Origin of the sequence: Mycolicibacterium arabiense, from assembly GCF_010731815.2 — a bacterium.
GTDB lineage: Bacteria > Actinomycetota > Actinomycetes > Mycobacteriales > Mycobacteriaceae > Mycobacterium > Mycobacterium arabiense.
Genome location: NZ_AP022593.1, coordinates 4,531,672 through 4,760,304, shown reverse-complemented (window position 1 = coordinate 4,760,304; position 228,633 = coordinate 4,531,672). Strand labels below are relative to the sequence as shown.

General features: G+C 68.0%; 230 protein-coding genes, 5 tRNA genes and 1 pseudogene (2 of these 236 cut by a window edge). 117 read left to right on the top strand and 119 right to left on the bottom strand.

Annotated features, from left to right (window positions below; all coding sequences use genetic code 11):
* On the bottom strand, window positions 1–2,887 hold the beginning of the coding sequence (locus tag G6N61_RS24565; protein ID WP_163922386.1) for a cadherin-like domain-containing protein. Its footprint begins 4,874 nt before the window's first position; the window shows 2,887 of its 7,761 coding nt (coding positions 1–2,887); its start codon is at window positions 2,885–2,887; its stop codon lies off the left edge, out of view.
* A gap of 493 nt (window positions 2,888–3,380) precedes the next feature.
* Complete coding sequence (locus G6N61_RS24560) at window positions 3,381–4,370, bottom strand: LLM class F420-dependent oxidoreductase (RefSeq protein WP_163922384.1); 990 nt, start codon at window positions 4,368–4,370, stop codon at window positions 3,381–3,383.
* A 199-nt stretch (window positions 4,371–4,569) separates the two neighbouring features.
* On the opposite strand from G6N61_RS24560, the gene G6N61_RS24555 reads away from it, so the two are divergent.
* On the top strand, window positions 4,570–5,109 hold the full coding sequence (locus G6N61_RS24555; protein WP_163922381.1) for a hypothetical protein: 540 nt from the start codon (window positions 4,570–4,572) through the stop codon (window positions 5,107–5,109).
* A 66-nt stretch (window positions 5,110–5,175) separates the two neighbouring features.
* On the opposite strand, the gene G6N61_RS24550 is transcribed toward G6N61_RS24555, so the two are convergent.
* On the bottom strand, window positions 5,176–5,466 hold the full coding sequence (locus tag G6N61_RS24550; protein WP_163922379.1) for a hypothetical protein: 291 nt from the start codon (window positions 5,464–5,466) through the stop codon (window positions 5,176–5,178).
* A 354-nt stretch (window positions 5,467–5,820) separates the two neighbouring features.
* Between G6N61_RS24550 and G6N61_RS24545 the strand changes: the two genes are divergently transcribed.
* From G6N61_RS24545 to G6N61_RS24530, 4 genes are all read left to right on the top strand, one after another.
* Window positions 5,821–6,327: a DUF2505 domain-containing protein gene (locus G6N61_RS24545; protein WP_163922376.1), complete on the top strand. Its 507-nt coding sequence runs from the start codon at window positions 5,821–5,823 to the stop codon at window positions 6,325–6,327.
* A gap of 39 nt (window positions 6,328–6,366) precedes the next feature.
* Window positions 6,367–6,795: a pyridoxamine 5'-phosphate oxidase family protein gene (locus tag G6N61_RS24540; RefSeq protein WP_163922372.1), complete on the top strand. Its 429-nt coding sequence runs from the start codon at window positions 6,367–6,369 to the stop codon at window positions 6,793–6,795.
* Between the two features lie 419 nt (window positions 6,796–7,214).
* Window positions 7,215–8,498 (top strand): hypothetical protein, encoded by a 1,284-nt coding sequence (locus G6N61_RS24535; protein ID WP_220101429.1) that lies wholly within the window; start codon window positions 7,215–7,217, stop codon window positions 8,496–8,498.
* A gap of 121 nt (window positions 8,499–8,619) precedes the next feature.
* Window positions 8,620–9,330 carry an SDR family oxidoreductase gene (locus tag G6N61_RS24530; protein WP_163922366.1) on the top strand — a complete coding sequence of 237 codons (711 nt, stop codon included), beginning with the start codon at window positions 8,620–8,622 and terminating at the stop codon, window positions 9,328–9,330.
* 81 nt (window positions 9,331–9,411) lie between these two features.
* On the opposite strand, the gene G6N61_RS24525 is transcribed toward G6N61_RS24530, so the two are convergent.
* From G6N61_RS24525 to G6N61_RS24515, 3 genes are all read right to left on the bottom strand, one after another.
* Window positions 9,412–11,559: a 3-hydroxyacyl-CoA dehydrogenase NAD-binding domain-containing protein gene (locus G6N61_RS24525; RefSeq protein WP_163922363.1), complete on the bottom strand. Its 2,148-nt coding sequence runs from the start codon at window positions 11,557–11,559 to the stop codon at window positions 9,412–9,414.
* Window positions 11,560–11,578: 19 nt separating this feature from the next.
* Entirely contained in the window at window positions 11,579–12,790 is a 1,212-nt protein-coding gene (locus G6N61_RS24520) for an acetyl-CoA C-acetyltransferase (RefSeq protein ID WP_163922360.1), read from the bottom strand.
* A 248-nt stretch (window positions 12,791–13,038) separates the two neighbouring features.
* Complete coding sequence (locus G6N61_RS24515) at window positions 13,039–14,142, bottom strand: alkene reductase (protein ID WP_163922357.1); 1,104 nt, start codon at window positions 14,140–14,142, stop codon at window positions 13,039–13,041.
* A gap of 64 nt (window positions 14,143–14,206) precedes the next feature.
* Between G6N61_RS24515 and G6N61_RS24510 the strand changes: the two genes are divergently transcribed.
* A complete protein-coding gene (locus G6N61_RS24510) occupies window positions 14,207–15,376 on the top strand; it encodes a pyridoxal phosphate-dependent aminotransferase (RefSeq protein ID WP_163922353.1) in 1,170 nt (389 codons plus the stop codon).
* Here G6N61_RS24510 and G6N61_RS24505 read toward each other — a convergent pair whose 3' ends face one another.
* From G6N61_RS24505 to G6N61_RS24485, 5 genes are all read right to left on the bottom strand, one after another.
* Window positions 15,377–15,676, bottom strand: coding sequence for a hypothetical protein (locus G6N61_RS24505; protein WP_163922349.1), 300 nt, complete (start codon window positions 15,674–15,676; stop codon window positions 15,377–15,379).
* 65 nt (window positions 15,677–15,741) lie between these two features.
* Window positions 15,742–16,668: a TIGR03564 family F420-dependent LLM class oxidoreductase gene (locus G6N61_RS24500; RefSeq protein WP_163922346.1), complete on the bottom strand. Its 927-nt coding sequence runs from the start codon at window positions 16,666–16,668 to the stop codon at window positions 15,742–15,744.
* 64 nt (window positions 16,669–16,732) lie between these two features.
* A complete protein-coding gene (locus G6N61_RS24495; RefSeq protein WP_163922342.1) occupies window positions 16,733–17,170 on the bottom strand; it encodes an SRPBCC family protein in 438 nt (145 codons plus the stop codon).
* A 5-nt stretch (window positions 17,171–17,175) separates the two neighbouring features.
* Complete coding sequence (locus G6N61_RS24490; protein ID WP_163922338.1) at window positions 17,176–17,616, bottom strand: SRPBCC family protein; 441 nt, start codon at window positions 17,614–17,616, stop codon at window positions 17,176–17,178.
* Window positions 17,617–17,656: 40 nt separating this feature from the next.
* Window positions 17,657–18,103, bottom strand: coding sequence for an SRPBCC family protein (locus G6N61_RS24485; RefSeq protein WP_163922335.1), 447 nt, complete (start codon window positions 18,101–18,103; stop codon window positions 17,657–17,659).
* A gap of 86 nt (window positions 18,104–18,189) precedes the next feature.
* Between G6N61_RS24485 and zwf the strand changes: the two genes are divergently transcribed.
* Entirely contained in the window at window positions 18,190–19,695 is a 1,506-nt protein-coding gene (gene zwf / locus G6N61_RS24480; RefSeq protein ID WP_163922332.1) for a glucose-6-phosphate dehydrogenase, read from the top strand.
* Between the two features lie 21 nt (window positions 19,696–19,716).
* Window positions 19,717–20,070 (top strand): UBP-type zinc finger domain-containing protein, encoded by a 354-nt coding sequence (locus G6N61_RS24475; RefSeq protein ID WP_163922329.1) that lies wholly within the window; start codon window positions 19,717–19,719, stop codon window positions 20,068–20,070.
* An 18-nt stretch (window positions 20,071–20,088) separates the two neighbouring features.
* On the opposite strand, the gene G6N61_RS24470 is transcribed toward G6N61_RS24475, so the two are convergent.
* Window positions 20,089–21,660, bottom strand: coding sequence for a phytoene desaturase family protein (locus G6N61_RS24470; RefSeq protein WP_163922326.1), 1,572 nt, complete (start codon window positions 21,658–21,660; stop codon window positions 20,089–20,091).
* A gap of 48 nt (window positions 21,661–21,708) precedes the next feature.
* Window positions 21,709–22,317: a TetR/AcrR family transcriptional regulator gene (locus G6N61_RS24465; protein WP_163922322.1), complete on the bottom strand. Its 609-nt coding sequence runs from the start codon at window positions 22,315–22,317 to the stop codon at window positions 21,709–21,711.
* A 149-nt stretch (window positions 22,318–22,466) separates the two neighbouring features.
* Between G6N61_RS24465 and G6N61_RS24460 the strand changes: the two genes are divergently transcribed.
* On the top strand, window positions 22,467–23,024 hold the full coding sequence (locus tag G6N61_RS24460) for a CsbD family protein (RefSeq protein WP_163922319.1): 558 nt from the start codon (window positions 22,467–22,469) through the stop codon (window positions 23,022–23,024).
* A gap of 26 nt (window positions 23,025–23,050) precedes the next feature.
* Entirely contained in the window at window positions 23,051–23,728 is a 678-nt protein-coding gene (locus G6N61_RS24455) for an IF2 family translation initiation factor (protein WP_163922316.1), read from the top strand.
* 90 nt (window positions 23,729–23,818) lie between these two features.
* Here G6N61_RS24455 and G6N61_RS24450 read toward each other — a convergent pair whose 3' ends face one another.
* Entirely contained in the window at window positions 23,819–24,544 is a 726-nt protein-coding gene (locus G6N61_RS24450; RefSeq protein WP_163922313.1) for an SDR family oxidoreductase, read from the bottom strand.
* A gap of 96 nt (window positions 24,545–24,640) precedes the next feature.
* On the opposite strand from G6N61_RS24450, the gene G6N61_RS24445 reads away from it, so the two are divergent.
* A complete protein-coding gene (locus G6N61_RS24445) occupies window positions 24,641–25,216 on the top strand; it encodes a TetR/AcrR family transcriptional regulator (protein ID WP_163922310.1) in 576 nt (191 codons plus the stop codon).
* Between the two features lie 41 nt (window positions 25,217–25,257).
* On the opposite strand, the gene G6N61_RS24440 is transcribed toward G6N61_RS24445, so the two are convergent.
* The 3 genes from G6N61_RS24440 to G6N61_RS24430 all read right to left on the bottom strand — a co-directional run bounded on the left by G6N61_RS24440 (window position 25,258) and on the right by G6N61_RS24430 (window position 25,568).
* Window positions 25,258–25,331, bottom strand: a tRNA-Phe gene (locus G6N61_RS24440).
* A 39-nt stretch (window positions 25,332–25,370) separates the two neighbouring features.
* Window positions 25,371–25,447 (bottom strand) — tRNA-Asp (locus G6N61_RS24435).
* 48 nt (window positions 25,448–25,495) lie between these two features.
* Window positions 25,496–25,568: transfer RNA gene (locus G6N61_RS24430), tRNA-Glu, on the bottom strand.
* A gap of 113 nt (window positions 25,569–25,681) precedes the next feature.
* Here G6N61_RS24430 and G6N61_RS24425 point away from each other — a divergent pair.
* A tRNA-Lys gene (locus G6N61_RS24425) sits at window positions 25,682–25,754 on the top strand.
* Between the two features lie 16 nt (window positions 25,755–25,770).
* Here G6N61_RS24425 and G6N61_RS24420 read toward each other — a convergent pair.
* Both G6N61_RS24420 and G6N61_RS24415 read right to left on the bottom strand, forming a co-directional pair.
* The gene (locus tag G6N61_RS24420; protein WP_163922307.1) at window positions 25,771–26,934 is read right to left on the bottom strand and encodes a serine/threonine-protein kinase; all 1,164 of its coding nucleotides are present in this window, start codon (window positions 26,932–26,934) and stop codon (window positions 25,771–25,773) included.
* A gap of 38 nt (window positions 26,935–26,972) precedes the next feature.
* Entirely contained in the window at window positions 26,973–27,977 is a 1,005-nt protein-coding gene (locus tag G6N61_RS24415; protein ID WP_407666305.1) for an oxygenase MpaB family protein, read from the bottom strand.
* A 71-nt stretch (window positions 27,978–28,048) separates the two neighbouring features.
* On the opposite strand from G6N61_RS24415, the gene G6N61_RS24410 reads away from it, so the two are divergent.
* On the top strand, window positions 28,049–28,633 hold the full coding sequence (locus G6N61_RS24410) for a TetR/AcrR family transcriptional regulator (protein ID WP_163922300.1): 585 nt from the start codon (window positions 28,049–28,051) through the stop codon (window positions 28,631–28,633).
* 4 nt (window positions 28,634–28,637) lie between these two features.
* Here G6N61_RS24410 and G6N61_RS24405 read toward each other — a convergent pair whose 3' ends face one another.
* Window positions 28,638–29,087 (bottom strand): hypothetical protein, encoded by a 450-nt coding sequence (locus G6N61_RS24405; RefSeq protein ID WP_163922297.1) that lies wholly within the window; start codon window positions 29,085–29,087, stop codon window positions 28,638–28,640.
* Between the two features lie 120 nt (window positions 29,088–29,207).
* Window positions 29,208–29,672, bottom strand: coding sequence for a hypothetical protein (locus G6N61_RS24400; protein WP_163922294.1), 465 nt, complete (start codon window positions 29,670–29,672; stop codon window positions 29,208–29,210).
* 232 nt (window positions 29,673–29,904) lie between these two features.
* On the opposite strand from G6N61_RS24400, the gene G6N61_RS24395 reads away from it, so the two are divergent.
* The 4 genes from G6N61_RS24395 to phoU all read left to right on the top strand — a co-directional run bounded on the left by G6N61_RS24395 (window position 29,905) and on the right by phoU (window position 35,207).
* Complete coding sequence (locus G6N61_RS24395; RefSeq protein ID WP_163922291.1) at window positions 29,905–30,909, top strand: acyl-ACP desaturase; 1,005 nt, start codon at window positions 29,905–29,907, stop codon at window positions 30,907–30,909.
* A gap of 86 nt (window positions 30,910–30,995) precedes the next feature.
* Window positions 30,996–32,129, top strand: coding sequence for a tRNA dihydrouridine synthase DusB (dusB, locus tag G6N61_RS24390; RefSeq protein WP_179973714.1), 1,134 nt, complete (start codon window positions 30,996–30,998; stop codon window positions 32,127–32,129).
* Between the two features lie 240 nt (window positions 32,130–32,369).
* Complete coding sequence (locus tag G6N61_RS24385) at window positions 32,370–34,457, top strand: LCP family protein (protein ID WP_163922285.1); 2,088 nt, start codon at window positions 32,370–32,372, stop codon at window positions 34,455–34,457.
* An 81-nt stretch (window positions 34,458–34,538) separates the two neighbouring features.
* Window positions 34,539–35,207, top strand: coding sequence for a phosphate signaling complex protein PhoU (gene phoU / locus G6N61_RS24380; protein WP_163922281.1), 669 nt, complete (start codon window positions 34,539–34,541; stop codon window positions 35,205–35,207).
* Here the strand turns inward: phoU and G6N61_RS24375 are convergent.
* Window positions 35,204–35,707, bottom strand: a complete 504-nt coding sequence (locus tag G6N61_RS24375; protein WP_163922278.1) for a MarR family winged helix-turn-helix transcriptional regulator — start codon at window positions 35,705–35,707, stop codon at window positions 35,204–35,206. The two genes, phoU and G6N61_RS24375, sit on opposite strands and share 4 nt — an antisense overlap.
* An 81-nt stretch (window positions 35,708–35,788) precedes the next feature.
* Here G6N61_RS24375 and G6N61_RS24370 point away from each other — a divergent pair, with 81 nt between their 5' ends.
* On the top strand, window positions 35,789–36,763 hold the full coding sequence (locus G6N61_RS24370; RefSeq protein WP_163922275.1) for a quinone oxidoreductase family protein: 975 nt from the start codon (window positions 35,789–35,791) through the stop codon (window positions 36,761–36,763).
* 7 nt (window positions 36,764–36,770) lie between these two features.
* On the opposite strand, the gene pstB is transcribed toward G6N61_RS24370, so the two are convergent.
* The 6 genes from pstB to G6N61_RS30980 all read right to left on the bottom strand — a co-directional run bounded on the left by pstB (window position 36,771) and on the right by G6N61_RS30980 (window position 42,497).
* Window positions 36,771–37,544 (bottom strand): phosphate ABC transporter ATP-binding protein PstB, encoded by a 774-nt coding sequence (gene pstB, locus G6N61_RS24365; protein ID WP_163922272.1) that lies wholly within the window; start codon window positions 37,542–37,544, stop codon window positions 36,771–36,773.
* A 10-nt stretch (window positions 37,545–37,554) separates the two neighbouring features.
* The gene (gene pstA / locus G6N61_RS24360) at window positions 37,555–38,469 is read right to left on the bottom strand and encodes a phosphate ABC transporter permease PstA (RefSeq protein WP_163922269.1); all 915 of its coding nucleotides are present in this window, start codon (window positions 38,467–38,469) and stop codon (window positions 37,555–37,557) included.
* On the bottom strand, window positions 38,466–39,521 hold the full coding sequence (gene pstC, locus G6N61_RS24355; RefSeq protein ID WP_163922266.1) for a phosphate ABC transporter permease subunit PstC: 1,056 nt from the start codon (window positions 39,519–39,521) through the stop codon (window positions 38,466–38,468). Before pstC ends, pstA begins: the two co-directional genes overlap by 4 nt.
* A 52-nt stretch (window positions 39,522–39,573) precedes the next feature.
* A complete protein-coding gene (gene pstS / locus G6N61_RS24350) occupies window positions 39,574–40,710 on the bottom strand; it encodes a phosphate ABC transporter substrate-binding protein PstS (protein ID WP_163922263.1) in 1,137 nt (378 codons plus the stop codon).
* A gap of 120 nt (window positions 40,711–40,830) precedes the next feature.
* A complete protein-coding gene (gene mshD / locus G6N61_RS30985) occupies window positions 40,831–41,721 on the bottom strand; it encodes a mycothiol synthase (RefSeq protein WP_264076836.1) in 891 nt (296 codons plus the stop codon).
* On the bottom strand, window positions 41,721–42,497 hold the full coding sequence (locus G6N61_RS30980) for a winged helix-turn-helix transcriptional regulator (RefSeq protein ID WP_276078088.1): 777 nt from the start codon (window positions 42,495–42,497) through the stop codon (window positions 41,721–41,723). The genes mshD and G6N61_RS30980 overlap by 1 nt, the downstream gene beginning before the upstream one ends.
* A gap of 179 nt (window positions 42,498–42,676) precedes the next feature.
* Here G6N61_RS30980 and lmeA point away from each other — a divergent pair, with 179 nt between their 5' ends.
* The 8 genes from lmeA (at window position 42,677) to G6N61_RS24310 (ending at window position 46,876) form a co-directional block, all read left to right on the top strand.
* Window positions 42,677–43,492 carry a mannan chain length control protein LmeA gene (gene lmeA, locus G6N61_RS24340; RefSeq protein ID WP_163922257.1) on the top strand — a complete coding sequence of 272 codons (816 nt, stop codon included), beginning with the start codon at window positions 42,677–42,679 and terminating at the stop codon, window positions 43,490–43,492.
* Window positions 43,489–43,911 (top strand): thioredoxin family protein, encoded by a 423-nt coding sequence (locus G6N61_RS24335; RefSeq protein WP_163922254.1) that lies wholly within the window; start codon window positions 43,489–43,491, stop codon window positions 43,909–43,911. Before lmeA ends, G6N61_RS24335 begins: the two co-directional genes overlap by 4 nt.
* Before the next feature lie 31 nt (window positions 43,912–43,942).
* Window positions 43,943–44,044 carry an Ms5788A family Cys-rich leader peptide gene (locus tag G6N61_RS31355; RefSeq protein WP_372481198.1) on the top strand — a complete coding sequence of 34 codons (102 nt, stop codon included), beginning with the start codon at window positions 43,943–43,945 and terminating at the stop codon, window positions 44,042–44,044.
* An 88-nt stretch (window positions 44,045–44,132) separates the two neighbouring features.
* Window positions 44,133–44,594, top strand: a complete 462-nt coding sequence (locus tag G6N61_RS24330; protein WP_163922251.1) for a DUF4395 domain-containing protein — start codon at window positions 44,133–44,135, stop codon at window positions 44,592–44,594.
* Window positions 44,595–44,620: 26 nt separating this feature from the next.
* Window positions 44,621–45,454, top strand: a complete 834-nt coding sequence (locus G6N61_RS24325) for a sulfurtransferase (protein ID WP_163922248.1) — start codon at window positions 44,621–44,623, stop codon at window positions 45,452–45,454.
* Between the two features lies 1 nt (window position 45,455).
* On the top strand, window positions 45,456–45,758 hold the full coding sequence (locus G6N61_RS24320; RefSeq protein ID WP_070355064.1) for a DUF1416 domain-containing protein: 303 nt from the start codon (window positions 45,456–45,458) through the stop codon (window positions 45,756–45,758).
* Window positions 45,759–45,929: 171 nt separating this feature from the next.
* Window positions 45,930–46,610 (top strand): heme-binding beta-barrel domain-containing protein, encoded by a 681-nt coding sequence (locus tag G6N61_RS24315; protein ID WP_163922246.1) that lies wholly within the window; start codon window positions 45,930–45,932, stop codon window positions 46,608–46,610.
* On the top strand, window positions 46,607–46,876 hold the full coding sequence (locus G6N61_RS24310; protein ID WP_163922244.1) for a hypothetical protein: 270 nt from the start codon (window positions 46,607–46,609) through the stop codon (window positions 46,874–46,876). The genes G6N61_RS24315 and G6N61_RS24310 overlap by 4 nt, the downstream gene beginning before the upstream one ends.
* Window position 46,877: 1 nt before the next feature.
* Here G6N61_RS24310 and G6N61_RS24305 read toward each other — a convergent pair whose 3' ends face one another.
* Window positions 46,878–48,071, bottom strand: coding sequence for an alpha/beta hydrolase family protein (locus G6N61_RS24305; RefSeq protein ID WP_163922242.1), 1,194 nt, complete (start codon window positions 48,069–48,071; stop codon window positions 46,878–46,880).
* Between the two features lie 284 nt (window positions 48,072–48,355).
* Window positions 48,356–49,213, bottom strand: coding sequence for an aminodeoxychorismate lyase (locus G6N61_RS24300; RefSeq protein WP_163922240.1), 858 nt, complete (start codon window positions 49,211–49,213; stop codon window positions 48,356–48,358).
* Between the two features lie 40 nt (window positions 49,214–49,253).
* Here G6N61_RS24300 and ygfZ point away from each other — a divergent pair, with 40 nt between their 5' ends.
* Together ygfZ and G6N61_RS24290 are read left to right on the top strand one after the other, a co-directional pair.
* Window positions 49,254–50,333 (top strand): CAF17-like 4Fe-4S cluster assembly/insertion protein YgfZ, encoded by a 1,080-nt coding sequence (ygfZ, locus tag G6N61_RS24295; RefSeq protein ID WP_163922238.1) that lies wholly within the window; start codon window positions 49,254–49,256, stop codon window positions 50,331–50,333.
* Between the two features lie 147 nt (window positions 50,334–50,480).
* Window positions 50,481–50,660, top strand: a complete 180-nt coding sequence (locus G6N61_RS24290; RefSeq protein ID WP_163922234.1) for a DUF3073 domain-containing protein — start codon at window positions 50,481–50,483, stop codon at window positions 50,658–50,660.
* Window positions 50,661–50,697: 37 nt separating this feature from the next.
* On the opposite strand, the gene purM is transcribed toward G6N61_RS24290, so the two are convergent.
* On the bottom strand, window positions 50,698–51,780 hold the full coding sequence (purM, locus tag G6N61_RS24285) for a phosphoribosylformylglycinamidine cyclo-ligase (protein WP_163922231.1): 1,083 nt from the start codon (window positions 51,778–51,780) through the stop codon (window positions 50,698–50,700).
* Between the two features lie 102 nt (window positions 51,781–51,882).
* Between purM and G6N61_RS24280 the strand changes: the two genes are divergently transcribed.
* The gene (locus tag G6N61_RS24280) at window positions 51,883–52,278 is read left to right on the top strand and encodes a cupin domain-containing protein (RefSeq protein ID WP_163922228.1); all 396 of its coding nucleotides are present in this window, start codon (window positions 51,883–51,885) and stop codon (window positions 52,276–52,278) included.
* Window positions 52,279–52,351: 73 nt separating this feature from the next.
* A complete protein-coding gene (locus tag G6N61_RS24275; RefSeq protein WP_235887287.1) occupies window positions 52,352–53,335 on the top strand; it encodes an NAD(P)H-binding protein in 984 nt (327 codons plus the stop codon).
* A gap of 18 nt (window positions 53,336–53,353) precedes the next feature.
* On the opposite strand, the gene purF is transcribed toward G6N61_RS24275, so the two are convergent.
* Together purF and G6N61_RS24265 are read right to left on the bottom strand one after the other, a co-directional pair.
* Complete coding sequence (gene purF, locus G6N61_RS24270; RefSeq protein WP_163922225.1) at window positions 53,354–54,895, bottom strand: amidophosphoribosyltransferase; 1,542 nt, start codon at window positions 54,893–54,895, stop codon at window positions 53,354–53,356.
* Window positions 54,896–55,065: 170 nt separating this feature from the next.
* Window positions 55,066–55,455 (bottom strand): sterol carrier family protein, encoded by a 390-nt coding sequence (locus G6N61_RS24265; RefSeq protein ID WP_163922222.1) that lies wholly within the window; start codon window positions 55,453–55,455, stop codon window positions 55,066–55,068.
* Between the two features lie 58 nt (window positions 55,456–55,513).
* On the opposite strand from G6N61_RS24265, the gene G6N61_RS24260 reads away from it, so the two are divergent.
* Window positions 55,514–55,939, top strand: coding sequence for a PPOX class F420-dependent oxidoreductase (locus G6N61_RS24260; RefSeq protein ID WP_163922219.1), 426 nt, complete (start codon window positions 55,514–55,516; stop codon window positions 55,937–55,939).
* On the opposite strand, the gene G6N61_RS24255 is transcribed toward G6N61_RS24260, so the two are convergent.
* From G6N61_RS24255 to G6N61_RS24235, 5 genes are all read right to left on the bottom strand, one after another.
* Window positions 55,936–56,544, bottom strand: coding sequence for an Rv0804 family intramembrane glutamic endopeptidase (locus G6N61_RS24255; RefSeq protein WP_163922216.1), 609 nt, complete (start codon window positions 56,542–56,544; stop codon window positions 55,936–55,938). The genes G6N61_RS24260 and G6N61_RS24255 overlap by 4 nt on opposite strands.
* Window positions 56,544–58,268 (bottom strand): alpha/beta hydrolase, encoded by a 1,725-nt coding sequence (locus G6N61_RS24250; protein ID WP_163922213.1) that lies wholly within the window; start codon window positions 58,266–58,268, stop codon window positions 56,544–56,546. Before G6N61_RS24250 ends, G6N61_RS24255 begins: the two co-directional genes overlap by 1 nt.
* Entirely contained in the window at window positions 58,265–60,541 is a 2,277-nt protein-coding gene (purL, locus tag G6N61_RS24245) for a phosphoribosylformylglycinamidine synthase subunit PurL (protein ID WP_163925078.1), read from the bottom strand. The genes G6N61_RS24250 and purL overlap by 4 nt, the downstream gene beginning before the upstream one ends.
* Window positions 60,542–60,645: 104 nt before the next feature.
* The gene (locus G6N61_RS24240) at window positions 60,646–60,993 is read right to left on the bottom strand and encodes a VOC family protein (RefSeq protein ID WP_163922210.1); all 348 of its coding nucleotides are present in this window, start codon (window positions 60,991–60,993) and stop codon (window positions 60,646–60,648) included.
* 14 nt (window positions 60,994–61,007) lie between these two features.
* Window positions 61,008–62,303 carry a M18 family aminopeptidase gene (locus tag G6N61_RS24235; protein ID WP_163922207.1) on the bottom strand — a complete coding sequence of 432 codons (1,296 nt, stop codon included), beginning with the start codon at window positions 62,301–62,303 and terminating at the stop codon, window positions 61,008–61,010.
* Window positions 62,304–62,486: 183 nt separating this feature from the next.
* On the opposite strand from G6N61_RS24235, the gene G6N61_RS24230 reads away from it, so the two are divergent.
* Window positions 62,487–63,488: a Dyp-type peroxidase gene (locus tag G6N61_RS24230; RefSeq protein ID WP_163922204.1), complete on the top strand. Its 1,002-nt coding sequence runs from the start codon at window positions 62,487–62,489 to the stop codon at window positions 63,486–63,488.
* Window positions 63,485–64,282, top strand: coding sequence for a family 1 encapsulin nanocompartment shell protein (locus tag G6N61_RS24225; protein WP_163922201.1), 798 nt, complete (start codon window positions 63,485–63,487; stop codon window positions 64,280–64,282). The genes G6N61_RS24230 and G6N61_RS24225 overlap by 4 nt, the downstream gene beginning before the upstream one ends.
* Here G6N61_RS24225 and purQ read toward each other — a convergent pair.
* On the bottom strand, window positions 64,279–64,953 hold the full coding sequence (gene purQ / locus G6N61_RS24220) for a phosphoribosylformylglycinamidine synthase subunit PurQ (protein WP_163922197.1): 675 nt from the start codon (window positions 64,951–64,953) through the stop codon (window positions 64,279–64,281). The two genes, G6N61_RS24225 and purQ, sit on opposite strands and share 4 nt — an antisense overlap.
* The gene (purS, locus tag G6N61_RS24215; RefSeq protein WP_163922194.1) at window positions 64,950–65,189 is read right to left on the bottom strand and encodes a phosphoribosylformylglycinamidine synthase subunit PurS; all 240 of its coding nucleotides are present in this window, start codon (window positions 65,187–65,189) and stop codon (window positions 64,950–64,952) included. Before purS ends, purQ begins: the two co-directional genes overlap by 4 nt.
* A 60-nt stretch (window positions 65,190–65,249) precedes the next feature.
* Here purS and G6N61_RS24210 point away from each other — a divergent pair, with 60 nt between their 5' ends.
* Together G6N61_RS24210 and G6N61_RS24205 are read left to right on the top strand one after the other, a co-directional pair.
* Window positions 65,250–65,903 carry an MBL fold metallo-hydrolase gene (locus G6N61_RS24210; RefSeq protein ID WP_163922191.1) on the top strand — a complete coding sequence of 218 codons (654 nt, stop codon included), beginning with the start codon at window positions 65,250–65,252 and terminating at the stop codon, window positions 65,901–65,903.
* On the top strand, window positions 65,903–66,514 hold the full coding sequence (locus G6N61_RS24205; RefSeq protein ID WP_163922188.1) for a hypothetical protein: 612 nt from the start codon (window positions 65,903–65,905) through the stop codon (window positions 66,512–66,514). Before G6N61_RS24210 ends, G6N61_RS24205 begins: the two co-directional genes overlap by 1 nt.
* Here the strand turns inward: G6N61_RS24205 and G6N61_RS24200 are convergent.
* From G6N61_RS24200 to G6N61_RS24185, 4 genes are all read right to left on the bottom strand, one after another.
* Window positions 66,511–68,154 carry an FAD-binding dehydrogenase gene (locus tag G6N61_RS24200; RefSeq protein WP_163922185.1) on the bottom strand — a complete coding sequence of 548 codons (1,644 nt, stop codon included), beginning with the start codon at window positions 68,152–68,154 and terminating at the stop codon, window positions 66,511–66,513. The genes G6N61_RS24205 and G6N61_RS24200 overlap by 4 nt on opposite strands.
* 24 nt (window positions 68,155–68,178) lie before the next feature.
* Entirely contained in the window at window positions 68,179–68,883 is a 705-nt protein-coding gene (locus G6N61_RS24195; RefSeq protein WP_163922182.1) for a DUF2334 domain-containing protein, read from the bottom strand.
* Between the two features lie 64 nt (window positions 68,884–68,947).
* On the bottom strand, window positions 68,948–69,445 hold the full coding sequence (locus tag G6N61_RS24190; protein ID WP_163922179.1) for a glutathione peroxidase: 498 nt from the start codon (window positions 69,443–69,445) through the stop codon (window positions 68,948–68,950).
* Between the two features lie 10 nt (window positions 69,446–69,455).
* On the bottom strand, window positions 69,456–70,013 hold the full coding sequence (locus tag G6N61_RS24185) for a TetR/AcrR family transcriptional regulator (RefSeq protein ID WP_163922176.1): 558 nt from the start codon (window positions 70,011–70,013) through the stop codon (window positions 69,456–69,458).
* A gap of 84 nt (window positions 70,014–70,097) precedes the next feature.
* Between G6N61_RS24185 and G6N61_RS24180 the strand changes: the two genes are divergently transcribed.
* The gene (locus tag G6N61_RS24180; RefSeq protein ID WP_163922173.1) at window positions 70,098–70,544 is read left to right on the top strand and encodes a DoxX family protein; all 447 of its coding nucleotides are present in this window, start codon (window positions 70,098–70,100) and stop codon (window positions 70,542–70,544) included.
* Here the strand turns inward: G6N61_RS24180 and G6N61_RS24175 are convergent.
* Entirely contained in the window at window positions 70,473–72,614 is a 2,142-nt protein-coding gene (locus G6N61_RS24175) for a S9 family peptidase (RefSeq protein ID WP_163922170.1), read from the bottom strand. The genes G6N61_RS24180 and G6N61_RS24175 overlap by 72 nt on opposite strands.
* The gene (locus tag G6N61_RS24170) at window positions 72,611–73,501 is read right to left on the bottom strand and encodes a phosphoribosylaminoimidazolesuccinocarboxamide synthase (RefSeq protein WP_163922168.1); all 891 of its coding nucleotides are present in this window, start codon (window positions 73,499–73,501) and stop codon (window positions 72,611–72,613) included. The genes G6N61_RS24175 and G6N61_RS24170 overlap by 4 nt, the downstream gene beginning before the upstream one ends.
* 29 nt (window positions 73,502–73,530) lie before the next feature.
* Between G6N61_RS24170 and G6N61_RS24165 the strand changes: the two genes are divergently transcribed.
* Both G6N61_RS24165 and G6N61_RS24160 read left to right on the top strand, forming a co-directional pair.
* Window positions 73,531–74,151 carry a hypothetical protein gene (locus G6N61_RS24165; RefSeq protein ID WP_163922165.1) on the top strand — a complete coding sequence of 207 codons (621 nt, stop codon included), beginning with the start codon at window positions 73,531–73,533 and terminating at the stop codon, window positions 74,149–74,151.
* Between the two features lie 99 nt (window positions 74,152–74,250).
* Window positions 74,251–75,111 (top strand): type IV toxin-antitoxin system AbiEi family antitoxin domain-containing protein, encoded by an 861-nt coding sequence (locus tag G6N61_RS24160; protein ID WP_163922162.1) that lies wholly within the window; start codon window positions 74,251–74,253, stop codon window positions 75,109–75,111.
* Window positions 75,112–75,142: 31 nt separating this feature from the next.
* On the opposite strand, the gene G6N61_RS24155 is transcribed toward G6N61_RS24160, so the two are convergent.
* A complete protein-coding gene (locus G6N61_RS24155) occupies window positions 75,143–76,339 on the bottom strand; it encodes a cytochrome P450 (protein WP_163922159.1) in 1,197 nt (398 codons plus the stop codon).
* A complete protein-coding gene (purB, locus tag G6N61_RS24150; protein ID WP_163922157.1) occupies window positions 76,336–77,754 on the bottom strand; it encodes an adenylosuccinate lyase in 1,419 nt (472 codons plus the stop codon). The genes G6N61_RS24155 and purB overlap by 4 nt, the downstream gene beginning before the upstream one ends.
* Window positions 77,755–77,794: 40 nt before the next feature.
* Between purB and relZ the strand changes: the two genes are divergently transcribed.
* Complete coding sequence (gene relZ / locus G6N61_RS24145) at window positions 77,795–79,564, top strand: bifunctional ribonuclease/(p)ppGpp synthase (protein WP_163922154.1); 1,770 nt, start codon at window positions 77,795–77,797, stop codon at window positions 79,562–79,564.
* On the opposite strand, the gene G6N61_RS24140 is transcribed toward relZ, so the two are convergent.
* Together G6N61_RS24140 and G6N61_RS24135 are read right to left on the bottom strand one after the other, a co-directional pair.
* The gene (locus G6N61_RS24140; RefSeq protein ID WP_163922151.1) at window positions 79,530–80,960 is read right to left on the bottom strand and encodes an APC family permease; all 1,431 of its coding nucleotides are present in this window, start codon (window positions 80,958–80,960) and stop codon (window positions 79,530–79,532) included. The two genes, relZ and G6N61_RS24140, sit on opposite strands and share 35 nt — an antisense overlap.
* Window positions 80,961–81,026: 66 nt before the next feature.
* Complete coding sequence (locus tag G6N61_RS24135) at window positions 81,027–81,656, bottom strand: TetR/AcrR family transcriptional regulator (RefSeq protein ID WP_163922148.1); 630 nt, start codon at window positions 81,654–81,656, stop codon at window positions 81,027–81,029.
* A 117-nt stretch (window positions 81,657–81,773) separates the two neighbouring features.
* Here G6N61_RS24135 and G6N61_RS24130 point away from each other — a divergent pair, with 117 nt between their 5' ends.
* Window positions 81,774–82,676, top strand: a complete 903-nt coding sequence (locus G6N61_RS24130) for an alpha/beta hydrolase (RefSeq protein ID WP_179973712.1) — start codon at window positions 81,774–81,776, stop codon at window positions 82,674–82,676.
* 18 nt (window positions 82,677–82,694) lie between these two features.
* Here G6N61_RS24130 and purD read toward each other — a convergent pair whose 3' ends face one another.
* On the bottom strand, window positions 82,695–83,972 hold the full coding sequence (gene purD, locus G6N61_RS24125; RefSeq protein ID WP_163922145.1) for a phosphoribosylamine--glycine ligase: 1,278 nt from the start codon (window positions 83,970–83,972) through the stop codon (window positions 82,695–82,697).
* Window positions 83,973–84,070: 98 nt separating this feature from the next.
* Here purD and G6N61_RS24120 point away from each other — a divergent pair, with 98 nt between their 5' ends.
* Together G6N61_RS24120 and G6N61_RS24115 are read left to right on the top strand one after the other, a co-directional pair.
* Entirely contained in the window at window positions 84,071–85,309 is a 1,239-nt protein-coding gene (locus tag G6N61_RS24120; protein ID WP_163922141.1) for a cytochrome P450, read from the top strand.
* Between the two features lie 27 nt (window positions 85,310–85,336).
* The gene (locus G6N61_RS24115; RefSeq protein ID WP_163922139.1) at window positions 85,337–85,945 is read left to right on the top strand and encodes a TetR/AcrR family transcriptional regulator; all 609 of its coding nucleotides are present in this window, start codon (window positions 85,337–85,339) and stop codon (window positions 85,943–85,945) included.
* On the opposite strand, the gene G6N61_RS24110 is transcribed toward G6N61_RS24115, so the two are convergent.
* From G6N61_RS24110 to G6N61_RS24090, 5 genes are read right to left on the bottom strand one after another with little or no spacing between them, the layout of a single operon-like run.
* Complete coding sequence (locus G6N61_RS24110) at window positions 85,932–87,158, bottom strand: hypothetical protein (RefSeq protein WP_163922136.1); 1,227 nt, start codon at window positions 87,156–87,158, stop codon at window positions 85,932–85,934. The genes G6N61_RS24115 and G6N61_RS24110 overlap by 14 nt on opposite strands.
* A complete protein-coding gene (locus G6N61_RS24105; RefSeq protein WP_163922133.1) occupies window positions 87,148–87,600 on the bottom strand; it encodes a carboxymuconolactone decarboxylase family protein in 453 nt (150 codons plus the stop codon). Before G6N61_RS24105 ends, G6N61_RS24110 begins: the two co-directional genes overlap by 11 nt.
* A 2-nt stretch (window positions 87,601–87,602) precedes the next feature.
* On the bottom strand, window positions 87,603–88,469 hold the full coding sequence (locus tag G6N61_RS24100; RefSeq protein WP_163922130.1) for an NAD(P)-dependent oxidoreductase: 867 nt from the start codon (window positions 88,467–88,469) through the stop codon (window positions 87,603–87,605).
* Window positions 88,466–89,227 carry an SDR family oxidoreductase gene (locus G6N61_RS24095; protein WP_163922127.1) on the bottom strand — a complete coding sequence of 254 codons (762 nt, stop codon included), beginning with the start codon at window positions 89,225–89,227 and terminating at the stop codon, window positions 88,466–88,468. The genes G6N61_RS24100 and G6N61_RS24095 overlap by 4 nt, the downstream gene beginning before the upstream one ends.
* A gap of 27 nt (window positions 89,228–89,254) precedes the next feature.
* Entirely contained in the window at window positions 89,255–90,721 is a 1,467-nt protein-coding gene (locus G6N61_RS24090; RefSeq protein WP_163922125.1) for an aldehyde dehydrogenase, read from the bottom strand.
* A gap of 195 nt (window positions 90,722–90,916) precedes the next feature.
* Here G6N61_RS24090 and G6N61_RS24085 point away from each other — a divergent pair, with 195 nt between their 5' ends.
* The 11 genes from G6N61_RS24085 (at window position 90,917) to G6N61_RS24035 (ending at window position 100,339) form a co-directional block, all read left to right on the top strand.
* A complete protein-coding gene (locus tag G6N61_RS24085; RefSeq protein ID WP_163922122.1) occupies window positions 90,917–91,525 on the top strand; it encodes a TetR family transcriptional regulator in 609 nt (202 codons plus the stop codon).
* Window positions 91,522–92,736, top strand: a complete 1,215-nt coding sequence (locus G6N61_RS24080) for a cytochrome P450 (protein WP_163922119.1) — start codon at window positions 91,522–91,524, stop codon at window positions 92,734–92,736. The genes G6N61_RS24085 and G6N61_RS24080 overlap by 4 nt, the downstream gene beginning before the upstream one ends.
* A gap of 14 nt (window positions 92,737–92,750) precedes the next feature.
* Complete coding sequence (locus tag G6N61_RS24075; protein ID WP_163922117.1) at window positions 92,751–93,575, top strand: SDR family oxidoreductase; 825 nt, start codon at window positions 92,751–92,753, stop codon at window positions 93,573–93,575.
* Window positions 93,572–94,966: a lanosterol 14-alpha demethylase gene (locus tag G6N61_RS24070; RefSeq protein ID WP_163922114.1), complete on the top strand. Its 1,395-nt coding sequence runs from the start codon at window positions 93,572–93,574 to the stop codon at window positions 94,964–94,966. The genes G6N61_RS24075 and G6N61_RS24070 overlap by 4 nt, the downstream gene beginning before the upstream one ends.
* 1 nt (window position 94,967) lies before the next feature.
* Entirely contained in the window at window positions 94,968–95,177 is a 210-nt protein-coding gene (locus tag G6N61_RS24065) for a ferredoxin (RefSeq protein ID WP_163922111.1), read from the top strand.
* Between the two features lies 1 nt (window position 95,178).
* Entirely contained in the window at window positions 95,179–95,730 is a 552-nt protein-coding gene (locus G6N61_RS24060) for a nuclear transport factor 2 family protein (RefSeq protein ID WP_163922109.1), read from the top strand.
* Window positions 95,731–95,827: 97 nt separating this feature from the next.
* Window positions 95,828–96,958, top strand: a complete 1,131-nt coding sequence (locus tag G6N61_RS24055; RefSeq protein ID WP_163922106.1) for an NDMA-dependent alcohol dehydrogenase — start codon at window positions 95,828–95,830, stop codon at window positions 96,956–96,958.
* 4 nt (window positions 96,959–96,962) lie between these two features.
* Window positions 96,963–97,412 carry a nuclear transport factor 2 family protein gene (locus G6N61_RS24050; RefSeq protein ID WP_163922104.1) on the top strand — a complete coding sequence of 150 codons (450 nt, stop codon included), beginning with the start codon at window positions 96,963–96,965 and terminating at the stop codon, window positions 97,410–97,412.
* Window positions 97,413–97,420: 8 nt separating this feature from the next.
* Window positions 97,421–98,251 carry an SDR family NAD(P)-dependent oxidoreductase gene (locus tag G6N61_RS24045; RefSeq protein WP_163922101.1) on the top strand — a complete coding sequence of 277 codons (831 nt, stop codon included), beginning with the start codon at window positions 97,421–97,423 and terminating at the stop codon, window positions 98,249–98,251.
* Window positions 98,252–98,312: 61 nt separating this feature from the next.
* On the top strand, window positions 98,313–99,911 hold the full coding sequence (locus tag G6N61_RS24040) for an HNH endonuclease signature motif containing protein (RefSeq protein ID WP_170314489.1): 1,599 nt from the start codon (window positions 98,313–98,315) through the stop codon (window positions 99,909–99,911).
* Window positions 99,912–99,934: 23 nt separating this feature from the next.
* Window positions 99,935–100,339, top strand: coding sequence for an HIT family protein (locus G6N61_RS24035; protein ID WP_163922098.1), 405 nt, complete (start codon window positions 99,935–99,937; stop codon window positions 100,337–100,339).
* A gap of 2 nt (window positions 100,340–100,341) precedes the next feature.
* On the opposite strand, the gene G6N61_RS24030 is transcribed toward G6N61_RS24035, so the two are convergent.
* Together G6N61_RS24030 and G6N61_RS24025 are read right to left on the bottom strand one after the other, a co-directional pair.
* The gene (locus G6N61_RS24030; RefSeq protein WP_235887286.1) at window positions 100,342–101,775 is read right to left on the bottom strand and encodes a sensor histidine kinase; all 1,434 of its coding nucleotides are present in this window, start codon (window positions 101,773–101,775) and stop codon (window positions 100,342–100,344) included.
* A 45-nt stretch (window positions 101,776–101,820) separates the two neighbouring features.
* Complete coding sequence (locus tag G6N61_RS24025; protein ID WP_163922094.1) at window positions 101,821–102,540, bottom strand: response regulator transcription factor; 720 nt, start codon at window positions 102,538–102,540, stop codon at window positions 101,821–101,823.
* Between the two features lie 128 nt (window positions 102,541–102,668).
* On the opposite strand from G6N61_RS24025, the gene G6N61_RS24020 reads away from it, so the two are divergent.
* Both G6N61_RS24020 and G6N61_RS24015 read left to right on the top strand, forming a co-directional pair.
* Window positions 102,669–103,490: a hypothetical protein gene (locus G6N61_RS24020; RefSeq protein WP_163922091.1), complete on the top strand. Its 822-nt coding sequence runs from the start codon at window positions 102,669–102,671 to the stop codon at window positions 103,488–103,490.
* A gap of 52 nt (window positions 103,491–103,542) precedes the next feature.
* Window positions 103,543–103,617: transfer RNA gene (locus G6N61_RS24015), tRNA-Thr, on the top strand.
* A 247-nt stretch (window positions 103,618–103,864) separates the two neighbouring features.
* On the opposite strand, the gene G6N61_RS30975 is transcribed toward G6N61_RS24015, so the two are convergent.
* The gene (locus tag G6N61_RS30975; RefSeq protein WP_163922088.1) at window positions 103,865–104,044 is read right to left on the bottom strand and encodes a hypothetical protein; all 180 of its coding nucleotides are present in this window, start codon (window positions 104,042–104,044) and stop codon (window positions 103,865–103,867) included.
* A gap of 58 nt (window positions 104,045–104,102) precedes the next feature.
* Entirely contained in the window at window positions 104,103–104,453 is a 351-nt protein-coding gene (locus tag G6N61_RS30970) for a hypothetical protein (RefSeq protein WP_235887285.1), read from the bottom strand.
* Between G6N61_RS30970 and G6N61_RS31350 the strand changes: the two are divergent.
* Window positions 104,382–104,678 (top strand): annotated as a pseudogene (locus G6N61_RS31350) (GGDEF domain-containing protein); the annotation flags it as partial. The gene G6N61_RS30970 and the pseudogene G6N61_RS31350 overlap by 72 nt on opposite strands.
* 247 nt (window positions 104,679–104,925) lie before the next feature.
* Here the strand turns inward: G6N61_RS31350 and G6N61_RS24005 are convergent.
* Window positions 104,926–105,081, bottom strand: a complete 156-nt coding sequence (locus G6N61_RS24005) for a hypothetical protein (RefSeq protein ID WP_170314488.1) — start codon at window positions 105,079–105,081, stop codon at window positions 104,926–104,928.
* Between the two features lie 159 nt (window positions 105,082–105,240).
* On the opposite strand from G6N61_RS24005, the gene G6N61_RS24000 reads away from it, so the two are divergent.
* The 9 genes from G6N61_RS24000 to G6N61_RS23960 all read left to right on the top strand — a co-directional run bounded on the left by G6N61_RS24000 (window position 105,241) and on the right by G6N61_RS23960 (window position 118,895).
* Window positions 105,241–106,008, top strand: a complete 768-nt coding sequence (locus G6N61_RS24000; protein ID WP_163922085.1) for a DeoR/GlpR family DNA-binding transcription regulator — start codon at window positions 105,241–105,243, stop codon at window positions 106,006–106,008.
* 111 nt (window positions 106,009–106,119) lie between these two features.
* The gene (locus G6N61_RS23995; RefSeq protein WP_163922082.1) at window positions 106,120–107,604 is read left to right on the top strand and encodes an amino acid permease; all 1,485 of its coding nucleotides are present in this window, start codon (window positions 106,120–106,122) and stop codon (window positions 107,602–107,604) included.
* Window positions 107,601–109,025: an FGGY family carbohydrate kinase gene (locus G6N61_RS23990; RefSeq protein WP_163922079.1), complete on the top strand. Its 1,425-nt coding sequence runs from the start codon at window positions 107,601–107,603 to the stop codon at window positions 109,023–109,025. The genes G6N61_RS23995 and G6N61_RS23990 overlap by 4 nt, the downstream gene beginning before the upstream one ends.
* Window positions 109,022–110,404, top strand: coding sequence for an NAD(P)/FAD-dependent oxidoreductase (locus tag G6N61_RS23985; RefSeq protein WP_163922076.1), 1,383 nt, complete (start codon window positions 109,022–109,024; stop codon window positions 110,402–110,404). The genes G6N61_RS23990 and G6N61_RS23985 overlap by 4 nt, the downstream gene beginning before the upstream one ends.
* The gene (locus G6N61_RS23980) at window positions 110,401–111,645 is read left to right on the top strand and encodes an NAD(P)/FAD-dependent oxidoreductase (protein WP_163922073.1); all 1,245 of its coding nucleotides are present in this window, start codon (window positions 110,401–110,403) and stop codon (window positions 111,643–111,645) included. The genes G6N61_RS23985 and G6N61_RS23980 overlap by 4 nt, the downstream gene beginning before the upstream one ends.
* Window positions 111,646–111,834: 189 nt before the next feature.
* Window positions 111,835–115,863 carry an Ig-like domain-containing protein gene (locus tag G6N61_RS23975; protein ID WP_163922070.1) on the top strand — a complete coding sequence of 1,343 codons (4,029 nt, stop codon included), beginning with the start codon at window positions 111,835–111,837 and terminating at the stop codon, window positions 115,861–115,863.
* Window positions 115,864–115,975: 112 nt separating this feature from the next.
* Complete coding sequence (locus tag G6N61_RS23970; protein ID WP_163922067.1) at window positions 115,976–116,575, top strand: TetR/AcrR family transcriptional regulator; 600 nt, start codon at window positions 115,976–115,978, stop codon at window positions 116,573–116,575.
* Window positions 116,572–117,654: a DUF1214 domain-containing protein gene (locus G6N61_RS23965; protein ID WP_163922064.1), complete on the top strand. Its 1,083-nt coding sequence runs from the start codon at window positions 116,572–116,574 to the stop codon at window positions 117,652–117,654. Before G6N61_RS23970 ends, G6N61_RS23965 begins: the two co-directional genes overlap by 4 nt.
* Entirely contained in the window at window positions 117,651–118,895 is a 1,245-nt protein-coding gene (locus G6N61_RS23960) for a sulfotransferase family protein (protein ID WP_163922061.1), read from the top strand. Before G6N61_RS23965 ends, G6N61_RS23960 begins: the two co-directional genes overlap by 4 nt.
* 4 nt (window positions 118,896–118,899) lie before the next feature.
* On the opposite strand, the gene G6N61_RS23955 is transcribed toward G6N61_RS23960, so the two are convergent.
* Window positions 118,900–119,622, bottom strand: a complete 723-nt coding sequence (locus tag G6N61_RS23955) for a GAF and ANTAR domain-containing protein (RefSeq protein ID WP_163922058.1) — start codon at window positions 119,620–119,622, stop codon at window positions 118,900–118,902.
* Window positions 119,623–119,870: 248 nt separating this feature from the next.
* On the opposite strand from G6N61_RS23955, the gene G6N61_RS23950 reads away from it, so the two are divergent.
* The 3 genes from G6N61_RS23950 to G6N61_RS23940 all read left to right on the top strand — a co-directional run bounded on the left by G6N61_RS23950 (window position 119,871) and on the right by G6N61_RS23940 (window position 123,039).
* Window positions 119,871–120,242, top strand: coding sequence for a hypothetical protein (locus G6N61_RS23950; RefSeq protein WP_163922055.1), 372 nt, complete (start codon window positions 119,871–119,873; stop codon window positions 120,240–120,242).
* Window positions 120,243–120,373: 131 nt separating this feature from the next.
* Window positions 120,374–122,572, top strand: a complete 2,199-nt coding sequence (locus G6N61_RS23945; RefSeq protein WP_163922051.1) for a glycoside hydrolase family 183 protein — start codon at window positions 120,374–120,376, stop codon at window positions 122,570–122,572.
* 2 nt (window positions 122,573–122,574) lie between these two features.
* A complete protein-coding gene (locus G6N61_RS23940; protein ID WP_163922049.1) occupies window positions 122,575–123,039 on the top strand; it encodes a hypothetical protein in 465 nt (154 codons plus the stop codon).
* A gap of 3 nt (window positions 123,040–123,042) precedes the next feature.
* On the opposite strand, the gene G6N61_RS23935 is transcribed toward G6N61_RS23940, so the two are convergent.
* From G6N61_RS23935 to G6N61_RS23925, 3 genes are all read right to left on the bottom strand, one after another.
* On the bottom strand, window positions 123,043–123,960 hold the full coding sequence (locus tag G6N61_RS23935) for an NAD(P)H-dependent flavin oxidoreductase (protein WP_163922046.1): 918 nt from the start codon (window positions 123,958–123,960) through the stop codon (window positions 123,043–123,045).
* A gap of 25 nt (window positions 123,961–123,985) precedes the next feature.
* Window positions 123,986–124,249, bottom strand: a complete 264-nt coding sequence (locus tag G6N61_RS23930) for a hypothetical protein (RefSeq protein ID WP_163922043.1) — start codon at window positions 124,247–124,249, stop codon at window positions 123,986–123,988.
* A gap of 71 nt (window positions 124,250–124,320) precedes the next feature.
* The gene (locus tag G6N61_RS23925) at window positions 124,321–125,328 is read right to left on the bottom strand and encodes a VWA domain-containing protein (RefSeq protein ID WP_163922039.1); all 1,008 of its coding nucleotides are present in this window, start codon (window positions 125,326–125,328) and stop codon (window positions 124,321–124,323) included.
* A gap of 148 nt (window positions 125,329–125,476) precedes the next feature.
* Between G6N61_RS23925 and G6N61_RS23920 the strand changes: the two genes are divergently transcribed.
* From G6N61_RS23920 to G6N61_RS23890, 7 genes are all read left to right on the top strand, one after another.
* Entirely contained in the window at window positions 125,477–126,595 is a 1,119-nt protein-coding gene (locus tag G6N61_RS23920) for an XdhC family protein (RefSeq protein ID WP_163922036.1), read from the top strand.
* Window positions 126,596–126,760: 165 nt separating this feature from the next.
* Window positions 126,761–129,040: a xanthine dehydrogenase family protein molybdopterin-binding subunit gene (locus G6N61_RS23915; RefSeq protein WP_163925074.1), complete on the top strand. Its 2,280-nt coding sequence runs from the start codon at window positions 126,761–126,763 to the stop codon at window positions 129,038–129,040.
* Window positions 129,041–129,062: 22 nt separating this feature from the next.
* Window positions 129,063–129,764, top strand: a complete 702-nt coding sequence (locus tag G6N61_RS23910) for an SRPBCC family protein (RefSeq protein ID WP_163922033.1) — start codon at window positions 129,063–129,065, stop codon at window positions 129,762–129,764.
* Window positions 129,761–130,642, top strand: a complete 882-nt coding sequence (locus G6N61_RS23905; RefSeq protein ID WP_163922031.1) for an FAD binding domain-containing protein — start codon at window positions 129,761–129,763, stop codon at window positions 130,640–130,642. The genes G6N61_RS23910 and G6N61_RS23905 overlap by 4 nt, the downstream gene beginning before the upstream one ends.
* The gene (locus G6N61_RS23900) at window positions 130,629–131,102 is read left to right on the top strand and encodes a (2Fe-2S)-binding protein (RefSeq protein ID WP_163922028.1); all 474 of its coding nucleotides are present in this window, start codon (window positions 130,629–130,631) and stop codon (window positions 131,100–131,102) included. The genes G6N61_RS23905 and G6N61_RS23900 overlap by 14 nt, the downstream gene beginning before the upstream one ends.
* Window positions 131,103–131,190: 88 nt before the next feature.
* Window positions 131,191–131,517 (top strand): DUF732 domain-containing protein, encoded by a 327-nt coding sequence (locus tag G6N61_RS23895; protein WP_163922025.1) that lies wholly within the window; start codon window positions 131,191–131,193, stop codon window positions 131,515–131,517.
* Between the two features lie 38 nt (window positions 131,518–131,555).
* A complete protein-coding gene (locus G6N61_RS23890) occupies window positions 131,556–132,440 on the top strand; it encodes an NAD(P)-dependent oxidoreductase (protein WP_163922022.1) in 885 nt (294 codons plus the stop codon).
* Here the strand turns inward: G6N61_RS23890 and G6N61_RS23885 are convergent.
* Window positions 132,437–133,270 (bottom strand): SDR family oxidoreductase, encoded by an 834-nt coding sequence (locus G6N61_RS23885; RefSeq protein ID WP_163925073.1) that lies wholly within the window; start codon window positions 133,268–133,270, stop codon window positions 132,437–132,439. The two genes, G6N61_RS23890 and G6N61_RS23885, sit on opposite strands and share 4 nt — an antisense overlap.
* Before the next feature lie 260 nt (window positions 133,271–133,530).
* Between G6N61_RS23885 and G6N61_RS23880 the strand changes: the two genes are divergently transcribed.
* From G6N61_RS23880 to G6N61_RS23865, 4 genes are all read left to right on the top strand, one after another.
* Entirely contained in the window at window positions 133,531–133,893 is a 363-nt protein-coding gene (locus G6N61_RS23880) for an intersectin-EH binding protein Ibp1 (protein WP_170314517.1), read from the top strand.
* Between the two features lie 148 nt (window positions 133,894–134,041).
* Complete coding sequence (locus tag G6N61_RS23875) at window positions 134,042–134,401, top strand: intersectin-EH binding protein Ibp1 (protein WP_163925071.1); 360 nt, start codon at window positions 134,042–134,044, stop codon at window positions 134,399–134,401.
* Between the two features lie 51 nt (window positions 134,402–134,452).
* Entirely contained in the window at window positions 134,453–134,620 is a 168-nt protein-coding gene (locus tag G6N61_RS23870; protein WP_170314487.1) for a hypothetical protein, read from the top strand.
* Window positions 134,566–136,074, top strand: coding sequence for an alpha,alpha-trehalose-phosphate synthase (UDP-forming) (locus G6N61_RS23865; protein WP_163922019.1), 1,509 nt, complete (start codon window positions 134,566–134,568; stop codon window positions 136,072–136,074). The genes G6N61_RS23870 and G6N61_RS23865 overlap by 55 nt, the downstream gene beginning before the upstream one ends.
* On the opposite strand, the gene G6N61_RS23860 is transcribed toward G6N61_RS23865, so the two are convergent.
* The 12 genes from G6N61_RS23860 to G6N61_RS23805 form a co-directional block, all read right to left on the bottom strand.
* Window positions 136,061–136,588 (bottom strand): mammalian cell entry protein, encoded by a 528-nt coding sequence (locus G6N61_RS23860; RefSeq protein ID WP_163922016.1) that lies wholly within the window; start codon window positions 136,586–136,588, stop codon window positions 136,061–136,063. The genes G6N61_RS23865 and G6N61_RS23860 overlap by 14 nt on opposite strands.
* On the bottom strand, window positions 136,588–137,304 hold the full coding sequence (locus G6N61_RS23855) for an Rv1363c family protein (protein ID WP_163922013.1): 717 nt from the start codon (window positions 137,302–137,304) through the stop codon (window positions 136,588–136,590). Before G6N61_RS23855 ends, G6N61_RS23860 begins: the two co-directional genes overlap by 1 nt.
* Window positions 137,304–139,055, bottom strand: a complete 1,752-nt coding sequence (locus G6N61_RS23850; RefSeq protein ID WP_163922010.1) for an MCE family protein — start codon at window positions 139,053–139,055, stop codon at window positions 137,304–137,306. The genes G6N61_RS23855 and G6N61_RS23850 overlap by 1 nt, the downstream gene beginning before the upstream one ends.
* Window positions 139,055–140,239, bottom strand: a complete 1,185-nt coding sequence (locus G6N61_RS23845) for an MCE family protein (protein ID WP_372481208.1) — start codon at window positions 140,237–140,239, stop codon at window positions 139,055–139,057. The genes G6N61_RS23850 and G6N61_RS23845 overlap by 1 nt, the downstream gene beginning before the upstream one ends.
* A 14-nt stretch (window positions 140,240–140,253) precedes the next feature.
* A complete protein-coding gene (locus tag G6N61_RS23840) occupies window positions 140,254–141,660 on the bottom strand; it encodes an MCE family protein (protein WP_163922007.1) in 1,407 nt (468 codons plus the stop codon).
* Window positions 141,657–142,715: an MCE family protein gene (locus G6N61_RS23835; protein WP_163922004.1), complete on the bottom strand. Its 1,059-nt coding sequence runs from the start codon at window positions 142,713–142,715 to the stop codon at window positions 141,657–141,659. The genes G6N61_RS23840 and G6N61_RS23835 overlap by 4 nt, the downstream gene beginning before the upstream one ends.
* Entirely contained in the window at window positions 142,708–143,742 is a 1,035-nt protein-coding gene (locus G6N61_RS23830) for an MCE family protein (protein ID WP_163922001.1), read from the bottom strand. The genes G6N61_RS23835 and G6N61_RS23830 overlap by 8 nt, the downstream gene beginning before the upstream one ends.
* A 31-nt stretch (window positions 143,743–143,773) precedes the next feature.
* Complete coding sequence (locus G6N61_RS23825) at window positions 143,774–144,973, bottom strand: MCE family protein (protein ID WP_163921998.1); 1,200 nt, start codon at window positions 144,971–144,973, stop codon at window positions 143,774–143,776.
* Window positions 144,974–144,983: 10 nt separating this feature from the next.
* On the bottom strand, window positions 144,984–145,826 hold the full coding sequence (locus G6N61_RS23820; protein ID WP_163921995.1) for an MlaE family ABC transporter permease: 843 nt from the start codon (window positions 145,824–145,826) through the stop codon (window positions 144,984–144,986).
* A gap of 2 nt (window positions 145,827–145,828) precedes the next feature.
* Window positions 145,829–146,593, bottom strand: a complete 765-nt coding sequence (locus G6N61_RS23815; RefSeq protein WP_163921992.1) for an MlaE family ABC transporter permease — start codon at window positions 146,591–146,593, stop codon at window positions 145,829–145,831.
* A gap of 257 nt (window positions 146,594–146,850) precedes the next feature.
* Window positions 146,851–147,783: a 3-oxoacyl-ACP reductase gene (locus G6N61_RS23810; RefSeq protein ID WP_179973517.1), complete on the bottom strand. Its 933-nt coding sequence runs from the start codon at window positions 147,781–147,783 to the stop codon at window positions 146,851–146,853.
* A gap of 13 nt (window positions 147,784–147,796) precedes the next feature.
* On the bottom strand, window positions 147,797–147,988 hold the full coding sequence (locus G6N61_RS23805) for a ferredoxin (protein ID WP_163921990.1): 192 nt from the start codon (window positions 147,986–147,988) through the stop codon (window positions 147,797–147,799).
* A gap of 184 nt (window positions 147,989–148,172) precedes the next feature.
* On the opposite strand from G6N61_RS23805, the gene G6N61_RS23800 reads away from it, so the two are divergent.
* The 5 genes from G6N61_RS23800 to G6N61_RS23780 all read left to right on the top strand — a co-directional run bounded on the left by G6N61_RS23800 (window position 148,173) and on the right by G6N61_RS23780 (window position 153,311).
* Window positions 148,173–149,354, top strand: a complete 1,182-nt coding sequence (locus tag G6N61_RS23800; protein WP_163921987.1) for an acyl-CoA dehydrogenase family protein — start codon at window positions 148,173–148,175, stop codon at window positions 149,352–149,354.
* Window positions 149,355–149,375: 21 nt separating this feature from the next.
* A complete protein-coding gene (locus G6N61_RS23795; protein WP_163921984.1) occupies window positions 149,376–150,473 on the top strand; it encodes an acyl-CoA dehydrogenase family protein in 1,098 nt (365 codons plus the stop codon).
* Between the two features lie 6 nt (window positions 150,474–150,479).
* Complete coding sequence (fadD17, locus tag G6N61_RS23790; protein ID WP_179973516.1) at window positions 150,480–151,994, top strand: long-chain-fatty-acid--CoA ligase FadD17; 1,515 nt, start codon at window positions 150,480–150,482, stop codon at window positions 151,992–151,994.
* Between the two features lie 188 nt (window positions 151,995–152,182).
* Complete coding sequence (locus tag G6N61_RS23785) at window positions 152,183–152,464, top strand: hypothetical protein (protein ID WP_163921981.1); 282 nt, start codon at window positions 152,183–152,185, stop codon at window positions 152,462–152,464.
* Window positions 152,465–152,594: 130 nt separating this feature from the next.
* The gene (locus G6N61_RS23780; protein ID WP_163921977.1) at window positions 152,595–153,311 is read left to right on the top strand and encodes a helix-turn-helix domain-containing protein; all 717 of its coding nucleotides are present in this window, start codon (window positions 152,595–152,597) and stop codon (window positions 153,309–153,311) included.
* Here G6N61_RS23780 and G6N61_RS23775 read toward each other — a convergent pair.
* The 3 genes from G6N61_RS23775 to G6N61_RS23765 form a co-directional block, all read right to left on the bottom strand.
* A complete protein-coding gene (locus G6N61_RS23775) occupies window positions 153,248–153,643 on the bottom strand; it encodes a VOC family protein (protein ID WP_163921974.1) in 396 nt (131 codons plus the stop codon). The genes G6N61_RS23780 and G6N61_RS23775 overlap by 64 nt on opposite strands.
* Before the next feature lie 61 nt (window positions 153,644–153,704).
* Window positions 153,705–154,826: an NAD(P)H-dependent flavin oxidoreductase gene (locus G6N61_RS23770; RefSeq protein ID WP_163921971.1), complete on the bottom strand. Its 1,122-nt coding sequence runs from the start codon at window positions 154,824–154,826 to the stop codon at window positions 153,705–153,707.
* A gap of 1 nt (window position 154,827) precedes the next feature.
* Window positions 154,828–156,489, bottom strand: a complete 1,662-nt coding sequence (locus tag G6N61_RS23765; RefSeq protein WP_163921968.1) for a medium/long-chain-fatty-acid--CoA/3-oxocholest-4-en-26-oate--CoA ligase — start codon at window positions 156,487–156,489, stop codon at window positions 154,828–154,830.
* Window positions 156,490–156,558: 69 nt separating this feature from the next.
* On the opposite strand from G6N61_RS23765, the gene G6N61_RS23760 reads away from it, so the two are divergent.
* The gene (locus G6N61_RS23760; RefSeq protein ID WP_163921965.1) at window positions 156,559–157,359 is read left to right on the top strand and encodes a crotonase/enoyl-CoA hydratase family protein; all 801 of its coding nucleotides are present in this window, start codon (window positions 156,559–156,561) and stop codon (window positions 157,357–157,359) included.
* Between the two features lie 102 nt (window positions 157,360–157,461).
* Here G6N61_RS23760 and G6N61_RS23755 read toward each other — a convergent pair whose 3' ends face one another.
* The 3 genes from G6N61_RS23755 to G6N61_RS23745 all read right to left on the bottom strand — a co-directional run bounded on the left by G6N61_RS23755 (window position 157,462) and on the right by G6N61_RS23745 (window position 160,500).
* Window positions 157,462–158,676: a cytochrome P450 gene (locus G6N61_RS23755; protein WP_407666501.1), complete on the bottom strand. Its 1,215-nt coding sequence runs from the start codon at window positions 158,674–158,676 to the stop codon at window positions 157,462–157,464.
* A gap of 5 nt (window positions 158,677–158,681) precedes the next feature.
* Entirely contained in the window at window positions 158,682–159,362 is a 681-nt protein-coding gene (locus G6N61_RS23750; protein WP_163925067.1) for an acetoacetate decarboxylase family protein, read from the bottom strand.
* 106 nt (window positions 159,363–159,468) lie between these two features.
* The gene (locus G6N61_RS23745; protein ID WP_163921959.1) at window positions 159,469–160,500 is read right to left on the bottom strand and encodes an LLM class F420-dependent oxidoreductase; all 1,032 of its coding nucleotides are present in this window, start codon (window positions 160,498–160,500) and stop codon (window positions 159,469–159,471) included.
* Between the two features lie 70 nt (window positions 160,501–160,570).
* Here G6N61_RS23745 and G6N61_RS23740 point away from each other — a divergent pair, with 70 nt between their 5' ends.
* From G6N61_RS23740 to G6N61_RS23725, 4 genes are read left to right on the top strand one after another with little or no spacing between them, the layout of a single operon-like run.
* The gene (locus G6N61_RS23740) at window positions 160,571–161,563 is read left to right on the top strand and encodes a Zn-ribbon domain-containing OB-fold protein (protein ID WP_163921956.1); all 993 of its coding nucleotides are present in this window, start codon (window positions 160,571–160,573) and stop codon (window positions 161,561–161,563) included.
* A 9-nt stretch (window positions 161,564–161,572) separates the two neighbouring features.
* Window positions 161,573–162,631, top strand: coding sequence for a thiolase family protein (locus G6N61_RS23735; RefSeq protein ID WP_163921953.1), 1,059 nt, complete (start codon window positions 161,573–161,575; stop codon window positions 162,629–162,631).
* Window positions 162,632–163,807, top strand: a complete 1,176-nt coding sequence (locus tag G6N61_RS23730; protein ID WP_163921950.1) for a thiolase family protein — start codon at window positions 162,632–162,634, stop codon at window positions 163,805–163,807.
* Between the two features lie 44 nt (window positions 163,808–163,851).
* A complete protein-coding gene (locus G6N61_RS23725; protein ID WP_163925066.1) occupies window positions 163,852–164,205 on the top strand; it encodes a nuclear transport factor 2 family protein in 354 nt (117 codons plus the stop codon).
* Here G6N61_RS23725 and G6N61_RS23720 read toward each other — a convergent pair.
* The 5 genes from G6N61_RS23720 to G6N61_RS23700 all read right to left on the bottom strand — a co-directional run bounded on the left by G6N61_RS23720 (window position 164,202) and on the right by G6N61_RS23700 (window position 169,417).
* Window positions 164,202–165,485, bottom strand: a complete 1,284-nt coding sequence (locus G6N61_RS23720; protein ID WP_163921947.1) for an LLM class flavin-dependent oxidoreductase — start codon at window positions 165,483–165,485, stop codon at window positions 164,202–164,204. The genes G6N61_RS23725 and G6N61_RS23720 overlap by 4 nt on opposite strands.
* Window positions 165,486–165,523: 38 nt before the next feature.
* Window positions 165,524–166,852 (bottom strand): LLM class flavin-dependent oxidoreductase, encoded by a 1,329-nt coding sequence (locus G6N61_RS23715; RefSeq protein WP_163921944.1) that lies wholly within the window; start codon window positions 166,850–166,852, stop codon window positions 165,524–165,526.
* The gene (locus tag G6N61_RS23710) at window positions 166,849–167,178 is read right to left on the bottom strand and encodes a hypothetical protein (RefSeq protein WP_163921941.1); all 330 of its coding nucleotides are present in this window, start codon (window positions 167,176–167,178) and stop codon (window positions 166,849–166,851) included. Before G6N61_RS23710 ends, G6N61_RS23715 begins: the two co-directional genes overlap by 4 nt.
* Window positions 167,175–168,707, bottom strand: a complete 1,533-nt coding sequence (locus G6N61_RS23705; protein WP_198339314.1) for a sodium:solute symporter family transporter — start codon at window positions 168,705–168,707, stop codon at window positions 167,175–167,177. The genes G6N61_RS23710 and G6N61_RS23705 overlap by 4 nt, the downstream gene beginning before the upstream one ends.
* Before the next feature lie 176 nt (window positions 168,708–168,883).
* A complete protein-coding gene (locus G6N61_RS23700) occupies window positions 168,884–169,417 on the bottom strand; it encodes a gamma carbonic anhydrase family protein (protein WP_163921938.1) in 534 nt (177 codons plus the stop codon).
* A 133-nt stretch (window positions 169,418–169,550) separates the two neighbouring features.
* Between G6N61_RS23700 and G6N61_RS23695 the strand changes: the two genes are divergently transcribed.
* Together G6N61_RS23695 and G6N61_RS23690 are read left to right on the top strand one after the other, a co-directional pair.
* A complete protein-coding gene (locus G6N61_RS23695) occupies window positions 169,551–170,726 on the top strand; it encodes a 3-ketosteroid-9-alpha-monooxygenase, oxygenase component (RefSeq protein WP_163921935.1) in 1,176 nt (391 codons plus the stop codon).
* Complete coding sequence (locus tag G6N61_RS23690) at window positions 170,726–171,199, top strand: hypothetical protein (protein ID WP_163921930.1); 474 nt, start codon at window positions 170,726–170,728, stop codon at window positions 171,197–171,199. Before G6N61_RS23695 ends, G6N61_RS23690 begins: the two co-directional genes overlap by 1 nt.
* Before the next feature lie 6 nt (window positions 171,200–171,205).
* Here G6N61_RS23690 and G6N61_RS23685 read toward each other — a convergent pair whose 3' ends face one another.
* The 3 genes from G6N61_RS23685 to G6N61_RS23675 are packed head-to-tail and all read right to left on the bottom strand — an operon-like array spanning window position 171,206 to window position 174,257.
* Complete coding sequence (locus G6N61_RS23685) at window positions 171,206–172,348, bottom strand: sulfotransferase family protein (protein WP_163921927.1); 1,143 nt, start codon at window positions 172,346–172,348, stop codon at window positions 171,206–171,208.
* Window positions 172,345–173,127 (bottom strand): SDR family oxidoreductase, encoded by a 783-nt coding sequence (locus tag G6N61_RS23680; protein WP_163921924.1) that lies wholly within the window; start codon window positions 173,125–173,127, stop codon window positions 172,345–172,347. Before G6N61_RS23680 ends, G6N61_RS23685 begins: the two co-directional genes overlap by 4 nt.
* Before the next feature lie 2 nt (window positions 173,128–173,129).
* The gene (locus G6N61_RS23675; protein WP_163925064.1) at window positions 173,130–174,257 is read right to left on the bottom strand and encodes a hypothetical protein; all 1,128 of its coding nucleotides are present in this window, start codon (window positions 174,255–174,257) and stop codon (window positions 173,130–173,132) included.
* A 115-nt stretch (window positions 174,258–174,372) separates the two neighbouring features.
* Between G6N61_RS23675 and G6N61_RS23670 the strand changes: the two genes are divergently transcribed.
* Entirely contained in the window at window positions 174,373–175,311 is a 939-nt protein-coding gene (locus G6N61_RS23670) for an IclR family transcriptional regulator (RefSeq protein ID WP_235887283.1), read from the top strand.
* Here G6N61_RS23670 and G6N61_RS23665 read toward each other — a convergent pair.
* The 4 genes from G6N61_RS23665 to G6N61_RS23650 all read right to left on the bottom strand — a co-directional run bounded on the left by G6N61_RS23665 (window position 175,244) and on the right by G6N61_RS23650 (window position 179,614).
* A complete protein-coding gene (locus G6N61_RS23665) occupies window positions 175,244–175,666 on the bottom strand; it encodes a DoxX family protein (RefSeq protein ID WP_198339313.1) in 423 nt (140 codons plus the stop codon). The genes G6N61_RS23670 and G6N61_RS23665 overlap by 68 nt on opposite strands.
* 1 nt (window position 175,667) lies before the next feature.
* Window positions 175,668–177,761 carry a RecQ family ATP-dependent DNA helicase gene (locus G6N61_RS23660; RefSeq protein WP_163921916.1) on the bottom strand — a complete coding sequence of 698 codons (2,094 nt, stop codon included), beginning with the start codon at window positions 177,759–177,761 and terminating at the stop codon, window positions 175,668–175,670.
* Window positions 177,762–177,938: 177 nt separating this feature from the next.
* Window positions 177,939–178,670, bottom strand: coding sequence for a TIGR03943 family putative permease subunit (locus G6N61_RS23655; protein WP_163921913.1), 732 nt, complete (start codon window positions 178,668–178,670; stop codon window positions 177,939–177,941).
* The gene (locus tag G6N61_RS23650; protein ID WP_163925063.1) at window positions 178,667–179,614 is read right to left on the bottom strand and encodes a permease; all 948 of its coding nucleotides are present in this window, start codon (window positions 179,612–179,614) and stop codon (window positions 178,667–178,669) included. The genes G6N61_RS23655 and G6N61_RS23650 overlap by 4 nt, the downstream gene beginning before the upstream one ends.
* A gap of 159 nt (window positions 179,615–179,773) precedes the next feature.
* Here G6N61_RS23650 and G6N61_RS23645 point away from each other — a divergent pair, with 159 nt between their 5' ends.
* Window positions 179,774–180,328, top strand: coding sequence for a hypothetical protein (locus G6N61_RS23645; RefSeq protein ID WP_163921910.1), 555 nt, complete (start codon window positions 179,774–179,776; stop codon window positions 180,326–180,328).
* Between the two features lie 41 nt (window positions 180,329–180,369).
* Here the strand turns inward: G6N61_RS23645 and G6N61_RS23640 are convergent, their stop codons facing one another.
* The 5 genes from G6N61_RS23640 to G6N61_RS23620 form a co-directional block, all read right to left on the bottom strand.
* Window positions 180,370–181,731, bottom strand: a complete 1,362-nt coding sequence (locus tag G6N61_RS23640) for a hypothetical protein (RefSeq protein WP_163921907.1) — start codon at window positions 181,729–181,731, stop codon at window positions 180,370–180,372.
* Window positions 181,732–181,962: 231 nt separating this feature from the next.
* Window positions 181,963–182,673: a PAQR family membrane homeostasis protein TrhA gene (gene trhA / locus G6N61_RS23635; RefSeq protein ID WP_163921904.1), complete on the bottom strand. Its 711-nt coding sequence runs from the start codon at window positions 182,671–182,673 to the stop codon at window positions 181,963–181,965.
* 173 nt (window positions 182,674–182,846) lie between these two features.
* Window positions 182,847–183,908: a 4-hydroxy-2-oxovalerate aldolase gene (dmpG, locus tag G6N61_RS23630; protein WP_163921902.1), complete on the bottom strand. Its 1,062-nt coding sequence runs from the start codon at window positions 183,906–183,908 to the stop codon at window positions 182,847–182,849.
* Window positions 183,905–184,846 carry an acetaldehyde dehydrogenase (acetylating) gene (locus tag G6N61_RS23625; RefSeq protein WP_163921899.1) on the bottom strand — a complete coding sequence of 314 codons (942 nt, stop codon included), beginning with the start codon at window positions 184,844–184,846 and terminating at the stop codon, window positions 183,905–183,907. The genes dmpG and G6N61_RS23625 overlap by 4 nt, the downstream gene beginning before the upstream one ends.
* 23 nt (window positions 184,847–184,869) lie before the next feature.
* Window positions 184,870–185,655, bottom strand: a complete 786-nt coding sequence (locus tag G6N61_RS23620) for a 2-keto-4-pentenoate hydratase (protein WP_163921896.1) — start codon at window positions 185,653–185,655, stop codon at window positions 184,870–184,872.
* 71 nt (window positions 185,656–185,726) lie between these two features.
* Between G6N61_RS23620 and kstD the strand changes: the two genes are divergently transcribed.
* The 3 genes from kstD to G6N61_RS23605 all read left to right on the top strand — a co-directional run bounded on the left by kstD (window position 185,727) and on the right by G6N61_RS23605 (window position 189,432).
* Window positions 185,727–187,448, top strand: coding sequence for a 3-oxosteroid 1-dehydrogenase (gene kstD, locus G6N61_RS23615; protein WP_163921893.1), 1,722 nt, complete (start codon window positions 185,727–185,729; stop codon window positions 187,446–187,448).
* Window positions 187,448–188,311 (top strand): enoyl-CoA hydratase ChsH3, encoded by an 864-nt coding sequence (locus tag G6N61_RS23610; RefSeq protein ID WP_163921890.1) that lies wholly within the window; start codon window positions 187,448–187,450, stop codon window positions 188,309–188,311. Before kstD ends, G6N61_RS23610 begins: the two co-directional genes overlap by 1 nt.
* A gap of 107 nt (window positions 188,312–188,418) precedes the next feature.
* Entirely contained in the window at window positions 188,419–189,432 is a 1,014-nt protein-coding gene (locus G6N61_RS23605) for an MPT63 family protein (protein WP_163925062.1), read from the top strand.
* Between the two features lie 73 nt (window positions 189,433–189,505).
* Here the strand turns inward: G6N61_RS23605 and G6N61_RS30965 are convergent, their stop codons facing one another.
* The 3 genes from G6N61_RS30965 to G6N61_RS23590 form a co-directional block, all read right to left on the bottom strand.
* On the bottom strand, window positions 189,506–190,432 hold the full coding sequence (locus tag G6N61_RS30965; protein WP_235887282.1) for a hypothetical protein: 927 nt from the start codon (window positions 190,430–190,432) through the stop codon (window positions 189,506–189,508).
* 131 nt (window positions 190,433–190,563) lie between these two features.
* Entirely contained in the window at window positions 190,564–191,295 is a 732-nt protein-coding gene (locus tag G6N61_RS23595) for a hypothetical protein (protein ID WP_163921887.1), read from the bottom strand.
* 56 nt (window positions 191,296–191,351) lie between these two features.
* Entirely contained in the window at window positions 191,352–192,476 is a 1,125-nt protein-coding gene (locus tag G6N61_RS23590; protein WP_163921884.1) for a hypothetical protein, read from the bottom strand.
* A gap of 449 nt (window positions 192,477–192,925) precedes the next feature.
* On the opposite strand from G6N61_RS23590, the gene G6N61_RS23585 reads away from it, so the two are divergent.
* Window positions 192,926–193,468 carry a YdcF family protein gene (locus G6N61_RS23585; protein ID WP_308215008.1) on the top strand — a complete coding sequence of 181 codons (543 nt, stop codon included), beginning with the start codon at window positions 192,926–192,928 and terminating at the stop codon, window positions 193,466–193,468.
* Window positions 193,469–193,813: 345 nt separating this feature from the next.
* On the opposite strand, the gene G6N61_RS30960 is transcribed toward G6N61_RS23585, so the two are convergent.
* Genes G6N61_RS30960 through G6N61_RS23565 form a run of 4 tightly spaced genes read right to left on the bottom strand, consistent with a single transcriptional unit; the run spans window position 193,814 to window position 197,533 of the window.
* Window positions 193,814–193,966, bottom strand: a complete 153-nt coding sequence (locus tag G6N61_RS30960) for a hypothetical protein (RefSeq protein ID WP_235887281.1) — start codon at window positions 193,964–193,966, stop codon at window positions 193,814–193,816.
* A gap of 41 nt (window positions 193,967–194,007) precedes the next feature.
* Window positions 194,008–195,390 carry a lipopolysaccharide biosynthesis protein gene (locus G6N61_RS23575; protein ID WP_163921878.1) on the bottom strand — a complete coding sequence of 461 codons (1,383 nt, stop codon included), beginning with the start codon at window positions 195,388–195,390 and terminating at the stop codon, window positions 194,008–194,010.
* Window positions 195,387–196,292, bottom strand: a complete 906-nt coding sequence (locus tag G6N61_RS23570; protein ID WP_163921875.1) for a glycosyltransferase family 2 protein — start codon at window positions 196,290–196,292, stop codon at window positions 195,387–195,389. The genes G6N61_RS23575 and G6N61_RS23570 overlap by 4 nt, the downstream gene beginning before the upstream one ends.
* Window positions 196,289–197,533 carry a hypothetical protein gene (locus G6N61_RS23565; RefSeq protein ID WP_235887280.1) on the bottom strand — a complete coding sequence of 415 codons (1,245 nt, stop codon included), beginning with the start codon at window positions 197,531–197,533 and terminating at the stop codon, window positions 196,289–196,291. Before G6N61_RS23565 ends, G6N61_RS23570 begins: the two co-directional genes overlap by 4 nt.
* A gap of 479 nt (window positions 197,534–198,012) precedes the next feature.
* On the opposite strand from G6N61_RS23565, the gene G6N61_RS23560 reads away from it, so the two are divergent.
* Genes G6N61_RS23560 through G6N61_RS23525 form a run of 8 tightly spaced genes read left to right on the top strand, consistent with a single transcriptional unit; the run spans window position 198,013 to window position 204,585 of the window.
* Window positions 198,013–198,561 (top strand): LbetaH domain-containing protein, encoded by a 549-nt coding sequence (locus tag G6N61_RS23560; RefSeq protein WP_163921872.1) that lies wholly within the window; start codon window positions 198,013–198,015, stop codon window positions 198,559–198,561.
* On the top strand, window positions 198,561–199,676 hold the full coding sequence (locus G6N61_RS23555) for a glycosyltransferase (RefSeq protein WP_163921869.1): 1,116 nt from the start codon (window positions 198,561–198,563) through the stop codon (window positions 199,674–199,676). The genes G6N61_RS23560 and G6N61_RS23555 overlap by 1 nt, the downstream gene beginning before the upstream one ends.
* Window positions 199,673–200,341, top strand: a complete 669-nt coding sequence (locus tag G6N61_RS23550; protein ID WP_235887279.1) for an SGNH/GDSL hydrolase family protein — start codon at window positions 199,673–199,675, stop codon at window positions 200,339–200,341. Before G6N61_RS23555 ends, G6N61_RS23550 begins: the two co-directional genes overlap by 4 nt.
* Window positions 200,314–201,099 (top strand): SGNH/GDSL hydrolase family protein, encoded by a 786-nt coding sequence (locus G6N61_RS23545; protein WP_163921866.1) that lies wholly within the window; start codon window positions 200,314–200,316, stop codon window positions 201,097–201,099. The genes G6N61_RS23550 and G6N61_RS23545 overlap by 28 nt, the downstream gene beginning before the upstream one ends.
* A complete protein-coding gene (locus G6N61_RS23540; protein WP_235887278.1) occupies window positions 201,099–201,761 on the top strand; it encodes a YveK family protein in 663 nt (220 codons plus the stop codon). Before G6N61_RS23545 ends, G6N61_RS23540 begins: the two co-directional genes overlap by 1 nt.
* The gene (locus G6N61_RS23535; RefSeq protein WP_163921864.1) at window positions 201,758–202,396 is read left to right on the top strand and encodes a YveK family protein; all 639 of its coding nucleotides are present in this window, start codon (window positions 201,758–201,760) and stop codon (window positions 202,394–202,396) included. Before G6N61_RS23540 ends, G6N61_RS23535 begins: the two co-directional genes overlap by 4 nt.
* A gap of 3 nt (window positions 202,397–202,399) precedes the next feature.
* Entirely contained in the window at window positions 202,400–203,164 is a 765-nt protein-coding gene (locus G6N61_RS23530; protein WP_163921861.1) for a hypothetical protein, read from the top strand.
* The gene (locus G6N61_RS23525) at window positions 203,161–204,585 is read left to right on the top strand and encodes an O-antigen ligase family protein (protein WP_235887277.1); all 1,425 of its coding nucleotides are present in this window, start codon (window positions 203,161–203,163) and stop codon (window positions 204,583–204,585) included. The genes G6N61_RS23530 and G6N61_RS23525 overlap by 4 nt, the downstream gene beginning before the upstream one ends.
* On the opposite strand, the gene G6N61_RS23520 is transcribed toward G6N61_RS23525, so the two are convergent.
* Genes G6N61_RS23520 through G6N61_RS23510 form a run of 3 tightly spaced genes read right to left on the bottom strand, consistent with a single transcriptional unit; the run spans window position 204,495 to window position 207,552 of the window.
* Window positions 204,495–205,307 (bottom strand): glycosyltransferase family A protein, encoded by an 813-nt coding sequence (locus G6N61_RS23520; protein WP_163921858.1) that lies wholly within the window; start codon window positions 205,305–205,307, stop codon window positions 204,495–204,497. The two genes, G6N61_RS23525 and G6N61_RS23520, sit on opposite strands and share 91 nt — an antisense overlap.
* A 32-nt stretch (window positions 205,308–205,339) precedes the next feature.
* Window positions 205,340–206,311 (bottom strand): glycosyltransferase family 2 protein, encoded by a 972-nt coding sequence (locus tag G6N61_RS23515; protein WP_163921855.1) that lies wholly within the window; start codon window positions 206,309–206,311, stop codon window positions 205,340–205,342.
* Window positions 206,308–207,552: an ArnT family glycosyltransferase gene (locus tag G6N61_RS23510; protein WP_163921852.1), complete on the bottom strand. Its 1,245-nt coding sequence runs from the start codon at window positions 207,550–207,552 to the stop codon at window positions 206,308–206,310. Before G6N61_RS23510 ends, G6N61_RS23515 begins: the two co-directional genes overlap by 4 nt.
* A 232-nt stretch (window positions 207,553–207,784) precedes the next feature.
* Between G6N61_RS23510 and G6N61_RS23505 the strand changes: the two genes are divergently transcribed.
* A complete protein-coding gene (locus G6N61_RS23505) occupies window positions 207,785–208,051 on the top strand; it encodes an acyl carrier protein (RefSeq protein WP_163921849.1) in 267 nt (88 codons plus the stop codon).
* A gap of 97 nt (window positions 208,052–208,148) precedes the next feature.
* Here G6N61_RS23505 and G6N61_RS23500 read toward each other — a convergent pair whose 3' ends face one another.
* Window positions 208,149–208,643, bottom strand: a complete 495-nt coding sequence (locus G6N61_RS23500) for a serine O-acetyltransferase (protein WP_163921846.1) — start codon at window positions 208,641–208,643, stop codon at window positions 208,149–208,151.
* A 41-nt stretch (window positions 208,644–208,684) separates the two neighbouring features.
* Between G6N61_RS23500 and G6N61_RS23495 the strand changes: the two genes are divergently transcribed.
* The 11 genes from G6N61_RS23495 to G6N61_RS23445 all read left to right on the top strand — a co-directional run bounded on the left by G6N61_RS23495 (window position 208,685) and on the right by G6N61_RS23445 (window position 219,183).
* Entirely contained in the window at window positions 208,685–209,098 is a 414-nt protein-coding gene (locus tag G6N61_RS23495; RefSeq protein WP_163921843.1) for a VOC family protein, read from the top strand.
* Window positions 209,095–209,784, top strand: coding sequence for a CatB-related O-acetyltransferase (locus G6N61_RS23490; protein WP_163921839.1), 690 nt, complete (start codon window positions 209,095–209,097; stop codon window positions 209,782–209,784). The genes G6N61_RS23495 and G6N61_RS23490 overlap by 4 nt, the downstream gene beginning before the upstream one ends.
* A 6-nt stretch (window positions 209,785–209,790) precedes the next feature.
* Complete coding sequence (locus G6N61_RS23485; protein WP_198339312.1) at window positions 209,791–210,579, top strand: glycosyltransferase family 2 protein; 789 nt, start codon at window positions 209,791–209,793, stop codon at window positions 210,577–210,579.
* Between the two features lie 42 nt (window positions 210,580–210,621).
* Entirely contained in the window at window positions 210,622–212,133 is a 1,512-nt protein-coding gene (locus G6N61_RS23480) for a class I adenylate-forming enzyme family protein (RefSeq protein WP_163921836.1), read from the top strand.
* A gap of 63 nt (window positions 212,134–212,196) precedes the next feature.
* The gene (locus G6N61_RS23475) at window positions 212,197–213,045 is read left to right on the top strand and encodes a hypothetical protein (RefSeq protein WP_163921833.1); all 849 of its coding nucleotides are present in this window, start codon (window positions 212,197–212,199) and stop codon (window positions 213,043–213,045) included.
* Between the two features lie 3 nt (window positions 213,046–213,048).
* The gene (acpS, locus tag G6N61_RS23470; protein ID WP_163921830.1) at window positions 213,049–213,450 is read left to right on the top strand and encodes a holo-ACP synthase; all 402 of its coding nucleotides are present in this window, start codon (window positions 213,049–213,051) and stop codon (window positions 213,448–213,450) included.
* The gene (locus G6N61_RS23465; protein ID WP_163921825.1) at window positions 213,447–213,686 is read left to right on the top strand and encodes a hypothetical protein; all 240 of its coding nucleotides are present in this window, start codon (window positions 213,447–213,449) and stop codon (window positions 213,684–213,686) included. The genes acpS and G6N61_RS23465 overlap by 4 nt, the downstream gene beginning before the upstream one ends.
* Window positions 213,686–215,695, top strand: coding sequence for an asparagine synthase (glutamine-hydrolyzing) (asnB, locus tag G6N61_RS23460; RefSeq protein ID WP_163921822.1), 2,010 nt, complete (start codon window positions 213,686–213,688; stop codon window positions 215,693–215,695). Before G6N61_RS23465 ends, asnB begins: the two co-directional genes overlap by 1 nt.
* Window positions 215,679–216,674, top strand: a complete 996-nt coding sequence (gene nadE, locus G6N61_RS23455; RefSeq protein WP_163921819.1) for an NAD(+) synthase — start codon at window positions 215,679–215,681, stop codon at window positions 216,672–216,674. Before asnB ends, nadE begins: the two co-directional genes overlap by 17 nt.
* A gap of 39 nt (window positions 216,675–216,713) precedes the next feature.
* Window positions 216,714–217,715 carry a GDP-L-fucose synthase family protein gene (locus G6N61_RS23450; protein WP_163921816.1) on the top strand — a complete coding sequence of 334 codons (1,002 nt, stop codon included), beginning with the start codon at window positions 216,714–216,716 and terminating at the stop codon, window positions 217,713–217,715.
* Window positions 217,708–219,183 (top strand): lipopolysaccharide biosynthesis protein, encoded by a 1,476-nt coding sequence (locus G6N61_RS23445; RefSeq protein WP_163921813.1) that lies wholly within the window; start codon window positions 217,708–217,710, stop codon window positions 219,181–219,183. Before G6N61_RS23450 ends, G6N61_RS23445 begins: the two co-directional genes overlap by 8 nt.
* Window positions 219,184–219,193: 10 nt before the next feature.
* Here the strand turns inward: G6N61_RS23445 and G6N61_RS23440 are convergent, their stop codons facing one another.
* From G6N61_RS23440 to G6N61_RS23410, 7 genes are all read right to left on the bottom strand, one after another.
* A complete protein-coding gene (locus G6N61_RS23440; RefSeq protein ID WP_163921811.1) occupies window positions 219,194–220,540 on the bottom strand; it encodes a glycosyl hydrolase in 1,347 nt (448 codons plus the stop codon).
* Window positions 220,541–220,543: 3 nt separating this feature from the next.
* On the bottom strand, window positions 220,544–221,566 hold the full coding sequence (gene gmd / locus G6N61_RS23435; protein ID WP_163921807.1) for a GDP-mannose 4,6-dehydratase: 1,023 nt from the start codon (window positions 221,564–221,566) through the stop codon (window positions 220,544–220,546).
* Window positions 221,559–222,800: a glycosyltransferase family 4 protein gene (locus G6N61_RS23430; protein WP_235887276.1), complete on the bottom strand. Its 1,242-nt coding sequence runs from the start codon at window positions 222,798–222,800 to the stop codon at window positions 221,559–221,561. The genes gmd and G6N61_RS23430 overlap by 8 nt, the downstream gene beginning before the upstream one ends.
* Window positions 222,801–222,919: 119 nt before the next feature.
* Window positions 222,920–225,163, bottom strand: coding sequence for an exopolysaccharide biosynthesis polyprenyl glycosylphosphotransferase (locus G6N61_RS23425; RefSeq protein WP_235887275.1), 2,244 nt, complete (start codon window positions 225,161–225,163; stop codon window positions 222,920–222,922).
* A 270-nt stretch (window positions 225,164–225,433) separates the two neighbouring features.
* The gene (locus tag G6N61_RS23420) at window positions 225,434–226,288 is read right to left on the bottom strand and encodes a response regulator transcription factor (protein ID WP_235887274.1); all 855 of its coding nucleotides are present in this window, start codon (window positions 226,286–226,288) and stop codon (window positions 225,434–225,436) included.
* A 560-nt stretch (window positions 226,289–226,848) separates the two neighbouring features.
* Complete coding sequence (locus G6N61_RS23415) at window positions 226,849–227,844, bottom strand: glycosyltransferase family 2 protein (protein WP_163921784.1); 996 nt, start codon at window positions 227,842–227,844, stop codon at window positions 226,849–226,851.
* Between the two features lie 167 nt (window positions 227,845–228,011).
* Window positions 228,012–228,633, bottom strand: partial view of a heparinase II/III family protein gene (locus G6N61_RS23410; protein WP_235887273.1) — the 3' portion only. It continues 215 nt past the right edge of the window; only the last 622 of its 837 coding nucleotides appear in the window; its start codon lies beyond the right edge, outside the window; the stop codon is at window positions 228,012–228,014.

Below are 228,633 nucleotides of genomic sequence, written 5' to 3'. Positions count from 1 at the left end.
TGGAAGCGAACGTCACCGACCGCAGCGCGGCCTGGTATTCGGCGATGGAGGCCGTACCGGAGAGGGTCAGCACACCAGTCGCGGCATTGAACGTGCCGCTGATCGGCCCGGACCCGTTGTACCCCAGTGTGTCTGCACCATTGGTGTAACCGCCGATGGTCACCGTCGCACCACTGGCAGACGACGAGTCCGCGTCGACGATCGTCAGGTTGCCATCCAGCACGACTGGCGTACCGCCCGAGGTGTACAGCTTCACCGGCACCGTGGCGATCACCGACGGGAGGTTCGTCGAGACCGGTAGCGACGCGATGGTCACCGCGATCAGCCCCGGTGCACTCGGCACGCCATCGGCGGTGACGACGATCGTTACCGTCCGCAGTCCGACCACCGCATCGGAGGCGATCCTCACCGACCGCAACGCCGCCTGGTACTCCGCGATCGACCCGGCACCCGTCAGCGCCAACACGCCTGTGGTTGCGTTGAAGGCACCGGTGATCGATCCGGAGCCGACGAAGTCCAACCGGTCCTTCGCCGGGTCATAGGTCAACGGATCGAAACTCACCGTCGCGCCGGTCGCCGTCGTCGAGTCGACGTCGACGATCGTCAGGTTGGCATCCAGGACCACTGGCGTACCGCCCGAGGTGTACAGCTTCACCGGCACCGTGGCGATCACCGAGGGCGCGCTGCCGGGCAGGCCAAGGACCGTGACCGCGACCAGCCCCGGCAGACTCGCCAAACTCTGATCGTCGGTCGCGACGATCGACACCGTTCGCAGGCCGATCACCGCGGCCGTGGTGCTCGCAAAGGTCACCGCACGCAGGGCCTCCTGGTACTGCGCGACGGTGGCCTCCCCCGTCAGTGTCAACGTGCCGGTTGCGGCGTTCCAGCTGCCGGTGACCGGGTTGTTGGTCAGTGGGCCCAGCGCGAGGACGTCGCCTGCGGTGAACCCCGTCGTGATGGTGACGGTGGCGCCGTTGAGCCTTGAAGAGTTCAGGTCGACCACGGTCAGCAGTGGATTGAGGGGGACGGGCGGACTTCCAGCGGTCACGATGGGACCCACCGGAACGGTCACCACGAGCGGCGGCACGTTGGCCCCGAGCATCGTCACCGCGACGAGCGCGGGTAGGCTGGTCAGGTTCTTCGTATCCGTGGCAGAGATCAGGATCGCCTTCGCACCAACCAAAGTCGCTGCAGCGGAGGCGAAGGTGACCGACCTCAGCGCCTCTTGATACTGGGCGAGCGTCGCTTCACCGGACAGGGTCAGGACGCCTGTGGTGGCATTCCAATCTGCGGTGATCGGACGTCCTGCCGTCGGCGTGTACGCCAGGACGTCACCCTGGACGTATCCGACGCCGACCTTGACCGTTGCGCTCGAGAGCTTCGGCGAATCAACGTCGCTGATGACGAGGGACGAATCGACCACCACCGGTGGGCTATTCGGCGTGACGATCGGACCCACCGGGTTGGTGACGATCACCGGCGGCAGCCCGATCGCCGAACCGACGACCGTGACGGGGACCGTCTTCACGATCGTGTCGGGCTGGGCGATGCCGACGAATCGCGCAATGCACTCGAAGACGCCCTGTACGAGACCGAAGATCCCCGGCAGATGCATGTCGGGGCCGTCGGTGATGGTCACCTTGAACGAGTCGATGATGCCGCCGGCCGGAACTGCACCGTTCGGGGTGTAGGTGTAGGTGCCGTTCGCGTTGATCACGACGGTGCCGAACTGCCCCTGCTGCGTCACCGTGGCGGTCAACGGGTCGCCATTGGGGTCAACCGCGTTGAGGTTGCCGGTAACGACGCCCGTCAGGCTCTGCCCGGTCTGAATGGGAACGGCGATGGGACTGCGATTGAAGAAAGTGTGGGTTATTTCCCTTCGCACCCATGCCAATACGGCCCACAGTCCCGGCAGTGGCGCAGGCGCGAACGGACCCGGCACGAGGAACGGGGTGAGCAGCGCGCCCACGAAGCCGGTGAACACGTTGACGATGGCGCCGGGTACGGCCAGCAGTGCCGACAGTGGGTCGGCTGAAGGCGAGGGGACGATGAGCGTGTTGAACGAGGTCGCCTGGAACGTGCTCTCCGACGGCGGCGCCGGATCGTCGGTCACGGAAAGCGTCTGCGTTTGAGGAAGACTCGGCTCGGGTCCGGGTTGTGCGCCTTCGCTTTGTCCGCCAGCCGACTCACCGCTCGGCTGGGTTGGCGACCCGGAATCGTCACCATCGGTTGCGACCGGGTCCGCGGGCGCGTCGATCGGTTCCGACGTATCGGTCGGCACCTCCGCGACCGGTTCCGGCGACGTGCCCGCCGGCGGTTCCTCGACGGGCCCCGCCGTCTCGTCCTCCTGGCCCGCCTCGCTCTCCACCACGGTGTCGAGGTCAGCCGCGCCCGGCGTGACGACGGGATCCTCGTCCCCGGCGGCCGACGTGCCGTACGTCGACGTGTGCGCTCCACCCGAGCTGTTGACGTTCATCTTCGGCACGTCACCACCGTCGTCGGCTGCCGACTCGGACGCCGACGTCGGCCCTGCCGGCTCGTCGACGTCCGCCGCATCGGGAGAGGAGTCAGTCGGGGTGGATGACGCGGGCGTCGACGATGCTGCGGGGCCCGCACCGGAGGGGCCGGACGCCGCCGGCGAGTCTGGGTCGGACTCGGTTTCGGCGTAAGCCACGCCGGGCGACGTCGCAACGGCCATTCCGACCCCCAGCGACACGGCGAGGGCACCCACGCGGCCGATGTACCTCGCATAGCCGGTGTTCGGCTTCACCGCGTGTCGACGACCGCCCGACGTCGAACCTTCGTTGACGAGGATCTGCCTCGCCGCCCACACCCCCGCCTGAGCCGAGTTGTCCCCTGCGCGGTGCCGTGGGGTGTTAGCGCACATTCGATCGTCTCCAGGTGCTCGTGCCGTTCGGAATGAACGTTTTCTGGCAGCACGAACAGAGCCGATGACCGACCCAGGAGCGATGACGTGGCGTCGTCGCGGCTGAAGCCCTACCGCCCCCGAAGGTGCCAGCCGCTCACCGTTCCAACGTTGCTGAACACGGTTTGCGGCCGCTCATTTTCGCGAGCGTAAATGGCCGATGGCTATGTCGCCTTATATTTTCGTGCGTCAAAACATGCCTCTTTGCGTTCGCAACTTTCCGGCTAACCGAGCTAGCCGTAACCAGCACTCAAGTGCTGGTGGATGCGCTTTTGACGGTGACGACAGTTACGTCCAGCGTAATCACAATTAGACGCGTCACGACGCGGTACGACCCCACCCCCGACGAGACGCCGCTAAGCGACGGGCTCAACAGCGGATGGCATCGCCTGCCGACGAAGAACGTGGGACGCGCGCTAGGCGACGTTGCTCGCGTGCCGAGCCCAGCGCACCCTCACGACAGGGCGGGGATGACCTCGCGCTCGAAGAGTTCGATCCCGGAGCGGTCGTATGCAGCCTCGGGGAAGTAGAGGATTGCGTACTCGCAACCTAGGTCGCGCAATCGCGTCAGCCGTTCGATGACCTGCTCGGGAGTTCCGCTCGCCGAGTCCGCCGACGTCACGGACGCGAGCATGGCATCCACGGCCTCAGCGTTCGCCTTCGTGGACTGACGGGCACGGATGCGCTCGACGCGGTCACGCACCTCCGCCTCGGATCCCGCGACGACGGCGTTGAAGTTGGCCGACCGGACGATCGCGCCATAATCGGTGCCCACCTCGCGGCAATGCCCCTCGAGCACCTCTGACTTGTGCCGGAACCCCTCTGGCTCGGAGGTGAAGTTGGTGTACTGCGCGTGCTTCGCCGCGATCTTCAGGGTGACCTTCTCCCCTCCGCCGGCGATCCACAACGGAATCCCGTTGTCCTGCAGGGGCTTCGGCGCGACGATCGCCCCGTCCACCTGGTAGTGCTTGCCGTCGAAGCTCGCCCTGCCGTCGCGCCAGGCGTCCCGCATGATCTGGACGCCCTCGTCGAGGCGAGCCAATCGAACTCCCGCGGAGGGGAAACCGTATCCGTAGGCACGCCACTCGTGCTCGTACCAACCACCGCCAATGCCCATCTGGACGCGCCCACCGGAGATGACGTCGGTGGTGGCTGCCACCTTGGAGAGGTACACGGGATTGCGGTAGCTCATCGCGGTGCACATCTGACCGAGCTTGATGCGGGACGTCGTCGCGGCGTACGCGGCCATCAGCGACCAGGCTTCGTGGGTGGCCTCGTCCGTCGGTACCGGCACCGTATGGAAGTGGTCGTAGACCCACAGCGAGTCCCAGGGCCCGCCGTCGGCGTGATGAGCGAGGTCTCGCATCACCTGCCAGTGGTCGGCGGGCGGAATGTCGACGAGATCGAGTCGCCAACCCTGCGGAATGAAGAGTCCGAAGCGCACGAAGACACACTCTAGGCCTGCATCTACGACCGAGTCGACGGCTTGATCACGCTGTTCCAACGTGCCGTGGCGACTGCCGGCCGGCACCGCCCCGCAAATCGTGCCTTCGGGATGAATGGTTTCTGCGGTGCCAGTTAGCCGAACTATTGTCTACACTCGGATCCATTCATTGATCGCATTTCGATTACGAGGGATTTCCATGACCGTTCGCGCCAAGCGAGTACTGCTGACGCTCCTGTCGGGATCGGCGCTGGCCGTCGCTCCACTGACCTTTGCAACGGTCGTCGTACCCGCGACCAGCAACGCTGATGAGCAGAGCAACACCGCCGCCCAGGAGGAGAAGCCGAAGGACGGCGGGGTCACCTGCCAGGACGGCCAGGTGGTCGACGAGCAGAACGGCAAGTGCGTCGCCCTGCTCGACGGCATCAGCAAGCAGCTTCAGGCTCTTCCCGCGCCCCCGTCGCTCTCTGGCTTCGGTGGCGGCGGCGGTGGCGGCGGCCTTCCGTCCCTCGGCGGCATCCCGTCGCTCGGCACCATCAACGCGCCCGACCTCGTGCTGCCCAGTTTCGGCGTGGACCTCGTGCCGGATCTCAGCATCAATCCCAACCTCGGCCTGGGGGCCATCGCTGGCGCTGCTGCGCCTCGGTTGCCCGCCCCGCAGCTGCCGAAGGTGAACCCCCTGAACCCGCTCGGCCTCCCGCCGCCGCCGGACCTGACCCCGGGGATTCCCCTCATCTGACCTAGCGTCGACGTCGAATCAGCCGGTGCCCCTCGGGGTGCCGGCTGATCTCGTTTCCGGACGGGTTCAGACCACCAGTGGCGTGGCGGGGCGGCAGCGTGCGATCGCGACGTGGAGGAGCGCGTCGTGCACGGACATCGCGGAGAGCACGTGCGATGCGCCCTGCCAACCACAGCTACACGAGCCCTGCGAACGGATCCGACCCTTGCGGACGACCGCCATGCCCCCGGGGGCGGCCGCCTCCACATTGCGGCGACATTCGCTCGGCTGCAGAGCGCGGGCACCGAGGCGGCCGATCTCCTGCAGATTCAAGTCGAGGAGGGGGCTGGGACGGCCGACCGCCGCCACGTTCAACATGGTTGCCAAAGCTAGCAGAGGTGTCCCAATTTTGGGAGATATGGGTCACATCGGGCGGTCCAAGTCGAGACGATCACGGCAACGGCAGCAAAGCCCGCGTGTTTCGCCCAACCGTCGAGCGCCGGTCGGACCGCCCATCCGCCCCCGCGCAGGTCAAGCGCCTCGCCTCGCGACGGGGTGAGGCCAACATCGCTACATCGAGTACAGCTATACGCCTGTTTAATCATCGATGGCGCTGGGCACCGTCGACCACCGAATGAACCAATTACAAGCAACTCCAAATAGTTAGCCAATTCTCGACGCCGCCGGTCGCCGATCCCCCGTCGGCGCCGCACGTCGGTAGCGTGCCGTGCTGTGCCGCGCTCGATCAACCTCGCCGCCAGTTCGCCGCATGACATTCGCCAGATCCGTGCCGCATTCGACGACCCGGAATACTGGCGGGCGCGCCTGGCCTTCGTCGAGGGTGGCTCCCCCACGCTCGACACTTTCGAGACCGACTGCGCGGGAATCACCACGATGCAGATGACCATGCGCTTCGGCGGCGATCAGCTGCCCGGACCGCTGCAGCGGCTGCGACTCGGCTCGCTGCACGTCGTTCAGCACGAACGGTGGTTCGCCATCGACGGCACCACGGTCGACGGCGAAATCACCATTCATGCGCCTCGAACGCCTCTCTCCGGCCAGGGTTCGGTCAGCATGCAAGCGGTTGGATCCGGAACGGCACTGACGGGCACGGCGGAGGTCGACGTGAACGTGCCGATCATCGGCGGCAAGATCGCAGCCTTCGTCGCCGGGCTGCTCGCCGACGGGATCGTCGACATCGTCCGCGTCACCGACACCTGGCTCGACGCCCACTCCTGAGCACCTCCTCGTGTCAGGACGGCTGACTAGCCTGGCGTCATGGCTCTCTCCAAGGACGAACGCGAAGCTTTCCTGGCTGAACCGCAGCACGTCGGTGCGCTGTCCGTGTCCGCCGGTACCGACCGCGGCCCACTGACGTTGCCCATCTGGTACCACTACACCCCGCGTGGCGAGCTGTGGGTGCTGACGGGCTCGGGATCCCGCAAGCATCGGCTGATCGAAGCGGCCGGCCAGTTCTCGCTCATGATCGACCGAGTCGAGCCGACCACCCGCTACGTCGCGGTCGACGGACCCGTAAGCCGGATCGAACCTGGTACCGATGCACAGCTCGAAGAGGTCACCCGCCGGTACCTGAGCGGCGACGCGGCCGACCGCTACCTCGACTTCGCCCGGGAGAACCTCGGTGAGCACGTCGCGATCTTCATGACGCCGCAGCACTGGCTGTCGGCCGACATGGGCTCCTTCTGACGACGGAATCAGCCGTCCCGCGGCGCGTCCGTCTCACGATGTGGACGCGAGCAATCCGAATGCCCATCCAGCCGGGCACCAACGTGGCAAGCACGGAGTTGCCGACGGCTAGAGATAGCTGACGGCAGCAGGGTCGCCATGTTGGCGACGAGTCCGCCCTCTCCATCGGGCCGCTGATCAAGATCAACTGATGAGACCGGCTAACACGTTCACTCGATAGCCGGTTAGCCGCGCTTCCCTCACGCGCTGATCATGGCCTCTAGCAGCTACGTTACGTATTCGTAATGTGGCAGCGCTTGCCAAGTGTCATCCGCACCCACTTCGCTCGATTCCGTACCAGCCCGAACTTACTGATGGGTAAGTTCTGCTCGCCGGGGGACCAGATTGACCGAACGAAGGGATTCCGAACCGATATGTCCATGCAGATGGCCTTGAGGCCGTACGTCACCGCAGGCATCGCACTCGTCGGCGCCAGCGTCATCGCGGTGGCACCGATCGCCCCGCACCCCGACGTGCAACTGCCCGCCGTCCAGCTCAGTGCGGCGATCGACAACCCCATCGAGGTCTTCACGCCCGTGGTCGATGCCGCGGGCACCTGGCTGACCAACACGATCCGTAGCGAGATCGCCAACCCCTTCCCGATCCTGCATCAGATCGTGACGAACCAGATCACGACCGCGGGCCAGCTGCTGCAAGCCGTCAATGCCGGTGGCGCGGCGCTGGGCGATCTGGCTGCCGGGCTCCCCGCGACGCTGCAGATCGCATTCTCGAAGCTCGCGGTCGGGGACGTCAACGGCGCGATAGACAGCGTGATCGCCAGCGGCCTGAACCCGATCGTCAACTTGATCACGGGCGTGTGGACGCCACTGCAGGACGTGCTGCAGCGGCCGTTCGCGGTCGGTCAGGCGCTGGTGCCTGCGCTGTTCAACGCCGGCCTGAGCCTCGCGTTGGCCGCGGTCGCATCGACCGTCGGCATCGGGTTCGACACCGGCCTGAAACCGCTCGTGCAGCAGATCGTCTCGAGCACCCAGTCGGTGTTGAACGCCGTCACGACACTGAATCCCATCAACGTGCTCAACGCAATCCAGCACGGGTTCGCGGACGTGGCACTCAACGTGTTCGCTCAACTCGACAGCTTCACCACGGGCACGCTGCCCTTCATCCGCGACTCGATCATCGCAGCGCTGCAGGCGACGCCCGCTGCCACGCTGACGGCGACCGTCGCCACGGCGCCCGACACCGCGGCGGCCGTCGAGGACCCCGCCGAGAACACCACGGCAGCAATCGCTCCCGGTGACTCTGATGCAACCGGGGAGGCATCGCCGGCCGATCCGCCGCCCACTGACGAGTCGCCTTCGACACCGGCGGCAACCACATCCACCGACGAAGAGGCCACCGATACCGTCCCCGCCGACGTCGAGACAACCGACGAGACGGCGGGCACCGCGGCCGGCACCGACGACGCGGAATCCGATTCCACGATCAAGGATTCGCTGACTCGAGACAGCGTCAAGGCCGAGCCTGGCAAGGTCGGCGCCGACGCTGCCGGCAGCGCGTCGGGTGGATCCGACCCCACTGGCGACGAACCGGCTGGTGCCACCACCGGCGCATCCACTGACGCGGACAGCGCGGGTGGCTCGACCTCGGACAACGGGTCGGACAGCGACTCAGGCGATGGGGCGAGCAGCAGCAGCGACGCCTGACCCCACTGGTACGCGAAAGCCCCGAGTCCACGGTGGATTCGGGGCTCTTCGCGTGTTCGGACCAGTGGTCAGCGGATCCCGACTTGAAGCTGACACTGATGTCACATCCTAGGGTCGAGGGGTGGAACTACGAGATGCAACAGTCCTGGTCACCGGCGCCAACCGCGGTTTGGGTGCGGAGTTCGTCCGGCAGTCGATCGAGCGGGGTGCCGCCAAGGTCTATGCCGCGGCGCGGCGGGCGGAAACCGTTCCCGGCGGTGACGCACGGATCGTGCCGATCTCCCTCGACATCACGGATGAGGCGATGGTGGCAGCGGTCGCCAGCACCGCCACCGACGTCGACGTGGTGATCAACAACGCCGGCGTGATGACGATGCAGAACCTGGTGTCGGGTGATCTCGACGCCATTCGCCTCGAACTGGCCACGCACTTCTGGGGCACGCTGTCGATGACACGCGCCTTCGCGCCGATCCTGGCAGGCAACGGCGGTGGCGCCATCCTCAACGTGCTGTCGGTCGGATCCTTCCAAGTGTTCCCCGGCAACGGTGCCTACGCGGTAGCCAAGGCCGCGCAGTGGCAGCTGACCAACAGCACCCGACTCGAATTGGCTGCCCAAGGAACTCGAGTCCTCGGGCTACACCTGTCAGCCACCGACACCGACATGCTGGCCGGAGTCGACATGCCCAAGAACGACCCTGCCGAGGTGATCCGTCAGGCACTCGACGGCCTCGAGTCCGGGTTGGACGAGGTACTAGCCGACGCCGATACCAGGGCAGTGAAAGCACTGCTGGCTCAACCGCCGAGCGAAATGTATGCCGGCATCACCCAGTGAGGTTCCAATCATCCGCAGCGGCCACCGGTACGCGAAAAGCCCCGAATCCAAGGCGGATTCGGGGCTCTTCGCGTGTTCGGACTAGCTGGTCAGTGACGCCGGCGGAGTGAACCGCTCGCCGTACTTCTCGGCGAGTTCCTTCGCCCGGGCGACGAAGGCTGCCTTGCCGACGCCTCCCGCACCCTCGTAGCCGACGATGAACTGCGCCGACCCGCCGGTGTAGGGCGGGAAGCCGATGCCCATGATCGAGCCGATGTTCGCATCCGCCGTCGAGGTCAGCACGCCCTCGTCGATGCACTTCTGCGTCTCGATCGCCTCGGCGAAGAGCATCCGATCGATCATGTCCTGCAACGGGATCGACGTGGAACCGGAGTTGAAGGTCTCCTTCAACCCCTCCCACAGTCCGGTGCGCTTGCCGTCGGTGTAGGCGTAGAAACCGGCACCCTTGAGACGCGACGGACGACCGATCTCGATCATCTTCTCGACGACGGCCTCGGCCGGGTGCGGCTCGTACGTGCCACCCGACTCCTCGACGCCCTTGCGGGTCGCTACGGCGATCTTGTGCATCAGCTCGAGGTTGAGCTCGTCGGACAGCTGCAGCGGCGGCGCCGGGTACCCGGCCTGCGATCCCGCCTGCTCGATGCTGGCGGGGGCGACGCCCTCGCCGAGCATGGCCAGGGCCTCGTTGACGAAGGTGCCGATGACGCGCGAGGTGAAGAACCCGCGGCTGTCGTTCACCACGATCGGCGTCTTGCCGATGGCCAGCGTGTAGTCGAACACGCGGGCCAGCGCCTCGTCAGAGGTCTTCTCGCCCTTGATGATCTCCACCAGCGGCATCTTGTCGACCGGCGAGAAGAAGTGGATGCCGATGAAGTCGTCCTGGCGCTTCACGCCGGTCGCCAGGCTGGTGATCGGCAGCGTCGAGGTGTTCGACCCCAGCAGGGCGTTGGGCTCGACGATGTCCTCGATCTCCTGGAACACCTGATGCTTCAGCTCGACCGACTCGAACACCGCCTCGATGACGAAGTCGACACCGGCGAAGTCCGCGGCGTCGGCCGTCGGAGTGATGCGGGCCAGCAGCGCGTCGGAGCGCTCCTGCGTGGTGCGGCCGCGCTCGAGCGCCTTTGCCTCGATCTTCTCGGAGTAGTTCTTGCCCTTCTCGGCAGCCTCGGTGCTGACGTCCTTGAGCACGACGTCGAAGCCGGCCTTGGCCGACACGTAGGCGATTCCGGCGCCCATCATGCCCGCGCCCAGCACGCCGATCTTGGTGATCGGCGTCTTGCCGATGCCGTCGGGACGCGAACCGCCCGAGTTGATGTACTGCAGGTCCAGGAAGAACGCCTGGATCATGTTCTTCGCGACCTGGCCGGTGACGAGCTGCGTGAAGTAGCGGCTCTCGATGCGGCTGGCGGTGTCGAAGTCGACCTGCGCACCTTCGACGGCCGCGTCGAGGATCGCGCGCGGCGCGGGCATCGGCGCACCCTTGAGCTGCTTCTTCAGCAGCGCCGGGAACGACGGCAGGATTCCTGCGAGTGCGGGGTGGCTCGGGGTGCCGCCGGGCATCTTGTAGCCCTTGGCATCCCACGGCTGAGTGTGGGATTCGGGGTTGGCCTTGATCCACGCCTTGGCGGCCGGGACGAGTTCCTCGACCGAGCCGACGAGTTCGTCGACCAGACCGGTCTCCTTGGCCTTGCCGGGCTTGAAACGCGTGCCCTGGCTCAGGATCTCCATGAAGGCCTTCTGGATGCCGAACATGCGCACGGTGCGCGTCACGCCGCCGCCACCGGGCAGCAGGCCGAGAGTGACCTCGGGCAGGCCGATCTGGCTGCCCTTCACGTCGGCGGCGATGCGGTGGTGACACGCCAGCGCGATCTCCAGACCGCCACCGAGCGCGGCGCCGTTGATCGCGGCGACGACGGGCTTGCCGAGGGTCTCGAGCGCACGCAGGTCACGCTTGACGGCCTCGACCATCGCGAACGCCTCACCGGCGTTCTCGGGCCCGAGGTTGATCATTCCCTTGAGGTCGCCACCGGCGAAGAAGGTCTTCTTCGCGCTGGTGATCACCACGCCGGTAATCGAATCCTTCTCCGCAGCAAGCCGTTCGACGACGTTGTGCATGGATTCCTGGTAGTGCTCGTTCATCACGTTGGCCGACCCGGTCGGGTCGTCCAACGTCAGGGTGACGATGCCGTCGGCATCCTGGTCCCACTGAATCGTGTTCTCTGCCATGATTTCTGGTCCCCTGCTCTCAGACTCGCTCGATGATGGTGGCCACGCCCATGCCGCCGCCGATGCACAGCGTGACGAGCGCACGGCGGGCGCCGCGACGCTCCAGCTCGTCGACCATGGTTCCGGTGATCATGGCGCCGGTTGCGCCGAGGGGGTGACCCATGGCGATGGCGCCGCCGTTGACGTTGAGCTTCTCGTCGGGGATGTTCAGATCCTTCTGGAACTTCAGCACCACCGAGGCGAAGGCCTCGTTCAGCTCGAACAGGTCGATGTCGTCGACCGTCAGGCCCGCGCGGTCGAGGACCTTCCGGGTCGCCGGCGTCGGGCCGGTCAGCATGATGACGGGGTCGGCGCCGCTGGTGGCGGTGGCGACGATGCGGGCGCGCGGGGTCAGGCCCTGGGACTGTCCGGCCTTCTCGCTCCCGACCAGCACCAGCGCGGCGCCGTCGACGATGCCGGAGCTGTTGCCGCCGGTGTGGACGTGGTTGATCCGCTCAACGTAGTGGTACTTCTGCAGCGCCACGTCGTCGAACCCGCCCATCGCGCCGATGCCGTCGAACGCGGTCTTGAGCTTGCCGAGGCCCTCGATGGTGGTGTCGGGGCGCATGTGCTCGTCGTGGTCGAGGACGACGAGGCCGTTCTGGTCCTTGACGGGGATGACCGACTTGGCGAAGTAGCCGCCCGACCATGCCGCGGCGGCCTTCTCCTGCGAGCGCAGCGCGTAGGCGTCGACGTCGTCGCGGGTGAAGCCCTCGATCGTGGCGATCAGGTCGGCGCCGATGCCCTGGGGCACGAAGCCGATGCGGTAGTTGGTCTCGGGGTCGGTGGCCCAGGCGCCGCCGTCGGAGCCCATGGGAACGCGGCTCATCGACTCGACGCCACCGGCGAGCACCAGGTCGTCCCAGCCGGAGCGCACCTTCTGCGCGGCGGTGTTGACGGCCTCCAGGCCGGACGCGCAGAAGCGGTTGAGCTGGAAGCCGCCGGTGGTCTCGGGCAGCTTGGCCACGAGCGCGGCGGTGCGCGCGATGTCGCCGCCCTGGTCGCCGACGGGCGAGACGACGCCGAGGATCAGATCGCTGATCAGGTTCTCGTCCAGGTCGGGGTGGCGGGTGCGCAGTTCGTCGATCAGGCCGACGACGAGGTTGACGGGCTTGATCTCGTGCAGCGAACCGTTGCGCTGCTTGCCGCGCGGGGTACGGATCGCCTCGTAGATGAAGGCTTCATCGGACATGTCTGACTCTCCAGGTCCATATTGGGTTCGGGGTCGAGAGGGTTCACCGCAGCCGGGAGCCCACGTGGAGGGTAGTCCTCGCAGGCCGAGCCTAGCAGCCTCGCCCAACCCGTTGGTTGGGAGTATGGGCACGTCGGAGTACCAAAGCGGCCTCACAGCCCGTCACGAGCAGACGCAAAAACCCCTCGATCCCGTGGGATGAGGGGCTTTTGCGTCTGCTCGCGGGCAAAACGGTATGGGCGGGCTTCCTAGGCGGAGGCGACGCGGACCTCGTCGAGCGTCGGGTAGTCGACGTAGCCGGCGGGGCCCGGCGCGTAGAACGTCGCGACGTCCGGTTCGTTCAGCTCGGCGCCGAGCAGCAGACGGTCGATCAGGTCCGGGTTGGCCAGGAAGGCGCGGCCCACGGCGGCGGCGCTGATCGCGCCCCACCCGGCCAGGGACTCCATCTGGCAGAAGTCGGTGTCGACCTCGCGACCGGTGTTGAGCACCAGCGCACCTGCCCACAGCGCCCGCAGCGCGCCGAAGGTCGGCGTGCTGGGGTCGATCAGCAGGTGCAGGTAGGCGATGTCGAGCGGGGCGATCCGCTCCACCAGCGCTTCGTAGGTGGACACCGTGTCGACCTCGCGCACGTCACCCGCGCCGCCGCCGGGAGAGAGCCGCAGCCCCACGCGACCGGGTCCGATCTCGGCCGCCACCGCCTCGACGACCTCCGCGGTGAATCGGGCCCGGTTCTCCGGCGAACCGCCGTAGGCGTCGGTGCGCTGGTTCACGACGTCCGAGGCGAACTCGTGCAGCAGGTAGCCGTTGGCCCCGTGGATCTCGACACCGTCCATGCCCGCGTCGATCGCGCGGCGTGCGGCGAGCCGGAACTGGTCGACGATGGTCGCGATCTCGTCGACCTCGAGCGCCCGGGGAACCGGCAGCGGCTGCTTGCCCGACGGCGTGTGGGCCGACATGTCGGCGGCGATGGCCGACGGGCCCACCGTCTCGACGCCGCTGATTTCGGGGTGACCCATCCGGCCTACGTGCCACAGCTGCATGAACATGCGTCCGCCCGCCTCGTGCACGGCGGCGGCGATCTCGGCCCACTTGGCCTGGTGCCCGTCGGTGTAGTTGCCCGGCGTGTTGGCGTACGCGCCGTTGGACTCGCGCGAGATGGCCGTGGCCTCGGAGATGATCAGGCCGGCTGCGGCACGCTGCGCGTAGTACTGAGCAGCGAGGTCCGACGGGGTGCCGTCGGCGTGGGCACGCGATCTGGTCAACGGCGCCATGAAGATTCGGTTCTCTGCGGTGGTGTCACCGATGCGGACGGGCTTGAGCAGGGCCGCGTCGGCCGCGAGCGTGAACGTCATGACTCCCCTCAGCGTCGGGGCGGCTCGATTCATTCCCCCGGGCGCTCGCCTACCCTCGACGGACATGACGGTCGAACGGCTCAAGCCCTACGCGGTGACGATCTTCGCGGAGATGTCGGCGCTGGCCGCGCGGATCGGCGCGGTGAACCTCGGGCAGGGTTTCCCCGACGAGGACGGGCCGGCCGCAATGCTCGAGACGGCCCAGGACGCGATCGGCGACGGCGTCAACCAGTACCCGCCTGGCCTGGGGATCGCGCCGCTGCGCGAGGCCATCGCCGCCCAGCGCCAACGCCTCTACGGGGTGACGTACGATCCCGACACCGAGGTGCTCGTCACCGTCGGCGCGACCGAGGCCATCGCCGCCTCGGTGATCGGCCTGATCGAACCCGGCTCGGAGGTGATCCTCGTCGAGCCCTTCTACGACAGCTACTCCCCCGTGCTGGCCATGGCGGGCTGCCACCGCGTCACGGTCCCCATGGCGACCGATGGCCCCGGCTTCGTCATCGACGTCGACGCGCTGCGAGCCGCGGTGACGCCGAGGACGAGGGCACTGATCGTCAACTCGCCGCACAACCCGACCGGGATGGTCGCCGGTGACGACGAGCTGCGGGCCATCGCCGAGATCACCGTCGCCAACGATCTGCTGGTGATCACCGACGAGGTGTACGAGACGCTGACGTTCGACGGGCACAGGCACATCCCGCTGGCGTCCTACCCCGGCATGGCCGAACGCACCGTCACGATCTCGAGTGCGGCGAAGATGTTCAACGTCACCGGCTGGAAGATCGGATGGGCCTGTGCCCCAGCCAATCTGATTGCAGGCATCCGTGCCGCCAAGCAGTACCTGAGCTACGTCGGCGGCGCGCCGTTCCAACCGGCCGTCGCCAAGGCGCTCGACGACGAGGACGGCTGGGTCGCCGACCTGCGCACGTCGTTCCAAGGCAGACGCGACCGGCTCGCCGCGGCGCTGACCGACATCGGCTTCGGCGTGCACGCGAGTCACGGGACGTACTTCCTGTGCGCGGACCCGCGCCCGCTCGGCTACACCGACAGTGCCACGTTCTGCGCGGAGCTGCCCGAACGCGCCGGTGTGGCCGCGATTCCGATGTCGGCATTCTGCGACCCGCGCGCTCCCCACCTCGGGGACTGGAATCACCTGGTGCGCTTCGCCTTCTGCAAGCGCGACGACACGATGGACGAGGCGATCCGGCGCCTCGGGGTGCTCAAGGCCTAGTCACTCGTCGTAGTCGTCGTCGCACGACACCGTCACGTAGACCGTCGATCCGGCGGGCACTCCGGACTGGCCGTTGGCGTCGGAGCCCGACAGTCCACTGACCTGCGTTGCGATGCACTCCGACAGGGGCGCTTCGGTGTCGCCCTGGACCTGGACGTCGTAGCCGCGGGCGTGCAGGCTGCTGACCGCGTCGGCGGCGGATTGTCCGCCGAGCGGTGCGGCGAGTGCGGGTGCGGCGATGCCGATGGCGCCGGCGAAGACGGAACCTGCGATGGCGACGGATGCGAGAAGTGTTTTCATGACTCCTACGATCGTCGGCGCCGCGGTCGCGCGCCTCGCTGCTGGCACCCAATCCGGCCTACCGGCTAGCTACCATCGGTCAATGCGGCTGCGACCTCCCACAGGCGGCGCGGATCGTCGTCGGTGCCCATCAGCGGGCTGAGCACGAGGTCGGTGGCGCCCGCATCCCGGTAGCGCAGCAGCTGTTCCGCTGCGGCCGTCGCAGAGCCCACCGCGGCGAGATCGGCAACCGAGTCGACGCCCTCGCGCGCGATGACCTTCTGATACGACGGAATCGTGGCGTAGAACGCTAGTGTCTCGGCTGCCGCGGCCCGGCCGGCGTCGGGATCGTCGGTGACGACGACCGGGACCGCGGCGATGATGCGCGGCGACGGCCTGCCCGCCTCCGCTGCCGCCTGCCCAATCGTGGGTGCGATGAACTCGCTGATCGTGCGAGGCCCGGCGAGGTACGGCAATGTGCCGTCGGCGAGTTCGCCGGTGACGTGAAGCGCCTTGGGCCCCATGGCCGCCACGTACACCGGGATCGGCGTGCCGCCGGGGAGCGCGACGGGCCACTCCGGGGCGGCGGTGAACTCACTGCCGTGGAAGTCGACCGAGCCGGTCTCGTTGATCGAGCGGAGTACCTGAAGGTGTTCACGGAGGCGTTGCACGGTGTTGGGCGCGGCGATGCCGAATGCCGCTTCCTCCACCCGGTGCGCGCCGAGGCCCAACCCGAGGCTGAAGTTCCCGTGCGACGCCGCCTGCGCGGTCTGGGCCGCCGACGCGATCACCAGGGGGTGCCGCGGGTTGACCGGCACCACGAAGGTCCCCACGCCGAGCCCGGGCACCGCGGCGCCCATCAGACCGGCCAGCGAGATCGCGTCGTGGTCGAATTGCTGAGCGATCCACACCTGCCGGACGCCCAATGCGAAGGCCTCCCGGGCCTGGGCGACGAAGTCGTCGACTGCGTTGCTTGCCGTCTTGCTCCGATGCAGCACTACTCCGGTTGACATGTCCGGCACAACCGAGTGCATGCCCGCGGACATTCCCTTTCGCTCATCGCGAGCGGATCACGGGTCAGCCGTGGTTACGCGTGACGCGGCAGCGCAGCCTGTCGACGGCCACGTCGAGAACGAGCTTCCTGGCCCGCTTGATCAGGAACTCCGGGACTGGTGCGGCCAGGTCGATGATCAGGTCGAACCGCACCCGGGTCTGGTCGCCGAGGCGGGTCAGGTTGTACTCGCCGTGCTGACCGCGCTGCTGGAACGTCTCGGCGGCATCCCAAACCACCCAGTCGTCACCCCAGTGGTATTCGAGCACTTCCCTGTCGGTGATGCCCATGATCTTCAGCGTGGCCCTGACGTGGTGCGGCCTACCGTCGGGGTGCCGGTCGAGTACCTCGGCGTCGCGGTGCAGCGTCGACCATTGCGGCACCTCGTCGATGTCGGCGATCGCGTCGAGGATCGCCTCCGGCGAGGCGTCGAAGAGTTCCTCCCGCGACGCCCTCACGGCCACACTGGCTACTTCCCCTTCTTCTCCAGCACCCGCTTGCGCAGGCCCTTGGTGGCGGTGTCCATCAAGCCGTTCGCGCCCTTCCTGACGAGGAAGCCGGGCAGCGGCACGGTCGGATCCACGGTCAGCTCGAACCGCACCTTGGTCGAATCGCCGTCCGGGGTCAGCGTGTACCGACCATCCTGTGCGCGTTGCTGTTTGGACTCGTCGAGGGTCCACCCGACGCCGTCGTCGTAGACGGTGTAGGACAGCACCTGCTCGTCGCTGACTCCGACGATCTTGACGACCTGTCGGGACTTGCTCGGCCTACCCTCGGCGTCGCGTTCGAGGACCTCGATCTTCTGGTGCGCCGACGACCACTCCGGCAGCGATTCGAGGTCGATCAAGACCTCCATGATCTCCTCGGGTGTCGCTTCGATCGTGATGTCGCGGGATTCGGTTACGGCCATGCAAGGACGATAGCCAGCGAACGTCGCGGTGAAACCGAGATCAGCCCTTGCTCTTCTTGACCTTCATGACCTGTTTGCGCAAACCATCGGTGGCGGCTTCCAGACCGCCCTTCATCGCCCGCTTCAGCACGAAACCCGGAATCGGCACCGACGGGTCGACGGTGATCTCGAACCTGACCTTCGTCTTGGCGCCGTCCGGGGTCAGCGTGTAGCTGGCGTCCTGGGTCTTGAGTTGGCTGGAGCTGACCAGCTTCCAGCTGGCGCTGGTGTCGGTCCAGGAGTACTGGACGACCTGCTCGTCGGAGATGCCCATGGTCTTGAGCTTTAGTTTCACCTTGCCGGGCCTGCCGTTGGCGTCCTCCTCGAGGATCTCGGCCCCTTGATGCTGGGACGACCAGTCCGGCGCCGACTTCACGTCGGCGATCACGTCCATGATCTCCTCGGGCGTTGCTTCGATGACCACTTCGCGTGAGTCGCTGACTGCCATGCGGTGACAGTAACCACCCGACGCTCGTCGGCGAGCGCTTTCGTCAGCGTGCTGCGCCGTTCACCTCGGAGTGGAAGCATCGACGCGTGGCCACAGACAAGCCGAACGAAGCGCAGACCATCGCCTACCCCGCGCCCGGCGCACGCCCGCAACGTCGAGAGGAGGCCGCGCTGGCGCCACACGTCATCGTCCTCTTCGGGGCGACGGGAGACCTGGCCAAGCGCAAGCTGCTGCCTGGCATGGCGTATCTGGTCGAATCGTCGCTGGCGCCGAAGATCCGCGTGGTCGGCACGTCGCTCGAAGACCTGACCGACGACGAGTTCCGGGCGCTGACCAAGGAGGCGGTGGAGGCGTTCGGTACGCATCCGCTGACCGACGAGCAGTGGGCCGGCTTTGCCAACCGCATCACCTACGTACCCCAGGGCGCCGGCCCCGAGGCGCTGGCCACGGCGGTCAAGGCCGCGGAGAACGACCTCGGGAGCGAAGCGCAACGCCTGCATTATCTTTCGGTGCCACCCAAGGCTGCGCGCGCCGTGATCACGATGCTCCGCGACGCGGATTTGGTGGACCGCTCGCGGGTCGTGATGGAGAAGCCGTTCGGCACCGACCTCGACAGCGCCATCGAACTCAACGAGTTCGTGCACCAGACCTTCCGGGAGCGGCAGATCTTCCGGATCGACCACTTCCTCGGCAAGGAGGCCGCGCAGAACATCCTGGCGTTCCGCTTCGCCAACGGCCTGTTCGAGCCGATCTGGAACCGCAATTTCATCGACCACATTCAGATCGACATCCCCGAGAAGCTGGGACTCGACCAGCGGGCCAACTTCTACGAGAGCACCGGCGCCTTCAAGGACATGGTGGTCACGCACCTGTTCCAGGTGATGGCCTTCGTCGTCATGGAACCGCCCACGGCGCTGGAGCCGCGCGCGATCAGCGAGGAGAAGAACAAGGTCTTCCGATCGATGCTGCCGATTGACACCTCGAAGGTGGTCCGCGGGCAGTACGCGGGCTACCGCACCGAGGACGGCGTCGCGCGCGACTCCGAGACCGAGACGTTCATCGCGCTCAAGGTGGGCATCGACAACTGGCGCTGGGCCGGTGTGCCGATCTATCTGCGCACCGGCAAGAGAATGGCCGAGGGGCAGCGGATCATCTCGATCGCGTTCAAGGAGGCGCCGCGCACGATGTTCCCGGCGGGCTCGGGCGTCGGATCGCAGGGCCCCGACCACCTGACCTTCGACCTCGCCGACAACTCGAAGGTGTCGCTGTCGTTCTACGGCAAGCGGCCGGGGCCGGGGATGAAGCTGGAGAAGCTGTCCATGCAGTTCTCGACGCAGGAGACCGAGTACGAGGACGACGTGCTGGAGGCGTACGAGCGGCTGATCCTCGACGCCATGCGCGGCGACCACACCTTGTTCACCACCGCCGAGGGCATCGAATCGCTGTGGGATCGGTCGATGCCGCTGCTGCAGGATCCGCCGCCGGTGAAGCTCTACCAGCCGGGCACCTGGGGCCCCAACGCCATCCATCAGCTGATTGCGCCGAACGCCTGGCGGCTACCGTTCGAACGGGCATGGCGCGAGAAGAAGTAAGGCGGGATTACGCTGTCTCACATGACCAATGCCGTTGACCCGACCGTCCCGCCGAGCGGTACGGGATGCGCAGAGTGCGACGCCGACGGCGGGTGGTGGGTGCACCTGCGCCGCTGCGCGGCGTGCGGTCACGTCGGGTGCTGCGACGACTCGCTGGCCCGCCACGCCGCCGCGCACTGGCGTTCCACCGGCCACCCGATCATCCAGTCGTTCGAGCCCGGTGAGGACTGGTTCTGGGACTACTCCGAGAATGCGTACTACGAGGGCCCGGAACTCGCCGCGCCCGACAGCCACCCGGCGGCACAGACGGTGCCCGGGCCGCGCGAGCGCGTGCCTGCCGACTGGATGGCCGAGCTGAACAACCGCACCGACTGACGTGGTGCCCGCCGCGGTCTAGTGCAGGTCCGCCAGCGCGGCGTGTGCGGCGTTGTAACCCGGGATGAACGTGATGCCCGGTCCGCCATGGCATCCCGCGCTGCCGAGGTACAACCCGCGGATGGGGATGGGCTGATCGACGTACCCCGTGGGGCCGGGCCGATTGGGCCCCATCTGCTCGGGGTGGATCAGGCCGTGACAGTAGTCACCGCCGGGGGCACCGAACATCGTGCCCATGTGCTTCGGCGTGAACGTCGTATAGCGGAGGATCTTCGACTCGAAGTCGGGTGCCACCCTGTTGATCTTCTCGACGACCCGACGCCCCATCTCGGCCTTGCGGTGGCCGTAGCCGGTGTCACCTGCTGCCGCACCCTCGACGGGAAACCACATGGAGAACGCCGAGACCGCGTGCTTGCCCGGGGGCGCCAGCCCTGGGTCGTGTACCGACGGGAACTGCATCGCGATCGCCGGATCGGCGGGCACGATGCCGCGCCGGCAGTCCTGCCACTGCTGCTGTAGTTCCTCGGGGCTGCTGAACAGGCCGACGGCAGTTTGCATCTCGGGGTCGTTGAGCATCTCGTACGGCTCGGCGAAGGTCGGCATGCCGTCGAGCGCGAAGTGCATCTGCAGGTAGCTGCCGCGGTGGTCGATGCGCGCGTAGCGCTCGCGCACCTCCGCCGGCATGGCGGCCGGGTCGACGAGCGAGTTCACGGTGAGGTCGGGTGCAACGCCGGAGACCACCACGCCGGCGTGCACCGTCGTTCCGTCGTTGAGCCGGACACCCGTCACGCGACCGTCGGCGACCAGGATCTCCTTCACCTTGGCGCGCAGCCGGAGTTCCCCACCCCCGCCGACCAGCGTGTCGACGAGATGCGCGGTCAGCGCACCGATTCCGCCCCTCAGCTTCTTCATGAGCTTGGCGTTCTCATCGGGTACGGCCAGGCCGAACGCCAGCGCGGCCGCGCTGCCCGGTGTTGCCGGACCCCGGTAGGTGGTGTTGATGGCGAGGAAGGCCAGCATGCCGCGCAGTGCGCCGTGCTTCTCGGCGTCGGGAAGATAGCGGTCCAGGACGTCGGTCACCGAACCGAACAGCATGTCGGTGATCGCCGAACGCTCGAATTCTCCTGTCGCGCAGGCGTACATCTCGTCGAGGGTCTTCGGTGGCATGCCCGCCTCGAAGCGGCCGAGCGCGCGCGTCGGCGCCTGGCTCCAGGCCATCAGGCCGGCCATGCCGTTGACCGCCTCGGCACCGTGAACGTCGTTGAGGTGGGTCAGCATTCGCATCGGGTCGCTGTAGTAGACGACGGGCTCGTCGCCGATCCCCCGCAACGACACCGACATGACGTCGACGTCCACCGTGGGCAGGTCGTCGAGGCCGAGTTCGGCGCTCACCTTCGCCGAGGTCGGGAATTGCAGCGAGCCGGCGATCTCGAATTCGTAGCCGTCGAACAACTCGACCGTCGACGCCATGCCGCCCGCGTAGAGCTTGGAGTCCACGCAAAGCGTTCGCAGTCCCGCCCGCTGCAGGAGGGCGGCCGCGGCGAGTCCGTTGTGCCCCGCGCCGACGACGATCGCGTCGAAGTCCGTCATTGCACCGACGCTGACAGGCCGACTCAGTTTTGTCAATATTGACGAAACTCAGTCGAAGGCGCTGCCGAACCCCGCGGCGACCGAGTCCAAGGCCTTGCGGCACAGCCGTGCCAGTTCGGGCAGCGACCGGTTCGGGTCGAGCATCCAGAACTCCATGGCGCCGAAGACCGCCGCGGCGACGCATCGGGCGGTGACCGTCACGCGCAGGCGGTCGTCGGTGTCCGCGCCCGGGGACTCGGTGCGGGTCAGGTACTCCTCGACGGCCTCGGCGAAGTCTGCCTCGACCTGACGCACGTGGCGCACGATGCGCCCCGCGTCGAGTTCCTGGGTACGCAGTTCGGCGATCTTCGCCACGGCTTCGACGTCGTACGGCGCCGCCATGACCGCGGCGTGGACGGAATCGATCAGCGATTGCTCACCCGTCTGCTCGGCCAGGGCTGTGCGGAACCACTCGAGTCCGGCGTCGTAGTCGGCGAACAGCAGGTCGTGCTTGGAGGAGAAGTGACGGTAGAAGGTGCGCAGCGAGACGCCGGCGTCTGCGGAGATTTGCTCGGCCGACGTGTCCTCGACGCCCTGGCCCAGGAATCGGACCAACGCAGCCCTACGCAATGCATCGCGAGTTCGCTCGCTGCGCGCCGTCTGCGCAGGCCGGACCATGTGGGTAACCTACCCGCTCCCTTTTCTGGGTCGCGCAGCACCGAGTGGCGCAGATCACGAGGGGTTTCGCATTCTCCACACGTGGAATTACTCCGCAGACACCACTGAGCAATTCTGCCTTGGATTCCACCGAGGTCGAAAGGGGACCGATGACTGACGACAGTACTTCAGACCAGGCACGCAAGGGTCTGTTCGACTCCGTGAAGGGCAAGGCGAAGGAGATCGCCGGAGCCGTCACGGGCAATGACTCGCTCACCGCCGAGGGCCAGCTTGAGCAGACTCAGGCGCAGGAGCGCAAGGAAGCCAACAGCGTCGAGGCCGTCGCCAAGGCCGAGGCCGACCAGGCACGCCAGCAGCAGGCCGAGGCGCAGAAGGAGAGCTTCGAGGCTCGCCGCGAGGTCGACGCCGAGACCACTGCAGTCAAGACCGAGGCGCGGGCGCAGTCCGCAGCGCAGAAGCAAGCCGCGGAAGCAGCGGCCCAGCGCGACGCTGCGGCCCAGCGCACGCAGGCCGAGGCCGAGGCGGCGCAGAAGGCTGCGGTCGCCAAGGCCGCCGAGGACGCCAAGGTCGAGAATGCCGTCGACCAGGTGGACGGCGCCCTCGACGAGCACCAGCGAGCGGCACGTGACGCAGCCGCACCCGAGGTCGAGGCGGCGCGGTTGCGGCGCGAGGCCGAAGCATTGACCGACCAAGCCGACCTACCGTGAGCAGCGACCCCAACAGGAGTTCATCAATGAAGATTCTCGAAATACCCTTTGCCGTCCTGCGCTTTCAGTACTCCCTCGCGCGGTTTCCCTTGCAGCTGATCGAAGACCGCGTCGTCTCGCGTTGGGACTCCGAAGCCCCCGCCCGTCTGTTCTACGAGCGCTCGCTCGGCTCTTTGGACTCGACCGTTGGATCCGTCCTGGGCGATGCCGATCTCGCCGCACGCGGGTCGGCGTTGGTCGAGCGCAGCGAAACCCTGGGACGCGCAGCCACTCTCGAGGCCGAGGCCGAGGCCAAGCGTCGCCAGGCCGACGAGCGGCTCGAGGCGAAGCGCGAGCAGGCTCAGGAGCAGGCTGAGGACGCGCATGCCGAGAAGAACCGTCGCATGAGCGAGGCCCGGCAGGCCGCCGACGAGAAGAAGCGTGCCGCAACGCAGACCGCAGCCCAGCGGGCCGCGGCGGTGAAGAAGCAGGCCGACGAGGTCGCCGAGAAGCGCGTGCAGTCGGCCGAGAACGCACGTCGCGCAGAGACGTCCGCGATTCGCGCCCAGGAGAAGGCGGTCACCAACGCCGCCGAGGCCAAGCGCGACGATGCGCGTGACAAGCGCACCGAAGCGGCGCAGAAGCGGGCCCAGGCCGACAAGGTCGAGAGCCTGGCTGACGCCGAGAAGGAAAAGCGTCAGGCCGAGCGCGCCAGCGACAAGTAACGCCGCACCACAGCCGAAACAGGCTGGCTGAATGGGCCGCCCGAGGTCATCGACTTCGGGCGGTCCTTTCGCGTCCTGGCCGTGTCGCGCCTAGAAGTCGACGAGCTTCGAGGCGATGTAGGCGTTTAGTTCCTCCGAGCTGCCGCTGAGCCGGGCCTTCACGTCGCGGGTGTCCTCGTCGGCGTGTACCTCGAACGCCCCGGTGGCGACGCCGTCATACGCCTGATCCACGACACTGGCCGGGCTGACCTTGGGCATGTCCCAGCGTGTCGTCATGGGCGTGTCGACCATGCCGACGAGCAGGCCCGTGACGGTGGTGCCCTGCGGGGCGAGTTCGCCCCGGAGTGCGTTGGTGGCCGACCACATCGCAGCCTTGGATGCCGCGTAGGCGGTGGGCAGCGGCAACCAGGCTGCCAGTGACAGGACGTTCAGCAGCGCGCCACCGCCGTTGGCGGCCAACACGGGCGCGAAGGCCTTGGCCACCCGCAGGTTGCCGATGACGTTGGTCTCGAAGATGCGGCGCAGGACCTCCTCGTCGCCGGCGAGGACGGAGACGTCGTCGGCGGGTGCGATGGCAGCGTTGTTGACCACCAGGTCGACGTCGGACGCCGTGGCAGCTGCACCGGCGACCGATGCCGTGTCGGTCAAGTCGAGCGGCAGCGGCACGATGCGCTCGTCGTTCCACTCCCGCGGCCTGCGCGCGCTGGCGTAGACCCTGCGTGCACCCCGGTCGAGGGCCTGGCGCACGAACTCCTCCCCGAGCCCGCCGTTCGCTCCGGTCACCAGCACTGTCCGACCGTCGAGTCGCTCTGTCATCGTCACTCCTGCTGTAGGGTCGTTCATAAGTGGGGTTGGTCCCCAGATCAGTATGTGGGGACTATCCCCACTTATGCAACCGATGGCTAGGTGACGGTGAACACGCAAACGGCACGCCCGCTCCGGGCCGACGCCAAGCGCAACCGCGACGCGATCCTGCGCGCCGCACGGGCGGTCTTCGACACCGACGGGATCTTCGCCTCGCTCGACGGCATCGCCAGTGCCGCAGGCGTCGGCAACGCGACCCTCTACCGGAACTTCCCCACCCGCAACGATCTGCTCGCCGCCGTCATCGAGGACAGCATCGGCGACCTGCTCCAGGAGTCGGACGCGATCGAGCGCGACATGGAAGCCGACGAGGGGCTGCGGGAGTGGCTGTTCCGGCTCGCGTGGGCGCTGCGCATCTGGCAGGAGCTGCCGACGTGCATCGCCACCACGATCGCCGACGACACCTCGCCGGTGCAGGACGTCTCGACGCGCCTGACCGACCGGACCCGCGACTTCCTGCACCGGGCGCGCGACCATGGTGCGGCATCGGCGACCGTCACCGCCGAGGAGCTGTTCCAACTCATCACGGCCGTGTCATGGGGCATCGATCGCTTCGGCGACGACGCCGAGCGCGCACGCCATCGGGTCGGCTTCGCGACCGCGGGAGTGTTCCGAGCGGAATGACCCGATTGGGCCCCGGCAACGGGATTCGCACTGTACTGAAGTGGCCAGGGCCGGGATCGAACCGGCGACCTTCCGCTTTTCAGGCGGACGCTCGTACCAACTGAGCTACCTGGCCGGAAGGCAACCGACTCACACCGATGTGCCTCGCCAATGATGGCGACCCTGACGGGACTCGAACCCGCGACCTCCGCCGTGACAGGGCGGCGCGCTAACCAACTGCGCCACAGGGCCTTGCTCTTCCTGCGTTACTGCTGCTCCGACGTTGCCGCCGTTGCGTCGTACCCCCTACGGGATTCGAACCCGCGCTACCGCCTTGAAAGGGCGGCGTCCTAGGCCGCTAAACGAAGGGGGCCAAGCCGAATCTCTTCGGGGTACTCCCGGCGCCGGAACGCTGGGAGCTTCGATAGCTTAGGGGATCGACACCCAAATCCTCAAACGAGGGTGGCCCAGTATCCTGACTTCCGCGCCCCTATAGCTCAGTTGGTAGAGCTACGGACTTTTAATCCGCAGGTCCCAGGTTCGAGCCCTGGTGGGGGCACCTCGCGAAATACCGCTCAATCGTCGTCGCCCTTGGGCTTCTTCGGCTTGTCGTTCCCATTACCCGGACCCCGGCGCGGCTCGGTCTGAATCGGCGCCGGCGCGAGCGACGACGTCGTCGGCGGGGGCGTCGTGGTGGTCGTCGTCGTACTCGACGTGGTGGTGGTCGGCGTCGTGGTGGCGGCAGGGCTGGGGGTGGCGGGCGAGGACCGCGTCGCCTCGACGATCACGAACACCAGCGCCAGCAGGACGGCGGCACCGGCCGCTACGCCGCCCATCACGCGCCGCCTGCGGTCCGGTGGCGGCGGTGGCAGCACTGCGCCGGTCGTCATCGGCAGCGGCGGGGCGGTCATCACGCGCGTGGCCGGCCGTACCGAGAGCAGCGCGGCCCGCATCTCCGCCGCGCTCGAGAAGCGCTGCGACGGATCGGGCGCCATCGCGCGCTCGATCACCGTGGCCAGTCCGGCGTCGACGTCCGGGCGGGCCGTCTGCAGCGGAACCACGTCGTGTGCGGCGATCGCCCGCACCAGGGCAGCCGGTTCGCTCTGCGGGAAGGGCATGGCACCGGTCAGCGCCTCGTAGCCCATGGCCCCGACGGCGTAGAGGTCGTCGGCGGGGGTGGCGGGCCTGCCCGCGATCCGCTCGGGGCTCAAATAGGCCATCGTGCCGAAGATCTGGCCGGCGCGGGTCAGGCTGGCGCTGCCCGACTTCGCGATCCCGAAGTCGGCGAGCTTGGCCTGCCCCGTCTCGGCGAACAGTACGTTGGCGGGTTTCACATCGCGGTGCAGGATGCCTGCCGCGTGCGCCGCACCCAGACCCGCGAGGACGTCCGCCAGCACGCTGCGCACCCGTGGCACGGGCAACGGTCCCCTGGCGATCTCATCTGCCAGCGACGCTCCCGGAAGTTGCTCCATGACCAGGAAGGGCACGCCGTGCGGTGGTTGTTCGCCGCTGTCGTGGACGACGACGATGTTGGGGTGGGCCAGTCCGGCGGCCGCCCTCGCCTCGAACTCGAAGCGCGTCCGGGAGTCCGGGTCGCCGAGCAGCGAGGGGTGCAGCAGCTTGACGGCGACGGGTCGGTTGAGCCGGACGTCCCAGGCCGAGTGCACCTCGGCCATGCCGCCACGGCCGAGGACGCCGCGCAGTTCGTACCGTCCCCCGATGAGTTCAGGGCTCGTCATCGGCTACACGGTAGCGGCAGACGCAGCGCGCCCTGCCGTCAGACGTTCGGGCAGTAGTGCATCGGGTTGCCCCGCTCCTGCAGCGGCGGCAGATTCCGCGCAGGGGTTTCCGGGGGTGGCGCATCAGCCGGGAGGCGCCCGTTGGCGCGGTCCCAGCCCGCGCGCGCACGGGGGTGCATGCGGACCCGCTCGGGCAGTAGCGCGAATACCCGGCCGACCGCGTTGCCGAGGCGGCGGTGCAGCCATTCGTCGCGCGCGGTCCACTCGTAGCCCATCAGTTCGCGCACGGGCGGGTCGTACAACCCAACGGTGAACCAGACGAAGAACCGCGCGACGAGCGGCCGCTGCAGCTTCCACATCCAGTCGGGCAGCTTGTCCGCGAACGGTGGCTTGGGCAACTCACTGAGGTCGAGGACGGCCCGTGCGGCGTAGTTGTTCTCCAACACGTTGCGGCACATGTGATCCCAGTAGTCCTGGAAGTCCTCCCAGGTCTCGGGCACCGGTCGCGTGCTCATGCCGTACATGGCGTACCAGGTCTTGTGCTCCTCGAACAGTTGCCGCTTCTGCGCCTCGGTGAGCCCGCCACAGAAGCGTTCGGCGACGATCAGCGTGCCGACGAAGAACGTCGAGTGCGCCCAGTAGAAGACGTCCGGATTGAGTGCGTGATAACGCCGACCCTGGGCGTCGACGCCCTTGATGTCGACGTGATAGTCGCGGACCTCGGCACCGGTGCGCGGCGACCGGTCGCCGTCGAAGACCACGCCGCCGATGGGGTACAGCGACCGCAGCAGACGCTGCCAGCGCTCGATGAAGAAGGTGGAGTGCTCCTCGACGGCAGCACCGAGCTGGGGGTGCATGTTCTGCATCGAGCCGGCCCACGGCCCCTGCAGCAGGCCGCGCCAGTCGCCGAAGTACTTCCACGTCAGCGAGTCGGGTCCCAGCGGCGCCGGCGGGGCGTCATACCCGCCCGGGGCGACGGGGCAGCCGACGGCGAGGTCGGCCGCGCTGGTGACGGGGCACGACGGGGACGTATCTTGTGTCACTGGCGGCATCTCCTGGAACTCAGACGGACACTCTGACTACAAGCGTTGTCATCTATGAGCTTAGGAGGGATGTGACGTCCGGTCAACGACGGAGCCAATGGTCTGGTGTGCCCCTGCAGGACCGCCAGGCGCTGCGTCGCGACAAACTCGTCGCCGCGGGCGTCGCACTACTCGGTGGCGCGGCCGGTCCGGCGCTGACCGTGCGGGCGGTCTGCAAGGAAGCCGGCCTGACGGAACGCTACTTCTACGAGAGCTTTAGTGACCGCGACGAATTCGTCCGCGCGGTCTACGACGACGTGTGCAGCACGGCCATGTCGGCGCTGACGTCGTCGACCACACCGCGCGACGCCGTCGAACGGTTCGTGACGCTGATGGTCGACGATCCGGCGCGCGGCCGCGTCCTGCTTATCGCCCCCGAGCGCGAACCCGTGCTCGCGCGCTCCGGCGCGGAGTGGATGCCGACGTTCATCGACCTGCTGCAGCACAAGCTGACCCGCATCACCGACCCGGGTGTGCAGGCCATGGTCGCGACCGGCCTGGTGGGCGCCCTGACGGCGCTCTTCACCGCCTACCTGAACGGCAGGCTCGCGACGACCCGGGAGCAGTTCATCGACTACTGCGTCGACATGCTGCTCAGCCGGGCGCCGACTGCCTGAGGTTCTAGCCTTCGGGGAGCGAGATGGTCGCGCCGGGAGTCTCGCCAGCCTCGGCGAGTTGATCCTGCTCGTTCTGCGCCGCCGCGGCTTCTTCCTCGGCCGCCCTGGTCTCGCGGCCCACGGCGCTCGCCATCGAATTGCCGGGCGTGGTCGCGGAGGCCACGCCTGCATTGCAGTTCAAGTAGAACTGCACGGTGTCCTCGACGCCTGCGCCGTCGATCGCGCTGGTGAACGGCGCGTCCTGCGAGCGCACGACGAGGCATTCATCCTCGCTGACCTTGTCACCCACGCGACTCGCCACCACGACGGTCAGACCGTTGTCGCTCGCCGCGGACGACGCATCGGCGTAGGACTGACCCGCGTAGTCGTCGGCGGCTGCGACCCCGGTGCCCAGCACAGCGGAGAGCGCGAACGCGCATGCCGCGCCCGAACCAATAACGATGAGCTTCTTCACGTGTGCCCTATCTGCCGTCGAAACCTTGCCCGCCCGCGGGGATAGTACCTCCGCGGAGACGGGCGCGCACGACCAGTCGTCGACTGAGGAATAGGGCCCTCAGCAGCGTTTACCCGACGTCTACTCGCCGGCTACCTGAGCATCTTCGCCAGCGAGTTCCGCCGCCTCGGCCTGCTGCTGCGCGGCCGCCTGCTGGGCCTCGCGCTGCTCCTTTGCTGCGAGGTCGGCCTCGTACATCTTGCGGCCGGTCGGGCTCTGCAGGGAGTAGCCCGGCCACAGCGCGGTTCCGTACTTTGCGTAGCAATTGAGGTTGACGTTCATGACGCCACCCTTGGACTCGCCGAAGCCGTCGATGCTCGAGGCCGGCGTGGCGCTCGTCACGATGCACTCGTTCCAGTCCTTGCGGTCTCCGACCGTGGTCGCGACCTGAGCGCTCATCCCCTGCTGGCTCAGCGCGGCCTTGGCGTCGGCAAACGTCTGACCGACGACGGCATCGTCGGCGCTGGCCACGCCTGCGCCCAGCAACCCCACCGAAACTGCCGCGGCTGCGCAGGCACCGGCACCGAGGACCAAGAGATTCTTCACGTCGGTCGGGACCTTTCGTCACGCCTGGGCGGGCGGGGGTTTTGCTGAACGGGTATGTCTGACACGGATCGTACCGCCCGCGGCGGGGGTTTGGGTGTCAGCCGTGCAACACCCGTCACACTCGGGTCACGGCGCTTGAATGTCACCGGGGTACACAGATATATTGAGTGCAACCACCAGGTACAGATAACTGCGAGGCTCATCCCCCGCGAGGCGAGGAGTACATAGGCACATGTCGAAGGATCTGACCGACCTGCACCTGCTGCGCGAACTGGAACCGGTCGTCGAGAAGAACATCAACCGGCACCTGTCCATGCGCAAGGACTGGAACCCGCACGACTACATCCCGTGGTCCGACGGAAAGAACTTCTACGCGCTCGGCGGCCAGGAGTGGAGCCCCGAGCAGTCGAAGCTCTCCGACATCGCCCAGACCGCCATGGTGCAGAACCTGCTCACCGAGGACAACCTGCCGTCCTACCACCGCGAGATCGCGATGAACTTCAGCATGGACGGCCCCTGGGGCTGGTGGGTCAACCGCTGGACCGCCGAGGAGAACCGGCACGGCATCGCCCTGCGCGACTACCTCATCGTCACCCGCGCGATCGACCCCGTCGAACTCGAGACCATCCGGCTCGAGCAGGTCACCCGCGGCTTCAGCCCCGGCCAGCACGGTCAGGGCGACATGTTCGCCGAGAGCCTGTTCGACTCCGTCATCTACGTGACGTTCCAGGAACTCGCCACCCGCGTCTCGCACCGCAATACCGGCAAGGCGTGCAACGAGACGGTCGCCGACCAGCTGTTGGCCCGCGTCTCCGCCGACGAGAACCTGCACATGATCTTCTACCGCGACGTGTCGGCCGCCGGTCTCGACATCGCGCCCAACCAGGCGATGAAGTCGCTGCACCGGGTGCTGCGCAACTTCAAGATGCCCGGGTACACCGTGCCGGAGTTCCGGCGCCGCGCCGTCACGATCGCCGTCGGCGGTGTGTACGACCCGCGCATCCACCTCGACGACGTCGTGATGCCCGTCCTGAAGAAGTGGCGCATCTTCGAGCGCGAGGACTTCACCGGCGAGGCCGCCGAGATGCGCGACGACCTCGGCGTCCTGATCGAGGAACTTGAGGACGCCTGCGAGAAGTTCGAGACGGCCAAGCAGCGCCGCCTCGAGCGCGAGCGTCAGGTCGCCGAGAAGAAGGCCCGCAAGAACCTCCTGGTGGGATCATCGTCCGCGGGATGACCCTCGCACCTGAAGCGCCGACAACCGGCGATACGGCTCGGTCTGCACTCCCCGATCCCCCGAGTCGCTGCGCTCCTGCCCTCGGGTTGAAGATCGGGCCGTTCGCCTTGCGCAGCCCCGTCGTGCTGGCGCCGATGGCCGGCGTCACGAACGTCGCGTTCCGCACCCTGTGCCGCGAACTGGAACTGGCTCGCGAAGGCACCGTCAGCGGCCTGTACGTGTGCGAGATGGTGACGGCCCGTGCACTCGTCGAGCGCCATCCGGTCACGATGCACATGACGACGTTCGCGCCGGAGGAGTCACCGCGCTCGCTGCAGCTCTACAGCGTCGACCCGGTGAACACCTATGCGGCGGCGAAGATGATCGCCGACGAGGGGCTCGCCGACCACATCGACATGAACTTCGGCTGCCCGGTGCCCAAGGTCACCCGCAGGGGCGGCGGCGCCGCGCTGCCGTACAAGCGCAAGTTGTTCGGCGAGATCGTCGCCGCCGCGGTACGCGCCACCGAGGGCACCGACATCCCCGTCACCGTGAAGTTCCGCATCGGCATCGACGACGCGCACCACACCCATCTCGACGCGGGCCGGATCGCCGCCGAGGAAGGTGCGGCCGCGGTCGCGCTGCACGCCCGCACTGCTGCCCAGCGCTACTCGGGTACGGCCGACTGGGAGCAGATCGCCGAGCTCAAGCAACACGTCACCTCGGTGCCCGTGCTCGGCAACGGCGACATCTTCGACGCCGGCGACGCGATCGCGATGATGGACGCCACCGGATGCGACGGCGTGGTCATCGGCCGCGGCTGCCTCGGCAGGCCGTGGCTGTTCGCCGAACTGTCCGCCGCCTTCGCCGGGCGCCCGATCAAGACGCCGCCCACCCTGGGCGAGGTCACCCGGATCATCCGCCGCCACGGCGAACTCCTCACCGACCACTTCGGCGAGGACAAGGCGATGCGCGACATCCGCAAGCACGTCGCGTGGTACCTGCACGGGTTCCCCGCCGGCGCGGACCTGCGGCGTGGGTTGGCCCTGGTCAAGACGCTGTCCGAACTCGACGACCTGCTGGCCCAGCTCGACCCGGACGTCCCGTTCCCGCGCGCGGCCGAGGGCCCTCGCGGCCGGCAGGGATCCGCCGCGTCGGTGTCACTGCCCGACGGCTGGCTCGACGATCCGGACGATTGCACGGTGCCGACGGCGGCCGACGTCATGCATTCCGGCGGCTAGGGACGACGTCTCCCGAGATGCCGTCGAGACCGCACCGACGCAGCACTGTCACGTCCGCTGGCTGGCCCGTTCTCAGGATGTCTCAGTACGATGGGAGTCCATCGTGAACGGCTCCAACTAGCGGAGCCGTCGTCGTGCTGCTACAAGACTAGAGAGCACGAAACTTAGGACGTCTCGACAGAGGCGAGTACGAGCGCTCGAGGTGAATGAGCGTCGATCAGAGTCGGAGGCCACCGGGACATGAGTGACGGCGACAACGCCGCTCCCGGCCGTCCGCGTCCTGACGGGTCGAGCGACGACAATCAATGGCTTACCCGATCGACCCGTCCGACACCAGGCGCCGCGCCGTGGGAGCGGGGCGCGAGTCCCGTGTCACGGCCGAGCGAGCCCGACGAGGATCCCGCCGCGGGTGAGCCGGAGCCTGCCGCAGGCAACCACACCGACGGCGTCGTCACCGTCGCCGATCTGATCGCCAAGGTCAGCGGCACAGCTCCCCCGGCCAAGCGCGAGGAGCGTCGCCGACGCCGCGCTCGCGAGGACCCAGAACCGGAGCCCGAACCCGAAGACGGACCGGCACTCGAGTCCCAGCCGGAGCCCGAACCCGAGCCCGAACCAACGGCCGTGTTCGGCTTCGGCGCCGTGGAGGCCGATCCGAAGACCGACATCCTCCCGGCCTACGCCTCGCACGCCTCCGAGCTGCCGGTGCTGTCCGGCAAGTCCAAGCCTGCCGCTGCGCCCGAACGCATCGGCGAGACGCGCGTCATCCCGGCCGTGCGGGATCGCCGGAGGCGGCGGTCGGCCATGGTCGTCGGACGCGTCGCGGCGGCCCTGATCGCAGTCTTCGCACTCGCGCTCACCGGGTCGGCATGGCAGTGGCAGTCGATGAAGAACCGCAGCCTCAACAAGGTGTCGGCGCTCGACCCCAACTCGCGCGACATCCTCGATCCGAATGCCCAGTTCGGCGACGAGAACTTCCTGATCGTCGGAACCGACACCCGCCTCGGCGTCAACAGCGAGCTGGGCGCGGGCACCACCGACGACGCCGACGGTGCGCGATCCGACACGATCATGATGGTCAACATCCCCGCGGACCGGAAACGCGTCGTCGCGGTGTCCTTCCCGCGCGACCTCGCGATCACGCCGCAGGAGTGCGAGCCGTGGAATCCCGAGACCCGCGCGTACGGGCCGATTACCGACGAAGAGTCCCCGATGTACGGCCTCGAGGAGGTGTACACGGAGACCAAGCTCAACTCGGCGTACGCCGTCGGTGGGCCGAAGTGTCTGGTCAAGGTCATCCAGAAGCTGTCGGGCCTGTCGGTCAACCGCTTCATGGCCGTCGACTTCGCCGGCTTCTCGAAGATGGTCGACGCGCTCGGCGGCGTCGAGGTCTGCAGCACCACCCCGCTGGAGGACTACGAACTCGGCACGGTCCTGCCCACGGCCGGCCGGCAGATGGTCGACGGCCACACCGCCCTGCAGTACGTGCGCGCCCGCCAGGTCACCACCGAGACCAACGGCGACTACGGCCGGATCAAGCGTCAGCAGCTGTTCCTGTCGTCGCTGCTGCGCTCGCTGATCTCGAAGGACACGTTCTTCTCGCTGAGCAAGCTCAACAACGTCGTCAACATGTTCATCGCCGACAGCTACGTCGACAACATCGACACCAAGGACCTCGTCGACCTCGGGCAGTCGGTGCAGGGCGTCAACGCGGGACGGATCACGTTCGTGACGGTGCCCACCGTCGGCTACGCCGACGAGTACGGCAACGAGACACCCCGCATGGACGACATGCGCGCGTTGTTCGACGCGATCATCAACGACGACCCGCTGCCCGAGGAGAAGCCCGCCGACGACGCCCCGCCGTCTGAGACGCAGAGCAGCACTGAACCCGAGCCCGAGAGTGCCGACGAGATGGTCGAGGCCGTCGCCACCGACCCCACGGCGATCACGGTGCGGGTGTCGAACTCCACCGGCGAGGACGGGCTGGCCACGACGGCTGCGACCGAACTGCAGAACCACGGGTTCAACACCGTCGAACCCGACGACTACCCGGGTCCGCTCGACAACACCACCGTGTTCTTCTCGGCAGGCAACGAGGAGGCCGCCGCGACGGTCGCCTCGTCGTTCTCCAGCCCCACGATCGAGCGCGTGTCGGGCATGGGCAGTGAAATCCGCGTGGTCCTCGGATCGGACTTCGCCTCGGTGGCACCGCCCACCCCGAGCGGCCTGCCGGTGCAGGTACGGGTCCTCAAGGACTCGAGCAGTCAGCCCACCCACCTCCCCGAGGACCTGACGGTCACCAACGCCGCCGACACCACCTGCGAGTGACGAAGCGCGGGGACGCCATTCACCGCACGTTCACCTGCGGCGTCGTGACGTTTCACCAGTTCGGAACGTAGGCTGGCCTTCATGCGTACCGCGTACCACGAGCAATTGGCTGCCCTGTCCGAACAGCTCGGCGAGATGTGTGGCCTTGCCGGTGCCGCCATGGAGCGTTCGACCCAGGCCCTGCTGCAGGCCGACTTGGCGCTGGCCGAACAGGTGATCACCGACCACGATCAGATCAGCGTGCTGAGCGTCAGTGCCGAGGAGTCCGCGTTCGTGCTCCTCGCGCTGCAGGCGCCGGTTGCCGGGGATCTCCGCTCGATCGTCAGCGCGATCCAGATCGTCGCCGACCTCGACCGCATGGGGGCGCTCGCGCTGCACGTGGCCAAGATCGCCCGCCGCCGCCACCCGCAGCACGCGCTGCCGGAGGAGGTCAACGGCTACTTCGCCGAAATGGGCCGGGTCGCAGTCGAACTGAGCAACAGCGCCCAGGAGGTACTGCTCACTCGCGACCCGGAGAAGGCCGCCCGCATCCGCGAGGAGGACGATGCGATGGACGACCTGCACCGTCACCTCTTCAACGTGCTGATGGACCGCGAGTGGAAGCACGGCGTGACCGCGGCAGTCGACGTGACGCTGCTGAGCCGCTTCTACGAGCGCTTCGCCGATCACGCCGTCGAGGTCGCCCGCCGGGTCATCTTCCAGGTCACCGGCCAATTCCCGTCGGAAGAGGAAGTCCCAACCCCGCTCTAGAGCACCAGCCTGACGCCGACCTTGCGGGCCGCCGTGAGGTCGCGGAGCACCTTGGCGATCACCTCCAGCTCGGCATTCTCGTACCGCCGTAGGAACTCGCCGACGCCGTCGGCCATCTCCTCGTGCATGGCGGCGTGCGCTGCCACCACCAATTCGCCGTCCTTCGACAGCGCGAGTTCGATCTCCTTGCGGTTGCCCGGAATCGGCGTGCGCACCACCAGCCCCGCCTCTACCAGGCGCTGCACGTGCTTGGACACCGTGCCCTTGAGTTGCCCCGAGCGTGCGGCGAGCCCGACCACGCCCGTCGCGCCGTCGGCGAGGTGTGCCAACAGGTGCATGGCCAGGGTGGGCAGCGAACGCACCGCGCCCTCGAGGCGGGGCGGGCAGCGCTCGACCATGTAGTCCCGCTCGGCGTCCCCATCCTCGTCCGACTCAAGCTTGTCCTTGACCGCGATCAGCAACTCGTTGACGTCCGCCACCAGCGCCGACTTGGTTTTCACGGAAACCATCTTGGCAGCCCACCGGCGCCGCCGTACATTGTTTCCATAGAAACCGTTCTACCGGAAACAATGGAGGCGCTCGTGTTCGCAGCAGTCGTCGAGGAGTGGGGCGCGACCCCGGTGTACACCGAGATCGCCGAGCCCGAGGAACGCGATGGCGCCGTCGTCGCGACTGTCGAGGCATCCGCACTGACCAACCTCACGCGCGCCCTGGTCTCCGGGACGCACTACGCCAGCAAGGAAGTCCCCCTCCCGGCGGTCCCGGGCTTCGACGGCGTCGCCCGCCTCGCCGACGGTCGCCGGGTGTACGGGACCTCGCTGGCGCCCCACGGGATGATGGCCGAGCGGACACTCGTCGGCACCGCCGGTCTCGTCGACATCCCCGAGGCGGTCGATTCGGTGACCGGTGCGGCCGTGCCCAATCCGGGCATCTCGGCGTGGACGGCCCTCTCTTACGCCGCCAACGTTCGGCAGGGTGACCGCGTGCTGATCCTCGGCGCCACCGGCGTCACGGGCTCGATGGCGGCGCAGTTGGCCAAGAACGTGTTCGGCGCCGGTCGCGTGGTGGTCGCCGGCCGCGACTCAGGCCGATTGGACTGGCTGCGCGCCGCGGGCGCCGACGATGCGATCGCGATGCGCGACGAGGACCTCGCCGCGCGCGTCGGTGCGCTGCACGCCGAGCGGCCGTTCGACGCCGTGCTCGACTACCTGTGGGGTCAGCCCGCCGCCACGACCCTCGCCGCGCTGGCCGACAGCCACCCAGCAGCGCACTACCACGCCACGCGATTCGTCCAGATCGGTTCCATCGCAGGCGATCCGATCGAGCTACCCTCGGGCATCCTCCGCGGAACCGGCATCGTCCTGTCGGGCGTGGGCATCGGCAGCGTGCCGCCGGAGGTCATGTCGAACGCCCGCACCGAGGCGCTGCCCCGCATCTTCGACATGGTCGCCTCGGGGGAACTGCGCCTCGAGACCGCAACGCGCGCACTGCGCGACGTCGAGCAGGCGTGGACGGCGACCGAGCCGTCGGGAACCCGCGTCGTGCTGGTCCCCTGAGCCGGCCCTAGCCGAAGCGGCCCGAGATGTAGTCCTCGGTCGCCTTCTGAGTCGGGTTGGAGAAGATCTTCTCCGTGTCGTCGATCTCGACCAGCTGGCCGGGCTTGCCGGTCGCCTCGAGGTTGAAGAACGCGGTCTGATCGCTGACGCGTGCGGCCTGCTGCATGTTGTGCGTGACGATCACGATCGTGAAGTCCTGCTTCAGCTCCGAGATCAGGTCCTCGATCGCCAGCGTGGAGATGGGGTCGAGCGCCGAGCACGGCTCGTCCATCAGCAGCACGTCGGGCTGCACGGCGATCGCACGCGCGATGCACAGGCGCTGCTGCTGACCACCGGAGAGGCCGCCACCCGGCTTCTCGAGGCGGTCCTTGACCTCGTTCCACAGGTTGGCGCCCTTGAGCGAACGCTCGGCGACCTCGTCGAGCGCCTTGCCACGAACGCCCTGCAGCTTCAGCCCGGCCACCACGTTGTCGCGAATCGACATGGTGGGGAACGGGTTCGGGCGCTGGAACACCATGCCGATGGTCTTGCGGACGCCGACCGGGTCGACGCCGGCTCCGTAGATGTCCTCGCCGTCGAGCAACACGGAACCCTCGACGCGAGCGCCGGGGATCACCTCGTGCATGCGGTTGAGCGTCCGCAGCACGGTCGACTTGCCGCAGCCCGACGGACCGATGAACGCGGTGACGCTGCGCGGTTGCACCGACAGCGCGACGTTGGACACGGCGTGGAACGCGCCGTAGTAGATGTTGACGTCTTTGAGATCGAGGCGCTTGGCCACGGCAGAACTCCTAAACCTTCTTGGGGGCAAAGATCTTGGCGACCAACCGGGCCGCGATGTTGAGGATGGCGATCAGCAGGATCAGCGTCAGGGCGGCGCCCCACAGCCGGTCGGTCGGCACCGGGTTGGCACCCGCGCCTGCCGAGATCTGGTCGTACATCATGCCGGGCAGCGAGCCCATGAACCCGCCGAACATGTCGAAGTTCATCGCCTGGGCGTAGCCCACCAGGATCAGCAGCGGCGCCGTCTCGCCCATCACTCGGGCCAGCGCCAGCATGATGCCGGTGACGATGCCCGACAGCGCGGTCGGGATGACGATGCGCACGATCGTCTTCCACTTCGGCACGCCTAGTGCGTAACTCGCCTCGCGCAGGTCCATCGGGACGATGCGCAGCATCTCCTCGGTGGCACGCACGATCACCGGGATCATCAGCAGCACCAGTGCCAGCGACACTGCGAAACCGGAGCGTTCGAAGCCCAGCGTGGCGACCCACAGCGCGTAGATGAACAACGCCGCGACGATCGAGGGGACGCCGGTGAGGATGTCGACCATGAAGGTCGTGACCTTGCCCAGCCGGGTGCCGCCGCCGTACTCCACCAGGTAGACCGCGACCATGATGCCGATCGGGATCGAGATGAGTGAGCACACGACGCCCTGCAGCACCGTTCCCACCAACGCGTGGTACACGCCGCCACCGGGCGAGAACGCGGTCATGCCGCCCTGGGAGTTCGTGAACCACTGCGGCTGCATCAGTGCCGAGACGCCCTTGGTGATGACCGAGTACAGCACCCACAGCAGCGGTACCAGTGCGATCAGCACCGACACCGAGACCAGCACGGTCGCAACGTTGTTGGTCAGCTTCCGGCGCGCACTGACGCCCTGGAAGGTCGGCTGCTTGACCGGGCGGTCCAGCGTGGAAGTCATTTGGCGCCCCTTCCGGCGACCGCGGCACGCGCCGCCGAGTTCACCACGAACGTGAGGATGAACAGCACCAGGCCTGCGGCGATGTACGCGCCTGCCTTGTACTGGTCGTTGAACTCGCTTGCCGTGGCAGCGATCTTGCTGGCGAAGGTGTAACCGCCGTCGAACAGCGACCAGCCGAACGCGGTCTGGGTGCCGCGCAGGATGATCAGCAGCGCGATGGTCTCGCCGAGCGCGCGGCCCAGGCCGAGCATCGAGCCGCTGATGTAGCCGGACAGACCGAACGGGAGCACCGTGGTGCGCACGACCTCCCAGCGCGTGGCGCCGAGAGCGAGTGCGGCCTCGATGATTCCGCGCGGCGTCTGGACGAACACCTCACGCGTCACGGCGGTGATGATCGGCAGGATCATCACCGCCAGCACGATGCCCGCGGTGAAGATCGTGCCGCCACCGGCCACCGAGGCGGTGCCGGTCTTGAACAGGAACAGCCAACCCAGGTTCTCGTTGAGGAAGACCGCTACCGGCTTCAGCACCGGCGCCAGCACGTAGAGGCCCCACACGCCGTAGACGATCGAAGGCACCGCGGCCAGCAGGTCCACCATGTAGGCCAGCGGACCCGCGAGACGCTTCGGCGAGTACTGCGTGAGGAAGATGGCGATGCCGAGCGCGATCGGCATCGCGAGCACCAGCGCGAAGACCGACACGAACACCGTCACCTGGAGCAGGTCCAGGATGCCGAACGTCATCGCCGACGTGTCGGTGGTGATCCAGTTCCCGCCGTAGGTGAAGAAGTTCACCTCGTTGCGGGTGAGCGCCGGGATGGCGCGCATGAGCAGGAAGACACCGATCGCGCCGATGAGGACGACGATCAGGATGCCGGAACCCTCGGCGAGGCCGCCGAAGATCCGGTCTCCCAAGCGGACCTTGCTGCCCTTGTTGGGGTTGGTGGAGATGGGGTCCGGTTCGGGGAAGGGCGCGGCAATGGCCTCACCCGACCCGGCACCCGTTGGATCTGGTGTCGTCACTGTCATCCCGTCGGTGACCCTATCGGTCATGTATTCCGGACCCCATCCTCACCGTTGTGGTGCTGGTGCGCTAGGTAGCGAACTAGGCGATTGCGTTGATGGACGTGAGGAGGCGCTCCTTGAAGGCATCCGGCAGCGGCACGTAACCGGCAGGTCCCAGGTTGGCCTGACCCTCGTTGGCAGCCACGGTCAGGAACGACTTGACCGCCGCGGCGGTGTCGGCGTCGTAACCCTTGCTGCAGACGATCTCGTAGGTCGCGAGCACCAGCGGGTAGGAGCCGGCGTCCTTGGTGCCGTAGATCGAGTTCAGGTCGAGCGTGAGGTCGTTGCCCTCCGCGGCGAACTTGGCCGTGTCGATGGCTTTCTTCGTCGTCTCGTCGGTCAGCTCGACGGCGCCTGCGCCGTTGTCGATCTGGGCCATCGGCAGGCCGGCCTGCTGAGCGAAGCCCTTCTCGACGTAGCCGATCGCACCCGGGGTGGCCTGCACGGCCTGCACGACGCCGGACGACTTCTGCGCGCCCTCGCCCGCGCCGCCCTGGAACTCGCTGCCCGCGCCCTTGGTCCACGCCTGCGGCGCCGCGGCACCCAGGTACTTCTGGAAGTTGTCGGTGGTGCCCGACGAATCCGAGCGGTAGACCGGCGTGATGTTGACGTCCGGCAGGTTGGCGTCGGCGTTCAGCGCGGCGATCGCCGGGTCGTTCCACTTGGTGATCTGGCCCTGGAAGATCTTCGACAGGACGTCGCCATTGACGACCAGCTTGTCGACGCCCTCGATGTTGTAGGCCATGGCGACGGGTCCGAAGACCAGCGGCAGGTTCCACGCCGGGTTGCCACCGCAGCGCTCGGCGGCGGCTGCGATCTGCTCGTCCTTCAGCGCGGAATCCGAACCGGCGAAGTCGACCTGCTTGGCGATGAACTGCTCACGGCCCGCGCCCGAACCGGTCGGGTTGTACGAGAGGTTCTTGCCGGAGCAGACCTGCTGCCAGACCTTGTTGAACTCTGCGACGGCGTTCTGCTGCGCGGTCGAACCCTCGGCGGTCAGGGAGGTCTTGCCGCCACAGTCGGCCGACGACGAGGAGCTGCCCGAGGCGCTCGACGACGAGGTGCCCGCGTTGTTGTCGCTGCCACAGGCGGTCAGCAGGAGGGCGGAGGCGGCGGTCACTGAAATCGCCACGGCAAGCGGCGTTCCGGTACTGCGACCGATGCGATTGAGCTTCACTGATCCCACTTTCGATTGACGGCTTCAGACTCTCCGGCAACGTATGCGTCCGTCATGGACGGTTTGGGGATGGCAGGTGAACGAGCGGTGAACAGCCTCAGCGATTTCACAGCTAGGCGGCTAACTGGTGGTGTACGCCACGTCCGCGCTCGACACCGAGAAAGCGAGCCGTTCATACGTCTTCACGGCCTGCGAGTTATTTGCCTCGACGTAGAGCATGACGGTCGCCGAGGGCCCCAGTCGGTCACGCAGATGGTGTAGGCCGACGAGCGTCAACGTCGCTCCGAGACCACGCCCCTGCGCGGCCGGATCGACCCCGACGACGTACACCTCGCCGAGATCGGGTCCATGGACCTTCGTCCAGTGGAACCCGAGCAACTGCCCGCCGGAAGTGTCATACGCGAGGAACAGACCCGCTGCGTCGAACCACTTCTCGCTGCGGCGCTCCTCGATGTCGGCCTCGGTCCAGCCGCCCTGCTCGGGGTGCCACGAGAACGCGGCGTTGTTGACCCGGAGCAGTTCGGCGTCGTCGCTGGGCCCGGCGTAGGTGCGCAGCTGGATTCCGGGGGCCACCGTCACCTCGGGGAGGTCGGCGAGCGGGCGGCGCATCTGCCAGAGTTCGCGGACGTTGGTCAGTCCCAACGCCGACGCCACTGCCCTGGCGGGTTCGAGGTTCCCGTGCGCCCAGATGCGTGCGCCGTCGCCGCCTTCGGCGAGCCCGGCGCGAATCAGTTCCGAGCCGAAGCCGCGTCGCCGGGCACCCGGGTGCACGACCGCTTCGGCCATCGCGGGTGTGTCCGCGGAGCCTGGAGTGAGGTTCAGGTAGCCGACGACGTCGTCCGAAGCCAGGTCGGAGTCGTCGAGCGCCAGCAGGTGCCGGGTGCGGGCGTGCGGGAGTTCGCGCAGTACGCCGTCACCGACCGGCGCGACGCCGTCGGCCGCCGTCGCGGCGTCGATCATGGTGCGGATGGTGCGCTGTTCGGCGTCCGACAGCTCTTGGCGCCAGGCGATCACTGCGCGCGCAGCGGGTCGCCGAACGCGTCGGGGACGGCGTCGGGGGTGTCGTAGTCGTCGTCGAGGTCGTCGGTGACGTCGGTGCCTGCGGCGGGCGATCGGCCGCGCGCCGGTCGCACGGCCTTGTATCCGACGTTGCGCACCGTGCCGATCAGCGCCTCGTATTCGGGGCCGAGCTTGGCACGCAGCCGTCGCACGTGGACGTCGACCGTGCGGGTGCCGCCGAAGAAGTCGTAACCCCACACCTCCTGCAGCAGCTGCGCGCGGGTGAAGACCCGGCCGGCATGCTGCGCGAGATACTTGAGCAGCTCGAATTCCTTGTAGGTCAGGTCGAGCGGACGGCCACGCAGCCGGGCCGTGTAGGTGCCCTCGTCGATGATGAGTTCCCCGAGGCTGACCTTGCCGACGCTCTCCTGGTCGGCTCCGCCGCCCCGCCTGCCGACGAGCAGGCGCAGCCGGGCGTCGATCTCCGCGGGGCCGGTGCTGGGCAGCAGGATCTCGTCGAGGCCCCATTCGGTGTTGACGGCGACCAGTCCACCTTCGTTGACCACGGCGACGACGGGCACCGAGGTACCCGTGGAGCCCAGCAGTCTGCACAACCCGCGGGCAGCGGCCAGGTCGGTGCGCGCGTCGACGATCGCCACGTCGGCGTTTCCGGCCTCCAGCAGCGAGGAGACCTCGGTGGGCGCCGAACGCACGGTGTGCGCCAACAACGCCAGTGACGGCAGGACCGACTCGGGTTGCGGGTCGACGGTCAGTAGTAATAAGTCCAACGGGTCCTCCATCATGCCTCCGGCACCGTCGCGAGCCCGTCGACGGCGCCAACGACACCGACGAAGCCCGGTCACAGCCCAGATTCATGGCTGACACGTGGCCGTTACCGGCCAGCGATCGTCCAACGATAGCGTGCCACCTGCGAATTAGCCGCGCTGAGAGATGTGAGCTGTACCCGATGGGCCAGAATGTCGGAGTGCGCAGGCTGCTGATCGGACTCGTGGCGGCTCTGACGTCACTCGTGGTGGCGGCCGTGGGCGTGGACTTCGGCACCGCCATCTACGCCGAGTACCGGTGGGCCCGCAGCCTCCGCACGGCCAACGACCTCGGCTTCGACCCCTGGGTCGGTGTCCTGGGCTTTCCCTTCGTCACCCAGGCTCTCGACCACGAGTACGGGGAGGTCGAGGTCCGCGCGGGCGGCGTGGATCATCCGGTCGTGGGCAAGGCGTCGCTCGAGACGACGCTGCACGACGTGGACCTCGCCAAGTCCTCCTGGCTGATCGGACCGGAGGCGACGCTGCCGATCGGCAAGATCGAGAGCCGGATCATCGTCGACTCGACCCACCTCGGCCGATACATGGGCATCAAGGACCTGCTCGTCGAGGCGCCGACGCGCGAGACCAACGACTCCACCGGCGGGACGACGGAGTCGGGGATCTCCGACAGCCGCGGGCTGGTGTTCACCGGTACGCCGACGGCCAGTGGCTTCGAGGAGAAGGTGAGCATCTCGGTCGACCTCACGATGGTCGGCGAGGATCAGACCACGGTGCTGCTGACCCCGACCGGAGTGCTGACCGGACCGGGCACCGCCGATGAAGAGGTACCCGACGACGAGCTGGCGGCCGTGCTTGCCGCGTTCAGTGCGTCGATACCCGGGTTGAAGCTGCCCTTCGGCATCGCACCGACCAGCGGCGGGGCCAGGGGTTCGGACATCATCGTGGAGGGCATCGCCGAGGGAGTAACAGTGACGCTGGACGGGTTCGATCAGACATGAGTTCTTCGATGATCGTCGTGATCGCGGTGCTGATCGCCGCGGTTGGCGTCGCACTGGTCGTCGGGAGGCTGGTGACGCTGCGCGCGGGCATGTTGCGCGACGCCGAGAAGGCCGCCGACGTCGACACCTCGGGTCTGGGCCTGTCGACCACCGGACCGACGGTGCTGCACTTCACGGCCACCTGGTGCGGACCCTGCGTGGCCGTGCGTCGGGTGGTGGAGCAGGTCTGCGCCGAGCTGCCTGCCGTCGCGCACGTCGAGATCGACATGGATGCCAATCCGGAGGCGGCGCGGCGCCTTTCGGTGATGTCGCTGCCGACGACGATCGTGTTCGGCGCCGACGGTCGCCCGCGTTTCCGCATGACCGGCGTGCCCAAGGCCGCTGACCTGCGGTCTGCGCTCGAACCACTGTTGGCCTGACGACTTCGTCATCGGTAGGCGATTGGGTAGTATGTCGGACGTGTCAGCCCGCCTCGAGCAGTTGCTCACCAAGCGCCGCGCAGTGGACCTGTGCCGCGTTGCGGGTTGTTGCTGTTGTTGTCGTAGCTGCTGAGTAGCCGCGCCGTTTAGAGCCGCACTCGGAGCAGACCCATGTGGTGTGCCCCCAGCCCTGTGACCACAGCATTCCAAGGAGCATCAACGTGCCGAACCAGAACATAGGTCAGGTCGACGTTCGTGGTCCCCGCTTCACCGCCTGGGTGACGACGGCCGTGCTCGTCGCGGCACTGTTCGCCTCCGTGGCGAGCTACGCCGCGGCGGCGGTCGTTCTCGCCGCACAGGCAGTCGTGTTCGCCATCGGGGCGGTCGGCGGCCCTCGCCGCAATCCCTACGGTCGGGTGTTCGCCAGCGTCATCGCACCCCGCCTGCGGCCCGTCACCGAGACCGAGCCGGTGCCCCCGCTCAAGTTCGCCCAGTCGGTGGGTTTGTTCTTCGCCGTGGTCGGCGCCGTCGCCTTCGGCGTCGGGTGGGGTCCGGTGGGCCTCGCCGCGACGGCGTTCGCACTCGTCGCCGCGTTCCTCAACGCCGCCTTCGGCATCTGCCTCGGCTGCCAGCTGTACCCGCTCGTCGCACGCCTGCGCCGGGCACCCGCACCGTCGTCATAACCGCACATCCGAAAGGACCCTTCTTCATGGCACGTTCCGACGTCCTGGTCACCACCGAGTGGGCCGAGAACAACCTCGACGCCCCCAACACCGTCTTCGTCGAGGTCGACGAGGACACCACCGCCTACGAGGGCGGCCACATCGCAGGCGCCGTCCGGATCGACTGGAAGACCGAACTGCAGGATCCGGTGAAGCGTGACTTCGTCGACCAGCAGCAGTTCTCGAAGTTGCTGTCGGACAAGGGAATCGCCAACGACGACACCGTGATCCTGTACGGCGGCAACAACAACTGGTTCGCGGCGTATGCCTACTGGTACTTCAAGCTGTACGGCCACGAGAACGTCAAGCTGCTCGACGGCGGCCGCAAGAAGTGGGAACTCGACGGTCGCCCGCTGGTCACCGACGTCCCCAACCGCACCGCCACGTCGTACTCGGCCAAGGCCCCCAACAACGACATCCGCGCGTTCCGCGACGAGGTGATCGCCGCGATCGGTGAGAAGAACCTCGTCGACGTGCGCTCCCCCGACGAGTTCTCCGGCAAGATCCTCGCCCCGGCCCACCTCCCGCAGGAGCAGAGCCAGCGCGCCGGCCACATCCCCACCGCCATCAGCGTGCCGTGGAGCAAGGCCGCGAACGAGGACGGCACCTTCAAGTCCGACGAGGACCTGGCGAAGCTCTACGCCGACGCCGGCCTCGACGGCGACAAGCTGACCATCGCCTACTGCCGCATCGGTGAGCGCTCGTCGCACACCTGGTTCGTGCTGCAGGAGCTGTTGGGTCACAAGAACGTCAAGAACTACGACGGCAGTTGGACGGAATATGGCTCCCTCGTGGGAGCCCCGATCGAGTTGGGAAGCTGATATGTGCTCTGCACCGAAACAAGGACTGACGTTGCCCGCAGGCGTCGACCTCGAGAAGGAGACGGTGATCACCGGTCGCGTCGTCGACGGCTCGGGACAGACCGTCGGCGGTGCGTTCGTGCGCCTGCTCGACAGCAGTGACGAGTTCACCGCCGAGGTCGTGGCGTCGGCGACGGGTGACTTCCGGTTCTTCGCCGCGCCCGGCACGTGGACGCTGCGCGCGCTGTCGAAGGTCGGCAACGGCGATGCGACCGTCGCCCCGTCCGGCGCGGGCATCCACGAAGTCGACGTCAAGGTCGCCTGACGACGAAACCGGCGAGGCACGACGATGGCGGTGTCCCGGCGCGCCGGGGCACCGCCGCGGGAACTAGACTGAATCCGTGATTCTGTTCTTCGAGATCCTTCTCGTCGTGGTCAGCGTGGTCATCGCGTGGTTCGCGGTCTACGCTCTCTACCGCCTGATCACTGACGAGGGGTGACTTCCGACGACACGACGCCGGGCGCGGTGACGCACGGGTCCGCCGATCGCGCCGTTGCCGCGGCCGCGGAGCGTGCCAGGGAGACGGCGCTGCGCAACGTGCCGGGTTTCGACGACCTGCCCGTGCCCGCCGATACCGCGAACTTGCGAGAGGGCGTGTCGCTGAACGACGCCCTGCTCGCCCTGCTGCCGCTGGTGGGCGTGTGGCGTGGCACCGGCGAAGGGCGTGACGCCGACGGCGACTACCGCTTCGGCCAGCAGATCGTGGTGTCCCACGACGGCGGCGACTACCTGATTTGGGAAGCGCGGTCGTGGCGGCTGTCCGACGCCGATGACGCCGAGGGTGACGACGCCGCGGTACCCGGGCTGCGCGAGACGGGCTACTGGCGCTTCGTCAACGACCCGGCCGACCCGTCGGAGACCACTGCGATCGAACTGCTGCTCGCACACTCCACCGGCTTCGTCGAACTCTTCTACGGCACCCCACTGAACCAGGCGTCCTGGGAGCTGGTGACCGATGCGCTGGCGCGCAGCAAGTCCGGCGTGCTGGTGGGTGGCGCCAAGCGGCTCTACGGCATCGTCGACGGCGGCGACCTCGCCTACGTCGAGGAGCGCGTCGACGCCGACGGCGGCCTCGTTCCGCACCTCTCGGCACGTCTGACGCGGTTCGTCGGTTGACCGGTCCGGCCCGGGTGGGTGCGGCGCTGGTCGTCGTCGGCCTGCTGGCTGCGTGCGGCTCCACGGACCAGCCGGCGGAACCGTCGGCCCCTGCGCCGTCGAGCGCCCCGGCCTCGTCCGGTCACGGCGCCTATGCCGAATGCCTTGCCGAGCACGGCGTCGACACTCCCCCGGCGGGTCCCGCAGCGCCACCCGGCGTCGATCCGCAGACGTGGGCACAGGCGCAGCAGGCGTGCGCGGACAAGGCGCCCGGCCCCGCGTCGTAGATCAGGACATGATGCGTTGGAGGAACGGCGTCGAGTCGGGCACCGATGCGACCACCGTCCCGCTGTGGTCCTGGTCGGGATAGACGTGCAATTCCACGGGTTGGCGGTTGGCGCGCATCGCCTCGTCGAGCCGCAGTGAGGACGACGGGGGCACGTCGCTGTCACGCAGCCCCACGCCGAGGAAGACCGGCCGGTCGTACCCGCTCGTCGGGATCCCGAGGTAGTCGGTGAGCGCCGGCCCGGCGCCGGGCACCGACGCCAGCGGCGCCACGAAGAACTCGTTGGGCCGAGTGTCGGTGAGGGCGGTCGCGAGTTCGGCGGCGCACGCCACCTCGGCCTTCGCGATGGCGTCCTTGCCCTCGGCGGACAGCACGGCGTCGACGTCGAGGTCGGGTCGCGCCTCCCGGAATGCGGCGAGGATGTAGGCCGAGTACGCGCTGGCGACCGAGCCGAGTTCGGGTGGCAGCACCATGTCCGGGCCGGCCTTGCCGACGATCTCGTCGATGAAGGCGGGCGTGCCGGTGGCGATGGCACCGCGGTAGTCGAGCCCGCTGCCCGCGCTGAACTCGGTTGCGTAGTGCGCGGTGCCGACGGCGGCCGCACCGCCCTGGGACTGGCCGATGACCGCCCAGCGCGGCGACAGTGCGACGCCCGTGCGGTCGGCGAGCTGGTGGAACGCGATGACGGAGTCGACGATGCCGTGCGCCGTGGTGGCGGTGTCCAGGTAGCTCATCAGACCCGGAGTGCCGAGGCCCGTGTAGTCGGAGGCGACCACCGCGTAGCCCTCCCCGAGCCAGTGGTCGAGGTAGCCGTCGTCGCGGTCGCTGCGCGGTAGCGCCGAGGGCGTGCAGTCGTCGCCGAGGCCGGTGGTTCCGTGCGCCCAGGCCACGGTCGGCCACCCGCCCTCCGGCGGCGCTCCGGCGGGCAGGAACACTGCGGCCGTGCTCACTGCGGGCCGCTGGTGAGTGTTCGTCGTGGCGTACAGGATTCGGTAGGCGGAGCCAGCGCCGGGCAGCGACACGGCGGGATCCAGCGGTACCGATTCGATGAGGGTGCCTGGCGCGCCGATCGTGCCCGCGTAGTCGGTGGCGTCCAGCCCGGACCAGTCGGGGGTCGCCGCAAACGCCAGCGGCGCCGAGGGCGGGAGCAGGGCCAGCACGACGATGGCGATGGGCACGAGCGACAGTCGACGCATGCCGCCACGGTAGGCCGTGCGGGTGCCCCAGACATGGAGCGGCCCCCGAGCCGTACGTCCTCGGTGGACTACCGAGGGGCTCGGGGGCCGGGTGACCGCCGGGAATTCGCTAGCGCGCGCAGGCATGTCGATGCGCGTGAGCGACGATCACTCCCGGTGCTGCTAGCGGGCAGCCACCTCACATGTCCATATGTCACTCGAAATCTTGGACCACCTCCTCTCTTGTGTACGAGCGACCGTACTCCCGGATCTTGGGGTCGACAACCGGATTTCGCGCATAGCGATCAGGGCTGCTCACCGACACCGAGATCGACCAGTTCAGCGACTTCCGCGGCCATCGGCGCATCCGGCAGCGCCACGCCGTCGAGGGTGTGCACCCGGGCCGCCAACGTCACACTCGACAACAACCAGAGGCCTTGCGCGACACCAAGATCAGTGACCTGGATCGCGGCCCTCTCGCACCGCCATCCGCGTCGCGCGGCCACGTCGAACAGGGCGTCGACGGTGGTGCCGGGCAGGATCGGCGCGGACCGGGCGGGGGTGCGCAGCACACCGGGTTCCGGCGCGACGACGACGCTCGAGCGGGCCCCTTCCAGCACGCGACCGTCGGACCCCACCAGCACGACGTCGGACGCCCCGAGCCGCTCGGCCTCGCGCTGCGCGGCGGCGAACACCGCATACGACATCGACTTGACGCCTGCCAGCGACCAGGGGGTGACGGGACCCAGCCCGGGTAACCCGCGATCCAGCGTCACGGCGGCGACGCCGTCGCGCCGAGCTGCAGCGACACGTTGCGGCACTGCCGACACGGAGACCACCGCCGTCGGTGACTCTCCCCCGCCACGCCCGTAGAGCAGCCGCAGCACCGCCTCACCACCCGACCATTGCGCGAGGGCCGTCGCGATCGCGGCCCGCCAGCCCGCGTCGTCGAGCGGGGGCAGGCCGATCGTCGCGGCGGAGGCGGCGAGCCGGGCCAGGTGAGCGTTCTGCAGGCACGCGCGACCGTCGCGAACCAGCAGGGTCTCGAAGACGCCGTCGCCGCGCGCGATGAGCGGGTCGTCGGCGCGCAGCACCGGCGTGTGCGGGTCGAGCACCCCGCCGGCGAGGTCGACGACGACCACGGCGGGAGTGCGGGGCGTCATGGGCGACGAGGGTAGCGATCGGTGCTCGTAGAGTTGAGTCATGTCCGCAGTTGGCGCACCAGATTCCGGTCCCGACGCAGGCGCCGTGTGGCACTACGGCGACCCGCTCGGCGAGCAACGCTCCGCGACGCACGGTCTGGTCGTGATCGACCGTTCGCATCGCGCGGTGCTCCAGGTGTCCGGCAAGGACCGGCTGACGTGGTTGCACACCATCTCGAGCCAGCACGTCAGCGGCCTGAGCGACGGGGTGGTGACCGAAAATTCGAGCCTCGACGGCCAGGGACGTGTGGAAGATCACTGGCTGCAGGTCGACCTCGACGGCGTCACGTTCATCGACACCGAGCGCGACCGCGGCGAGCCGCTGCTGACGTTCCTGCGCAAGATGATCTTCTGGGCCGAGGTGGTGGTGGAGCCTGCGAACCTGGCCGTGCTCTCGCTGCTCGGCCCCAAGGTCGACGGGCCGGAGGTGCTCGATGCCCTCGGACTCGCCGAACTGCCTGCACCCTGGTCGGCGGTACCGCTGGCCGGGGGCGGCTTCGTGCGCCGTCTGGCCGCGGTCGAGGTCGACCTGGTGGTGCCGCGCGAGCAGGCCGCCCAGTGGCGCGACCGGATGGTCGGCGCAGGCGCTCGACCAGCAGGCATGTGGACCTACGAGGCGCATCGCGTGACGGCTCTGCAGCCCCGGCTCGGCGTCGACACCGACGAGCGCACCATCCCGCACGAGATCGGGTGGATCGGCGGGCCCGGCGAGGGGGCCGTACACCTCGACAAGGGTTGCTACCGCGGCCAGGAGACCGTCGCGCGGGTGCACAACCTGGGCAAACCTCCGCGCATGCTGGTGTTGCTGCAGCTCGACGGCTCCGCGGACCGGCCGGCGCCGGGTGACCCGGTGCTCGCGGGCGGCCGGGCGGTCGGCCGGCTCGGGACGGTGGTGGACCACGTCGACGAGGGGCCCGTCGCACTTGCGCTGGTCAAGCGGGGCCTGCCGGTCGACACCGAGCTGACGACCGGCGGCGAGGTCTCGGTTGCCGCGGTGATGGACCCCGATTCGGTGCCGTCCAACGACCACGTCGGTGCGGGACGACTCGCCGTGGAACGCCTGCGCGGCCGAACGCGTTGACACCGCATGGCCCTACGGCGTTCGTGGGGCCGGGCCTGCCAGCACAGAACCAGCGGGCACGGTAAGGTGCTGTCAGGACGATAAACACACTCAGATCGGAGCCGCCTGATGATCAGGCCGCTCCGTTATTGCGCGAGGGGGTCCCTCATGGGCCGTGGCCGAGCAAAGGCAAAGCAGACAAAGGTCGCTCGTGAGCTGAAGTACAGCTCTCCGCAGACCGATCTCACCCAGCTACAGCGCGAGCTGTCGCACGCTCCCGACCACAACGGTAGTGACGTACCCGCCGCAGTGGATGATTGGACCGACGAGGACGACTGGCGCCGCTAGCGCCCGTCGCGGGCCTTGGTTCTCACCGGGCCCGTTCTCAGAATCGTGGATGCTGCCCGACGAGTTGGGCGCGCGATTCTCCCTTTGCACCCTTCATGACCGTGCCGAGCGTCCAGCACTTGATGTGCCGGGCGGTCAGGATGGCCAGTGCGCGGTCGGTGTCCTCCGGCGCCACGACGGCAACCATTCCGACGCCCATGTTGAAGGTCTTGTCCATCTCTGCGCGCTCGATGCGTCCGCGCTGGGCGATCATGCCGAAGACCGGGGCGGGGGTCCACGTCCCACGGTCGATCTCGGCCACCAGGCCGTTGGGCACCACCCGTTCGAGGTTGCCCGCCAGTCCGCCGCCGGTGACGTGGCAGAACGTGCGGACCTGCGTCTCGGCGGCCAGCGCCAGGCAGTCCTTCGCGTAGATCCGGGTGGGCTCTAGCAGCTCCTCGCCCAGCGTGCGGCCGAACTCCTCGACGTGGCCGCCGAGATCCATCCGGTCGATCTCGAGCAGTACCTTGCGCGCCAGTGAGTAGCCGTTGGAGTGCAGCCCGGTCGAGGCCATGGCGATCAGCACGTCGCCCGGCTTGACCCGCTCGGGTCCCAGGACGTCGTCGGCCTCGACGACTCCGACGCCGGTGGCCGACACGTCGTAGTGATCGGGCGACATCAGCCCGGGATGTTCGGCGGTCTCGCCGCCGAGCAGTGCGCAGCCGGAGATCACGCAGCCCTCGGCGATGCCCGAGACGATCTCTGCGACGCGTTCGGGCACGGTGCGGCCTACGGCGATGTAGTCCTGCAGGAACAGCGGCTCGGCGCCGCACACCACGAGGTCGTCGACGACCATCGCGACGAGGTCGAGCCCGATGGTGTCGTGCTTGTCCATGGCCTGGGCGATCGCCAACTTCGTGCCCACGCCGTCGGTGGACGACGCGAGCAGCGGCTCACGGTAGTCGTTGCGCAGGGCGAAGAGGCCTGCGAAGCCGCCGAGGCCGCCGCGCACCTCCGGCCGCGTCGCACGCTTGGCCAACGGCTTGAACAGTTCGACCGCGCGGTCCCCCGCTTCGATGTCAACGCCCGCCGCGGCATAGGAGGCGCCGTCGTTGTTGGCCGGCCGACCCTTGCTCGTCATCGCGCCCAAGGTTACCGCCAAGACCACCTCCACCGGTCCACCGGCTGTGTCACGCTGTGCCTCGTGAACGGACTTCGCTGGTCGGCAGGGGCAGGAGCGGCCATGCTGCTCGCATCTTTGGGGTCGGCCGGGGCGGTGCAGGCGTCGCCGAACCGCGGGATAGAGGCCCGGACGCTCGCCCAGTCGGTCGTCGACGGCCAGCAGTACGTGACGCGGGAACTCACGATCGCTCCGGGCGGCAGCACCGGATGGCACTGGCACGAAGTCCAGGTGTTCGGGCTGGTGCGGGCAGGCACCCTCACCCATGACAAGGCCGATTGCTCCAGCGACGGCGTCTACCCGGCGGGCGCGCCGATCACCGAGGGGTCCGGTCCCGGCGAGGTCCACATCGGTCGCAACCTCGGTCCCGACCCCGTGGTGCTGTGGGTCTTGTACATCGGCCCGGCCGACGCTCCACTGGCAACGGACGCACCCAACCCCGGTTGCCCGTTTGAGTAGACCCGTTTGCGGTCATCCGGTCGGGGTTCCGCTCCGAATACCTTTCCAAGCGGTAACGACGGATGGAGGACCGGTGTCGGATGTGAACGCCCGCCGCTGCCTGGTGACCGGTGCGACCGGTTACGTCGGCGGCAATCTGGTACCCGAGCTGCTGGACCGTGGACACACCGTCCGCGCGCTGGCCCGCACGCCCGGCAAGCTCGACGACACCCCGTGGCGGAATCGCATCGAGGTCGCCAAGGGCGACCTGGGTGACCCCGACTCGCTGACCGAGGCGTTCACCGACGTCGACGTCGTCTACTACCTGGTGCACTCGATGGGCACGTCCAAGGACTTCGAGCGCGAGGAAGCGATGTCGGCGGACAACGTCGTCGTCGCCGCCAAGCGTGCCGGCGTGCAGCGGATCGTCTACCTATCCGGCCTGCATCCGCCGAACACTGCCGACCTGTCGAAGCACCTGCGTTCGCGAACGGCGGTGGGCGACAAGCTGATCGCCTCGGGTATCGAGACGCTGGTGCTGCAGGCCGGCATCGTCGTCGGGTCGGGATCGGCCTCGTTCGAGATGATCCGGCACCTGACCGACCGGCTGCCGGTGATGACGGCGCCGAAGTGGGTGCACAACAAGATCCAGCCGATCGCGATCGGCGACGTGCTGTACTACCTCGCCGAGGCGGCCGTGGCGGACGTCCCGGAGTCGCGGACGTGGGACGTCGGTTGCCCGGACGTGCTCGAGTACGGCGATGCCATGCAGGTCTACGCCGACGCCGCCGGGCTGCGCAGGCGTCTGATCGTCGGCGTGCCGTTCCTGACGCCGACGATCGCGAGCTGGTGGGTCGGGCTGGTCACGCCGATCCCGTCGGGCCTGGCCCGTCCGCTGGTGCACTCCCTGGAGTGCGACGCGATCATGCACGAACACGACATCGATGCCGTCATCCCGCCGCCGCCAGGTGGTCTCACGCCGTACGTCCAGTCCGTCAAGGAGGCCCTGGAACAGGACGGCACCGCGGGCGTCCGGGGACGCAAGAGCATCATGCGGTTCAGTTCGCCTACGGCGTAACGGCTTTCGCGATTCCGCTCAGGGACGGCGCAGCGCGGAGGCGTTGTCGTTGGTCGCCTGCAGCGGGATGCCGGTCTTCGCCGCGGTGGCGAGCATGTGCTCGATGACGTTCTTGCCGAGCGCAGTCTCGCCGGGCAGTTCGATCGGGTAGTTGCCGTCGAAGCACGCCGAGCACAGCCTCGACGCGGGCTGCTCGGTCGCGGCGATCATGCCCTGGGAGCTGATGTAGCCCAGGGTGTCGGCGCCGATGGCCCGACGCACGCCATCGAGCATCTCCTCTTCGTCGGCCGAGTTACTGGCCGCGTTGGCGATGAGTTCGGCGGGCGTCGCGAAGTCGATGCCGTAGAAGCACGGCCACTTCACCGGCGGCGAGGCGATGCGCACGTGTACCTCCAGTGCGCCTGCCTCGCGGAGCATCCGGATCAGCGCCCGCTGGGTGTTGCCGCGCACGATCGAGTCGTCGACGACGATCAGCCGCTTGCCGCGGATGACTTCCTTGAGCGGGTTCAGCTTCAGCCGGATGCCGAGCTGACGGATGGTCTGCGACGGCTGGATGAAGGTGCGGCCGACGTAGGCGTTCTTCATCAGACCCTGGCCGTAGGGGATCCCGGATCCCTGGGCGTAGCCGACGGCGGCCGGGGTGCCGGACTCCGGCACGCCGATGACGAGGTCGGCGTCCACGGGCTTCTCGGCGGCGAGCCTGCGGCCGATCTCCACGCGGGTGCCGTGTACCGATCGTCCGCCGATGACGCTGTCGGGACGGGCCAGGTAGACGTATTCGAAGACGCAGCCCTTGGGCGTCGGGTTGGCGAAGCGCGTCGAGCGCACGCCGTCGGCATCGATCGCGAGCAGTTCGCCCGGTTCGATGTCCCTGACGAACGATGCGCCGACGATGTCGAGCGCCGCGGTCTCCGATGCGACGACCCAGCCGCGGTCGAGGCGGCCGAGCGACAGCGGGCGGACACCGTGCGGGTCGCGGGCGGCGTAGAGGGTGTTCTCGTCCATGAAGGTCAGGCAGAACGCCCCGCGCACGGTGGGCAGCAGTTCGAGGGCGGCCTGCTCCAGCGACGAGTCGGCGGCACCGTGGGCGAGCAGCGCGCCGAGGATGTCCGAGTCGGTGGTGGCCGAGGCGGCACCGCGGGTGTTGACCAGCCCGGCCTCGCGCGCACGGGCCGCGAGTTCGGTGGTGTTGACGAGGTTTCCGTTGTGGCCGAGCGCCACCCCGGTGCCCGCGGCGGTGTTGCGGAACACCGGCTGCGCGTTCTCCCACGTGGTGGATCCGGTGGTGGAGTAGCGGCAGTGCCCGATGGCGACGTGGCCCTCCATCGCGGCGAGCGTCTGCTCGTCGAACACCTGGCTCACCAGACCGAGGTCCTTGAAGACCAGGACCTGGGATCCGTCGGCGACGGCGATGCCCGCGGCCTCTTGCCCCCTGTGCTGCAAGGCATAGAGGCCGTAGTACGTGAGCTTCGCCACGTCTTCACCGGGAGCCCAGACGCCGAAGACGCCACACTCCTCGCGGGGTTCGTTCTCGTCCTGCGCGGGCTGCTCGTCGGTCACGATGAGGCTGCTCCCTGGGGGCTGTGGGTGACGACGTCAGTCTACGGACAACCGGCGCCTGAGGCGGAATCGGGCGCGCATGTCGCCTCTTTCGTCGGCGTGTTCAACACTCCGACCGCGTGTCGCCATTCCTGGCTGCCCCGAACCGCGGGTGTGAAGTTCGCCGCAGTTCAGTCGAGCGTCACCAGCGGCAGCCAGTCGGCGATCTCGCCGGCCCGGGATCCGGACGCCAGCACGGTCCCGGCGGCGACCGCGTCGGCCATCGTCTGGATGCCGGCGGCGAGCAGCAGCCAGGTGCGCGGGTCGGTCTCGACCACGTTGGGCGGGTTCCCACGGGTGTGCCGCGGCCCCTCGATGCATTGCACGGCGACGAAGGGCGGCACCCGCACCTCCACGCTGTGACCGGGTGCGGTGTCCTCGAGCGTGCGGGCGGTGAGGCGGACTGCCTCGGCAAGGGCCGGGCGGTCGGGTGCCGGTGCGCCGGGGTCGCGCAGCCACGTGGCGAGCGCGGTGACGGCGGCGCGGGTCTTGGTCGGGTCCGCGGGACGGCGAGCGGGCATGACTCCAGTGTCGCAAGGCCTTGACGTCAACTTCGCTTGAGGTTCTACGTTCGGATCCATGACCTTCCGCCCGCACGAGATCGAGTACATGACGTCGGCCGACCTCGGCCGCTTGGCGACCATCAAGCCTGACGGGACGCCGCAGAACAGCCCCGTGGGGTTCAGCTACAACGCGGACCTGGGCACCATCGACATCGTCGGCTACCAGATGTCGAAGAGTCGCAAGTACCGCAACATCGCCGTCAACCCGAACGTCGCGTTCGTCGTCGACGACATCGCCTCGCGCGATCCGTGGCGGGTCCGCTGCCTGGAGATCCGCGGCACGGCCGAGCAGGTCGAAATGCCGACTGCAGCAACCGAACCCAACGGTGACGCGCTGGACACCGCGATCATCCGGATCACGCCGACGCGCATCATCGGCTTCGGCATCGACGACGTCGACACTCCACCGCACCGGCTGCAGGCCGACGCCCGCGACGTCTAGCGCGGCCGCCGGACCAACACCGCAGCCACCGCGCCGGCCTCGTTGACGGCGAGGTGCGCGAGCATCGGGGCGGCGAGGCTGCCGGTCCGGTCGTACAGCCAGCCGAAGCACCAGCCCGCCACGCCGGTCACCAGGACGGTGCCCAGCACGGGCTCCCCGGCGGCGCGCGCATCGGACACGTGCGAGAGGCCGAACGCCGTCGCCTGCAGTACCCGGCCTGCCCGGGCTCCCATCGCATCGGCCGCCAGGGTGCCGAGCGCACCGCGGTAGGCCGCCTCCTCGCTCCACACCGTGCCCAGCGGAATGTGGGCCAGCAGCCACTCGGGTACCGAGTCGGGCAGTTCCCGGGCCGCCATGCCGCGCCGCACCGGCGGCGCCAGGGTCGACGCGCCGACCGCCGCCGACACCGCGGTGGCGACCGGCAGCCCGAGGCCCACGCCGCGCCACAGATCGGTCGGCGTCAGCCCGAGCGGTGCTCCGGTGCGTCGGACCAACAGACCGGCGAGGGCCCCGTGCACCAGCAGCCTGGCGCGTGGCGGCAGTCTCGGTCCGACGAGGCCACTCCACGCGACCAGTGCGACGGCGAGCGCCCCCGCCTTGCGCATCAGTACTCGGGTCCGTCGACGGCCCGCGACTCCTCGAGGGAGCCGCGGACCCGTTCGGTGTCCTCGGCGGTCCACCCGTCGGGTGCGATGACGGCGGCCCAGCCGTCGAGCACCGAGTCGCCGTAGTTGTGCCCGTGTCCGCCGGGCACTCCCGAGGCGTTGGTCATGTCCGCGCTCACCTGCCAGAAGGTGACGATCGGGTACCAGCGCATCGAGGCGGTCCGATCCGCGCCCGGTGCCTCGACGAGCCAATCCGGGCGGGAGAACAGGAGATTCGGCGACCACCAGATGATGGGGTCGGATGCGTGCTGCAGGAACAGCACCCGCGTGCCGTCCCAGCGGGGTTCGGCGATCCGTGCGATGTCGTCGGCGTCGGGGGCCTGGGTGAAGCGCACGGTGCGCCCGTTGTCGTAGCGCGGCTCGACCTCGCGGGTGCCCGGGTCGCGGCGCGCGACCAGGCCGCTCCACAGCGGGCTCTCGTGCGGCGGGCCGACCCACAGCACGGCGGAGAAGTCCATGGCCGCGATGTCGGGTAGCCACCCGAAGGCACCCTGGCCTGCCATCGAGCCCAGACTCTCGCCGTAGAGGACGAGCTTGGGACGCCGATCGGGGGGCAGCTGCTGCCAGCGGTCGTGCACGGCGTCGATCAGCATGCGGCCCGACTCGATCGACTTCTCCCGGTCGCCGAGGAACGAGATCCAGCTCGGCAGGTAGGAGTACTGCACGCCGACGAGCGCGGTGTCGCCGTTGTACATCGTCTCGATGGCGCGGGCCGCCACCGGATTGACCCAGCCCGTGCCCGTGGTGGGGATGATGACCAGCAGTTGGCGATCGAACGCGCCGGTGCGGTCCAGCTCCCGAATGACGACGTCCATCCGCGCGGCATCGGTGTCGGCGGTCTGCAGCCCGGCGTAGACCCGGATGGGCTCCTTGGCGGGCCGGCCGTTGACCCGGACCAGCGCGTCGAGGTCCGGTCCGGTGGCGACGAAGTTGCGGCCCTGGAAGCCGAGCGTGTCCCACGGCGCGAAGGACGTTGGGCTGCCGGACCTCTCGGGCGCGGTGGGCTGAGCCACCCCGTCGCGGGTGGTCGAGTTCTGCGGTTGGAACACGACGCTGGCCCCGGCCAGGAAGCCGCGGTAGAGCACGCCGTTGACGAGCATGACGAGCAGCACCACCACGATGCCCGCGCCGATGAACTGCGCCACCTCGCTGTGCAGGTGCCAGCGCCGGATGATCATCCGCGCCAGCACCTTGACCGCGTCGAGCAGCACGCGGGAGGCGCCAACGCAGGCTCCGCCGACCAGCACCGAGACCATCAGCGTGCGGAGGTAGGCCGGCGTCTCGGGACCCTCGATGCCCATCAGCGCCGACACCTGGCGTTGCCACCCCGCCGCGGGGATCAGCATCAGCAGCGACGCGCCGATGGCTGTTGCCACCGTGGCGACCTTCAGCGCGGTGAGGATCCGCTGCGGCGGTGGCCACCACCGGCGGCCACGAAGGACGAAGCGGCGCACCGCCTTTCCGACCAGCACGCCGATGGCGTAGCCGATCGCGGCGTTGGTGCCGCCGATCAGACCCTGGAACAACCAGTCCCGCGGGAGCAGCGACGGCGTGAGCGACAGGCAGAAGAACAGTGCACCGAAGCCGACGCCGACGAAGTCGAGTCGGATCAGTCCCCAGGCCCAGACCAGAAGGGGGTGTCGGGTGTGGGCCGGGGGTCTCACCCGAACAGTCCGGGCAGCACACCCTCCGACGTACGTCGCAGTTCGTCGAGACCGATGGTGAACTGGCCCTGCACCTCGACGTCGTCGCTGCCGTCGTCGACGACGCCGATCCGGGTGGCGGGCAGTCCACGCGCCTCGCACATCGCGCGGAAACGGCTCTCCTCGGTGCGTGGGACGGCGACGAGCGCGCGGCCACTGGATTCGGAGAAGAGCGCGACGAACGGGTCGGCATCCTCGGGAAGGATGATGCGGCAACCCGTTTCGCCTGCCAGCGCGGCCTCGACGACGGTCTGGATCAGGCCGCCCTCGCTGAGATCGTGCGCAGCCGAGACGAGTCCGTCGCGCGACGCCGACGCGAGCACCTCGGCCAGCAGCTTCTCGCGCTCGAGGTCGACCTTGGGCGGGAGCCCACCGAGGTGGTCGGCGGTGACCTGCGCCCAGATCGAGCCGTCGAACTCGTCGCGGGTGTCGCCGAGCAACATCAGCGTCTCGCCCGGCTCGCTGCCGAGGCCGGTCGGGATGCGGCGCTTCACGTCGTCGAGGACACCGAGCACCCCGACCACCGGGGTCGGGTGGATCGGCGTCGTGCCGGTCTGGTTGTAGAAGCTGACGTTGCCGCCGGTGACCGGGATGCCAAGGGCTGCACAGCCATCCGCGAGCCCGCGCACGGCTTGGGAGAACTGCCACATGACGCCGGGGTCCTCGGGGGACCCGAAGTTGAGGCAGTTGGTCACGGCGACGGGCTGCGCGCCGGTCACCGCGACGTTGCGGTAGGCCTCGGCCAGGGCCAACTGCGCGCCGGTGTACGGGTCGAGCACGGTGTAGCGGCCCGAGGCGTCGGTGGCCACGGCGATCCCGCGTCCGGTCTTCTCGTCGATGCGCAGCACGCCACCGTCGGCGTGTTCGGCCAGCACGGTGTTGCCGCGGACGTAGCGGTCGTACTGCTCGGTGATGAACGCGCGGCTGCACAGGTGCGGGCTGCCGATCATCTCGAGCAGCGTGGCGCGCAGTTCCTCACCGGTGGCCGGGCGGGGCAGGTGCGCCGAGGTGTCGGCGTTGAGCCGGTCCTGGGTGTCGGGACGTTGCACCGGGCGTTCGTACACCGGCCCCTCGTGCGCGACCGTGCGGGGCGGGACGTCGACGACGGTCTCGCCGTGCCAGGTGATCTCCAGCCGGTCGCCGTCGGTGACTTCGCCGATGACCGTGGCGAGCACCTCCCACTTGCGGCACACCGCCATGAACTCGTCGACGTTCTCCGGTGCGACGACAGCGCACATGCGCTCCTGCGACTCGCTGGAGAGCACCTCGGCGGGGGTCATGAACTTGGCGCGCAGCGGCACCTTCTCCAGCTCGATCGACATGCCACCGTCACCGGCTGCAGCGAGTTCCGATGTAGCGCAAGCCAACCCGGCGCCGCCGAGATCCTGGATGCCGATCACGAGACCGGCTGCGTACAGCTCGAGGCAGCACTCGATGAGCACCTTCTCCATGAACGGGTCGCCCACCTGCACGCTCGGCAGCTTCTTGCGGCCGGGGCCCTCGCCCTCGTCGCCGCCGAAGGTCTCCGACGCCAGCACCGACACGCCGCCGATGCCGTCGAGACCCGTGCGCGCACCGAACAGGATGATCTTGTTGCCGGTACCCGAGGCGAACGCCAGGTGCAGATCCTCCTTGCGCAGCGCGCCGACGCACAGTGCGTTCACCAGGGGGTTGCCCGCATAGCTCGGGTCGAACACGGTCTCGCCGCCGATGTTGGGCAGTCCCAGGGAGTTTCCGTAACCGCCGACGCCGCGCACCACGCCGTCGAGGACGCGCCGGGTGTCGGGGGCGTCGGCCGCACCGAAGCGGAGCTGATCCATCACCGCGACCGGGCGTGCGCCCATCGCCATGATGTCGCGCACGATGCCGCCCACGCCGGTGGCCGCGCCCTGGTACGGCTCGACGTAGGACGGGTGGTTGTGCGACTCGACCTTGAAAGTCACGGCCCAGCCGTCGCCGATGTCGACGACGCCGGCGTTCTCGCCGATGCCCGCGAGCATCGAGGTGCGCATCGCCTCGGTGGTGGTCTCACCGAAGTAGCGCAGATGCACCTTCGACGACTTGTAGGAACAGTGCTCGCTCCACATCACCGAGTACATCGCGAGTTCTGCGTCGGTGGGGCGACGGCCGAGGATCTCGCGGATCCGGTCGTATTCGTCGTCCTTGAGACCGAGTTCGCGGAAGGGCTGGGGTTGTTCTGGAGAACGGGCTGCGCGGTCGACGGAGTCGACGATTGAACTTGGGCCGACGGTGTCGACTGCAGGGGCGGTGTGGCTGAACCCGGACGTCACGAAGACAGTTTAGGTGCTGAACCGTCGCCGAACGAACCAGCGACGGTCTACTGCCCCGCGACGCAGAACGCGTTGCCCTCGGGGTCGGAGAGCACCACCCACTCGAACTCCGGTCCGAAGCTGTTGCGGCCCGTCTCGGTCGCCCCGGCCGCCACCAGTCTGGCGACCTCCGCCTCGCGATCGGCGGCGTGGAAGTCCAGATGCACCCTGTTCTTGCCGGGTGTGGGATCGGGCACCCGCTGGAAGCCCAGGCGCGGCCCCTTGTCCAGGGCGACCATGACGAACTCGCCGGGTGCGACGGCCTGGAGTTCGCCGCCGACCGCGCTTGCCCACCAGGTTGCGAGCGCGTCGGGATCGGTGCAGTCGAACGTGATCATCTCGATGTCGAGGGACATGCGGGCACGCTAACTCAGCCCGGTGACAGGAAGGCCTGCAATGCGAGGGAGTATGAGCGCACGTCGTCGGCACCCATGAGTTCGCGCGCCGAGTGCATGGCCAGCTGGGCCGCGCCCACGTCGACGGTCGGAATGCCGGTGCCCGCGGCGGTCATGGGCCCGATCGTCGACCCGCACGGCAGGTCGGCGCGGTGCTCGTAGCGCTGCATCGGCACGCCGGCCTGCTCGCAGGCCAGGGCGAACGCCGCGGCGGTGCGGCCGTCGGTCGCATAGCGGAGGTTCGGCTGCACCTTGAGCACCGGCCCGCCGTTGACCTCGATCAGGTGACCGGGTTCGTGCCGGTCCGGGTAGTTCGGGTGCGTGGCGTGCGCCATGTCACCCGAGGCGACCATCGACCCGGACAGTCGCCGCAGGAAGTCCTCACGGCTCCCGCCCGCCGCGAGGGTGATCCGTTCGAGCACAGTCGACAGCAGATCCGACTGCGCACCGTGGTCGGACGTCGACCCCACCTCCTCGTGGTCGAACAGCGCCAGCACCGGAACGCAGTCCCCCGGCTGCGCGGCGAGGAACGCCTCGAGCCCCGCGTAGCAGGTGCCCTGGTTGTCCAGCCGTGGCGCGCTCACCAGGTCGCGGTCGGCGCCGATCAGCGTCGAAGGGGTCAGGTCGTGGGTCATCAGGTCGGCGGCCAGCACGTCACCCGGGTCGACGTCGGCGTGCTCGGCGACGTAGCCCATGAAGTCGCCGACGCCGTCGCCCGAGCCCCACACGGCGTTGAGGTGACGCTGCGGGTTGAGTTCGACGCCCTTGCGGTCCTCGGAGAGGTGGATCGCGAGTTGCGGAACGCGCAGCAGCGGGTCGTCGATGCGGACCAGCCGGTGCTCGACTCGGTATCTCCTCCCCGAGTCGCTGCGCTCCTGCCCGCCGGTGCCGCCGTCCCGAAACGAGATGCGCCCGCTGATGCCCAGGTCGCGGTCGAGCCAGGAGTTCAGCCAGGCCCCGCCGTACGGTTGCAGCGCCACGACGCGCCACCCGGCGACCACCCGGTCGGGATGCTGCTTGACCCGCAGGTTCGGGCTGTCGGTGTGCGCGCCGACGATGCGGAACGGCGTCGCGGCCTCCCCCGCCCGCCACGCCACCAGCGAGCCCGCCCGGACGGTGAAGTAGCCGCCGTCATCCGACGGCCAGGCGTCGGCTTCGGCCACTTCGGTGAAGCCCTCGTCCCGCAGCTGGGCCGCGACCGTCGCGCACACGTGGAACGGCGACGGCGACGCGTCGATGAAGTCGCAGAGACTCTGGGGACTGGCTGCCATCGCTCCATCTTCACCCCTCCCCCGGCGAGCGTGCGTGTCTGCGGGCGACACGCCGCGCCTCAACCCGAGTTCACGCACGCTCGCCGACAGCGGTTGGGGGTCGTCGGCAGACCCTCTGGGGGCTAGCCGCCATCTTCGGCTTCCGACCGCTGTTCCGGGCCAATCCCGCGCTACTGTCCTCGTGTGGTTGATCTTGTTCCGCAGCCGGTGCTGGCGCCGCTCACCCCGGCAGCGATTTTCCTCGTCGCGGTCATCGACGATGGCGGCGAGCAGACGGTGCACGACGCGCTCGGCGACATCTCGGGCTTGGTGCGCGCCATCGGGTTTCGCGATCCGACCAAGCACCTCTCGGTGGTCACGTCGATCGGGTCGGACGCCTGGGACCGTCTGTTCACCGGACCCCGGCCCACCGAACTGCACCCGTTCGAGGCGCTGTCGGGTCCGCGGCACCACGCACCGTCGACGCCGGGCGATCTGCTGTTCCACATTCGCGCCGAATCCCTGGACGTCTGCTTCGAACTCGCGAGCCGGATCGCCGAGGCCATGGTGGGCGCCATCACGATCGTCGACGAGGTGCACGGGTTCAAGTTCTTCGACAACCGCGACCTGTTGGGGTTCGTCGACGGCACCGAGAATCCCGACGGGCCGATTGCGCTCAGCGCCACCCAAATCGGCGACGAGGATCCCGACTTCGCCGGCGGCTGCTACGTCCACGTGCAGCGCTACCTGCACGACATGGCTGCGTGGCGGGCGCTGTCGGTCGAGGAACAGGAACGCGTGATCGGCAGGACCAAGCTCGAGGACATCGAGTCGGACGACGACGTGAAGCCGGCGAACTCCCATCTCGCCCTGAACGTCATCACCGACGACGACGGCACCGAGCTGAAGATCCTAAGGCACAACATGCCGTTCGGCGAGATCGGCAAGGGCGAATTCGGCACGTACTACATCGGATACTCGCGCACCCCTGCCGTGACGGAACGGATGCTGCGCAACATGTTCCTCGGCGACCCGCCCGGCAACACCGACCGCATCCTCGACTTCTCGACCGCGGTCACCGGCACGCTGTTCTTCACCCCGACCCTCGACTTCCTGAACGACCCGCCGCCGCTGCCAGGCGCGGACGCCACCGAAGCCCCCTCCGGTTCCCTGTCGATCGGCAGCCTGAAAGGAACACCCCGATGAACAACCTCTACCGCGAGCTGGCGCCGATAACCGACGAGGCGTGGGCCGAGATCGAGACCGAGGCCACCCGAACGTTCAAGCGGCACATCGCCGGACGCCGCGTGGTCGACGTCAGCACCCCGGGCGGACCGGCCGCCGCGGCCGTCGGCACCGGGCATCTGCTCGAGGTGGCGCCCCCGGGCGACGGCGTCGTCGCGCACCTGCGGGAGAGCAGGCCGCTGGTGCGGCTGCGGGTGCCGTTCACCGTCCGCAGGACCGACGTCGACGACGTCGAACGTGGCTCGCAGGACTCGGACTGGGATGCGGTGAAGGAGGCCGCCAGGCAGCTGGCCTTTGCGGAGGACCGCGCCATCTTCGAGGGCTACCCGGCTGCGTCGATCGACGGCATCCGCAAGACGAGTTCTAATCCCGCGCTGTCCCTTCCGGAGGACCCGCGCGAGATCCCCGACGTCATCGCCCAGGCGTTGTCGTCGCTGCGGCTCGCAGGCGTCGACGGCCCCTACTGCGTGCTGCTGTCGGCCGACGCGTACACCCGGGTAAGCGAGACCACCGAGCACGGCTATCCGATCCGCGAGCACCTGAACCGGCTGATCGACGGCGAGATCATCTGGGCGCCGGCGATCGACGGCGCGTTCGTGCTGTCCACCCGCGGCGGGGACTTCGACCTCCGGCTGGGCAGCGACGTCTCGATCGGCTACCTGTCGCACGACGCCGACACCGTCTCGCTCTACCTGCAGGAGACGATGACGTTCCTGAGCTACACGGCCGAGGCGTCGGTCGCGCTGGCGCCCTAGGCGGTCATTACCGCGTCGAGCGCCGAGTAGAAGATGCCGAGGCCGTCGTCCGACGGCCCGGTCAGCGCCTCGGTGGCGTGCTCGGGGTGCGGCATCAGGCCGACGACGCGACCGTTGGCCGAGCTGATGCCCGCGATGTCGCGCTGCGAGCCGTTGAGGTTCTCGCGGTAGCGGAACACGACGCGACCCTCGCCCTCGAGTTCGTCGAGCACCTCGTCGGACGCCTGGTAGCGACCCTCGCCGGACTTCAGCGGCACCAGCACGTCGGCGCCCTCCTCGTACCGGGTCGACCACGCGGTCCCGTTGGAGGCGACCTCCAGCCAGACGTCGCGGCAGATGAAGTGCAGGTTGGCGTTGCGGGTCAGCGCGCCAGGCAGCAAACCGGTCTCGCAGAGCACCTGGAAACCGTTGCAGATCCCCAACACCGGCATGCCCTTGTTGGCGGCCTCGACGATCTCGCCCATCACGGGCGCGAACTTCGCGATCGCCCCGGCGCGCAGGTAGTCGCCGTAGGAGAACCCACCGGGAACGATGACGGCGTCGACGCCCTTGAGGTCGGCGTCGGCGTGCCACAGGCTCACCGGCTCGGCACCCGCGAGGCGGGCGGCGCGGGCGGCGTCGATGTCGTCGAGCGTGCCCGGGAAGGTGATGACGCCGACCTTGGGACTCACTGGCGCTCCCGGGTGACCTCGAAGTCCTCGATCACGGTGTTGGCGAGCAGCGACTCGGCGATCTCGGTCAACGCGGCGTCGGTCACGCTGTCGTCGACCTCGAGTTCGAAACGCTTGCCCTGGCGGACATCCGAGATGCCCACGTGGCCGAGACGGCCGAGGGCGCCGACGATGGCCTGTCCCTGCGGGTCGAGGATCTCGGCCTTGGGCATGACGTGCACTACCACGCGGGCCACGGCGGCTCCTGTCTGGTGAAGATTGGTCGTGCACGACTCTACCGGCGGCACAATGGACTCATGCACTTGACGCATTTCGGCCACTCCTGCCTGCTTGCCCGTTTCCCCGACGGCGACGGTGGGGACACCACGGTCCTGTTCGACCCTGGCACCTTCTCGCACGGCTTCGAGGGCATCACCGGACTGTCGGCGATCCTGGTCACACACCAGCACCCCGACCACGCCGACGTGGAGCGGCTGCCCGCGCTGCTCGACGCGAATCCGCAGGCCAAGCTGTATGCCGACCCGATGACGGCCGCGCAGCTTGGCGATGCGTGGACGGCAGTGCACGCCGGTGACGCCTTCACCGTGGGTCACCTCGCGGTGCGGGGCGTGGGCGGCACGCACGCGGTGATCCACCCCGACCTGCCGACGATCGACAACATCTCCTACCTGGTCGGTGACGGTGATCACCCCGCTCGGCTGATGCATCCGGGCGACGCGCTGTTCACTCCCGGCGAACCGGTCGACGTGCTGGCGACGCCTGCCGCGGCACCGTGGATGAAGATCTCCGAGGCCGTCGACTACCTGCGTGCCGTGGCGCCGACCCGCGCGGTCCCGATCCATCAGGCCGTCGTCGCCAAGGAGGCCCGCGGCATCTACTACGGGCGCCTGGCAGAGATGACCGACACCGACTTCCAGGTGCTCGACGAGGAGAAGGACACCCAGTTCTAGTGGGAGCCGGTCAGCGGCTCGTATTCACCGGCCACATCGCGGGATTCGGCACGCGCTCGGGCGTCCGGTTCGTGGTCGGATCGTGGCTCGAGTCGCCGTTCGGCCGGTTCGCCGACGTCATGGTCGAGACACCCGACGGTGAGCGCACCCTGCTCGCGCCGAGCGCCGAGGTGGCCGAGTTCGTCTCCAGCACCTACAGCTTCGACCGCACCGACCTGGGCGTCGTGACGGTCGACCACGCCGCGGACGGCTTCACCGTCAGCGCGCCGGGGCTCGAGGTGTCGGCGAGCCTGGGCGGGCCCGCACCGTTCGACTGGCTGCTCCGGCTGGTGCCTGCTCCGCTGTCACGTGCCCCGTGGTGGCTGCGTGCCATCAATTCCGTTGCCTCTCGCCTGGTTTCGGGCGTTCAAACGGCGGGGAGCGCGGGCAACGGCCGCCGCGAGTACTACGGGGTGCGCAGGACCCGGCGCATCACGACTGTCGAGGGACGGTTCCGCGGCGTCGAACTCGGCGGAGTGGACGCCCTCGACCCGCCGGTGCGGTTCGGCTTCTCGTCAGCGCCACCGACGCCGCAGATGGTGTCGGTGACGACGACCATCGACATGCCCTAGGCGGTGTCGCGCGCTGCCGCCCGGCCCGCTGCGCGGCCGGAGAACACGCACCCACCGAGGAACGTGCCCTCCAGCGAGCGGTAGCCGTGCACGCCGCCGCCGCCGAATCCGGCTGCCTCACCGGCGGCGTACAACCCGTCGAGTACCGAGCCGTCGGCCTTGAGCACGCGGGAATCGAGGTCGGTCTCCAACCCGCCCAGCGACTTTCGCGTCAGGATGTGCAGCTTCACCGCGATCAGCGGCCCGGCCTTGGGGTCGGTGATGCGGTGCGGTGCGACGACGCGGCTGACCCGGTCGGCGAGGTACTTGCGGGCGCCGCGGATCGCGGTGATCTGACTGTCCTTGGTGTAGGAGTTCGCCACCTCTCGGTCGCGGGCGGTGACCTCCTCGGCCACCACGGCGTAGTCGAGCTGTTCGACGTCCGGGACGGCGTTCATCTTGGCGACCAGCTCCTGCAGCGTGTCGGCGCTGACGAAGTCGACGCCGCGGTCGACGAAGCGTTGCACGGGCCCGGGCGCGCCGGGCTTGATGCGGGCCAGTACGTCGCGCACGCTGCGACCGGTGAGGTCGGGGTTCTGCTCCTGGCCGGACAGGCCGAATTCCTTGGCGATGATGCGCGCGTTCAGTACGAACCACGTGTAGTCGTGGCCGGTCTTCGCGATGTACTCCAGCGCGCCAAGCGTGTCGAAGCCCGGGTAGAGCGGCGCGGGCAGCCGCCGGCCGGTCGCGTCGAGCCACAGCGACGACGGCCCCGGCAGGATGCGGATGCCGTGCCGCGGCCAGATCGGGTCGTGGTTCGTGATGCCCTCGGTGTAGTGCCACATCCGGTCGGCGTTGATCATGTGGGCGCCCGCCGCCTCGCTGATTCCGAGCATCCTGCCGTCGACGTGCGCGGGCACCCCGGACAGCAGCTGCTCGGGCACGCGACCCATGCGCGGCGGCCAGTTCTTGCGGACCAGGTCGTGGTTGGCGCCGATGCCGCCACTGGCGACGATGACCGCGTCGGCGCGGAACTCGAACTCGCCCATCGGAGTTCGCGACGACGGCTCGCCCCTCGCCGCGGACGACGGTTCCAGCACGGCACCCCGCACGCCCTTGACCGCACCGCCCTCGGCAACCAGTTCGTCGACGCGGTGGCGGTAGGCGAAACGCACCCTGGGGTGACCGACCAGCTTGCGTGAGAACACCTCGACGATCCCGGGTCCGGTGCCCCACGTGATGTGGAACCGCGGCACCGAGTTGCCGTGTCCGCGGGCGTCGTACCCGCCACGTTCGGCCCAGCCCACCAGGGCGAAGGTCTGCAGACCCCGCTCGCGCAGGTAGCTGCGCTTCTCGCCGGAGGCGAAGTCGACGTAGGCGTTCGCCCACTGCTTGGGCCAGTAGTCCTCGGGGCGGTCGAAGCCGGCGCTGCCCATCCAGTCCTGCAGGGCCAGTTCGCGGCTGTCGCGGATGCCGAGCCTGCGCTGTTCGGGACTGTCGACGAAGAACAGCCCGCCGAACGACCAGAACGCCTGGCCGCCGAGGTTGTCGGCGTTCTCCTGGTCGACGATGAGGACCGATCGGCCCTCGTCGACCACTTCGCACGCCGCCACCAGCCCGGCCAGACCGGCGCCCACCACGATCACGTCAGCGTCACCCATGGACGCCACGGTAACCCGCTTGGCTCAGGCGGCGTCCGTGAGCGCCGGCTTGGCATCCCACTGGTAGACCGCCGGCACGCAGCCGTGCATCAGTGCCAGCTCGACGGCGTCGAGCACCGCCTGCCGGGGTCCTGGCCGCTTGAGCTGCCCCGCTGCGACGGCGATGCGGACCGTGCCGGAGCGACGCGCGGTGCGTTCGGCCGAGAGCACCAGTGTCCGGCACCACCACGGCTCGGTGAGGAATCCTTCGCCGATGCCGAGCACCCTGGCCCGCGACGTGGTGCTGCGGACCAGGTCGGTGACTCCGTCGACACCGGCGAGCAGCCGGAAGCCGTTGCGCGGCAGCGTGGTCACGACTCCCTGCGAGACCGTCCAGCCCGGTGCGGCGAACAGCCTGGTGCGCAGGCCGAGGTGCTCGAGTACGCGGTCGGCGCCCATCAGACGCAGATTGGCCTCGTGTGCGGGCAGCGTGGCGAACTCGCTGCGTCGCTTCTTGGTCGCGGCCTCGTCGTAGCCGTGCATGACGATGGCGTCACCGCCGGCTCGCCGGTCGGTCAGCCATTGCACGGCCTCGGGGTCGGCGTCGAGGCGGTAGCCGCCCTTGCGACGCGGCGCCACCAGGTACGACGCGGGGACGTGCCGTCGGTCGAGGTCGGCGCGAAAGGCCTCGACGTCGGCCAGGGTGCGGTCCCTGACGCCGGAGATCGAGACGATCAGTTGTCCAGCCATGCCCGCAGTATGGCAACGCCAGGTGTCACGACGGTGACGGACACGTGGGCAGGAGTTGACGTCTTTAGCTGGGTACGACGGCCTCGATGGCGTTGATGACCTCGGGCGCGTCCGGTTCGGTGCGCGGGCGGAAGCGGTTGACCACCTTGCCGTCGGGTCCGACCAGGAACTTCTCGAAGTTCCACTGGATGTCGCCTGCCTGGCCGTCGGCATCGTTGGCCTTGGTCAGCTCCGCGTACAGCGGGTGTCGGCCGTCGCCGTTCACGTCGGTCTTGGCCAGCAGCGGGAACGTCACCCCGTAGGTGCTGGAGCAGAACTCGGCGATCTCCTCGGCGGTTCCTGGTTCCTGACCCATGAACTGGTTGCACGGCACGCCGACGACCGCGAGGCCGCGTGCGGCGTAGCCCTCGGCGAGCTTCTCGAGCGCGGTGTACTGCGGCGTCAACCCGCACTTCGACGCGACGTTCACGACGAGCGTTGCGCCGCCGGACAATTCGCGCAATGTCGTGGGCTTGCCGTCGAGCGTGGTCAGTGGGATGTCGAGGATCGTGGGCGAGGTCACGTCCTCGACGCTAACACCGGTCGAAGAGGATGGCTGCCAGCCGCTCCACGGTGGCGATCGGGTCACCGGAGGTGTCGGTCGCCCCGTTGAGCCACAGCAGCGCGAAGCCGTGCACGAGCGACCAGGCCGCCAGCGCAGCGGCCTCCGGGTCGGCTTCGGCCTTGGGATCGGTCAGCGTGGCGACCCCGCGGGCCAGTTCGGCCGACGCGGCCGCCTCCGCCTCGACGAGTCCAGGGTCGGCGGCGTCGTAAAGGGACTTGTCGAACATCACCTCGTAGTGGCCGGGATGGTCGAGGGCGAAGCGGACGTAGGCCTTTGCGGCGTCGATGAATTCCGGCCTGGCGTCGGTGAGTGCGGCCGCGAGCAGCCTGAACCCCTCTGCCGCCAGTGCGGTGAACAGGCCGCGACGGTCGGTGAAGTGGTGTGCCGGTGCGGCGTGGGAAACCCCGGCCACGCGCGCCAGTTCGCGCAGCGAGATGCCGTCGGCACCGCGTTCGGCGACCAGTGCCGCCGCCTGGCCGAGGATCGCGGCCTTGAGGTCGCCGTGGTGGTAGGAGTCCTTCGCCATCAGCCCAGCATAGACACCCATCTTGACAGTGGACAGATCATCGGTACGATCCGAACTTGTCAGTGTCTAGATGAGGAGGTCGTCGTGGCCGTGTTGACTGCCCTGGCCGTGGGGACGCTCGGAGCGCGCGTCGCCGGATGGCTCGGCCTCGACTACGTCGACGGCTGGCCGCAGGCCATCGCGGTGGGCCTGGCGCTGATGTTCACCATGACGGGAATCGCGCACTTCACGCCGGGGATGCGGCGCGACATGATCGCCATCGTCCCGCCCCGGCTGCCCAGGCCCGCGCTGCTCGTCGCCGTGACCGGGGTGCTCGAACTCGTCGGAGCGGTTGGCCTGCTGTACCCGCCGACCCGCGTCGCGGCAGCGTCGTGCCTGTTCGCCCTGATGCTGGCGATGTTCCCCGCCAACGTCTACGCGTCGAGGATGCCGAACCCGCCGGCGTCGATGTCGTCGCGCCTAGGCGTTCGGAGCGCCGAGGAGGTCGTCTACCTGGCCGCTGCCATGGCGGTCGCGGTCGGCAGTGGCTAGCACCCAGGCGTACTGGAACGCAGCCTCCCGCCACCGCTCGTAGCGTCCACTGATGCCGCCGTGGCCCGCCGACATCTCCGTCTTGAGCAATACGGAGTCGACGTTCGCATGACGCAGCGCGGCAACCCACTTGGCCGGTTCGACGTAGTACACCCGCGTGTCGTTGAGCGACGTCATCGCCAGTATCGCCGGATAGCGCTTCGGCTCGACGTTCTCGTACGGCGAGTAGGACTTCATGTACTCGTAGACGTCCGGGTCGGCGAGCGGGTTGCCCCACTCGTCCCACTCGGTGACCGTCAGCGGCAGCGACGGGTCCAGGATCGTGGTGAGCGCGTCGACGAACGGGACCTGCGCCAGGATGCCCGCGAACGCGTCCGGCGCCATGTTCGCCACCGCGCCCATCAGCAGACCGCCCGCGCTACCGCCGAGTGCCACCAGGTTCTCCGCCCGAGTGACGTCGGTATCGACGAGATGCCGTGCGACGGAGATGAAGTCGGTGAACGTGTTCTTCTTGTTCAGCAGCTTGCCCTGCTCGTACCACTGCCTGCCCAGTTCGCCGCCACCGCGCACGTGGGCGACCACGAACACCATGCCGCGGTCGAGCAGCGAGAGCCGGGCGATCGAGAACCGCGGATCCTCGCACGACTCGTAGGCGCCGTAGCCATAGATCAGCGCGGGGGCCGGAAACTCAACGCCCGCATGGTGAATGATCGACACCGGGACGCGGGCACCGTCCTCGGCGACCGCCCAGTCGCGGCGCTCGACGTACTCCTGCGGCCGGTAGTCGCCCAGCACCGGCTGCTCGCGCAACAGGATGCGCTCACCGGTCGCGAGGTCGATGTCGTAGATCCGTAGCGGCACCACGAACGACGTCGTGGCCACCCGCAGCCGCGGCGCCGCCCAGTTCGGGTTGCCCGCCAGACCCGACGACGTCAGCTCCGTGTCGAAGGTGATGTCCTCGGCCAGGCCGTAGTCGCCGTCGGCGGAGATGGGCCACAGCTGAATCCGCGGTAGGGCCTCGCTGCGGTAGCTGACCACCAACTGGGTCGCGAACGCGTCGACGCCGTCGAGCCTGACGTCGTCGCGGTGCTCGATCAGCGTGCGGAATGCCGTCGGGTCGCTGACCGGCGCCTCGACCAGCGTGAAGTTCTCGGCGCCGTCGTTGTGCAGGATCAGGAAGCGGTCCTCGCCGCCGACGACCGCGTGTTCCACCGAGTACTCGATCCCCTCCCGCCGCGGCAGGATCGACCTGAACGTCGCGTCCGGATCGGTTGCGTCGGCATACAGCATCTCGGAGGTGATCGAACTGCCCGCGGCGATGAACAAGTACTTGTCGCTGCGCGACCGGCCGACGCCGATCCAGAACCGTTCGTCGGGTTCGTGATGGACCTTTTCCCCCGGCTGTCCCGCGCCCAGGCGATGCCGCCACACGGTGTCGGGCCGCCACGCCTCGTCGACCGTGACGTAGTAGACGGTGCGGTTGTCGGCAGCCCACGTGGCGCCCGCCCCGATGCCCTCGATCACGTCGTCGTACGTCTGCCCCGTGCGCAGATCGCGGAAGCGCAGCGTGTACCGCTCGTCACCCTTGACGTCCACCGAGTACGCCAGCGTGTGACCGTCCAGCGTCACCGACGCCGCGCCGAGCGAGAAGAAGTCGTGCCCTTGCGCTTCGACGTTCTCGTCGAGCAACACCTGTTCGCCGGGCACCTCGGTGTCCTCGTCGAAGACCGGTGGGGTCCAGTCGTCTAGATCGGCGACGGGACACCGGCATTGCACGCCGTACTGCTTGCCCTCGAAGCTGCGGCCGTAGTACCACCAGTCGCCGCGCCGGGTCGGCACCGACAGGTCGGTCTCCTTGGTGCGCGCCTTGATCTCGTCGAAGATCCGCTGGCGTAGCGGTTCGAGGACGGCGGTCTGCTCCTCGGTGTAGGCGTTCTCCGCCTCGAGGTAGGAGATGACGTCGGGATTGGCCTTCTCGCGCAGCCACTCGTACTGGTCGACGAAGACGTCACCGTGGTGTTCGCGGCGGTGCTCGACGCGCTTGGCGATCGGTGGTGTCGTGCCGGTCATGCGGCTCCCATCCAGTCGTCGAACTTGCACCCCGAAATGCGTTCGTAGGCTTCGATGTACCGTGCCCGCGTCGCATCGACCACGTCCGGTGGCAGCGGCGGCGGAGGCACGTCGCCGTGCCGGTCCCAGCCGGACTCCGGGCCGGTGAGCCAGTTGCGCACGAACTGCTTGTCGAAGCTCTCCTGCACCTGGCCCTCGACGTAGGCGTCGGCCCGCCAATAGCGCGAGCTGTCCGGCGTGAACACCTCGTCGGCGAGGACGAGTTCGCCCGAGGGGTTGAGGCCGAATTCGAACTTGGTGTCCGCGATGATGATTCCCTTGCTCAAGGCATGGTCGGCGGCTTGGGAGTAGATGCTCAGCGTGGCGTCACGCAGCTGCGCGGCCCGGTCGGCACCGACCAGGTCCACGACGCGGTCGAAGCTGATGTTCTCGTCGTGGTCGCCGAGGTCGGCCTTGGTCGCGGGCGTGAACAGCGGCTGGTCGAACTTGCTGGCCTCGGTCAGCCCGGCGGGCAGCGGGATGCCGCACACCTGTCCCGTCGCGCGGTAGTCGATGATGCCCGAGCCGGTGAGGTAGCCGCGGGCCACGCACTCGACGGGCATCATCTCCAGCTCGCGCACCACCAGCGCACGCCCGAGCACCTCGGCGGGGATGCGCTCGTCGTCCGGCGGACCCGCCAGGTGGTTGGGCGCCTGCAGGTAGTCGAAGAAGAAGACGCTCATCGCGGTGAGGATCCGGCCCTTGTCGGGGATCTGACTCTCGAGCACGAAGTCGTAGGCCGAGATGCGATCGCTCGCCACGAACAGCAGGTGGTCGGCGTCGATGCGGTAGAGCTCGCGAACCTTCCCGCTGGCCAGAAATTGGTAGTCGCTCAGAGCTGGGCGCATTCGGCAACACTATCTGTTGGGATCAGGGCATGAGTTCTCGCTATGTGCCGTACGCGACCACCCCGGTCCGTCTCGCCCGCCAGCTGGTCAGCGACATCGTGGTGCTGCTGTGGAGTGCCATCTGGGTGTCGATCGGGCTGGCGGTGCACTCCGCCGTCGCGACGATCGCCGAAGTCGGCAGGCAGGTGAACGAGGGCGCCAACGGCGTCGCGGGCAACCTCAGCGATGCCGGTGATAACGCCGACGACTTCCCGCTGGTCGGCGACGCGCTGGCCGAACCGCTGCGCGCAGCCAGCGAGGCCGCACTGGGCATCGCAGGCGCCGGGGCCAACCTCGACACGACCGCGACCTGGCTGGCGGTCGTGCTGGGCCTGGCCGTCGCCGCGCCGCCGATCCTGTTCATCGCGATGCCGTGGCTGTTCCTGCGGGTGCGGTTCGCCCGGCGCAAGTGGACGTCGCTAACCCTGGCCGCCACCCCCGCGGGCGAGCAGCTGCTGGCGTTGCGCGCGCTGGCCAACCGGCCGCTGGGCAAGCTCGCGGCCGTGAGCATCGATCCGGTGGGAGCGTGGCGGCGCGACGATGCGATCGCAATCCGCGGCCTCGCCGACCTCGAGTTGCGCAGCGCAGGCCTCGCCCGCCGCCGCAAGTAACCGCGCGATTTGTGCACGCTCCGTTGCGGCAGGCGCGCCTCAACGTGCACGAATCGCTGGGGATGGAACCGGGGAGGCGGCCGTCGCGTCTGTTGAGGTGTGCTTGACGACTTCCTACGCGACCACGACGGCGTCATCACGCTTGGCCAGGCGCGATCCTGCGGGCTCAGCCGGTATGCGGTGAATCGCCTCGTCAAGTCCGGGCACTGGCGGCGATGCTCGATGGGCGTGTACTTCGTCGACGATCGTCCCTTCACCGACGCCGCGAGGATCCGGGCCGCGGTATGGGGAAACGGCGAACGGGCCGTGGCGAGTGGGCTCGCCGCCGCGTGGTGGTTGCACCTCACGAAGTTCGCGCCCGACGTCGTCGAGGTCACCGTGCCGCGGGTCAGCAACCACACGAAGCGCTCGGGCACGCGTCTGCGTCGCCGCGATCTGCGGCCTGCCGACGTCACCGAGCGCAACGGTCTTCGCGTCACCGTCCTGCCGCTCACCGTCGTGGAGGCAGCAGTCCGGCGAGGTGGCGGAGCCCAGCTGATGGATCAGGCGCTGCAACGCCATACGCAGCTAGGTGCCCTGTGGACGGCGCACCTACGGAACAAGGGCCGGCACGGGTCGCCGGCGGCACGACGCCTTCTGCAGGCAGCCGACGACGGGGCACGCTCGGAGGCCGAACGCGTGATGGGACGTCTGCTGCGCGCGGCGGGCATCACGGGTTGGCGAACCAATCAGCGCATTGCCGGCTATGAAGTCGACGTCGTCTTCCGCGAAGCCAAGGTCGCCATCGAGATCGACGGTTTCGCGTTCCATACCGACGCCGACGTCTTCCAGCGCGACCGGAGCAAGCAGAACGCGATCGCGTTGGCGGGGTACCAGGTTTTACGGTTCACGTGGCTGGACCTCGTGGAGTACCCGGAGCGCGTGGTCGCCGAAGTGCGACGCGCGATTCGTGCACGCTGAGGCGCGGTGAGCGCGCCTGCGGGTGCACGAATCACGTGAGGGCGACGACCATGTGCCGCAGGCCGGTGTGGCGGTTGCTGCGCGTCCACTCGACCGGCTCGACCAGCCGGGCCGACGAGAACCGGGTCAGCAGCTCCTCGAACAACACGCGCAGCTCGAGTCGCGCGAGGTTCGCCCCCAGGCAGTAGTGCACGCCCTGGCCGAAGCCGAGGTGCGGGTTGGGCGTGCGGGTCATGTCGAACGAGTCGGCGTCGGCGAACACCGAGGCGTCGCGGTTCGCCGATCCCTCCCAGATCTGCACCTTCTGCCCGGCCTCGATCTCGCAGCCGCCGAGGGTGCAGGAGCGCGTGGCGGTGCGGCGCTTCGAGGGCGACGGGGACGTCCACCGCACCATCTCCTCGACCGCGACGGGCAGCGAGTCCAATGAGTGCCGCAGGGTGCCCACCAGGTTGTGCTCGATGAGCGCAAGCAGCCCACCGGCGACGGCGTTGCGCGTGGTCTCCGCGCCCGCAGAGAACAGCAGGCTGAAGAACAGGTACAGCTCCAACTCGGTGAGTGCCGGATCACCGGAGTCGGACTGCGCGTTGGCCACCACCGACAGCATGTCGTCGGTCGGCGCCGCACGCTTCTGGGCGATCAGCGATTGGCCGTAGGCGTACATCCGGGCGCTGGCGTCCTCGCTGGCCGTGCGCCCCAGGTCGAACTGCGGCTCGATGGCGTGGAACAGCCAATGCCGTTCGGACTCCGGCACTCCGAGCAGGATGCAGATCATCTGCATGGGCAGTTCGGCTGCGATGTCCACCAGGAAGTCGAACGGTTCGTCGGGGACGACACCGTCGAGCAGACGACGCGTCCGGGCGCGCAGATCGTCTTCGACGCGGCGGATCATCCGCGGCGTCAGGCCCGAGGACACCAGCCGACGGAGCTGGGAGTGCTTGGGATCGTCCATCATGTTGAGCACCTGGCCCGCGATGGAGAGGTCCTGCAGCAGCGTCCCGCCGTAGGGGCGGTCGCCGCCCGTCACCGACGAGTAGGTCTCCGGATCACGCAGCACCGTTAGGGTTTCGGCGTACGTGGCGACCGACCAGAAGCCCTCGCCGTCCGGGGTGTGCTCGGTGGGTTCGTGCCAGTACACCGGCGCCTCGCAACGGTGCACGGCGAACAGCTCGTGTGGGAACCCCGACGCGAAGTTGTTCAGGTCGGTGAAGTCGGTTCCCGCGAGACTCACAAGATGTCGCCCGAGGTGTACCTGGCCGCCTCGGGGAACTGGTCGACCAGGCGCTCCACCTGGGCGACGACCGAATCGACCTGTGCGGCAGCCGCTCCGGTGAATGCTTCCTTGTCGGCCAGCGCGGCGACCAACTCGTCACGGTCCAACGGCAGTCGCTGGTCGGCGGCCAACCTGTCGAGCAGGTCCGGCTCGGATCCCTGCTCGCGCATGGCAAGTGCGACGGCGACGGCGTGTTCCTTGATCACCTCGTGGGCGGCCTCGCGTCCCACGCCTGCGCGCACCGCCGCGATGAGCAGGCGGGTCGTCGCCAGGAACGGCAGGTAGCGGTCCAGCTCGCGCTGGATGACGGCGGGGTAGGCCCCGAATTCGTCGAGGACGGTCAGGAACGTCTCGGTCTGTCCGTCGACGGCGAAGAACGCGTCGGGCAGCGCGACGCGGCGCACCACCGAGCAGAAGACGTCACCTTCGTTCCACTGCGCGCCTGCGAGTTCGGCGGCCATGGAGCCGTATCCGCGCAGCACGACCTGCAGACCGTTGACGCGCTCGCAGGAGCGGGTGTTCATCTTGTGCGGCATCGCCGACGATCCCACCTGGCCGGGAGCGAAGCCCTCGGTGACGAGTTCGTGCCCGGCCATCAGCCGGATGGTGTGGGCGAACGACGAGGGCCCTGCGCCGAACTGCACCAGCGCCGAGAGCACCTCGTGGTCCAGCGAGCGCGGGTAGACCTGGCCGACGCTGGTGAACGTCGTTCCGAAGCCCAGGAATTCGGCGACGCGGTGTTCGAGTTCGGCCAGCCGCGCGGTGTCGCCGTCGAACAGGTCGAGCATGTCCTGCGCCGTGCCCATCGGGCCCTTGATCCCGCGCAGCGGGTAGCGCTCGATCAGCTCGGCGATGCGCGTGAGCGCGAGCATCGTCTCCTCGGCCGCCGAGGCGAAGCGCTTGCCCAGCGTCGTGGCCTGCGCCGCCACGTTGTGCGACCGCCCGGCCATCACGACGTCGCGGTACTGCACCGCACGCTCGGCCAGCCGCGCGACCACGGCCACGCCGTGGGCGTGCACGACTTCGAGCGAGCGCCGGATCTGCAGCTGCTCGACGTTCTCGGTGAGGTCGCGGCTCGTCATGCCCTTGTGGACGTGTTCGTGGCCGGCCAGCGCGTTGAACTCCTCGATGCGGGCCTTCACGTCGTGACGGGTCACGCGCTCGCGCTCGGCGATCGAGGCGAGGTCGACGTCGTCGATCACCCGTTCGTAGTCGTCGACCACGCCGTCGGGCACCGCGACGCCCAGTTCGGCCTGCGCGCGCAGTACCGCCAGCCACAGTCGCCGCTCCGCGACGATCTTCGCCTCGGGCGACCAGATCGCGCGCATCTCCTCGCTCGCGTACCTGTTCGCCAGCACATTGGGAATCGTCACGGACACACAGCTTACGGCCCAGGTGAGGCAAGCTACCCCTGTGTACTTCGTCGGACTCGACCTCGCCTGGGGTGAACGCCAGCCGACCGGTGTCGCGGTTCTGGACGCATCGGGGACCCTGCTGCACCTGTCGGCACGCACGGACGACGCCGACATCCTCGACGCGCTCGCGCCGTTCACCGGTGACGATTGCCTGGTCGGCATCGACGCCCCTCTGATCGTGCGCAACGCGACGGGCAACCGGCCTGCCGAGGCCGCGCTGAACCGGGACTTCCAGGCGTTCCACGCCGGGACGCACCCGGCCAACACCGGCAAGCCGGAGTTCGCGAACGGCACCAGGGGCGCACGGCTGGCCGACGCGCTGCACCTCGACCTCGACCCCAACTCCTCCACCCCGCGGCGTGCGCTCGAGGTCTTCCCGCACTCGGCGACGGTCGCGCTGTTCCGGCTGGGCCGCACGCTGAAGTACAAGGCGAAGACCGGCCGCAGCTTCGAGCAGTTGCAGTCCGAACTGCTCCGCCTGGTCGACCTCGTCGAGGGACTTCGACACGCCGACCCGCCGCTGCACGTGCGCGACTCCGACGCCTGGCGCGAGCTGCGTCAATCGGTCGAGACCGCAACCAAGAAGAGCGAACTGCGTCGCGCGGAGGACCCGGTGGACGCCGTGGTGTGCGCGTACGTCGCGCTGTTCTTCGAGTGCCGGCCCGACGACGTCACCATTTACGGCGACGTCGACACCGGCTGCATCGTGACGCCCACCCTGCCTGCCGACCTCGATCCGCAGCGCGGCGCGCAGACCGTGCCCGCCGAGCAGACCGCGGTCGCGGAGTACCAGGCGCGCCGGCCGGCCCTGGTCGTCGCCACGGATCACTACCTCGAGATGGTGACCTCCCTGCTCGACGAGGCGGGCATCAACTACCTGAACATCACGGCGCGCACCAAGAGCGTCGAGTCGTTCGCGGCCAAGGCCGGCCAAATGGTGGACGGACAGCCGCTCTACACCGACCCGCTCGCCGAGATCACCGATCAGGTGGGGCTGCGCGTCATCACGTACCTGCGCGAGGACGTCGACACCGTCGCACGCCTGCTGGCCGACGAGATGATGCTGCTCGACGACAGGGACATGGGTCTGGAGACGGCGCGCGAGGGCAGGTGGGGCTACGCCAGCCGGCACCTGCTGGTCGGCGTCGAGGGCGAGCAGCAGCCCGCCTCGATCCAGGTCCGCACCGTCCTGCAGCACGCGTGGGCCGAGTTCGAGCACGACATCCGCTACAAGGGGTCGATCCCCGCCGAGCATGCACCCGACCTCGATCGCCGCTTCACCCTCGCCGCCGGTCTGCTCGAACTCGCCGACAGCGAGTTCACCGCCATCCGGGAACGGCTGCGCGTGGCCATGGTCGACCGTGACGACACCGACGACGACTCGTCGGATCCACGGATCGCCACCCCCGTGCTCGCGACCTACCTCGGGAACCGGTATGCCGACGCCGGGTGGTCGCGCACCGACCACTACCGCTGGATCTCCGGGCTGCTGCTCGAACTCGGCATCACGCGGCTCGACGAACTGACGGCGGTCCTCGACGGGGTCGACGAGGATGCGGTCAACCGCGCGATGGACTACCGCTATCCCGCAGGCGCGGTGCGACGCCTGGACGACGCGCTGCTCGCCGTGTTCGAAGACCGGTATTTACACCTGCACGGCAACGAGCACCGAAGGGAGTTGCTGCAGAACAGGTTCGACCGGTTGCGTGCGGGCTTGGCCACTTCGAATACGGCTACGGAGCCTCGCCCAGATTCTTTGGATCCCTGATCCCCGCGTCGCGGATGCCGAGCTGCCTGTTGATCAGCATGGTGAGTCCGAACAGCCCGATGCCGATGAGCATGAGGATGCCGGCCAGCAGGTACTGCTGAGCGGGTCTGCCGGAGAAGGGCAGCACCAGGTACAGCGACGCGGCGCAGCCGATGACCGGCAGCACCGTCGGCGTCTTGAAGTGCCCGCCGGTGGCGCGGACGTCGCGGCGCAGCACCAGCACGGCCACGTTGACCATCGCGAACACCGCCAACAGCAGCAGTGACGTCGTGCCGCCGAGCACCGATATGGCGCTGCTGTTCGCGAACGCCGTCACGTAGAAGATGAGGCCGAAGGCGATCAGCGTGGTGAACAGGATCGCCACCCACGGCGCGCGGCTCTTCGGGTGCACCAGGCCGAGCACCGGCGGCAGGACGTGCTGGCGGGACATGCCGTAGATCAACCGGCTGGCCATGAGCATGTTGATCAGCGCCGTGTTCGATACCGCGAACATCGAGATGAACGGCAGGATGGTCTCGATGGGCAGGTTGGGCGCACCGGCCTTGACGACCTCGACGAGCGGAGTCTCACTGGCCTCCAGCGTCCCCACCGGAACCAGGGCCACCGCGACGATGGCGACCACCACGTAGACGACGCCTGCGATGCCGAGTCCGGTCAGCAGCACCTTGGGGAAGAAGCGGACGGGATCCTTGGTCTCCTCGGCCATGTTCACCGAGTCCTCGAAGCCCACCATCGCGAAGAACGCGAGCGACGTAGCCGCGGTGACGGCGAGGAAGACGTTCTTGTCCTCGGCGGTCTCGAAGGCGACCACGCGGGAGAAGTCCACGTCGGCGCCGCCGGTGAACGCCCAGAAGCCCACGCCGATCACGAGCAGCAGGCCGGTGATCTCCACGATGGTGAGGACGACGTTCAGCTTGACGCTCTCACCGACACCGCGCAGGTTCACTGCCGCGATGAGCGCCATGAACAGCAGTGCCATGACGACGATTCCGGTCTTGCCCCAGTCGATGTCGAAGGCGGTGAAGAAGTTGGACGCGAAGAACCGCGACGCGGTGGATGCCGAGGTGATGCCGGAGCACATCACGATGAACGCCACCAGGAACGTGACGAACTGGACCCCGAAAGCCTTGTGTGCGTAGAGCGCAGCGCCTGCGGCCTGGGGGTACTTCGTCACCAGCTCGAGGTAGCTGAACGCGGTGACGGTGGCGATCAAGAACGCCACCAGGAACGGAAGCCAGGCCGCGCCACCGACTTCGGCGGCCACCTGACCGGTGAGTGCGTAGACGCCGGTGCCCAGGATGTCGCCGACGATGAACAGCAGAAGCAGGCCCGGCCCCATCACGCGTTTGAGCTGAGGTTGCTCCTGTTGCTCCTGGGCTGTGTCAGGCTGGGTCATCGCGCCTCCGTGGCCGTTCGTCGGAAAGTCCCATCATCGGGCAGGCCACGCCGCGGCGCGCGTCAATCACCCAAAGCGACTGATTTCGTCGAACGGCGCCAGGACGTCTATGACCTCGACCAGCGTCGCCCGCGCCGTTGCGCGCGGGCCGTCACCGACGCCGACCATGGACGCGACCACCGCTCCGTCGACGGCGCACACCAGCGCGGTGACGAGTTCCTCGCGTACCGCGCGACCGGAGCGTTCGACGACTTCTACTACGGCGTCGGCGCGCTGCTGCATCATCCTGCGCTGTACGTCGCGCAGGCTGGGCTGACGCGCGCAGGCGATGTAGCGCTCGTAGCGAGAGATCAATTCCTCGGACTCGCGGCTGCCGGGCCCCTCGCCGACGAGGAGGTCGACGAGGACGTCGGCGGTCGACTCGGCGCCGCGTCTGCGGCGGGACAGGCCGGCCACGCGAAGGTTGAGACGCTCGACCTCGCGGCTGCCGACGTGTTCGACGGCCTTGGTGATGAGGTCGTCGAGGGAGGAGAAGTAGTAGGTCGTCGACGCCAGCGGCAGGCCGGCCCGGCGCGCGACGGCCCGGTGCCGGACGGCGTCGAAACCCCCCTCGCACAACAGATCGGCGGCCGCGCTGACGAGCGCGTACCGCCGCCTCTCACCCTTGGGGGTGACCGCTGCCGTCACGCATTGCATGCTGCCAGTCGCGGCGGCGCGCCATGGCGCTTTCGGCCAATCATCAGGCGGCACTTTGGAAGATCGCCGACGGCTGAACAGATGCTCACCCCGATCGGTACGCCGGTACCACGTGGCATGATGGCCCGCGTGTCCGAATTGAGCCGTCGCGCCGTCCTCAGACTCGGCGCGGGTGCCGCGCTCGGGGCCGCCGGGGCATACGCGATCGGCGCCAGCGTGACGGGCACGCCCGCCACCGCGCCGCCGGTCTCGATGACCGGCGTGGGTTCGCCGCTGCCGCCGCTGGCCCCTCCTCCCCCGTCGCCGCCCGCGCCGACGTACGTCTCGGGCTCGTTCAGCTCGGCCGCGCGGGGCGGGATAACGACCAATTGGGCCATCGCCCGTCCGCCGGGCCAGACGGCTCCGTTGCGTCCGGTGATCGCACTGCACGGCAAGGACAGCGACGCCGCCAGCGTCATGGCAGGCGGTGTCGAACGGGGTTTGGCACAGGCCGTGGCAGCGGGCCTGCCGCCGTTCGCGGTGGTGGCGGTCGACGGGGGTGGCGGCTACTGGCACGGGCGCGCATCGGGTGACGACGCGGGCGCCATGGTGCTCGACGAACTGCTGCCCATGCTCGCCGGCCAAGGACTCGACACCTCGCGGGTCGGCTTCCTCGGCTGGTCGATGGGCGGCTACGGCGCGCTCCTCCTGGGTGGGCGGCTCGGTCCGGCGCGGACGGCGGCCATCTGCGCGGTGAGCCCGGCGCTGTGGACGTCGCCGGGTGCGGCCGCCCCCGGCGCCTTCGACGGCGCGCAGGACTACGCGGCCAACAGCGTGTGGGGCATGCCCGAACTGGGGTCGATCCCGATCCGAATCGATTGCGGCAACGGCGATCCCTTCGCGTCCGCCACGGAACAGTTCATCGCCCAGTTGCCGACCCCGCCCGCGGGCGGCTTCTCGCCGGGCGGGCACGACAGCGCGTTCTGGAACTCTCAGTTGCCCGCCGAGATCGAGTGGCTCGCGCCGCTGCTGGTGGCCTAGGCCGATGCCCCGAAAGGGCTAGGCCTGCGGCAGGCTGAGCCGGCCCTCGGCAGCGGCCAGCCCGATGTCGGTGCGAAAGTGACTGCCGGGCAGTCGGATCGAACTCATCAGCCCGTACGCGGCGTCGCGCGCGGCAGCGAGGTCGGGGCCGGTACCCACCACCGATAGCACCCGCCCACCGGAGGACACGATGCTTCCGTCGTCACGCCGGGCGGTGCCCGCGTGCAGCACCCCGTCGGCCTCGGACCCGGTGATCGCGTCGCCGAGGCGGGGCCTGCCGGGATAGTTCTCGGCGGCGAGCACCACGGCCACCGCTGCACCGTCGTGCCACCGCAGCGGCTGCTGGTCGGCGAGTCGGCCGGTGGCGGCCGCGTGCAGCAGCTGACCGAGCGGGGTCTCGAGCAACGCGAGCACGGCCTGGGTCTCCGGGTCGCCGAAGCGGCAGTTGAACTCGACCACCGACGGTCCCTGCGACGTCATCGCCAGACCGGCGTACAGCAGTCCGGAGAACGCCGAGTCGCGTGCGACGAGTTCGGCGGCGACGGGTGCGACGACGTCGCGCACGATCCGGTCGACGGTGCCCTCGGGCAGCCACGGCAGCGGCGCGTAGGCGCCCATGCCGCCGGTGTTCGGCCCGCTGTCGCCGTCGCCGACGCGCTTGAAGTCCTGTGCCGGCAGCAGTGGGACGACGGTCTCGCCGTCGACCACGCAGAACAGGCTGACTTCCGGCCCGTCCAGGAAGCTCTCGAGCAGTACCGGGTGGCCGGAGTCCAGCAGGCTGGCCGCGTGGGCACGGGCGGCTTCACGGTCGGCGGTGACCACGACGCCCTTGCCTGCCGCCAACCCGTCGTCCTTGACCACCCAGGCAGGGTCGCCGCTGGGCGGGCCGAACCGGTCGAGCGCGGTGTCGAGATGCGCTGGGTTGTCGACGATCTCGCTGCGCGCGGTCCGTACGCCCGCGGCATCCATCACGTCCTTGGCGAAGGCCTTCGAGCCCTCGATCCGCGCCGCGTCCCGAGTGGGTCCGAAGCAGGCGATGCCTGCGGCGCGCACCGCGTCGGCCACTCCGAGCACCAGGGGGACCTCGGGACCGACCACCACGAGGTCGGCGCCCACCTTGCGGACGAGACCGACCACCGCCTCACCGGAGGTGATGTCGACGTCGTACTGGTCGGCGATGATCGCGGTGCCGGCGTTGCCGGGGGCGACCGAGAGTCCCGTCACCTCGGGGTCGCGCCGCAGCGCAAGCAGCAAGGCGTGTTCGCGGGCACCAGATCCGATGACGAGGACGTGCACGGTTGACAACCCTAGACCCTCACGCCTGGGCATACACTTGACGATGCGGTGTATGGTCGACGGCAAGAGTGCCGCACGTCACACGAAGGACTTCGATCATGACGACCACGCAGAACGCCTGCCCCTTCCTGCCCCAGGGGTATGACTTCACCGACCCGGACGTCCTCCTCAAGGGCATCCCGGTGACCGAGTTCGCCGAACTGCGCAAGACCGCGCCGGTCTGGTGGAACGCCCAGAGCGAGTCGATCTTCGACGACGGCGGCTACTGGGTCATCAGCAAGCACGAGGACATCAAGTCGATCTCGAAGAACGGCGACCTGTGGTCGACCAACCGCAAGGGCGCGGTGATGCGGCTGCCGGAGGGCGTGACCAGCGAGCAACTCGACCTGACCAAGGCGCTGCTGATCAACCACGACGCACCCGAGCACACCCGCCTGCGCAAGATCGTCTCCCGGTTGTTCACCCCGCGCGCGGTGAAGGCACTCGAGGAGAAGCTCGCCGTGGCCGCCCGCGAGATCGTCGCGGCCGCCGCCGAGAAGGGCAGCGGCGACTTCGTCGGCGACGTGGCCACCAAGCTGCCGCTGCAGGCGATCGCCGACCTGATCGGCGTGCCCGAGGCGGACCGGGAGCGGCTGTTCCACTGGACCAACAGCATCATGAACACCGACGATCCGGACTTCGACTCCGATCCGACGACTGCCAACGCCGAACTGATGGGCTACGCCTACACGATGGCCGAGGAGCGGCGTCGCTGCCCGGCCGACGACATCGTCACCCGTCTGATCCAGGCCGACGTGGACGGCGAATCACTGGGCGACGTCGAGTTCGCGTTCTTCGTGATCCTGCTCGCCGTCGCGGGCAACGAGACCACCCGCAACGCGATGACCCACGGCATGAACGCGTTCTTCGACAACCCCGACCAGTGGGAGCTGTTCAAACGCGAACGACCCGAGACCGCCGTCGACGAGATCATCCGGTGGGCCACCCCGGTGCACTGCTTCCAGCGCACCGCCATGGCCGACGTCGAACTCAGCGGGGCGACGGTCCGGGCCGGTCAGCGCGTGGGCTTGTTCTACAGCTCGGCCAACTTCGACGAGGACGTGTTCGACCGCCCCTTCGAGTTCGACGTTACCCGCAACCCCAACCCGCACCTCGCGTTCGGGGGGAACGGGGCGCACTACTGCATCGGCGCCAACCTCGCCCGCATGGAGATCAAGCTGATCTTCGACGAGATCGCCGCGCAGATTCCCGACATCTCGAAACTCGCTGAGCCGCAGCGGCTGCGGTCCGGGTGGATCAACGGCGTCAAGGAGTTGCCCGTCTCCTACGGGGGCTGACCAGGGCCGCCGGGTACGATTTCGCCCGTGCGAACCCACGGCTGGTCGGGATCTGCCCCGGCAAGCGACGACGAAGCCGTCGCGCGGATCCTCGCCGCCGCGGGCAAGGCGATCGACGAGCGCGGCGCCGAGATCTCCATCGCCGACGTTGCCCGCACGCTCGGCGTCACCCGTCAGACGGTGTACCGCTACTTCCCCAGTACCGACGCGCTGCTGGTGGCCGCAGCGGTGCACGCCGCCGACGACTTCCTGGAACGGGTCGCCGACCACGTCCGCGGCATGCACGACCCCGTCGACGCGGTGACCGAGGCCGTCGCCACCGCGCTGGAGTGGCTGCCCAAGGACAAGCACATCGGGCTCCTGATCGCGCCGGGCCGACCGAACGCGCACACCGAGTCGGTGACCTCCGACGTGGCGTTGCAGTTCGCCAACTCGATGGTCCGCCGCTTCGACGTCGACTGGGCCGCACACGGTTTCACCGATGCCGAACTCGACGAGCTGGCCGAGCACCTGCTGCGGATCATCCAGTCGTTCGTGATCGACCCGGGCCGGCCGCCGCGCACCGGTCAGGCGCTGCGCGACTACCTGCGGCGGTGGGTGGCCGGGGCGATCGTGCCGCCCGCTACACCACGGTGAGCGGTAGCGACTTTCGGTCCTCGAACACCCAACTCGCGCCGCCACTGAATTTGGTGACCGCGACCTCGCCCAATTCCTTGGCGGGAGTGTCGGTCTCGACGAAGCGCACCGTCCAGTCCGACTGCGTGCCGGTCAGTTCCGCCCGCAGATGGGGGTCGACCGCCGCGGCTATCGCCTGCAACGGCTTGTCGGCGACGGGTGAGCACAGCGAGATCCACGAGCCGTCCTCGTAGGCCGGCGACTTCCGTACGTGCAGCGAATCCGCGGTGACGTCGGCCGACACGTAGGCCGCAGGGTTGAGCAGCGGATGCAACTCGAGCACCCGCAGCGCACCCTCGACCCCGCCCGGCAGCTTGAGGGCGCGATGGATGCGCTCGGCAGCGACGCCGGCGATGCCGATCAACTGCTTGTAGCGGATCGACTCCTCGAGTGCGGCATCGCTTCCGGCGCGCTTGCGCACCGCGAGGGTGAATGCCAGCACCAGCAGGTGCATCTGCAGGCACACCTCGTCGGCGATGCGCACCAGCGCCGAGTGTGAGAACGCACCGAAGTCGACGTCGGAGAGCAGCTCGCCCGAGTAGTCGGCCGCTCCCTCGTCGTCCGGATCGATCGGGTCCAGTTCGCAGGCGTGTGCGTAGCTGGCCGCGACGACGTCCATCGCCGGGATGAACGGCACTTCCGGGTACGACTCGTCGATGATGACCGTCCAGGCGCAGTGCGGCGTCCGACCGGACGGCACGCGGGGCGGCCGGTGGATCGGACGGACCTGGGCCTTCCGATTGGTCGCCAACGCCGTGGCGTCGAACGTCGGGTCCTCGATGTCGTGGCACATGCCGTGCACGTAGTCCTCGCCCATCGGTTCCACGTCGAGCAGCGCGCCGCAGTGGTCGAGGTGGAACTCCCCGTGCCACCTGTCGTGCACGGTGTAGCGGAAGTCCATGAACTGCGGCGGGGCACCGATGTCGAGCTGCAGACCCTTGAACAGGGTGAAGATGTCGACGCCCTCGTACTTGAGCGCCTTCTGCATCCGCCTGGTGTAGAGCGGACTGGACGCGGCCCACTCCTCGATGGCGATCTGCAGCATCTCGTCGCGGCCCCACGCGCTGATGCAGTGCGCCATGCCGGAGCGGTCGATCAGCTGACCGATCAGCAGCAGCTCGGGTACCAGGGTCGCCAGTTCCTCGCGCGACAGCGCGGCGTACCTACTCGTCATCGATCTTGCTTCCGGAGTGCATCTTCAACGCGGCGTTGACGTTCGCCCGCTTGTCCTCCGCCGTGCCCTCGCCGGCGGCCTTCTCGGCATCCTTCTTCCGCTTGGCCGCCACCTTGGTGACCACGCCGTCGAGCTTCGAGCCCAGCGGGAAGCCCAGGTAGTGGGTCAGGAAGATAGCCATCTCCTTGAGTTCCTCGACGGTGAGTTCCTCGTTGTGCAGCGCGGCGTTGACCTGAATCTCGGCCAGATCCGGGATGCCAAGGGCCGTCACGCACGTGAGCGTCATCATTCGCTTCTCGCGCATCGACAGCCCGGGCCTGGTCCAGATGGTGCCGAACAGATGGTCGGCCGTCAGCGCGAAGTAGTCGCCGGGCATGTCCGGCATGTCCCAGCCGTAGACCTCGTTCATCTTCTCGAGGCCCTTCTTGCGAAGCTCGTCCATCGCTACCCCTCATCCTCGTGCGCGGAAGTCGTGTGCGGCACGCCGAGTCCGGCGGCCAAGTTCCGAAGTGCGATCTCGGCCAACGGCAGGTCGACACCGGTGGCCTCGCCCAGTCCGAGCGCCAGCTTCAGGTCCTTCTCGGCCAGACCGCGGGTGTGGACGAACATGTCGTAGACGAAGTGATCAAGCCCAAGGGGTTTGGTGTCGTCACGAACCATGATCGCGCCGGGCCCACCGCTCTGGGCGTCACTGTGCCTGACCACCCGGCCAAGCTTCTGCAGATCGATGCCTGCCGCTTCGGCCAGCTTGGACGCCTCGCACGCGGCCGCGAAGCCGATGTAGGTCAGCATGTTGCGGGCGAGCTTCATCCGGGTCCCCGCACCCGGCTCTCCGGCGCGGACCACCATCGAGGCCCACTGCTTGAACACCGGTTTGACGAGCTCGTAGGCCTCGTCGTCGGCACCGACCATCACGGCGAGTTCACCCTTGTCGGCCGCACCGGCGCCACCGCTGACGGGCGCATCGACGACGTGAATACCCTTCGGCCACAACGCCTCGGCCAGCTCACCGGCGGTGCCGGGCTCGATTGTGGAGTGGATCGCGATGACCGTGCCGGGCTGCGCATGGGCCGCGAGCTGGTCGACGACGTCGCGCACCTGCTGGTCGGTGAGCACGGTGACGCTGATGACGTCGGCCTTGGCGACGTCGGCGACGCTGTCGGCCAGGGAGGCACCCAGCTCGGCCAGCGGTGTCATGGCCTCGGTGCGCACGTCGAACACCGTCAGTCCGCCAGGCCATCCGACGAGGCGCTTGGCCATCGGCGCCCCCTGGTTCCCCAGGCCGATGTACCCCAGCCGAAGCTCACTCATCTGATGATCTGTCCGCCGTCGACGTTGAAGATCTGACCGGTGACCCACTTGGCCTGGTCCGACAGCAGGAACAGGCACATGCCGGTCAGGTCGTCGACCTCGCCCATGCGCGACAGGGGAATTCCCTTCACGATGTCGGCGACCATCTCCTGCGGCGTGGTGGTCCGGTTGGCCTCGGTGTCGATGGGCCCGGGCGCGATCGCGTTCACCCGAATGTTCTGTCCCCCCAGCTCGGTGGCGAGCTGCTGGGTCAGACCGTTGACGCCGACCTTGGCCAGCCCGTAGAAGTTCGAGTACAGCCACGCCGCCGTGGACGACTGGTTGACGATCGCCCCGCCGCCGCGCTTGGCCATCTTGCGGTACACCGCACGCGTGCACACCAGCGCGCCGTCCATGTTCACGCTCATGAACTTCTTGTAGTAGTCCCAGTCGACGGTGATCAGGAAGTCGAGCTTCATCCCGCCGAAGATCGCCGCGTTGTTCACCAGGTAGTCGATGCCGCCGAACTCCGAAAGCGTCTGTGCGGCCATCTCCTTGGCGGAGTCGGGATCGCTCACGTCGACGCGCACCGCGAGCGCGTTGCCGCCCTCGCCCTTGATGCCGTCGACGACCTTCTGCGCACCCTCGGTGTTGATGTCGGCTACGACGACCGCGGCGCCCTCACGCGCCAGCGCCTCGGCGTACGCCTGCCCGATGCCGCCGCCGGCACCGGTGACGATCGCGACCTTCTCCTTGAACTGATCTCCGTACAGACCCACGTGTGTTCCCTTCGTAGCCATGGGTGGTCAGGCCAGCGTGGCGATCGCCTTGGTCTCGAGGTACTCCTCGAAACCTGCCAGACCCATTTCCCGGCCGATGCCGGATTGCTTGTAGCCGCCGAATGGCATGTCCGCCGAGTACCAGACGCCGCCGTTCACGTTGACCGTGCCGACGCGCAATCGATCCGCGATGCCCTGTGCGCGTGCGTCGTCACCGGAGAACACCGTGCCGGACAGTCCGTAGGGCGAGTCGTTGGCGATACGCACCGCATCGTCGTCGCCGTCGTGGGCGATGACCGTCAGCACCGGGCCGAAGATCTCCTCGCGTGCCACCTTCGCGTCGTTGTCGAGTCCTGCGATGACGGTCGGCTCGATGAAGAAGCCCTTGTCGCGGTCGGCCGGACTGCCTCCGCCACAGGCGAAACGACCACCTTCGGCGATCGCCGAGTCGAGGTAACCCTGGATGCGATCGCGCTGCAGCGCCGAGATGACCGGTCCGCAGATCGTCCCGGGATTGGTCGGGTCGCCGGGCTTCAGGCCCGCCATCGTGCCCGCGGCCGCCTCGACTGCCTCGTCGTACTTGGCGCGGGGCACCACCAGCCGGGTCGTGATCGCACAACCCTGGCCCGCGTGCATCGACGCGGTGAAGGCGGCCATCGAGCAGGCACCGCCGAGGTCGGCGTCGTCGAGCACAAGGAACGCGGACTTGCCGCCGAGTTCGAGGAAGACCTTCTTCAGCGTGGCGGCGCCATCGGCCATCACGGCCCGGCCGGTGTTGGTCGACCCGGTGAAGGACACCATGTCGACCCGCGGGTCACGGGACAGCAGCGCACCGACGCCATGGTCGCTGGAGGTGACGATGTTGACGACGCCCGCCGGGATGTCGGTGTGCTCGACGATCAGCTCACCGAGAACGGCTGCCGCCCATGGGGTATCCGGCGCCGGCTTGAGCACGATCGTGTTGCCCGCAGCCAGCGCGGGCCCCAGCTTGGCGAGGTTGATCTGGTGCGGGAAATTCCACGGCGTGATCGCCCCGACGACGCCGATCGCCTCGCGGGCGATGGTGCGCCTGGTCTTCATGCCCATGGGCGAGGCGATGCCGAGGTCCGTGCGCCACTGGTAGGACTCCGCGGTGTCGGCGCAGAAGCTGAGGTCGGAGATCGGACCCTCGAGTTGCGCAGCCGACGTGAGCATCCGGGGCGCGCCGACCTCGGAGATCGTGAGCTCCCGCAACTCTTCTGCGTGGTCGCGCATCGCCTGCTGGAGCTGGCGGATGCCCCGCACCCGCAGTTCGACGTTCGTCGACCAGTCGGTCTCGTCGAACGCGCGTCGCGCGGCGCCGATCGCCTGGTCCATGTCGTCGGGAGTCGCATCGGCGGCGACGCCGAGGACCTCCTCGGTCGCGGGGTTCACCGTCGCGAAGGTGCCACCGCTGCCCGCGACGAGCTTCCCGTCGATGAGCAGCCGACTCTCGCGATCGCCCAGTAGCGGCATCCGAACTCCATTCATCGAGCCGAGCAATTCTGGACAACTGTCCGGCGGTATCGAAACGAACCATAGCCCGCGGTCGGATCGAGCCGCAAGAGTCGATTCACTCGTGTCGGGCGATGTGTACCGAAATCAGCCGATGCGCAGCGTCTTTGCCGAATGCGCTTGCCTTGGCGCACACCGGTCGGATAACTTGGACATGTGTCCAGCGATGCAGTGGTGGCTATCACAGGTCAGGCCGATGCCGACCCAGGTGAGAGGCCGCGGAACCGTCGGCAGGAGGAGACGTTCCGCAAGGTGCTCACCGCGGGCGTCGAGATGCTGCGCGAATCCTCTTACGCCGACTTGACCGTGCGCGCCGTCGCGGCGAGGGCGAAGGTCGCGCCGGCTACTGCGTACACCTACTTCTCGTCGAAGAATCACCTCATCGCCGAGGTCTACCTCGATCTGATGAAGCAGGTGCCGTACTTCACCGACGTCAACGAGCCCATGCCCCAGCGCGTCGAACAGGCACTGCGCGCGATGGCGCTGACGGTGTCCGACGAGCCCGAGGTGGCCGCCGCCTGTACGACGGCCCTGCTGACCGGAACCGATCCGACGGTGCGCAAGGTCCGCGACCGCATCGGCGCCGAGATTCACCGCCGCATCCGCTCGGCCGTCGGTCCCGACGCCGACCCCCGGGTGGTGTCGGCACTGGAGATGACGTTCTTCGGGGCGCTGGTCAACGCGGGCAGCGGCGCCTTCACCTACCACCAGATCGCCGACCGCCTCAGTTACGTGGTCGCACTCATCCTGGGAGAAGATCGATGACCACCGCCGGTACCTGGGAAGTCCTGCTGGACCCCTACGACTACGACTTCCACGAAGACCCGTACCCGTACTACCAACGGCTTCGCGACGAGGCACCGCTGTACCGCAACGAAGAACTCGGGTTCTGGGCGCTGTCGCGGCATTCCGACGTGCTCGCGGGTTTCCGCAACAGCACGACGCTGTCGAACAAGTTCGGCGTCTCACTCGACCCGGCGTCACGCGGCCCGCACGCCAGCAAGACCATGTCGTTCCTGGCCATGGACGACCCGTCGCACCTGCGGCTGCGCACGCTGGTGTCGAAGGGGTTCACGCCGCGCCGCATCCGTGAACTCGAACCGCGGGTCACCGAGATCGCCACCCAGCACCTCGACGTGCTGATGGAGAAGGGAACGGACGGCACGGTCGACTACGTCGGAGACTTCGCGGGCAAGTTGCCCATGGACGTGATCTCCGAGTTGATGGGCGTACCGGTGCCCGACCGCGACCAGGTGCGCGCCTGGGCCGACGGTGTGATGCACCGCGAGGACGGCGTCACCGACGTACCGGCCGAGGCGATCGAGGCGTCGCTCAACTTGATCGTCTACTACCAGGAGATGGTCGCCGAACGTCGCAAGAAGCCGACCGACGATCTGACGACCGCACTGCTCGAGGCCGAGATCGACGGCGACCGGCTCACCGACGACGAAGTGCTCGGCTTCATGTTCCTGATGGTGATCGCCGGCAACGAGACCACCACGAAACTGCTTGCCAATGCTGCATTCTGGGGTCACCGAAATCCGGATCAGCTGTCGCCGCTGTACGACGACCTCGATCGGATCCCGCTCTGGGTGGAGGAGACGCTGCGCTACGACACGTCGAGCCAGATCTTGGCCCGCACGGTGGCCGGCGAGCTGACGCTGTACGACACCACGATTCCGGATGGCGACGTGCTGCTCCTGCTGCCAGGGTCCGCACACCGCGACGAGCGGGTCTTCGAGGATCCCGACGACTACGTCATTGGTCGCGAGATCGGCTCGAAACTCATGAGTTTCGGCAGCGGGGCGCACTTCTGCCTCGGCGCACACCTGGCCCGCATGGAGGCCCGCGTGGCTCTCGCCGAGTGGTTCAAGCGGATCCGCGGCTACGACGTGGACGAGGCCAACTCGGTGCGCGTGCACTCGAGCAACGTCCGTGGGTTCGCCCATCTGCCCATCTCGATCCAAGCCCGCTGAAGGGACCATCGGCAATGCCCCGTTTCGCACCACTGCCCGAGCGCCGACCCGCCATCGTCGCCGGAGCGTCCGCCGGCATCGGTGAGGCGACCGCCATCGAACTCGCATCGCGCGGCTTCCCGGTCGCGCTCGGAGCGCGCCGCGTCGAGAAGCTCGAGGGCATCGTCGGCAAGATCAACGCCGAGGGCGGCGAGGCCGTCGGCTTCCACCTCGACGTCACCGACCCCAGCTCGGTGAAGTCGTTCGTCGCCCAAGCCGAGGACACGCTGGGTGAGATCGAGGTGATGGTCGCCGGCGCAGGCGACACCTACTTCGGCAAGCTCGCCGACATCAGCACCGACGAATTCGACTCGCAGCTGCAGATCCACCTCGTCGGCGCCAACCGCCTCGCCACCGCCGTGCTGCCCGGCATGCTCGAGCGACAGCGCGGCGACCTCATCTTCGTGGGATCCGAAGTCGCACTGCGTCAACGACCCCACATGGGCGCCTACGGTGCCGCAAAGGCAGCGCTGGTCGCCATGGTCAACAACCTGCAGATGGAACTCGAGGGCACCGGTGTGCGGGCGTCGATCGTGCATCCCGGGCCGACCAAGACGTCGATGGGCTGGAGCCTGCCCGCTGACCTGATCGGACCGGCACTGGAGGACTGGGCCAAGTGGGGCCAGGCCCGCCACGACTACTTCCTGCGCGCAAGCGATCTCGCACGCGCCATTACGTTCGTCGCGGAGACACCCCGCGGCGGTTACATCGCCAACATGGAGCTGCAGCCGGAGGCGCCGCTGACGAGCGCGCCCAAGGAGCGTCAGCAGCTCAAGCTAGACGAGGAGAAGCTCTCTTGACCATTACTAAAGAGGTGCAGCGGGTTTCCGGCGGCGAGGACGAGTACGGACACCTCGAGGAGTTCCGTACCGACCCCATCGGCCTGATGAACCGCGTCCGCGAGGAGTGCGGAGACGTCGGCTGGTTTCAGCTGGTCGACAAGCAGGTCGTGATGCTGTCCGGGTCGGAGGCGAACGAGTTCTTCTTCCGCTCCAGCGATGCCGAACTCAACCAGGCCGAGGCCTACCCGTTCATGACACCGATCTTCGGTGAGGGCGTCGTGTTCGATGCCGACCCCGAGCGCCGGGCGGAGATGCTGCACAACACGGCGCTGCGCGGTGAACAGATGAAGGGCCACGCGGCCACCATCGAGAACGAGGTCAAGAAGATCATCGCCGGATGGGGCGACGAGGGCGAGATCGAGCTGCTCGACTTCTTCTCCGAGCTGACCATCTACACCTCGACGGCATGCCTGATCGGGCTGAAGTTCCGCGAGCAGCTCGACAGTCGCTTCGCCCACTACTACCACCAACTGGAACGCGGGACCGACCCGCTCTGCTACGTCGACCCCTATCTCGACATCGAGAGCTTCCGCATCCGCGACGAGTCACGCGTGAAACTCGTCAACCTGGTGCAGGAGATCATGGACGGCCGCATCGCGAATCCGCCCAAGGGCAAGGAGGATCGCGACCTGCTCGACGTGCTGGTGTCGATCAAGGACGAGGAGGGGAACTCACGCTTCACGGCCAACGAGGTCACCGGCATGTTCATCTCGCTGATGTTCGCCGGTCACCACACCAGCTCGGGGACGTCGTCATGGACGTTGATCGAGCTGTTGCGCAACCCCGACGTCTACGCCCAGGTTCAGCAGGAACTCGACGAGCTGTACTCCGACGGCCAGGAGGTGAGTTTCCATGCGCTGCGGCAGATCCCGAAGCTCGACAACTCGCTCAAGGAGACGCTGCGCCTGCACCCGCCGCTGATCATCCTGATGCGGGTCGCGCAGGACGAGTTCGAGGTGGCGGGCCATCCCATTCACAAGGGTCAGATGGTGGCCGCGTCACCGGCGATCTCGAACCGGATCGCCGAGGACTTCCCGAATCCCGATGCCTTCGAACCGGACCGCTACCTCAAGCCGCGGCAGGAGGATCTGGCCAACCGTTGGACGTGGATTCCCTTCGGCGCGGGAAAGCACCGCTGTGTCGGCGCGGCGTTCGCGCAGATGCAGATCAAGGCCATCTTCTCGGTGCTGTTGCGCGAGTACGAGTTCGAGATGTCCCAGCCCGCCGAGAGCTACCGCAACGATCACTCCAAGATGGTCGTCCAGCTGGAACAACCCGCAAAGGTGCGGTACCGCAAGCGGGCTCCCGGCGGGCAGGAGCGCAGCGACTCGGGGATTGCCGAGGTCTGAGATGGGTTGCTACCGCGTGGTACTCGACGAGGACCTGTGCCAGGGCCACGCGATGTGCGAACTCGAGGCACCGGACGTGTTCGCCGTGCCCAAGCGCGGCGTCGTCGAGATCCTCGACGCAGAGCCACCCGACGACATCCGCGAGGACGTCCAGCGGGCAATCGAGATGTGTCCCACCCAAGCACTTTCCATCGAAGAGAAGGAAGATTGACGTGTCTGATTCAAAGGCGAATCGCGCCCAGCTCGACGACTGGGTCGAGCGCTGGCTGAAGGCCAACAAGGACTCCGAGGCCGCAGGCGACTGGACGAACCTCGCCGACTTCTACACCGAGGACGCAACCTACGGCTGGAACATCGGCCCCAAGGAAGACGTCATGTGCGTGGGCCGCGACGAAATCCGCGACGTCGCGCTCGGCCTGGAGATGCAGGGCCTGGAGAACTGGGTCTACGAGTACCAGAAGGTGCTCGTCGACGAGAAGCAGAACGAGATCGTCGGCTTCTGGAAGCAGATCGTGAAGAAGGGCGACGGCAGCCAGGACGAGATCTACGGCATCGGCGGCAGTTGGTTCCGGCTGAATGACGACCTGCTGATCGAGTGGCAGCGCGACTTCTTCGACTTCGGTCACGTGGCCTACATGTTCGGCAAGCTCATCAGCTCTGGCGACCTGACGCCGACCATGCAGAAGCGCATCGAACGCAGCGTCGCCGGAGAGAAGCTCCCCGGCTACTACCCGTTGGGCGAGGCGCCGGTTCCGATCTGGTAGGGCTAGCGCCCAACCACCTAGTTGGTCATGATGTGACTTAGGTAACTTAGTCTGAATACGGACGCCTACGTAACTCCTCGTGGAAAGCAGGATCTTGATGAAGACAAAGGGTGCGCTCATTCGCGAGTTCAACCAGCCGTGGTCGATCGAGGAGATCGAGATCGGCGACCCCGTCCACGACGAGGTCAAGATCCAGATGGAAGCGTCTGGCATGTGCCACTCGGACCACCACCTGGTCACCGGCGGCATCCCCATGATGGGCTTCCCGGTGCTGGGCGGCCACGAGGGCGCCGGTGTCGTCACCGAGGTGGGCCCTGGCGTCACCGAGGTCGCGCCGGGCGATCACGTGGTGCTGTCGTTCATCCCGTCGTGTGGCAACTGCCCGTCGTGTCAGGCCGGCATGCGCAACCTCTGCGACCTGGGCGCGGGCCTGCTGGGCGGGCTCGCCGTCGCCGACAACACCCACCGGATCCACGCCGCCAACGGCGATCCCGTGTTCCCGATGACGCTGCTCGGCACCTTCAGCCCGTACATGGTGGTGCACAAGAGTTCCGTGGTGAAGATCGACCCGTCCATCCCGTTCGAGGTGGCCTGCCTGGTCGGCTGCGGCGTGACCACCGGCTACGGCTCTGCCGTCAAGGCCGGCGACATCCGTCCCGGTGACGACGTCGCCATCATCGGCGTCGGCGGCGTCGGCATGTCCGCGCTGCAGGGCGCAGTGAACGCCGGCGCCCGCAACCTGTTCGTCGTCGAGCCCGTGGAGTGGAAGCGCGATGCCGCGCTGAAGTTCGGCGCGACGCACGCCTACCCCGACATGGAGTCCGCGTTCGCTGGCGTCGCCGAGGTCACGCAGGGCCTCATGGCCAAGCAGGTCATCGTCACCGTCGGCGAGCTGCACGGCAAGGACGTCGACAACTACGTGAACCTGACCTCCAAGGGCGGCACGACCGTGCTGACGGCCATCGGCAGCATGATGGACACCGAGGTGTCGCTGAACCTGGCGATGCTGACGCTGATGCAGAAGCGGCTGCAGGGCACCATCTTCGGTGGCGGCAACCCGCACTTCGACATCCCGCAGCTGCTGTCGATGTACAAGGCGGGCAGGCTGAACCTGGACGACATGGTCACGCGGCAGTACAAGCTGGAGCAGATCAACGAGGGCTACACCGACATGCTCGAGGGTCGCAACATCCGCGGCGTCATCCGCTACACCGACGCCGACCGGTAGCTCCGTGTCCGAGTCCACTCAGACCGACACGGGGACGGTAACGGAGACACCCGTCGTCGCGGCGTCGCAGGCGTCCTGGCGGTGTGTGCAGTCCGGCGACCGCGAGGGCTGGTTGGCCCTGATGTCCGACGACATCGTGATCGAGGATCCGATCGGCGAGGCCGTCACGAACCCCGACGGCAACGGGGTGCGTGGCAAGGAAGCGGTGGCCGCGTTCTACGACGCAAACATCGGGCCCAACCAGCTGACCGTGACCCGCGAGGCGTCGTTCCCGTCGAGTTCACCGAACGAGATCGCGTACATCCTGGTGTTGCACACCGTGTTCCCGAACGGTTTCACCGCGACGGTGCGCGGCGTGTTCACCTACACGGTCGACGACGGTGGTCGGATCACCAACCTGCGCGGGTACTGGAACATGGACGCCATGACGTTCGGCCAGCAGGACGCCACCTGACCGGCGCCGTGGTCGTCGGCGGGTCCCGCGGTGTGGGCCTGGCCGTCGCGGAACTGCTTGCTGCTCAAGGGTTCGGCGTCGTCATCAACGGTCGCGACGGTACCGCGGTCACCGAGGCCGTCGAGCGAGTCGGCGCCGGCGCAGTCGGCTTCCCGGGGTCCCCGTCGGACCCCGCGGTCGCCGATGCGCTCATTCGAAGGTGCGTCGACGAGTTCGGTGGCATCGGCGCATTGGTGAACTGTGCGGGCACCGCGGAACCGGCCGGGTCCTCGATCCTCAACGTGACGTCGGCGCAGTTCCGAAACCTGCTCGACGCACATCTCGGCACCGCGTTCGAGACGTGCCGCGCCGCCGCACCGCGGATGGTCGCCCAGGGCGGCGGAGCGATCGTCAACACCAGCTCGTTCGCATTCCTCGGTGACTACGGCGGTACCGGTTACCCCGCGGGCAAGGGCGGGGTCAACGGACTGACTCTCGCCATCGCCGCCGAACTGCGGGAGTACGGCGTCCGCGCGAACGTGGTGTGCCCGGGCGCCAGGACGCGGCTGTCCACCGGCCCGGAGTACGAGAGCCACATCAAAGACCTCAACCGGCGCGGGCTTCTCGACGAGGTCAGCAAGCAGGGCGCCCTGGACGCCGCACCCCCGGCGTACGTCGCGCCGACCTACGCCTACCTGGTCAGCGAACGGGCCAAGGACGTCACCGGCCAGATCTTCATTGCGGCAGGCGGATTCGTCGGCCGGTTCGACCGACCCTCCCCCAGCCTGCTCGCCTACCGGGACCACCACGAATCCCCGCCGTGGTCGGTGGACGAGTTGGACGGGATCATGCGGGGCTAGGCACGTCCGCAGAACCTCGAAGATCATTGCGGGCAGAGGTTTCGGGCGTATAATCGAACATGTGTTCGACACGCTCGCACCGGACGACCTGCTGACCGAGGTCGAGCAGTGCCGGCGTGAGGAGTCCGCCGCCATTGCGCGGCGAATGACGGCAGTCGCACGGCTACTGTGGCACCGCACGGCCGAGGCCGAGGGTGTTGACGACGACGATCCCAGCTACGCCCTGATAACGGGTTTCGCGCGCACGTGCGCCGAGATCGGTGCCGCGTTGAACGCGTCGCCGCAAGCGGCCTCCGTCATCGTGGCCCAAGCCGAGGCGTTGGACACCCGGTTGCCCGAAGTCGCGGGCCTGCTGGCCGACGGTCGCATCGACTGGCCTACGACCGAGGCGATCATCAAGCGAACCGAACTCGTCGACTCCGACCTGATGCCCCAGATCGACCAGCGGATGTCCAACAAGGTCTCCACATGGCAATCCTGGTCGCGGCGCAGGGTCATCAACGCCACCGACGCGGCGATCAAGGCCATCGACGCCGACGCCGTCAAGAAGCGCCGACTGTCCGCCGACACCGAACGCCGCGTCACCGTCACGGCCCAACCGAACGGCATGGCTTCGGTTCGGATCTCCATGCCCGCGCCCGCCGCCACGATGTTCGACAAGCGTCTGACCGAGATGGCGAACACGGTGTGCGCCAACGATCCTCGAACTCTGCAGCAGCGCAGGGTCGACGCCATCGACGCCCTCGGCGCCCGCCGGGACCTCGGGTGCGCCTGCGGCCGCTCGGACTGCACGGCCCGTCCCGTCCCGGCTGAACCGAGTGGTGCGGCGCGCTTCGTCATCAACGTCATCGCGACCGACGCCACCGTGACCGGCCGCAGTGAGGAGTCGGGCTACCTCGAGGGCTACGGCGTCATTGACGCCGAACAGGTGCGCCAACTCGCCGACCAGGCGCTCCTGCGGCCGCTTCGTCCACCCACCACGGCGGACGTCGCCTCGTCGCTGCGATATCAGCCGTCCGCGGCGATCGAACGGTGGATCCGCTGCCGCGACATCACCTGCCGTTTCCCGGGATGCGGCCGTGCGGCTTGGCGGGCCGACGTCGACCACACCACACCCTTCGACCACCGCAATCCCGAAGGCGGCGGGCGCACGGTGCCCACGAATCTGGCGTGTTACTGCCGCCAACACCACCGCCTCAAGACCTTCCATGGTGGGCCGGACGGGTGGCGCGACGAACAGCGTCCCGACGGCACCATCGTGTGGACCTCACCCACGGGGCGGGTGTACCGCAGCACGCCCGACGGCGCCGACCTGTTCGACGACATCGCCGATGCCTGCGGCATGCCCAAGCCGCGCTGGCGCAACCGGCGGCGTGAGAGGGCGACGCGCACCGCCGCCGCTCGGCGGGCCATGGCGGCCAAGCGTGCCGCCAACGACGAGACCCGACGGCTCAACCGAGCCCGGCGCGACGAAATCGACATTCGCAAGTGGCGCAACGACATGCGCCGGAAGCTCCTCGTCTTCAAGGGCGGTGCTCCGAGCGTCAGCCCGTGGTGCACGTGGGCCAACGATCCCCGCGAAGACGAACACATCACCGCAGAGTGGAGGCCTCCACCTCCACCGCCGACGACGCCCGCCGGGGACGAGCCACCGTTCTGAGCCCGTTCTGGCATGCTCGGGCCATGGCTTCCATCTTCACGAAGATCATCAACGGCGAGCTGCCCGGACGGTTCGTCTACGAGGACGACGACGTGGTCGCGTTCCTGACGATCGAGCCGATGACGCCGGGTCACACCCTCGTGGTGCCGCGTGCGGAACTCGACAACTGGCAGGACATCGAGTCGAACGACTTCAACGCCGTCATGGCCGTCGCCCAGCGGATCGGCAAGGCCGTGTGCAAGGCGTTCGGCGCCGAACGATCGGGCCTGATCATCGCCGGTCTCGAGGTGCCGCACCTGCACGTACACGTGTTCCCGGCCCGCGACCTGTCGGACTTCGGGTTCCAGAACGTCGATCGCAACCCGTCGCCCGAGTCGCTCGACGAGGCGCAGGCGAAGATCAAAGCCGCACTCGCCGAACAGGACTGACGTCAGGCGACCGGCACCGCCACGTCGGCGATGCGGGGCAGACACACGCGGAACCGGCAGCCGCGTCCCGGCGCCGTGGTCACGCTGACCGTGCCGCCGTGCGCGTGGACCAGCGAGTCCACGATCGACAGCCCCAGCCCCGTGCCACCACTGGCACGCGCGCGTGACGAGTCGGTGCGGTAGAACCGCTCGAACACCCGCTGCGCATCGTCGAGGCTCATGCCCGGCCCTTCGTCGCAGACCTCGAGCACCGCGTTGTCCCCGTCGGTCCCCACCCGCACGGCGACCTTCGCGTCTTCCGGCGTGTGCTGCAGCGCGTTGGCCACGAGGTTGCCCAGCACCTGGCGGAGTCGAGCGTCGTCGCCGAGCACCTCGGGCGTACCGGGGCCGTCGAACACCTCCATCGTCACGACCCGCTTCGGGGCCACCGACCGTGCGTCGTGCACGGCGTCGCTCGCGAGGGCCAAGAGATCGACGCGGTTGTGTTCGAGTGGCCGCTGAGCGTCCAGTCGGGCCAGCAGCAGCAGGTCTTCGACCAGCAGGCCCATCCGCTGGGCCTCGCTCTCGATGCGGTTCATCAGCATCTCCATGTCGCGTGCTGCGCCCTGGCGGTACAACTCCGCGAAGCCACGGATGGTGGTGAGCGGCGTCCGCAGCTCGTGGCTGGCGTCGGTGATGAAGCGCCGCATCCGTTCTTCGGAGCTGCGGGCCTGCGCCGCCGACGACTCGGACGACGCGACCGCCCGCTGGATCTGGGCCAGCATCCCGTTGAGCGCCAACGACAGTCGGCCCACTTCGGTGCGGGGGTCACGCTGCGGGACGCGTCGGTCGAGTTCGCCTGCCGCGATCGCCGCGGCCGTCCGTTCCACCTCGACCAACGGACGCAGGCTGCGGTGCACCACCGCGTACCCCACGATGCCGAGCACGAGCAGGACCGCAGTACCGATGCCGACCTGGGACCACGTCAGCGCGCGCACCGTCGACTGCACCTCGGACAGGTCGATCGCCACGGTGGTCAGCTCCCCGCGCGGGCCACGCACGGTCATCGCGCGCCACTCCACGCCGGAGTGATTGACCGAACCGATCGTCACCGGAACGGGGCCGACGTCATTGCCTTCGGGCAACTGCGGTTCGGCCTCGCGGTCGTTGACCGCCATCCACACCCGGCCGTCGGGATCGATGCCGCGGACGTAGAAGTCCGTCGGCGGCCGGCCCGGATTCGGACCCTCGATCGGGGTCGTCGGCACGCGCCGCGGCGCCTGCGCCCAACCTCGGGAGGCGTCCAGCAGCGACTGATCGACGCGGTTGATCAGGCTGTGCCGCATGATCGACGTGACGGCGACGCCGGAGGCGAGCAGGCCGCACGCGACGAGGACGAGCGTCGCAGCCACCAGTCCCACCCGCAGGGGCACGCCTGCGCCGCCCAGTCTCGACACGTCTCTATCGTGCGCTCGCGGGCGTCATGCTCTTCGCGCAAGCGCTCATCGGGGCTCGCGCAGGACGTAACCGACTCCGCGCAGCGTGTGCAGCAACCGCTTGTCGCCGGTGTCGATCTTGCGTCGCAGATAGCTGACGTAGGACTCGACGACGTTGACGTCGCCGCCGAAGTCGTAGCGCCAGACGTGGTCGAGGATCTTGGGCTTCGACAGCACGGTGCCCGCGTTGATGATGAAGTACCGCAGCAGCGTGAACTCGGTCGGCGACAGCGAGACGGGCTGGCCGGCCTTCCACACCTCGTGGGTGTCCTCGTCGAGTTCGATGTCGGCGAACGACAGGCGCGCGCTGCGGGGTTCCTCGACGCCGCGGCCGGAGCGGCGCAGGATGACGCGCAGGCGTGCGACGACCTCCTCCAGGCTGAACGGCTTGGTGACGTAGTCGTCGCCGCCGAGCGTGAGTCCGGCGATCTTGTCCTGCAGGGAGTCCCGCGCGGTGAGGAACAGCGCAGGCGCGTCGATGCCGTCGGCGCGAAGCCTGCGCAGCACGCCGAACCCGTCCATCCCGGGCATCATCACGTCGAGGATGACGGCGTCCGGACGAATCTCGCGCGCTTTGTCCAGCGCGGCGGGACCGCTCGACGCGGTGTGCACCTCGAACCCCTGGAACTTCAGGCTGACCGACAGCAGTTCGACGATGTTCGTCTCGTCGTCGACGACCAGGACCCTCGCTTCGGGAACGGACTCGGGAATCGCAGGCATTGCCATGGAACTCAATGTCCCTCGTTTCGCTGAGAATGGAACTGCCGAGGCGCTGTGAGATTCCTGTGAATGTTCTCAGTTAGCGCTGCCACCCAGACGGCTACTTGCTGTGACGGCCGCCATAGACTCAATCCATGAGTCTCGGCAAGAGCTTGTTCGACCTGGCCACGGCGCCCGCGCGCATGGGGTTGGCCGTCGCCGACGCCGGACTCGGCATCGCCGGAGCGACGATCAAGACGGTGCAGCGCGGTCTTTCCGACGCCTCCGCTCCCCTGGGCGGGACGCCGTCGATGGCGAGGGTGCTCGGCCTCGACGATGCGGTCGAGCGTGCCAACCGGCTCGCCCGCCTGATGGACGACGACGCGCCGCTGGGGCGCGCGCTGGCAACCGACGGCCCGCTCAACCGGCTACTACGCCCGGGCGGCATCGTCGATCAGCTGACCGCCGACGGCGGGCTGCTGGACCGTCTCACCGAGGACAACGGGCCACTGACGCGCGCGGTCGCGCCGGGCGGCTTGGTCGACCAGATCACGGCCGAGGGCGGACTGCTGGACCGGCTCACCACCGAAGACGGTGCGCTGTCCCGGGTGATCGCGCCCGGCGGTCTCGCCGATCAGCTGCTCGCCAACGACGGTCTGGTCGAGCGGGTGCTGCGCGAGGACGGTGTGGCCGACAAACTCCTGGCCGAGGGTGGCCTGCTCGACACTCTCACCGCCGAGGATGGCCCGCTGCTCAAGCTGGCCGACGTCGCGGACACCCTCAACCGACTGGCTCCCGGGCTCGAAGCGCTGGCGCCGACCATCGACGCACTGCACGAAGCCGTCATCACGTTGAGTCAGGTCGTCAACCCGCTGAGCAACATCGCCGATCGCATCCCGCTGCCCGGGCGTCGCGCCGGCCGCCGCGCGATGCCCCGGCCGGTGACCTCGCAGCGGATCATCGACCACGAGGATTGACGACGTAGCGGGTCGAGAGAGCGGGCCCGGAACCGATATCCTGAGCCGGCATGCCTCCTTAGCTCAGCGGTAGAGCAACGCTCTTGTAAAGCGTAGGTCATCGGTTCAATCCCGATAGGGGGCTCCACGCCGGGCGCGACCTCGAACTGCGCGCTCGGGCATCAGCAAATGGACACCGATGACACCCCGCTGAATGCTGGATGTCGAGGCCTCGCGAAACTGCTGATAGACCACTCCGTCGACCCGGGTTACGATCATGAATCGCATCGGCCCGAACTGGCTTCAGCAATGGACGTGTACGGGCTGAGCTTGGCATCGGCACCATTCGGGGGGTGGGGTTTGTCGCGCGTTGGCATCTGGCTGCACGAACCCGATCAATTCGAATGGGTGACGACGTTCCTGCGCCAACGTGGCCTGCTGCGGACTGCCCGCATCGTCATGGCCGTGATCGCCGGGTCGGCCGCCTTGACTCCGATCACGGCGCTGCTGCGGCCCGATCCCAGTGCCGGCGTCGTGGCCATCGGGGTGACCGGCGCCGCGATAGCACTCGGCATGGCGTGGTTCTGGCTTACCCGGTGGCCGAGCCGACGCGTGTCGCTCTACTCCGTGGTGCTAGGAATGTTCTGCGCGGCAGCATGGAGTCTCACTGAGCACAGCGCAGCCGTCGCGGCCCTGGCGAGCATGGTCCTGGCCATCACCGGCGGGTACGTGGCGTTCTTCCACAACACCCGGATACTCGTGCTCAACACCGTCGTCGCCCTCGGCACCGCAGCCTTCGCCGTCTACCGGCTGGCCAACGACACCGACCTCGCCACCGCCGTCGCCGCGTTCTGGCTGATGTGGTTGCTCAACATCGCCGTGCCGCTTGGCATTCGCGCAGCGATCAAGGCCATGGGCCGGTACGCCATTCGCTCGGATCAGGACCCGCTGACCGGACTGCTTAACCGCCGCGGGTTCAGCCACGCCGTCGAGCGCCTACTCATCCCGGACATGAACGAGACCGGACACGCCTACCTGGTCGTGATGATGATCGACCTCGACGACTTCAAGCGGGTCAACGACACTCGCGGGCACGCCGCAGGCGACGACGTCCTGCTACGCGTCGCCGACCAACTACGCCACCACGTTCCCGCCACCGCGGCCGTCTGCCGGTCGGGGGGCGAGGAGTTCCTGGTCGCCATGTCGTCGTGGACGCACGACGCCTCCATCCTGACCGGCCCGCTCTGCCAAGCCATCCATCGTCACTGCGACGACGTCAGCGCCAGCATCGGCGTGGCGTGGGGCCCCACGCAGCGAAACGGAAGCCACCACGACCCACGCCCTGGTCAACCACTTGATCGACGCGGCCGACGCAGCAATGTACGAAGCCAAGCGCAGCGGCGGGAACCGGGTGCACGTGTCACGACACATGCGGTGCGCCTAGGACCAGCGCGCCTCAGTATTCGTCGGCGACCTGGTTGCGGTCCTGCTGCAGCGCGGGTCCGTCGGGATCCTCGCCCTGATGGTCCAGCTCCTTCTGGAGTTCCCGCTGCTCCTCGCTGGCCTCGGTCGCGTCCTTGGGCGTGGGCGGCGGGGTGCTCTGCTGTTCCATTGCCGTCGTGTCTCCCGTTTGGCACGTCACTAAACGCCCGCTGCCCGCGGCGTAACCCGCGAACCGTTACGCGGGTTTTACCTCCACGGGTTGACGCAGTGCGGTCAACATCACACACTTGCAGTCACTAACGGTCACGAATCCACAGAAGGGCGCAGTGTGCTTCCGGTAGCTCGGCACGACGCCATCGTCGATCTGGTGAACGGTGCGCACACCGTCAGCACCGACGAACTGGTCAACCGCCTTGGCGTGTCGGCAGAGACCGTGCGACGTGACCTCGCCCTGCTCGAGGAGCGCGGCGCGATCCGGCGCGTGCACGGCGGCGCCGCCAGCCTGCTGCAGCGGGTGAGTGGCGAAGAGCCCCCGTTCGCCGAACGCACCGTCATCCACCAGGAGGCCAAGGCTCGACTGGCCCGCGTCGCCGCGGGGCTGTTGCAACCTGGCCAGACCGTCGTGATCGACATCGGCACCACCGCCGTCGAGGTGGCCCGCGCCATACCCGCCACGTTTCGCGGCACCGTCGCGACCTCGTCACTGCTCGTCGCCATCGAACTCGCGGCTCGACCGGGCATCCACGTGCTGGTGTCCGGCGGCCGGGTCCGGGCCGGCGACCTCGCGTGCCGAGGAGCCCACGCGCGGTCGATGTTCGCCGACGTCTACGCCGACGTCGCCTTCATCGGCTCCGGCGGCGTCGACGCGGCAGCCGGGCTGACGGACTACCACCTCGACGAGATCGACGTGCGCCGCACGATCATCGCCAACAGCGCGTCGAGCTACATCCTGGCCGACTCGTCGAAACTCGACCGGATCGGCCCACACCGGGTGTGCGACCTGACCGCAGTCACGGGTCTCATCACCGACGAATGCAGCTCACCGGCCGTCGAGGCCGCCGTCCGAGAGGCGGGGGGTGTGGTCCTGTCAGCGTGACCTCCACCCCGACCAGGGGAGCCCCGAGCAGGGGTGCGGGCGGCGACTACTTGTCCGGGCAGCGCCGCCCGCGCGGATCGAACAGTCAACTCACGTCAGAAAGCACGATCCATGACACATGATTCCACACCCGGCGACGCGCCCAGCGTCGCTCAATTCGGCTACACCCAGGCGATGGAACGGTCGACCGGCCGCTTCGCCTCCTTCGCCGTCGCCTTCGCCTTCGTGTCGATCGCGACGGGCATCTTCACCACCTACGGCAGCGTCCTCAATTCATCGGGCCCACTGGGCATCTGGACGTGGCCGATCGTCGTCGTGGGCCAGCTCGCGGTAGCGCTGCTGCTGGGCGCCCTGGCCGCGCGCATCCCCGTGACCGGCTACGCCTACCAATGGGTGTCGCGCCTGGCCAACCCGGTCTTCGGCTGGATCACCGGCTGGATCTCGTTCACGTTCCTCGCCATCGTGGTGATCGCCGTCGACTACACCGTCGCCTCGACCGTCCTACCCGCCCTGTTCGCCTTCGAGGGCACGCCCGCCACGGCCTTCCTCATCACCGCCGTCGTACTCGTCCTGCAGGCACTGCTCATTGGGCTGTCGACCCGATGGACCGAACGCGTCAACAACTTCGCCGTCACCGCCGAACTCATCGGCATGGTCGCCCTCGTTGCGCTGCTGCTGATCATCGGCGTCATCACCCACCGCCTCAGCGTCGACAACCTGTTCTCCCACGGCGCCGTCCCCACCGAGGGCTACTGGAGCTTCGGCGAAGCCACGGCCGCCGGCCCCTGGATGCTCGCCTTCCTGTTGGGCGCCTTCACGATCGTCGGCTTCGAATCGGCGGCTAACCTCGCCGAGGAGACCAAGCGGCCCGAGGTCGTGGTGCCCCGTGCGATGTGGCAGGCAGTGCTCGCCTCGGGCGTACTGGGATTCCTGTTCCTGCTCGCGGTGACGGCAGCGGTCGACGACCCGGTCGCACTGGCCGAGTCCGGCACGCCCATAGCCGACGTCATCAAGGACATCCTCGGTTCGTTCGTCGGCACCGCACTGCTGGTGCTCGTCGCGATCGCGATCTTCGCGTGCGGTCTGGTCATCCTGCTGACCGGCGTGCGGTTGGTGTGGGCCATGTCGCGCGACGAGCGCTTCCCGGGTTGGCAACTGCTGCAGCGGATCTCACCGCGTACCAAGACACCACTGAACGCCACGATCGTGATGACGCTCATCTCGGGAGTCATCCTCGGGCTGTTCTCGACCAGCACCGACGCCCTGTTCAAGCTGTTCGGCGCGGCGACGCTGCTACCGGCGATCATCTACACGATCACCGTGGGCCTCTACATCGCCAAGCGCCGGACCCTGCCGCCGAGCGCAGGGTTCAACCTGGGCCGGTGGGAGGTCCCGATCATCGTCGTCGCCGTCGTGTGGCTGGTGTTCGAGCTGTCGCTGTTCCGCGACGCCTCGTTCCGGGACCCGTGGATCTACCTCGCCGTGATGGTCGCGATCGGCGCAATGTACCTCGGCTACCTGCTCGCCACCCGCGGCCGCGACGGCCTGCGGATGCCCGACATGCGTTCCATCGACGCCGAGATCGAGACCGTGTGACGGTACTCGCCATAGATCAGGGCACCTCCGGCACCAAGGCGATCGTCGTCGATCCCGCGGAGGGGGTCGTCGGCGTCGCCGAAGTGGCGGTGCACCCGCGCTACCTCGACGGCGGCGGAGTCGAACAGGACCCCAGGGAACTGCTCGACTCGGTGCTGGAGGCGGGCCGGGCCGCCGTGGCCCAGGCCGGCCGGCCGATCGACGCCGTGTCGCTGGCCAATCAGGGCGAGACCGTCCTGGCGTGGGATCCAATAACCGGACGTGCCCTGACTCAGGCCATCGTGTGGCAGGATCGCCGCGCCGAGTCGATCTGCGCGGACCTGACCGAACACGCCAACGAATTCGCTTGTCGCACGGGGCTGGTACTCGACCCGTACTTCTCGGCGCCCAAGATGGCCTGGCTGCGACGCAACGTCGAACGCGACGGCGTCGTCACGACGTCGGATACCTGGCTGCTACACCAGCTAACCGGGGAGTTCGTCACCGACGCCACCACGGCCAGCCGCTCGCTGGTGGTCGGGCTGGGCGAGAACACGTGGAGCGCAGACCTGTTGGCGCTGTTCGGGCTCGATGGTGAGCGGTTGCCGGGCATCGCCCCCAACGACGCGGTCATCGGTACGACGTCGGCGTTCGGGCGGGACATACCCGTCGGCGGGATCGTCGTCGACCAGCAGGCCGCACTGCTGGCCGAGTCGTGCTTCGAGGCCGGCATGGCCAAGTGCACGTTCGGTACGGGCGCATTCCTGCTCGCCAACACGGGTAGCACGCCGGTGTCGTCGAATTCGGGCCTGACGACGTCGGTGGCATGGCGGGTCGCCGGTGACGACACCTTCTGCGTCGACGGTCAGGTGTACACGGCGGCGTCGGCGGTGCGCTGGCTGGCGTCGCTGGGGGTCATCGCCGGCGCGCACGAACTCGACGGTGTGGCAGCGACCGACAGCGGCGGGGTGCTGTGCGTGCCCGCACTCGCCGGGTTGGCGGCTCCGTGGTGGGAAAGCACTGCCACGGCCTCGTTCTCGGGCATGACGCTGTCCACCGATCGCGGCCACGTGGTGCTCGCCCTTCTGCAGGGCATCGCCGCGCAGATCGGTGAACTCATGACCGCGATCGGTTCCGACAGCGCACCGCTGCGCCGCCTGCGGGCCGACGGCGGCCTCACCCAATCCACCGTGCTGATGCAGGCGGTCGCCGACGTCGTGCAGGTGCCGGTGGACGTCTACCCGTCGGCACATGCGACCGCCCTGGGCGCGGCGGCGCTGGCGGATCTGAGCCTGCACCCCGACAAGGGATTGCGCGGCGTCGTACCGTCGTGGAAGCCGTCCTCGACCTACGAGCCGGCCTGGGATGCCGCACGCGCAGAGGACTTCCGATCGTCGTGGCGCGCCCTTGCCGCGACGACCTATTCGAGAGAGGGAACGTGAACACTCAGTACGACGTCGTCGTCATCGGCGCCGGCATCGTCGGATCGGCCATCGCACGCGAACTGTCCGGCCACGAGCTGTCGGTCGCGCTGCTCGACGCGCGCAGTGATGTCGGTGACGGCACCAGCAAGGCGAACACCGCCATTCTGCACACCGGCTTCGACGCCACGCCGGGGACGCTCGAGTCCGCCATGGTGAGCCGCGGCTACCACCTGCTCAGCGAGTACTCCGCCCGAACCGGCATCCCGATCGAGCACACCGGCGCCATCCTGGTGGCCTGGGACGACGAACAACTCGACGCCCTGCCGAAGCTGCGGGACAAGGCCCTCGCCAACGGCTACGACCGCTGCGAGATCATCGACGCCGCAGCCGTTTACGACGCCGTTCCGGATCTCGGCGACGGCGCACTCGGCGGACTGACCGTGCCCGACGAGTCGATCATCTGCACGTGGACGGTGAACCTGGCGCTGGCCACCGACGCCGTCAACCGCGGTACGGCATTGCTGACCAACCACCGCGTGGACGGGGTGGACGTCGGCGACGACCACACCACGCTGCACACGGATGCGGGATCGGTCAGTGCGCGCTGGGTCGTCAACGCCGCGGGCCTCGGCGCCGACCACCTCGACGGGCTGTTCGGCTACTCGCGGTTCACCGTCACTCCCCGACGCGGCGAACTCATCGTGTACGACAAGCTGGCCCGCGCGCTGGTGAACAAGATCGTCCTGCCGGTGCCGACCTCTCGCGGCAAGGGTGTGCTCGTCAGCCCGACGATCTACGGCAACGTCATGCTCGGTCCCACGTCTGAGGACATCGAGGACCGGTCGGCCACTGCCACCACCGCGGACGGCATCGAGTTCCTGCTCGACAAGGGCCGCAGGCTGATGCCGCGGCTGCTCGACGAAGAGGTGACGGCCACCTACACGGGCCTGCGGGCAGCGATAGACCACGGTGACTACCGGGTCGAACCGGATGCGGCGCAACGCTATCTGCTCGTCGGCGGTATCCGCTCGACCGGCCTGACCGCGGGCATGGCCGTGGCCGAACACGTGCGCGGATTGCTGGCCGACGCCGGCATGGCGCTGACTCCGCGCGCGAATCTGCCCGAGCCGCCGCGGATGCCGAACCTCGGCGAGGCATTCACCCGTCCGTATCAGGACGAGGCGCGCATCGCCGAGGACCCGGAGTACGGCGCCATCGTGTGCTTTTGCGAGCGTGTCACCGCCGGCGAGCTGCGCGACGCGTGCCAGTCCACGATCCCGCCCACCGGGCTGGACGGCCTCCGCCGCCGGACCCGGGTGATGAATGGACGTTGCCAGGGCTTCTACTGCGGCGCCGAGGTCCAGGCCGTGCTCGACCGGCAGGTGGCGAGCCGATGAGCATCGAGGTCATCGAGACCGACGTCGCGATCGTCGGAGGAGGACCCGCCGGCCTGACGGCGGCCGCGGCGCTCGCCCCTGGACTCGACGTCGTCGTCCTCGAGCGGGAGGCGGCGGCAGGCGGCATCCCCCGGCACAGCGACCACCCGGGCTACGGCATCAGGGACATGAAGTCGTTCATCAGCGGACCCTCGTATGCCCGGCGGCTGGTCGACCAGGCCACCGCGGCGGGCGCCGACATCCGCACCCGCGCGACGGTGACGGGCTGGTCGGGGGACACGTCGCTGGACGTCACGTCACCCGAAGGGCGGCAACGCGTTCAGGCCCGTGCAGTCGTCCTCGCCACCGGTGCGCGCGAGCGACCGCGGTCGGCGCGACTCATCCCCGGCGACCGAGGATCCGGCGTCTACACCACCGGACACCTGCAGAACCTGGTCCACGTCCAGCACCGCACGGTCGGCCGGCGCGCCGTGATCGTCGGCGCCGAGCTGGTGAGCTACTCGGCTGTGCTCACGCTTCGCCACGCCGGTTGCGACACCGCGCTGATGACGACGACGCACCCCTCCCCCGAGTCCTACGCCGTCTTCAACCTCGCCGGCCGATCACCGTTGCTGGGCGTCGACGTCGCCACCCGCACCCGGGTCACCCGGATCATCGGCAAGCCCGCACTGCGGGCCGTCGAGATCGAGGACCTCGACACCGGACGGCGACGCATCGTCGACTGCGACACGCTGGTCCTCACCGGCGACTGGATCCCCGATCACGAGCTGGCACGGGCGGCCGGTCTCGACATGGACACTGACACCCTGGGCCCGCTGACCGACACCGCGCTGCGCACCAGTAGGCCCGGAGTGTTCGCGATCGGCAACCTGCTGCACCCCGTCGACACGGCCGACATCGCGGCGCTCGACGGCCGCCACGTCGCGGCGGCCGTGCGGCGTCATCTGAGTGGCACGCCGGTCCCGGCGGCAGGGGTCCGTCTGACGGCCGCGGCGCCGCTGCGATGGGTGACGCCGGGCGTCCTTCGACCCGGCGACGGCCCGCCGGCTCGCAACCGCCTGCTGCTGTGGACCGACACCCTGGTGCGGGTGCCCAAGGTGGTCGTCCGTCAAGACGGCCGGGTGGTCGGCCGCAGAACTCTGCCGTGGGCCGCCTCGCCAGGGCGCGTCTTCCGCGTCCCGGCGGGGATCCTCGAGCACGTCGATCCGAAGGGCGGCCCCGTCACCGTGTCGCTGGGCTGATGGCTTACCGCGGGGCGGACTACGTAGCCGAGTCCCACCGGACGTGCGGAACTACTGCACTTTGCTGAAAAACTACGCATCTTTCCCCGAAACACTTCCCTTCCGCCTTACGCCAGGGTAAATATTGGCGGCGGCGTCAAAGTGACTCGTAGGTTTCGCTTAGCGAGCCTTGCAAATCGGAGTCGAGTCATGGGTTTCAGCCGCTACGTCGGCCGTGTCGGAGCATTGGCGGTAGTCCTGGGAGTCGGCACCGCCGTCGCCTTCCCACAGACCGCACTTGCCGACGAAGGCGACGGGTCGGCCGAGTCGGCCGCCGTCTCCTCGCAGCAGTCCGCCTCGGGGACCTCCGGCGCAGCGGGCGTTGGGCCGAATGCCGAAACGCCGACGGTCAACACGCCCGACCCGACGACGAACACCACCGCGACCGGGACGCAGGACACGAGCGGTGAACCGCCGTCGAGCACGGTCAGCGCTCAGACGAACACGGGTAGCAGCACGCAAACTGCGGCCGAGCCGTCAACGGAGCCCACGTCGTCACCCGAGCCGGCCACCGAACCGGTGGTCGTCGAAGAGCCCACCAACGAAACCCCGGTCACCTCCGACACTCCCCCACCCGCGGAACCAAACGGGACCGAGACGCCGCCAGCCGACGCGACCGCCGACTCCGACACGGCACCCAGGCCGCCGGCGAAGCCGTCCGCACCCGAGGCGTCGACGCCCTCGAAGTCGACCACCGAGCCCGCCGCCGTGGCGCCCCGCAGCCTGCAGGCGGCAACCAACGCGACTCAGCAGCCCGGCCCCACCGCCGAAACCCTCAGTCAGCGAATGACTCTCACGACAACGGCACTCGCGCCTGCGGCCCCCACGCTGGACCCGCTCAGCGCGCTGCTGGCGATTCCGGTGTCGATCGTCACCACGTTGGTCAACGCAGTCCTGACACCGTTCCTCGGCGGTGCCCCCACCGCACCTGCCCAACCCCCGCTGCTCTGGGCGGTGCTCGCCTGGGTGCGTCGCGAATTCCAGCGCACCTTCGCGAATTCGACGCCGACGGCGCCCAACCAGAACGTCACCATCAGCCTGGCACTCCCCAACGCGGTGAGCGGACCCATCGCCTTCGGCGCCACCGACGCCAACGGCGACCGGCTGACCTACACCGTGCCCGCGCGCGGTGCCATCGGAGGGCCGACTCACGGCACCGTCACCGTCGACCAGGCCACCGGCACCTTCACCTACGACCCAGACGACGCCTATGCGCTGACCGGCGGCACCGACACCTTCACCTACACCGTGAGTGACGCAGGCGCGCGGCGGAACATCTTCGGCATCCCGCTGTCCTTCAGCCCCAGCACGGCCACTGGCACCGTGACCCTCGACGTCACCGCGCTCAACGACAGCCCCGTGGCGGTGAACGACACCACCACCGTCGCCGAGGACAGCGGCACCACACTGATCGACGTGCTGGCCAACGACACCGACGTCGACGCCGGACCCAAGACGATCACCGGCATCACCCAACCCACCAACGGCACGGTCTCCTTCACCGCAACCACGCTCAGCTACACACCAAACGCCAACTTCAACGGCTCCGACACGTTCACGTACACCCTGAACGGCGGCTCGATGGCCACCGCCACCATCACCGTCACCCCGGTGAACGACGCACCGGTGGCCGCGAATCAAAGCGTCACCATGCTGGAGGACACAACGGTGAGGATTGACCCGCTTGCGGGTGCCGTCGACGTCGACGGTGACGTCATCAGGTGGGCACTGACGGAGAACGCCAACATTGGCGAGATGGACATGGATTACGCCGGTCGGTGGTACATCGTCTACACCCCGCCGGCCAACTACTCCGGGCCCGCCACCATCCGATATCAGGTGTGGGATGGAATCGAGACCAGCGACTACGCCATCATCACCATCACCGTCACCCCAGTAGACGACCCGCCGATCGCCGTGAACGACACCGCCGTGGTGGGTGAGGACAGCGGCAGCACGTCGATCGACGTCCTGGCCAACGACACCGACGGCGACGGCGACGGCGGACCCAAGACGATCACTAGCGCGACCCAGCCCACCGGCGGCACCGTCACCTTCACCGACACGACCTTGACTTACACGCCGAAGGCCAACTTCAACGGCGCCGACACCTTCACGTACACGCTGAACGGCGGCTCCACCGCGACCGTCACCACGACCGTCACGGCCGTAGACGACAGCCCCGTGGCGGTCAATGACACTGCGACCGTCGCCGAGGACAGCGGCACGACGCTGATCGATCTGCTAGCCAACGACTTCGACGTCGATTCGGACCCCAAGACCATCACCGGTGTCACCCAACCCACCAACGGCACGGTCACCTTCACCGGCACCACCGTGAGCTACACACCGAACGCGAACTTCAACGGCACCGACACGTTTACCTACACACTCAACGGCGGCTCTACGGCAACCGCCAGGGTCACCGTCACGCCGGTCAACGACGCGCCGGTGGCCGCGAATCAGACCTATACGACGGCCGCAGGAACCCCGGTCACGATCGACCTGTACGCGGGTGCCTTCGATGTCGAGGGCAATCCGATCAGGTGGACCTTCGTCGGAGTGCCGAGCAACGGAACGCAATACTTTGCGAATTACTCAACCGGCGTCCTCCAGTACATTCCGAACCCCGGTTTCACGGGAACGGACGCATTCAGTTACCGCCTCGCAGACAACGTCGGCTCGGGAACGTTCGGCACCATCACCATCAACGTCATCGCCGTCGACAGCCCGGTCAATAGTCCGCCGGTCGCGACCGACGACACCGCCACCGTCGCCGAGGGCGGCACCACCACCATCGCACTGGTGACCAACGACTCCGACGCAGACGGCACCGTCGACACGACCACGGTCGTCATCGTCGGACAGCCGACGGCGGGCACCGCCACGGTCAACCCGAACGGCACCGTCACCTACGCCTCGAATGGCACCGAGGTCACCACGGACAGCTTCACCTACACGGTGAAGGACGCCACGGGCGCGACGAGCAACGTTGCGACCGTGACCATTACGATCACCCCGGTCAACGACGCCCCGGTAGCCGTGAACGACACCGCCACCGTCGCCGAGGGCGGCACCACGACCACCACGGTGATCAGCAACGACACCGACGCCGACGGCACCATTGATAGCAGCACCGTCGTCATCGTCAGGCAGCCCGCGGCGGGCACCGTCACGGTGAACCCGAACGGCACCGTCACCTATGTCTCCGATGGCAGCGAGGTCACGACGGACAGCTTCACCTACACCGTGAAGGACGCCACCGGCGCGACGAGCAACGTTGCGACCGTGACCATCACGATCACCCCGGTCAACGACGGGCCCACCGCCGTCAACGACAGCTACACCGTCGTCGCAAACGGCACCCTGACCGTCAACGCGCCGGGCCTGTTGGGCAACGACACCGACCCCGACGGGGAATTCCTGCGCCTCACAGAGATCTTCGCAGCTGCGCACGGCGCGCTCTCCGGAGTGCTCTCGAACGGCACCTTCACCTATCAACCGGACGCCGGCTTCACCGGCACCGACTCGTTCACCTATACCGTGAGCGACGGCGCGTCAACCAGCCAGGGCACCGTGACGATCACCGTCACCGCCGATCCGAACAACGTTGCGCCAGTAGGCAGCCCAGATTCCTACACGGTCGACGAGGACACGGTCCTGACCGTGAACGGCCCGGGGCTTCTCGCCAACGACACCGACGCCAACGGCCAAACGCTGAAAGTCGTGAGCATTGGCACTGAACCGACCCGTGGCTCGCTGGTGCTCAACGACGACGGGTCCTTCACCTACACACCGGGACCCAACCTCAACGGCACGGACACGTTCACCTACAAGGCGAGCGACGGCGCTGCCGAGACGGCCCTCACGACCGTCACCATCAACGTCACCGCCGTGAACGACGCACCGGTCATAGCGCTCAACGACGTGATCCCAGTCGCGAAGGACAGTTTCGTGGCATTCGGGTTGAGCAACAGGTCATCCGACGTCGACGGCGACGTGCTGACGGGGACGCTGGTCAGCGGCCCTCAGCACGGAACGTTCTACTTCGACACGGTGAACCGGGGGTTTTCCTACCAACCGAACGCCGGCTACACCGGAACGGACTCCTTCACCTACAAGGTCAACGACGGCAAGGTCGACAGCGCGATTGCGACCGTCACCCTCACCGTGGCCTGACGCTTACTGCGCGAACGTCGACTTTCCGTTGCCTGCAGGCCGGGTCGGCGACGAGAAGTCGACGTTCGCGAAAAGCCCATGAGTTCCGTTACGCCGTGTAACGATATGCGGCATGACGGCGGAACCCACTCGCGGTAGGCCACGCGACCCCCGCACGCAGAGCGCGATCCTCGCTGCCGCCCGCACAATGCTGTCGACCGTCGGGTACGAGCAGACCTCGATGGACGCCATCGCCAGGGAGGCCGGCGTGAGCCGTCCGACCATCTACCGGCGCTGGCCGTCCAAGGCGCACGTCGTGTTCGACGCAGTGTTCGGCGAGGCGGACGTCGACGAAGTGCTGGCGAACACAGGCGATTTCGAGACGGACCTCCGGGAGTTCGTACGCGCCGTGTGCGAGTTTTGGCGTGACCCCGTGGTCGCTGCCGCGACGATGGGCATCCTCGCCGACCGGCACCGCGACCCCGCGCTCTCGATCCGGACGCAGCAACTCCTCGACGAGCACACCAGGAGCAGGTTCGCGGCCCTGGTCCACTCGGGCGTCGACCAGGGCGCAGTCGCGCGAGACGTCGACGTGGACATGCTGTGGCAAGCACTCGTCGGCACCAGCCTCTACGCCGTTCAGGTGCAGCTGTTCGAGGACGTCGACGACCTTGCCGGCCGATTGTGCGCGCTCGCCATGCAGGGCGCATCCACCAGGAAAGAGAAGCGATGACGACCGAACCAGCGCAAGCCGAACTCTCGCAGGCGTTCTCGGCCCTACTCGACGAAGTCAGGGCCGTCGAGCGCAAGATGCTCGACGCCCAGCCGCCCCTGGACGAGCCCGACCTGCTCGACGGCTACCGCCTAACCTTCAGCCTGCTGCGCGTGGCCGTCGACGCCTACGTGTGGAACGAGAAGGAACGCCCGCGCCTGGTCGACGTCATCGCGCCGTTCCTCAAGTGGGGCGGCGACAACTCCGACGCCTACTACCAACTCGCGCCAATCGATCCCACCCGGACGTACCGCGTCAGCGGGAACCGCGGCGACGCCGTCTACCTGTCGATGACCGTCTACGGCGGCCCCGACGACGGTCACTACTCCGACCGCATAGTCGGCACGCTCAATGACCGGTCGCTGAACTTCGACGCCGACGGCAACTTCGAGTTCACGCTCAGCCCCACGCCCACCGACGGCCCCGGCCTGATACTGGAACCCGACGCGGTCTTCGCCCTCACCCGCGACTACGTCAACCACCGCGCCACCGACCGCCGTCCCGTGTGGACCATCGAGGCCCTCGACGCTCCCCAACGCCGCAGCGAGGACCGCGCCGACCTGACCCGCAGGCTCAAGGCGGCACGCACGTGGCTCGCCGAACAGCTGTCGTTCCTGCCCACCCGCCTCGAACCGCCCAACGAGATCCACGAGCCGTACCCGGTACCGAGCCAGACCTACGGCTGGGCGGCCGGCGACGCGGCATATGCCATGGGCGCGTTCGACTTACGGCCCGACCAGGCACTCGTCATCGAGGGCACCTCACCCGACTGCGCGTTCTGGAACCTGTGCCTGTGGAACTCCTTCCTGCATACCTTCGACTTCAGGTCCGAGCGGACCACCATCAACGGCGCCGAGGTGACCTACGAGGCCGACGGGTCGTGGCGCATCGTGATCGGTGAACGCGACCCAGGACATCCGAACTGGGTGTCGACGGCAGGTCGACCACGAGGCCTCATCTGGCTGCGCTGGTTCCTACCTGCGGCCACGCCATCGCAGCCGGTCTGCCGGGTGATCGCCGTCGACGACGGCGTCGCGTGACTGCGCAGCGGCCCGCCGACATCAGGCTGACCGACCTCGCCGACCCAGTCTTCCCGGACGCGGCACGCCCGATGCGCGACGGCCTGGCCGCCTACGGCGCGACGCTGACGCTGAGCCCAGAAACCCTGCTCGACACCGCAACCGAGCGCACGGGCCTCGCAGACTGGGGCGAATCGGCATTCCGCGAACGCCTCGACGTGCTGTGCGAATCGTTGACCACCCAGGCCCGTCTCTCCGACGTCGGCACCGCGATGGTCTTCGAGCAATTGGTCGGCCATCTGATCAACCGGCTGCGGCTGCAAGCCCTCGTCACGGCGCACCCGGAGATCGCCGACGAACCAGTCATCGCGCCGATCATCATCTGCGGTCTGCCCCGGACCGGAACCACCCACCTGCACAACTTGATCGCCGCCGACCCCGCACTACGCTACCTGCCGTACTGGGAGAGCCTCGAACCCTTCCCCGGGCCCGACGACGTCGACGATGGACCGCGCCGAGACCGGTGCGCAGCAGGCCTCGGCATCATCGAGGCCTCCATGCCGGAGTTCAAGCGCATGCACGAGATGACCGTCGATCACGCCCACGAGGAGATTCAGCTCCTGGCCAACGACCTGTCGGGAATGCTCTTCGAAACCACCTACCAGGTACCGGATTTCGCCGCGCACTACAAGGCACACGATCAGACCGCGTCGTACGCCTACCTGAAGCTCACGTTGCAGGCGCTGCAGTGGCTGCGGGGCGGCCGACGATGGGTGCTCAAGTCACCGCAGCACCTGGAGCAGTTCCCAGCCCTGCTCGCCACCTTCCCCGACGCGACCTTCGTAGTCACCCATCGCGACCCGGTCGCGGTGACGCAATCGATGGCCACGATGATCAGCTACGCATCGCGGATGGCCTGCGAGCGCCCCGACCCGATCGCCGTCTCGCGCTACTGGCTGGGCCGGGCCGAGGACATGCTGGGCGGCTGCCTGCGCGACCGAGACGTGTTGCCGCGTGACCAATCGATCGACGTGCGGTTCGAGGACTTCATGGCCGACGAGCAGGGCACCGTCGCCGCGATCTACGACCTCGCCGGCCAGCCATACGATGCACGAGCGCGAGCCGCGATGTCGACCTTCTGCGCCGAGCACCCCCGCGGGCGCCACGGCGGGGTCGTCTACGATCCGACGGCGCTAGGGCTGCGACCGGCCGAGGTCGCCGACGCCTTTCGCGGGTACCGGGAGCGTTTCGTCGACGCGTGACGCGCTAGTCGCCCGCGACCGACGCTTCGTGGTCGGACACCAGCAGCCTCGCCACGTCGGCCAGACGGACGTTGGTTTCCTGCGACGCCCGGATCAGTGTCGCGAATGCCTGCAGTCCCGTCAGTTTGTCGCGGTTCATCAGGATGCCCTTGGCCTGACCGATCACGTCGCGGCTTTCGACGGCGCCCTGAAGCTGTTCTTCGGTGGCCACGCCTTTCATGGCGACGGCGGCGTGCTGGGCCAGGATCTTGCCGACCGCAATCGACTCGTCGGTGAACGCGTGCGGCGCATCCGAGTACAGGTTCAGCACACCGAGGTTCTCGTTCGAGATGAACAGCCGGAACGACAACATGGTGCGCACACCGAACTCCACGGCACCCCGCGAGAAGTGCGGCCAGCGCGATTCGGCGGCGAGATCCTCCACGTGGACGGTTCGGCGCTCTCGCAGTACGTCTAAGACCGGCCCTTCGCCGAGATCCATCTGCATCTGGTCCAGCCGGGCGGACACCTCGTCGGTGGGGGCATGCGAGCGGACCTTGCGTCCCGCGACGAGCGAGATGCACGCCCACCGCGCACCCGGCACGATGTCCACCGCGGCGGTCGCGAGAACCTCCAGGACGGACTCCGAATCGCGTAACTCCCGCATTTGCACTGCCAAGTTACCGAGGGTGGACGCCAGAACATGGCGGGTCGGGTCGGCCGATATATGGGAATCCTGGTCGGACATCTGGGCATCACTCGCTTGGATCGTGCAGGCTAGGTCATGCGCGGCTGCGCCCTTTCGGACGCTGCGTACCTGGTGCTCAAGTACTGGGCGCTTCGCCTAACCAGCTTTCCATCTGAGAGCGCCGCGCTATCCATTCAATACCCAAGAATGGGAAATCTCGAAACTTTCGAGGTCGCGCCACATGGCCTCAGAGTGTCGGCCGATCGGTTCGCCACGACGCCGATAGGTTCGACGTCGAGGAGGCAGCGATGTCAGAAGCAGGTATCTGGGTTGCGTGGGGAATCCCCGCTCGCGGACGGGAACGGCAGGCCCTGGATTTGCTGCGCGAGACCGCGTCGGGCTATCTCGACACGCTGCGCGATGCAGGGCGGATCGAGCGCTTCGACGTCGCCATCCTGCGTCCACAGAGCACCGAACTCGGCGGCTTCATCCTCATCCAAGGGTCGAAGGACCAGGTAGAGGCACTACGCACCGATCACGGGTTCGAGGTCTGGCTGACCCGCGTCCAGTTGGTCGCCGACCGCGTCGGGGTCGTCGACGCCTGGGTTGGCAACGGACTGTCCGAGGCGATCGACCTGTATGAAGAGGCCATTGCCGAGATGGGCGCACCACCTCAGTAACACCCGTGTCGCCTGTGACGAAGAACATCGCGAGTGAGCGCTGAGGCCAATCCTCGGGTTTGCGCACCTCCATGCCGACAATCGCGTTCAATCGGTAGTCGGGGGGTGATTGGTCTGAGCAAGGGGACGGCATGGGTGCTTCGAATTACATCGGTCGCGTCGGCGGACTAGCGGTCGCGTTGGGCGTGGGAACCGCGGTCGTCACGGGACACGGCGTCGCGTTCGCCGACGATGGCGGCGATACCGGTACCTCGTCCTCCACCGACGGAGCCGCCAACGCGGACACCGACGGGACCAATACGGGCCCTGCCGCCTCGGCGACGAACACCACGTCCGGGACCGCTCCCACGACGTCGACGTCCACGTCGTCCACGTCTACTGCCACCGATTCGCAGGCGACCGACAAGGCGACCGACTCGGGGCCCGCGCCCGCCGGAGTGGTGAGCGCGCAGTCCAATACCGGATCGTCGTCCAACGACACGGCCACCGAGCCCACCGAAGCCGAGCCCACGGCCGAGCCGGCACCCACCGCCACACCGGAACCCACGACAGAGCCGACGCCCACCGCGACGCCGGAACCGACGGCCGAGCCGAAGCCAGAGCCGACGCCCGCAGCCGACGACGAGGACGGCGGAGCCTCCAAGACCCCCACCGCCACGCCCAAGCCGACCAAGACCCCTACGGCAGTCGAAACCGGACCCGAGGCTCCCGCGACACTCGCCGCCACCCCAAGGGCGAAGAACGACACCGAGCCGGTCGCGACTGCGCTGGCGGCGAAGGTTCAGTCGCCCGCCCAGATCGCCTCGGCTTCCATCACCCAGGCTTCCGTCACCCCGGCAACCGTTGCGGTCGCGCCTGCGCCGGCACCCAACCCCCTCGCAGCCGTGGGCAACGTGATCTCCAGCGTCGTGAACTGGGTCCTCGGCCCGCTGGCGGGCAGCGCGCCGGCCACCCCGGCCGAACCCCCGCTCGCCTGGACGCTGCTGGCCTTCGCCCGCCGCGAGATCGACACCTTCGTCTCGGCCGTCACCGGAGCGCTCGGCCTGAGCAACCCCGCCGCGGCCGCCCAGACCACGAGCCTGGCCGCGACCAGCCTCGCCCTGGCTCAACCGTTCGCCCTCGCCGCGGCAGCCGCGGTCCCAGCCCGGCCCGGCTTCCCCGTCCCCGGCGCGCAGATCAGCCCGTCGACCAGCTTCGTCGACTGGGTCACCGGCAACTTCCAGCCGAACGACACCTACGCCCGATACGGCATGTGGGGCACCGACATCGGCACCATGTGGGACAACGGCATCGCCGACGACCCGACCACTCCGATCAACGAGCACCAGGTTCTCATCGCGTTCGGCGACACCTTCGGTGGGCCGAACATGACGGGCACGTGGCGACTGAACACGCTGTTCCGCAGTTCGGATCTCACCTTGGCCGATGGCCTGGCCATTCCCGACGGACAGTGGTTGAACGGCAACATGTTCGGCGGCTCGCCGCTGTGGCAGTCGAACTATGCGCGCCAGATCATCCTGCCCGAACGGTTGCCCGCGGGCCTGCCCGGCGGCGTCACGCTGATTCCGACCGCAGGCATCTCGGTGCCGACGCCCGGCACCCAGTTCGGTGCAACCCAGTACCTCAGCTTCATGTCGGTCAAGCAGTGGGGTGCCGCAGGCCAGTGGACCACCAACTACTCGGCCATCGCCTACTCGACCGACAACGGCGAGAACTGGTACGTCGCACCGCAATCGGTGCGGATGAACGACTCCTGGAGCGGCAACGCCAACTTCCAGCAGGCCGCGTTCGTGCGTCCCGGTGACGGCTACGTGTACTCCTACGGGACGCCCAACGGCAGGCAGGGCGCGGCCTACATCTCGCGCGTCGCGGAGCGGGACATCCTCGACGTGTCGAAGTACGAGTACTACAGCAAGGGCACCGCAGGCGGGTGGTTCGGCATCGGGGCCACCAAGGCCGGGTGGTACAAGAACCAGCCTGCCAAGGCGACCGCGATCTTCGGCGGCGCCGAGCAGGGCGCCTGCGGCGCAACGAAGCCCGGCAGCCAGGTCAGCGAGTTCTCGGTTCAGTACAACAAGACGCTGAAGAAGTACGTCGCGATGTACGGCGACCAGTCGAACAACATCGTCATGCGCACTTCCGATACCCCGCAGGGCGGTTGGTCCGAGGCGAAGGTCCTGATGACCCAGCAGCCCGGTGGCATCTACGCCCCGATGATGCACCCGTGGTCGCCGTCGACGATGGGCACCGGGACCGATCTCTACTGGAACCTGTCGCTGTGGTCGGAGTACAACGTCATGCTGATGAAGACCGACCTGACCAAGGTGTAGTCGTGCGCTGGTTCGCGATCAGCATCGCCGCCGCCGCGATCGTGGCACCGGCGGCGACGGCGTCGGCCGACCCCGCGGTGCCCCCACCCTGTACCGGTGACCTCGCCGGCGCGATGACCTGGCCCGCAGGCGCCGACGCGCCACTGCGGTGCGACGGGGGCCGCTGGCTGAGCGTCGACGATCCCTACCCGTTCAGCGATCGCTGGGTCAGCGACGGCCCGTCGATGACGTTGTACGGCGGCGCCAGGCCCAACCCGGTGATCGAACCCGGCGTCTGGACGGCCACCCCGCTGACCGCAGGCGACCGCTGCAGCGCCCGGCAGACCACCGTCACCTACGGCAAGGTCGACGGTCCGCCCCGCGTCGACGAGGGAGGCGTCGGGCAGCCGCTTCGGCTGGAGGTGCTGCCACGGCTGCTCACCATCGACATGAGCGGTGATTGCCTGTGGCAGAAGCAGTCTGACTGATCCTCACCCGAGCCGCGCCCTGGCGACGTCCAGTTGCGACTCGATGCCCGCCCACGTCTCGCGCACGATCTGCTCCACCGGCAGCAGGTCCACGATCCGCGACGAGACCTGGCCGGTGTTCGCGACGCTGGCCTCCATGTCGCCGCCGAAGTACAACTCGGTGACCTGTCCGAGCAGTCGTGCGTCCGGGTCGGCCGCGGACACCCGGGCCGCGAGGCCGGTCCGCAACACCCGCATGGTCGGGTTGCCGGGGACGTCGAGTAACACGGTGCCCGCATCGTCGGCCGCCACGATCGCGCCCTTGAACTCGTCGTGCACCGCCGACTCGAGGCTCGCGAGCATCCGCGTACCCATCTGCACGCCCTCGGCCCCGAGCACCAGAGCCGCTGCGGCAGAACGCGCGTCACACATGCCACCGGCCGCGATGATCGGCAGGCCCACCCGTTCGGCGACCAAGGGCAGCAACACCATCGTCGAGGCGCCGAGCGCCGACTTGAACCCGCCACCCTCGACGCCTTCGACCACCAGCGCGTCGACGCCGGTATCGGCCGCCTTGTGCGCCGCCTTCAGGGATCCGATGACGTGGACGACCGTCATGCCCGCGTCGTGCAGCCTGGCGGTGAACAGAGCCGGATCGCCGGCGGAGGTGAACACGTGCCGCACACCGGCTTCGGCGAGGACCTCGACGATCGACGGGTCGGCCTTCCAGCCCTGGATCATCAGGTTGGCCGCGACCGGCCGGTCGGTCAGGGAACGGACCCGATGCAGATCTCCTCTGCCTTCGGGCGTCAGCGTCTCGATCATCCCGAGGCCGCCCGCCTGCGATACCGCCGCGGCCAATTCGGCCCGCGCGATGTAGGTCATCGGGGCCTGGACGACGGGGTAGCGGACGCCTAGGAGGGTCTGGATCCGGTTCGGCACGGATCCATCATGGCGTGCGCCGGGGTCAGCGCCTCAGCATGCTCGGGAACGGCAGCGCGGCGTCGGCCGCATCCTCGCGCTGCGCGTCGGCCATGAAGCACACCAGGCTGGCGCAGAAGCTGGCCAGCGCGGCGACCAGGACGAGCGTCGCGAAGCCACTGGAACCCATGCCGAACACGGCCAGGCCCATCACGAACCCGATCACAGCGGCGAACATTAGCAGCAGGCCCGTCGAGGACATTGCCTCGTTCATGGGATCGTCGACGTCGCCGCGACCTGGCTTGCTCATCATGTGGTCCTTCCGCTTCGGCTGGGGCGCAGCTTTGATACCCGGCCCTGCGGCAAACGAAACAGGACCGACTACAGCGGCAATCTGCGGTTGAGGAGCACGGCCGATATCGCCGCCACCGCCAGCACCAGCGCACCCAATCGCAGCCAGCCGGTGCTGGCGTCCCCGCGCACCGTCTCGTAGCCGATCTGGTCCTGCAGCGTGTCGTAGATCTGGTTGAGTTCCGCCGTGTCGTCGGCGGTGTAGGAGGTACCGCCGGACAGCTGCGCCACCTCCTTCATGGTCGAGTCGTCCACGGGCACCTCGACCTCTGACCCGTCGACCTCGACCTTGCCGTCGGGGGTGCCGAACGCGATCGTGGAGATGGGGATGCCCTGGTCCTTGGCGGCGCGGGCGGCGGTGAACGCGCCTCGGGGGTTGTTCGGGTTCGCCGGGGTGGTCTCCTTGCCGTCGGAGAACAGCACGATGCGGGCGGGCGGCGGGCCCTCTCCCCCACCGATCACGGCGCCGACGGTCGAGATCGCCTGCAGTGCCGCGAAGATCGCCTCACCGGTGGCGGTGCGCTCGGCCACCTGCATCTTGTCGATCGCGACCTTCGTCGCGTCGTGATTGGTCGTCGGCGAACTGAGCATCGTGGGGTTCGCGGCGTAGGTGATGAGCCCGAGATTGACCCCGGGGGTCAGTTCGTCGGCGAACTTCTTGGCGGCCTCCTGCGCGGCCTTCAGGCGGTTGGGCGGCACGTCGGTGGCGTTCATGGAGGTCGACACGTCCATCACCAGCATGATGACGGCGCGGTTGCGCGGGAGCTTGCGATCGAGCGAGGGGCCCGCCATCGCGATCGTGAAGAAGACCAGGGCCACGGCGACGAGCACGGCGGGCAGGTGCCGCCACCGGTTCTGCGGCGCCGCGGAGAGGCGGCCGATCATGTCGCTGTCGGCGAATCGCGCGAGGCGCTGCTGCCGGCTGCGCTGGATCGAGACGTAGAGGACGGCCAGGCCCGCGATCACGAGCAGGAAGAGGAAGAACCACGCGTGGGCGAAGCCCGACAGTGGCAGCTCGCCCAATACGGGCAGATTCACGACGCTTCCCTTCGACTGATCAATGCGGATCCCTGACCGAGAGTACAAAGCCTGCGACCGACTGCCGGGATGACGAGGCGCCACGCGCGCTGTGCAGTCGCTCAGGTCCGGTCCTGCCCGGACGTCGGAGCGCACATAGACTCCTGCTGTGCGCGATGTCCTGGACGAGCTGCTCGCCGTGTGGCGGGCCGGAGGCACGGCCGGTCTCGCCACCGTCGTGCGCACCATCAAGTCGGCACCGCGGGCGGCGGGAGCGGCGATGGTGGTCGCCCCCGATGGTTCCGTCGCGGGATCGGTGTCCGGCGGTTGCGTCGAGGGTGCGGTGTACGAACTCGCCGGGGAGGTGGTCCGGACCGGGCGGGGGCAGCTGCAGCGCTACGGCATCACCGACGACGACGCCTTCGCCGTGGGGCTCACGTGCGGCGGGATCATCGACATCTTCGCCGAGCCGCTGTCGGCGGAGACCTTTCCCCAACTCGCCGCCGTCGCCGACGACATCGCCGCACACCGACCCGTCGCGGTGGCGACGGTGATCAGCCATCCCGACCCCGAGCGCGTGGGCCGACGGTTGGTGGTCGGTACGACGACCGTCGACGGATCGCTCGGCTCGGCGCGCGCCGACGCGGCAGTCGCCGACGACGCGAGGGGCCTGCTCGCAGCCGGCCGCACCGACGTCCTGGTCTACGGGGCCGACGGCGAGCGGCAGGGCGAGGGCATGGAGGTGTTCGTCGCCAGCCACGCACCGCGTCCCCGCATGATCGTCTTCGGTGCGATCGACTTCGCTGCCGCGCTCACGCGCCAGGCCGCCCTGCTCGGCTACCGAATCACGGTGTGCGACGCCAGACCCGTCTTCGCGACGCCCGCGCGGTTCCCTGCCGCCGACGAGGTGGTGGTGGACTGGCCCCACCGGTACCTCGCCGCCCAGGCCGAACTCGGCGAACTCGACGGCCGGACGGCCATCTGCGTGCTGACCCACGACCCCAAGTTCGACGTGCCCGTGCTGGAGGTGGCCCTGCGCCTGCCGGAGGTGGGCTACGTCGGCGCGATGGGGTCGCGCCCCACGCACCACGACCGGGTCGAGCGGCTGCGCGAGGTCGGCCTGACCGATGCCGAACTCGGCAGACTGTCGAGCCCCATCGGCCTCGATCTCGGCGCCCGTACCCCGGAGGAGACGGCGGTGTCGATCGTCGGCGAGATCATCGCCCGCCGGTGGGGCGGTGGCGGACAGCCGCTGGCCGACATCCCCGGCCGGATTCACCACGACTAACCTGCGGTAACGCCACTCTCTCTTTTTGATATTCAGCTTCTCTTGTACGATAACGAAGCTTGCCGCCGATGTGATGCGCACCACTTACCCGCAAAAGTGACTAGGGAGCAACCCGTGACCACGAGTACGCCGGAAGTAGTCGCCGCGCGCTACGCAGGCACCCGCATGGCCCGGGTCGAGGACACCCGCCTGCTGACTGGCAAGGGCACCTTCGTCGACGACGTGCAGCGTCCCGGCATGCTGCACGCCTGCTTCGTCCGCAGCCCGTTCGCGCACGCGCGGATCGCGGACATCGACACCACCGCCGCACTGGCACTGCCCGGCGTGCGTGCGATCTTCACCGCTGCCGACTTGAACCACGAGGTCGTCGAGGCGTGGCACGCCGTCGCGGGCAAGGACGTGCCGGACACGCCCCGACCGCCGCTGGCCGAGGGCGTCGTCAAGTTCGTCGGCGATCCGGTCGCCCTCGTCGTCGCCGAGAACCGCTACGTCGCCGAGGACGCGGTCGACCTCGTCGACGTCGACTACGAACCCATGCCTGCGCTGGCAGACTTCCGGAAGTCGCCCGATTCCGGCGTCGTGGTGCACGACGAGTACCCCGACAACGTGGCAGGCGGCATGGGAGGCATGCCGCCCGACGAGGAACTGTTCGCCTCGGCACCCACCGTCGTCTCCGAACGCGTCTACCAGCAGATGTACGTGCCGGTGCCGATCGAGACGCGCGGCCTGGTCGTCGAATGGTCATCCGCTGCAGGGGAACTGACGATGTGGGCGTCTACCCAGACGCCGCACGAACTGCGGGCGTTCTGCGCGCGCCTGCTCGGACTGCCGGCTCAGCGCGTACGCGTCATCATGCGGGATACCGGCGGAGGGTTCGGCCAGAAGGTCGTGCCGATGCGTGAGGACATGTGCATCATGCTGGCCGCGCGCAAGGTGCCGGGTGCACTCAAGTGGATCGAGGACCGCCGCGAGAACCTGATGTCCGCAGGCCAGTCCCGGCACGTCGACGGCACCGTCCGGATGGCGTTCGACGACGACGGCAAGATCCTGGCCGCCGACATCGACTTCGTGCAGGACGTCGGCGCCTACCCGACGCCCTACCCCGTGCTCACCACCGCAGCCATCGGCATGTTCTTCCCCGGTCCGTACCGCGTGCCGAAGGCCAGCTTCAACTACAAGACCGTGTTCTCGAACACCGCTGGGCTGCACGCGTACCGCGGGCCATGGCAGTACGAAACCCTCTCGCGAGAGGTGCTACTGGACATCGCCGCTCGCAGAATGGGCATGGATCCGGTCGAACTGCGCCGCATCAACATCCTGCGCGGCGACGAGATGCCGTATTTCAATCCCAACGGGATGCCGTACGACCACGTCGCACCCGCCGACACCTTCGAGCAGGCCGTGAAGATTCTCGACCACGAGGGCTTCCGCAAGGAGCAGGCCGAGGCGCTGGCGCAGGGCCGCTACATCGGGCTGGGCTTCTCGGCCTACATCGAGCCGACCGCCGCGGCCACGGGATACCTGGCCCACGAGGGCTGCACCATCCGGGTCGAGCCGTCCGGCACCATCAACGTCTACGTCAACGGCGGCTCGACGGGGAACAGCATCGAGACCACCGTCGTGCAGCTCACCGCGGATGCGTTGGGCGCCAACGTCGAAGACGTGCACACCATCCAGGGTGACACCGCCGTCACCCCGTACGGCGCGGGCACCCAGGGCAGTCGCAGCGGTCCGATGACCGCCGGTGCGGTCAACGAGGCCGGTACCGCGGTGCGCGAACAGCTGGTCACACTCGCGGCGCACGCTCTCGGCGTCGACGGGTCCGAGATCGAACTGCGTGACTCGACGGCCCTGTCGCGCAACGATCCCGAGAAGTCGATCACCTTCGCCGAGTTGGCGTACCGGGCGCACTACGAGCCCACGCAGTTCCCGCCCGGCATGGCCACGCAGCTCGAAGCGACCGCCCGGTTCGTGTCGCAGGCGATGATCCACTGGGCCAACGCGACGCACGCGTGTACCTGCGAGGTCGACGTCGACACCGGCCACGTCACCCTCACCCGCTACATCGTGAGCGAGGACGTCGGGCCGATGATCAACCCGAACGTCGTGGAGGGCCAGGTCGCAGGTGGCACCGTGCAGGGCATCGGAGGCGCACTGCTGGAACAGCTTTCGTACGACACCGACGGCAACCCACTGTCCTCGACGTTCGTCGACTACCTGCTTCCCACGGCCACCGAGGTGCCCCCGCTGGAGTTCGGCCACGTCGAGATCCCCGGGCCCGGTGTCGGCGGTTACAAGGGCTGCGGCGAGGGCGGCGCCATCGGCGCGACGCCTGCCGTCATCAACGCCGTCAACGACGCGCTGGCCCCGCTCGGCGTGACCGTCACCGAACTCCCCGCGAGCCCCGCCACGATCGTGGACCTGATCGAACGCGCCCGGCCATGACCCTAGGAAAGGACCACTGACCGTGGAACTCAACAACGAATTCCGGGTCGCGGTACCCGCCGCGAAGACGTGGGACGTCCTGACCGACGTGGAACGCGTCGCACCCTGCCTGCCAGGGGCGACCCTGCTGTCGGTCGACGGTGACGACTTCACCGGTGCGGTCAAGGTCAAGGTCGGCCCGATCACCGTCTCCTACAAGGGCGTCGCCTCCTACCAGGAGAAGGACGAGACCGCGCGGCGCATCGTGCTGCGCGCCGAGGGCAAGGAGACCCGTGGCAGCGGCACCGCCGCCGCCACCGTCACCGCCCAGCTGAAGGACGAAGGGGACGCCACCCACGTGGTGATCAGCACCGACCTCGCGATCTCGGGCAAGGCCGCCCAGTTCGGCCGCGGTGTGCTGGCCGACGTGTCGTCCAACCTGATCGGCCAGTTCGCCCGCAGCCTCGAAGCGGAACTGCTGGGCAGCGCCTCCGGGGCGGGCACCGCCACGACCACCGCGCCCACGGCCGAGGCTGCGGTCGCAGCGGCCCAGCCCGGCGCCGATTCGGTCGACCTGCTCAAGGTCGTCGCCCTCCCCGTCGCCAAGCGCGCTGCGCCGGTGCTGGCGGGTGTCGCCGCGGGCGCCGCGCTCGGCTTCCTGCTCGGCAAGCGCAGAAAGCCCGCGCACCCGGCCGCGATCAAGGCCGACGAACTCATCGCCGCCCTCTCCCGGCTCGTCTCGTGAAGGCCGCGCCGTTCGCGTACCACCGCCCCGACTCGGTGAAGGAGGCGGTGGATCTGCTCGCCGAGTTCGGCGACGAGGCCAAGATCCTGGCCGGCGGGCAGAGCCTGGTGCCGATGCTGGCGATGCGGCTCACCCACTTCGAGAATCTGATCGACATCTCGCGCGTCGACGAGTTGTGTGGGATCGACCTCGTCGACGGCGAGGTGGTGATCGGCGCTGCCACCCCGCACGCGCTGGTGGGCCTCGACGACGAAGTCGCCGACTCCGTGCCGCTGCTCACCGCGGTGACCCCGCACATCGGCCACTTCCAAATCCGGACCAGGGGCACCCTCGGCGGCGCGGTCGCCCACGCCGACCCCGCGGCGGAGTACGCCGCCGTCGCGTTGACGCTCGGTGCGACGATCGACGCCGCGTCGTCCCGCGGCGACCGACAGATCCCGGCGAGTGACTTCTTCACCGGCTTGTGGGAGAACTCCCTGGCACCCGACGAGATCCTGCGCGCCGTGCGCTTCCCCGTGTGGCCGGGCCGCACCGGTTTCGCGGTGCACGAATTCGCCCGCAGGCACGGTGACTTCGCGATCGCCGGTGCCACCGTGGCCGTCGCACTCGACGACGACGACCGCGTGACGCGCTGCGGCATCGGCCTGCTCGGGCTGGGATCGACACCCAAGCGCGCCACCCCCGCCGAGGACGCGGTCACCGGACGGCCCGTGGCCGACGTGAGCGCCGACGCGATCGGCGCGCTGGCGATGTCCGGTCTTGCCGACGTCCCCAGCGATCTACAGGGCTCCGCGTCCTACCGCACGCGGGTGGGTGCGGCGATGGTCGCGCGCGCATGGACCGATGCGACCACGGAGGCACTCGATGCACGAGACTGACGTCCACATGACGGTCAACGGCACCCCGCACGGCGGTGCCGTGGAGCCGCGGCTCACGCTCGCGGACTTCCTGCGCGAGAAGTGCGGGCTGACCGGCACGCATCTCGGCTGCGAGCACGGGGCGTGCGGTGCGTGCACGGTGCTCCTCGACGGCCAGGCGGTGCGATCGTGCCTGATCTTCGCCGTCCAGGTCGACGGCCAGGAGGTCACCACGGTCGAGGGCATCGCATCGCCCGACGGCGAACTGTCACCGGTACAGGCGGCGATGCGGGCGTGCCACGGTCTGCAGTGCGGTTTCTGCACACCGGGATTCGTCACGTCGATCACGGCGTTGCTGCGCGACAACCCGCAGCCCACCGACGACGAGATCCGCGAAGGGCTGTCGGGCAACTTCTGTCGGTGCACCGGCTATCAGGGCATCGTCAACGCCGTGCATCAGGCCGCCCAGTCCCTTACGTAACAGTCGTCGTCCACGACCGATACACCCTGGAGAGGTTTGCTGACGTACGGTGGACGCGCACGGTTCATCGCTGAGGAGGGCAAGACGCATGAGGTTCGGCCACGTCGCCGCGGCACTTCTGATCGCCGCCGGTACCGCTGCATCCCTGGCGGCGCCCGCGTCCGCTGATCCCGCCGACGCGCAGGTGGACAAGGTCTTCGCGAAGGCCGTCCGCGACGCGCGGCTGCAGATCCCCTCCAGCGAGGCCATCGACCTCGCCCAGTCGACGTGCAACGTGCTGGTCAACGGCGGCTCGGTCGAGGCGGCGCTGCGACACATCCAGACCGCCACCGAGTGGAAGTCGGTCGACGACATCAGCACGTTCGGCAGCCTCGCCGTGCAGGGCTACTGCCCGCAGGCGAATCCCAACCGCTAGCCGAGAACTTCTCCCCATCCGCGGCGATAGTGGAGAGCATGGACATCGGATTCGTCGGACTGGGCAACATGGGCGCGGCCATGGCCGCCAACCTCATCGCTGCGGGACACACGGTCACCGCTTACAACCGCTCACACGACAAGGTGGAGGCTCTCGAGGGCGCGCGCCCGGCCCGCACCGTCGCCGACGCCTGCACCGGTGAAGTCGTCGTGTCGATGCTCGCGGACGACCACGCCGTCGAGGCCGTCACCTTCGGCGCCGACGGCATCCTCGCGGCTCTCCCTCGGTCGGCCGTGCACGTGTCGTGCTCGACCATCAGCGTGGCTTTGGCCGAACGCCTCACCGTCGCACACGCCGAGGCGGGGCAGCAGTTCGCCGCCGCGCCAGTGTTCGGCAGGCCCGAGGCTGCCCGCGCGGCGAAGCTGTTCGTGGTGGCGGCAGCCGAACCCGAGGTGTTGCGGACCATCGAACCGATCCTCGACGCCGTCGGCCAGCGCACCTTCGTGGTGGGGTCGGAGCCCAAGGCCGCCAACCTGGTCAAGCTGTCCGGCAACTTCCTGATCGCGTCGGTCATCGAAACCCTCGGCGAGGCAATGGCACTGGTCTCCAAGGCCGGTGTCGACAAGGAGCAGTACCTCGAGATCCTGACCTCGACGCTGTTCGGCGCACCGGTGTACCAGACCTACGGCGGGCTGGTGGCGCGCGAGGAGTTCGAGCCCGCGGGCTTCGCTGCGACGCTCGGCCTCAAGGACATTCGCCTCGTGCTCGAGGCCGGGGAGGAACTACGCGTTCCGCTCCCGGTCGCGAGTCTGCTCCGCGACCGCTTCCTGACGCTGCTGGCCACCGGCGGCGGTGAGCTCGACTGGTCCGCCATGGGCGCCCTGGCCTCTTGGGAGGCGGGCGGCGCCGGACCGATCCGCTAGGACACCACCCCGCGCAGGCCGTCCGCGCCGAAGACCGGTTCGAGCATCGACGACATGTCCGGCCCGCGACGCAGACCGTGCCCGCCGTCGACGTTGATGATCTGGCCGGTGATCCACTCGGCCGCGTCGCTGAGGAGGAACAGCGCAGCATTGGCGATGTCGGTCACCTCACCCGGGCGCGGCAGCGGCGTGCAGCTCGCGTAGTCGGCGCTGATGTCGGGTGAATCCAGAATGGGCGCAACCATGTCCGTGCGGATCAGGCCCGGCCGGATGCCGTTGACCCGCACCCATGACGCGCCGAGTTCGTCGGCGGCCAGCATCATCAGGTGGTCCAGTGCCGCCTTGCTCGGCCCGTAGGACGCGAACCAGCGGTGGGTGTTGCTCGAGGCGATCGACGAGATGCCGACGAACGAGCCGCCGCCGCCGCGCACCATCTCGCGGGCACTGTGCTTGAGGACGTACATCGTGCCGTTGACGTTGAGATCGACGGTCTGACGCCAACCCTCGGAATCGACCTGGGTGATGGGCCCAATCGTCAACGATCCACCGGCGCTGTGCACGACGCCGTGCAGTCGACCATGCCACGCGGTCGTGGCATCCACGACGCGAGCCACCTCGTCCTCGTTGGTCACGTCGGCGGGCTCGTAGCGCACGCGGCCGGCCCCATCGCCGGCGCCAATCTCCTCGGCCGCCGCGGCGAGCTTGTCGGCGTTGCGCCCGACCAGCATTGCGTTGCCGCCCGCCGCCACCACGGCTGCCGCGACACCCTTGCCGATGCCGCTGCCACCACCGGTGACGAGGTAGGTCCGATCCACCAACGAGAGTTGCACCATTGCCTCCGCTTGAATCTCACTCATCCGAGTCCGTCGCCCCAAAACTGGAACACGTTCTACATCGAACCACGGCGCCGCGAGGCTGCATAGCAGCGGCTCGGCAGCGATGTCACAGGGGTCTCGCAGACCCCTCACAGATTTGGTACCGCCGCACCACTTTCTGCTCACTTCGGCTGATGGGAGTGGCTTGATCAGCGTATTCTCGCCAACGGAATCGGCCCCCCGCCGCGTTCCGAACGACGATAGAAAGCGTGACGATGGCCAAGAACATCTTCGCTCCTCGCACGAGCGCACCGCAGCGACTGGTCCTCGCCGGAGGCTTCGCCATGGCGATCGCGGCGGCGCCGGTCTTGCTGGCCGTTGCCGCACCGGCGATCACCGGACCGACCGTGACGGCATGCCCCGGCGGCGAGACCGAGGACACCTTCACCAACACCTGCACGCCGGACCTGGTGCCGAATTCGCCTTCGTTCTCGACCACCTCGCCGGGCGGACTCCCGTCAGTCGACGGAATCCCCTGCACCGGAGGAAATTCCGGCCAGTGCATCGGTCTCGGCGAGGAGCAGCAGGCAGAGGGCCCGATGGCCGTGCCGCGCTCGAGCGTCAGCTCGAGCCCCTAGCCGACGCGGGGCGGCGCACCCGCCGTCGTCCCGCCGGCCGCTCGAACGCGGGACCGTCTCTCAGGGAACTAGTGGAACTCGTGCAGATTCTTGGCAGCTTCCATAGACTCACCCTCGACGACACGGTCAAACAAGAGAAAGCGTGACGATGGCGATCCTGCATGTCTCAGCCAGACGACTCATCCTTGCGGGCGGGTTCGCGCTCGCCGTCGCCGCGGCGCCCGCGGTCGCCGTGTTCGCCGGACCCTCGGCCGCACCGGCCGCCCCGGTCGCAGCATGCGGCGGCGGCGAGGAGCCGGACCAGTTCACCGGCATCTGCGTCCCGCACACCGTGCCGAGTTCGCCGTTCAGCTCCATCCCCGGCAACCCGGACATCCCGGCGATCGACGGCATCCCCTGCACCGGCGCGAACAGCGGTCAGTGCATCGGCCTCGCCGAAGACGCGCCGCAGTACGTGCCCCCGCAGTCCTCGGTCGGCAGCAGCCCCACGGTCACCGGCTTCTCCTGATCTGACCCGCCTCTGGGCGACTCGGTCCGCCGAGTCGCCTAGAGTTGAGTCATGGCAGCAACCCCAGATCCAGCGGACATCGTCGAAGACGTCGAACCACTAGCCGACAGTACGGCGCGTCAGGCACGCAAGGTGGTGGCCGCTTACGCCACCGATGCCGACGAATGCCGCGTGTTCCTGTCGATGCTGGGCATTGGGCCGGCGAAGCTCGACGCATAGTGGCGGAGTCGGCCGAACGGGGAGACGCCGACTTCCTCGTGGTGGCCAACCGGCTGCCGATCGACATGGAACGGTTGCCCGACGGCACCACGACCATCAAGCGCAGTCCCGGTGGGCTGGTCACCGCACTGGAGCCGATCCTGCGCAGCCGCCACGGTGCGTGGATCGGCTGGCCGGGCATCACCGACGGTGACGACGAACCGGTCGTCGAAGACGGTCTGACGATGCGCCCGGTCGTCCTGTCGGCCGACGACGTCGAGAAGTACTACGAGGGCTTCTCCAACGCCACCCTGTGGCCGCTGTACCACGACGTCATCGTCAAGCCGATCTACCACCGCAAGTGGTGGGACCGCTACGTCGAGGTCAACCGCCGCTTCGCCGAGGCCACGGCCCGCTCGGCCGCCGAGGGCGCGACGGTGTGGGTGCAGGACTACCAGCTGCAACTGGTGCCGAAGATGCTGCGCATGCTGAGGCCCGATCTCACCATCGGGTTCTTCCTGCACATCCCGTTCCCGCCGATCGAACTGTTCATGCAGATGCCGTGGCGGACCGAGATCATCGAGGGCCTGCTCGGCGCCGACCTCGTCGGCTTCCACCTGCCCGGCGGCGCACAGAACTTCCTCTACCTGGCCCGCCGGCTCGTCGGCGCGAACACCTCGCGCGCGACGGTGGGCGTGCGGTCGCGGCTCGGCGAGGTACAGGTCGGCTTCCGCACCGTGAAGGTCGGAGCCTTCCCCATCTCGATCGACTCCACCGACCTCGACGGCAAGGCCCGCGACCGACGGGTCCGCCAACGTGCGCGGGAGATCCGCGCCGAGCTCGGCAACCCGCGCAAGGTGCTGCTCGGCGTCGACCGGCTCGACTACACCAAGGGCATCGACGTCCGGCTCGAGGCGTTCTCCGAACTCCTCGAGGAAGGCCGCGCCGACCCCGCCGACACCGTGCTGATCCAGCTCGCCACCCCCAGCCGGGAGCGCGTCGAGAGCTACAAGGTGATGCGCGAGGACATCGAGCGCCAAGTCGGTCACGTCAACGGCGAGTTCGGCGAAGTCGGCCACCCCGTCGTGCACTACCTGCACAAGCCGATCCCCCGCGACGAACTGATCGCGTTCTTCGTGGCGGCCGACGTGATGCTGGTGACTCCGCTGCGTGACGGGATGAACCTGGTCGCCAAGGAGTACGTCGCGTGCCGCAGCGACCTGGGCGGCGCTCTGGTGCTCAGCGAATTCACCGGCGCCGCAGCCGAACTCCGGCAGGCCTACCTGACGAACCCGCACCACCTCGACGGTGTCAAGGACTCGATCGAGGCTGCCCTGAACCAGGCGCCCGAAGAGGGCCGCCGCCGGATGCGGGCGCTGCGCAGGCAGGTCCTCGCGCACGACGTCGATCGGTGGGCCAGGTCGTTCCTCGACGCACTGTCCTCGACGGAGCAGGACGCTCCTAGATCGGAGTGATGAACTTGATCTTCCACTGCCCGTCGATCTTCTCGTAGTCGACGCGCAACCGGCTCCCGTCGTAAACGGGCTGCTTGGACTTGTCCGTCACCGTGCGGTTCATGAACACCAGCACGCTGGCCGAATCCCGTCGCGCTTCGAGCACGCCCGAACCGACCACGTTGGCCTGTGAGATCACCTGACGCTCACGGGCCTGCGGAATGATGTCCTTGCTCGCCCGCTCCTCGAACTCCCTGCGGTAGTCGGGCGTCAGCAGGTTGTACGCATCGGTGAGGCTGCGCTCCACGGTCTGGAAGTCGTAACCGAAGACCAGCGGAATCTGTTCGGCGGCAAGGCCACACGCGGGCGGAGCCATGCCACCCTCGCACGGGCCGAGCGCGACGCGGGTGGCCTCCTGGGCGTTCAGCTGGGCTCGCGTCCACACCAGGTAGCCGCCGACGCCACCGAGCGCGACGAACCCGAACGCCAGCACCACGCCGACCAACACGACCACGCGGGTGGTCCAGCGGCCCATCAGTTGCCACCGTCGGGGTACTTGAGGTCGTAGCCCGTCATGTGCCCGTTGTCGTCCTCGTGCACGACGATTCGCAACCGGTAGGGCTGCGAGGGCTTGTTCACGCCGTCGAGGTCGGTGACGGTCACCCGCGCCGACACCAGCACCGTGGCGTTCTTCGCGGTCTCGTCGACCTTCTCGAGTGCGGCGCCGCTGATGACGGCCTCCGAACTGGCGTTGGTGTCGCGGAAGATGGCCTTCAGGTTCTCGACGTTGTCGCCCTGGCTCAGCATGTCCCGCAGGGGACCGCTGGTGCCGTTGACGAAGCGGTTCACGCTCTCGTCGATCGTGTTCTGGTCGTAGCTGAACATGTTCACCACGGTCTGGGTCGCGGTGTCGACGAAGAGCCGATCGCGAGACACCGCCGCCTCGGCCTCGCGCTGCTGCAGTCCGAAGACCACCGTCAGGACTCCGAGCACGGCGACCGCCAGAGCGCAGACCCCGAGCCCGACCGCGGTCACCAGCGCGCGGTGCGGCTGACGGCGCGGCGGCGGCGCAACGGGCCGGGACACCTTCACCCGCACCGGGGCCGGCGTCTCGACGGTCGCAGCCGTCGAAGACTCCCGCACCGGACTCGCCGGACCTGCAGCGCGCGAGGCACGACGGCGGCGGGCGGCAGTCACCGGCGGCTCGGGCGCGTCAGTCGCGACGTCGTCCGACACCGAGTCGTTGGTCATCAAGCCTGCCTTGGATCCTTCATCAGATCGACCCAGCTCTCCGCGGGAACGAACTCGTCCGAGCCCGAGGCGAGGACGCCCGTCCCGCCGGAGGGGTCTGCGAATACACCGGTTCTCGAATCGTACGTCGCCGTGGCCGGACCACTGGCGACCGGCGCCGGCTGTCCGGGAACGGCCTGGCTGGGCAGCAGCGGACCCTGTCCGGGCAGCACCGGGCCGGTGGCCGGGGCGGGCGCCTCGGCAGGCAGCGGACCCGGCGCAGGCGGTGGCGGAGCCCCTGGCAGCGACCGGCCGTACGGCGGCACGATCTGGTCGGGCGGCGCGTAGAACGGCAGCGGCGGCGGCGGGATGCCTGGGTCGCTCGGCGGAACCGGAAGTGGGAATGGCGCATTGGGCGCGGGGCCCGGGCCCGGCACCACACCGGGCGGCAGCTGGACCGACGGCGGACCCGGGTCGTAGTCCCGTTCCGGCGGAATGTTCGGGAACTTGTTCGCCGGGAAGATGTTCCGCGGATCGGTGATCGGCGTGCTGCCGTAGGGCACCGGGGGTCCGCGCCACGGGTTGCTGCCGATCGGCACGTAACCGCGCGGGTCGCGGCACAGCTGCACGGTCGGAGCGCGCTTGCCCGGGAACTCCTGGCACGGGTAGTTGCGGGCGCCACGCACCACGGTCGGATCGCTCTGGGCGGCCTTGCAGTACAGGTCGGTCGGCAGGTCGCGCAGCGTGGTGTCGGCGGGCGTGCGGATCTGCGACGGCGGGATGAACCCGACGTTGCACGGCGGCGGGTCGCCGAGGTCGACCTTGAAGTCCAGCTTGCCGCCCTCGTCGGCGGGCACACCGCCAGCCACGGTGATCAGCGCGGCCATCAGCGCCGGGAAGATGACGAGCGCCTGCTCGATCGACTTGTTGTAGATGACGCCGATGCGCCCTACGTTGGCCAGGTTGGCCGCGAGCATCGGGAAGTTCGGCCGGATGCCGTCGAAGGTCGTGTTGGCTGCCTCGGCGGCCCCGGGCACCTCGCGGAGCACCCCACGCAGCTGCGGGTCGGCGTTCGCGACCTCGGTGGTGAACCGCGCCAGCCCCTCGGACAGCGAGCGGATGTCGTCACCGCTGCGGATCTGGGCGTCGAGGAACGGCCCGACCTGATCGATGAGTTGAGTGGTCTGCCCGTAGTTCGCGTTGGCCTCGTCGACCAGGGCGCGGCCGGACTGGATGAGCCGGGAGAGTTCGGGCCCAGAACCGTTGAACGCCTTGAACGACTCGCGGAGCAGATCCTGGATGCGGCTGTCGCCGATGCTGTTGACGAGGTCGTCGGCCTGGGTGAGCAGACCGGCGATGTCCTGACCGATTGCGGTGCGGTCGGTCCCGATGTCCGCGCCGTCACCCAGCAGTCGGTCGGACGGGTCGGCGGGCGGCACCAGGTCGATGTACTGCTCGCCGATCGCCGACACGCTCTTCACCGTCGCGGTGACGTTCTCCGGCACCGGGGTGTCGGAGTTGAGCCGCATCTCGGCGACCACCGAGTCGTCGGACAGCCCTACCTTCTGGACCCGCCCGATGGTCACGCCGCGGTAGGTCACGTTCGCGTTCTCGTACAGCCCGCCGCCCGCGACGAAGTTGGCGGTGACGTTGTAGGAGCCGATGCCCAGCGCGGACGGCACGTGCAGGTAGAACGCCGAGATGGCGCCCACGCACACCACGGTGACGATCGCGAATATCGAGAGCTGAAGTCTCGTCAACTTGTCGATCATCAGGGCACCGCCTCGGTGTGCTGGGTGGCCGTACCCGCCGGGATCTGGAACGGATCCGCGGCCTGACCGGACAGGTTCGCCATCGCCCCCGTGAGGAAGTCCGGCGGGTTGATCACCTCGTTGAGGCGCTTCATGTTCGGGTCGAGGCCCTTCGACGTGGTGAACACCGACTCGCCGATGCGCCGCACCGTGAGGTCGAACGTCACGAATACGTTGAGATAGTCACCGCGCACGGCGTTGCGCAGGTACTTGTAGTGGAACGGGAACGTCGGCAGGAACTCGAGGTCGGTGATGAAGTCGTCGGCGTTGTCGTTGAACGCCTTCACCACCGGGTAGAGGTCCTTGAAGTCCGCCGTGAAGTCGTCCCGGATCCCCGTCAGCACGCGCGACGCGACGTTCGAGAAGGTCCGCAGCGCCGTGAAGGCGTCGACGAGGTTGGTGCGGTTGGCGTTGAGCACCTTGAGCGCCTCGGGCAGCGTGTCCAGCGTCCGGCCCAGGTCGTCCTTGCTGCGCGCCAGGATTCCCGCGAAGCGGTTGAGTCCCTCTGCCGCAGCGATGATGTCGGCCGTCTGCTGATCCAGCGAACCGGTCAGCTCCGCGAGTCGTGGCATGAGCCCGGCGAAGCTGCCCTGCCTGCTCGCGACACCGGCGTAGATCTCCTCGGTGATGTCTTGCAGCGCGCCGAGATTGCCCTTGTTGACCACGACGCCGAGCGACGACAGCACTTCCTCGGTCGTCGGGTACCGACCGGTCTGGCCCAACGGGATGGTGGCCCCGTTCCGGAGCCTGCCCTTGCCGGCACTATCGGCCGGCTCCTTGAGTTCGACGTGCTGCGATCCGAGCAGCGAGGTCTGCGCGACGGTGGCCGTCGCGTCGTCGGGCAGGTCGACGCTGCCGTCGAGGGACAGCTTCACCGCGGCGAAGAACGTGCCGTCGGAGCGTTGCACGGCCTCGATGCCGGACACACTGCCGACCGTGACGTCGTCGATCATCACCGGCGAGTTCTGCGGCAGCGTTGCCACGTCCGGCAGTTCGACGGTGATCGTGTACGAGCCGCTGCCGTGACCCTGGGTGCCGGGCATGTCCAGTGAGTTCAGCCCGCCGAACGAGCAGCCGGCGAGCAGCACCGCTCCCGATCCGATCGCCACCGAGCGACGGCCGGTCCGCAGTGCGTTGTCGACCAACGAGTTTCGCTTCGTCACGGTTGTCCTCCCCCAGTCTCCGCGGGCAGGGCTTCGGGCGCGGGGCCGGGCAACGGTCCCGCTCCCATGGGCGGCGGAGCCGATGGGGCTCCCGCCGGCGAGACCTGGCCGACCTCCGCGGGCGGGGGCAGGATCAAGTCGGTGATCCTGCCGTCCGGACTCGGCGTCGGGGGCGTCACGCCCGGTGCCGGATTCCACTGCAGGTATGGCACCGGCGTCTGCGCCTTGGCCTCGGTCGCAGGGGTGTCGTAGAGGATCTGGCCCTTGTAGGCGGTGATGCTGTTGATGGGGTGGAACAGCACCGGCGGGTAGTTGACCGCGAGTCGCTTGAACACCGGGCCCATGCGCTGGCGGCAGATCTCGGCGCGCTTGAAGTTGTCGGGTGAAGCACCCACGTCGAACGTGCCGCCGCAGATGAACTGGACGGGGTTGGAGAAGTTCGGCAGTGACAGCAGACCGCCGACGGTGCCCTGTGCCGGGTTGTAGATGTTGTAGAAGTTGGCCAGACCGTTCGGCGTGATGTGCAGGATCTGCTCGATGTCATCACTGTGCTCGGTGAGGATGTTGGTGAAGTCGGTCAGCTTGTTGACCTGACCGATCAGCGCCGAGTTGTTCTCGTTCAGAAAGCCCTTCACGTCCGAGAGCGCCTGATTCAGCGTGCCGAGGGTGTTGTCGAGGTCGGCCGAGCTGTCGGCCAGCACCTGCGACACCGACGCGACGTGGTTGGTGAACTGCACGATCTGCTCGTTGCTGTTCGACAGCGCCTCCACCAGCACCTGCAGATTGCGCACGGTGCCAAAGAGATCGGTACGGGAGTCGCCGAGCCGGCCCGCGGTCTGCGACAACTCGCGCAGCGCCCTGCGGAACGAGTCGCCGTTGCCGTCGAAGGTGTCCGCCGCCTGGTTCACGAACTCCGAGAGCGGCCCCTGCACTCCCCCGTCCTTCGGACCGAGCTGGGTGCTGAGCTGCGTGAGCTGCTCCTTGACCTCGTCCCACTCGACCGGAACTCCGGTGCGGTCCATCCCGATCTCGGCGCCGTTGGCCAGTTCGGGACCGCCGGTGTAGGCGGGCGTGAACTGGATGAACCGCGCCGACACCAGGTTCGGCGCGATGACGATGGCGCGTGCGTCGGCGGGCAGCCTGACGCCGTTGTCGACCGTCATGGTGATCTTGACGTCGCCGGCACGCGGTTCGATCTTGTCGATGGTGCCGACGGGAACGCCGACGACGCGTACGTCGTCACCCGGGTACAGGCCCACTGCCGACGGGAAGTAGGCCACCACCTGGATGCCACCACGCGATGGCCACACCAGGAACACGCCGGCGGCCAGCAGGGCCACCAGGGCCACCACCAGCGCCGGTCGCCACCAGCGACGTCTGAGCCTCTCGTTCTGATGGGTCATGGCGACTTCGGCCTGATGATCAGACGCTCGGAGATGAACCCGCGCAGGTAGTCGGCGAGGCTGTCCGGCAGCTTGCCCGGCTGGAAGTACGTGTCCAGCAGCACTTCCGACAGCGAGGCCGGTGGCAGGCCGTACAGGTTGATCTGGAAGCCGGAGCCCGAGCCGACGACCTCGCCGAGGGTGGTGGCGTACGGCGGGAGCCTGCGCAGCGCCTCGCCGATGTGGTCGCGTCGTTCGAGCAGGTTGTCCATCACCAGGTTCAGCTTCTCCAGCGCCGGTCCGAATTCGCGCCGGTTGTCGTCGACGAAGCCCGACAGCTGTACCGACACGTCGTCGATGCCCGCGATCAGGTTGCTCAGCGCCTGGCGCCGCTCGTCGAGCGCAGCGAAGAGCAGGTTGCCGTCGGTGATCAGCTGGTTCACCTGGCCCGCGCGCTGGGCGAGGGTGTCGGACACTCGCTTGGCGTGTGCGAGGAGCTGCTCGAGCGCCTCGTCGCGGGCGTTGAGGCTGCGCGACAGGTTGGCCACCCCGTCGAGCGCGCCGCGCAACTGCGGCGTCGCATCCCGCAGCGTGCCGGTCAGCGTCTGCAGCGCGAGTTCGAACCGCGGCTTGTCCAGCTCACTGGCGTTCTCCCCAAGGTCCTGCAGCGCCGTGTTCAGGGTGTACGGAGTCGTGGTGCGCTCCAACGGGATCACCGTGACGTTGCCGGTGCCGCGGGGGGTCACCGACAGCGACTTCTGGCCGAGCACGGTGTCGGTCTTGATCGCCACCAGCGACTGGTCGCCCACCCGGATGTCGCGATCGACGGTGAAGTTCACCTTCGCGGCGGCGCCAGCCAGCTCCACCGACGACACCCTGCCGACCTGGATTCCGGAGACCGCAACGTCGTTGCCCGGCGTGATGCCGCCTGCGTCGTCGAAGTAGGCCTCGTAGTTCTTGCCCTGCGGGAAGAACGGCAGCGTCGAGTAGCCGAAGGACACCAGGACGACGCACACCACCAGCACGATGCCGAAGATGCCCGTGCGCAGCGGATTCGAACTATCGGGCCTAGCCATTCTCCGAACACCTCCCCTTCGTCGGATCGGGTGGACCACCGAACGGGAGGAGGATGTCACTGCCCGCGGGGCCGTTGATCTTCATCCGGATCGAGCAGTAGTAGATGTTGAAGAACGACCCGTAGGCACCGAGCGCGTTGAGCCGCAGGTAGTTCTCGGCCAGCGGCTCGATGACCTTGTTCAGGTCGCCCTTGCGCTCGTCGAGCCGCTGCGCGAGCGGCCGTACGTTCTCGATCACGCCCTGCACCGGTCGACGACTGTTCTGCAGCAGGGTGGTCAGGTCACTCGTCGCCGACGCGAGCGGCGGGATGGCGCCGGCGATCGGATCGCGGTTCTGGGCCAGCCCCGTCATCAACTGCTGCAGCTGGTCGACGGTGGTGTCGAACTGCTGGCCCTTCTCGTCGACCGTGCCGAGGACGGTGTTCAGGTTGTTGATCACGTCGCCGATCAGCTGGTCGCGGTCGGCGATCTGCTGGGTGAACGAGCTGGTCGAGGCGAGCATGCTCGACAGCGCACCGCCCTGGCCCTGCAGCAGTTCGATGACGGCGTTGCTGACCTCGTTGACCTTGTCGCCGTCGAGACCCTTGAGCACCGGCCGCAGACCACCGAGCAGCGCGTCGAGGTCGAGCGCGGGCTGGGTGTTCTCCTTGGCGATCGTCGCCCCCACCGGGAGCTTTCGCAAATCTCCCGGGCCCGAGGTTATCTCGAGGTACCGGTCACCGACCAGGTTCTCGTAGCGCACGGCCGCCCGCGTGGACGTGTACAGCTGGTACCGGTCGTTGACGTCGAACTCGACGTCCACCGTGTTGTCGGGGTTGAGGCTGACGTTCTTGACCGCACCGACGGGCACGCCTGCGATGCGGACGTCCTGGCCCGACTTCAGTCGTGATGCCTCGGTGAAGGTGGCGTGAAAGGTATTGCCGGACGCGAACTTGAACTGGCCGAACACCACGACCAGTCCCGCGGCGACGAGCAGCATCACGACGGTGAACACCGCGACGCCGATGATCGTCTTGTCTGCCTTCATCAGTGCGCTCTCCTCTTCGCGCAAGCGCTCATCAGTAATCGTCCCGTTCTGCGAACGCACCGTGGAACAGGAACTGCAGGGTGGACGGCGCGTCGAACTGCAGTTCCGTGTTCGGCTGGAATGGGATGTACGCGTTGTCGGTCACCAGGAACGGTGTGTGGTACCAGGATCCGCCGTACTGCTTGGACGGCACGTCTGGCAGGCCACGGCAGTTCGGGCCGCCGGAGGCGTTCACCATCGGCAGGCTCTCGGGATAGGTGTAGGCCGGCGCGCCGGGCAAGAAGCTGGAGGAGACGAACAGGCCCGGCCGAATGCCACCGATGATCGGGGCGAACGTATCGAGCGCCTTCTTCGTACCACGGAGGATACAGCCGAGTTCGGGCGAGTAGTCGCCGAGCACCTTGAGCGGGGCGCGCAGGCGCTGGATCGCGGCGATCAGGTCGTCGGCGGCCGGTTCCAGTGTCGCGGTGCCGTTGTTGGCCAGTCCGGTGGCCGCCAGCAGGGCAGCGTTGAGGTTCTCCTGCTCGTCGACGACGGTCTGGCTGATGGTCGGGGCGTTCTGGAGCACGGTGGCCAGATCCGGGGCGGCGTCACCGTAGATGCCCGCCACGACGGCCGTCTTCTGGAAGTCCTGCTGCAGCGTCGGCAGCTTCGGATTGAGCTGCTGGAGGTAGTAGTTGATGCCTGCGAGCGAGGCGCCGAGGTCGTCGCCGTTGCCCCGCAGGCCCTCACCGAGCGCGGTGATCGTCGCGTTGAGATTGATCGGGTCGACCTTCTTCAGCACGTCGCTGAGGGTCTGGAAGAGGGTGTTGACCTCGAGCTGCACGTTCGCGGCCGACACCGCGGCGCCGGGACGCAGCGAGTCGCCGGTCGGGTCGGCCGGTTGCAGGAACTCCACCGACTTGGCGCCGAAGACGGTGGTGCCACCGATCTTCACCTGCGCGTTCGACGGGACGTAGCGCATCTGGCTGCTGTCGATGGCCAGCGTCAACTTCGCCTGGTTGCCCGCGTACTGGATCGTCTCGACCTTGCCGATCTGGATGCCGCGGTACTTCACCTTCGCGCCGGTCTCCATGACCAGGCCTGCGCGTTCCGACGTCACCGTCACCTTGTCGACCGAGGTGAACGCCGCGGAGTACGAGAGGTAGGTGAACGCGACGGCGGCGACCAGGACAGCCGCGAGGATCGCGGCTGCGATCCTCACGTGACTGCGCTTGGAATCACTCGACATCGGTGCCGGCCTATCCGGAGAGGTTGAAGTTGCCCGACGCGCCGTAGACCGCGAGGGAGATGAACAGGACGATGGTGACGACGACGATCAGCGACGTGCGGACGGCCTGGCCGACGGCGATGCCGACGCCGACCGGGCCGCCAGAGGCGTTGTAGCCGTAATACGTGTGAACGAGCATCACCGCTATGGACATCACGATGGCTTGGAGGAACGACCACAGCAGGTCGCTCGGCACCAAGAACGTGTTGAAGTAGTGGTCGTACAGACCGGCGGACTGTCCGTTGATGTAGACGGTCGTGAACCGAGCGGCGAAGAAGGCCGCGAGCACCGACAGCGCGTATAGGGGAACGATCGCGATGAGCCCGGCGATGATCCGCGTCGACACCAGATACGACACCGAGTGCACGGCCATCGACTCGACGGCGTCGATCTCCTCCGAGACTCGCATCGCGCCCAACTGTGCCGTCGTGCCCGCACCGATGGTTGCCGCGAGCGCGATGCCCGCGATGACGGGCGCGACGATCCGCACGTTGAGGAAGGCCGAGAGGAACCCGGTGAGCGCCTCGATGCCGATGTTGCCCAGCGACGAGTAACCCTGCACGGCAATGACGCCGCCCGAGGCCAGCGTCATGAAGGCTGCGACGCCGACGGTGCCGCCGATCATGACCAGGGCTCCGGTGCCCATCGTCATCTCGGCGATCAGACGGATCGTCTCGCGGCGATACCGCGTCAGCGCGTTGGGGATGTAGCGCACCGACTCGCCATAGAACAGGGCCTGCTCGCCGACGGTGTCGACCATGTTCGGCACGCCACGGAAGAACCGTCGCAGGCGCAGGGTGGCGTCGTAGCTCATGACTAGCGCTCCAGGACTCTCACGCCGACCGCCGTCATGATCACGTTGATCACGAACAGGCAGATGAACGCATAGACGACGGTCTCGTTCACGGCGACCCCGACGCCCTTGGGGCCGCCCTGCACCGTCAAACCGCGGTAGCAGCCCACCAAGCCGGCGAAGACGCCGAAGAGCAGGGCCTTGAACATCGCCAGCACGAGTTCGCCGAGCCCGGTCAGGATGGTGAGCCCGTTGATGAAGGCGCCGGGGTTCACGCCCTGCAGGAATACCGAGAAGACGTAGCCGCCTGCGAGGCCGATCGCGCAGACCAGACCGTTGAGCAGCAGTGCGACGAACGTCGAGGCGAGGACGCGGGGGACGACCAGACGCTGGATCGGGTCGATGCCCAGCACGCGCATCGCGTCGATCTCCTCGCGAATGGTGCGCGCGCCGAGGTCCGCACAGATGGCGGTGGCGCCTGCACCGGCAACCACCAGCACGGTCACGACCGGTCCCAGCTGCGTGATCGTGCCGAAGGCCGTGCCCGCGCCGGACAGGTCGGCGGCGCCGATCTCGCGAAGGAGGATGTTGAGCGTGAAGGCCACGAGGACGGTGAACGGGATGGCGACGAGGAGTGTCGGCACGAGCGAGACGCGGGCGATCATCCACGTCTGTTCGAGGAACTCACGGAACTGGAATGGCCGCCGGAAGATCTTGACGAACGTATCCAAGGACATCTCGACGAACCCGCCTACGGCCCGAGCCGGTGCCGCGAGCTGTTCGATCAAACTCGGCTCCGTTTCTCGGGACGAGGGCTGGATGTCGTCGTGGCGAAGCCGTTGAATCGGCCCGTCTCGATGATCTTCCCACCCTAGGTTGAGCACCGCTCTTAGTGAGCCGGATCATATTAACTAGAACACGTTCGCAGTGTCAAAGAACGGCAAAACCAGTACAAAACACCATATTCGTGCTGGTAGAAGCATGTGTGACCCAGGTCATTCTATAACGTGTTCTAGTGCCTTCAGCACACTGACAACCAAGACTGTCAGTCTTGCGCAGCCATCAACGCGCTGGCCGAGAAACCGAGTTCGGGATCCCGGTCAGCAAAGTACGCACGCAGTGTGTCGTCGAGGTCGTCGGCAGCCCACGCGTCGGAGTTCGCGGTGAATCGCTTCTCCACCGTCGGTGCGGCGACCAACGTCACGGTTGGACCGTAGACGATGAACAGCTGCCCGTTGACCCCTTCCGACGCCGGGGACGACAGAAACCGCACGAGGTTGACGACGTGCTCCGGCGACAGCTCGTCGATCTGCCCCTCGCTCAATTCGGGGGCGTCGCCGAAGACGTCGGCGGTCATGGCGGTCCGTGCCCGCGGCGCAATCGCGTTTGCGCGCACGCCGTACCGGCCGAGTCCGCGTGCCGCGGTCAGCGTCAACGCGGTGATCCCCGCCTTCGCCGCTCCGTAGTTCGCCTGGCCGACGGGACCGGCGAGCCCGGCCTCCGACGAGGTGTTGACGATGCGGCCGTAGACGGTGCCCCCGTTGGCCTTCGCCTTGTCGCGCCAGTAGGTCGCCGCGTTGCGGGTCAGCAGGAAGTGGCCGCGCAGGTGTACGGCGATGACGGCGTCCCAGTCCTCGTCGGACATGTTGAACAACATCCGGTCCCGCGTGATGCCCGCGTTGTTGACCACGATCGCCAGCCCGCCGAGTCCGTCGGCGGTACTGACCAACTCGTCGGCGGTGACGCGCTCACTGATGTCGCCCGCGACGGCCACGCCCTTGGACCCCGCGGACGAAATCTCGTCCAGCACGTCCGACTTGTCCAGCGCCGGTGCGATGTCGTTGACCACCACCGTGGCGCCCTGGCGGGCCAGCCCGATCGCCTCCGCCCTGCCGAGCCCCGCTGCCGCGCCGGTCACCACGGCGACCAAGCCGGACAGGTCGGAACCGGTGGAGTTCTGAGTGCCGTCGTTCGTCACTTTATGAATACCTCTAGTCTCTGCGGGTCAGCGCGGCGCGGGGGCATTCCGCGATGGATTGCTCGGCCAGGCCCTCCTGGTCGGCCGGCACCGGATCGACCTTGACGACGGCGTAGTCCTCGTCGTCCAGATCGAACAGGTCGGGCGCAATACCCAAGCACACCGCGTTTCCCTCGCAGCGATCCCGGTCTACTTCCACGTGCATGACAACCTCCTCGCAGCCAGGGTGCGGATGACCCGCCGGTCGTAACGGGTCACGATATCTCCCCGTTCGAACGATGGCAGTAAAGCATGACCTGGATTCCAAGACTAGAACGTGTTACAACCAGGGGTGATCGACAGGGCTTTTCGGCCCTGCTGAAACGGCCAGAACAGTGGAGGAAGACGCGATGCGCATCGGCTACAGCCCCGAGCAGGAGGACTTGCGCCGCGAGCTGCGCTCGTACTTCGCCAAGCTCATGACTCCCGAGCGCGCCGAGGCGCTCACCTCCAGCGACGGCGAGATGGGCCGCGGCAACGTCTACCGCGAGACCGTCGAGCAGATGGGCAAGGACGGTTGGCTGACGCTGTCCTGGCCCAAGGAGTACGGCGGCCAGGCACGCCCTCCGATGGACGGTCTGATCTTCAACGACGAGGCGTCGATCGCCAACGTGCCGGTGCCGTTCCTGACCATCAACTCCGTCGCGCCGACGATCATGCACTTCGGCACCGAGGAGCAGAAGAACTTCTTCCTGCCCAAGATCGCGGCGGGCAAGCTGCACTTCTCCATCGGCTACTCCGAGCCGGGCGCGGGCACCGACCTCGCAGCGCTGCGCACCACCGCGGTGCGCGACGGTGACGACTACGTGATCAACGGCCAGAAGATGTGGACCAGCCTGATCGCCTACGCCGACTACGTGTGGCTGGCCGTGCGCACCAACCCCGAAGCCAAGAAGCACCGCGGCATCTCGATGCTGATCGTGCCGACCACGGCCGAGGGCTTCTCCTGGACGCCCGTGCACACCATGAGCGGTGTCGACACCAGCGCGACCTATTACCAGGACGTCCGCGTGCCAACGTCCAGCCTGGTCGGCGAGGAGAACGCCGGCTGGAAGCTGGTGACCAACCAGCTCAACCACGAGCGCGTCGCACTGGTGTCGGCGCAGCCGATCTACGTGGCACTCGATGCGGTTCGCGAGTGGGCGCAGAACACCAAGGACATGCACGGCAAGCGGCTCATCGACTCGGAGTGGGTGCAGCTCAACCTCGCTCGCGTCCATGCGAAGGCCGAGGTGCTCAAACTGATCAACTGGGAACTGGCGTCGACCACCGACGCGGCACCGTCCCCCGCCGATGCATCCGCGGCCAAGGTGTACGGCACCGAGCTGGCCACCGAGGCCTACCGCCTCCTGATGGAGGTGCTCGGCACGGCTGCCACGTTGCGCACCGACTCCCCCGGCGCGCTGCTGCGGGGCCGCATCGAACGCATGCACCGCTCGTGCCTCATCCTCACCTTCGGCGGCGGCACCAACGAGATTCAGCGCGACATCATCGGCATGGTGGCCCTCGGGCTGCCCCGGGTCAACCGCTAAAGCGAAGACGGAGACTACGACATGGACTTCTCACCTACCGAAGCCTCGACCGACCTGGGCGGGCTGGTGCGGACCATCACCGACTCGGTGTGCACGCCCGAGCACCAGAGACAGCTCGACGGGCTCGACCAGCGCTTCGACCGCGACCTGTGGGCCAAGCTCGTCGACGCCGACGTGCTGTCCACCACCGCACAGGAATCGGTGGGCGGCGGCGGATTCGGCGTCGTCGAGGAGGTCGCGGTGCTGACGGCACTGGGCCGCCAGATGGCGGCCGTGCCGTACCTGGAGTCCGTCGTCCTGGGCGCTGGAGCGTTGGCGCGCTTCGGATCCGCCGAACTGCAGGCGCAGTGGGCGACGCCGGCGATCAAGGGCGAGAAGATCCTCACTGTCGCACTCGACGGCGAGATGGGCCAGGGACCCGTGCAGGCCACGACCGCCGACGGCGGTTACCGGTTGACCGGCACCCGCGCGCTCGTCCCGTTCGGCCCTGTCGCCGACGCCTTCCTGGTCCCCGCCGAGACCGATGAGGGCACCAAGGTCTTCCTCGTGAGCGCGAGTGACACCGGAGTGACGGCCGCCTCCCTCGACACCACCGGCCACGGCAGCGTCGGACACCTCGACCTGCAGGACGTCGAGGTCTCCGCCGACCGCGCCGTAGGGGGCGGCGACACCGCCGCGTGGCTGACCACACGCGGCACGTTGGGCCGCAGCGCCTTTCAGCTCGGTGTGCTCGAACGCGCACTCGAACTCACCGCGACCTACGCCCGCGAACGCGAACAGTTCGACCGCCCGATCGGTAGCTTCCAGGCCGTGTCGGCGCGACTGGCCGACGGGTACATCGACATCAAGGGGCTGCGCCTGACGGTGACGCAGGCGGCGTGGCGCGTCTCCGAGGACCTGCCGTCCGATCTCGAGATCGGCACCGCCGCTTTCTGGGCGGCCGAGGCCGGACATCGCGTCGCCCACACCGCCGTACACGTCCACGGTGGGGTCGGCATCGACACCGACCATCCCATCCACCGCTACTTCCTGGCGGCCAAGCAGACCGAGTTCGGCGTCGGCGGAGCCACCGGGGCGTTGTTGCGCATCGGCCGCGAACTCGCCGAGACGCCCGCCTGAATCAGCGTGCCCGGCAACCCCACCGTCACCGAGCTGCTGAGACCGCTCGCCGACGTCACCGATCGCGGCGTCCACGACGGTGACGACTTCACCAGTTGGCGCGACCATCTCAGAGCGGCGGCACGCCTGGCATCGGCGCTGCGCGCGCGACTCGATCCCGCGCGGCCGCCGCACGTCGGCGTCCTGCTGGGCAACACGCCGTTCTTCTCCACGGTGCTCGTCGCCGCCGGGCTGTCCGGGATCGTGCCGGTGGGCCTGAACCCGACCCGTCGCGGTGCGGCGCTGGCGCGTGACGTCGCACACGCCGACTGTCAGCTGGTGCTCACCGACGGTGCCGACGCGCTGGACGGCAGCACGCCCGGCGTGGACGTCGTCGACGTCGAATCACTCGAGTGGGCAGCCGAACTCGCCGCGCACGACGATGCGCCGGTGGCGTTCGCCGATCTGCATCCCGATGACCTGTACATGCTGATCTTTACCTCCGGCACCAGCGGTGAGCCGAAGGCGGTGCGCGTCACCCACGACAAGGTGGCGTTCCCGGGGAGGATGCTGGCCGAGCGCTTCGGTCTCGGCCCGGCCGACGTCTTCTACCTGTCGATGCCGCTCTTCCATTCCAACGCCGTGATGGCCGGCTGGGCCGTGGCCGTCGCCGCGGGCGGCTCGATCGCGTTGCGACGCAAGTTCTCCGCGTCCCGGTTCATCCCAGACGTCCGACGGTACGGGGCGACGTACGCCAACTACGTCGGCAAGCCGCTGTCCTACGTACTGGCCACGCCCGAGCAGCCCGACGACGCGGACAACCCGTTGCGCTTCCTCTACGGCAACGAGGGCGCCCCGCGCGACATCGGCCGGTTCGCCAAGCGCTTCGGCGTCACCGTCGTCGACGGGTTCGGATCCACCGAGGGCGGCGTCGCTATCGCGCGGACACCCGATTCGCCCGACGGCTCGCTCGGACCGCTGACCGACGAGGTCGACATCGTCGACGTCGATACCGGCGAACCCTGCCCGCCGGGCAAGGTCGGCGAGCTGATCAACCCCACTGGACCCGGGTGGTTCCGTGGCTACTACCGCGACGAGGGCGCCGAGGCCCAGCGGATGGCGGGCGGCGTGTACCACAGCGGCGACCTCGCCTACCGCGACGAGAACGGCTACGCCTACTTCGCCGGGCGGCTCGGAGACTGGATGCGGGTCGACGGGGAGAACCTCGGTACCGCGCCGATCGAGCGAATCCTGTTGCGCCACCCCGACGTCGTCGAAACGGCCGTCTATCCCATCCCCGACCCCACCGTCGGCGACCAGGTGATGGCGGCCATGGTGCTCGTCGACGGCGCCGAGTTCGACGGCGAGGCCTTCACGGCGTTCCTTGCCGAGCAGTCGGATCTCGGGCCGAAGCAGTGGCCGAAGTTCGTGCGGATCGCCAGTGCGCTGCCCCGCACCGCGACGTTCAAGGTGCTCAAGCGGGTGCTGTCCAGCGAGGGCACCGACTGCGCCGACCCGGTGCACCCCATCTCCCGGGCCTGACTGACTCAGCGCGCGTGCTCGAACGGCCCGGACCACGCGCCCGGCCGGAATCGTCGCACCGCCCGTTCGACGGCGCCGGCCTGGGCGCCGTACGGCGACACCGTGTAGCGGAGCAGCCCGCCGACAATCCGGGTGCCGGCGGGTCGACCGGCTGCCAGTCGTGCCGGAGTCGTGGGTGCTCGGCCGCCGTGGCAGTGCTGGCGAGGTACACCTCGAGTGCGGCGACCGTGGCGCGCGGCAGGCGTCGGTGCCGGCTGGCATACGACCCGAAGCCGACGGCCGCGACGTCGCGCCAGGCGATGGTGCCGGTGCGGCGCCCGTCGAACGGGTGGATGCCCACGTCGTCGAACTCAATCCCCATCCCCCGCAGCGCCTTCGGGGCCCGCCAGCACACCCACGCGAACGGTATGGCGAGCACGGCCGTCGCGATCCACCCGCCGGTGCTCGGCTCGTCCGAGCGGAGCACCTGAATCAACGGAACGAGCCACAGCAGCGCCGTGAAACCCAGGACTCCCGACGCCAGTACCGGTGTCCACCTCACCAGCACGACCCGCTCCCGTGCCCCGGCATCGTCCACGGCACGACGGTAGCGTGCGAGTCGTGGGATACCGCGAACTGCCCGCACCCCCTGCGCTGCGCGGGTTTGTCGAGACTGCATGGGTCGCCGACGGCGACGGCGAAGGAGTTCGGGTGCTCCCCGACGGCTGCATGGACCTCATCCGCATGGGTGGGCGCGTGGTGGTCGCCGGCCCGGACACCGCGGCGATGGAGACCACCCGCGACCGGGAGCCCGTTGCCGGGCTGCGCTTTCGACCCGGTGCCCTCCCCCGGCTCCTCGGCGTCCCGGCCGTGGAGTTCCGCGACCAACGCGTGCCGCTGGCAGACGTGTGTTCGGCGCCCTCCCACCTCCGGCTCTGGGACCTCGCCGGCGAGTTGGCGGCGCGCCCCGTTCGCAGTGAGACGGCGCCGTGGCCGCTGCGCACGCTGCACCACGTGACCGGCCGCCTGTCGGCGGGCGCCACCGTGGGCGCGGTGGCCGACGAGGTCGGCTGGTCGAGCAGGACGCTGCACCGGCAGAGCATGGCGGTGTACGGCTACGGCCCGGCGACCTTGAGACGGATCCTGCGGTTCCGGCGCGCGGTGGCACTCCTGCGCGACGGCAGCGCTCCCGCCGCCGTCGCTGCGGCGACCGGCTATGCCGATCAACCGCACCTGCACCGTGAGGCGCGCGCACTGGCCGGCGTACCGGTCGCTCAGCTGGTCAGTGGCGCGAACAGATCGACCGACGTGCCGTCGGGGTCCTCCACCGTCGCGTAGCGCTGTCCCCAGAAGGCGTCGATCGGCTTCAACCGGCCGTGATGGCCGGCCGCGGTCAGCGTTTCATAGAGCGCATCGACCGACGCGGGGGCGTCCAACTGAAAGCCGATCACCACCCGGCCCGCCGAAGTCGGTGGCGCCCAGCCCTCATGCAGCTCGGCGATCGTCTCCTCGGTATCGAAGGCGAGCACCCCACCGCCGGGGAGGTCCACCTCGACGTGCGGGCCGTCCGGCTCGGGTACCTCCAGCCCGAGCATGCGGTAGAAGTCCAGCGAGCGGGTCAGGTCACTTGCGACGATCTCGATGGCCGTCGACGTCACGCGAATGTTCACAGTCGACGACGCTAGGCCGCAGCTGCCGCCGAATCGTGAACGAATCGGACAGACCCCGGGGTCACTTCTCCCGGATGCCGTCCAACCGCTTCGACGCCTCCTCGAACCCGCTGACCAACTCGCCGATGATGTCGGCGACGGGACGAATCTCGTTCATCCGCCCCACGATCTGGCCCACCGGCATGGCGACCGCGGTCGGATCCTTGGCCTCGTTCATCCGCTGGTGGGCCTCACTGACGAGGATGTTCTGCAGCGGCATGGGCAGCGGCTCGGGCGCACCCTCGGCGTCCCAGGCGTCGGTCCAGCGCGACTTCAGCAGCCGCGCAGGCTTGCCGGTGTAGATCTTGCGGCGCACGGTGTCACTCGACGTCGCGGCCAGCATGGCCTCCTGGATCACCGAGACACCGGAGGACCCACGCACCCCGAGGTCGTACTCGGCGGCGGTGAGGAACGCCGAGCCCATCCACACGCCCTGGGCGCCCAGCGCGAGCGCGGCCGCCACCTGTCGACCGGAACCGATGCCGCCGGCGGCGAGTACGGCAGCACTGCCGTCCAACGCGTCGACGACCTCGGGCACCAGCACCATCGACGCGATCTCACCGGTGTGGCCGCCGGCCTCGTGTCCCTGGGCGATGACGATGTCCACGCCGTTCTCGGCATGGCGCAGAGCGTGTTTGGCGCTACCGGCCAAGGCCGCGACCGGCACTCCGGCGGCATGCGCCTGGTCGATCACGTCCTTCGGTGGTGACCCGAGCGCGTTGGCGATCAACTTGATCGGATGCTTGAGCGCCACCTCGACGTGCGACCGGGCCACCGAATGCAACCAGCCCAACACGCCTTCGGACTTCTCCTCGTCGTCGGGCAGCGGCGGGACGCCGAGGTCGGCGAGCGTCTTGTCGACGAACTCGCGGTGCGTCTGCGGGATCAGCTTGTTGATGTCGACACTAGTGCCCTCGGTGGGCACCTTCGCCGGCATGACGATGTCGACGCCGTACGGCTTGCCATCGGTGTTCTCATCCATCCACCGCAGCACGTTCTCGAGGTCGTCGGCCTGGTTGAAGCGCACGCAGCCCAGCACGCCCAGACCGCCGGCGCGGGTGACCGCGGCGGCCACCTTCTCCGACGGGGTGAAGACGAAGATCGGGTACTCGATGCCGAAGCGATCGCAGAGTTCGGTACGCATCTTATTTCTCGGCTCCCTGAGCGACGGCGTGCTTGGCGTGAACGTCGTCGGCCGGACGTTCCTCGGTCGTGTCCTTGGCCCAGCGGTAGTCCGGCTTGCCCGCGGGTGAGCGCTTCACCTCGTCGACGAGCCACAGGCTGCGCGGCACCTTGTAGCCGGCGATCTCCCTGCGCACGAACGCATCCAGCTCCGCGAGCGTCGGCTTGACGCCCTCCCGGGGCTGGACGACCGCGGCGACGTGCTGGCCGAAGCGCGGGTCCGGCACGCCGACTACGAGGGCGTCGAACACGTCGGGATGACCCTTGAGCGCGGCCTCGACCTCTTCGGGGTAGATCTTCTCGCCGCCGCTGTTGATCGACACCGATCCCCGGCCCAGCATCGTCACCGAGCCGTCGGCCTCCACCTCCGCGTAGTCACCGGGAATCGCGTATCGCACACCGTGGTACGTGCGGAAGGTCTCGGCGGTCTTCTTCTCGTCCTTGAAGTAGCCGACCGGGATGTGGCCGCACTTGGCGATGATGCCGCGCTTGCCCGAACCCGGCGCGACCTCGTTGCCGTCCTCGTCGAGCACCTTGGTGTTCTTGTCGATCGTGACGCGCGGGCCGCCCGTGTGCGACTGACCCTTCGCGACGATGCTGGTGCCGCCGAAACCGGTCTCCGACGAGCCGATCGAGTCGGTGATTATCCGGTCGGGCAGCAGTTCGAGGAACTTCTCCTTGATGCTGGTGGAGAACAGCGCCGCCGTACTCGCCAGCAGGAACAGCGACGACAGGTCGTAGGTGTTGCCCTCGTCCTGATGGGCGAGCAACGCGTCGAGCAGTGGCCGCGCCATCGCGTCGCCGGTGAAGAACAGCAGATTCACCTTGTGCTCGTGGATCATTCGCCACACTTCGTCGGCGTCGAACTCCGGTGCCAGCACGACGGTCTGGCCCGAGAACAGCGACATCCAGGTGGCCGACTGGGTGGCGCCGTGGATCATCGGCGGGATCGGCAGCCGGACCATCGGCGGATTCGCCGCGGCCTGCTTCGACAGGTCGTACTCGTCGGCGATCGGCTCGCCGGTCGCGAAGTCGGTGCCGCCGAACAGAACCCGGTAGATGTCCTCGTGGCGCCACATCACGCCCTTGGGGAAGCCGGTGGTGCCGCCGGTGTAGAGCAGGTAGATGTCGTCCTCGCTGCGGGGGCCGAAGTCACGCTCGGGCGACCCTTGCTCCAGCGCCGAGAAGAACTCGACACCGCCGTAGCGCTCGAAGTCGTCGTCGCTGCCGTCCTCCACCACGAGGATGGTCTTCACGTTCGGCGTCTCGGGCAGCACGTTGGCGACGCGGTCGGCGTAGCGGCGCTCGTGCACCAGCGCGACCATGTCGGAGTTGTCGAAGAGGTACTTCAGCTCCCCCTCGACGTAGCGGAAGTTGACGTTGACGAGGATCGCGCCCGCCTTGACGATGCCGAGCATCGCGATGACGATCTCGATGCGGTTCCGGCAGTACAGCCCGACCTTGTCGTCCTTCTTCACCCCCTGGTCGAGCAGGTAGTGAGCGAGGCGGTTCGCCTTCTCCTCCAACTCGGCGTACGTGAGCTGTTCGTCCCCGGAGATGAGGGCGACACGGTCAGGCACGGCATCGATGGCGTGCTCGGCAAGATCGGCGATGTTGAGGGCCACGAGACCTAAACTAGAACGTGTTACATTTCGTGACAAGTCTCCTGCGTAGATGGTGAAAGGCGAATACCCGTGACCGAGCCGGAAAAGGCCCCCGACGCCCTGATTGAGCAGCGCGGACACACTCTCATCGTGACGCTGAATCGGCCGGAGGCGCGCAACGCGCTGTCGACTGAGATGCTCTCGATAATGGTCGACGCGTGGGACCGCGTCGACGACGATCCCGAGATCCGCAGCTGCATCCTGACCGGCGCCGGCGGCTACTTCTGCGCCGGCATGGACCTCAAGGCCGCGACCAAGGCCCCACCCGGCGACTCGTTCAAGAGCGGCAGCTACGACCCGACGCGGATCGACGGCCTGCTGAAGGGCCGTCGACTGAAGAAGCCCTTGATCGCGGCGGTCGAGGGACCGGCGATCGCGGGCGGCACGGAGATCCTGCAGGGCACCGACATCCGCATCGCGGGCGAGAGCGCGAAGTTCGGCATCTCCGAGGCGAAGTGGAGCCTCTATCCGATGGGCGGCTCCGCCGTCCGCCTGGTCCGCCAGATCCCGTACACGATCGCCTGCGACCTGCTGCTGACCGGACGGCACATCACCGCCGCCGAAGCGCTGGAGTACGGGCTGATCGGCTACGTGGTGCCCGACGGCTCGGCGCTCGACAAGGCGCTCGAGATCGCCGAACTGATCAACGCCAACGGCCCCCTGGCCGTGCAGGCGATCCTGCGCTCGATCCACGAGACCGAGGGCATGCACGAGAACGACGCCTTCCAGATCGACACCAAGATCGGCATCGGCGTCTTCCTCTCCGAGGACGCCAAGGAGGGCCCCAGGGCCTTCAAGGAGAAGCGCGCCCCCAACTTCCAGATGAAGTAGGGGGCCTGCGCCTCACCTTCCGCGAACGTCGGTTACCGCCACGCGAAATCGAGTTCGGCGTGACACGAGCCGACACTCGCGGTGGCAGATCGGCCTGAAGGGCTAGTCGAGCACCCGCTTCGTCGGGGTGAACACCACCGGCATGGCCTCGGGCCCGCTGACGAAGTTCGCCGCCCGCAGCGGCACGTGGGCACCGTCGGCGAGGCGGAGGTCCGGCAGACGCTGCAAGATGCGGCTGACCATCAGCCGCAGCTCGAGCCGGGCCAGCTGGTTGCCGAGGCAGAAGTGCGTGCCGAAGCCGAACGCCACGTGGCTGTTCGGCTGCCGGTCGATGCGGAAGTTCTCCGGATCGCCGAACACCGACTCGTCGAAGTTCGCCGACTCGAACATCAGCATGATCTTCTCGCCCTCGCGCAGCTCGGTGCCGTGAAACTCGGTGTCGGCCGTCAGCGTCCGGCACATGTTCTTGACCGGGGACGTCCAGCGCAGCATCTCCTCGATGGCGCCGGGCATCAGCTCCTGGTCGGCTACCAGCGCCTCCCACTGATCCCGGTGGCGCAGAAGCTGTTCGGTGCCGCCGGACAGCGTGTGGCGGGTGGTCTCGTCGCCACCGATGAGGATGAGCAGCGTCTCGAAGACGATCTCGTCGTCGCTCATCCGCTGACCTTCGACCTCGCTGTTCACCAGAATGCTGAACAGGTCCTCGGTCGGCTGCGCGCGGCGCTTGGCGATGGTCTCCATGGTGAACGCGGTGTACGCGGCGAAGGTGTCCATCAGCGTCTTGATCGTCGCCTCGTCGACGGTCGAGCTGAGTCCACACACCAGGTTGTCGGACCACTCCAGCAGCGTCTCGCGGTCCTCGGGCAGCACGCCGAGCATGTCGCCGATGACGGCCATGGGCAACGGGGCGGCGATGTCGCGCACGAAGTCGCACTCGCCGCGCTCGCACACCGCGTCGATGAGCGTGTCGCACAACCGCTCGATCGACGGCACCTTGTCCATGACCCGCTTGCGGGTGAAGCCCGCGTTGACCAGCTTGCGGCGCAACAGATGTGACGGATCGTCCATGTCGATCATGTAAGGCATGCCGGGCTGATCGGGCCGGATGCCGCCGGTCGAGCTGAACAGCTCGGGGTTGCGCTCGGCGTCCAGCACGGCTTGGTAGCTCGCCGCGGCGGCCAGACCGTTGCGGTCGCGGAACACCGGCTGGTGCTCGCGCATCCAGCGGTAGGCCTCGCGGGCTCGTCCGTCGGCGTAGAAGTTGCCGTCGGCGAGGTCGACGTCGGGCTTGAGGGACGGGCCGGTCTCGGGAAGCACAGTGGTCACGCGATCTCCTTGGCGTCAGCGAAGGTCATCTCGACGTTATCGGCCGAACTCGAGATCATGGCCCGCTTCGGGAAACCCAGCGCGGCCAGTTCGCGCGCATAGGGGTGGTTGCCGAGCCGCACGGTCGCCCCGCCGGGCCGGTACCGGACGCCGGACATCGTCATCTCGCCATCGGTCATGCGGGTGACGCCGTCCAGATGCGAGTAGGTGGGGTGCACCTGCGGCTTGGAGGTGAACCGTGCAGGCACGCGCAGCCCGGGCTTGAAGTCCATGCCGACCGCGAACTGACCGTCGATGGTCACGTCGAAGCTGAACCCGTGACCGTCGCGGATGACGAAGTCCGCCAGCACCTTCGGGTAGCCCCAGATGGTCCGGCCTGCTTCCATCGTGAACGCCCCGTCGACGGGCAGGTGGTGAATGAAGGCACCCGCGGACTGCAACGCCTTGAGTCCACTGGCCGTCGAGCCCGGCGGATTGACCATGACGTTCGTGCCGTACTCGTAGTACGGGCCCAGGTCGCCGTCGACGTAGTGCATCAGCATCAGCACGACGACGGCCTTACCCGGCCGGTGCCGGCAGACCTGGAGTCCGCTGTCGGCGATCATCCGTTGCGCGGCATCGGCGTCCACCGAGAACATCGCCATGTGCTGCTCGGCGGTCCGGATCCGGACCGGCATCGTCACGGTCTCACCCGCGATCGTGTACTTGGATGTGGCGTGGGTCACCGGCTCAATGTAGAACTCCGAGTAGACACATGGCAAGAATGTGTCTACTCGGTGCGGCTCAGACCAGCGCGGCGAGATCCCGGATCTGCTCGGACGAGCGGGCACCGACCACCATCATGGTGACGCCCGAGGCCTCCCAGGCCTTGATCTGTTCCTTGACGTAGGCCAGGTCGCCGACGATCGCCGAGTCGTCGACCAGTTCGTCGGGGATGACGGCGGCCGCCTGGTCCTTGCGGTTGCTCCGGAACAGCGCGGTCACCTCGTCGACCACCTCCGAGTAACCCATGCGCCGGTAGACGTCGGCGTGGAAGTTGGTCTCCTCAGCGCCCATTCCGCCCATGTAGAGGGCGAGGTGCGGCTTCATGAGCTCCATGACGCCGGGACGGTCGTCGGTGACCACCACCTGCGCCGTCGCGCAGATCTCGAACGTCTCGCGGGTGCGTCGGGCACCGGGCCGGGCGAACCCCTCGTCGAGCCATTCGTTGTACATGTCGGCGATGCGCGGCGAGTAGAAGATGGGCAGCCAGCCATCGCAGATCTCGGCTGCCAAAGCCACGTTCTTCGGGCCCTCCGCGCCGAGCATGACGGGGATGTCGGCGCGCAGCGGATGGGTGATCGGCTTGAGGTTCTTGCCCAACCCGGTGGTGCCCTCACCCGTGAGCGGCAGCGGGTAGTGCGGGCCGTCGCTGTGCACCGGCGCTTCGCGGGCCCAGACCTGCCGCAGGATGTCGACGTACTCGCGGGTGCGCGCCAGGGGCTTCGGGAACTTCTGGCCGTACCAGCCCTCGACGACCTGCGGGCCGGAGACGCCCAACCCGAGGATGTGCCGCCCGCCCGACAGGTGGTCCAGGGTCAGGGCCGCCATCGCGCACGCCGTCGGTGTGCGGGCGGACAGCTGGATCACCGAGGTGCCGAGCCGCATCCGCGTGGTCTCCCGGCCCCACCAGGCCAATGGGGTGTAAGCGTCCGAGCCCCATGCCTCGGCGGTGAAGACGGTGTCGAAGCCCTCGGCTTCGGCCGTCGCGACGAGTTCCGCGTGATCGGTGGGCGGCTGTGCGCCCCAGTATCCGAGCTGGAGTCCGAGCTTCATCTCCGCCAACTTTCTCGGACCCGCGGGCCCGTCCTTGCGACGATTGTTAGAACCTGTTCTACTCGATGCCGTGAGCGCCAGCCAAAGTAGCCCGGCCAGTATCGATGAACATCAGCCGCCCCTTTCGGCGCCGCTGAAACTGTCATTCGACTACACCCGTTCAGTAGGTTCGACCCTCAGTCGGTTCTTCACCGAACTACGCAACCGACACGTCGTCGGCGTCCGCGGTTCGGACGGACGGGTACTCGTACCGCCCGCCGAGTACGACCCCGTCACCTACGCTCCGTTGACGGAGATCGTACCGGTGGCCAGTGCCGGAACAGTCGTTTCGTGGACCTGGCAACCCAACCCCTTGGAGGGTCAGCCGCTGCAGCGGCCGTTCGCCTGGGCGCTCATCAAGCTCGACGGCGCCGACACCCCGCTGCTGCATGCGGTCGACGCCGGATCCGCCGACGCCATCAGCACCGGCGCCAGGGTGCACGTGCACTGGGCGGACGAACCGGTCGGCGCCATCACCGACATCGCGTACTTCGAACTGGGTGACGACACCGAACCCGTCGAAGACGTGGCAGACGACCGCGATCCGGTGACGCTGTTGGTGAGCCCGGCATCGATCGAGATCCAGCACACCGCGTCCCTACCCGAGAGCACGTTCCTGCGCGGTCTCGAGGAGGGCAAGCTCCTCGGCGCACGCACCGGCGCGGGCGGCAAGGTCTACTTCCCGCCGCGCGAAGCCGACCCGGGCACCGGCCAGCCGACCACCGAATTCGTCGAGCTGCCCGACAAGGGCACGGTCACCACGTTCGCCATCATCAACATCCCGTTCGCCGGCCAGCGCATCAAGCCGCCCTACGTGGCCGCTTACGTATTGCTCGACGGCGCCGACATCCCGTTCCTGCACCTGGTCACCGAGATCGACGCGGCCGACGTGCGGATGGGCATGCGGGTCGAGGCGGTGTGGAAGCCCCGCGAGGAATGGGGTCTCGGCATCGACAACATCGACTACTTCCGGCCCACGGGTGAGCCCGACGCCGACTACGACACCTACAAGCACCACCAGTAAGGGCATCCAGTGACTGATGTAGCAGTGGTCGGCTTCGCGCATGCCCCGCATGTGCGCCGCACCGAGGGCACCACCAACGGCGTGGAGATGCTCATGCCGTGTTTCGCCGAGCTGTACGCCGAACTCGGGCTCAAGCAGACCGACATCGGGTTCTGGTGCTCGGGATCCTCCGATTACCTTGCCGGCCGGGCGTTCTCGTTCCTCTCCGCGATCGACTCGATCGGCGCCGTGCCGCCGATCAACGAGTCGCACGTCGAGATGGACGCCGCGTGGGCGCTCTACGAGGCGTACCTCAAGATCCTCACCGGCGCGGTGGACACCGCCCTGGTGTACGGCTTCGGCAAGTCGTCGGCCGGCGTGCTCCGCCGCGTCCTCGCCCTGCAGACCGATCCGTACACCGTCGCGCCGCTGATGCCCGACGCAGTATCGATGGCCGGTCTGCAGGCCCGGTTCGGGCTGGACGCCGGCAAGTGGACGGCCGAGCAGATGGCGCAGGTCGCACTGGATTCGATGAACGCGGCCGGTCGCACCGACTCGGAGAAGCCCGCCAAGAGCATCGACGAGCTGCTGGAGCGGCCCTACTTCGCAGATCCGTTGCGCCGCCACGACATCGCGCCCATCACCGACGGCGCCTCGGCCATCGTGCTGGCCTCGGGCGACCGGGCCAGGGAGCTGCGGGAGAACCCCGCCTGGATCACCGGAATCGAGCATCGCATCGAGACCCCGGTCCTCGGCGCCCGCGACCTGACCACCTCGCCGTCGACGGCGGCATCGGCGAAGGCCGCCACCGGCGGCGACGTCGGCTCGATCGACGTGGCCGAGATCTACGCCCCGTTCACCCATCAGCAGCTGATCCTCGCCGAGGCCATCGGTCTGGGTGATTCGACGAAGATCAACCCGTCGGGAGGCGCCTTGGCCGCGAACCCGATGTTCTCGACCGGCCTGGAGCGGATCGGCTTCGCCGCCCGGCACGTCTTCGACGGATCCGCGCAGCGGGTCCTCGCCCATGCCACCAGCGGCCCCGCGCTGCAACAGAACCTGGTCGCGGTCCTGGAAGGAAAGAACTAGATGGCCGGCAACAACGCAGCGGTCCTCGGCACCGGGCAGACCAAGTACGTCGCCAAGCGCAAGGACGTCTCGATGAACGGCCTGGTGCGCGAGGCCATCGACAAGGCGCTCGCCGACTCCGGCTCGACCTTCGACGACATTGATGCCGTCGTGGTCGGCAAGGCGCCCGACTTCTTCGAGGGCGTCATGATGCCCGAGCTGTTCATGGCCGACGCGGTGGGCGCGACGGGCAAGCCGCTGATCCGGGTGCACACCGCGGGTTCGGTGGGCGGTTCGACGGCGATCGTCGCGGCCACTCTGGTGCAGTCGGGCAAGTACCGGCGCGTCCTGACGATGGCGTGGGAGAAGCAGTCCGAGTCGAACGCCATGTGGGCGTTGAGCATTCCGGTGCCGTTCACCAAGCCCGTCGGCGCAGGAGCGGGTGGCTACTTCGCACCGCACGTGCGCTCCTACATCCGGCGTTCGGGCGCCCCGACGCACATCGGTGCGATGGTCGCGGTGAAGGACCGTCTGAACGGAGCGAAGAACCCGTTGGCACACCTGCACCAGCCGGACATCACGCTGGAGAAGGTCATGTCGTCTCAGATGCTCTGGGACCCGATCCGGTTCGACGAGACGTGCCCGTCCTCCGACGGCGCCTGCGCGATGGTGATCGGCAACGAAGAAATTGCGGATCGCCGCGTCGCCGAGGGCAATCCGGTGGCCTGGATCCATGCCACGGCGCTGCGGACCGAGCCGCTGGCCTACTCCGGTCGCGACCAGGTCAACCCCCGGGCCGGTCGCGACGCCGCTGCCGCGCTGTGGCGCGACGCGGGCATCACCTCCCCCATCGGCGAGATCGACGTCGCCGAGGTCTACGTGCCGTTCTCCTGGTTCGAGCCGATGTGGCTGGAGAACCTGGGCTTCGCCGCCGAGGGCGAGGGCTGGAAGCTCACCGAGGCTGGCGAGACGGCGATCGGCGGCAGAATCCCGTTCAACGCATCGGGCGGCGTGCTGTCGTCGAACCCGATCGGCGCCTCGGGCATGATCCGGTTCGCCGAGTCGGCCATCCAGGTGATGGGCAAGGCGGGCGACCACCAGGTGCCGAATGCGCGCAAGGCGCTCGGGCATGCCTACGGCGGTGGCTCGCAATACTTCTCGATGTGGGTGGTAGGCGCCGACAAGCCAGGATCGTGACCGCGGCCGTCTCGTCGGCGGGCAGGCTGTCGCGGGAGGCGGCGATGGCCGGCGACAAGGATGCGTGGCTGGCGCTGTTCGCCGACGACGCCATCGTCGAGGATCCGATCGGGCCGTCGCACTTCGACCCGGAGGGACGCGGCCACCGCGGCAAGGCGGCGATCGCGCGCTTCTTCGACATGGCGATCGCCCCGAGTCAGCTGGAGTTCCACTTCGACAAGACCTACGTCTGCGGCGACGAGGAGGCGAACGTCGGTCACATCGTGATCGTCGCGAGCGGTTACCGCGTGGTGGCCGAGGGCGTGTTCACCTACCGCGTGAACGCCGACGGGAAGATCGTTGCGTTGCGGGCGTATTGGGAACTGGACAAGGCTGCCGCGAGCGCGCAACCCGTCTAGTCCGCCAGGATGTTCTGACGCAAGGTCTCGCCCGGATAGCGCGACCTGTACCGGCCTCGGCGCTGCAGCTCGGGAACCACCTGGTCGACGAACTCTTCGAAGCATCCGGGGGTGTACGTGGCGAGGAGCATGAAGCCGTCGGCGCCGCCGTCGTCGAGGAACGTCTCGATCTGGTCGGCCACCGTCGCCGACGTTCCAATCACCTGCGGCATCGCGAAGCGGAACGCGTAGGTGTCGGCGGCCTCTGCGATCGTGACGGCGTCCCCCGCGCCGCTGGCCACCAGGGCGTCCTTGACGCCCTGGATGCCGGGCACCGGAACGTCGGTCAGGGGCAGGTCCGGGTCGAACGTCGAGAAGTCAACGCCTAGTTGACCGCTGAGCATCGCTAGTGACGCTTCGGGACGCAGCAACGCCCGGAGGTAATCGGCCTCCTCTCGCGCCTGCGCATCGGTATCCGCGACGATCACCTGCGCGCCGTAGTAGAGCTTGACCGTTTCGGGGTCTCGCCCCGCCCCGGCGACTCGGTCGCGGATGTCGTCGGAGTACGCCCGCATCGTGGCGACGGTCGGCTGGATCGCGAAGATTGCCTCGGCCGTCCTCGCAGCGAAGTCTCGCCCCTGCTCGCTGGCACCCGCCTGCCAGAGCACCGGCCTCCCCTGCGGGGACGGAGCGACGAAGTGCCGGCCTCGGCAGCGGAAGTGCTTGCCCTCGAACACGACCTCGCGGATCTTCTCCGGGTGGGCATAGATGCCCGATGCCCGGTCGGCGGCGATGGCGTCCGGCTGCCAGGAGTCCCACAGCTGACTACAGAGGTCGACGTACTCCGCGATGCGCTCGTAGCGAACGGACCGATCGGGCATCTCCTGTCCGTAGGCGGCGAACTCCGAAGGCGAGTACGACCCGACGATGTTCCATGCGACCCTCCCGCCCGAGAGGTGGTCGAAGGTGGACAGCCGCCGAGCCATCGAGTACGGGTGCTCGAAGGCCGTCGACAGCGTGATGCCCACGCCGAGATGCTCGGTGGCGCCGGTGATGATCGGCGTCAGGGCCCCCGGCTCGTGGGTGGGCGCTTGCACCGCGTACCGCATGGTCGCGTCGGAGCTGCCTTCGAACGAGTTGTACGGTGCCAGTTCGTCGGCGAGGAACACCGCGTCGAACAGGCCGCGCTCGAGCGTCCGCGCGAGGTGTTCCCAGTACGGCGGCGCCGCATAGTCCCAGCCCACCTTGTCGAGTGGATGCCGCCACATTCCGACCGAGTGACTGCTGACGCCGTGTTGCATGAACGCAAGGAAGTGCGCCTTGCGGGTGCGTCCGGTGATCAGTACTCCTGCAGGCTCTCGCGCAGCGTCGTCCCGGGGTAGCGGGTGCGAAAGCGGCGACGCCGCTGCAGCTCCGGCACCAGCAACTCGGTCATGTCGTTGAAGCAGCCGGGGGTGTCGGTGGCGAGCATCATGAAGCCGTTGCAGCCTCCCTCGTCGAGGTAGAGCTCCATCTGGTCGGCGACGTCCGAGGGCGTTCCGACCGCGACCGGGGCACCCATCGACACGCCGTAGATCTGGGCGGCTTCGCGCACCGTCACCGGGGCGCCGTCCTTGGCCTCCAGGATGGCATCGAAGAGCCCGCGGATGCCCTGCACGTCGGCGTCTACCACGTTGTCGTCGAGGCCGAGGGTGGAGAAGTCGAATCCCGTGTGTCCGGAGAGGATTCCCAGTGCGCTTTCGATCTGAACGTTCTCGACGAACTCGGCGTAGCGGTCGTTGGCGCGGGACTTGTCGCGATCGATGATCGTCTGCAGGCCATAGATCAGCTTCACCGACTCAGGGTCCCGGCCGTGATCGTCGGCTCGGGTGCGGATGTCGTCGGCGTAGGCCCGCATGCTCTTCGGCGTGGGGAAGATGCCGAACACGGATTCGGCGTGCTTGGACGCGAATTCGCGGCCCTGGTCGGACGAGCCCGCCTGCCACAGCACCGGCCGCTTCTGGGGCGAGGGCGCCACGAAGTGCCGTCCCTTGGACTGGAAGAACTCGCCTTGGAAGTCGACTTCACGCACCTTGGCCGGATCGGCGAAGATGCCGTTCTCCCGGTCGTAGACGATGGCGTCGTCATCCCAGGAGTCCCACAGTTGGTAGAGCAGCTGCATGTACTCCTCGACCACCTCGTAGCGCTTGTCGCGCGGCGTGAGGTTCTCCTTGCCCATGGCCTGGAACTCGCTCTTGGAGTACGACGTCACGATGTTCCAGCCCACGCGGCCGCCAGTGAGGTGGTCCAGCGTGGAGAGCTGCCTGGCCATCATGTAGGGCGGCACGAACGACGTCGACAGCGTGATGCCGATGCCGAGGTTCTTGGTGAAGGCGCCCACGATCGGCACGACGCTGGCCGGTTCGTGCACCGGACACTGACCCGCGAACTTCACCACGGGGTCCGAGTTGCCCTTGTAGGTCGTGTAGGGCGCGAGTTCGTCGGCGATGAACATGGCGTCGAACAGACCGCGTTCCATGGTTCGGCCCAGATCACGCCAGTACTCGGGCCGCGACCAGTGATACCCCACCTTGTCGCGGGGGTGCGCCCACATCGTCGAGGCATGGTTCATCACACCGTGCTGGACGAACCCCAGCAGGTGCGCCTTCTTCTTCGCACTGGTGGTCATTTGATACTCCTACGGTCGATGACGAACGCGGCGACGACGGCAACTGCCGAGCCAATCGCGAGAATGGGCGGGAGATACCAGAAGAGGCTGTTCACCCCGAGCAGCACGATGACGGTCGTGGACACGACGACCGCGCCCAGCGCCTTCCACGTGAAGGTGTTCGCGTCCGCGTCATCGAGCGCAGTCTCGTCCAGTTCGGGCGTCTCGCCAGATGCAGCCAATGCCAGGACGTCTCGGCGGACACGGAAGAAGGCTTGGACGCCGAGCGCGACGTATGCGACGGCCACGACCATCCCGACGACCACTGCGAGCCAGAACGCGATCATCGGACCGGGTCCGGGTCGGTGGTCTTCTCGACCGTCAGGTCTGCGTCGTGAGCCTCGTCGGTTCTTCGGCCCTCCGACAGCGCTTCTCCGCGACCCCGTAGGGATGCGAAGTCGAATGATTGCTTGGACAGCAGGCTGATGCCGACGGCAGCCACGAGCGAAATCGCCTCCAGGGTAATGATTCCTTGCAACTCACCCACGGTCTCGCGGACGGGGTAGCCGACGGCGATCGCGAGTAGCAGACTGGTCACGAAGGCGGTCGACGTCATGCGGCGCCAGAAGATGGCCAGGCCGAGCGGGATGATGAGCGCGGCCTTGAGGAAGAACACGGTGTTGACCAGATCGACGTAGTCCAGCCCCGAACTCACGACGATGCCGCCGATCACGCCTGCGACGAGGATCGACGCCTTCGTATAGCGGAACAACGACTTCGACGCGATCTCGGGGTTGGCTCGCTTGAGGATGTCGACCGCGACGATGGACGACAGCGCCGAGAACGCACCGTCGATGGACGAGTAGCAGGCGTTCAGGATGATCAGCACGTACAGGGCGACGAGCACGATCGGCAGGCCGAGGTGGCTCACCACGTACGGCCCGATGCCGCCCGACCCCGCGTCGCCCAGGTCAGCCGGGTTCACGTCGAACGCCAAGCCGACGAGTCCCAACAGGCCAAGGACGATCGGAATCGGGTAGAACCACAGCCCCGCCCAGACGAACGTGCGACCCATCGTCGTCGGCTTGAGCGCCCACGCCTTCTGCCAGAACGTCTGGTCCGCCATGGTCGAGGCGAGCAGGCCCAGCGCGAGCGATATCCCGAAACCCGCTGCGGCGGAACCGTCGAAAGCGTTCAGTGTCTCGGGTCCGGCGGCGTCGACGCGCTGGAAGACGAGTTCGGGCCCGCCGACCTTCTGCAGGACGTAGAGAACGACGATCGCAGCGGGCACGGTGATCAGCAGGGTGTTGAAGGTGGCGGTGATCGCCGAGGTCCACAGGCCCCCGAAGTACGAGTAGACGGTGACGGTGGCCAGCGTGACGATCAGCACGACGGTCGGGTTGATGTCGAACACCACGCCCATCACGAGGACCACGCCAAAGAGGTTGATGAAGATCTCGGCCAGCAGACCGAGCAGCATCGCCACCAGCATCACCGTGGTCGCCGGCTTGTTGTCGAAGCGTTCGCGGATGAACTCGACGATCGTGTAACCGGCGGGCATCTGCCGACGCAGCCGGAGCGCGAACGGCACCATCACCATGACCGCGAGGCCATTGGGTACGACGAACCAGATCAGTCCCGAAGTGCCGAACGAGAATGCCTGCGCCGACGACATCATCACGGCCATCGACCACGTCCAGACGGCGATGACGGAGCCGACGCCGAAGCCGAAGCCGATCCGACGGTCCGCGATGACGAAGTCGTGGGTGTTCTTGACCATCGAGCGGACGGTGAATGCCACGACGAACATGAAGGCACCGAGCCCCAGCATCAGCGCGAAGCCCATCGACGGGGACAAGTCAGACGGGTGAAACACGAAGGCCTCCTGGACCAGACGAACGGCGAGCGGCCCCCAGATGCCGTCGAGTGCGCACCATCGGGCACCCGCAGGGCTGCGTCAGCGTGTCAGCGCACCAATCATGGCAACAGATTTGCAATCACGCTGAACGAAGCAGTGGCCTCCCAGGTGGGGCCTGTGCTCCACCCACGCCGCTACGCCTCCTGGATCTCCCCCAGGCCGTTCCGGTAGCGCTCGGCGAGACCGCGGTAGGTCGCCGGCGTCATGTTGACCCACCGCTCCGCACCGGTGCCCGCGATGGGGCCGCGCACCTTCGCCGGAGCCCCCGTGACGAACACCTCGTCGGGGATCTTCGTGCCGCCGATGACCAGCGAATGGGCGGCGACCATGCTGCGGCGGCCGATCACGGCTCCGTCGAGGACCGTCGCGTGGTTGGCGATCACGGCCTCGGGGCCGATGTGCGCGCCGTGGATCACGCAGCAGTGCGCGATCGACGCGAGCGGGCCGACGTCGGTGGGAATCCCCGGCGGAGCGTGCAGCACGCTGCCGTCCTGCACGTTCGCTCCCTCCCTGATGATGATCGGAGCGAAGTCGGCGCGCAGTACCGCGTTGAACCACACCGATGCGCCCGCCTCGACGTGCACGTCGCCGATCAGGGTCGCCGTCGGCGCCACGAAGGCGCTCGGGTCGACCACGGGTGAGCGTCCCTCGAATGAGTAGAGCGGCATGGACTGGTTATACCGCAGGTAGTGGACCCAACGAGGGCTTGCGCGAACAGCCAGTGAACTGGGTTGCGTTGCGCTTAAGGCGGCAAAAACTGTAACGTGTTCTAGTTAGAAGTCCAGATACGGGAGGCCCACCGTGACGACCGAAACCGCAAGCGTCCGCGAGATCGACACTGGCTCGCTGCCAGACCGGTATGCGCGTGGCTGGCACTGCCTCGGCCCCGTGGCCAATTACCTCGACGGCGAGCCCCACGGCATCGAGATCTTCGGCACCATGCTGGTGGTCTTCGCCGACTCGAACGGCGACGTCAAGGTGCTCGACGGCTACTGCCGCCACATGGGCGGCAACCTGTCCCAGGGCACCATCAAGGGCGATACGGTCGCCTGCCCCTTCCACGACTGGCGCTGGGGCGGCGACGGCAAGTGCAAGCTGGTGCCCTACGCCAAGCGCACCCCCCGACTGGCTCGCACCCGCGCCTGGGAAACCGACGTCCGCGGCGGCCTGCTGTTCGTGTGGCACGACGCCGAGGGCAACCCGCCGCAACCCGAGGTCCGCATCCCCGAGATCCCGGAGTTCGCCGACGACGGCTGGACCGAGTGGCGCTGGCACACGTTGCTCATCGAGGGCAGCAACTGCCGCGAGATCATCGACAACGTCACCGACATGGCGCACTTCTTCTACATCCACTACGGCCTGCCGACGTACTTCAAGAACGTCTTCGAAGGCCACATCGCCAGCCAGTACCTGCACAACGTCGGTCGGCCCGACATCAACGACATGGGCACCACCTACGGCGAGGCGCACCTCGACTCCGAGGCGTCCTACTTCGGGCCGTCGTTCATGATCAATTGGCTGCACAACAACTATGGCGGCTACAAGGCCGAGTCGATCCTGATCAACTGCCACTACCCGGTGACCCAGGACTCGTTCGTGCTGCAGTGGGGCGTCATCGTCGAGAAGCCCAAGGGCGTCGACGAGAAGACCTCCGACAAGCTGGCCCGGGTGTTCACCGAGGGCGTCAGCAAGGGGTTCATGCAGGACGTCGAGATCTGGAAGCACAAGACGCGGATCGACAACCCGCTGCTCGTCGAGGAAGACGGCGCGGTGTACCAGATGCGACGTTGGTACCAGCAGTTCTACGTCGACGTCGCCGACGTGACGCCGGACATGACCGACCGCTTCGAGATCGAGGTCGACACCACGGCCGCCAACGAGAAGTGGCACGTCGAGGTCGAAGAGAACCTGAAGGCGCAGGAAGCGGCGAAGGAGTCCGCGCAGCAATCGCAGGAGCAGCCCACCGAGGTGTCCTGATGACTGCGCACGACGAGCGGACCCAAGCGCCGGACGTCGACCGTCTGGCTCGCTCGATGCTGCAGCTCACCGGTCACGACGACGACGATCACCACGCAGGGTCCGCCGATGGAACCGGTGGCAGTGCTTGGTCGAAGGCACCGGACTTCGCCGCGGATCCCGAGCGTGCGGCGGCGGTGCGCGAATCGAGCCGCCGGGACAGGGAGCGCTACCTCACCGCCGGCCTGGTGCCCGTCGACTGCCGGTTCTGTCACGCCACCGTCGCGGTGAAGAAGCTTGGTCCAGAACACACTGCCGTGCAATGGAATTCGACCGCAACGCAGCGATGCGCGGTGTTCGCCGAGATCCGCGCCTCCGGCGGCGACAGCAGTCGAAGCCGGGCATGCCCGAAGCTGTCCGACAGCATCCGGCACGCCGTCGCCGAGGGCTGCCTCGAGGAAGTCTCCAGCGCTCCCCCACCCGGCGACGGCTAGGTCCGCTCACAGGCCCTGGAAGCGCTCCTTGACCTCCTCGGCGGTCAGACCGTAGTCCGCCAGCGAGTAGGTGTGCTTGGGTGCGCGCGGCCCCTTCTTGCTCTCGGCGTGGCTGTGCTCCATGGCCGCCCGCGCGTCGTCGGTGAAGTCGATGCCGAACTGCCGGTACACGCCTTCGACCGCGGCGATCGGATCCTTGACGAACTCGAAGTAGTCGAGATCGTAGAATCGGGCCGGATCGTGCTTGGCGCGTTCGGCGTCGAACAGCCGCAGTCCCCGTGACCAGGTCTCCATCGCGTCGCGTCCGATGACCTCACCGGTGAAGCTGTTCGACCACCCCTCGGTGGTGTGCTGGGCGAGCGAGCACATCGAGGCCATGATGGTCTCGGCCGGTCGATGGCACTGCACGACCAGGGCGTCGGGGTAGGTCGCGAACAGGGCGTCGAGCGCGAACAGATGGCTGGGGTTTTTGAGCACCCATCGCTTCTCCGGATCGTTCGACCCGATCAGCTGAAGGTTCTTGCGGTGCCGCGCATAGGACTTCGTCCAGTCCCGGCCCGCCAGCCACTGCGCATACGTGGGAATGTGTGCCAAGGTCTCATACGACACCGAGTGCAGCGACTGACGCAGCAGCTGCCAGCACTCCTCGACCTCGTCGGCGGTCATGTAGTGCAGCCCGGTGTAGTCCGGGTTCTCCTCGTGCGCCTTGCTGAACTGTGCGTCGAGCTGCTGGAACACCGGGTTCTGCGACCACGTCTCGCGTGGCGGGCGGGGCTGCGGGAACTCGGCAAGCCACAACTCGAGGCCCTGGTGCCGCGGGTCCGCGGTCAGCAGCCGGTGGATCGCGGTGGTGCCGGTGCGCGGCAGACCGGTGACGAAGATGGGCCGTTCGATCGGCACGTCGACGTGCTGCGGGTGCTGCTTGAACGCCGCCTCGGACACCAACCGGGCCACCAGCGCATTGCGCACGAAGAACCGCTGCATCTTGCTGCCGAGTTCGGTGAGGTCGGCGTCGCGCTGATAGGACTCGAGCAGGACCGCGAGCGCCTCGCGGTAATCGTCGTCGTCGGAACCGAAGTCGTCGAGACCGCAGGCCTTGGTCGCCGATGCGTGTAGATCGTCGACCGTGCCGACGTTGGTGCGCGTCACGCCTTGTACTCCCCGCAGTTGACGTCGATTGTCTGGCCGGTGATGCCGCTGGACAGGTCGCTGGCCAGGAACAGGATGGCCGAGGCCACCTCGTCCTCGGTGGGCAGCCGCTTCAGATCGCTGTTGACCGCAGCCGCCTTGTAGATCTCGTCCACCGTGGTGCCGTACTTGCCGGCCTGGTGCTCGAAGTAGCTCTGCAGGGTCCCGCCCCAGATGTAGCCCGGCAGAACGGAGTTGACCCGTATCCCGGCCTCGCCGAGTTCGCTCGCCAGCGACTGCGACATGGCCAGCAGCGCCGACTTGGCCATCTTGTACGCGCCCTGCTTGGGGTCGGAGTGCCGGACCACCATCGAGTTGACGTTGACGACCGACCCGTTCGCTTCGGTGAGTGCCGGGGTGAAACCCTGGATCAGCCGCAGCGCGCCAAGCACGGTCAGTTCGATCGTGTCGCGGATGTGGTCGAAGCTGGTCTTGGCGAAGGGCTTCATCGACGGCACGCGGAACGCGTTGTTGATGAGGACGTCGACCTTGCCGAACTCCGCGATCGAGGTGGACACCAGGTTGGCGACCTGCGCCTCGTCGGTGATGTCGGTGCCGACTGCCAGGGCACGCCTACCCGATGCCGTGACCTGACCGGCGACGTCCTCGAGTCGCTCGACCGTGCGGGCAGCCAGTACGAGATCGGCGCCCTCCTCGGCACATCGCCGAGCCAGGGTGGTGCCCAGCGCTGGGCCCACACCACTGATGACGACGACCTTGTCCTGCAACAGACCTGCCATGACTAGCCCACCATCCTCTCGCCGATCAGCCTCTGCCGCAGCGCGATGCGCGCCCGCCAGTCGTCGGAGGAGATCGCGTTGGACTCGTAGTAGGGCAGCACCGACGACACCTTCTCGACATCGACCACCTCGAGCGTCGGCCCATCGGCCTCGGTCAGCTCCCGCGACACGCGCTGCCAGCGGAACTGCAGATAGCCCTTGGCGTGGCCGAGCGTCTCGCACCAGTTGGCGACGCCGGGGTTGGCGTCGGACACGACGATGCGGATCTTGCCATCCGGATCTGCCTGCGCCTGAGTGCCGTTGAGCGACGTCTGGTGGTTGATGTAGTCCAGCGAGATGTACCAGAGGCTGCCCAGCTGGAAGCCGAGATACGGCGCGTCGCTGACGGGCAGCGTGATGACGATCGCCTGGTCCGGCGCCAAGTCGTAGTGGCCGACCGACGAGTACTGCGTGGCCAGCCCGCCGGGGGTCAGGCGCGGTGCGGTCAAGGTGTTGACCGGCAGGTCGTCGTAGAACCACTTCGGGAACTGCAGCCAGGTCTTGACCCGTTGCACCAGTTGCTTGCCCGCGACGGCGTAGCGCTTCTCGATGAGTTCACGCGTCAGCGGCGGGGGCGCGGTGCCCGCCGTGTCGGTGCGCGCGATCGCGAACGTTCCGCGTTGCGCCGACCAATCGTTGTAGACCTCGCGAATCACCAACTGCGAAGGCACCTTCGGTGTGAACCGCCATTCGAAGGTGCCGTCGGAGGCGATGTCGAGCTTGCGGTCGTCGAACGCGGTCGCGCTGTCTGGCACGTTGTCGTCGGTGTACTCACCACCGAGCAGCTGAAAGCTGACGTCGGTGGTGGTGCCGCGCCTGCCCGTGACGACGTACTCGTGCTCGGGCTGCACGCGCGTCCCGAAGTACATGGTGTCGGGGTTGTCGAGGCCCATCTTGGTGAACGGCCCGGTCCCGCTGTGCAGGAACGGATGATCGCGGTCGTAGTCGAAGGCGACCGACGTACACGCTGCGATGCAGCCGGCCAGGTACTGCAGCCCCTCCAGGAGGTCGGCCTCGGATTCGATGAATGGTGCAGCGGCGACAAGGCTCTCGGCCTCGGCGATGGCGTCTGCCAACGGCTGTGCGTACATGCGTGACGGGCCCTCCGGGATGAGGCCAGCCATTCCAATATTGGAACGCGCTGGTAGAGTTCTGACCCGAACACTAGAACGTGTTCCAATTCGAGTCAACGTCGGAGGGGGCACCGTGACGGGCCGGACGTCACCACCGACGCAACGCGTCGTCGAGGTCCTCGACTTCTTGGCGCGCCATCCGCACGACCGGTTCGGCATCTCCGAACTCGCGAGGCGAACGGGCCAGAGCAAGCCCACGTGCCTCGGCATCGTCACCACCTTGGCCGAATCCGGCTACCTCCTGCGCGATGCCGAGGACAAGACTTACCGCCTCGGACCGTCGCTGATCTCCCTCGGTCACGTCGCGCAGGAATCCATGCGCGCCGGACCGTCGGCACGGGAGGAACTCCGCGCACTCTCCTCGGCGTACGACACCACCGCAGCACTCGCGGCGATCGTCGACGACCGGATCACGCTGCTCGAACTCGTCGACCCGCCCGGCACGAGTGGGTCGGAGGGCCGGGGCACGTCGGTGCGGGTGGGCCAGAGCTACCCGTTCGCACCGCCGGTGGGGCTGATGTTCGTGCTGTGGGACGACGACGCGCTGCGCGACTGGCTGGCCAGGGAACCGACCATTCCACTGCGCACCGGTTCCGACCGCCTGGACCGCGTCGTGGCCGAGTGTCGCGCCTCGGGCTACCTGGTGGAGCGACTCACTCCGGGCGGGCGGCGCCTCTACGCGCTGATGGCGGGGATGTCCTCGACGATGCCGCAGGAGTTGCGGGCGCTGCTCGGCGAACTGATCTCCGACGTCGGCGAACGGGTGTACCTGCGCAGCGAGGCCGGCACCCAACGCCAAAAGCACGACATCAGCGTGATCTCGGCGCCGGTGTACGACCACTACGGACGGCAGACGATGGTGGTGTCGCTTCAGATCGGCAGGGCGCTCACCGATGCCGAGATCGCCAGGCACGCCAAGGGTGTGATGGCCACGGCGCACACGCTCACGACGCAGCTGGGCGGCCTGCATCCGCCGCACGACGCGCGCGCCACGCGGCCCACGCCCCGGTAGACCACAGCGCCCACACGACCAGCAGCGGCTGGAACGCCAGCCGGATCGCCCGCGAGCGGTCCGAGTCCAGTCCGAATGCGTCGGAGTGGGTGAGGTACTGCGACACGTTGCCGGGGAACACCGCGACGAACAGGGCCGCGGTCAGCCAACCCAGCGGCACCCGCCACCGCGCGACGACGAGCAGGCCGAGACCGAGCGCGATCTCGACGATCCCCGACGCGATGACGACGAAGTCGACGTTGAGCGGCAGGTACGGCGGGACCTGCGCGTAGAACGACGCGCGGGCGAAGGTCAGGTGGCTGACGCCGGCGAAGACCAGCGCCGCGCCGAGCAGCAGCCGAGCCAGTCTCCGCACGTCAGCTGACCGCGGCGATCGCGAACGGCAGGACCTCCGGCGCACCGGCTTGACGCAGCACCCGGGCCGCCATCGTCATCGTCCACCCGCTGTCGACGAGGTCGTCGACCAGCAGCAGCGGCCCACCGAGATCCGACAGGTCCGGCATCTCCCACGAACCATCGAGCGCTGCAACGCGATACGCCGAGTTGGCAGCCGTCACGGGCCTGCGCTCGACGGCGTAGGCCAATGAGCCCAGGTTGGTCAGCCGTCCCAGGTCCGCCAGCCGAGCCACCAGCGATTCGATCAGCAGGGGATGGCGTTCCGAGTCCAGACCCATCACCGCCGTCGGACGGGTGTCCCACTTCCAAGCGGCGAGCACGTCGACCGCCGCGCGCACCAGGTCGTCGGGTGCCTCCGCATCGGGGCCGTCGAGCACCGCACGCAACCGTGCCCCCCAGCCCAGGTCGGTGAGCCGGCCGATGGCCCGCCCCGCACCGGGGCCCTCGGAGATCTTGCCGCTCAGGCTGACACCCAGCTTGGCCAGGCCCGAGGGCCACTGCCTGCGCGGCGTGATCTCGACCCCCGGACGCATCAGCCGCTGCCGGGTCTCCTCGGCCGCCGACTCGTCCACGGTCGCGTCGTAGTGCGCGCCCGTGCAGTTGTCGCACCGGCCGCACTTCTCACTGTCGGCGAGTTCCGGGTCGTTGAGCTGCCTGCGGAGGAACGTCATCCGGCACTCGTCGGTGGCCAGGTAGTCGAGCATCGCCTGCTGCTCGCGCCCGCGCGCCTCGTCCAGCCTGCGGTAGCGCTCCTCGTCGTACTCCCACGGCTCGCCGGTACCCACCCAGCCGCCCTTGACCCGGCGCACCGCCCCGTCGACGTCGAGCACCTTCAGCACCATCTCCAGACGCGTCCGGTTCAGGTCGACGAGCGGTTCGAGCGCGGGCGTGGACTGTGGTCGGTCCGTTTCGAGCGCGCGAATGACGTTGCGCACCATGGGCTCCGACGGGAAGGCCACGGACGCGAAGTAGCGCCACACCTCGCGGTCCTCGGCACCGGGCAGCAGCACCACCTCGGCGCTCTCCGTCGAACGCCCCGCACGTCCCACCTGCTGGTAGTACGCGATGGGTGACGCGGGCGCACCCAGGTGCACGACGAAGCCGAGGTCCGGCTTGTCGAAACCCATGCCGAGCGCGGACGTGGCCACCAGTGCCTTCACCCGGTTCGCCAGCAGGTCGCCCTCGAGCTGTTCCCGCTCGGCAGCCTCGGTGGCCCCGGTGTAGGCCGCGATCTCGTGGCCCCGTTCCCGCAGCATCGCCGCGACGTCGTTGGCCTGCGCCACCGTCAGCGTGTAGATGATCCCCGACCCCGGCAGCGTGTCCAGATGCGCGGCCAGCCACGCCGCGCGTTGGGCGGGATTGCCCGCCTTGACGACCGACAGTCGCAGCGACTCGCGGTCGAGGCCGCCGCGGAGCACCAGCGCGTCTCCGCCTGCCTCTCCCCCGCCGACGCCCAGCTGGCTGCGCACGTCGTCCACCACCCGGTCGTTCGCGGTGGCGGTCGTTGCGAGAACCGGTATGCCGCTGCCCAACTCGCCGATCAGCGTGCGGATGCGGCGGTAGTCGGGACGGAAGTCGTGTCCCCAGTCGGACACGCAGTGCGCCTCGTCGATCACGACCAGGCCGGCGTCGCGGGCCAGCGCGGGCAACACGTCATCGCGGAAGTCGGGGTTGTTCAACCGTTCCGGGCTGACGAGCAGCACGTCGAGGTCGCCGGTCCCGACCGCACGGTGGACGTCCTGCCAGTCGGCGACGTTGCTCGAGTTGATCGTGGCCGCGCGCACCCCGGCCCGTGCGGCGGCCTGCACCTGGTTGCGCATCAGCGCGAGCAGCGGGGACACGATGACCGTCGGGCCACGCCCCTCGGCGCGCAGCAGTTTGGCCGCGATGAAGTACACGGCCGACTTGCCCCATCCGGTGCGCTGCACCACCAGCGCGCGGCGGCGGTGCACCACAAGGGCCTCGATGGCCGTCCACTGGTCGTCGCGCAGTGTCGCCTGCGGCCCCGCCAACTGCTCGAGCAGGGTCTGCGCCTGTTCGCGCGTCGCCGTCACGAGCGAGCGCAGCGACGTCGGCGAGCGAAGCGACGGGGGGTTGTCATGGGCGAGCGCAGCGACGGGGGATTGTCATGGGTCCATCGTGCCGGGTCGGTCCGACGGACTCGTCGCAGCCCACCGCGAGCGTCGACTTCTCGTCGTCGGGAGGCGCGTACATCGACGGAAACTCGACGTTCACGGGGATCGATACGCGTAGGTGTTGGCGGGTTTGTCGACGCGCGTCACCGTCGTGGCGCTCATGGTCGGCACGTAGTCGTTGGCCGCCTGCGCGGAGCCCGGCTCGACCCTGCCCTCCACCGCGATCCACGTCTCCTCGCCGAAGGCGGCCGCTGTCGCGGCGGCAGGGCCCGACAACCGAATCCGCGCCAGTTGGGCGTCGGCCGCGCAGCAGACGATGACGACGCGGCCGAGGTAGACGCCGTCGGGGTAGCGCAGCGTGAAGCCGGTGGCGGTGATCGTCCGTCCATCGAGGCTGCGCGCCGGGTCTGCGGCAGCCCGCATCACGATCTCGGGCACCGCTACGGTCGGCGCGGGTCCGGCAGGCAGCGGTGGGAAGTCGCGCGGCTTGGGCGCGGACGTGACGGGCGGCGCGGCAGTGGCTCCGCGGGCATCCAGCGGCGGCGGCACGATGAACGCGACCATCGCGATCGGCACGAGCAGCAGCCACACCAGACCGCCACGGTGCCGATGGCCGTGGTCGTCGTCTGGGTGCTCGTCGGGTCGGCCTGCGTTGCGCACGTCGCGGATCACTGCGGCCAGACCGAGCCCGATCAGCACCACCGTGGCGATCACGAGCCACGGCAGCAGAGCGGGCTTCACGTAGTGCACGTAGGTGCCCCGCAGCAGCATCACCGCCATGCCGGCGCCGACCAGCAGCAGGATCAGGTTCTGGGTAGACCGGCTCATCGACCGCCTCCAAGGAAGGCAAGGCCGACCAGCGTCGCGATCACCGTCGCCACGACGAACGTGGCCGGGCCGAACCGCACGGCGAATCGGCGTCCGAACATGCCCGCCTGCATTGCCGCGAGTTTGACGTCCACGGCCGGCCCGACGACCAGGAACACGAGCCGCGGCAGCAGCGGCAGCATGGTCAGGCTCGCTGCCACGAACGCGTCGGCCTCCGAGCACAGCGCCAGCACGACGGCGAGCACGGCCATGGTCAGCACGGCGAGGATCAGGTTGCCCGCGAGGTGTTCGAACATCCAGGCGGGCACGACGACCCTCAGCGTCGCTGCGGCCGCGGCGCCGACCACGAGGTACGACGCCGCCTGCAGGAAGTCGTGGCGGGCCGCCTCCGAGAACGTGGTCCACCGTGCACCCCCCGGCGTCCGGTCGGTGCGGGGCAGCGAGCGCGTCACCCATTCGTGGCGGCCGAAGCGCAGCCACAGCATGCCCATCGCGACGGCGGTCAGCAGCGACGCGACGCAGCGCGCCAACACCATCTCGGGGTTGCCCGGGAACGCGACAGCCGTCGCGACCAGGACCACGGGGTTGATCGCGGGGGCGGACAGCATGAACGTCAGCGCGGCCGCTCCGGTGCGGCCGGGTCCATACAGCCTGCGCGCAACCGGGACCGAGCCGCATTCACAGCCGGGCAGCGCAGCGCCGCCGATGCCTGCGACCGCGACCGCGGCGGCGGGCCGACGTGGCAGCCAGGACGCCAGCCGCTCGGCGCTGACGAAGGTGGCGATGAGACCGCTGACGACGACGCCGAGGACCAGGAAGGGCAACGCCTGCACGAAGACCCCGCTGAACACCGTGGCGGCCGTGCTCAGCGCCGAGTGGCCGGCGACGACGCCGCTCAACCACGGTGCGGAGACCGCCAATCCGAGCAGCGCCAGCAACAGCATCTCGAGCGAACCGGCACGGCGTCGCCCGGTGGTCGGCGACGACGGGGCTGCGTTCACGGGGCCATCATGCCTGTGCTGGCTGGGGATTCGGCGACGTCACCTCGACGCGCCGACGATCCTCGTATTGCTGGTGGTGGCGCGGGCTACCATCCGAGGACGATGACGCACGCCAAGCCCGACGACGAGCAGCCGCCACCGCAGCGGACCACGACCGCCGACGTCCCCCGCGCCGCCACGCCGACGGCGACACCGCAGCGCTCGGGCCGTTTGGCGGTCGTGGTGCCCGTGTTGATCTCACTCGTCGCGCTCGGGGTCGCGAGTTGGGCGCTGTTGCGCTCACCCGACGACACCCCGCCACCCCCGACCGATCAACAGGTCGCGGAAGCAAAGGACGCGGCATGCGCTGCCTATACGCGGGTGCGCACCTCGGTGGCGCTGCAGAGTCAGGCCGGCGCGGGCGCCGATCCGAACGCGGCACCGCTCGTCGCCGTCAACGCGCGCCTGGCCATGGCCATCGGCAGCCAGCACATCGTCGACAGTCTGAGCCCTGCGGTGCCTGCCGAACTCGCGGATTCACTGCGTTCCGTGGCGACGGGGCTGCAGGACATCACCATCAACGCACTGGCGGGGACCGACGGCGGCGAGGCCGGCCAGGTCGCCCGGCTTCGCGAAGTCGAGGCGACCAGTCAGAAGATCGTCGAGCTGTGCAAGTGAAGGCGCGCCGGCCATAGCCGACGCGCCTTCATTCGTGTGCCCTAGCTTGCGTCGGATCCCGCGTCCTGGCCGGACTCCGAGCCCGCACCCGTCGCGCCGCCGGCATCGGCACCGCCGGGTGACCCGGCACCACCGGGTGCTGCGAAGCGGTTCCCGGTCAGTGCGCCGATGCCATTGCTGATGGCGTCGGTGAACGGCTTGAACGGCGTGAACGGAGCGCGGCCGCCCGACCCGGACGTCGGTGTGGTCGACGGCCGGTCCAACGGTGCCCCGTTGACACCGGGTATGACGACGGCCGGCTCGTCGGTGGTGACCTCGTCGACCTCGGGAGTCACCGCGGGCGTCTCGGGCACGGTGGTCTCGTCGGCGGCGTCCTGGGCCGAGACCTCGCTGGTGGTCGCGGCGGGCGCCGGAACCTCGTCGGCAGCGACCGCCGCTGCGGGAGCCGGGGCCTGAGCCGGAGCGGAGACCGCGACGACGTTCGGCGGAACCGGAAGTCCGCCGTTGGGCTGCACGATTCCCGGCGTCGGCGGCGTGAATGGCGCGAACGGCGTATTGGCCGCCGTCATATTTGGCGCCAGCCCGAACGAAAGGGTGGGCGGGAGCAGGATGCCGGTACTGATGAACGGCAGGAAGGTGAATCCGAACGACATCGGACCGATTTGAGTGGTCGTGCTCAGACCACCGACGCGGTAGTCGTAAAAGGGGCCGTTCGCGAAGTCCTGGTAGGTGACGAAGCCAGTGGTTCCCGAATTGGTGATGATTCCGGGGATTCCGGCAGTCCAACGACCGATGTCGACGGAACTGAAATTGTCGGGTTGCCCATTGATGCCGGTCTGGCCGGTCGGCGCTTGCGTGAAGCCGATGGCCTTGAGCACGTTGAGGTCGAAGACGAGCGGGCCGAGTCGGTTTGCGGTCTGCAGGACGCCCGCGTGGGTGGCCACGTAGGGGTCGTAGGACACGGCGTTGTCGGTGAAGCCGATCGCGCCGGTGCTGCTGGCCAGACCGGCGATGCCTGAAACCCACTCGTCCATCTGGGTGTAATTCGCCGTGCCTGCGGTGCTGCCGGGCGGCGGGCCTGCCGCGCTGAACGACCTCAGGGAGTTCAGGTCGAAGCTCAGCGGTCCCAGGCGGTTGACGGTCTCGAGCGTGCCGTTCACCGCTGCGGCGGTGTCGGTGACGACTGCCGACACCGCGGCGGCGCCCGCAGTGCTGGTCGCAGGCGACGGCGCGACGACCCAGGGCAGCATTTCTTGAAAGCTGAAGTTGGCTGTCGGCTGGATTTCGCGAACTGTCGGCTCGGGGTTAGCCAGTGGCAAACTATATCCGGCGACCAGCAACGCCCCCGCGCCGATTGCGGTAATGCCGACTCCGCCGTAGCGGCAAATGTTCTTGATCATCATTTCCCCAGCCAGAAGCGTTGAATTGTCAGAACAGTAAATACCAATCAGCCCTGCATGGTCAAGGGATTGCCCAGACGCGGCTAAGTCCAAAAGTATGAATCAGGAATAGCTCAAGATCAAATCGGCGCAATATGAGCGCGTGGGCGTGTGGCTACCGTCGGAACAGCGTGGACGCAGCAGCCAGCAACTGGTTTGCGAAGGGAGTATTCGAGCGCTGCTGCGGGGGAAGCGTCAGTTGACGAGGAGCCAGATCGCGACGAAGTGGCACGTCGCTCCGACCGCGGTGAACGCGTGGAAGAACTCGTGGTGGCCGAACGTCGCCGGCCACGGATTGGGCCAGCGGGTGCCGTAGAGAATCGCACCGATGTTGTACAGCACGGCGCCGGCGACGAGCAGTGCGACGACCAGGAACCCGGCACCATCGAGGAGCACCTCGACGAACAGCACCGCGACGTAGCCCAGCAGCAGGTACAGCGGCACTCCCACCCAGCGGGGCGCCGACGGCCACAGCATCTTCAGCGCGACACCCGCGGCAGCGCCCGTCCAGACGATGACGAGCACCTTGTTGCCAACGTCCGGAGGCATCGCCAGCATTGCCAGCGGCGTGTAACACGCCCCGATGAACACGAAGATCAGCGAGTGGTCGAACCGCTTCATCCACTTCTCGGCGACCGGTGACCCCCAGGTAACCCGGTGGTAGGTGGCACTGACGCTGAACATTCCGACGATCCCGACGGCGTAGACCACGGCCGCCCAGAAGGCGCCCGGCCGAGGCGCGTGCCAGGCTCCGTAGACCAGCGCCGTGCATGCGACGAGAGCGACTCCCGCGGACACGAGGTGGATCATTCCGCGCGCGCTGGGAATCCCGACGAATTCCGCGACCAGTTCGACCGTCGTCGGCGCATGGATGTGCGCTTCGGGATCGAGGGGGCCGGAGATCATCTCGGCCGGGTGAACGGTCAGGGCGCGTCTCCGATGTCGTGAGCGTGCCAGCACTCGTCAGGGCAGGCCGGCGTGAAATACGGCGGCGCATCGCGAGCCTACAGTGACGATGTTCGCTGAGCGGACCTGGAGACGTTCGTTAAGCGGCTGTTGCGGTATCGATATCCGGAGCGTCAGCCGACGGTTGCCGCGGCGTCTTGTTCGCGTTTGATCTCCAGTGCGATGTCGATCAGTTGGTCTTCCTGGCCGCCGATGAGCTTGCGTTGCCCGGCGCGGTGCAGGAGCTGGTGGGCGGGGACGCCGTAGCGCTCGGACTGGCGGATGGCGTGTTTGAGGAAGCTGGAGTACACCCCGGAATAGCCCATGATCAGCGCGTTGCGGTCCAGTAGGCATTCGGCGGGCATCGCCGGTGCGACGACTTCCTCGGCGGCGTCGGCGATGTCGAAGAAGTCGATGCCGGTCTTGACGCCGATCTTGTCGAACACCCCGATGAGCGCCTCGACCGGCGCGTTGCCCGCACCCGCGCCAAACCGACGACACGATCCATCGATCTGCTTGGCCCCGGCGCGCACGGCCTCGATGGAGTTTGCGACGCCGAGCCCGAGGTTCTCGTGCCCGTGGAACCCGACCTGGGCGTCGTCGCCGAGTTCGGCGACCAACGCCGCCACCCGATCGGCCACCCCGTCGAGCACCAGTGCACCGGCGGAGTCCACGACGTAGACGCACTGGCATCCCGCATCGGCCATGATCCGCGCCTGGGCGGCGAGCTTGTCCGGGGAGATGGTGTGGCTCATCATCAAGAACCCGACCGTCTCCAACCCGAGTTCACGGGCCAGACCGAAGTGCTGGATCGACACGTCGGCCTCGGTGCAGTGGGTGGCGATCCGGCAGATGGAGCCGCCGTTGTTCTGCGCCTCCTTGATGTCCTCCTTGGTGCCCACGCCCGGCAGCATCAGGAAGGCGATCTTGGCCTCGGTCGCGGTCTCGGCCGCCAGCTTGATCAGCTGCTGCTCCGGGGTCTTGGAGAACCCGTAGTTGAAGCTCGACCCGCCCAACCCGTCGCCGTGGGTCACCTCGATGACCGGCACGCCCGCCGCATCCAGCGCGGCCACGATCGAGCCGACCTCGTCGAGGGTGAACTGGTGACGCTTGTGATGGGACCCGTCGCGCAGCGACGTGTCGGTCATCCGGACGTCCCAGATGGGGTTGAAGTAGATGCCGTCGGTGCCGCTCATGCCTGACCTCCTGATGCCGACAGCGATGCTCCGGCCATGTCCTTGGCGATCTCCTCGCCCACCTTGGTCGCCGCGGCGGTCATGATGTCGAGGTTGCCCGCATAGGGCGGCAGGTAGTCGCCCGCACCCTCGACCTCGATGAACGTCGTGACCACCGCTTGGCCGCCGGAGTTCATCGACGGGTCGTCGAACTGCGGGTCATTCAACAGCCGGTAGCCCGGCACGTAGGTCTGCACCTCGGCGACCACGTCGCGGATCGACGCGGCGATCGCATCACGGTCGGCGTCCTCGGGAATCGCGCAGAAGATGGTGTCGCGCATGATCATCGGCGGATCGGCCGGGTTCAAGATGATGATCGCCTTGCCACGCTTGGCCCCGCCAATCTGCGACACCCCGGCGCTGGTGGTCTTGGTGAACTCGTCGATGTTGGCCCGGGTTCCCGGACCCGCCGACGCCGAGGACACCGACGCCACGATCTCCCCGTAGGGCACCACCCCACCTTGGGCCTCCACCGCGCGCGAGACCGCGTAGACGATCGGAATCGTCGCCTGCCCACCGCAGGTCACCATGTTCACGTTCGGTGCGTCGAGATGCTCGCGCAGGTTCGCCGGCGGAATGACCCCGGGCCCAATGGCCGCCGGGGTCAGATCGATCGCCCGGATACCCGCCTGCTCGTAACGCGGTGCGGCGTCGCGATGCACGTAGGCACTGGTGGCCTCGAACACCAGATCGGGCTTCTCATCCTGCGCCAGAAGCCAATCCACGCCCTCGTGGCTGGTCTCCAACCCCAGCTTGCGCGCCCGCGCCAACCCCTCGGACTCCGGGTCGATCCCGATCATCCACCGCGGTTCCAGCCACTGCGACCGCAGCAACTTGTACAGCAGGTCGGTGCTGATGTTGCCCGACCCCACGATCGCGACAGTTGCCTTGGTGGGCATGTCATCTCCTTGATCCGAAACCGTCACTGGAATGACAGGTGAACTGAACCTAGCCCGTCGAACCGAGCTACGAAATCGTCTCCCGGACGTGCATCTATCGCACGCGTGCAGGATCCCGGCAACACGATGTCACCAGCCTTCAGACGCACGCCGAACTGATCGACCTTGCGCGCCAACCACGCCACCGCAGTCACCGGATTGCCCAGCACCGCATCACTGCGCCCCTCCGCCACGACCTCGCCATTGCACGTCAACACCGCATCGATCGCCCGGATGTCGACGTCCTTGGGCGAGACGCGTTCGGAGCCGAGGACCCAGCCCGCCGAGGAGGCGTTGTCGGCGATCGTGTCGCACAACTTGATCTTCCAGTCGGTGATCCTGGTGTCGATCAACTCGATCGACGGCGCGAACGCCGCCGTCGCGGCCAGCACGTCATCCTCGGTGCAACCCTCCCCGGGCAGGTCGTCGGCCAGGATGAAACCGACCTCGACCTCCACCCGCGGATACAGGAACCGACCAGCCTCCACCGGCCGATCCTCGAAGACCTCCATGTCGTCGAGCAGATGCCCGTAATCGGGCTCGTCGACGCCCATCATCTTCTGCATCGCCTCCGACGACAGGCCGACCTTGTGGCCGATCACCCGCGCCCCCTCGGCGACCTTCTGCCGGATGTTGATCAACTGGATCTCATACGCGTCGACCACGTCGATCTCCGGATGGCCATCCGTGAGCGGGGTGATCGGATCGCGGCTGCGTTCAGCCTGGGCCAGCTCCGCGGCCAGCTTCGCGCGCACCTCGACGGGCAACATTCGTGAAGTCCCCTCGTTTGATTGACCGGCACTGTTGTTGGATGGCCGGGCCATTCTATAACGTGTTCTACATGACTGAGCAGGAGCGCCAGGAGTTTGACGTCGTCGTTGTCGGGAGCGGCGCCGCCGGCATGGTCGCCGCCCTGACCGCCGCCCACCAGGGCCTCTCGACAGTAGTCGTCGAGAAGGCCCCGCACTATGGAGGTTCTACGGCACGCTCGGGTGGCGGCGTGTGGATCCCGAACAACGAGATCCTCAAGCGTGACGGGGTCAAGGACAGCGCCGATGCGGCGCGCACCTACCTGCACGCGATCATCGGCGACGCCGTCCCGCCGGAGAAGATCGACACCTACCTCGAGCGCGGCCCGGAGATGCTGTCGTTCGTGCTCAAGCACTCGCCTCTGAAGCTGTGCTGGGTGCCGGGGTACTCCGACTACTACCCCGAGACGCCGGGCGGCAAGGCCACCGGCCGCTCCGTGGAGCCCAAGCCCTTCAACGCCAAGAAGCTCGGTCCCGACGAGAAGGGGCTGGAACCGCCGTACGGCAAGGTGCCGATGAACATGGTGGTCATGCAGCAGGACTACGTCCGGCTGAACCAGCTCAAGCGGCATCCGCGCGGCGTGCTGCGCAGCGTGAAGGTGGGCGTCCGCTCGGTGTGGGCCAACGCCACGGGCAAGAACCTGGTCGGCATGGGACGCGCGTTGATCGCCCCGCTGCGGATCGGTCTGCAGAAGGCGAACGTCCCGGTGCTGCTGAACACCGCGCTGACCGACCTGTACGTCGAGGACGGCGTCGTCAGAGGCGTGTGGGTCAGGAGCACGAACGAGCCGGAGAGCGCCGAGCCACGACTGATCCGGGTGCGCCGCGGCGTGATCCTCGGTAGCGGCGGCTTCGAACACAACGAGCAGATGCGGGTGAAGTACCAGCGCGCACCGATCACCACCGAGTGGACCGTCGGCGCGGTGGCCAACACCGGCGACGGCATCATCGCCGCCGAGAAGCTGGGCGCCGCACTGGAGATCATGGAGGACGCCTGGTGGGGTCCGACCGTGCCGCTGGTCGACTCCCCGTGGTTCGCACTGTCGGAGCGCAATTCGCCCGGATCGATCATCGTCAACATGGCGGGCAAGCGGTTCATGAACGAGTCCATGCCGTACGTCGAGGCGTGCCACCACATGTACGGCGGCCAGTACGGCCAAGGCGCTGGCCCCGGCGAGAACATCCCGGCGTGGCTGATCTTCGACCAGCGCTACCGCGACCGCTACATCTTCGCGGGATTGCAGCCGGGACAACGGATTCCGAAGAAGTGGCTGGAGTCGGGGGTCATCGTCAAGGCCGACACCCTCGAGGAACTGGCCGAGAAGACCGGGCTGCCCGCCGACGCGTTCGCCGCGACGGTCGAGCGCTTCAACGGCTTCGCGCGCACCGGGGTGGACGAGGACTTCAAGCGCGGCCAGAGCGCCTATGACCGCTACTACGGCGACCCGACCAACAAGCCCAACCCCAACCTGGGCGAGATCGGCCAGGGGCCGTTCTACGCCGCGAAGATGGTGCCCGGCGATCTCGGCACCAAGGGCGGGGTCCGCACCGACGTCGACGGGCGCGCGCTGCGCGACGACGGCTCGGTGATCGAGGGCCTCTACGCCGCGGGCAACGTGAGTTCCCCGGTTATGGGCCACACCTACCCGGGCCCCGGCGGCACCATAGGACCGGCCATGACGTTCGGCTATCTGGCCGCGCTGCACCTGGCCAAGACCTCGAAGCCGGCCGCCACGGGCGGAGCGCGTAGCTGATGCCGATCGACCTCGACGTGGCGCTCGGCGCCGAGCTGCCACCGGCGGAGTTCTCGTGGACCAGCAGCGACGTTCAGCTGTACCACCTGGGCCTCGGTGCGGGAGCCGACCCGCTGGACCCGCGTGAGCTGCGGTACCTCACCGACGACACTCCTCAGGTGCTGCCGACGTTCGCCAACGTCGCGCAGAGCTTCCACATGACCGAGGCACCCACGGTGCGCTTCCCTGGCATCGACATCGAACTCAGCCGGGTGCTGCACGCCAGCGAAGCCGTGATCGCGCCTGCGCCGATCCCACCGTCGGGCACCGGCGTGGCCGTCACCCGCTTCACCGACATCTGGGACAAGGGCAAGGCGGCCGTCATCTGGTCCGAGACGACGGTGACCGCGCCCGACGGCACGCCACTGTGGACGCAGAAGCGGTCGATCTTCGCACGCGGGGAGGGCGGGTTCGGTGGCGAGCGGGGACCGTCCACGTCGTCCGAACCACCGCAGCGGGCACCCGATCACGAACTCGCCATTGCGGTGTCGCCGCAACAGGCACTGCTCTACCGGATGTGCGGTGATCGCAACCCGTTGCACTCCGATCCGGAATTCGCCTCGGCAGCAGGCTTTCCGAAGCCGATCCTGCACGGGCTGTGCACGTACGGCATGACGGCGAAGGCGCTGACCGACCTGCTCCTCGACGGCGACGCAGCCCAGGTCGGAAGCTACGGTGCACGTTTCGCGGGCGTGGTGTTCCCTGGCGAGACGCTCAAGGTCAGCATTTGGAAGGAAGGCGACGCCTATCAGGCGATCGTCACCGCACCCGAACGCGACGACGCGGTGGCGCTGGCCGGCGTGGAGTTCACCCCCGCCGCCTAGGTGCACCGTCCTCCAGCAACCTGCTAGTTTCGTCTGGCGTGACCATCCCGTCGGGGGATGCGTAGATCCAAGAAGATCACCAGGAGGGCACGACAGTGAAGATCACCATGGCCGACATCAGGCTGACCACCACCAAGCTGACCATCACCCGGTTGGCCGCTGCGGCCGTCGCCGCCGGCTCGATCGCAGTGGCGGGTGCAGGCTTCGCATTCGCCGAGGGCGCCGCGACCCAGCCGATCGGATCGCAGGGAAAGTTGTTCGAGGGCAACGTCATTCAGGGCTGGACCGTGACCGGCCTCAAGCCGAGTTCCGACGTCATTCCCTACCCCGTTGCGGGCACCCTGTGGGAGGTCACGGCAACCGACGAGGCCATTCAGGGCGGTGCGATCCCGATCGTGTCGAACTTCAATGCTCGCGCCAACGACGGCCAGACCTACCGGGCGTTGTTCGGCGTGGCCACACCTCAGGGCGTGAACCCGGCAGGCCTTGCACAGGGGCAGTCGACCAGCGGGAAGATCTACTTCGACGTCACCGGAGCCCAGCCGGACAGCGTCGTCTACAACGCAGGCGGCACCGACCTGTTGGTCTGGACGCCCGCTCCCGCACCGCAACCGCGCCAGGGCGGTACGCAGTCCTACCCGGCGCAGCGCGGCGGACAGACCGCGTCGGTTCCCGCGAGTTCGCCCGCGACCGCAGCGCAGGAGGGTGTCTCGGCCGCCACGCCCGAGGGCGCGCAGGCAGCCGAGGCGCCCGAGGGCACCGCGGCGTCGACCGAGGGAGCGCCGCTGCCCGCGAGCGCCGAACGCGCCCCAGGCGCACCGCTGCCCCAGGGCAGCACGGGGACACCGCTTCCCGAGGGCAGTTCCGGCACGCCGCTTCCGGAGGGCAGCTCGGGTACGCCACTTCCCGCCGGAGCGCAGCCCGCTGGGAGCCAGGGCACCCCGCTGCCCGCCGGCACCGAGGGTGTGCCGCTGCCCGCGTCCGTTCAGCAGGCCCCTGCGGCCACGCCACCGGCTCCCGCGGCCGCAGGCACCCCGGCGTCGGCGGGAACTCCGGTGGCGCCCGTGACACCGGCGCCTGCTGCGCCCACCACCACCGTCGTGGTACCGCCGCCGGCCTGAGCGTAGGCCCGCTGGAACGTCGACTCAGCCGAGCCGTCGGCCCTGCCCACGCGGGCGGGGCCGGCGGCTCGCGTCACGAGTGCGACGACCACCATGCGTAGAGGCGGTCCAGCGGCGGCCCCTTCTCGTCACCGCGAACCGCGCTGACGACGAGGTTGGCGTCGTTCGTCCACGCCAGCGTGGGCAGCTCCCGCTGGTACCCGCAGAACAGGATGCCCGCGACCTTCTCCGGCGTGGCATTGCGGCGCCACGGCCCCGGCGACTGGATCGAGCCGGGGCACACCACGACGGTCGAGGCCCGGATGACGTCCTCGAAGGCGGTCTTCAACGCCGCCTTGTCGGCGACGAGCGTGTAGGTCGCCAGCGGCGGGCCGCCGGGATCGCCGTTGCGTTCGCACCCGAACTTCGCCAGCGCACCCCTCGGGGTGGCCACCGGCTCGCACGCCGCAGGTGCGTACCCCTTGGGTAGCAACGTCCGCAGCCGTTCGCGAGCCTGCGCCTCGGGCGAGACCGTCGCCGTCGGGGTCGACTCCGCCGGCGGCGCCTCGTCACCCGACGAGTTCACCACCCACGCGCCCAGGCCGCCGAGGACCACGACCGCTGCGACGGCAATGGCGATGGGCCGCAACGGAATACTCGGTTTCGGTCGGGGCTGACGCTGCCGGGGTATCACCGACGCCGCCGCCGAGCCCGGTGGGCCCTGGAACCCGCCCGACCAGGGGCCGTCGTCATGCGGCTCGAAGGGGCGGAAGGGTCCGGACGGATGCTCGGGTACGGGGCGGGGATCGACCACCGGAGCCTGCGCGGGCACCGGATCCACGCCGGACTCGGCAAGCCATTCGTCGTCGCGGAGGTCTCCCAGGTCGCCCGGGCGGCCGCGGCGGTGGTCGACGGGATCGGAGGGGAGGCGCCAGCGGCCGGTGAAGTTGGGGTGCACGTCGTGCTCACCGTCCGAATCCGGTTCGGGCGGGCGCGAATCCGACGGCGGGGGCACCGTCATGCCCGCACCTCGGTGAAACTCGCGATCACTGCACTACTCCTGAAATCGTCCCCGGCGACCTTGCTGCGGTACCGAGGGTAATCGCCGAAGGCGCGTGACGTGCCGACGTGCCGAATGAGCCGCAGCGGGTTCTACATTCGGCGAGCGAGATCCTCGTCGCCGCCGGGCGCCTGTCGGGGCACGTCGACCGGCGGCGGGCCTGCGCTGCCGGTGCCGGCACCCGGCCCCGCTGCTGCTGCGGGCGGCTCCACTGGTGCTCGCTCGGCGGGGGGTCGATCCTCACCCTCGCGCTGCCGTTCCCGCTCCTGGTCACGGGCGTCGTCGCGTGGACCGGACTCGTCGCGTGGCGAGCCATTGGGTGCACCGCTCGGAGCGCCACCGCCACCACCCTGCGCCATGGCCGGCGGCGGGCCGCCCTGGGCGGGTGCGCCACCGCCGGGGGCGCCACCGCCTGCGGAACCGCCACCCTGCTGGCCGAAACCCTGGACGGCCTGCATCGCCTGCTGCATCATCTGGCCGAACCCACCGCCGCCCTGGCCCGCACCCGAGGCCTGTTGACCGGCCTGCTGAGCCATCTGGCCCATCTGGCCGAGCATGCCGCTGATCTGTCCGACCGACTGCCCACCCGAGGCGTCGGCGTTCTCGTAGGCCGACTGGGCAGCGCCCACCTTGCCTGCGAAGTTCGTCTCCTTGGCCTGCAAGGACGCCACGCTGGTGGCCAGCGGTGTCGTCAGCGTCGGCAACACCGCGGCGATCGTCATGCTCATCGCGTCCTGGCCGGGCGGCAGCATCGGCGGCTGGGGCAGCTCGACGGTGGCCGGGTTCCAGGTGATGCCCTCGGGCTTCTGTAGTGGGCTCGTCATGTCCGCTCCTCTAGCTCAGCTCGGGTTCGTCGAACGGCGTTGTCGTGCAACGGCGCTCACCAGTCATCGTCGCCGTCCTCTTCGCCGAGGTCGTATTCGAGCGCGGCAGGCGGTGCCAGCGACGCGGCCGAGCCGCCGCCGGACTCGCCCCGGTGCGGCATCATGCCCATTCCGCCGCCCATGCCGCCTGCGGCCACGGGAGCGACGCCGCCGACCGCGGAGCTGTTCGCGCCTGCGGGCACCGCGACCGCCTCCGGCGAGGCTCCGACGAGCCCCGCCATCAGTGGGGTCTGCGCGCCGATGCCTCCAGACCCCGGCAGCGACGCCGCCTTGACCATCCCGGCGCCACTACCCGGGCCGGAGCCACCTGCCAGCGGATGGTTCGAGAACGCCGAGAAGGGTGTCGCACCGCCGGCTCCGAGTCCACCGCCACCGCCACCCTTGCCGCCGAACATCGAGGTCAGCTGCTGCAGCGGCTGTGCCAGCTGCTGTAGTGGCTGCATCAGCTGCTGTGGCGCCTGGGTCAGCATGCCGCCGAGTTGCTGCGGGAGCTGGGCGGCCATCAACGCCATCTGAGTCATCATCTGCATGGCCTGTTGCGAACCCTGTCCGCCGGCCTCCTGACCCGCCTTTGCGGCCTTCTCGGCGCCTTGGGTCGGCACCGCGGGGGCACCGGTCGGTGGGTACGTCGGCGGTACCCCGAGGCCGTTGGCGAGTTCGGCGGTGTTGGCGTTGACGTAGGCGGTGTTCTGCGCCAAGCCCATCTTCATCCGGCTCTGGATCAACTCGGCAGTGTTGCTGACCGGCATGGCCTGAATTGCCTCGCATTCACGCTGCACCTCGAGGGCGGTGGCGTTGACCAGCGCCTTGGTCTTCGCGACGGTGACCTCCATGCTGCGCAGCTTCAACGCGATCGCCGCGGCTTGGGCGGCGTTCGCCTCGTGTCCGCCGATGATGGTCGTCGCCTCACCGGCCGCCGCGACTGCTCCCCCGCCGGTCCACTTCTCCGACAGCGACGCCAGCTGGCTCTGTTGCAGCGGCACCACCGAGCCGGTCAGCTTGGCCGCGAGCGCTTCGTACTGTGCTGCCGACGCGGCCAGCGCATCCTCGTCGACGTTCGGCCACCCCGGCCCCATCACCGTCTGCGACCCGTACGGGCTCACGTCCTGTTGCAGTCCCATGACACGGTTCCCCTCCCGCGTGTCCAGTGTCGGGTTCGAGATTACCGCCCGCGCGATGTCCGGCAGTGCGCGTATTGCAGGACGGCGGCACGATCATTGGCCGCCATCCGCAAGCTCGACCGCACCGTGTTGTGCCGGGTCAGTTCAGCAAATTCGCGTCGGCCTTCGGTGCGACGGTTCTCCGTGTCCGTGATCGGGCGTCAACCGTTTACATCGGGCCACCACAGGTTGTACGCTGTGACCTGAATCACAGATCTAGCAACGAGCAACACACCACTGCGGAGATCCAGCAGAACGTCGACTGCCGCTCTCCGACCGACAGGGGTGGGGGGTACGGGGCTGCAGGTGGACACCACCTGCAGCCTCGTCTCGTCGGCGTTCCGACTCATGAGACGTCGAGCGGCTCGAGTGTCGGTGCGGCTGAGCGCAAGCGGGTAGATGATGCCACGGTGAGACCCCTGCGCCGATCCCGCCTCGCGGCGTCGATCTTCGCCGTGGTCGCAGCGCTGATCGTCGCGGGCTTTCCCGTCTACGTCCGCCCGCAGGTCGACCCCGTGCGCAAGGCGGACGCCATACTCGTTCTCGGCGGGCCGAGTTACGGGCGCTACGCCCGGGGATTCGAACTCGGATCGAGAGGTGAGGCTCCGACGGTGGTGGTCTCGAATCCCAATGGGCGCAAGGACCCATGGCTCACGCAGCAGTGCGCTTCGGCACACGCATTCGAGATCGTGTGCTTCGTCCCGGATCCGCCGACCACTCGGGGTGAGGGTCGCGAGCTACGCCGCCTGGCGGCCGAGCGCGGATGGCGGACGGTCGTCGTCGTCACCTTCCGACCGCACGTCTCCCGGGCGCGCTTCATCCTTCACCGATGCTTCGACGGTGAACTCGTCATGGTCGAACCCGACGACCCGGTGCCGGCGCGCCGATGGGTCGTCGAGTACGCCCTCCAGACCGTCGGATACGTGCGGGCAGCACTCCAGCCCGGCTGCTGATGGCTACCATCACGAGATGGGGAGGAGGCGAAGTCGCACCCGACTGGCCCTCGCGCGACTGTGGGCATACCCCCTCTGGTGCGGCATCAGGTATTCGAACGTCGGCGGGGTCGTCGCGGACGACGTCGCCTGGTGGATCACCTGCATCGACGATGCCGAACTGCGAGGGTTCGACTCGTACACCCAATTCGCCTATCTCAGTGGCGCGCTCGGGGAATTCCGGACGCTGGCACACTTCCGCCTACGCCAGGGACCGGCCGTACTCAGGCTCGTCCTGCGCATCGTCTACCGGCCATCTCCGACGTTTATACTCGAAGCGGATCGGATCGGTCCCGCGCTCTTCATTCAGCACGGCTTGGGCACGATCGTCACCGCGACGTCCATCGGCAGCCGGTGCTGGATCAACCAGCAGGTGACGATCGGCCACGACGCCGTCGGTAGACCAACTCTGGGCGATGACGTCAGGGTCGGTGCTGCCGCCGTGGTACTGGGACCCATCACCCTCCACGACGGTGCGAAGGTCGGAGCCAACGCAACCGTCATCCACGACGTGGGTCCGGGTGAGACCGTCGTTGCGCCGCTGGCGAAGACACTCGAACCTCGTCGCTCGGACGGCGACGACGGACCAGTTCGGGCACCCAGATGAGAGCCGGAACCACCTGCGCCACAACGATCGCGAGGGCCGCGGCGACGACCACCCCAACCGCACCGTAACCCGGCGCCACGGCGCAGCCCAGCCCGATGCTGGCCACTGCCATGACGATCGTCCAGATCGCCTGCCATCGCGCCTCTGCGGGCAGCGTCAACAGCACGGTCGCGGGCAGGTGCATCGCCTGACCGACGAGCAGTGCCCCGAAGGCCAACGCCAGCCAGGCCGTCACCTCGATCTCCCCGCCGGACAACACCTCGGCCGCCCAGGGCCCCAGAAGCCACATCGCCGCTGCCGCGAGCGCGGCGAGCGCTCCGAACGACGCCGTCAGACGTCGCCACATCGCGATCGTCTCGGCCGTTTCCGCGCGGCGCCGCACGAAGATCGGCCAGTAGGCGAGGCCGGCCGCAGACAGCACCGACCAGCACGCCGCGTACATCTGCGCCACCAGTGAGTAATCGGCGAGCTGCTCGGGGGTCGAGAGGTGCGCAAGGATGACCCGCCCCGTCTGCAGTCCGATCGGCAAGCCCATTCCCACGACGAAGAGCCACAGGCTGCCCGCCAGCAGCGGTGTTCCGGTCGAGTCACCCCGAACCGGGGAGAACGCCGACGACCCCAATCCGGACAGGCGCAAGGCCAGGACGCACCCCAGTACCTGGCCGGCGAGGAGACCGCCAAGGCTCGACGTGACGTACCAGATGCCGTCTACGCGGGCCGAGAACAGCAGCAGGGTCAGACCGAGCGCGAAGGCCGGGCAGCTCATCAGAACCACTGTCGCCAGCGGGTTGCGGTCGATCCCGACCAGTATCCGAACACCAAGGCCCGCAGGCAGCGTCAACCCGAACAGACACGCCGCGACGGTGACCGCCCACCGGTCCTGCGGACCCGAGCTGAAACCGATGACCGTGGCCCAGCCGTCGATCGACATGATCACGATGGCGACGACCACCACTGCGCCTGCGACGCCGAGCAGGACGCGGAACCCACGACGCACGACGTCTGCGGCAGCGGAATCCGGATTCGGCCCGCGCAGCCGTGCGCTCGCAGTGATCACGGACGCACCGATGCCGAGGTCGGCGAACGGGAAGAGCAGGGTGACGGTCGCGACCAGGGCGACGAGACCGAATACGGCGGCACCGGTCTCGCGCACCACGATGGCCGTGTTGAGCAGGCCGAGGGCCACGGTGATCGGCGTACCGGCGAGCCGATATACCGGCGCAGCCAACGACGCGCGCCGCTCCTGCGGCGCCAACCGGTCCCGCGCCACGGTCACGACCAGATCAGGCTGACGAGCCGACCGACGACGATCCGCACGGCGCTCAGGCCCGCGTAGGTCAAGGCGCACGGGCCGGGACGCCCGTACGCGAGCGCCGACCACACCGCGCGGGCCACCCCTGGCAGAGAACGTGCGGACACGGCCGCGCTGACCGGGCTGCTGCACAGGTAGTCGCCTCGGACGCGCGGTGATTCGCACACCAGGTGCCGCAACCCCCAGGCGATGTAGTCACCGGTACGGTCCTGGGAACTTCGCGACACCGACGACCGGCGGACGTCGTACACGCTCAGCACCTCTGGTACGTGCAGAAGCCGGACGTCGGGTACGCGACGCTGAACCTCGATCAGCCACGTGGGTTCGTCGTGGACGGCGCCGCGGTGCCCGTCCCAGCGCACCTGGCGCGCCAGGGCGGTAGGGAACACCAGCGTGGAGGTCTGCAGCACCGCGCCACCGACGCCGACCTCGCGGACGCGGAAGAGATAGTCGGCGACCGACTCATGCGGTTCGATCAACCGGCGCGGCCACGTCCTCCTCCTGTCGCCGGGGCCGACGACGGCCATCCGGGACGAGGACACCCACCCCGGTCCCCATTCGGGACGCACCTTCGACAGCTGGCACTCGAGCTTGTCCGGGAGCCACTCGTCATCGTCGTCCAGGAGCGCGATCACCGAACCCCGCGCGGCGTCGATGCCCAGCTGTCGACATCTCGCGGCACCACTGCCCGCCGGTGCGTGGATCAGGACGACCCGGTCGTCGGATGGAAGGGACACCGACGTCGCGGCGTCCAACACGACGATCACCTCGCGGACCTCCGCCGACTGTGCCAGCACCGATCGAACGGCGACCGCGACGCTCGGCCGACCAACCGTGGCTATGACGGCGCTGACGACGTGGCTCATCCCGTCACCGCCGTGGGACGTCGAGTCATATTCGCGCAGAACAGGAGTGCGACGCAGGCATACTCGGCGATCGTGTTGTAGGTCCACGGCGAGAAGAGCAGATCCCAGATGCACTGCAGGGCCACCGTCAACGCCAGCGCGGACCAGCGGCCGAACTCGACGTTCCGCCACACCACGACGACGCAGGCGACCAGCAGCCAGGCAGGCAGCAGTGCGGCGAGGATTCCGCCCTCCGCCCAGGAGCCCAGCAGAATGGAGTGCATCGCGGAATAGTCGGTAGCGGGCAGGCGCCAGTAGAGGTCGAATGGGAAGGTGGGGTCGAACCCCATTGCGATCGCGAGATGTTCTGCACGCGTGTACACCTCCGGTGTGAGGTTCGTGCCGCTGCCCCAGCCCAGCAGAGGGCGATCAGCGATGGCGGTCAACGTCATCGGGGGCTCCGTCCGGCCGGCAAGTAGCAGCGGCAGGTGAGTCGCGTCCTGCTCGAGGGTCTTTCGCTCCAACGCGGCCCCGAACATCCCCCACCGCGCGGCGATGGGCATGAGGAAGGCGAAGAGCATCCCGAAGGCCCCCACGCCGACGAACTGCCAAACGCGGCCGATCCGGTCACCCAGCACATACCGCGCAAACAGGATCGCCGCGGCGATCAGGCACACCAACGCGTGCGACCGAAAGTTGAGTGCCAGACTGGCCACCCCGACGATCGCCAACGCGGCTGGTACGACGAGGCGTGGCAGATCCATTCGGATCATCGCGTACAGGAACACCACGGTCACGCCGTGAGCGACGCCGTACTTCCAGAAGTGGAGGAAGTTCCCGGTGCTGGTGAGTTCGATGCCCTCGGTGAGGAAGAAGACGACGGTTCCGAGACCGATCCCGGCCAGAACCGTTGCGATCGACTCGACCGATCTGCCCGTCAGCACGGTCAGACCGATGAAGTAGAGCGAGAAGGCCGCGGGTGCAACCGCATTCGGCCAGAGCAGGCTGACCCCGTTCACCAGGCAGGACGCGATGTACGCCGCCCAACCCAGCGCGGCAAGGCCCAGTGGGACCACGTCGACGGTGCGGTGACGGATGAGCACGAAGCCGGGAACGAGTAACAGACACACCACGGACAACACCGTCGCGGTCACGTTGGCGATCTGAACGGCGGACTTCGCGCCCACGACGAAGATTGCCACCTGTCCCGCGAGGGCGGTCCGTGCCTGCGGCCTGACCTCGGTGACGTCCTCGTACCTCACGATGCACCATCCCACGTGTCGAGCGGCTGACCGGATGGCCGCTGGATCGAGAGTGACTGCAGCGCAGCGTCCGTCGCGCGACGACTTCCCGAGTCATCCGATGAACTCCCGTTCACCATTCACTGCGTCGGCGCTCGGCGTACATGGATCTTGGGGACCAATTCGTCGCTGGTCAGGATCTAGTCCATGACGCCCCAAGGCGCTCGCCCGGCCGGGCTCACCCACGCCGCCGACCCCGCGCCCGTGGACCACAGCGGACCCTCCGACGTGCCAGACGTCGCCTCAGCCACCTCTCCTCGCCAGATTCACCACTGACCATCGGATCGCAGAACGAACTAGTCCCACGGGTGCGAAGAACTAGTTCGCCGCCGAGACAGGCGATTTCAGCAACTCCTCCCACGTCCGCATACACTTTCCCTAGTCGGCGAGGACGCCTCGCCGCGATGTCTGGCAAAGAGTCGGCCTGGGGGGGTAACGACATGGTGGTCACCACGACGCGAGTGGGTTGGTCGCTGGCTGCGGGCCGGGGCTGCTCATATGACAAGGGCCGCGGGGTGTTGATCCAGGCCCTCTGGGTCGCCACCTCCGAACTGGTGGTGACCAAGGTCTGGTGCCCCAACCGGCTCAGGTGCGCGATCCTGCGATGGTTCGGGGCAAAGATCGGCCGCGACGTGATCATCCGGCACCGGGTCCGCGTGCACTGGCCGTGGAAGCTCTCGATCGGCGACGATTCGTGGGTCGGCACCGACTCCGAGCTGTACAACCTCGATACGATCGACATCGGTTCGGACGTGTGCATCTCGCAGCACGCCTACCTGTGCACGGGCAGCCATGACCGTTTCTCGCCGGACTTCGACTTCGACAACGGCCCGATCGTCGTGGCGGACGGAGTGTGGATCTGCGCCCGATCCACCGTGCTGCGCGGTGTCACGATCGGCGCGAACTCGGTGATCGGCGCGACCTGCCTGATATCCGGTGACGTTCCATCCAATGCCATCGTCCGAGCACCACAGCCGACGGTGTCGTGATGCGAATCCTCCAGGTGGTGTCGTTGCTGAACCCGGATGGTGCCTACGGGGGGCCGGCTCGGGTTGCGCTGAACACGAGCGCCGAGATAATCCGGCGGGGCCACGACGTGACCGTCGCCGCGGCGACCCGCAGCTATCCCGTCGGCAGCACCACGTTGGACGGCGTGCCCGTCGAACTGTTCGATGCGCGAATGCTGATGCCGACGAACAGTTTCTACGGCATGGGCGCACCTCGTCTGTCGCGGTGGTTCCGGGCCAACGGCAGGGACTACGACGTCGTGCACATTCACTTCGCCCGCGATCTCGTCGTCTTGCCGATCGCCATGTCCGCACGGCGGCAACGCATCCCGTACGTGCTGCAGACCCACGGCATGGTGATTCCGTCCCAGCACCCACTGTCGGCACCGCTCGACGCGACGTGCACGCGTCGGGCACTCCACGACGCCGGAGCGGTCTGTTACCTGACGGCTCAGGAGAAGGGACAGCTGACGACGGTGGCCGGGTCACGGCTGAGGCTGTTCGAACTCGGCAACGGCGTTCCCGAATACGGAGGCCCGCACCGACGTTCAGGACCGCCGGAGGTGCTGTTCGCTGCTCGTCTGGCCAGCCGGAAGAAGCCGCTGGCGTTCGTGGCCATGGCACGCATGCTGCTGACGTCGGGGCACCGCGCCTGCTTCACGCTCCTGGGCCCGGACGGCGGGCAGGGGCCCGCCGTCACCGCGGCGACCGTCGCGCACCCGTCGATCAATTGGGATGGAGCCGTCGAACCCAGCGAGCTGCCTGCGCGGATGGCAGCCGCGAACGTGTTCGTTCTCCCCTCGGTCCGCGAGCCATATCCCATGGCGGTTCTAGAGGCCATGTCGGTGGGCCTACCCGTCGTGATCACCGATGACTGCGGATTGGCACCGATGGTCGACCGCACGGGATGCGGGATCGTCACGGACCCCTCTCCCCCATCGCTCGCCGCCGCGGTCGCCAAGCTGCTCGACGACGAAGCCCTCGCGGCCGACATGGGCAGGCGGGGCCGCGAGGTCGCGCGGTCCGAGTTCAGCATGTCCGCCATCGGTGACCGCCTGGAACAGGCGTACTCCCGCGTCGCGGTGGGCGCACGGTGAGTAACGCCTCGACACCTCGTCGCTCGACCGCGACCGCGGTTGCCGCCCTCGTCCTGACCGGAGCGATCGTCTCAGCGTGCATGGTGCTCACCACCTGTAGCCGCAACCCCGACTCCAGATGGCCGCTCAGCGTCGCCGTCATCGGGGATGCCTTCACTGCCGGTGAGTCGAACGAGGTCGTCTGGCCGACGCTGCTCGCCCAGCGCACGGGATGGTCGGTGTCCAACTTCGCGATGCCCGACGCCGGGTTCGCAGCCGACGGCCGGGGTGGGCACGCCTTCACCCACCAGGTGGAGCGCGCCCAAGCAGCACGACCGCGGATCATCCTCATCACGACGGGCCAGGCCGACAACGATCTACCCGAGATGGGTGCGGTGACGGTCGGCGCCATCGACGCGTTCGACAAGATCCAACTCGGCGGGCAGCGCGCTCTCGTCATCGGGCCCATCTGGTACGGAGACCCTGCACCCGGCAAGGTCCAGATGGTCTCCGAGGCCGTGCGGGAGGCGGCGCGAATCGCCGACGTGCCGTTCCTCAGCGGTATCCAGCCACCGTGGCTGAACAGGAGCCTGATGCAGGGAAACCTGCACAGTCCCAACGATGCCGGTCATTCCGTCATCGCCGACAGGGTGGCCGCGTGGCTGCGGACGGAGACCGGGGCGTGAACGGCGTGCGCTTCTCCGACATCGCCTCCGCGGCCACGGCGGCCGCAGTGGCCATCGGCCTCGTGCTCGTATTCGTTCCCGACGGGACCCCGGCCGCGCCGCCGCAGCCGGCCGACGCGCCCGGCCTGCGAGTTCCGCCGGTCGAGCAGGGACCGCCGACGGCCCTCTTCATAGGCGACTCCTACACCGCAGGCCGTGGGCCACGTGAACTCTCGCCCAGTTGCCTGGCAGCCAGCCGCCTGGGTTGGCTGTGCCACCTGTCGGCAGTCCCCGGCACCGGCTACGTCAGCGGCGGTCCCTCCAACCGGTTCACGGTCGACGAATACCGCGGCGAATCGACGTCCTTCTCGGAGCGAATCCCCCTGCTGGCCAATCAGTTCGATCCCGACATCGTCGTCCTCGACGGCGGCCGGAACGACCAGTTCCCACCACGGGCGAGCGTGCTGGCCGCGATGATCGCGACCATTGCCGATGCCCGGCGGGCATGGCCCGAGGCCGAGATCGTCTTCGAGAGGCCCCGTTACCTGAGCCGACCGAACGACGATCTCGGCTTCGACGAGTCCTTCACGAACCGGTTGCTCCGGGATCCCGCAGCCCGCGGCGTAGCCGTCATCGACCCGATCCAGGCGTTCGGCGGTCGCGACACGTCCCGCCTGCTCTCCGACGACGGCATCCACCCCAACCGCCAGGGCGAACTCGACCTCGCCACGGCGATCACGGCGTCGCTGGTCGATCAGCGCTTCGCGGCGGACGCGTGATGAGCATCCAGTATCTGAGTCTTGTACGCGCCAAGTGGCGTTGGCTCTGCTGGGGCGTCCTCATCTCACTGACCGTCACCACCGCGGCACTCCTGGCGACACCACCGCTCTACCGGAGCGACGCAACCCTGTTCGTGCGAACGCCGGGCGACGTCAGCAGCGTCGTCGACGGTGGCGACTCGTATGCACAGGGCCGCGCCCGCACGTTCGCCGCGCTGGCCGACAACCCGGCCCTGACCTCCCGGGTCGGCACCGATCTGGGGCTCGACCTCGCGGCCGAGACGCTCGCCGGGCGAGTCGACGCCGAGAACCCTCCTGGTACGGCACTCATCGAGGTCGCCGTCAGTAGTCCATCGCCGTCCGAGGCACGACGCACCGCGACCGTTCTGCTCAGCGAATTGACCGCTACGGTCGATGGATTGGAGACCGTGCCGGGTTCACTCGTCCCCCGCGCCGAACTGGTCGTCATCAATCCACCGTCCACCGAGGTTCGCATCAGCGCCTGGGGCCTGCCCGTCGCCGCAGTCTTGGCGGGCGCCGCACTGACGGGTGTCTTGGTGGGCGCGATGTGCGTGGTACTCACCTCCACCCACGCCTCGGCCGTGCGGCCGTTCGCCGGTAGCGGATCCCTCGCCGACGAGCCACACCGGGGTGTGCGGTGAACGCCTTCGAGTTCATCGGCGAATTGGCCAGGCGGTGGCGGACGTTCGCGTGGATCGCATCCGGCGTCGTCATGCTAGGGACGGCACTCATCGTGGCGATGCCGACGACGTACACGTCGTCGACGCGACTCCTGGTGTCCATCGCCGGATCGACGACGTTCGAGGCCTATCAGAACGACGACGTGGCCAGGGAGCGGATCAACTCCTACATCCCGTTGCTGACGAGCGAGGTCGTGAGTCAGCGCGTCGTGGACGAACTCCGTTCATCGCAGACCGCTGAGCAACTCGCCGAGCGCGTCAGCGCAGCGAGGGTGCCGCCGAACACCTCGCTCATCGACGTGTCGGTCAGTGCACGGTCGGCCGAGGATGCCCGTGCGCTGGCCGACGCGTACGCGGCGGAATTCATCTCCTACACACGGGCATTGGAGACTCCCACCGGGATGGGCGCCCAGAAGGTGCGGGTCACCCAGGTCAGCGGTGCAAGCAATCCCCGCAGTGACGTCCCGGTACGGCTGGCGCTCGGAATCCCGACGGCTCTCATCGCCATCGTGCTGGGTGGGGCGGCTGTGTGGATCCGATCCGGGTCCGCGCGCGGTCGACATCCCGAACTCGTGCAGCCCCTGAAAGGAAAGTGACCCGTGGACCTTTTCGATGTCGTCCGATCGTGCCTGCGACGCTGGTACATCCTGATCCCCTTGCTGGCGGTCACCGGGGTGTACTGCCACCAGGTGTACACATCGGTCCTACCGGTCTACTACTCGCAGACGGTGATCGGCCTCGCTCCCCCCAATCAACGAGTGGACACCGTCGCGACGGGCCAGGCGGTGCCACGCAACGGGCTGCTCGACTTCGGTGGGGCACCCCTGCTCGCCAACATGGCTTCGCTGGGTCTGCGCCAGTCGACGGTGGTCAACCGCGTCGTCGCCGCGGGCGGTGAACCCATCTACGACGCGCGGCTCTTTCCGGTGCCCGCGACGTCGCCGCCCATCCCGCTCGTCATGATCGACGTCGCCACGGCGAACCCCGAATCCGCAACGAAGACACTCGAACTGGCCGCCATGGAACTTCGCGCGTCGCTGGAGAACATCCAGGTCCAGGCCGACGTCCCCCCGGAGATGATGGCCACGTCGTTCATCGTCTCCCCGCCCAGCGTGCCGGTTCCCGCCATGCCGTCACGGACACGGTCCACGATGACCGTTGCGGTCGGCGGTGTCGGCCTCACGGTGCTCGTGACGGTGCTGGTGGACGTCGCGCTGAACCGCCGCCGCAAGCGGGTTCGATCGACGGCCGGGCCCACCGGGGAGGAGGCACCCGACTCGACGATCCTCGACGAGACGAGGACCGAGCTGCCGATGGACGATCAGCGGCCGCGTGAACCGGCAAGAGCGGCACCGTCGCAGTGACCGTCACCGACCGCGAGGACCCAGCGGTTGGCGCCGTCAGCGCGGACCCGGCACCCGCCGACCCGCCACCGCCATGGATGCTGCGGCTGCTGTGCTTCGTCATTCCGGCACTTCCGGTCTACGTCGTGCTGCCGGGCGCGTTGAAGGGCAATGGAACTCCCGTCCGGATCATCACGCTGATCATGTTCGGACTCTTGATACTCGGCTTCCTGACACATCGCAGAGCGGGCGGCAGCCGCACCCTCAGCCCGGGCATCGTGATACTGCTGACCTACCTCGCGATGTGGCTGATCGTGTCCGGCATGGGCATGACCGCGCACGACGACTTCACGACCGCGTCCAACAGGACCCGTTCACTGCTCGCACTCGTGGGTCACGTCGCCGCGGGGTTGTACGTGTTGGCGAGCGTTCGATCCGCGCGACAACGCGACGTCCTGCTCGGTTGGCTGGCGGCAGGGCTGACGTTTGCATGTCTCGTCGGACTCCTGCAGAGCGTGAGTTCCGTCGACCTGCGCTACTTCTTTCAACCGCCCGGGTTCATCCTCAACACCGAGGACCTGGCCTTGAGCGAGCGCATGGGGGTCACCCGCGTCCGCAGTACGTCTCAGCACGCCATCGAGTTCTCGGTGCTGGCGGCAGTGACGATTCCGCTGACCATCTACTTCGCCCGCCACGCGACGCTGCGTCGGGTTCGATGGCTGTCCGGCGCGGCATGCGTGATCGCGGCGCTCGCCCTGCCGGCCTCGGTCTCGAGATCCGGGATCATCTCGCTGCTGGCCGCGCTCGCCATCTACGTGTTCGCGTTCAAGCTTCGCCCGATCGCCGTGTCATCGGTCGTGATCGCCGCCGCGATCACCGGCTATGTCGCAGCCTTTCCGCAGGTTGCCGACGCGCTGTGGCGCACGTTCACTGGCTCGGCGGAGGACGAGAGCGTCTCGGGCCGGCTCGAGGACTACGCCAAGGTGTCGGAGACGCTGAGCGAACATCCGATCTTCGGGCTGGGTCTCGGCGGCGCGCCTCCCACCGTGTTCGGCTATCTCGACAACGAGTGGCTGCAGGCAGTCGTCCAGGGCGGCGTGATCGGGTTGCTCGCGATGACCGCTGTCATGATCGGCGCGCTCTTCGGCATGTCCGCTTCGATGCGTGGAGTCACGTCACCGCGGCAGCGTGAGCAGACCTATGTCCTGGCGGCCATGACCGTTGGGATCATTTCGTCGAGCTTCACCTTCGACCTGTTCTCGTTCGAGCAGGCGGCGCTCGTCTTCTTCCTGCTCTTCGGCCTGCTGTGGTCGGGCTTCGACGTCGCGGCGCCGGAGCGGCGCCGCGGCCGTCACCTCCTCGACCGACTGGTGTCGTCGCGTTCCCAGTTCGTGCTGGGACGGGCGGCGCGCCACCGAACCCACAGTGCCACGGCGAGATAGACCACGGCATCGGCCGCCGATCGCGGATCCCGGGCAGTGCGTAACACGGCGCGAGCGGTGGCGGCGGCCGTCCTCGGCGCGCCGAGCGGATCGAGCGCCGCCAACTCGACATTGCCCCTGTTGTGTCGGGCGAGGACGGTGAGCAGGCCGCGGACGTCGGTCGGGGTCACCCAGATCGAGGGCTCCGTGGACACGACCATCTTCTCGTCGGCCGCGAACTGGCTGTCCACGAACTTGTCGTCGCCGGTGATGTCGGGGAACCGGCCGAAGCGCCGGTGTCCCGCCTCAGTGAGGGCGTACACCCCCGCCCACCACAACGCATCCCGCTCGGCTGTCATCCGCGTGCGTGCACGGTAGTACGCGCGGACGAGTGCGGTTGCCCCCCGAGTGCCGTAGCGGAACGCAGGGCGGGCCGCGAGCACGTCACCGAGCCGTAGTGCGTCGAGCACGGCCAGGACGGCCGCCGGCGTGATCTCGATGTCGGCATCGAGGTAGAGCCGCGGCCACGAGGTGGCGGCATCGTCACCAGTGTTGAGTGCGAACGTCTTCGAGCCGACATCCGTTTCGAGTACCACCGCACCCCGGATGCCTCGCGCTCGCTGCGCGGTGTCGTCGGTGCACCCGTTGCACACCACGATGAGTTCGATGGATCCCTCCACCGCGAGCCGACTCAGCGGACTGAGGGTGCGCTCGATGACCATCGCTTCGTCGTATGCGGGCACGATGACCGCACCACGTTTCTGCGCAACGAAATTCACGACTGCTCAGCACTCGTCGTCGCCTTGGGCAACGCGGACCACTTCCGCCGGCTCAGTACCATCGCGAGTGTGTGGCGGTGCGTGCGATCATACGACCGCAGCACTTCGCCGAGTGCCACGCCAGCTCGGAACACCGCGGAATAGGCCCGCCCGTGGTGCATCTCGACGTAGCGAACACGGTTGACCGCCATGAGCGCGGCAAGTGCGGGCGAGGTACCCGATCCGCCCAGGCGGTGCTCGACGACGGCGGTGGGTTCGTAGCGGGCCACCCAGCCACTGTCACGCACCCGCCGAAAGTATTCGATCTCCTCGGAGTACAGGAAGAACCGCTCGTCCCAGTCGCCCAGACGATGCGCCACCTCACCCCTGATGAGCATTGCCGCGCCAGTGGCCCAGTCGACGTCGTGGGCGTATCGGTAACTGCCGCTTCGATAGTCGAATTCGGACAGCAAGCACGGCCGTCCTCGCCAGAGCGTTCGGCCGAAGAGTGAGTCGCCGACGACACCCATCGTGGAAGGCTCGAAGCGCAGGGACGGATAGTCCTGCCCGTCGTGATCGAGTATGCGTGGTACCACCACGCCCACTCGGTCGTCGGATGCCAGCGCCTCGAGCAACCGGCCGATGGCGCCCGGCCGGACTCGTAGATCCGGGTTGAGTATCAACACCGAGTCGCATGACCCGGTGTGCCGGAGCGCGCGATTGATGCCGCCGGCGTAGCCCAGATTGCCGCCTGACTCGATGAGCAACGCATCCGGGTACGTCGCGACGACGTCGACGGTGTCGTCGGACGACTGGTTGTCCACCACCAGGACGCGCAAGGCGTGCAAGCGGGCCGACGCCCGCAGGTCGTCCAGCAGAGGACCGATGTCGGCTGCGCTGTTGTACGTCACGACGATGATCGACGCATCCGCGTGTTCACCGGCGGCCATGAATCGGCCGTCGGCGACGTCGGTTCCGAGTGAGGTCACGAGACCGACTCCTTCGCAGTTTCTTTCGTCCTCGCACTGGTCCTGGGACCCACGACGTCCTTCAGCCACCCTGCGCCGACGATCGCCCACAGGGCCAGGAACGGCAGGGCCGGTATGAGGAAGCGGAACCCGCCGCCGAACACCATGACCTGCGCCGTCAGGAGCACCACGAGACTGAGGGGAACCAGCCACGGGCCACGGTGGCGCCGGAACAGCCCCACCGCGACGAGCACGAGCGCGGCGATCCACGCGACTCGAACCGACCATCTCGGAACGGGATCCAGGAACACGCCGCGGTTGAGCCGCGTGACCGGGTCGAAGGTCCGGACCAGCCGTTCGGGTACCCGCGACGCGAACTCCGCGGGATTCTCGCGGATCCACGCGACGGCGAAGTCGCGCAGGAAGCGGTCGTTCTCGACTTCGTCGTCCGGCGGGATCGGCAATCCCTCGTTCGCCTGTGCGGAGTCCGCCAGGTCGTTGTTGGCAAGCGCGACCGTCACTCCGCCGGCAGTGGTCAGCGGCACGAATGCGTCGAGTCGTTCGTAGTTCCGCCACGACCAGGCGCCGAGGACTATCGCCAGCCCCACCACCGCTCCGGTGGCCGCGCGCCAATCGAGCCGTCGGCCGAGGGCGAAGATCACCAACGCCGGCAGCCAGAACGCCATGACCGGCCGCACCAGCGTGGCGTACCCGGCCAGGAGTCCGGCCGCCAGCCACCACCACGCCACGTGTCGTCTCTCGCGCAGTTCGACGACCAGGTAGCAGAGGCCCACCGTCAACAGATTGAAGAGGCTCTCCGCGTACAGCGACGCACCGATGATCAACACCCAGGGGAACAACCCGTACCCCAGACCCGCAAGCATCGCCTGCCTCAGCGTCATCCCGAGGCGCTGGCCGAGGTGCATCAGCGCGACGGCGGTCAGACCTGCCAGGACGGCGGTGAGGACGAGTCCCACGTTGGGATGCGGACCGAAGATCCGGTACGGGATCGCCAGGAGCATGGGCCACCCGGGCGGACGCGCCGCCTCGAAATGCGGCGGGCCGAAGTCGAGATCACTCGCCAGCCCGGCGGCGAGAACGTGGAAGTGACCGCCGTCCTCGTACAAGGCGCCTACCGAACGGCTGAGCGCGGCCGCGACGATCAGATGGGCGGCGGAGACCGTCGCTCCCACCGTCCAATAGATGTGCGCGCGGTTCCGCACAGCCGTCTCACCCCGCATTGCCAGACCCCCGACTGCCACGGACTCAGGATAACGACCCGGCGACCGTCTGCCTACCGGACGAAGGACTATTCGACGTTTGCCTGCCACCCCCTCGTACCCAGAGAATGCGAATGCGCTGGCCGTGTATTACGTTGTCCGAGTGACTATCTGACGGCAATGGCGTCGGAACTAGTTCCTTTTGCCTAGTTCGCCAGATGTTACGCTCATCGCGTGCCGTGGCCATGCGGCACTCGAGTACAGGGGGAAATGAATGGATGCTCGAATCCGCTCGGAACTGACCGGTTTCATCGTGGACAACTACCTCTTCGGCGACGTATCCCGGACACCGGCCGTCGACGAATCACTGGTCGAAGGCGGCGTCGTGGACTCCACCGGGATTCTCGAACTGATCGAATTCCTCGAGTCCCAGTTCGGCATCGAGGTATCGGAGACCGAGACGGTCCCGGAGAACCTCGACACGATCGCGCGGATGACGCGGTTCGTGCTCGGGAAGCAGCACGTTCTCGAGACGGCGTGAAGCCGGCCAACGTCGATCCGGGGGGATTACGTTGTCAGGCAGAAGGATCGGCGTCGGCCGGGGGGCCGTCGTACCGATCGAGCGTCGGTACCGCGCTTCAGTCGAGGGTGCGTGGGGTCCGCTGGCGGATGTCTGCGCCAGGGCCGACCGCGACGGCACCCGGCGGCACGTCCTTGGTCACGACGGCGTTCGCGCCCACGACGCAGCCTCGTCCGAGCGTCAGGCCGTAGCCCTCCTTCGGGATGATGCACGCGCCGGCACCGATGGTGACGCCGTCCTCGACGACGACGCCCATGCCGGAGCCGGCGTGCGGGGCGCCGGCGGCAACGGTGACGCCGTGGGCGATCTGCACGCCGCGGCCGATGGTGGTGTCAGGGTGGATCACCACGCCCATCCCGTGATGCCAGAGCACCACGTCGTCCGCGACGTCGGCCTCGGGCGGCAGCGCCGTGCTGAACGCGACGGCGTTGACTGCCTTCAGTATCCGGGCGCAGCGGTGGAGGCCACGGCGATGAAGTCGGATGCTGGTCAACCAAATGCGTTCCGGTATCACCGTTGCAGCGTATCCACCGCCGGGGGTGGTGTCACGCACGAGGATCCGCGGCGACACTGCGCCCGGAGAGGAGTCGTCTCGTGGTGATCGACCACATCTGCTTCGCCGTACGGGACCTGACCGACGGTATCGCGCACTGGGAGAACGCCTTCGGCTATCGCCGTCGCACGGAGGTCGTCACCAATTCGCGCCAACGAGTAAAGGTGGTCTTCCTCGACAAGCTGGGTAGCTTGCCGGTGAAGTTGATCGAACCACTGGACGACAACCTGGCACTCAGGAAGTCGGTCGAACGCGGTGGCGGCTTCCACCATCTGTGCTTCAAGTGCGATGACGTGGACGCCGGGATCACTGGACTGCGCGACAGGGGGCTGCGGGTGCTGGTTCCGCCACAACCCGGCGAGGCCTTCAATGATCACGAAATCGCCTTTCTGCGAGCGAAGTACGGCTTGCACATCGAACTGATCGACACCGACGAACGAGCAGGACTGCTATGACCGAGACGACGGCGACACGGCCGGTGACCGCGCCCCCATCCCAGCCCGAGGTGCGAACCGAGAGGCGGACGGCGATCACGGACGCTCTCGTCCGGCTCTATGCCATCCGGCGACTACGGCCGCTCGTGCTGTGGATGCTGCGCCGGCTCGAGGGGGACGCCTACAAGTCCCCCACGATCCGGACGATCTTCGCCAGGTACTGGGGCGTCGAGATCGGCATGTACACCATCGGCGCGTGCTTCGAGCCGTGGGTCGTGGATCCCAAGACGAAGATCGGCCGCTACTGCTCGATCGCCCACGGCGTTCGCATCATCAACGGCAACCACCCTCTCGGCTTGAAGTCCACGAACGCGGTATTCCACAACCCGATGTTCGGGTTGTGCGATGACTGGATCGGCGACGAGCTCAACGCCCTCGAGATCGGGAACGACGTGTGGATCGGTGCGAACGCGGTGATCCTGCCCGAGGTAACCCGCGTGGGGCACGGCGCCGTCATCGGTGCCGGCGCGGTCGTCAGCAAGGACGTCCCCGACTACGGCGTGGTGCTTGGGAATCCCGCTCGGCTTGTCAAGAAGCGATTCTCCGACGAGACGATCGCCGCCCTCCTCGAGGAGCGGTGGTGGGATCAGGACCTCGAGGACCTGACCCACAGGCTGCCCGAGTTCCAGAACTACCTCGGAGGTTAGCCCGCCGTGAACGCGCCGAAGCGCATGCTGCGACCGTGGCGATGCCTGGTCTACGAACAGCGCAACCGATTCGTGGGACGCAGTTCGCTCAAGGAGAACCAGAGGTTCCACGCACGCGAGCTGACACGGCTGCGTGCGACGCTGACGAGCGGATGCCCGCGGGCACGGGTCGTCGCGGTGGTCCCCACCTACAACCGTCCTGACGGCGTGGTGCGGGCGGTCGAAAGCGCACTCGCGCAGACCTTTCGGAACTTGGCCGTAGTGGTGGTCGACGACGGCGCCGGGCTGCCGGAGCTGCCTACCGACCCGAGGCTCGTCGCGGTCTCGCTCAGCCGCAATACGGCGACGCTGGGCTTGGTGCGCAACATCGGCATCGACCTCAGCGATTCGGAGTTCATCGCCTTCCTGGACGACGACAACGTCTGGACTCCCGAACACGTCGCCACGGCGGTGTCGGCACTGGATACCGACCCTGGATTGTCCGCCGTCTACACCTCGGTGTCGCGAATGCGGCCCGACGGAACGGAACTCGACGTACTCGATTCCGCCTTCGATCGGCGCAGGCTTCGGTGGGACCCCTACATAGACGCCAACAGCGTCGTGGTGCGGCGGTCGTGCAACCGCGGCTTCAGCGTACTGCCCCGGACCAAGCGAACGCTTCCGAAGGAGGACTGGGAGTACGTGTGGCAGCTGAGCCGGCGGGGCCGGATCGAGCACGTACCGAAGGTCACCGTCCGTTATGCGATCAACCCCGACAGCTTCTTCACCGATTGGGCCGACGATGCGCGGGTCTAGAACGCGTCAGACGGTCATCGGCATGCCTGCGCAGGAGGAACAGTGAACATCAGCGATTTCTTGTCGAACACGGGTGCTGCCGATGACGTCGCGATCGTTGACGGACAGCGGCGCTACACGTACGCCGAATTACGCGCAGCCGCGGCCACCCTGGCCGGTTCGGTGTCGACATTGGACTTGGCGCCCGGGGCACGGATCGCGATACTCGGCCCGAACTCCTTCTTCTGGGTGGCCTCGTACCTCGCGATCATGAAGCTCGGCATGGTTGCGGTGCCGCTGTCTGACAAGGGCACCTCGGCCGACGTGCGCCGCAGCATCTCCGCCGTCGACTGCTCGGCGGCCATGGTCGACCGGCGGCACCTGAGGCACGACCCCGCTGCGGTGGATTCGGTCACCGTGATCACCGACGACGTCCTACAAGACGTTCTCGACTCCGGCCGGACTCCGTACTGGCCGGAGACCACGACGGAACCGGATTCGGATGCCGTCCTGCTGTTCACCTCCGGCACCACCGGCGCCCCGAAGGCAGTCCGCGTGACACACCGCAACATCGCCGCGAACACCGAATCGATCATCAGCTACCTGGGTTTGCAGCGTACGGACAGGGCGCTGGTGATCCTGCCGTTCTTCTACTGCTACGGCGCTTCCCTACTCCACACGCATCTGCGCGTGGGAGCCACCCTCGTCCTGTGCAACTCCTTCGCGTTCCCCGAGACCACCGCCAAGCTGCTGGAGGAGCAGGAATGCACCGTGTTCGCCGGGGTGCCCTCGTCCTTCCAACTCATGTTGCGAGCCACCAGCTTCGCGCAGCGCGCCACGCCGTCGCTCCGCATCATTCAGCAGGCCGGCGGGAAGCTGCCTCCGGTGATGATCGAAGAGCTACTCGCCGCCAAACCGCACGCAGAACTGTTCGTGATGTACGGGCAGACGGAGGCGACGGCACGCCTGTCGTACCTACCCCCGGCGATGCTCACCGAGAAGCTGGGGTCCATCGGCAAGGGCATACCCGGTGTGGAACTCCGCGTACTCGGGCCGGATCTGGAGCCGGTGCAGGCCGGCGGCAAGGGTGAGATCTACGCGCGTGGGCCCAGCATCTCGCCGGGTTACTACGGCGATCCCGACGGAACGTCGGACAAGTTCACCCCGCACGGTCTCCGAACCGGCGACGTCGCCGTCGTCGACGAGGACGGATACGTCTTCATCGTCGACCGGCGGGACGACTTCATCAAGTCCTGGGGCTATCGGGTCTCGAGTCAAGAGGTCGAGGCGGCCGCTCTACGGATGCCGCAGCTGGTGTCGGCAGCCGCCATCGGAGTTCCCGACGACGTTGCAGGAGAAGCGATAACGCTCTTCGTCACCGTGGCTCCCGGCAGCGAGATCACGACCGACGCCGTGGTCGCGGCTTGCCGACGGTCCCTGCCCAAGCACATGGTGCCGAAATCGGTCGTCGTCATCGACGGCATGCCATTGAATGCGAGCGGCAAGATCGCGAAGACGCGACTGCGCGACCTCGCTGCCGCACGGGTTCCGTTGGCGTCAGCCCACCCGGGCTGACCTTCATCGAACACGAACGGGGGATCGTCGAATATGCGCTCACACAGGAGAAGAGGGTCCGCATTGCGTCGGGTGCTGTGGGTCGTTCCCGCGGCGCTCCTCGTGATCGTGCTCATCGCCGCAGTCATGACATACGACGTCTGGAAGGAGAAGTCGATGCCCGTCAAGGGGGAGGTCGTCGCAACGGTCGACGTCGGGCAGCTGGCGGTCGTGGACCGCACGCGGGTGTTCTTCGGGCACCAGTCGGTGGGCGAGAACATCCTCGGGGGTGTCGAAGCCGTCTATGCGCAGCAGGGCCTGGTGGCCCCGCCCATCGAGGAGAACGGTACGAGGCCCGGCCCTGCGGGCGGTTTCATCTCGCACGCGTACATCGGTGCGAACGAGCAGCCGCGGCTGAAGATCGACGACTTCGCGCAGACCCTCAGAAGCGGTCTGGGCGATCGGGTCGACGTCGCACTGATGAAGTTCTGCTTCCTCGACATCTCGACCCGTACCGACGTCGACGCGCTGTTCGCCCACTATCGAGACACCATCGCCGCTCTGCAACGGGACTATCCCGCGATCGCGTTCGTGCACGTCACCGTTCCACTCACCACGGACTCCGGCATCAAGAACAGGATCAAGATCATGTTCGGCGGGAGCGATCGCTACGGCCAGGGCGAGAACGTGGCACGGCACCGCTACAACGAGCTGCTGCGACGGCAATACGGAGAGGACCGCGTGTTCGACCTGGCCGCAATCGAATCGACCACCCCCGACGGCGGCCGCCAGGAATTCCGCTACCGCGACCAGCCTTACTACGCGCTGCACACCGGCTATGCGTCAGATCTCGGGCACCTCAACGCGGAGGGTTCGGAGATCGCGGCACGGGCCTTTCTCCAGGCGATCGCCAATGCATCGGGTAGGCGGTGAGCGATGCTGGGTGAGACGGGCATCGACATCGTCCCGGTCGCACGGATCGAACGGCTCATTCGCGATCATGGCGACGGGTTCCTCCGACGGTGGTTCACCGCAGGCGAGATCGAGTACTGCACCGGCAAGGCGGTGCCGAGCAGGCACTTCGCCGCACGTTTCGCCGCCAAGGAGGCCGTCGCGAAGACACTGCCCGGGCACTGGGACGGCCCGCTGCCCTGGCGGTCGATCGAGGTGGTGAGCACGCCGACCGGCGCCCCGGGCATCCGACTCTCCGACGCGCCGCTGGCGATCGCCACGAGCGCGGGCGTGGGCGACATCCGCATCTCCCTGTCGCACTGTGACGACTACGCAACCGCCGTGGCGATCACGACCCTCTCGGCCGAAAGACGTGATGGGCCGTGAACGGCGAATACGTCCAGCAGGCGCTCGCCGACCTCGTCGCGTTGACGGCGTCCGACGACGCTGCCCGATCGAGCGCTGCCCCGTCAACCCAAGCCGAACTCAGCGCCGTGACGATCGCCCTCGCTCTCGAGGACGTCTTTGCGATACGGCTCACCGATGCCGACATCGACTCCATCGACCCGAATGATCCGGTGGCGCTCGCGGACCTGCTCGACCGCGCGAGAGGGCAGCGCTGATGTGCGGCATCTGCGGAGTGGTCACGACGGGTGCACCTCCAGAGCTGACGCTGCTCGACAAGATGATGAGTCGGCTGGGCCATCGCGGACCAGACGGCCACGGGTTCTACCGCGACCATCGCGCCGCGCTGGGACACACGCGTCTGGCCATCATCGACACTGCGGGCGGCGCCCAGCCGCTCTGCAACGAGGACGGCACGCTGTGGGTGACGTTCAACGGCGAGATCTTCAACTACGTCGAGTTGGCCCGGGAACTCAAGGCATTGGGTCACCGCTTCCGAACCGCGAGCGACACCGAGGTGATCGTGCATGCCTGGGAGCAGTGGGGTGCCGGCAGTTTCGACCGGTTCAACGGCCAGTGGGCGCTCGCGCTATGGGACAGCCGCGAACAGCGCCTGATCCTGTGTCGCGATCGGATGGGCGTGCGCCCGCTGTTCTACACCCGCACGCGTGACCGCTTCCTGTTCGCATCCGAAGTCAAGGCGCTTTTCGCCGACCCAGCCGTGCCGCGGTCCTTCGACCCCGAGGGCCTATCGCAGACCTTCGGCTACTGGTCCACGGTCGCTCCACGCACGGTGTTCAGCGGTGTCGAGCAATTGCCGCCAGGGCACCACGCCGTGCTCGACCGGACGGGCTTTCGCGTAGCGCCCTACTGGCGCGCCTCCTTCCCGCCACGCGGATCCGAGCCCTGCCAGGACACCGAGGAGAACGCCGCTCAGTTGCGGGAACGCGTGATCGAGGCGACGCGACTACGGTTCCTGCGCAGCGACGTTCCCGTCGGCGCCTACCTGTCGGGGGGATTGGACTCGTCGATCACCGCCGCGGTGATCTCGCGCTACACCGACGCCGACCTGCACACGTTCTCCCTGCGGTTCCAGGATCGCGAGTTCGACGAAGGCGGTTACCAGCGCCAGATGTCGAACGCGCTGGGCACCCGACACCAGGACATCGTCGTGCGTCCGTCGGACATCGTCGACGTCTTTCCTCAGGTCATCCGCCATACCGAGACACCGCTGGTACGCGCAGCACCCGCCCCGATGTACCTCCTGTCGAAACTGGTGGCCGAGCACGGTTTCAAGGTCGTCGTCACCGGTGAGGGCGCCGACGAGGTCCTCGCCGGATACGACGTCTTCCGCGAGGCCAGGGTGCGGATGTTCTGGGCTCGCGACCCGGAATCCGCGAAGCGCGCCAAGGCCCTCGAGCTGCTGTATCCCTGGATGGAGCGATCCCCCGGCAAGGCGCCGGCGTTCGCGCGCAGCTTCTTCGGGCGCAACCTGGACCTGGACGACCCCGCGCTCTCCCACCGCCCCCGATGGGATTCGACGGCGTCGATCAAGACGATGTTCTCCGCGGACATGCGGAACCGGACCACGGCCGGCGCGCTCGACGACGTCGTGGCCGGAATGCCTGCCGAGAGCGCTCAGTGGGACCCACTCAGCCGCGCCCAGTGGCTCGAGATGACGACGCTGCTGCCCGGCTACCTCCTGTCGTCGCAAGGCGACCGCATGCTGATGGCGAACTCGGTGGAAGGCCGGTTCCCGTTCCTGGACCGCAACGTCATCGAGTTCGCCAACCAACTCCCCGCGCGACACAAGCTGTTCGGACTCGACGAGAAGTACCTGCTGAAGCGGGCTTTCGCGGACATCGTCCCGCAAGACATCTCGCGGAGGCCGAAGCAGCCCTACCGGGCGCCCGACGCGGCGAGCTTCTTTGCTTCGGACCGGCCGGAGTGGTTCGACGAGCTGACGTCCGAGCCGGCCATCAGCGCGGCTGGGGTGTTCGATCCCAGGCTGGTGTCCGGGCTGTTCCGCAAGTGCGCGAAGTCCGGCGGTGACGGGATGAGCAACACCGACAACATGCGGGTGCTTGCCGTCGTGTCGACGCAGCTGACCTACGAATGCTTCATCGCGGGGACCGAATGGTCCCTGCCCGAACGGAAATTGCCGCAACCGACGGTCGCGGTCGACCTGGTAACCACGAAGGGGGAATGCAGTGACGCACGGGGATGAGACATTCGGACCGGACAGCCTGACCATCGACGCGGCGTTCGAGGTGGATCGCATCACCAAGAGCCTGACCGAGTACCTGAGCAGGACGAAGCGGCGCGGTGTGGTCGTCGCCCTCTCCGGGGGAATCGACTCGAGCGTGGTCGCCGCACTGTGCGTCCGCGCGATCGGGAACGACCGGGTGTTCGGTCTGCACATGCCGGAGCGCGAATCATCCTTCGATACTCTCGATTACAGTCGCCTCCTCGCAGACTCCCTCGGCATCGAGAGCCGGCTCGAGGACATCTCCGCACTCCTCGATGCGGCAGGCTGCTACCGGCGGCGCGACGAGGCGATCCGCATGGTGTATCCGGAGTACGGCCCCGGCTACAAGTCGAAGATCGTGTTGCCCAGCGTCATCGACTCGGATGCCTTCCGGCTCTACTCGGTGGTCGTGCAGGCTCCGGACGGCAGCCAGACGACGCACCGCCTCAGCACGGAGTCCTACCTGGGGATCGTTGCCGCAACCAACTTCAAGCAGCGCGCCCGCAAGATGCTGGAGTACTACCACGCCGATCGCCTCAACTACGTCGTCTCGGGAACGCCGAACCGGCTCGAGTACGACCAGGGGTTCTTCGTGAAGCTCGGCGACGGTGCTGCCGACGTGAAACCAATTGCGCACCTCTACAAGTCACAGGTCTACGCACTCGCCGAACACCTGGGCGTTCCCGAGCAGATCCGCAGCCGGCCGTCGACCACCGACACCTATTCGATGCCACAGTCTCAGGAGGAGTTCTACTTCTCGCTGCCGTACCAGCGCATGGACCTGTGCTTGTTCGGCCTGAACAACGACGTGCCCGTGTCGGACATCGCCGCGGCCACGGGTCTGACCGATGAACAGGTGAACCGGGTGTTCCGGGACATCGAACAGAAGCGCAAGACGACGGAGTACCTACAGTTGGCTCCCGTCTTGGCGGCCGACGTACCGGAGATCGGCCATTGAGAATCGCTACCGCCGATCCCGTACCCCGGTGAGATCGCCATGACGAGAACGGCTCTGCGCCCCTTGCGGCCGGATACTCGGATATTCGTCGCGGGCCACCGGGGAATGGTCGGATCGGCGCTGTGCCGAAGATTCGCCGAGCTGGGCTATCGCAACGTGGTCGGCCGCGACTACCGGGAACTCGACCTGCGGGATGCCGTTTCGACCGAACGGTTCTTCCGCGAGACCCGACCAGACGTCGTGATCGGTGCGGCGGCCCGGGTGGGCGGAATCATGGCCAATCACACCCGGCCTGCCGACTTCATCTCCGACAACATCCGGATTCAGGTCAATCTCCTGGACAGCGCGGTGTCCACGGGCGTGCAACGGTTCCTGTTCCTCGGATCGAGCTGCATCTACCCGAAGTTCGCGGAGCAGCCCATCCGGGAGCACGCGCTCATGACGGGACCGCTGGAGCCGACCAACGAGGCCTACGCGGTGGCCAAGATCGCCGGCATCGCCCAGGTCGCAGCCATCCGCCGCCAACACGGGTTGCCCTACATCTGCGTCATGCCCGCCAGCCTCTACGGCCCGGGGGACAACTTCGACGCACGTGACAGCCACGTCATCCCCGGCCTGATGCGGCGTTTTCACGATGCGGTGCGCGAGGACCTGCGGTCGGTCACGTGCTGGGGCAGCGGTTCCCCGATGCGCGAGTTCCTGTACGTCGATGACCTCGCCGATGCCTGTCACCACCTGTTGAATGCCTACGACGGCGACGAGCCGGTGAACGTCGGCACCGGCCGGGACGTGACGGTGCGCCAACTGGCCGAGATGATTGCCGAGACGGTCGGGTACCGCGGGCGCATCGAGTGGGATCGCTCGAAACCCGACGGCACACCACGCAAGATCCTCGACGTCCGGCGCCTCGACGAACTCGGTTGGAGTGCCAAGACGACACTGCGCCACGGCCTCCGGCAGACCTACCAGTGGTTTCTGGCGCACCAGGACGACTACCGGGGTTCGACTTGCCCGGTGGTGAACGGGGCTGCACGTGGCTGAATCGGCGGCGCTGGCGACGGGCATGCGCTGGAGCGGTTTCTCGGTCGTCGGGCGGGAACTGTCCCGGACGGTCTTCACGATCGTCCTGGCCCGGCTGGTGGGCCCCGACGACTTCGGCGTGGTCGCCCAAGCACTGGTCTACATCGGCATCATCAGCCTGCTCCTCGACCAGGGCTTCTCGAGTGCGTTGATCCAGCGCAAGGACGTCCACCGGGACATGCCTGGCGTGGTCGTGTCGGTGAACCTGGCCGTCGGTGGCGCCCTGGCCGTCCTGACCGTCGCCATCGCGCCACTGTGGGCGGCGTTCATGCGTACCCCCGAACTGGCGCTGATCCTCGTCGCGTTCGCCCCCAGCCTGCTGTTGCGCGCGGCGACCGTCACTCCGCGCGCAATGCTGATCCGCAGCATGGACTTTCGCAAGATGGGCATCGCCGACATCCTGTCCGCATTGCTCGGCGGCATCGCAGGCGTAATCGTGGCGGTCTTGGGCGGCGGGTACTGGTCCCTGGTTGTTCAGATCCTCGCCACCGACGCAGTCCTGCTGTCCACGCTGTGCCTGTTCGGCGCCTCCTGGCGACCGAACGCCAACTTCGGCCAACTCCGCCACATCGCGGCCTTCTCCGGGCGTGCGTTCATGGCGGGGCTGCTGCTCAACTCCCTGTCGCGCAACGTCGACAACCTGTTGATCGGACGAGTGCAGGGCGCGCAGGCGCTTGCCTTCTACGGGTTGGCGTACCGGCTGCTCCTCCTGCCGGTACAGCTGGCGCTGCAGACCGTCGCCACGGTGCTCTATCCCCTGTTCTCCCGGCTTGCCGACGATCTCCCCGCACTCCGCGACCAGCTCAGCCGCACGACGCGCCTGGTCGCGATGGGCGCGCTGCCGTCGATGGCGCTGGTCGCTGCGGCCGCGCCCCAGCTGGTGGAGATCGTCTTCGGCCCACAGTGGGCCCCCGCGGTGCCCATCGTGCAGGTGCTGGCCGTCGCGGGCGCATTGCAGTCGATCTACCAGTGCTCGACGTCGCCGCTCGTCCTCGGGACCGGACACGACAAGCTGAACCTCCGGTACGCCTGGCTCACGACCGCCGTGGCCACGCTCGGCATCGTCGCCGGCCTACGTTTCGGTCCCTTCGGCGTCGCACTGGGCTACTCGGTGGCGACCGCGTTGCTCGTACCCGTCGAGTGGTTGATCAGACGGCACCTGGTGAAAGTGTCGCTGCGCGAACAGTTGTCGTCGCTGCTGCCCGCAACGCACGTGGCCGCTTGGATGGCCGCCACCTACCTGACCGTCGCCGTCCTGGTCACCGGTCGCGACGCAGTGGTGCTGGGTGTCGGCTCGGTGGCCGCGGTGGGCGTCGGTGCATTGGCATTGCGCATCGGGCATCCTCGGCTGCTGGCTGACCTGGTGATCGACGCGAAGCGGCTGGCAGGCCGCAACGGGTCCGCCGACGTCACCGGCGAGCCGAGGTGATCGGCGCCACCTAGAGCGGCGTCGAGTGCAAGAAGATGGGTTCCTCCGACAGTGCCGCATCGTAGGACGCGTCCTCTGTGGTGGCCATGACGTTGCCCTGCATGTCGGTGACCACCGTCCGGGTGCCTGGCTCGAGCGCCAGCGTGAACCGGGCGGCCACCTGACACCACGCAACCAGGACCGTTCCGCGAGGCGTGGTGAAGCGGTACGCGAACGGGTCGGTCGGCTTGTCCTGCGCTCCGTCGAGGACCATCTCCAGGTTCGTCGCGCCGGCCAGCAGGTCGATCACCTGCCGCATGGCGACGGCCACCAGCCTCGGTTCGTGGCCGGGGCCGGGGCCGAACCAGCCGCCGTTGTAGTCATCGGAGTCGAGCACGAACATGTGGTAGACGCGCGGGATGTCATACCGCGCCGCGGCCATGTTCACGCGCACGGTGTAGGCGGCCTGTTGCATCGGCGTGACGGTCTCCGTCGTGACGCGCTGGTTGTCGATCGTCACCTCGAACTTCCCACCGTCGGCGTGGGATATCTGGTAACCGACCTCGGTGATCCACAGGGGCTTCGCGACCCCGAACTCCTGCATGACCTGACGGATGGTGTCGATGGACTCACGCGACGACCACGAACCCCATTCCTCGACGATCGTCTGTTCCGGCGGCTTGTTCGAGCTGTACGGATGCACCGACACCACGTCGAAGCAATCTATCTGACCGGCGGATTGAAGCTCTGCGAACGTATTCGACAGGAAGTCCGGCGCCGCATTCGACGCTCCTCCTGCGGCGAATCCGACTACGACGACCTCCGGCCACGTCGCCTTGATGTGCCCATGAGACGCGATGAGGACCCGTGCATAGAGTGGTGCCACCTCGGCGTCGCCGACACTGAACCCGTAGCCGAAGTTCGGTTCGTTGCACACCTCGATCTGCGTGATGGGGTGGTACCGCAAGCCCGGGTGGTCCGACCAGAACGTTCCTCTGGGTCCGAATCTGCCGAGAGCCCAGTCGATCTGCGCCAGGTAGGCCGAGATGAACTCGACTTCGGTGCCGAAGGCCGCCCGGTCGACGGTCGGCGTCAGGTTCAGCAGCACGTCGATGTGGTGGTCGACGCAGAACGACATCAACGCATCCGACATGACACCGGCACGGGCGTAGGTGAGGTTCAGCCACTCGACCTGGTTCGACAGGTCGGAGATCTCGTCCCACGTGTAGAGGCCGATCTTCATCAGCTCCTGTTCCGCGGCAGCGGCAGGGGGCGGTGGAACCGGCGTTCCGCTGGTGCATCCGCCGCTCATCGCAGCGGCTGCGCACGTCACCGTCAGCCCGGTCCACTTCAGGAAGTCGCGACGGTCCAGGACCACGGCCTACGCCCATCCCGGTAATTCGGGCCGATCGATCACGTGTCCGCCGCTCTCGAGTGCCAGGATGTCGGCGTTCACCATGATCTTCACGAGTTCCGGCGTCCGCACCAGCGGATCCCAGCCCCACGCCACCTTCGCCCTCGATGGGTCACCGATCAGGGAGCCCACCTCACTTGGCCGTAGGTAGCGTTCGTCGAAGCGCACGTGGCGTTCCCAGTCCAAGCCGACCGCGTCGAATGCCATCGCGAGGAAGTCGCGCACCGTGCATCCGTCGCCGGTGGCGAGAACGTAGTCGTCGGGCTCGTCGGCCTGCAGCATTCGCCACATTCCCTCGACGTACTCCGGGGCGTACCCCCAGTCGCGTACCGCGTCGATGTTGCCCATCCACAGGTGCTCGTCGAGGCCCGCCTTGATGCGCGCGACGGCACGGGTGATCTTGCGGGTGACGAACGTTTCTCCGCGACGCGGTGATTCGTGATTGAACAGGATCCCGCTGCACGCGAACATTCCGTAGGCTTCGCGATAGTTCTTGGTCGTGCAGTGCGCGAACACCTTCGCCGTACCGTACGGCGACTGCGGCTGAAAGAGCGTGTCCTCGTTCTGCGGCGGAGCCGACGAACCGAACATCTCCGACGTGGACGCCTGATAGAAGCGACAGTCCAGGCGGGCCTGCCGGATCGCCTCCAACAGCCGGATCGTCCCCAGACCCGTTGCATTGGCCGTGTATTCGGGCTCGTCGAAGCTCACCCTGACGTGCGACTGCGAGGCGAGGTGATACACCTCGTCCGGGCGTATCTCGGACAGCAGGACGCTCATCCGGGAACCATCGACCATGTCCCCGTAGTGCATGAACAGGCGGACCGCCGATTCGTGGGGGTCGACGTACAGGTGGTCGATCCGACGGGTGTTGACCGTGGATGCCCGCCTGATGATTCCGTGTACCTCGTAGCCCTTGAGGAGCAGCAGTTCGGCCAGATACGAGCCGTCCTGGCCCGTGATGCCAGTGATCAGTGCGCGCTTAGCCATCGAGTTCCTTCCAGCGTGCATCGGCGAGGTCGGTGATCCACTCTTCGTAGCGGTCCAGTGCGGTGTTCTCCGACAGCACCGATTCGCAGTAGCGTCGGCCGCGGGCACCCAGCCGTGCCGCGAGAACGGGATCGCCGGCCAATCGGAGCGCCTCCCTCAACAACAGGTCCGGCCGATCGGCCGGCACGGAGACGCCGCCGCCGGAGGCAGCCATCTCGCCTGCGGTGAGCCCGGCCGAGTCGATGGCCGCCAGCACGGGCTTGCCCGAACGGAAGTACGACGTGAGCTTGCTGGGGACCGACATCTGCGCGACGCCCGGCCGTTCGTTGACCAGGAGGACGTCTGCGGCGCCGAGTGCGGCGGGGAAGTCGGCTTCACCGACGGGCGGCAGGAATTCGAGGTTGCGCAGGCCGGCGCCTGCCGCTTCCAGGGACGACCGCTGATTGCCGTTGCCCATCAGGACGAACCGAGCCCGACTGCCCGTGCGGTCGGCCAATTCAGCTGCGGCGAGGACGTTCTCGAGGCCCTGCTTGTGTCCCATGTTGCCTGCGTGCAGGACTATGACGTCGTCGCTCGACCAACCGCGTGCGGCCCGGAACGTCGCGCTGGCAATCAGATCGGGAGCGTCGACGTGGTTCCAGTTCCGGATCTCCCTGATCCGAGCCGGGTCGACCCCGAGATTGCCGACGAGGTCGGACTCGAAGCCGCTGTGGATCACCGCGACGCCGTCGGCAGCCCGCAGGGTCGCCGATTCGAGGGCACCCAGGCCCCGCCTCAAGGTGCGGCAGCCGATCTCGGCCTCCATGGCGCCTCTGCCATACAGGTCGTGGACCAGTACGCCGATCGCCGGGCGGCGCCGCGTCCACCGCGCCCTGGCAATGGCCATCGACGTCGCCAGCAGCGGCGGCGTCATGCATACGATGACGTCGGGCGCATCCCACCGACACGTGGCCACCTGGGCGCCGAACGTCAGTTCCATTGCGACGCGGCCGAACCAGGACTCACCGGACGGTACGAGGTGATTCAACCGGCGGACGCGGACCCCGTCGACGACGTCGTCGGACCGCAGCGCGGTGTCCCGCCCGAGCCGCTCCCACTGCGGGTAGTGCGGTAGGCCGGTGAACACGCGGACTGCGTGTCCCCGCGCCATCATGCCCGCGGCCAGAGCCGTCGTGTAGGGCGCGATGCCCGTTGGTTCGGGCCAGTAGTTGATCCCCAGGATCGCGATTCGCACCGGTCTGCGTTTCTGGCGAACGACCGTTGCCTCCTGCCGATTCAACCGTCTGACGAGAAGCGGGCGCGCCGTGTGAACCGGTGTGTGCGATGGGGCTTCGAGTGTCATCCGGCGCGCACCTACCCGGTTCCCGACTGCAGCCGCGCGGTCCCGCCGACATCGGTGGTCGCGTCGCGCAGGACCGCGCGTGATCGGGCTATGTGTGCGAAGAACGCGGGTATGCCGACGACGTAGCGCCTTGCGAGGCGGCGCGGCTCCACGATGAGCCGGTACAGCCATTCGGTGCCGGTACTTTGCATGAACCGCGGCGCCCGTGTCACCTTCTCGCCGAGGAAGTCCAATATCGCTCCGCCGTTCACGATCAGAACCGGATGGGTGAGTCGGTCGCGCAGCCGACTGGCGACGAGTTCCTGCTTCGGCATGCCCATCGCCAGGATGATGAGGTCGGGCCGCCAGGCGACGGCCATGTCCACGTAGGTTTGCGCGGGCGAGAAGCCATGGTGGCTCGCCACCACCGTCACGCCCGCTGCTTCCAGCTTCTCGCAGGCCCGATCGAGCCACGGTGACGTCGTGCCGAACAACGCCGCCCGTCGACCGGAGTATGCGCCTGCGATCTGCGGGATGAGGTCGGTTCCGTTCATGTTCAGCCCGCCGGACCTACCGAACGCCATCAACCCCAACTGCACGCCGATGCCGTCCCGTAGCAACAGATCCGACTTCAGGAGGCTCTCGGAGAGCAAGGGGCTGTGCCACACCAGGTTGGCGGCGTGCGCGTTGACGAAGGACACGACGTACGGCCGGGTCGGCCGACGGAGGGCCTCGAGCAGCTCGGCGTGTGCCGCGTCGTCGTCGATGCAGCAGATCCGACGGTGCAACTCGACGAAGTCCTGCACTCGAGAGTCGCCGGCATCCACACCGTCCGGGTGGACTGAGCCGTCGATCCGCGCCACGACGGTTCGGGTCGTCTTGAGGACGATCATCACGTCGCTGGTCATGGACCAGTTGTCGATGTACGAGAGGTCCAGGCGCACCGACTCGTTCCAGCTCAGGTCTGCACGACCGCTGATCTGCCAGAGGCCCGTGATGCCGGGTCTGACCAGGAGTCGCCGCAGGACCTCGACGTCGTACGCCTCGACCTCCTGGCGCAACGGTGCGCGAGGTCCGACGACGCTCATCTCGCGTTTGAGCACGTTGACGAACATGGGGAGGCCGTCGATGCTGAACCGGCGCAGGACCCGTCCCACCGTGGTGACGGCATGCCTGTCCTCGCCGTGGTGGATCGGACCGTCGGGGTCGAGCGCCTCGAGAAGCTCGCGGTCAGATCGTGATTCGTCGCCGACCACGGCCGTGCGGAACCTCAGCATCGAGAACGGCTGTCCGTCCATGCCCATCCGCGGGGTCGTCTGAAACACCGGGCCGCGGCTCGTCAACTTGATGGCCAGCGCCGCGAGCACCATGGCCGGCATGGCTACGGTGAGGACGACCGTCGCAAGGCAGACGTCGAAGGCTCGCTTCTGGAACCGTTTGGCCCCGCGATACTGCGGCTTCTCGATGTGCAGCAGCGGTAGGCCGGCGATGGGCCGCATGACGAGCCGCGACAACGCGACGTCCATCACCCCGGTCGACACCACCAGGTCCACGCCCAGCGGTTCGAGATCCCAGATGAGCCGCCGGATGCCTCGCAGTCCGAAGTGTTCGGTCCCGGCGATCGCGACGGTGTCGGCGCCGCAACTGCGAATCGCCGCCAGCATGTCGGATTCCCCACCGACGATGGGTATCTCACGCCCACCGACGAGCAGATGCTCGCCTCGGGGCGGCCCGTGGTTGGGTATGCCGATCCCGACGACGTCGTAACCGTCGGCCGGGTGCCGCGTCAATTCGGTGACCAGGTCGACCACGGCGTCTTCCTCGCCGAATGCCATCACCGCGGTTCTGCAGCCACCAGCCGCTCGCCTGCGGGCAACCGATGCCTGCCACGCCCATCTGCTCAACACCAGCGCCACCGTGCCCACGGGCAGGGCCACCGCGAGATAGCCGCGCGCGATGTCCGCCTTGAGGAGCAGGGTGACTATCGCGATCGCGCCGAAGGTCCCGAAGGAGGCCGCGACCACCCGGCGGTACTCCTCCACCCCGGTGCCGACGAGAAGAGTTGACCGAGTGTGGAATACCGCCAGTGCGCACAGCCACCCGAGCGCGAACGCCAGCGAGAACGCCAGCAGGAAGTAGTGCGGATACCCCGCGGGATTCAGCGGCTCACCGAACCGCACGACGTGCGCGAGGCTGATGGCACCGACCACGACGACCGTGTCGGTGACGAGCAGCTTCGCGGCGTAACTGCGTTGCCACCTCGAGCGTTCGGCCACGCCGGCCAACCGCTCGGGCGCCGGGTGACGCGGGTGCGGTCCCGCCTCCTCTTCGCGAAGTGAAGGCGGGACCTTCGAATCGGTTCGCCCGCGGCCAGACACTGTTCCCCCGTCCAGTGTCATGGTCGCGGACGAACCGATCTAGGCGGATCGACCGATCCCCTGCCCGGACGTGGACTCCGAGCCAATCCGTTGAACACCAGCCAACTATCGGGCCATGGGGGTCCGGAGTACATGGACCATAGGAGCCAAATCCACGTGGTCCGGGGTCTAGTCCTCCGAATCCCGCAGGGTGTAGTTCAGTGTTCGCGACAGGGCGGCGGCCTCGGCACGACTAGCGACGCCCAACTTCGACAACACGCTGTGTACGTGGTTCTTCACGGTGTTCACCGCGATGCACAACTGTGCCGCGATCTCGCGGTTGGACAGGCCAATTCGCAGCATTCCCAGGATCTGGGCCTCGCGCGCAGTGAGTACCAGTTCCTTGGCCCCAGGATGACGCTGAGTACCGCGGGAGGAGAGTCGCCGGAGTAGCATGGCCGACACGCGTGGCGAGAACAACGTCTCTCCCGCAATGACCCTGCCTATCAGTCGAAGCAAGTCATCCAGGGACTGAAAGCGGGTGTGGTACCCGGCGACACCCGCTTCGGCGCATGCCACTATCGCCGATTCATCGTCCTCCGAGACTCCCGTGGCGATGACGCGCACCTTGGGATCGAGTTGAAGTGCAGCGCCGACCAACTTCTCGCACTCACGCGTGGTCACGTTCAGGAGGACGACGTCGGGCCGCAAGCTCGTGTCGACGCTCACCAGCGAGGCCAAGTCCCAAGCGACGCTGACCGATTGGCCGTGCTCCCGGAGAGCTGCGGCGAGATTCTCCCGCGAGAGCTTGCAGTCGTCTATGACCAGGATTCGCGCGCTTGGAACGCCCGGGCGTTCGATGCCGTTCAGCTTGCCCGCCGACGACAGCAGCGACCGCCCGTTGGACCCGTTGACGTGCGGCGCCGCTGGGCCCTGGCCACCGGAATCCCAATGCCGGGCCTCGGGAGTGGGCACCTGCACCCGCTCGGGCGCTGCCAGTTCGGCTCCGATGGGCCGGCGGGCGACCGACCCGTAGGCCCTCACGACGCCCCGCCCCGGTCGCTACGGGCGCAACGGCCGAAGACGATGCACGAGTGCTGAGCTGTTTCGAGAACAGCAAATGAACCTGCGAATTGCGACATGCTTGCCCCCCCGGGCGTGATCGAGCCTCCCATGACGGAAGCTGCTCCAATCGAGCTCGTGATCTAGCCCCCATGGTGCAGTTCCGCGGCCAGATTAAGCGGAGCTTCAGCGACCCCGCAACACAAGTATTTCGGATTGCACATTTCTAGCAAGGGCATGTTGTTTTGCCGTCAGTGATGTCAACGGACGCGATCCTCGGCAGCCTCGAACCGGTCTCGCAGATTCCCGATGGGTCTCCTGGACCTGCTGGCGGCGTGTGTCCGGACTGACAATGTGTTGTCGCTGAACGTCTTTCAAGGCTGCCCGTGGCAGCCTCCGTTGAACACCTGCTCGGCCGCAGCCATCACCCGCGCGTCGGCACCGTCCACCGCATCAAAATGTTGCCAGAACCGAGACGAGTAAATATCTTCGGACGCGAAGACGGTGGCGGCAGCACACCGCCGGGGCCTGGCACCGACGGCTCAGGACGCCTTGATGACTACGTCCTCGATCGCGGACTCCGCGCGTTGCTTGACCGGATGGATCAGGCGCAACAGTCCGGGAGCCAAGGTCACCGCCGTCACGACCGCGGCGCTGCGCGCAGTGGGCTTCTGGCCGAACGCCGCCGTAGCCGCGCGCCTGGCCGCCCTGTCATCGCCGGCCAGCAGCGCCGTTCGCGCCTGCCGCAGCAACTTCCAGTAGCGGATCCGGCGCAGCGTCGAGTGCAGCGCGGCCACTTCGGCGGCGTTCGACGGCTCAGCCGTCAGGAACGAGCGCTCCAGTTCCGCCTCGAACTTCTCCACCCCTGCTGGATCGCGGCTGAGCGAGTCGCTGCGCAAACGGTAACGGGCCAGGCGCCGCGGCAGCACGCGCACGTCGTACTTGCGCACCATGCGGAGCCAGAACACCACCGAGTCGTCGATGCCGGGAACGCCCGAGGCGAAACCGCCCATGGCGTCCCAAGATTCGCGGCGGACGGCCGCCGTGTAGTACGGCACCAGCCCGCCCAGCACGTCGACCATCGTCAACGGGACGCCGGGGTCGGGGCGCCTGCGCACTCCGATCGAGCGGAGGTACCCCACGAGGTGGTCGGGTCCGTCGTCGGTGAACCGGGCAGCGTCGACACCCACGGCGTCGATACCGTGATCCGAGTCGAGAAGCGCGCCCACCTCGGCGCAGAACCTGGGCATCAGCTGGTCGTCGCTGTCGAGCACGCACAGGTAGTCACCGGTGGCATGGGCCGCAGCCGACGTCACTCCGCCGACGTAGCCCCGATTCTCGTGCCGGACGAGCTTGATCCTCGAGTCGTGGCCGTAGGACCGCACGATGTCGGCCATCGCGTCCGAGTTGCCGTTGTCTACGATGACCAGTTCCCAGTCCGCGCACGTCTGCGCGACGAGCGAATCGATCGTGTCGCGCACGTAGGGTTCCGTGCGATACGCCGTGGTCAGGAAGCTGAACCGGGGTGCGGTGCCCATGTCACCCGCCTACGCTCAGGTTCGTCGCTTCGCTATGAGTCCTCATGGTCATGCGACTTTAGCAATGGTCATGCTAGTTGCGCTAGACGTAGCTGTGTACGTTTTGACCACGTCAGCACTATTTGCTGCTCGTCTAACGACTTCTCCAGAACTGTTTGTGGCAAACATCACGGCATTTCGACCTGGCCCGCGACCGAGGGGTCGACGACGATCACGCGACGCCTGTCTCCGACATCCCAGGCCACTACCAGCCGACCGCCGTCGAGCCGGAGCGGCAGCATGCTCACCGCTGGCCCGTCCGACGTCGGCGCGATCACGGTCGCCACCCACAACGGCAGTGCTGCCGAGCAGTTCGCTCCGACGAGCCACGCTGGCTCTCGTGACTCGAGGCGGTTCGACCAGAAGCCCAGGCCCGACGATTCGTCGCCGCGTACTTCGTCGACGGTGAGCGGAGACGTGGCCACCGTGGCGATCTGGGCGATGGCCGTTCCACCACGGGTGACGAGGTGGCCATCGGGTGCCCGAACCACGCCGAGCGCCGGCGCCAGGGGCCACGAGGTGCGCACGTGGTGTCGCCCCTGCCCGGACACGTGGTCGACGACCAGTATCGAATCCTCGTCCGGCGGTGCCAGCAACCAGCGCCGGTGCCGCACCGGGTCCGCCAACCGCAGGTAGCCGTCGTGCTCGGCGTCGACGATGCCTGCCGCGAGGTCCACCGCGTTGACCCGGACCTCGGCATGCCTGCTCCACATGAAGGGGCCCGCCATCACGGACTGGTCGACGCCGTCG

Bases quoted from the DNA above. Each gene is read 5' to 3' on its own strand.
- G6N61_RS24555 (WP_163922381.1), top strand. From the start codon at position 4,570: ATGACCGTTCGCGCCAAGCGAGTACTGCTGACGCTCCTGTCGGGATCG.
- G6N61_RS24550 (WP_163922379.1), bottom strand. From the start codon at position 5,466: ATGTTGAACGTGGCGGCGGTCGGCCGTCCCAGCCCCCTCCTCGACTTG.
- G6N61_RS24540 (WP_163922372.1), top strand. From the start codon at position 6,367: ATGGCTCTCTCCAAGGACGAACGCGAAGCTTTCCTGGCTGAACCGCAG.
- G6N61_RS24535 (WP_220101429.1), top strand. From the start codon at position 7,215: ATGCAGATGGCCTTGAGGCCGTACGTCACCGCAGGCATCGCACTCGTC.
- G6N61_RS24525 (WP_163922363.1), bottom strand. From the start codon at position 11,559: ATGGCAGAGAACACGATTCAGTGGGACCAGGATGCCGACGGCATCGTC.
- G6N61_RS24520 (WP_163922360.1), bottom strand. From the start codon at position 12,790: ATGTCCGATGAAGCCTTCATCTACGAGGCGATCCGTACCCCGCGCGGC.
- G6N61_RS24515 (WP_163922357.1), bottom strand. From the start codon at position 14,142: ATGACGTTCACGCTCGCGGCCGACGCGGCCCTGCTCAAGCCCGTCCGC.
- G6N61_RS24510 (WP_163922353.1), top strand. From the start codon at position 14,207: ATGACGGTCGAACGGCTCAAGCCCTACGCGGTGACGATCTTCGCGGAG.
- G6N61_RS24505 (WP_163922349.1), bottom strand. From the start codon at position 15,676: ATGAAAACACTTCTCGCATCCGTCGCCATCGCAGGTTCCGTCTTCGCC.
- G6N61_RS24500 (WP_163922346.1), bottom strand. From the start codon at position 16,668: ATGTCAACCGGAGTAGTGCTGCATCGGAGCAAGACGGCAAGCAACGCA.
- G6N61_RS24490 (WP_163922338.1), bottom strand. From the start codon at position 17,616: ATGGCCGTAACCGAATCCCGCGACATCACGATCGAAGCGACACCCGAG.
- G6N61_RS24485 (WP_163922335.1), bottom strand. From the start codon at position 18,103: ATGGCAGTCAGCGACTCACGCGAAGTGGTCATCGAAGCAACGCCCGAG.
- G6N61_RS24475 (WP_163922329.1), top strand. From the start codon at position 19,717: ATGACCAATGCCGTTGACCCGACCGTCCCGCCGAGCGGTACGGGATGC.
- G6N61_RS24470 (WP_163922326.1), bottom strand. From the start codon at position 21,660: ATGACGGACTTCGACGCGATCGTCGTCGGCGCGGGGCACAACGGACTC.
- G6N61_RS24465 (WP_163922322.1), bottom strand. From the start codon at position 22,317: ATGGTCCGGCCTGCGCAGACGGCGCGCAGCGAGCGAACTCGCGATGCA.
- G6N61_RS24460 (WP_163922319.1), top strand. From the start codon at position 22,467: ATGACTGACGACAGTACTTCAGACCAGGCACGCAAGGGTCTGTTCGAC.
- G6N61_RS24455 (WP_163922316.1), top strand. From the start codon at position 23,051: ATGAAGATTCTCGAAATACCCTTTGCCGTCCTGCGCTTTCAGTACTCC.
- G6N61_RS24450 (WP_163922313.1), bottom strand. From the start codon at position 24,544: ATGACAGAGCGACTCGACGGTCGGACAGTGCTGGTGACCGGAGCGAAC.
- G6N61_RS24420 (WP_163922307.1), bottom strand. From the start codon at position 26,934: ATGACGAGCCCTGAACTCATCGGGGGACGGTACGAACTGCGCGGCGTC.
- G6N61_RS24395 (WP_163922291.1), top strand. From the start codon at position 29,905: ATGTCGAAGGATCTGACCGACCTGCACCTGCTGCGCGAACTGGAACCG.
- G6N61_RS24385 (WP_163922285.1), top strand. From the start codon at position 32,370: ATGAGTGACGGCGACAACGCCGCTCCCGGCCGTCCGCGTCCTGACGGG.
- phoU (WP_163922281.1), top strand. From the start codon at position 34,539: ATGCGTACCGCGTACCACGAGCAATTGGCTGCCCTGTCCGAACAGCTC.
- pstA (WP_163922269.1), bottom strand. From the start codon at position 38,469: ATGACTTCCACGCTGGACCGCCCGGTCAAGCAGCCGACCTTCCAGGGC.
- pstC (WP_163922266.1), bottom strand. From the start codon at position 39,521: ATGACCGATAGGGTCACCGACGGGATGACAGTGACGACACCAGATCCA.
- lmeA (WP_163922257.1), top strand. From the start codon at position 42,677: ATGGGCCAGAATGTCGGAGTGCGCAGGCTGCTGATCGGACTCGTGGCG.
- G6N61_RS24335 (WP_163922254.1), top strand. From the start codon at position 43,489: ATGAGTTCTTCGATGATCGTCGTGATCGCGGTGCTGATCGCCGCGGTT.
- G6N61_RS31355 (WP_372481198.1), top strand. From the start codon at position 43,943: ATGTCGGACGTGTCAGCCCGCCTCGAGCAGTTGCTCACCAAGCGCCGC.
- G6N61_RS24325 (WP_163922248.1), top strand. From the start codon at position 44,621: ATGGCACGTTCCGACGTCCTGGTCACCACCGAGTGGGCCGAGAACAAC.
- G6N61_RS24320 (WP_070355064.1), top strand. From the start codon at position 45,456: ATGTGCTCTGCACCGAAACAAGGACTGACGTTGCCCGCAGGCGTCGAC.
- G6N61_RS24305 (WP_163922242.1), bottom strand. From the start codon at position 48,071: ATGCGTCGACTGTCGCTCGTGCCCATCGCCATCGTCGTGCTGGCCCTG.
- G6N61_RS24300 (WP_163922240.1), bottom strand. From the start codon at position 49,213: ATGACGCCCCGCACTCCCGCCGTGGTCGTCGTCGACCTCGCCGGCGGG.
- ygfZ (WP_163922238.1), top strand. From the start codon at position 49,254: ATGTCCGCAGTTGGCGCACCAGATTCCGGTCCCGACGCAGGCGCCGTG.
- G6N61_RS24290 (WP_163922234.1), top strand. From the start codon at position 50,481: ATGGGCCGTGGCCGAGCAAAGGCAAAGCAGACAAAGGTCGCTCGTGAG.
- purM (WP_163922231.1), bottom strand. From the start codon at position 51,780: ATGACGAGCAAGGGTCGGCCGGCCAACAACGACGGCGCCTCCTATGCC.
- G6N61_RS24280 (WP_163922228.1), top strand. From the start codon at position 51,883: ATGCTGCTCGCATCTTTGGGGTCGGCCGGGGCGGTGCAGGCGTCGCCG.
- G6N61_RS24265 (WP_163922222.1), bottom strand. From the start codon at position 55,455: ATGCCCGCTCGCCGTCCCGCGGACCCGACCAAGACCCGCGCCGCCGTC.
- G6N61_RS24260 (WP_163922219.1), top strand. From the start codon at position 55,514: ATGACCTTCCGCCCGCACGAGATCGAGTACATGACGTCGGCCGACCTC.
- G6N61_RS24255 (WP_163922216.1), bottom strand. From the start codon at position 56,544: ATGCGCAAGGCGGGGGCGCTCGCCGTCGCACTGGTCGCGTGGAGTGGC.
- G6N61_RS24240 (WP_163922210.1), bottom strand. From the start codon at position 60,993: ATGTCCCTCGACATCGAGATGATCACGTTCGACTGCACCGATCCCGAC.
- G6N61_RS24235 (WP_163922207.1), bottom strand. From the start codon at position 62,303: ATGGCAGCCAGTCCCCAGAGTCTCTGCGACTTCATCGACGCGTCGCCG.
- G6N61_RS24225 (WP_163922201.1), top strand. From the start codon at position 63,485: ATGAACAACCTCTACCGCGAGCTGGCGCCGATAACCGACGAGGCGTGG.
- G6N61_RS24210 (WP_163922191.1), top strand. From the start codon at position 65,250: ATGCACTTGACGCATTTCGGCCACTCCTGCCTGCTTGCCCGTTTCCCC.
- G6N61_RS24200 (WP_163922185.1), bottom strand. From the start codon at position 68,154: ATGGGTGACGCTGACGTGATCGTGGTGGGCGCCGGTCTGGCCGGGCTG.
- G6N61_RS24195 (WP_163922182.1), bottom strand. From the start codon at position 68,883: ATGGCTGGACAACTGATCGTCTCGATCTCCGGCGTCAGGGACCGCACC.
- G6N61_RS24185 (WP_163922176.1), bottom strand. From the start codon at position 70,013: ATGGCGAAGGACTCCTACCACCACGGCGACCTCAAGGCCGCGATCCTC.
- G6N61_RS24175 (WP_163922170.1), bottom strand. From the start codon at position 72,614: ATGACCGGCACGACACCACCGATCGCCAAGCGCGTCGAGCACCGCCGC.
- G6N61_RS24170 (WP_163922168.1), bottom strand. From the start codon at position 73,501: ATGCGCCCAGCTCTGAGCGACTACCAATTTCTGGCCAGCGGGAAGGTT.
- G6N61_RS24165 (WP_163922165.1), top strand. From the start codon at position 73,531: ATGAGTTCTCGCTATGTGCCGTACGCGACCACCCCGGTCCGTCTCGCC.
- G6N61_RS24140 (WP_163922151.1), bottom strand. From the start codon at position 80,960: ATGACCCAGCCTGACACAGCCCAGGAGCAACAGGAGCAACCTCAGCTC.
- G6N61_RS24135 (WP_163922148.1), bottom strand. From the start codon at position 81,656: ATGCAATGCGTGACGGCAGCGGTCACCCCCAAGGGTGAGAGGCGGCGG.
- G6N61_RS24130 (WP_179973712.1), top strand. From the start codon at position 81,774: ATGATGGCCCGCGTGTCCGAATTGAGCCGTCGCGCCGTCCTCAGACTC.
- G6N61_RS24120 (WP_163922141.1), top strand. From the start codon at position 84,071: ATGACGACCACGCAGAACGCCTGCCCCTTCCTGCCCCAGGGGTATGAC.
- G6N61_RS24110 (WP_163922136.1), bottom strand. From the start codon at position 87,158: ATGACGAGTAGGTACGCCGCGCTGTCGCGCGAGGAACTGGCGACCCTG.
- G6N61_RS24105 (WP_163922133.1), bottom strand. From the start codon at position 87,600: ATGGACGAGCTTCGCAAGAAGGGCCTCGAGAAGATGAACGAGGTCTAC.
- G6N61_RS24100 (WP_163922130.1), bottom strand. From the start codon at position 88,469: ATGAGTGAGCTTCGGCTGGGGTACATCGGCCTGGGGAACCAGGGGGCG.
- G6N61_RS24090 (WP_163922125.1), bottom strand. From the start codon at position 90,721: ATGCCGCTACTGGGCGATCGCGAGAGTCGGCTGCTCATCGACGGGAAG.
- G6N61_RS24080 (WP_163922119.1), top strand. From the start codon at position 91,522: ATGACCACCGCCGGTACCTGGGAAGTCCTGCTGGACCCCTACGACTAC.
- G6N61_RS24075 (WP_163922117.1), top strand. From the start codon at position 92,751: ATGCCCCGTTTCGCACCACTGCCCGAGCGCCGACCCGCCATCGTCGCC.
- G6N61_RS24065 (WP_163922111.1), top strand. From the start codon at position 94,968: ATGGGTTGCTACCGCGTGGTACTCGACGAGGACCTGTGCCAGGGCCAC.
- G6N61_RS24055 (WP_163922106.1), top strand. From the start codon at position 95,828: ATGAAGACAAAGGGTGCGCTCATTCGCGAGTTCAACCAGCCGTGGTCG.
- G6N61_RS24035 (WP_163922098.1), top strand. From the start codon at position 99,935: ATGGCTTCCATCTTCACGAAGATCATCAACGGCGAGCTGCCCGGACGG.
- G6N61_RS24025 (WP_163922094.1), bottom strand. From the start codon at position 102,540: ATGGCAATGCCTGCGATTCCCGAGTCCGTTCCCGAAGCGAGGGTCCTG.
- G6N61_RS24020 (WP_163922091.1), top strand. From the start codon at position 102,669: ATGAGTCTCGGCAAGAGCTTGTTCGACCTGGCCACGGCGCCCGCGCGC.
- G6N61_RS30975 (WP_163922088.1), bottom strand. From the start codon at position 104,044: ATGCCGAGTGCTATCGCGGCGCCGGTCACCCCGATGGCCACGACGCCG.
- G6N61_RS24005 (WP_170314488.1), bottom strand. From the start codon at position 105,081: ATGGAACAGCAGAGCACCCCGCCGCCCACGCCCAAGGACGCGACCGAG.
- G6N61_RS23995 (WP_163922082.1), top strand. From the start codon at position 106,120: ATGACACATGATTCCACACCCGGCGACGCGCCCAGCGTCGCTCAATTC.
- G6N61_RS23980 (WP_163922073.1), top strand. From the start codon at position 110,401: ATGAGCATCGAGGTCATCGAGACCGACGTCGCGATCGTCGGAGGAGGA.
- G6N61_RS23975 (WP_163922070.1), top strand. From the start codon at position 111,835: ATGGGTTTCAGCCGCTACGTCGGCCGTGTCGGAGCATTGGCGGTAGTC.
- G6N61_RS23970 (WP_163922067.1), top strand. From the start codon at position 115,976: ATGACGGCGGAACCCACTCGCGGTAGGCCACGCGACCCCCGCACGCAG.
- G6N61_RS23965 (WP_163922064.1), top strand. From the start codon at position 116,572: ATGACGACCGAACCAGCGCAAGCCGAACTCTCGCAGGCGTTCTCGGCC.
- G6N61_RS23955 (WP_163922058.1), bottom strand. From the start codon at position 119,622: ATGTCCGACCAGGATTCCCATATATCGGCCGACCCGACCCGCCATGTT.
- G6N61_RS23950 (WP_163922055.1), top strand. From the start codon at position 119,871: ATGTCAGAAGCAGGTATCTGGGTTGCGTGGGGAATCCCCGCTCGCGGA.
- G6N61_RS23945 (WP_163922051.1), top strand. From the start codon at position 120,374: ATGGGTGCTTCGAATTACATCGGTCGCGTCGGCGGACTAGCGGTCGCG.
- G6N61_RS23930 (WP_163922043.1), bottom strand. From the start codon at position 124,249: ATGAGCAAGCCAGGTCGCGGCGACGTCGACGATCCCATGAACGAGGCA.
- G6N61_RS23915 (WP_163925074.1), top strand. From the start codon at position 126,761: ATGGCCCGGGTCGAGGACACCCGCCTGCTGACTGGCAAGGGCACCTTC.
- G6N61_RS23900 (WP_163922028.1), top strand. From the start codon at position 130,629: ATGCACGAGACTGACGTCCACATGACGGTCAACGGCACCCCGCACGGC.
- G6N61_RS23895 (WP_163922025.1), top strand. From the start codon at position 131,191: ATGAGGTTCGGCCACGTCGCCGCGGCACTTCTGATCGCCGCCGGTACC.
- G6N61_RS23890 (WP_163922022.1), top strand. From the start codon at position 131,556: ATGGACATCGGATTCGTCGGACTGGGCAACATGGGCGCGGCCATGGCC.
- G6N61_RS23880 (WP_170314517.1), top strand. From the start codon at position 133,531: ATGGCCAAGAACATCTTCGCTCCTCGCACGAGCGCACCGCAGCGACTG.
- G6N61_RS23875 (WP_163925071.1), top strand. From the start codon at position 134,042: ATGGCGATCCTGCATGTCTCAGCCAGACGACTCATCCTTGCGGGCGGG.
- G6N61_RS23870 (WP_170314487.1), top strand. From the start codon at position 134,453: ATGGCAGCAACCCCAGATCCAGCGGACATCGTCGAAGACGTCGAACCA.
- G6N61_RS23865 (WP_163922019.1), top strand. From the start codon at position 134,566: ATGCCGCGTGTTCCTGTCGATGCTGGGCATTGGGCCGGCGAAGCTCGA.
- G6N61_RS23860 (WP_163922016.1), bottom strand. From the start codon at position 136,588: ATGGGCCGCTGGACCACCCGCGTGGTCGTGTTGGTCGGCGTGGTGCTG.
- G6N61_RS23855 (WP_163922013.1), bottom strand. From the start codon at position 137,304: ATGACCAACGACTCGGTGTCGGACGACGTCGCGACTGACGCGCCCGAG.
- G6N61_RS23850 (WP_163922010.1), bottom strand. From the start codon at position 139,055: ATGATCGACAAGTTGACGAGACTTCAGCTCTCGATATTCGCGATCGTC.
- G6N61_RS23840 (WP_163922007.1), bottom strand. From the start codon at position 141,660: ATGACCCATCAGAACGAGAGGCTCAGACGTCGCTGGTGGCGACCGGCG.
- G6N61_RS23835 (WP_163922004.1), bottom strand. From the start codon at position 142,715: ATGGCTAGGCCCGATAGTTCGAATCCGCTGCGCACGGGCATCTTCGGC.
- G6N61_RS23830 (WP_163922001.1), bottom strand. From the start codon at position 143,742: ATGAAGGCAGACAAGACGATCATCGGCGTCGCGGTGTTCACCGTCGTG.
- G6N61_RS23825 (WP_163921998.1), bottom strand. From the start codon at position 144,973: ATGTCGAGTGATTCCAAGCGCAGTCACGTGAGGATCGCAGCCGCGATC.
- G6N61_RS23820 (WP_163921995.1), bottom strand. From the start codon at position 145,826: ATGAGCTACGACGCCACCCTGCGCCTGCGACGGTTCTTCCGTGGCGTG.
- G6N61_RS23805 (WP_163921990.1), bottom strand. From the start codon at position 147,988: ATGCACGTGGAAGTAGACCGGGATCGCTGCGAGGGAAACGCGGTGTGC.
- G6N61_RS23800 (WP_163921987.1), top strand. From the start codon at position 148,173: ATGCGCATCGGCTACAGCCCCGAGCAGGAGGACTTGCGCCGCGAGCTG.
- G6N61_RS23795 (WP_163921984.1), top strand. From the start codon at position 149,376: ATGGACTTCTCACCTACCGAAGCCTCGACCGACCTGGGCGGGCTGGTG.
- G6N61_RS23770 (WP_163921971.1), bottom strand. From the start codon at position 154,826: ATGCGTACCGAACTCTGCGATCGCTTCGGCATCGAGTACCCGATCTTC.
- G6N61_RS23750 (WP_163925067.1), bottom strand. From the start codon at position 159,362: ATGCCGGTCCGGATCCGGACCGCCGAGCAGCACATGGCGATGTTCTCG.
- G6N61_RS23745 (WP_163921959.1), bottom strand. From the start codon at position 160,500: ATGAAGCTCGGACTCCAGCTCGGATACTGGGGCGCACAGCCGCCCACC.
- G6N61_RS23730 (WP_163921950.1), top strand. From the start codon at position 162,632: ATGGCCGGCAACAACGCAGCGGTCCTCGGCACCGGGCAGACCAAGTAC.
- G6N61_RS23725 (WP_163925066.1), top strand. From the start codon at position 163,852: ATGGCCGGCGACAAGGATGCGTGGCTGGCGCTGTTCGCCGACGACGCC.
- G6N61_RS23720 (WP_163921947.1), bottom strand. From the start codon at position 165,485: ATGCAACACGGCGTCAGCAGTCACTCGGTCGGAATGTGGCGGCATCCA.
- G6N61_RS23715 (WP_163921944.1), bottom strand. From the start codon at position 166,852: ATGACCACCAGTGCGAAGAAGAAGGCGCACCTGCTGGGGTTCGTCCAG.
- G6N61_RS23710 (WP_163921941.1), bottom strand. From the start codon at position 167,178: ATGATCGCGTTCTGGCTCGCAGTGGTCGTCGGGATGGTCGTGGCCGTC.
- G6N61_RS23700 (WP_163921938.1), bottom strand. From the start codon at position 169,417: ATGCCGCTCTACTCATTCGAGGGACGCTCACCCGTGGTCGACCCGAGC.
- G6N61_RS23690 (WP_163921930.1), top strand. From the start codon at position 170,726: ATGACTGCGCACGACGAGCGGACCCAAGCGCCGGACGTCGACCGTCTG.
- G6N61_RS23680 (WP_163921924.1), bottom strand. From the start codon at position 173,127: ATGGCAGGTCTGTTGCAGGACAAGGTCGTCGTCATCAGTGGTGTGGGC.
- G6N61_RS23675 (WP_163925064.1), bottom strand. From the start codon at position 174,257: ATGTACGCACAGCCGTTGGCAGACGCCATCGCCGAGGCCGAGAGCCTT.
- G6N61_RS23655 (WP_163921913.1), bottom strand. From the start codon at position 178,670: ATGAGCCGGTCTACCCAGAACCTGATCCTGCTGCTGGTCGGCGCCGGC.
- G6N61_RS23650 (WP_163925063.1), bottom strand. From the start codon at position 179,614: ATGCTGTTGCTGGCGCTGCTCGGATTGGCGGTCTCCGCACCGTGGTTG.
- G6N61_RS23645 (WP_163921910.1), top strand. From the start codon at position 179,774: ATGACGCACGCCAAGCCCGACGACGAGCAGCCGCCACCGCAGCGGACC.
- G6N61_RS23640 (WP_163921907.1), bottom strand. From the start codon at position 181,731: ATGATGATCAAGAACATTTGCCGCTACGGCGGAGTCGGCATTACCGCA.
- trhA (WP_163921904.1), bottom strand. From the start codon at position 182,673: ATGATCTCCGGCCCCCTCGATCCCGAAGCGCACATCCATGCGCCGACG.
- dmpG (WP_163921902.1), bottom strand. From the start codon at position 183,908: ATGAGCGGCACCGACGGCATCTACTTCAACCCCATCTGGGACGTCCGG.
- G6N61_RS23625 (WP_163921899.1), bottom strand. From the start codon at position 184,846: ATGCCCACCAAGGCAACTGTCGCGATCGTGGGGTCGGGCAACATCAGC.
- G6N61_RS23620 (WP_163921896.1), bottom strand. From the start codon at position 185,655: ATGTTGCCCGTCGAGGTGCGCGCGAAGCTGGCCGCGGAGCTGGCCCAG.
- kstD (WP_163921893.1), top strand. From the start codon at position 185,727: ATGACTGAGCAGGAGCGCCAGGAGTTTGACGTCGTCGTTGTCGGGAGC.
- G6N61_RS23610 (WP_163921890.1), top strand. From the start codon at position 187,448: ATGCCGATCGACCTCGACGTGGCGCTCGGCGCCGAGCTGCCACCGGCG.
- G6N61_RS23605 (WP_163925062.1), top strand. From the start codon at position 188,419: ATGGCCGACATCAGGCTGACCACCACCAAGCTGACCATCACCCGGTTG.
- G6N61_RS30965 (WP_235887282.1), bottom strand. From the start codon at position 190,432: ATGACGGTGCCCCCGCCGTCGGATTCGCGCCCGCCCGAACCGGATTCG.
- G6N61_RS23595 (WP_163921887.1), bottom strand. From the start codon at position 191,295: ATGACGAGCCCACTACAGAAGCCCGAGGGCATCACCTGGAACCCGGCC.
- G6N61_RS23590 (WP_163921884.1), bottom strand. From the start codon at position 192,476: ATGGGACTGCAACAGGACGTGAGCCCGTACGGGTCGCAGACGGTGATG.
- G6N61_RS30960 (WP_235887281.1), bottom strand. From the start codon at position 193,966: ATGGGTCCCAGTACCACGGCGGCAGCACCGACCCTGACGTCATCGCCC.
- G6N61_RS23570 (WP_163921875.1), bottom strand. From the start codon at position 196,292: ATGAGCCACGTCGTCAGCGCCGTCATAGCCACGGTTGGTCGGCCGAGC.
- G6N61_RS23560 (WP_163921872.1), top strand. From the start codon at position 198,013: ATGGTGGTCACCACGACGCGAGTGGGTTGGTCGCTGGCTGCGGGCCGG.
- G6N61_RS23555 (WP_163921869.1), top strand. From the start codon at position 198,561: ATGCGAATCCTCCAGGTGGTGTCGTTGCTGAACCCGGATGGTGCCTAC.
- G6N61_RS23540 (WP_235887278.1), top strand. From the start codon at position 201,099: ATGAGCATCCAGTATCTGAGTCTTGTACGCGCCAAGTGGCGTTGGCTC.
- G6N61_RS23505 (WP_163921849.1), top strand. From the start codon at position 207,785: ATGGATGCTCGAATCCGCTCGGAACTGACCGGTTTCATCGTGGACAAC.
- G6N61_RS23490 (WP_163921839.1), top strand. From the start codon at position 209,095: ATGACCGAGACGACGGCGACACGGCCGGTGACCGCGCCCCCATCCCAG.
- acpS (WP_163921830.1), top strand. From the start codon at position 213,049: ATGCTGGGTGAGACGGGCATCGACATCGTCCCGGTCGCACGGATCGAA.
- asnB (WP_163921822.1), top strand. From the start codon at position 213,686: ATGTGCGGCATCTGCGGAGTGGTCACGACGGGTGCACCTCCAGAGCTG.
- G6N61_RS23450 (WP_163921816.1), top strand. From the start codon at position 216,714: ATGACGAGAACGGCTCTGCGCCCCTTGCGGCCGGATACTCGGATATTC.
- gmd (WP_163921807.1), bottom strand. From the start codon at position 221,566: ATGGCTAAGCGCGCACTGATCACTGGCATCACGGGCCAGGACGGCTCG.
- G6N61_RS23415 (WP_163921784.1), bottom strand. From the start codon at position 227,844: ATGGGCACCGCACCCCGGTTCAGCTTCCTGACCACGGCGTATCGCACG.